This is a genomic window from Flavobacterium bizetiae (assembly GCF_024271895.1).
In the GTDB taxonomy this organism is placed as follows: Bacteria; Bacteroidota; Bacteroidia; order Flavobacteriales; family Flavobacteriaceae; genus Flavobacterium; species Flavobacterium bizetiae.
On the sequence record NZ_CP091861.1, the window covers coordinates 1,445,241 to 1,675,926 of the forward strand.

Genomic DNA, 230,686 nt, shown 5'->3' on the forward strand with positions numbered 1-230,686 from the left:
TTTTTTTGTCGAACATATCCGGAACATCAGTTTCCAGCCTGATCATTCGTGCAGGACCTTCGCCATTGTTCTGGAAACGTGTTTTAAAATTTACCCGTTTAAAACGGACCAATCTGTAATTCATAAAACTTCCGTTAGATCCCATTTTGTTAGGATCGTGAGAAGTTACGATTTCCATTTCGAGGTTTTTTATTTTGTGGTTTTTATAACTTCGGTTGGGTACAAAAATACCTCGCATGGTAACGGTTGCGCTGGTATCTTTGATCATTTCGGGAGTGGTTTTAAACGTATAAAATACATTGTGCGTTTCACCCGGATTAGCATCATCAAATTCTAAAACCGAAACGTTATGATAGGTTTTATTGGCTTCTAATAAAGAGGCATCAAGATCTTCTTCGGTAGTGGTGTTTCTGTATTTTTTGATTTTGAAATTATTTTCGGCGGAAGCCAAATATCGATCAGAATCCTCAAGATCGTTTACCGAAGCAACGGTTTTTTCTTTTACTTCACGTTCGTTCGCATAAGTCCTGAAATCAACCAATTCGAAATTATTACTCTTAAATTGTTTCTCATTATAAAACAAATAAAGCTTTCCGCTTGCTACATAATTCTCAAGATTTTGATAACCTACTACGACTACCATTTCCTGATCCGGAATGGGATCGCAATTTTTGAGGATTGCAAATCCGTTTTGGTCTGCGATTGAGGCAATGTCTTTATAATTGGTGTCGGTAATATCGTTTACGGCAACTTTTTTAGGTCGTGTTGCAGGAGGTTTTCCGTTGTCGTAATTGTTGGTTACGGCAAGTCTTGTGGTATACATTCCTTTGTTTTTATAGACGTGTTTGGGTTCGGCTTCTTTGCTGTAATGTCCGTCGCCCAATTCCCATAAATACGAATAACTTGGTTTTGGTGCGCCGGCAATAGGTATTAGTGGCGGCGTTTCGGGTTTGTAGGTAACGGCATTTCCGTTTTGTATAAAAACAATATTGGCTCTACGGGTTATGGTGTCTTTTACTTTGGTTTGTCCTATTGAGAGAATAGAAAATAGAATAAAGAAAATAGACGATAGTGGTTTCATAACTTGAGGTTTTTTAGCCCTGATAGTAGTGGAAATCCTTTTTCTGGCTTCTTTAGCCAGGAAAAGATTGCAACGAATAGCAGGATTAGCTTCTAAAAATGATCAGAATTGAATTTGAAAACTGGATTAAATGTAAAAAAAAGTGATGAGCAAATCACCACTTTTTCTTAAAAGTATTTTGTAAGTTACTGAATAGCATTGATTGCGGCTACAAGTTGGGCTTCGGTACCCACCGTTGTTTCGGCCAAAGTAAAGGTGTAAACATCGTTTGCAGCAACGGTTACCGCTTTGATCGCATAACGCCATTGACCATTAGATTCTGTTGCAAAAATCACGTGACATTTTAAACCAATCGGGATTTGTCCGTAATGTTCGCTAAACAATCCTGCTGGGATATAAGTATCTAGTTTTGCCAATGCGTTGTTGCCTTCGCCATCGTATGATAAATAAACTGCACTATTGTTATTGTCGTAACCTGTAGGAGCAGCCACAAGAAGAGTAGTTTTAGGTCTTGGATCGCTATAGAAACGGTCTACGTTTGTCCAGCCAAAGTTGCCAAAAGTTACGTAATAATTAGTTCCTTCGCCTTGTACACCACCTTTTCCGCCGCCAGTTCCGTCGGCATTTGGTTTGTTTTCTTTCCAGGCAAGTTCGCCTTTTTCATCAATTATACCATTCCATAAAGTCATGGCATTGTCAAGTCCGTCAGTTAAAGCAGTTGGTACGATTAAATTCATGCTGCAGGAAGTTTTAAGTTCAACACCGCCTTGTGTGGCTTTTATGAAAAATTCTCCTCCCGAAATCAGTAGATTTTTCTTTCCGTCAGCTGTAATACCCATTGTAGGTTTGTTGGTGATTAGCATAGTTCCTTTGTCAAAAAGTTCGATGTATTCGATGTCTACAGCTCCGGTTACGGCAACTCCGTTTTTAGTCAAACAATCTCCGTTGATGTTTAATTTTACTCCCTTTGCAGAGGTTATGGTCACAAGACCCGTTCCGGCTGTAATGGTAAATTTTTGTGTATTTTTCTTAACTCCTTGTTCGCTAATGCTCTTAAAAGCGGCAGCGGTTGGTGGTAAAACAAGATTTTCACTGTTGTTGTCATCGCCGTTGTCGCAACTTACTAAAGTGATTATCAATAAAAATAAAACTCCTAATTTTTTAAAATTTGTGTTCATGATTTCTAGTTTTTATAAATCTGTTCTGATTGTTTCAGTTGGTTCACAGATTTTGGTTGTTAATTATATTGTTATATCAATTTGGGTTTGATATTGTTACCCCTGGTTTCGAAAAACATTTCTTAAACTTGTATTCTGATGTTATATCAATTGGCTTATAAAATTGTTACCCCTGTTTTTATTATTTTTTAATTTTCTTTTGAAAGGCATTTGTCTTCGAATAAATTTCCGTCTTCGTCTATGGCAACGAGAATGTTTTTTTTCCGCGAAAGCGTAATAATCAAATAAATCCAGACAATTGACCAAAGCCCGAATGTGATGCAGGTAAGAAACAAATGAAGAGAATGGTTGATTGCTTTTTTTTCTTTGGATAAAACCACATAAGGAAGTTTGTCATTATGTTCTGTGATTACAAAGCCATTTCGGGTTTTGGCCGAAATCATTTGGTTAAACTGTTCTATGTTTTTTTCGTTTACAAATTGATAGGTTTCCATTTCGTTTATTTTTTTGCCGCGAATTGCACGAATGAGCACGAATTTTTAAATTAAATAATCTGTGAGAATCCGTTTGATCCGTTTAATCTGTGGGCTATTCTTTACACTTTATATTGAACTTGATTGTCCAGAGACTCTTTTACTACGATATATCAATCAGATATGTTAATTGTTACCCTATAATGTGAAATTTATTTACAATTGTTTTTTAAATTAGCTACAAAAAGTTTTTTTTATGGGAAAAGGTAAAATTCATCCTGATCAAATGTATATTGAGGGACTTGCGGCAAATGATTCGGCTATTATTGCGACGATTTATAAAAAGTTTGTTCCCAAAGTAGTAATGTTTATTATGAACAATTCCGGAGATAAAGAACATGCTCAGGATGTGGTGCAGGAAATCATGATTTTACTTTTTAATCAGGCTAAAGCCAATACACTTCAGCTCACTTGCCCTTTTGATGCCTACTTTTTTTTATTGTGTAAAAGAAAATGGCTTAACGAACTCAAAAAAACATCGAACAAAGGGGTAACAATTAACGAAGATGTTTTATCTATGAATGAATCTGCAAGAGAGCTAATTGGTCAAACTGAAGAATTTGACGAAAAACAACAGCTTTTTGATACGATGTTTCTAAAATTAGGAGATAAATGTCAGGAGTTATTAAAACTGAGTTTTACCACTAAAACAATGGAAGAAGTTGCCGAGAAACTTAACGTTACTTACGGTTACGTGCGTAAAAAGAAATCGTTATGTGTTGGCCAATTGACGCAGTGGATTCAGGAAGCCAAAAATTTTAAATCGTTAAAAAATAATTAGTCATGAACGAAGAACGCTATATATTATTCGATCAATATCTTCAGGGAGAAATGACTGTTGAAGAAAAAGATAATTTTGAAAAACAATTGTCTGAAGATCACGAATTGTCTTCGGAGTTTGAAACTTTCAAAGAAGTACAGTTGCGCCTGAAAACTAAATTTGAATTTGAAGATGAAAGAGAAGCGTTTAAGGCAAACTTAACGGAGATTTCAGACAAACATTTTAATACCAATAAACCTAAAGTTGTCCTGATGCGACCTTGGTATTATGCCGCCGCCGCATCTGTTATTATTTTATTCGGACTATTCTTTTTTGATTATAATAATCCTTCTTTTGCTGATTATGATAATCCGGAAACAGCTTCGTTTGTAGAAAGAGGCGATACCAATCAAGCATTGATAGGAGCGCAAACGGCTTTTAACGATGGAAAATATGCAGCAGCAATTCCGCTTTTTGAGGAGATTTTAAAAGAAAATAAAACACCTGAAATTCAATATTTTTATGGAGTTGCTTTACTCGAAGAAAGTAAATACCCAAAAGCCGAAAGTGTTTTTAATGAATTAAAATCAGGAACATCTGCTTATAAAGATAAAGCTACATGGAGTCTGGCCTTATCTAAACTGAAACAAAAAAAATACACAGAGTGTAAAGAAATCCTTGAAACCATTTCGCAGGATTACGAAAATTATGACGATGTAGAGAAACTTCTCGATGAGCTGAATTAGAATTAGAAGTTTATAAAATAGGTAAACCTTTGTCAAAACTAAAATCTTCGACAAAGGTTTTTGCTTTTCAATAAAGAAAAAAATCCGTTTTAAATCCGTGTTTTTACGAAGTAAATTCGTTTCATCAGTGTCCCAATAAGTTCAACTTCTTCAAGTTAGATATAATTTAAAAAAAAGCTTTTACGTGATCCCGTAATCCAATGTGGATTTTTAGTTCTACATTCGGTTTCTTTTATTAAAAAATTTCCAAAAACAAAACAAACCAAAACCTACATGAAAAAAACTACCCTCTTTTTTCTCTTAGTTCTTTCACAAATTACCTTTGGCCAGTCCAAAATTACAGAAACTGAAAAACTTATTGCAACCTGCAAAGTTTGGGGATTCTTAAAATATTACCATCCAAAAGTAGCCAACGGCGAAGTAAAATGGGACAATCAACTTCTTGAAGTTTTACCCAAAATAGAAAAAGCACAAAGCAAAGAAGAATTCTCGCTAGTTCTGGAAAACTGGATTGATGATCTTGGTCCGGTAAGAGAAATTGCTCCAATCATTGTACCTAAAAATGTAGAATATTTTGATAAAAACTTTGATTTAAGCTGGTTTAATAATAAGTTATTTTCGAAAAAGCTTTCTAAGAAATTAAAATTTATAGAAAACAACAGATTTCAAACCGAGGAAGAAATTGGTCCGGGATACAATCCTCTTAAAAACGGAGATTATTTTAATCTAAAATACGACAATAAAAATTCAAAAATAGTATGGACGTTTGCATACTGGAATCTAGTAGAATATTTTTTCCCTTATAAATATCTAATGGATCAAAAATGGGATGTTACTTTAGAAAAAATGCTTCCGTTAGTTCTTGAAACTAAAAATGAAGATGATTTTTATACAGTAGCCAGAAAAATGACAGCTAAGCTTGATGACACTCATGTTGAATTTGCCATATATAAGAATAATCATTTTGAGGAAAACAGAAGATATTTTCCTGCTACGGGTAAAATCATTGACAACAAATTGGTAGTTACCGAAATTTTAGGAGATAGTCTGGCTCAGGCCGATAATATAAAAGTAGGCGATGCAATTACGAAAATAAATGACAAAACAATAGAAGCGCTTGTTGCAGAATACAGGGATTTATTTTCTGCTTCTAATGAACCTGCTCTTTTAAACAAAGTTGTTAGAAAAATTCTAAACGGATATTCAGACAATGTGAATGTTGAATTTTTGAAAGATGGCAAATACACAACAAAAGCAATGACATGGTTTAACTACCATGATTCTCACAGAAATGAATTTAAAAAAGGAGCAAAGAAAAAGAAAAAAGAAAAATTTAAACTTCTGGAAAATAATATTGGCTATGTCGATATGGGTGTAATAAAAGAGGCACATATTCCGGATATGATTGAAGCCTTAAAATCTACCAAAGCTATTGTTTTTGATATGAGAAATTATCCAAACGGCACTTATGAGCAGATTGCTAAATTCTTGAACGCCCATGAAGAAACTTTTGCAATTTATACCTATCCGGATTTTAGTTATCCGGGAAGATTTAAATGGACAGAAGGAACAAAATGTGGTTCTGAAAACAAGGATCATTACAAAGGAAAAATAATAATGTTGCTTAATGAAGAATCGATGAGCCAGGCAGAATGGACAGCTATGTGTTTTCAAACTGCTGGTAACACGACAATTATAGGAAGTCAGACCGCAGGAGCAGATGGAAATGTAATAGAATTAGATTTTAAACCATTTCACACCCGATATTCCGGAATTGGAGTGTATTATCCTAATAAGCGCGAAACCCAAAGAATCGGAATCGTTCCTAATATTGAAGTAAAACCAACCATAAAAGGTATTCAGGAAGGAAGAGACGAAGTTTTAGAAAGAGCAATTTTGTTTATCGAAGGTGGAGTTTAGTTTTAAATTGCTCGATAGATTGATGCTGAATAAAGTCAGAAAATAACACAAGTAATTCCGTAAAGTTTTTGCGCATAGTAAACCCGACAGGTTTTTAAAACCTGTCGGGTTTCGTTGTGTAATGTATTGGTTGTTTATGATGCTATTTTATGCAATGAAAAAAAATCCGCGCCAATCCGCGTTTTTACGAAGTAAATCCGTGTCATCCGCGTGCCATAACATTCCAATTGGGAAAGTTTTTAATATTGTCGTAATTTTGAACCATTAAAAATTATACAATTGAATTCAACACCCATAATTACCGATACACATACCCATTTATATTCTGAAGAATTTGATCAGGATCGCGACGAGATGATGCAAAGAGCCATAAACGCCGGAGTAACACGTTTTTTTATTCCTGCAATTGATGCCGCTGCAACACAATCTATGTACGATTTAGAGCAAAATTATCCTGATTATGTATTCCTGATGATGGGTTTGCATCCCACTTACGTGAAAGATAATTACGAAGACGAGTTAAAGCATGTTGAAACCGAACTGGCAAAAAGAAAGTTCTATGCCGTTGGTGAAATCGGGATCGATTTGTATTGGGATAAAACACATTTAAAAGAACAACAAATCGCTTTTAAGAGACAAATTCATTTAGCCAAACAATACAAATTACCCATTGTAATTCATTGCCGTGAAGCTTTTGATGAGATTTTTGAAGTCCTGGAACAAGAGAAATCAGATGATTTATTCGGCATTTTTCATTGTTTTTCAGGAACACACGAACAAGCACTTCAGGCAATATCTTACAATATGAAGTTGGGAATTGGAGGAGTAGTGACTTTTAAAAACGGAAAAATCGATCAGTTTTTAAACGAAATCGATTTAAAACATATTGTTTTGGAGACAGATTCTCCCTATTTAGCACCAATTCCGTACCGCGGAAAACGCAATGAAAGTAGTTATTTAGTAAATGTTATTAGCAAGCTGGCCGATGTGTATGACGTTTCTGAAGAGACAATTGCAACTGTAACAACTCAGAATTCTAAGGACGTTTTTGGGATTTAATTTATACCTTACAATAGTTTAATTTTTTTTTTGTTCTTTTGCCCACTTAAAACCAATATAAATAATGCAGAGATTTGATGCCATTCGACCGTTTTATGATTCTGAAATAAATGAAGCCCTTCATGGTGTTGCTAATCATCCGATGATGAAAGCCATGATGAACTTTACTTTTCCGGAAGTAGAAGATCAGGTTTGGAAAGATCAATTAAAGAAAACACATTCTATTCGTGATTTTCAATGCAACTTTATTTATAATACAATTCAAAAAGTTTTAGAGAAAAGTTCTGAAGGATTAACAACTTCAGGATTCGAAAAACTGGAAAAAAACGAATCATACTTATTTATCTCCAATCACAGAGATATTCTTTTAGATACAACCTTATTAAACGTTTGCCTTTTCGAACATGGTTTAGTCATGACAGCATCGGCAATTGGAGACAATTTGGTTAAAAAAGCATTTTTAAACACCTTAGCAAAACTTAACAGAAACTTTTTAGTTTTAAGAGGTTTAACGCCAAGAGAAATGCTGCAAAGTTCTAAGTTATTGGCTGAATATATCGGACATTTATTGCTTCGCGAAAACCGTTCGGTTTGGATTGCTCAAAGAGAAGGACGTACCAAAGACGGAAATGATGAAACCAATCCGGGGGTTTTAAAAATGATCGGAATGGGTTCTGACGAAGCCAACCTAATGGATTATTTTAAGAAATTAAAGATTGTTCCGGTTTCTATTTCATACGAATACGATCCTACAGATGTTCTGAAAATGCCACAATTAATGGCAGAGGCAAATAACGAAGTTTACATCAAAGAAAAAAACGAAGATTTCATGACCATCTTGAGTGGTATCATGGGAACTAAAAAAAGAATACACATTTCTGTTGGAGATGTTCTTGATAAAGAAATTGATCAAATTGTGGCAGAAAATGACAATGCCAACAAACAAATTCAGGCTTTGGCACAAACTATTGATGATGTAGTTTTAAAAAATTACCAATTATGGCCAACCAATTTTATTGCTTACGATATTTTAAACGAAACAGATAAATTTGCTCACAAATACAAAGAGAGCGAAAAATCACTTTTTGAGCGTCGTTTAGAAATGCGTATCGGAAGCGATAATCCCGTTACCAGACAAGGGTTTTTATCCATGTATGCCAATCCTGTAGTTAATAAATTAAAATACCAGGATGTCATCTAAAGCTAAAATATTGCTAATTTATACCGGAGGAACCATCGGTATGAGCAAAGATTTTGAAACAGGCGCGCTCAAAGCGTTTAACTTTGGTAAATTATTGCAAAAAATTCCCGAAATCAAACAATTAGATTGTGAGATTGAAACGGTTTCATTTGAAGAACCTATAGATTCATCAAACATGAATCCCGGCGAATGGACAAAAATTGCTGAAATCATAGAAGAAAATTACATTGCCTACGACGGTTTTGTAGTGCTTCATGGTTCTGATACCATGTCTTATTCGGCTTCTGCATTGAGTTTTATGTTAGAGAATTTGGCAAAACCGGTAGTATTTACGGGATCGCAATTGCCAATTGGAGATCTTCGTACCGATGCTAAAGAAAACCTGATTACGGCCATTCAGATCGCATCGCTTCAGGAAAACGGAAAACCGGTTATCAACGAAGTTTGTTTGTACTTTGAATATAAATTATACCGCGGAAACCGAACTTCAAAAGTAAATGCCGAACACTTTAAAGCCTTTACAGCACCCAATTATCCTGAATTGGTAGAATCTGGCGTTCACTTAAAATTAAACCGACATTTATTTCTTCCCATACAAGAAAATGCGAATCTGATTGTACACAAAAACTTAGACAATCACGTTGCCATCATAAAAATGTTCCCGGGAATGAGCGAAGTTGTTTTGTCTTCGATTCTGGCGATTAAAGATCTTAAAGGAATTGTTCTGGAAACTTACGGTTCCGGAAATGCCCCAACCGAAGATTGGTTTTTGAATCTAATTCAGAAAGCCATTCAGTCTGGTTTGCACATCGTTAATGTAACACAATGTTCAGGCGGAAGCGTAAATATGGGACAATACGAAACCAGTACGGCCTTAAAATCTCTTGGCGTAATCTCAGGAAAAGATATTACTACAGAAGCCGCCATTACAAAACTAATGTATTTGTTAGGCCACAATATTCCTCAAGCCGAATTTAAAAACGTTTTTGAAACCGCATTGCGTGGGGAAATTTCGTTATAAAATTTCACCATATTTTTTTCACCATTTAAGTGATATAAGTTCATTTTAGTAAAGTAAAACGACTTGTTTTGTCATCCTGACGAAGGAAGGATCACACCAGGAGCTCGACAAAGATTGGCGAATTTCTGTACGGAGTTTTTTGTGTGATCCTTCCTTCGTCAGGATGACAAGTTTGCGTACAAATTAGAATTTATTAATTTTTATACGGAACTTGACAAGTCTCTAAATCATCTTCATCAGAAGTATGTCTTTTATAATACACATAAACAATTACCGAAAGAATACAAATAATTCCCTGAATCGCAACCGTATTTCGGGTTCCTATAATGTGCGAAACGTAACCTATAATTAAACTTCCCACAGGAATCATTCCCTGATAAGCCATCAAATAATAACTGATACTTCTCGAACGCATATTTACAGAACTTTGCGTCTGAATATAAATGTTTATAGATGAGGTTTGTGCCATCATACCCACACCACTCAATGCCATGCAAATAAGCGCAACAGTTAAACTGTTTGAATACGCTAGTATAATGATGCTAAAACCTAATAATAAGCTCGCAGCGATCATTATTTTGCCCATATTATCTGCTTTTTTAAGATTAGCCAGATAAATAGCCGATAAAATAGATCCAATTCCGGCCGCACTTTCGAACCAACTGAAAGTTTGAGCATTTCCGCTAAAAATATCTTTGGCAAAAACTGGCATTAAAGTATTAAAAGAAATCACGAACAAACTGCTACACATTAACATCAAAAGCATTTTGGCCATTTCGGTTTCTTTTCTAACATAATCCAGTCCTTCAATAAAATCATCATACATTTTAAGTTTATCGGTAGCTTTAATATGCGGCGTTATTTTCATCATCAATAAAGAAATCAAAACCGGAATATAGCTTAAGAAATTCCCAATAAAACAAATGTCTTCGCCATAATTGTGCAAAATAATTCCGGCTAAAGCAGGTCCGGCAATTCGGGCAAAATTGTTCAAAGTAGAGTTTAGTGCAACTGCATTTGGCAAATCCTCTTTATTATCTACAATATCGATCATCATGGTTTGTCGGCAAGTCATATCAAACGAGTTGATGATTCCCTGAATTAAACTCAAAGCCAGAATAAAGTTGATGTTGTATATTTTTAAGTAAATCATTAAAGCTAAAGCTCCCGCTTGCAGCATTGCCATAGATTGCAACAAAATCATGGCACGATGTTTATCATAACGCCCAATAATACTTCCGGCCAAAGGTGCCAGGAATAAAGACGGAATCATACTTAAAAAAGTGGCTAATCCTAATAAAAAAACCGAACCCGTAACGCTGTAAACCATCCAACTTACGGCTGTTTTTTGAAGCCAGGTGCCAATTACTGAAACCGATTGTCCGTAAAAGAATAACTTGAAGTTTTTTGATTTTAACGCTTTAAACATGATGCCTGATATTTTTTTTACAAAGTTCGCGATTATGATTTCATTAGAAAAATTAATAATTTTACTGATAATAAGTAGTAAAACTTATCGATATGGAGATTTATCAATTAGAGTATTTTATTAAAACGGCTGAGGTATTGCATTTTACAAAAGCTGCCGAATTGTGTTTTGTTACACAATCCGGATTGTCCCAACAAATAAAAAAGTTAGAAGAAGAACTCGGAATGCCTTTGTTTATAAGAATTGGAAAGAAAGTACAACTTACCGAAGCAGGTTCTGTATTCCTGATTCATGCCAAACAAGTCATCGAAAATGTACAAAGCGGTAAACAGGCGATTGATGATTTGAACCAAATGATTGGCGGCGAATTACGAATTGGCGTTACTTATATTTTTGGTTTATTAGTTCTGCCCGTTGTTAATGCATTTGCAAAAAGATATCAGAATTTAAAAATCATAGTAGATTATGGTACAACAGAAGCACTAGAACAAAAGTTGATTAATAATGAATTAGATTTAGTACTCGTAATTTCATCGCATGAGATTGGTCCCCCAATTCAAAAAGTGCCTTTGTTTACTTCAAATATGGTAATGGCGGTTGCTAAAACACATCCTTTGGCTTCTTTAGAAAAAATACCATTTAAGAAAATAGAACAAGTGCCGCTAATTCTTCCTGGAAAAGGATCGAACTCCAGAGAATATGTAGAAATATTGTTTGTAAAACATCACATGAAGCCGAAGATTTCAATAGAATTAAATTCGATTAATGCCTTATTGCAAATGGTAGAAAACAGCGACTGGGCAACTATAGTAGCCGAAAAAGCATTAAAAGGCTGGGAACATAGTCTTAAAGCGATTCAAATTACAGGAGTTGCAACTAAACGAGAATCTTTTATGCTCACGATTGGAAGTTACCAAAAGAAAGCTGTAAAATTATTTATGGAAGAATTTAGTAAGAGCATAAACGAATCTTAAAAATTAACGTTGCGTAACTCGATTTTTTTTGTGTTCTTTGCAGACCAATTTAGAGAGGTGTCCGAGTGGTTGAAGGAGCTAGCCTGGAAAGCTAGTATATGGGTAACTGTATCGAGGGTTCGAATCCCTTCCTCTCTGCAAAAGGCTTTTGTGATATTCACAAAAGCCTTTTTTTATTTACACCACCGGAATATAAATATCAAATTTAGCTCCCTGATTTACTTTTCCGGTTGCAGTGATAATTCCGTTATGGTTTTCTACAATCTTTTTTGCTATGGCAAGACCAATTCCGGTTCCTTTATAATCTGTTTTACTGTTTAGTTGCTGGAACATTTCGAAAACCCGGCTTTCAAACTGAGGATCAAATCCAATACCATTATCCGTTATAATAATATGGCAATAATCGGCCGATGATTTATTTTTCTTTGTTTTGGGTTTTGTATAAAGAGTTTCAATGGTAATATGAGGCGCTTTTTCTTCTGTTGAGAATTTCAAAGAATTACTTATCAGATTGCATATTAATTGATGAAATTGCGACGGAATTATAAAAGCGCTACAATTTCCGGATATTTCGATAATTGCTTTTTTTGCCGTTATTTCTTTCTTTAAATCTTCCAGAACTTCATCTATAATATCATTAAGACTGACATGTTCGAATTTCTTTTCGGTTACACTTGTTCGCGAATAAGTCAGTAAATCGTTTATAAGCGCTTGCATATGAGACGCAGAAACTTCGATACGATCAAAATAAAACTTTCCTTTCTCTGTCAGGTTTTGATGCTCATCCGTTGTAATTCTGTTCGAAAAAACCTGTATTTTTCGTAACGGTTCCTGTAAATGGTGGCTTGAAATATAAGTAAAAGCTTCAAGCTCATTGTTGGCGAGAATTAATTCGGCGGCACGTTTCTCTTTTTCATTGTTTTGAAAAGTCAGTTCTGCATTGGCAATAAGAAGTTCCGCTGCACGATTTTCTTTTTCCTTATTCTGATACGCCAGTTCCTTATTGGCAATCACAAGTTCGGCAGCACGTTTTTCTTTTTCTTTATTCTGAAAAGTCAGTTCTTTATTCGCAATGGCAAGTTCAGCAGCGCGATTTTCTTTTTCCTGGTTTTGATAGGCCAATTCCTTATTAGCGATTACAAGTTCTGCCGCACGTTTCTCTTTTTCTTTATTCTGAAAAGTCAGTTCTTTATTCGCAATAACAAGTTCAGCAGCGCGATTTTCTTTTTCCTGATTTTGATACGCCAGTTCTGCATTTGCTATGACCAATTCTGCTGCGCGTTTTTCTTTTTCTTTGTTTTGATAAGCAAGTTCAGTATTGGCAATAAGCAATTCAGCAGCACGTTTTTTGCGCTCTTCTATTTGTTGCGCAAGCCTTTTATTAACCCGCAACAATTCGTCATTGTGATTTATTTTATTCCTTTCGGGAAAAGTATTTTCATCATCTGGAATAATTTTTTTTTCACTCATGTTTTTGGCGCATTTACCCAAATGTAACCTAACTGAATTTAAAGTCTTTGATTTAAATATAATAACTGAATTTATAAGAGATAATTAACGTTATCACTCAGAATACGCGATTTTTAATTTAAGTTTTTTCTTATGTTTTTATTTGTGGTTAGATTAAAAAAGTCTATTAATAAAAAGTTCTCGCCTCTATTTTTCAAAATATTTAAAAAAAGGATGTAGCATTTTCATTTTACGTTCGTCTTGATTTAAAATGCTTCAATTATCTGTTTTACGCGAATGGCTAAAAAGTAAAAAAGATTTTAGAAGTAATCAATCATCAATCAAATATTTAAATCAATCACAATCATGAAAATCAAATTTTCTAAATCTCTGGGAATATTCGAATTAAATCCAAAAAATACAAATGCTTTGGAGCAAGCTAAGAAATTGGCGAGTTTGTAAAAATTAGAATTTATAAATAAAATAAAATCCCGTTGCAAGAACAATTTTGCAATGGGGGTTTTGCTTTTTAGCGCAATCATATTTCTTTTATTTTTTGAAAGAAAATATTTACTATTTTTGCGTCTTAAATGAAAATGAAAGGAAATATGGAAATCAAAGATCAGGTATTAGAAGCTATGAAAAAAGCCCAACAACCTTTAAACGCAGGAAAAGTAGTTGAGCTAACTAAATTAGATCGTAAAGATGTAGATAAAGCAATGAAAACATTAAAGGATGAAGGTTTAATCGTTTCTCCTAAACGTTGCTTTTGGGAAGCAAGATAAGTTTGGAAAGACAAATAAAAAGCTCCGTAGGAGTGACATATATTTAGGTTATAGAAAAAATATGTCACTCCTACGGAGCTATATGTTGTAAACATTTATGCTTTGCTATAAATATTTCGCTTTTCCGAAGCTTACAAAAAGAGCTATCCTTCTGAGACAGTTTGTTTTTGGTTTTTAAAGCTTAATCTCAAACAAACTAAAAGAGCCTTCTTTATAATGTTCCGGTAATTCGCTTGTCCATTCGATTGTGCTGATGCCTTTGTATTCGAAACCACAGCTGGTGTAATATTTGTTTATTCTTTCGTTTCCGCTATGTGTGTCAAGACGAATGTATTCTTTGTTATTTTCTTTGGCATATATTTTAACCCATTCAATTATTTTTTTAACGTACGATTGTCCTCTGAATTTTGGGTTTGTAGCAATACGATGAAGATAAACCGCAGGATCTTTAGCAGCTTCTTTCCAGATAATTAAATCATTAAAAGTAAGTACAAATGTACAGGCAACTTCATCTCCTTCTTTGATGATAAAATGACGATTTTCGGTAATTTCTTTTTCGATTAAAGCTCTTTCAAAACCTCTCCAGCTTTTATTATTTACTGTTTTTTGATAAGATGTCGCGGCATTATAAATATCGAAAACAGCATCGATATCTGTATTTGTAGTTTTAAAAATTTCCATTATGGGGTTGTATTCTGTAGATTAATGAATCTTCAAAGATAAATCATTCAATAGCTTTAGAGGGCAGAAATACTTAATTTATGTTTTTTTTATCAGAGTTTAGCCAAACCACATTCTGCTCAGATTCGTGGTTTTGTCCAATAATATCACGGTACAATTCTGGTCTTCTCGCTTTTATATAACGACTTCCTCCGGCCTGATTGCATTTCTCCGGATTAAGTATTGCAGTTGCAAAAGAATCATCAAAAGAACGGCATTCGGCCAAAATATCTCCAAACGGATCAATAATCATCGAACAGCCATTTTTTAACTGATCATCATCCATACCAATTGGGTTCGAAAAAACGGCATAAATAGCATTGTCGTACGCTCGTGCCGGCAACCATTTCATTAACCAATCTCTTCCTTTCATTCCGTCGAATTCTAAACGTAACGACGTTGGATCAGCTTCGCGGTTTTCCCAAAGTTCTGGAGCTACAAAACCAGCGCCAGGTCGGGTAGAAGGCGTACACATTGTAACGTGTGGCATGAAAATAATATCAGCACCCAAAAGTTTTGTCGCGCGAACATTTTCGATAATATTATTGTCGTAACAAATTAAGATTCCGCATTTCCAGCCTTTAATTTCAAAAATACAATAACGATCTCCAGGCGCTAAATAAGGATTTATAAAAGGATGTAATTTTCTGTATTTCGCAACTAAACCATTTTTGTCGACACAAACGTAAGCTTTAAATAAATTATCGTTTTCATCTTTTTCGAACAATCCGGCTAAGACTACAATATCATTGTTTTTAGCAATTTGGGTAAGTTTCAAAATACTTTCTCCGGTCGGGATGATTTCTGCTAAATCCAGCATTTGTTCTTTCGATAAATATCTTGCAAAAGTATATCCGGTTATCGAACATTCGTGAAACGAAATCACATCACAACCTTCGTTTGCGGCTTTTTGTGCAAGTTTTTCGATTATTGATAAATTATAGTTTTTATCGCCGCTTTTATTCTCGAACTGAGCGGTGGCTATTTTTAGATTTTTCATATTAAACGCTATTAATTTAGTCAAAAGTAGCGTTCGTTAGATTCTATAAATTGTATAAAACCGACATTTTAAAAGATAAAAGCGAATTTAAGGTTTGAAGATGTGCCTTTAGGTACCAAAATATTGGTAGAAAAAAGAAATAGAAATAAATTTAGCGTGCCGTAGGTACGAAATAGTTATCGTTTTGTTGCGTACCTACGGCACGCTAGCATAATACGAACCTAATTTCTACCAATATTTAGTGCCTGACGGCACAAATTGCAAACTTTCAACTCTTAATTTGGCATTATAATGCTGGAGAAGTTTTGATGAGGTTATTGGTTAGTTTTCCGGAACTTACTATATATTCTTTAGGAGTTATTCCGGTATGTTTTTTAAATTCTTTTATCAAATGAGATTGATCTGAAAATCCTGCGTCATAACAAATTGATGTTAGATTGCCGCCGTTAGATTTGTTTTTAAGTAGTTTTAAGAAATGATGTAGCCTTATAACGTTACCAAATTTCTTCGGGTTTAACCCAATGCATTCTTTGAACTTTCTTTCCAGATGTCTTTCGGTATAACCGGTATAATTTACCAATTGTTTTAAAGTAAAATCTCCTTTGTTGGCAATAATAAAATCTAAAGAATGATCGATTATGAACTGATTTGAATTTGGTTTCGAAGCGATTAAAGTGTTAAAAAACTGATTTAAAAGCGCTACCCTTCCCTGATTATTTTGTTCTGATAATTTTTCCTGAAGTGTGTTCATTTTTTGACCAAATACATCTTCAACAGGAATTATAGCATCCTGAAATTCATGAGCAGGAATCCCCAGTAATTGATGAATTCCGTTGGGCTGAAAAACGATAATAATCAAAGATATTTCGTTATCAGAATAGATATCTTTAAAACCGTTAAGTTGTCCGTATAAAAAAGAATCGGGCAAATAATTCTTTATTTTATAATTGTCAAGACCGGAAATTAGTTTGTTTTTTAGGGAAAAAACGACGCCAGTATTACCATCAGAAAACAAACGAAGTTTTTGTATAGCCGTTTCTTCATTATCTAAAAAAAGATAATGTTTTATGTAGGGGGCTAATTCTTTTGGTGGTGAAACTTGCATGGTTTTACAACTTATTTAAGCAAAATTATAAAGATCATTATTGATTGTTGCGCCTTTGTTTTCTAAATCGGCTAACATTTCTTCTTTTCGATATTGTACATCGTCTCCGGTTGCTATAAGCTCTTTTAAAAGTACTACTTCATAACCATTTTCAAGTGCATCAGTAGCGGTTTGTTTGATGCAATATTCGGCTAAAAAGCCACACAATAAAAGCTTTTGAATTTGATTGTCTTTCAGAAAGTTTTTAAATTCTTGAGATGAAAAACTACTATGTTGTGTTTTTGAAATTAATCGAAAAGGAACATCAAAATCAAGATCAATTTCATGACCTTTTGTGCCTTCAATGCACATCGAAATTCCAGCTCCAAATTGGTCTTTTTGATAATTAGAATAAATAATGACAAATCGATTTTGGTCTAGTTGTTTCGTTAGTTTATTTATTCCGGCTTTTACTTTTTGTATTTGATTTATGGGATGATTTTTCGCGTAAACGCCCTCAATATCAGTAAAGTCTTTTTGTGGATCTATGATGACGAGTAATTCTTCAGCGGCTAATTTCATGTAATATTTTGATCTTTTTTTGAGGTTTGAATCAGGAAGAATTAAGTTTTTACAAATTTAAGGATAATTTTCGGACTATGATTTTTGATTTTCTGAACTTTATATTCAGTAGCAAATGCTTTAATATGAAAACTACTTCCTGTTAAAATTATCCAAAAAATATTATATATTTGACGCGTATATAAATATTTTAATGGACTTACCGCCTTATTCACCAGGCTTGCATAAACTGGTTACTTTACATGTAGATGAAACTCAAAAACTAACTGATAGTAAGGGTTTTGTTGCTGTTACCAATTTAATTTTAGAACAGTTTAATCTTGAAAAAGTGGGCGTAATTGTTCATGATTTCGACAATGACAGTTTTACGATCTCGTTTTGCCTGAAAGAATCACATATTTGTATTCATACCTGGCCAGAATACAATCAGCTTACTTTAGATGTTTATTTGTGCAATTATCAGCAGGATAATTCGCAAAAAGTTAGAGATGTTATGGCTCATTATATTGCTTATTTTGAAGGAACAATTATAAAAGATTTTGAAATTAACCGTTAGTATATGAAAGTTCCTTGTTACAATTGTAATACCGTTACCGAATTAGAAGTTGGTTTTGAAGTCGTAAATTTTGTTTGCCCGAAATGCCATAGTCTATATGTAGCAGATAGTGAAGGACAACTTCGTTTGAGATCGAAATTTAAGCCCGAAGTAGTAGACGATTTTATTTTTAATATTGGAGATAAAGGAATTCTTAAAGAAAAAGAATACACCATTACTGGCGCGATTACTAAAACAGTTAACGGAGGTTATCATTGGACAGAATATGTCCTGAAAAGTGATGTTGGTGAATTTGTATATCTTTCAGAGTCAGAGGGACATTGGACACTTTTGACCGAAATGGAAGAGAAATTTGATGTACGAACCCATCCAAAATCGATAACATATGAAAGTAGTTCATTTCATCTTTATGAATATTCTGATGCAAAAATAGACAATGCACAAGGGTATTTTGATTTTGAATTACCCACTAGAAAAGTTCATTTGGTGGAGTATATTCAGCCGCCTTTATTGATTTCTATAGAAAAAATGAATGATGTCGAAACAGCTTTTCTTGGTGAATACATTAATAAAAAAGAACTTAAAAAAGCTTTTCCTAATGTTTATTTACCTTATCAGAGAGGAGTAAATATGGTTCAGCCCTTTTATTTTGATGTAAATAATATGGCTATTATATTTTGCGTTTTTCTTTTATTGATATTATCGACAAACTGGTATATTTATAAAGATCAGGCAGAGCAAGTTGTGTTTAATAAGGCAATTGCATTTACTGATTTTAATGATAGGGAATTTACAGGTGAATCATTTATTTTAAAAGGAGGTTCGGCGCCAATAACAGTGGAGGTTTCGACAGATGTAGATAATTCATGGGCAAATGTAGATGTTGCACTTGTAAATGAAACAAGTAATGATGAAATTCATGCTAACAAAGATATTGAGTATTATCATGGCTATGAAGATGGAGAAAGCTGGACTGAAGGAAATTGGTCTGAAAAATTTAATATTTGCGGAGTTAAATCAGGAAAATATCACCTTTTGATTAAACCGCTAAAAGCACCAGAAGACATTAAAAATACGGCAATGAAAGTGAGAGTTGTCTGGAATCAGCCTTCAAATCGAAATGTATGGATTATTGCCATATTCATGATTGTGGTGTATATCGTAATACGATATTTTAAAATTAATTTTGAAAAAACCAGGTGGGAAGATAGTTCTTACTCTCCCTACAGCGAATAATATTATGAAAAGCATTTTTGATTTCTTGAAGAATAATATAGCGGCGTTAGCAATAGGATTATTTTGCTTTGCAGCTTATTTGTATTTTGCTTATTCCGGAAACAGAATTTGTGATTGCGAAACAACCGAAAAATATAGTACATCAGGGACCCGTAGTTCCGTTAATCATTTTTATCATAAATAAATCTTTAAAAGTATGGATTTAATTCATTTTCAGCCCATCGTTAATTCGATCATTTATTCAGTTTTAGGGTTCGTTATCTTATTAGTAGCTTATTTCATCATCGAAAAAATGACGCCTGAAAACACCTGGAAAGAGGTTGTTGAGAAAAATAATATTGCTGTTGCTATTGTTTTGGCAGCGTTTATCATTGGTATTTCAATGATTATTAGTGCCGCAATTCATGGGTAAAAAGTTTCTTAGGTTCGAATTTTTATTGCTTTTTGCTGTATTTGTTATTGCAACCTGCGGGCTTATTTATGAGCTTGTTGCAGGTACTTTGGCCAGTTATTTACTAGGCGATTCAGTCAAACAGTTTTCATTTATTATTGGCGTTTACCTATTTTCTATGGGTATTGGTTCATTTTTTTCTAAATTTTTCCATAAAAATTTACTGAATACTTTTGTCGAAATCGAAATCTTAGTGGGTTTAATTGGTGGCTTGAGTTCGGTAGTTTTATTTTTATTGTTCGAAAGTGTCGAGTACTTTCAGTTTATCTTGTATTTATTGGTTTTTATAACTGGTTTTTTAGTGGGACTAGAAATTCCGTTATTAATGAATATCCTGAAGGATAAAGTCGAGTTTAGAGATTTGGTTTCTAATGTATTTACCTTCGATTATATTGGTGCTTTATTAGCTTCGATATTATTTCCTCTGATCTTGGTTCCCAAATTAGGAATAATGGGAACATCCTTATTCTTTGGAATGATTAACGTAAGTATTGCAATTGTTTTGTGTTTTCTTTTAAAAAAAGAATTAAAGAATAGTTATTTTCTGAAAGCAAAGGCAATCTTTTCATTTATAATTTTATTAAGTGTTTTTCTAAGCTCGGATTCTATTTTATCCTATTCTGAAGGGAAGCTTTACGGAGAAAATATTATTTATACCAACTCAACTCCTTATCAAAGAATTGTTTTAACGCATAATAAGAGCGATTACAGACTTTATTTAAACAACAACCTACAATTTAGTTCTGCTGATGAATATCGCTATCATGAGGCTTTGGTACATCCCGTAATGTCGATTGCTAAAAACGTAAAACATGTTTTGGTTTTGGGCGGAGGAGATGGTTTAGCGGTACGTGAAATTTTAAAATACAAAGACGTTGAAAAAATCACGCTTGTCGATCTCGATCAGGGAATGACAAAGTTGTTTCAAACCAATAAAGTATTAACAGATTTTAATAAAGGTGCTTTAAACAACCCAAAAGTTACCGTAATTAATACTGATGCTTATATTTGGGCAAAAAGCTGCAAAGAAAAGTTTGACGTCGCGATTATCGATTTTCCGGATCCATCCAATTATAGTTTAGGAAAATTGTATTCGCTGAATTTCTATCAAACCATAAAAACGATTTTACAACCTGATGCAGCCATTGTTATTCAGACAACTTCACCATATTTTGCACCAAAATCGTTTTGGTGTATCAATAAAACCGTGATGCAGGTTTTTCCTCAGGTCGATGCTTATCATGCTTATGTTCCTTCGTTTGGAGAATGGGGGTATACTATCGCTATCAATGGTTTTGGAACCACTTTTAACAATGTAAACAGAAAAGCTCTCGGATTAAAATTCTACAATTATCAGTTTGACAGATTCAATTATTTTACAAACGATATGATCTCAAATGAAATTGAAATCAATCGATTAGACAATCAAATTTTAGTACGCTATTTCGATGAAGAATGGGGAAAATTACAGTAAATCAAGGCGCAGTTTTGTAAAAGGAATTGGAGCTTCTTTACTATTAATTCCTTTTCTGCAATTTTGTTCGGATAAAATTATTCAGTTGTTGCTTCATTTGTCCGGAACCAATCATCTTTTGGGACACAGGCTTTGGATAAAAGACTTCCCGAAACCAACATCGCAAATTCATATTCCGTATCTAATTGTAGGTGGCGGAATTTCTGGTTTAAGCGCAGCACGACAATTTTATAAAAAAGGAATTTCTGATTTTCTTATGCTAGAATTAGAAGGGCATTTAGGTGGAAATTCTTCAAACGGAGAAAATCAGTATTCTAAATTTCCATTAGGAGCGCATTATTTGCCTTTACCCAATTTTAAGGATAAAGAGCTACTACAGTTTCTGGAAGAAGAAAAAATTATTCTGAGTTACGATTCAAAAGGATTTCCTGTTTTTGACGAATTACAATTGTCGTTTGCTCCGGATGAAAGATTATTTTACAAGAATAACTGGCAAGATGGTGTTGTACCAAAGGAGGGGAATTCTAAAGATCAGGATTTAGAATTTCAACGTTTTTTTAAGTTAATGGATAATTTTCGGGAAGGAAAAGGAAGTGATGGAAAGTATTTATTTGATATTCCACTTCGACTTTCTTCAGAAGATATTGCTGCCAGAAGTTTAGACAAAATCACGATGAAAGAATGGTTTGAAACCAATAATTTTAAAGCTGAACCTTTATTCAATTATATCGATTATTGCTGCAAAGACGATTTTGGACTTGGAATACAGTATGTTTCGGCTTGGGCGGGAATTCATTATTTTGCCGGACGAAAACAAGATGCAACTTCAGATAAAAAAGAAAGTGTTTTAACGTGGCCGGAAGGAAACGCCAGATTGGCTTCTCATTTAAAAAAATATACGAACCAGAAAACCTTAAAAAATCATTTGGTTTACGAAGTAAAAGTCGAAAACAATAAAGTAATTGCAAAAGCATTTGATGATGTCAAAAAGGTTTCCATAGAAATTATTGCTGACAAAGTAATCATGGCAACGCCACAATTTGTGAATCAATATTTAATAAAAGGCCGAAAGGAATTCACAAAACAGTTTCATTATACGCCGTGGCTTTTGGCAACTTTAACCGTGACTGATTTAGCAGATAATTTTAGTTTTCCGCTTTCGTGGGATAATGTCATTTACGATGCAAAAGGTTTGGGTTATGTTTACGATCAGCATCAATCTTTAAATCAGGTTCAGGATAGAAAAGTGATTACGTATTATTATAGTTTCTCATCGGCTGATTTAAAAAAATCACGAAAAGAACTTTACAAAAAGAATAAAGAATATTGGAAACAATTTGTTTTTGATGATCTAAAAATTGCACATCCGGATATTGAAGATTGTACAGAACAAATGGAAGTTTTTTTATTAGGTCACGGAATGGTAAGTCCAACACCAGGATTTATTTTTGGCGAAGCCCAAAAACAAGCTTTAAGAAATATAGAGAATAAGATCTATTTTGCCCACACCGATTTGTCCGGAATATCCATTTTTGAAGAAGCTTTTCATCACGGAATTAATGTAGTAAATCAAATTTTAGATGAAACAACCCTGGATTCATAAAGCCAAAACTGATTTAACTTTTATCATTGGTCCATCCTTTTTTGTGCTGGCAATTGTATTTTTGTTTCAGGATTATATAACCGAAATCGAAAATAAATATTCGTTTTATACTTGGCTTTTTCTAATTGTTTTTATAGATGTGGCACATGTTTACGCGACTTTGTTTAAAACGTATTTTGTGCCAAGTGAATTCAAAAAAGACAAAAAGAGATTATTGCTTTTGCCTACAATTTGTTTTGCAATTGGGATTATTTTGTTCTCTTTTGGGAGTTTAGTTTTTTGGTCTTTTCTGGCTTATGTAGCGGTTTTTCATTTCATCAGGCAACAATATGGATTTATGCGATTGTATGCCAGAAACGAAGAAAAAACAAGGCTTTCTGTCTTTGTAGATAATTTAGTGATTTATGCTTCAACAGTATATCCAATGTTGTATTGGTTTTTGTCTTCGAAAAGAAAATTTAATTGGTTTGTAGAGAACGAGTTTTTTCGTTTCGAGAGCGCCTTTTTATTAGAAATCCTGTTTTGGATTTATGTGCTAATTATACTCACTTATATTGTTTTTACGCTTTATAAAAGTATAAAGAACAAATTTTTTAATATTCCTAAAAACGCCATAATTCTGGGAACGGCACTTTCGTGGTATTTTGGGATTGTTTATTTTAATGACGATCTTGTTTTTACCTTGCTCAATGTAGTTTCGCACGGAATTCCATATATGGCATTAGTTTATTTTAGAGAAGTAGAAAATAAATCAAATGAGAGTTTGAGAGTTTTTAATTATCTAAAAAGTTATAACGCGATCTTTATTTATATTCTAATTTTAACGGGAATCGCTTTTGCCGAAGAATTTTTATGGGAAGTTTTGGTGTGGAAAGAGAACTTCGCTGTAGCATGGATTGATTTTTCTTCATGGCAATTTTTAATAGTTCCGCTTTTAAGTGTACCACAATTTACCCATTATTTACTTGACGGATTTATTTGGAAGTCTAAAAAGTAAAATTCAAAATTTCCTGAAAAACTGAAAATTTCTAACGTAGCCCCGATAGCAGCGATATCCTCTATTGGTGGGGTTCACCAATAGAGATATAGTGAATAGCTGGACAATTGATCTTTTTGAAAATTGATGTTCTGCTTCTAAAAATTAATCCTGAAAAATCATTTTTACTTTTGGAAGAATACGATCTGTAAAAAGTTTATAGGCTAATTCTGAAGGATGTAAGCCATCTGAAGCTACTAGGTTTTTATTGCTGAGTCCCTGGCGGGTGATGTCTGTAATCGAAACGAAACTGACTCCGTTGTTGATACAGGTATTTTCGGCAAAAGTATTGTATTGCTCTATTTCGTCTGAGATTTTGGTGCGGTTTGCCTGGCTATAACCTGAAGCAAAAGGTGTGTAGGCATAATCAGGAATCGATAATACCAGTACATTTTTTTTATCGCCTTTGGCTAATGCAATTGCTTTATTTAGTAATTGAGGGAATTCTTTTTGATAAAGCGAAAAATCTCGTTGCTGATATTGATTGTTCACTCCAATTAGTAATGTAACCAAATCGTAATTAGCATCCGGATTTTCATTATTTATTGCTGAAATTAGATCTGAAGTTGTCCAGCCTGTTCTGGCAATTACTTTTAATGAAAAGTCGGTTTGGGGATAGGTTGCCTTTAAAATTAATTTTAATTGTTCGGGATAACGGCAAGTTTCACAAACGCTTTGCCCAATGGTATAACTGTCGCCTAAAGCCAAATAACGGATAGAGCTTGCGATAGGAGTTGTTGGAATTTCTGTTACAGGCGGTACTATAACAGGTAATGTTGTAACGGGAGTTTTTGAAGCTGAATCGTCAGAACTACAGCTTAAAAGGAATATAGAGAGGATAACAATAACTATTTGTTTGCAATGTGATTTCATAATTTGGATAAATTAAGTTTCGTGTCATTTTAAACAAATAGTTACGTTATATAACTTATTTTGGTTTTTAGACCATTTCGGCTTTCATCACGATTTCTTCTTCGATGGCATTCCAAAGTCCGATTCGTTTTTCTAATGCCAGGATTGAAATTTCTTCCACTTCTTTCCATTTTTGAGTATCATCTTCGCATAAATCAGTAATCATTTGCATTGCCATTGGGCCGTGTTCATCGGCATCCAATTCTATATGTCTTTCGAAATAATAAAGCAATTTGCTTAAATCAGTTTCAGGAAGGTTTTTTTGAAAGTTTTTTAAGATTGCTGTAAACATACTCGGAATTAAATCTTCTCTTCCAAAGGTAAATGCTGCGGCAATTTCATGTGGTTTTCCTTCTTCGATCACTCTAAAAGTAAAATCTAAAAAAGCTTTTGTATCCGGGTGCAATGCACTTTGTTTGATTGCAACGAATATATTATGAAGCGAATTTACTTCAGACAAAAAATTATTGATTCCGCTTGTATCAGCACCACAATCTTCCATGGCTTCGATATACATTTCATAATGACTTTGTCTTCTTCCGTCGATGCTTAGATCCGTTTCTTCGGCAAGAACAATTTCGTTGATTAAATATCTTGTTTCAGGATTTTTTGTAGCAAACCAAGGTGTTGTTGTACAAGTAAGTTTGGCCTGTAATGCTTTTAATAATGACATAAAATCCCAAACTGCAAAAACGTGGCTTTCTAAGAAACTATGTAAATCATCGATGCTTTGAATTTTATTGTATAAAGAATGTTGTAAAAGTTGATCTTTTTGAGGTTGAATGCTATTGTGGATAGTTTCAATATTCATTTTCGTAAATTTTTTGCAAAGATAAAAAGCTTCCCGGTTAGAAGAAGCTTTTTATATTGTTTTTGTATATATTTTAATAGTTGTTTACTATTTAAAAGCTGGAATTCCAGTTACATCCATTCCGGTTATCAATAAATGAATGTCGTGTGTTCCTTCATAAGTAATAACACTTTCGAGATTCATCATATGGCGCATGATCGAATATTCGCCGGTAATCCCCATTCCGCCTAACATTTGTCTGGCTTCGCGAGCGATATGAATTGCCATATCGACATTATTACGTTTTGCCATCGAGATTTGAGCTGTTGTTGCTTTTCCTTCGTTTCTTAAAACTCCTAAACGCCAGGTTAATAATTGTGCTTTTGTGATTTCGGTAATCATTTCTGCCAGTTTTTTCTGTTGCAATTGAGTTCCTCCAATTGGTTTTCCAAACTGAATTCTTTCTTTAGCATATCTTAAAGCGGTATCATAACAATCCATGGCAGCACCAATTGCTCCCCATGCGATTCCGTATCTTGCTGAATCTAAACAACCAAGAGGTGCGCCTAAACCAGATTTATTAGGTAATAAGTTTTCTTTAGGAACTTTTACGTTATCAAAAATTAATTCTCCGGTAGATGATGCACGAAGCGACCATTTATTATGAGTTTCGGGAGTTGTAAAACCTTCCATACCGCGTTCTACGATCAATCCGTGAATTCTTCCTGATTCGTCTTTTGCCCAAACTACAGCAATATCAGCAAAAGGAGCATTCGAGATCCACATTTTGGCACCATTTAAAAGGTAATGATCTCCTTTATCTTTAAAATTGGTAATCATACTTCCCGGATCAGAACCGTGATCTGGTTCTGTCAGTCCAAAACAGCCCATGAATTCTCCTGTAGCCAGTTTTGGTAAATATTTCATGCGTTGTTCTTCGGTTCCGTATTTCCAGATTGGGTACATTACTAAGGAAGACTGAACAGATGAGGTTGATCTTACACCAGAATCTCCGCGTTCGATTTCCTGCATGATTAAACCGTATGAAATCTGGTCTAATCCTGCGCCTCCATATTCAACCGGAATATAAGGGCCAAAACCACCAATTTCTCCAAGTCCTTTAATAATTTGTTTTGGAAATTCTGCTTTTTGAGCATATTCTTCTATAATAGGAGAAACTTCTCTTTTTACCCAGGCACGAGCTGATTCGCGAACTAATTTATGCTCGTCTGTTAATAGATCGTCTAGGTTATAATAATCTGGAGCTTGAAATAAATCTGGTTTCATTTGTGATAGTTTTTACAAAAACAAATTTACGTAATAAAAATATAACAAAACAATGTTAAATTGTTATATTTTTAGAAGACTAAAAGAAGAAAATTAGTATAAACCTTAATTAATTTTAGTTTATTGAAAATTTATAAGCTATTTTTGAGATTCCAAAAAACAAATTTAATGAGGCTGATCATCTCTTTTTTACTTTTTTTTGTTCTGAATACGGCAGTTTCTCAACAGAAAAATGCTTTAACAGAACAAGAGTACTTATTATTGAAGGATAAAATAAGACTAACTGCAAATGCTAATGTAGATAGTGCTATAGTATTTGCTAATCAAATGGTAAAATCTAACAACAATAAACATTTGGCTTTTGCAAATGGAGCGTTGTCTTATTTAATTCAGTTAAAAGGTAATTCAGCCAAATCTAAAGAAAAATATCAGCTTGCATTAAAGTACCTGGATAAAATGCCTGATGACCGGGATAAAAAACAACTGAGGTCCATTTTATACAATTATAATGGTTTGTCCGAATGGAAAAGAGGAAATTTCAGTGGAGCAATCGAAAGCTATCAGCAAGGGATGAAACTTTCTGTAGAAATTGGAGATATTATTCAGATTGTAAAATTTAAAAATAATATTGCTTCGATAAATGTAGCAGTTGGTAATTATCGATTGGCTATAAAAGATTTAAGACAGCTCAATGATTTTGTAGATAAAAATGAAGGTGTTTATACAAAAGAGCAATATTTAAATAACAAAAGTAATATCAACATTAGTTTAGCGGGTTCATATGAAGCTTATTATATGAAAGATGCTAAGAGTAAAATGTTATTAGATTCTGCCGAATATTTTTATAAAAAAACAGTAAGTTATTCTCAAAATTTTCCTGATAATAAGATTGTCGCAAAATTAAGTCTGGGTAATATTTATAGTTGGCAAAAAGATTATGCAAATGCTGAAAAAACATACTACGACATTGTTTTTTTAGCGAATCAAAACAATATGCCTGAAATATTATGTACAGCAAATTATAATTTAGGAGACCTTCATTACACAACCAAAAAATACGATAAGGCTTTAGTGTTTTTTAAAAAATCAGATTCAATAGGAGAACATACCAAAACGAATCAGATAGATTATCTAAAATCAAATTATTACCAGGCAAAAATTTATAATATTCTAAAAGAGCCTGAACTTGCTTACAAACATTCGAAAATTTATCTGGATAATTACGAAAAGTCAGAGTCAAAATTAAACGACGAAATTCTCGAAGTCAATTACAAATTAGGTGTAGGAGATCTGACGAATGAAATGGTCACCATTCAGGAAAAATATAAGTATGATGTTTTTCTAAATAAAGCATTGAAAGTTTTTTACGTTGTTTTATTTGTCGCTATTGTTTTTTTATTAATTAAAAACATAAGAGATAAAAATAAGGCGCATAAAAAGATGAATGATTTAATCGAGGAATTTAAAGCGAACTTAGAAAAGAAAGCAAATGCTCCTGAGCAAGAAGAGGTACAAGAAATAGAAGAAGTTTTCGAGCAGGAAGAGATTTTACTCAAGAAAGAAAACGCCAATTTGAGTATCGATGAAGCTAAAGAAAACAAAATAGTCGAAAAATTACTGGCTCTAGAAAGTAAACACGAATATCTTAATGCCGATTTTACTCTACCGTATGTTGCAAAGAAAATAAAAACAAATACCACTTATTTATCTTATGTGGTAAACAAACGATTTGGTAAATCTTTTGGTGAATATTCTAACGAACTCAAGATCAATTATGTGATTAACGAAATGATTACCAATCATATGTATCGTAAATATTCGACCCAGGCAATTGCAGAAAGTGTTGGATTTAAAAATGCGGTTTCATTTGCTAAATCATTTCGCAAAAGAACTGGAGTATCTCCAGCTCAATTTGCGAATAATATTTAATGCATCGTAGAATTTTATTTTTTGACTGATTCTATGATAGTTCCTTTTCATCCTTGATTTGATGAATTGGCAGAATTGTATTTTAATAAACTGTTTATTGATTTAGAGATTCTTAATTTGACAATCTTTAATTCAAAATTTTAATTTCTAAAATATTTTTACAATCTCGTGTTTCCTTTTCCGTCACCTTTATTTGGATCAATCGGATCATCACCGCCTGAAATTGTTTTTTGTTGTTTTTTAGATAATTTTACAGTTTCAAAATCGCTGATGTTTAATTTTATATTTGCCATTTTTTTATTTTTTAATAATTAAATTTTTTATGTGAAGTTTAAATTGATAGACCGCTAATTAAGGTTTTGGAAATCCATTTCTAGCGGTGCTTTCTACAGTATTCCCTTTTCCATCTCCTTTATTTGGATCAACGTCACCGCCTGAAACTGTTTTTTGTTGGTTTTTAGATAATTTTTCTGTTTGAAAATCGCCGATATTTAATTTAGTATTTTTCATTTTTAAATTTTTTGAGTTAATTTTTTTATGGATAGTTATAGTTGATATAATTTTGTGGATTGTTTATTTCCAAAATCTTAGATTAAGGAATTTCAATTTTGATGATTATTTAATAGTCACCACAGTATTTCCTTTTCCATCTCCTTTATTTGGATCAACCGGATCGTCGCCTCCTGAAACTACTTTTTGTTGAGTTTTAGATAATTTTTCTGTTTGAAAATCGCTGATATTTAATTTAATATTTTTCATTTTTTAAGTCTTTTGAGTTAATTTTAATATGGATAGTTATAGTTGGTGTAAATTTTTTTTGGAATATTTTTATCTAAAATCTTAGATTTTAAGAAATCGAATTTTGATGTTTATTTAGGTACAGTATTCCCTTTTCCGTCTCCTTTATTTGGATCAATGTCACCTCCCAAAATTGTTTTTTGTTGTTTTTTAGATAACTTTGCAGTTTCAAAATCGCTGATATTTAATTTTAGATTTGCCATTTTTTTCTTATTTATAGATTAATTTATTGAGTTAAAAGTTGCTCTCAGATTAGAGGAATTTCATGTTATTTTCAGATCTTTTTTTGTGAGAAAATAAACCTTTTTATGTTTGTGTTTTACTGCTAAAATATTTTTAAGATATCGTATTTCCCTTTCCGTCTCCTTTATTTGGATCGACATAATCGTCACCTCCCTGAATAGTTTTTTGTTGATTTTTAGATAATTTTTCTGTTTGAAAATCTGTTAATTTTAATGCCTGATTTGTCATGTCGTTGAGTATTAGGGTTTATGATTTATCAAAACTAGACAAAAAGGAAAACCCTTAATCGAGATTCGGGTTTTGGAGGTTTTGAGTGAATTATAATTGATTTAACTTATTGTTATTCAATTGTTTGAATGAATCATTCAGACTGCTATAATTTATAAATTGTATGTAGTATAATTGATAAAATGTGTGCCTCTAACGTTTTTTTTCGAATAAAAACAACAATCTTTGTGTTGTAATTATGATTTTAAAGATTCGAAAAGATGTTAAAACTTGTCCAAAAATTTCTACAAATAAATAGATACTCGGAAATTAAAAATGAGTTTAAAGATTTGTTTCTTTCTCATCCAAATTATCCTAGTTTATTTGCTATAACAGATTCTCTTGATTTGCTATCTGTAGAGAATGCTGCGGTAAGAGTTTCGAAAGAACAAATAGTAGATTTACCATCTAATTTTTTGGCCTATTTTAAAGAGGAACTTATCCTGGTCGAAAAGGCTAAAAATTTTGTTAGTATTCATACTATAAAAAAAGGAAGGTTAAAAATGTCGTACGAGAAATTCCTGTTAGACTGGAATGGAGTAATCGTTGCGATAGAACCAAATAATGTTATTGCAAGAGAAAATCTGAAAGTTGAATTTAGTTGGCTAAAATATACTTTACCACTTTTACTTTTAGTTGGGTTGTCATTTTTCTATAATACCTATAATTTGTTTAGCGTTGTTTTTTTAGCAACATCAATTTTGGGACTTATTGTAAGTGTTTTTATTGTTCAGGAAAAATTTGGTTTTAAAAACGGTATTATTTCAAGATTTTGTAATCTGAGTTCAAACTCTTCTTGTAATTCTGTTATCAATAATAAAATAGGAAATAATAAATGGATCAATTTTTCAGATCTGCCACTTATTTTCTTTGGTTCAAGTTTGATAGCGATTTTAATCAAACCACTTGAATCGTCAATTTTTATAGGTTTCTTGAGCTTGTTGGCAATTCCGGTAATTGTATCCTCTATTTGGATTCAAAAGTTTGAAATTCAAAAATGGTGCGTGATGTGCCTTGTGGTTTCAGGTTTAATATTTATGCAAAGTGCCGTGTGGTTTGCGTCAGACTTGTTTACGCTAAGTTTTAGTTTCGATGAGATTTTTCCTTTTGTGTTTTCTGTTGCCCTTCTTATTCCAATTTGGTCAGTATTAAAAACAATTATAAAAAATATTCTGGGTAATGAAAGTTCTTTGAAAGAGATGAAAAAGTTTAAAAGAAATTATTCTTTATTAAATTTTTTATCTAAAAAAGTACCATATACAAATGGATTTGATGATTTAAGAGGTTTACATTTTGGAAACCGAAATGCAGGAGTAAAACTTGCGATTATTATAAGCCCAAGTTGTGAACATTGTCATAAAGCATTTCAGGAAGCATTTGATTTAGTATTAAAATTTCCGGATAAGATATTTTTAAATGTACTATTTAATATTAATCCTGAAAATGCCGAAAATCCTTATAAATCAGTTGTAGAAAGACTTTTAACCATAAACAGAGTAACGCCAGGAAAAACGGTTGAAGCAATATCAGATTGGCATATTAAAAATATGGGACTTAAAAAATGGTTGAAAAAATGGCATGTTGATAATGTTAGTATGATGATCAATCAGGAAATACAAAAACAATACGAATGGTGTTCTAAAAATAATTTTAATTATACACCGGTTAAAATTGTAAATGAAAAAGTTTTTCCTAACGAATATGAATTAAGCGAATTGAAATATTTCTTAAATGATTTTGTTGAAGAAGTTGAAATTCTTGAGAAAAAAATAGCGTAGTACGGTTAATTTTTTCTACATAAGCATAGACAGAAAGCTTCAACTGTCGTTAAAATGATTGAAGTGTAACTCACAAATAAATTATGCCTTATGTTAAAAAGTATCTTAAGCCTTGAAGGCGCAGTAGAATTAAGTGAAAACGAACAAAAAATGATATCTGGAGGGAATGCTCCGGTTTGTAACCCAGGTTCTTTCGCGAAGAGATGTAATGAATTTGGAACTGTACCATATTATTGGGATTGCGTACCTGACGGAACAAAAGCTTGCTAATTAATACAGAATCAAACTAAAAACAAAAACAAAAAAACATAGTTATGCTAAAAAACATTTTAAACCTTGAGGGAGCTCAGTTGTTAAGTGCAAATGAGCAAAAAAATATACAAGGAGGACAGCCAATTAAGCCTCCTACTAATTGTCGTTGTTTTTGTAGTACGGGTAGTGCATCCTGCTTTACTTATTGTCCAGATGGAACAATTCCGGGACTGAGTGAAGGAAGTACAGGTAATTGTAAATTTCCATTTGAATAAATTTTAAAATTGGATAAATAAGCCCTAAATAAAAACTTAAACAAAAATATCATGTTAAAAAACATTTTAAACTTACAAGGAGCCGAAGCATTAAGTGTAGGTGAACAAAAAAGTATCAATGGAGGAAGTATTCCACCAGACGGAGAATGTGGAGAGTTTGTTGTGTTTTATGCTACACAGGCGCAATGTTTAGCCTATCCGCGTAACTTGAGACCAGCATATATAGGAAATAATCAATGTTCTATATTAATGGCTCCGTGTTAATAGTCACTGAAAAATTATAATAAAATATAATTTGAGTTTCAACATCAATATTTTATAATGTTAAAGAAGATTTTAAATTTAGAAAGCGCGCAACATATCAGCAAGAGCGAGCAAAAAACAATAAAGGGAGGAATTCCTGAATGTTGGGTTCATGCTATCGAAGCTGGGTGCGTTTTAATACCCGTAGGCGGTACTTGTCCTGTAAATACATCAGCAGGAAGTATATGCGAAACAAGTCGCCTTTGTTGTTAATTTTTAATCGTTTTAAGAGAAATACAGTATAGCCTTTTTTAGAATTTAGTCATGTTTTTTTTAATTTGTAGGCGCTCGATCGTGGAACATTGAGCAATTTCCCCACATTGATGATTGGTGTTGGGATTCTTTAGGAAAATTGGTCACTGAGTTGATTTTTATTTGGTTAGGGTTAACCAGTGCCACTCCTACAGAAATTGTATTTCTAATAAATATGGTTTTTAAATACCCTAACAGAGAAGATATTATCTTCTCTGTTTTTTTTTATTTCATAGAATAATAGTAATCAATATTATGATAGTTTTTTAGCAGACAGAGCCTTCAACTGTCTTAAAATGATTGAAGAAATAACAAATCAAAAAAACAAATTATGAAAAAATTGAAAGATTTAATTGGAATTGAAGTTTTAAGTAACAGTGAGAAGAAAAGTATTAATGGCTCAGGACCAGGAATTGAGGCTTGTTATTGTCCTGATGGTACTTTTGCAGGTATTATACATGGGGGAGAAAGTTGCTCATCAGTTATTGAGGAAAGTTGTTTGCTGGATAGCTAATTTTCATAATTTTTAAATAAAGAGAAACCGCCTCATGTTTTTATTAGGCGGTTTCTTTTATAAAACTCCTGATGATTCTTGCAGGTGTTTTGATTTATAGAAAATAATTAAAATAAAATTGATAAGAGATTAAATAGAAATACGATGTATTAGGTGTAATTACTTTAAAATATAGTATTGAAAATTTTTATAGAAAGAGAAAATAATTAATTTAATAGTAAATATCATATTTTTGTTAAATAAAGAAATTTAATCTTAAATTGCTCTGAAATAAATGATTTAAAGTTGAAAAAATTTACCAATTATAAGCAGGCTGATTATAAGGATTGCGGCCCTACATGCTTAAAGATTATCGCTAAGCATTACGGAAAAACAATCAACATTCAGGAGTTGAGAGACATTAGTGAAACAACTCGTGAAGGAAGTAATTTACTTTTTTTAAGCGATGCAGCAGAAAGAATTGGTTTTAGAACTTTAGGTGTAAAATTAAATCTTGAGAGATTACACGAGGCACCTTTGCCATGTGTTTTGCATTGGAATAAAAACCATTATGTGGTACTTTATAAAATCAAAAGAGGTACTTATTATATTTCTGATCCCGCTTTTGGTTTAATCGAATATAACAAACAGGATTTTATTAAATTCTGGATAGGGAATAATGCAGACGAACTGACTCAGGAAGGAGTTGCGTTATTGATGGAAGCTACTCCAAAGTTTTTTCAGTCTGAATTTGATAAGGAAGAAAATAAAGGTTTAGGTTTTAGATTATTATCGCAATATGTGTTGCGATACAAATCATTTTTAATTCAATTGAGTATAGGATTATTGGCCAGTAGTTTGCTGTCGCTAATCTTTCCGTTTTTAACCCAAAGTATTGTTGATGTCGGGATACAAAACCAAAACATCCACTTTATTTATTTAATTCTTTTTGCGCAATTATTTCTTTTTGCCGGAAAAACAGGCCTTGAACTTATCAGGAGTTGGATATTATTGCATCTTTCAACCCGTATCAATATTTCGCTTATTTCGGATTTCTTTATAAAATTAATGAATCTGCCCATTTCATTTTTTGATGTGCGAATGACCGGAGATATTATGCAGCGTATTAATGATCACCGTAGAATCGAAAAAATTCTAACCACATCATCATTAAACGTTTTATTTTCTGTAATTAATATGTTTGTGCTGGGCGGAGTATTGGCTTATTTTAATGTTCAGATATTCTTTGTGTTTTTTGTTGGTAGTATACTTTATTTTGGCTGGATTACCTTGTTTTTAAAACGAAGAGAAGTACTCGATTATAAACGTTTTGCCGAGGTTTCGAACGAACAAAATAAAGTAATGGAACTTATTAACGGAATGCAGGAAATCAAACTGCATAATGCCGAAAAACAAAAACGCTGGGGTTGGGAGTATATTCAGGCGAGACTTTTCAGGGTTTCGATAAAAGGTTTGGTTTTAGAACAAACCCAAACTATTGGTTCGTCTGTAATTAATGAGTTAAAAAATATTTTTATCATATTTCTTTCCGCTAAATTAGTAATTGATGGTTCTATAACGTTAGGGATGATGCTGGCTATAAGTTCTATCGTAGGAAGTTTAAACGGACCTATCACGCAGCTTATAGAATTTGTGAGAGAACTTCAGGATGCTAAAATTTCATTGGCCAGATTGTCTGAAATTCACGAAAAAGAAGATGAAACGCAACAAGAAGTTCATCAGACAAATGATGTTCCGTTTGACTCTGATATAGAGATAAAGAATCTTTCGTATCGCTATCTGGGATCAGATATTCCGGTTTTAGATGATTTAACGCTAAAGATTCCTGCCAAAAAAGTAACCGCAATAGTAGGCGTTAGCGGAAGCGGAAAAACGACTTTAATGAAATTGCTTCTTAAGTTTTATGAACCCGAAAAAGGGGAAATAACCATTGGTAATACACAGTTTAAAAACATTTCGCAAAAAGCATGGCGATCTCATATTGGAGCAGTTATGCAGGAAGGTTTTATTTTTAGTGACACTATCGCCAATAATATTGCTTTTGGAGTTGATAAAGTCGATAAAGAACGCTTGGTGTACGCGGCTGATGTAGCCAATATAAAAGAATATATCAGTGGTTTGCCGCTTGGTTATAATACAAAAATTGGAGCGGAAGGAACCGGAATGAGTACAGGACAAAAACAGCGTATGCAAATAGCAAGGGCAGTGTATAAAAATCCTGAGATATTGTTTTTTGATGAAGCAACATCAGCTTTGGATGCTAATAATGAAAAAGAAATTATGCGCAAACTCGATATTTTCTTTAAAGATAAAACTGTAGTGGTTATTGCACATCGACTAAGTACCGTGATGAATGCAGATCAAATTGTAGTTTTAGACAAAGGAAAAATTATTGAGATTGGCAATCATTCTGCCTTGGTAGAACAAAAAGGAAATTATTTTGAACTGGTTAAAAATCAATTACAATTAGGAAATTAATCATGGCCGAAGATACTACATTCGAATTAAGAAGTGAGGAAGTTCAGGACATCCTTACCAGAGTACCCCACTGGATGATACGTTGGGGAACAGTTTTGATATTTGTAATTATTTTTATGTTGTTTTTTGTATCCTGGTTCATCAAATATCCGGATGTTGTCAATACCGAAATTGTAATTACAACCAATATTCCGCCAGAAAAAATAGTTTCGAAATCTTCAGGACGTATCGAGGCTCTTTTGGTAAAAAACAAATCGATCGTTTCAAAAAACAGCACGCTTGCGATTATCGAAAACACAGCCAATTACAAAGATGTTTTTTTATTAAAAAAAATAGTCGACGAATATAATATCAACAATCCTCAGAAAGCTTTTCCTTTTGCTTTGCTAAAAAATGCACAGTTAGGAGAAATTGAAAGCGCTTTTGCTGTTTTTCAAAAAGATTATCAGGCAGAACAATTGAATAAAGATCTGCAGCCTTTTCAGGTTGAAAACAGAGCGCAGGTTTCAGAGAAAGTTCAAATCAAAGAAAGATTAGAGATTTTGCAGCAGCAAAAGGTAATTAACGAAAGCGAATTGCAACTTCAAAAAAATGAAATTGCCCGTTTTGAAACACTCTTCAATAAAGGAATTATTTCGGCTCAGGAAATGGAGGCTAAAAAGTTAGGTTATCTTCAGGCGCAGAAGAATTATAAAGGTCTATTAACGTCGATTTCTCAGCTGAAATCCTCTTTGATTGATAATTCGAAATTGAGTCAGAATTCGCAAATAAGCGGCACTAAAGAAGAAGTTACGTTAGGAAGAAACATGGCGCAGTCCTTCTATCAGCTTAAAAAAGTAATAAAAGATTGGGAATTGGCTTATGCCTTAAAATCATCTGTGAGCGGAGTAGTTACATTTTTGCAGGTTTGGACAGAAAATCAAACCATAAATATTGGTGATAATGTCTTCTCTATTATTCCCGATACAAAAAATGGATTTGTAGGAAAAGTAAAAGCACCGGCTTTAAATTCAGGAAAAATAAAAGTAGGGCAACGAGTAAATATTCGATTAGCTAATTTTCCTGACAGAGAATTTGGAGTGCTAAAAGGAAAGATTCAGAATATTTCTTTGGTTCCGGATAAAGACGGGAATTTATTATTGGATGTTGCTCTTCCAAACGGATTGCAGACTTCTTATAATAAGCAAATCGTGTTTCAGCAGGAAATGAAAGGAAGCGCTGAAATCGTAACCGAAGATTTACGACTTATCGAAAGAATTTTATATCAGTTTAAAAGTATTTTTGAGCAGGTTTAAAACTTTAAGTAAAAATCCTTAGTCAGTTCAATATATTCCGGAGTATAAACGTGTCTGTCGATTTCGATAGTTAATTCGTCGACTTCTGGTATTGAATTTTCATTTCGGGTAAAAGCCAATAAACTGCGTTTTACAATTGAAGTTGGAGTACCTTTTACGCGTGTAATTTTGGTGGGATATAATTCTGATTCTTTTGCTAAAGCGATAAAATTTTGTTCTTCTTTGAAAGGAAGAATTAAGGCGAATATTCCGTTTTCTGAAAGTAATAAATCTGCAGCTTCAATAAGTTCCTCAAACGGCATTGCGTCCTGAAAACGCGCTAAATCACGTTGTTCGTTTTCAGTTTTATAATCTTCAGCATAAAAGGGAGGATTTGAAACAATCAGATCGTATTCGTCTTCTGGTTCCTCAATAAATTCGTCCAATCCGGCATGAAAACAAAATAATCGGTCGCCCCAGGGAGAATTTTCAAAATTATCAACCGCTTGTTCGTATGCATCCTCATCAATTTCAAGAGCATCAATTTGTTCCGCATAAGTTCGCTGAGCAAGCATCAAAGCAATAATTCCCGTTCCTGCACCAACATCTAATACACTAAACGGATTATGATGAATAGGAGCCCAAGAACCCAATAAAACACCATCTGTGCCGACTTTCATGGCAGTTTTGTCTTGTTTTACAGAAAATTGCTTAAATTGAAACATATAGATAAATTCCAAATTTTTAAATTCCAAATTCCAAACTGAAAAAAGAAATTCCAATAAAGAAATCCCAAATTCCAATTGCAAAAAGGAATAAAATATTTTGTTTGAATTGCAAAAATAAGATTAATATCTCAATTAATTATTTTGATGTTTTGAGGATTATTGTCGATAGAATTTTTCGTAATTCTTCTATTTCGAATAATAAAGAGTCTGACGCGATTCTTTGATCAGGATTTAATTCGTGTAGTAATCTTAACCAATATTTAGATTCTTTAGCTTCTTTCCTAGAAATTTTGAGTCTGAAAATTAAATCTTTATCACCTAATTTTTCATTCGCTTCAATGTAATTTGCACCAACAGAACCAGATGACCGAATTAATTGTTTGCCGTCTTCAATATTTGATGTCGTTTTCGGTAGGCTTCTAATGTAAATTCGACACTCTTTTGCAAACAGGAAAGTTCTTTCTTCTAAATCGTAGGGCTTCATAAATAAAATTTCAATTTTTAAATTCCAAATTCCAATAATTGAAGTTTAAAAATAGTAAAAAATAACAAATTGAAAGTTTTTTCTTTCAAAATTGTATTTACGCATGATTTAGTATAACCTTGGAATTTGGAATTTAAAAATTTGGAATTTCTAAACCTAGAGGTACATCTCAACCAATCCTTCCGGAAGGTTCATTATTACTTTTTTGTTTTCACGGTCGATTTTTACAAGAAAATGATCGATCATTGGGATCAGCATTTCTACTTCACCATTTAAAACTTCAAAAAGAGGTTGTGCAGTACTATCGTTTACGGCAACGATTTTGCCAAAAACACCCAGACGTTGATCTTCGATTTCAAAACCGATAACTTCGTGGAAATAGAATTTGTTACCAGTAAGTTTAGGTAACATATTTAAAGGAAGATAAATGGCATTACCCAATAAGGCTTCTGCTTCTTCTTCATTGTTTACATCTTCAAAACGAATTCTAAGAAAATCGTTTTTATGTAATGAACTTGTTTCAATAAAAAAAGGAACCAGGTGTTTGTTGCATTCAACAAACACCGATTCCAAATTTTCGTATAACTCAGGTTCGTCTGTGTCTAAATAAGCCAGAACTTCACCTTTGAAACTAAATTTTTTAGCGATTTTACCTAAATAAAAACATTCTTCTTTACGCATTCTCGCTAATTATAATTTATGCTTCAGTTGTTTCGTTATTTTCTTCAGCAGCAGGAGTTTCTTCAGTTGATTCAACTTCAGCAACTTCTTCTTCAACTGCAGGAGTTGCAGCAGCGATAGCATCAGCTTCAGCTTGAGCTGCAGCAGCTAAACGTTTAGCGTTAACTTCTTGTTCTGCTTTAAAAGCTTTAGCTTTAGCATCAGCTTGCGCTTTTGTTAAACCTTCTTTTTTAGCATCAACTTTTCCAGCTTTAGCATCTAACCAAGCAGATAATTTAGCATCAGCTTGCTCTTGAGTTAAAGCACCTTTACGAATACCTCCATCAAGGTGGTGTTTCAATAAAGCACCTTTGTAAGAAAGAATTGCTCTTGCAGTATCAGTTGGTTGTGCACCATTGTGTAACCATTTAACTGCACTATCAAGGTTTAAGTCGATAGTTGCTGGGTTAGTGTTTGGATTGTAAGTACCGATTTTCTCTAAGTATTTACCATCTCTTTTTGAGCGTGCATCTGCAGCTACAACCCAGTAAAAAGGTTTTCCTTTTTTACCGTGTCTTTGTAATCTAATTTTTACTGACATAATCTTATGATTAAATTTTGAGGTACTCGACCTCTGTTAATTAAGGGCGCAAAGATATAATTTTTTTATGAATTATCGGTTTCAAACTTTATTAAATATATTTACAGTAGATTTTTGTTGTTTTTTGAGCTTTTTTTGAAGTTCGAATTTTCATTTTCCGACTCAAATAAGGTACTTTTGCTTCAAATTCATGACTTTATGAAAAAATATATCTACTTGTTACTTAGTGTTTTTGTATTTGCATCCTGTACTGAAGATGTGAAATTTAATACTCCTGCTTTTCAGGGATTAAAAGATAATGTTTTCTGGAGAGCTCAAAATTATACAGCTTATACCGGCTTAAACACATTTTTAGTTATCGAAGGAGGTTTAGGAGCTGAAAGAGTAATTCTGAAAATGCCATCTCCAATTCCTCAAACATATATTTTGGGTGTTAATGATCAGGTTACGGCTTCGTATTCTGATGTTTTTGCCAGTACAGTGCCTAAATTTACTACAGGTACGAACTTGGGTAATGGTCAGATTGTGATTACAGAATTTGATGTTAAAAACAGTACTATTTCAGGTACATTTAGGTTTACGGCAGTAAATGAAAATGCGGAAGATGGAGAAAAATCTGAGATGCATTTTACCGAGGGTGTTTTTTATAAAATTCCTTACATGTCGAAGATAAACTACTAAAAATTAAGTTTTTCATTTGCAATTGTTTGGTTTTATTGATTTCTGTTTTTTTAAATCAAAATAAAAACATAAATAAACTAATATATAGTAGATTACAGAAAAATAAGACTACATTTGCTACATTATTATAAATAAGTACATATGAACATTTTTGTTGGAAGCCTTCCATTCAGTATTGAGGAAGCAGATTTAAGAGAGTCTTTCGAGGCTTACGGAGCAGTAGATTCAGTTAAAATCATTACTGATAAATTTACAGGAAGAAGCAAAGGTTTTGGTTTCGTAGAGATGCCAAACGATGCAGAGGCTCAAAAAGCAATTGATGAATTGAACGGAGCTACTGTTCAAGGTCGTGCAATTGTAGTTAATAAATCTGAACCGAAACCTGAAGGTGAAAGAAGAAGCTTCAATAACAACCGTGGAGGTGATTCTCGCGGAGGTTACGGAAACAACCGTGGTGGTGGAAACGACCGTGGTGGTAACAGAGGAGGATATTAATATTTTTTTCTAAATATATAAAAGGGATCAACTTGCGTTGATCCCTTTTTTTATGCAGTAAAATTTGTTTCTGTAAAGATGCACAGCAGTAGCAGTGCATCTAACGCAAAAGACGCACTGCTGTACGTCTCTGCGAAAATAAAAATTATAGGTTTTCTACAAGCCAATCTCCAACTTCGCTGGTTTTGTATGCTTTTGATCCTTTAGTTGCCAGATCTTCAGTAACAACTCCTTGTTCTAATGATTTGTTTACAACCGCTCTGATAGCTTCGGCTTCGTCTTTTAATCCGAATGCGTCTTCGAACATCATTGCGGCAGATAAAATAGTAGCTAATGGATTTGCAATATTTAATCCTGTAGCTTGTGGGTAAGATCCGTGAATTGGTTCGTATAAAGAAGTGTGTTCTCCTACAGAAGCAGAAGGCATTAATCCCATTGAACCTGAAATTACAGAAGCTTCATCAGTTAAAATATCTCCAAATAAATTCTCCGTAATTAATACGTCATAAGAGTTTGGCCATTGAACTAAACGCATTGCTACAGCATCAACAAATTCGTATGAAACCGTAACTTCAGGATAATCTTTTTCCATTGCCTGAACAGTTTCTCTCCATAAACGTGAAGTTTCAAGAACATTTGCTTTGTCAACGCAACATAATTTTTTGCTACGAGTCATTGCCAGTTCAAAACCTTTTTTAGCCAAACGCTGTACTTCGGCTCTTGTATAAACACAATTGTCGAAAGCAGTTTCTCCGTCGTCTTTTCTTCCTTTTTCTCCAAAGTAAATTCCGCCTGTTAATTCTCTTAAGAAAACCAAATCAGTTCCTTCGATTCTTTCTCTTTTTAAAGGAGAATTATCAATTAAAGAAGGGAAAGTAAAAGTAGGGCGTACGTTTGCAAACAAGCCTAATTTTTTACGCATTAATAATAATCCCTGCTCCGGACGAACTGGTGCGCTTGGATCGTTATCATATTTTGGGTGACCAATTGCTCCAAATAAAACTGCATCAGCTTTCATACAAATTTCGTGCGTTTCATCAGGATAAGGAACTCCAACGGCATCAATTGCGCAAGCTCCAGTCAAGGCAGGAGTCCAGGTTATTTCGTGATTGAATTTTTTTGCAATAGCATCAGATACTTTTACAGCTTCATTTATTACCTCAGGACCAATTCCGTCTCCTGCTAAAAGTGCTATGTTAAATTTCATTTTTTTGAGTTTCTAAGATTCTGAGTTACTAAGGTTCTAAGTTTTTTTTCTTAGTAAATGAGAATCTTTATTTATAATTGTTTTATTAGTTTTTTGAGCTTTTCTAAGCTTCTAGCTTTTCCTTAGTAGCTTAGAGACTTAGCACCTTAGTGCCTTAGGCTACTACATTCAGCATTTTTTGAGTTGCAATAATTGCGGCAACTGTCTGATCTGAATCTAGTCCTCTTGTTTTAAATTCTTTTCCGTTGTTTGTCCAGGTGATGATCGTTTCGCATAAAGCGTCTGAACTACTTCCAGGAGGGATTCTCACGGCATAATCAATCAATTTCGGAAGTGTTAGTTTTTTACTTTTATAAATTTTAGATAAAGCATTCATAAAAGCATCAAACTGACCATCGCCTTGAGCATGTTCTTCTATGATTTCTCCATCAAGATTTAAGCTTAATGTTGATGATGGGCGTGTTCCTTTTGAATGCATTAATACGTAAGACTGTATTGTAATTTTTTCTTGGTAAGTATGACTATCAAGAACATCTGAAATAATATACGGAAGATCTTCTTTGGTAACGGTTTCTTTTTTATCGCCTAGTTCTATGATTCGTTGGGTAACCAATTTTAAATCTTCCTGATTTAATTTTAAACCTAATTCCTGAAGATTTTTTTCGATGTTGGCTTTTCCTGAAGTTTTTCCTAAAGCATATTTTCTCTTTCTCCCGAAACGTTCCGGAAGCAAATCATTAAAATATAAATTGTTTTTGTTGTCGCCATCAGCATGAATTCCAGCGGTTTGAGTAAAAACATTGTCACCAACAATTGGTTTATTGGCAGGGATTCTGTATCCCGTAAAAGTCTCAACAAGTTTACTTACTGTATAAAGTGAAGTTTCTTTTATGTTAATGCTAACTTCTGGTAAATAGTCATTGATTACGGCAACCGTGCTTTCGAGCGGAGCATTTCCGGCGCGTTCTCCCATTCCGTTTACTGTAACGTGAAGTCCGTTTATGCCTGCTTTTATAGCTTCCATAACATTGGCGATACTTAAATCGTAATCGTTATGTGCATGAAAATCAAAGTGAATATTTGGATATTTTGCTCTGATTTTTGAAATAAATTCAAAAGTCAAAGATGGAATTAAAACGCCTAAAGTATCAGGTAATAAAATTCTTTTAACTGGTTGCGTAGAAAGGAAATCCAAAAACTGAAAAACATATTCTGGTGAATTTCGCATTCCGTTGCTCCAATCTTCCAGATAGACATTGGTGTCAATATTATTTTCTTTTGCTAAAGCGATGATTTGAGCAATTTCAGAAAAGTGTTGTTCCGGAGTTTTTTTTAATTGATGTGTTAAGTGATTCATTGAGCCTTTGGTCAACAAATTCTGCACTTTGGCACCGGCTTTTTTCATCCATTCAATAGAAACGCCTCCGTCAACAAACGAAAGTACTTCAATTCGGTTAATATATCCTCTTTCTTCGGCCCATGAAGTAATGCCTTTTACGGCTTGAAATTCTCCTTCGCTCACACGAGCCGAAGCAATTTCGATTCTATCAATATTTAATTCCTCCAACAATAATTGCGCAATGGTTAATTTTTCTGCAGCAGAAAAAGATACTCCTGAGGTTTGTTCACCATCACGGAGCGTTGTATCCATTATTTCAATTTTTCTTTTTTCCATTATAATATTGTTTGCTTTAGATAATTAAGCATGAGTAATCTTGATGACTTATATTTTTGTGATAAGAATTAAACCTGTCGACCAGCACATTTTTGTTAATTGAATGTCTTTTCTTTTTTCTAAATCCTGAATAAGAGCTTCGACATTTTTATCGTGGTTTTTTGGCCAGTTTCGCTGTGGCAACATGTCATCAATTAGATAGATTCCTCCTGGATTTAAGAGGTTTAATGTTTCTTCTAAAACAACATATTTGCCTGGCCAGGCATCGGCAAAAATCAAATCAAATTTTTCTTCTTTATAATTTAAAATCCATTTTTCGGCATCTTCACAAACGAATCTAACATTCGATTCCTGAAAATATTTTTTGGCAATGTTTTGATATTCTGCTGAATTGTCGATCGAAATTAAATTAGCATTTTTGCTCATTCCTTCAATCATCCACGCAAGTGATAATCCCGTTCCAGTGCCTAATTCTAAAAAATGTCCGTCTTTTTTTGTTGCAACTAATGTTCTAAGAAAACTTCCTGTTTGTAAATCTGACGGCATTGAAAACGAAATTTTTTCAGAAGCGTTTTTGATTTCTGAGTAATGGTTCGGTAATACAATGCTATTGTCGTTCATTTTTTAGAAGTTATAAATTGCAATTGGGTATTATTTTAAATTATAAAGCAGTTACTAAGTCCAACTATAAAGTTGAAGCTTTAGTAACTGCATTTTTATAGGTTGATTGTTAGTAAGGAAGTTTATCGGCGAAAGCCACAATATCTTCTTTAATATTTTGCAAATAATCAATGTCATCAAAGCCATTAATCATATTGTTCTTTTTGTATCCGTTAATCGCAAAAGATTCTTGCTGACCAGTTGACAATAAAGTAATCGTTTGGTTTGGCAAGTTGATTTCTAATTCTGTTTTTGGATCAGCTTCAATGGCTTTAAAAATCGTGTCTGCAAATTCCGGGCTTACCTGAACTGGTAAAACTCCAATATTTAAACAGTTTCCTTTAAAAATATCTGCAAAGAAACTTGAAACTACAGCTCTAAAACCGTAATCATAAACTGCCCAGGCAGCGTGTTCTCTTGAAGATCCTGAACCGAAGTTTTTTCCTCCAACAAGGATTTTTCCGCTATAAGTTGAATCGTTTAAAACGAAATCAGCTTTTGGAGAATCGTCTCCGTTATATCTCCAGTCTCTGAAAAGATTGTCTCCAAAACCTTCACGCTTTGTAGCTTTCAGGAAACGAGCCGGGATGATTTGATCTGTATCTACGTTCTCAATTGGTAGTGGCACAGCACTACTTGTAAGTATATTAAATTTATCGTATGCCATTTTTTGGAATTTTAGATTTTAGATTTTTAGATTTTAGATTTTCTTTTGAAAACTTAAAATGTTAGAACCTAAAAATGTTTTGTATTAAATAATGTAAATCAATTTTATTTGAAGAAGTTTAGAAAAAGATTACTCATGGTTGAAAAATCTAAAATCTCCAATCTAAAATAATTCGCGCGGGTCTGTTAGTTTTCCGGTAACAGCAGCAGCAGCAGCCATAATTGGACTCGCTAATAATGTTCTTGAACCAGGACCCTGACGACCTTCAAAGTTTCTATTTGAAGTACTTACTGCATATTTTCCAGCAGGAACTTTATCATCGTTCATTGCTAAACACGCTGAACAACCCGGCTGACGTAATACAAAACCAGCTTCAGTAAGAATATCTAAAATACCTTCTTCTTTAATCTGAGCTTCAACAACGTGAGAACCCGGAACTAACCAAGCGGTAACATTATCTGCTTTTTTTCTTCCTTTTACAATTTCGGCGAAAGCCCTAAAATCTTCAATACGTCCGTTTGTACAACTTCCTAAGAAAACATAATCAATTGGTTTTCCGATCATCACATCATCTTCCTGGAAGCCCATATAAGCTAACGATTTTTTATAAGTTTCCTCACCGCCTTCAACTTGATTAGCGTTCGGAATATGTTTAGAGATACCAATTCCCATTCCAGGGTTAGTACCATAAGTAATCATTGGTTCAATATCTGAAGCTTTGATGTTTAATTCAGCATCAAAAACAGCATCATCATCTGTTTTAAGAGTTTTCCAATATTCAACTGCTTTTGTCCATGCTTCACCTTTAGGAGCAAATAATCTTCCTTCAAGGAAATCAAAAGTAGTTTGGTCAGGAGCAATCATACCACCACGAGCACCCATTTCGATACTTAGGTTACAAACAGTCATACGACCTTCCATAGTCATGTTTTCGAAAACATCACCAGCATATTCAACAAAATAACCTGTTCCTCCAGAAGTAGTCAATTGAGCAATAATATAAAGTGCAACGTCTTTTGGACCAACACCTTTACTTAATTGACCGTTTACGTTGATACGCATTTTCTTTGGTTTTGGCTGCATAATACATTGAGTAGAAAGCACCATTTCAACCTCAGAAGTTCCGATACCAAAAGCAATCGCTCCAAAAGCACCGTGAGTAGACGTATGAGAATCTCCACAAACAATAGTAGCACCTGGCAAAGTGATTCCGTTTTCAGGACCAACTACGTGTACAATTCCATTTTTAATGTGACCTAATCCCCAGTGCGAAATTCCGTATTCGGCTGCATTATCTTCAAGCGCTTTAAGCTGATTTGCCGATAGTGCATCTTCAACTGGTAAATGTTGGTTTATGGTTGGTGTATTGTGATCTGCAGTTGCAAAAGTACGCTCAGGGTATAAAACCTTAACGCCTCTGGCTTTTAATCCTAAAAAAGCAACAGGACTCGTAACCTCATGAATGAAATGACGGTCAATAAAAAACACATCTGGTCCATCTTCAATTTTACGCACTACATGTGAATCCCATACTTTGTCAAATAATGTCTTACTCATTTTTATTTTTTTTAATTGTAATTTCTAACCACAGCAATTTCCTGCTCATTATAATAGGAAAACAAAATTAGAAAAAGATATAAGGGCGTCAATTTCAATATTTCATTATATACGATACCCAAACTTAAATACAAATTGTGATTGGCTTTTTTGCCCTTAGATTTGATTGTAGAATGAATATAAATTGGTTTTCCTTTTCCTTTTCAGGGTAATTTTGATTTGATTGCTTTAATTTTAATAGTTGGCAAATTTATCTCAAAATCAATACAAAATATAGGTTTTTATTCAAAAAAATGTAACAAAATGAGTTAAAATAGTAATAATTGTTAGGTTTGATTTGTTTTGAAGTTTTTGTTTTTATGGATTGTAATGGCTTTAAAAGCTAATTTTTGAAGTTTTTAAATATTCTAAAATTCATTAAAATACTACGACATCCAAGAAGTGTATTTTTATGAAATTTTATGATTTTTGATGTAAAAACGAATCTGTTGAAGAAGATAATTTTAGAGACTAATTCAATGAATTTTTAAATTCCAATGGCGTTAGATTGGTTTTCTTTTTGAAGAGTTTGCTAAACGACTGAGGATATTCAAACCCCAATTGATAGGCTATTTCTGCTACCGAAAGATTGGTGGAAATTAGGAAATCTTTTGATTTTTCGATGAGTTTCGAATGAATGTGCTGTTGCGCATTTTGTCCGGTTAGATTGCGAAGCATGTCGCTCAGGTAATGCGTAGAAACGTTGATTTGTGAAGCCAGAAAATCTACTGTAGGTAATCCTTTTTTTAAAGTTTCGGCATTATTAAGATAATTGTCCAGCGTTTCTTCCACTTTCAGTAATAAATCATGACTGACTGTTTTTCTTGTAATGAATTGACGCTTGTAAAAACGATTGCTGTAATTCAGTAAAACATCAATGTAGGAAACAATTACATCCTGACTCATTTCATCTATTGCAGTATGAAGTTCATTGTCAATGCTGGTTAATAATCCTATAATGGTTGTTTTTTCACTGTCAGAAAGATGCAATGCCTCATTTGTATCATAAGAAAAGAAACCATATTTTTTGATGTTTTTGCCTAAAGGATAATTTCTAATAAAGTCCGGGTGAAAAAGCAAGGTAAAACCAAAATACTCGATACCTTCTTCATTATCAGTAAAAATCAGTTGATTAGGTGAAGCAAACATTAATCCGCCTTCATTAAAATCATAATATCCCTGACCATAGCCCATTTTTCCGTTAGTAGAAAACTTATAAGATATTTTGTAAAAATCGAGTAAAAAAGAAGTATTCGTTAAATCAGCATTTATAACAAGTTGTGTATTATCGACTAAGCTTATCATAGGGTGAAGCGGTTTTGGAAGCCTCAGTAAACTATGAAATTGCGATATAGAGGAAATCTTTGCCGGATTATTGTTTTTCTTTTCCATGATATAAAGTTATAAAAATTTGAAAATTAATTAGGCTTTCTTAAAAGTATTGAACAGTCTCTTTAATTTTGAATGAATAGCTTCGGAGAAGCGAAATATTTATAGAAATCAATTAAGTAGTGATAGCAAAGCTCCAGCGGAGCGAAATATTTTTAATACTGTTTTATTTCGCTCCGCTGGAGCTCTTTTTCATCCGTATACTTGATGTTCTATAAATATTTCGCTCCGCTGGAGCTTAATAAAAGAATGTTGAATGTTTTTTGGGAAGCCTTAACAGGAATTATTATGCTCCTAAAAATTGTTTGCCAAATGCAGCGCGAAAAACTTCGTCACCTTGTTCCTGTCTTTGTTTGTAAAGTGCTTTTGCATCTTCTCCGGCTACATATCTCAGTTGGTTTTTTCCATCGGTTGCAGCTTCGTAAACAACATCAGCAATTTGCTCCGGTGTTGATGCCATTTCAAACATTACATCTACATTTTCAAACATTTTGTCAGCCATTGCCTGGTATTCAGGTTTAACTCCTGTATCAAGCGAACCATGAAGAAATTCTGTTTTGATACCGCCCGGAGAAACCGTTTTAATATTGATTCCAAACGGATTTAATTCATAAGCCATACTTTCGCTCCAGCCTTCCAGTCCCCATTTTGTTGCGTGATATACAGATCCTAAAGGAAAAGAAATCAATCCGCCAATAGAAGTTGTAGAGATAAACAATCCGCTTTTTCTTTCTCTGAAATACGGAATAAAAGCATTAGTAACGCGAATCACTCCCAATAAATTTGTGTTAAGCTGTTTTGTGATCTGATCGTCATTAAAGCTTTCCAAAGGACCAATTAAACCATAACCTGCATTATTAAAAACGATATCAATATCGCTTAATTCTAATGCTTTTTTAATGGTGCTTTGTATTTGATCGTAGTTGGTAACATCTAATGGTAAGAGTGTTACATTTTCTAAATTAGAAAGTTCGGTTTCTTTTTCCGTAGTTCTCATTGTAGCAATTACATTCCATCCTTTTTGTTGAAATAATTTTGCTGTAGCTTTTCCTAATCCTGATGATGCGCCTGTGATAAAAATTGTTTTCATAATTATTGTTTTTTTAATTGTTATAATTTGATGAAGCAAAGTTCAGGATACAGCACAGTTTAAAAGTGTTCATTTTGGTGCAATGAGTATCCAAAATGAATAATCGAAGTTTTCAGAATGAAATTAAATGGAAATTTAAATGTCATAATGGGGCAAATTGCTTCATTATGACAACTAGCTGACAATTACTTTTAAAAAGAACTTCTAATATTGAAGACTTTAATTTTAAATAAAATATCATGAATTTAAATCAATTTGCGTACAAACTGGGAGTTTTAGGAACTGTAATTATTTTAATCTGGGTAGGGCTTTTTAAGTTTACAGCCGTTGAAGCCGGAGCGATAAAAGGTTTGGTCGAGAATCATTTTGCGATGAGCTGGATGTATAAAGTGATGTCTGTACAACAGGTTTCTAATTTTATTGGAATTTTTGAGGTTCTTACCGGAATTGGGTTGCTTGCTTCGTTGTTTTTTAAACGAATTGGTTTTTATGCCGGTTTTGCTTCAGCAGTAATATTTGTAACAACGTTGAGTTTTTTAATTACAACTCCTGGTGTTTTTAAAACAGTAGAAGGCTTTCCGGTTACCGATTTTTTTATTCTAAAAGACATTCCGTATTTGGCAATTTCGTTAATGGTTTTTGTAAAAGGCAAGGAATAAATTAGGCACAATTCTTAACAAAATTCACTAGCTAATTTGTTTAAAAAAAGCGTAAATTTGAACTTCCTCCATAATTTACAGAGTAGTTTTTTATATTCCATATAATCAGATGTTTATATAGGAAGGATTTGGAATTTGGAGTTTAATTTTTTGTATTTTCACTCTATGTATTTAATATTCGATACCGAAACAACCGGATTACCAAAACGCTGGGATGCTCCAATAACCGATTCTGATAACTGGCCTCGCTGTATTCAGATCGCATGGCAGCTTCATGACGAAATGGGACAGCTTATTGAACATCAGGATTACCTGGTAAAACCTGACGGATTTAATATTCCGTATGATGCGGAGCGTATTCACGGAATTTCGACAGAATTGGCCGACGCCGATGGAATTACTTTGGCTGAAGTTTTGGAGAAATTCAATATTGCTTTAAGCAAAACCAAATTTATTGTAGGTCAGAATTTAGGTTTCGACGTTAATATTATGGGCGCTGAATTTCATAGAATGGGAGTAGATTCTCCTATGAGTTCAATGCCGGTTTTAGATACTTGTACCGAGGTTACTGCTTCATTATTAAAACTTCCCGGAGGTCGTGGAGGAAGGTTTAAATTACCAACACTTACAGAATTACACGAATATCTTTTTAATAAACCTTTCGCAGAAGCGCACAACGCAACTGCCGACGTTGAGGCAACTACGCGTTGTTTTCTGGAATTAATAAGAAGAGAAGTTTTTACCAAAGAAGAACTGGATGTTCCGAAGGATTATTTCAAGGAATTTCAAAATAGAAATCCACAGGAATTTCCGTTAATTGGTTTAAAACACATCAATTTAAAAGCAGCTTCTGATAAAATCAGAGAGCAATTAAAAGCTTTAGAATCTGTTGGGCAAGAACCTGCAGTTTCACATTCTGACAGAGAAGATTTTAAAGAGGCAAAATACGCGCATTTACACAATCATACCCAATTTTCGGTTTTACAATCAACTATAGGAATTGGAAATATTGTTGCGGCTACAGCCAAAAACGGAATGCCTGCCGTTGCCATGACGGATACAGGAAACATGATGGGAGCTTTTCACTTTGTGAGCGCCGTTATGAACCATAATAAAGCAGCATCAGGAAAAAATAAAGCTTTGGTCGAAGCAGGTGAAGAGCCAACAGAAACCGAAATAAAACCAATCGTAGGTTGCGAATTTAATGTTTGCGACAATCACTTAGATAAAAGTAAAAAAGACAACGGAAATCAGGTTGTATTGTTAGCCAAAAACAAAAACGGTTATCACAATCTGGCGAAAATGTCTTCGATCGCTTTTACAAACGGATTTTATTATGTTCCGAGGATTGACCGTGCCATTATCGAAAAATACAAAGAAGATATCATGGTTTTGTCCGGGAATTTATACGGAGAGATTCCGAGTAAGATCCTGAACATTGGTGAAAACCAAGCCGAAGAAGCCTTGATCTGGTGGAAAGAACAATTTGGCGATGACTTTTATCTTGAGATTATGCGACATAATCAGGAAGATGAAAATCGTGTAAACAAAACACTGATTGAGTTTTCTAAAAAGCACAATGTCAAATTAATTGCAACCAATAATACCTATTATTTAAATAAAGAAGACGCCAATGCACACGACATTTTATTGTGTGTAAAAGATGGTGAAAAACAAGCTACGCCAATTGGTCGTGGACGTGGATATCGTTACGGATTACCTAATCAGGAGTATTATTACAAGTCTGGAGAAGAGATGAAAAAACTCTTTGCCGATTTGCCTGATTCGATTATCAATATTCAGGAAATTGTAGATAAAGTAGAGATTTATTCGCTTTATCGAGATGTATTGCTTCCTAAATTTGATATCCCGGAAGAATTTGTAGTTGTTGAAGATGAAGCTGATGGCGGAGTTCGAGGTGAAAATAAATACCTGCGACACCTTACAATGGTGGGAGCAAAAAAACGATACGGAGAAATTACCGAATCGATTCAGGAACGTTTAGATTTTGAGTTATTAACGATTTCCAATTCCGGATATCCGGGTTACTTCCTGATTGTTCAGGATTTCATCGCTGAAGCCCGAAAAATGGACGTTTCGGTAGGGCCAGGTCGTGGATCTGCTGCGGGATCTGCCGTGGCTTATTGTTTAGGAATTACCAATATTGACCCTATTAAGTACGATTTGCTTTTTGAGCGTTTCCTTAATCCTGACCGTGTATCCATGCCCGATATTGATATCGATTTTGATGACGAGGGTCGTGGTCGTGTTATGGATTACGTAATTAATAAGTACGGACAAAATCAGGTGGCGCAAATTATTACCTATGGTAAAATGGCAACCAAATCTGCGATTCGTGATACGGCTCGTGTACTGGATTTACCATTGTTTGAAGCCGATAGAATTGCAAAACTGATTCCGGGAATGATGCCGTCAAAATGGAATTTGGCGCGTTTTATTTCTGAAAGCGAAGAAGAGGTTAAAAAAGCGCTTCGTTCTGATGAATTTGATAATGTAAAAGAATTAATCGCCATTGCCAATGAAGATGATTTGGCCGGAGAAACCATTCAACAGGCAAAAATCCTTGAAGGATCGATGCGAAATACCGGAATTCACGCCTGTGGTGTAATCATCACGCCATCGGATATTACGAATTTCGTTCCCGTAACTACAGCAAAAGATTCTGATTTATATGTAACACAGTTTGATAACTCGGTTGCAGAAAGTGCAGGATTGCTGAAAATGGACTTTTTGGGTCTGAAGACCCTTACCTTGATTAAAGATACCGTTAAACTGGTAAAATATAGAAACGGAATTGATCTCGATCCGGATACCTTCCCGATTGATGATGTTGAGACTTATGCACTTTTCCAGAGAGGAGAAACAGTTGGAATCTTCCAATATGAGTCACCCGGAATGCAGAAATACATGAAAGATCTAAAACCAACGGTTTTTGGAGATTTAATTGCCATGAACGCCTTGTATCGTCCGGGACCTTTAGAGTATATTCCGTCTTTCGTACGAAGAAAAAATGGCGAAGAAGAAATCAAATACGATTTAGATGCCTGTGAGGAATATTTAGGAGAGACTTACGGAATTACCGTTTATCAGGAGCAGGTAATGCTTTTGTCGCAATCGCTGGCTGACTTTACAAAAGGTGAGGCCGACGTTTTGCGTAAAGCGATGGGTAAGAAACAAAAAGATGTACTAGATAAAATGAAGCCTAAGTTCGTAGAACAAGCGGCGAAAAAAGGTCATGATGCAAAAGTTTTAGAGAAGATCTGGAAAGACTGGGAAGCATTTGCGAGTTACGCCTTCAACAAATCGCACTCGACTTGTTATGCCTGGATTGCGTATCAAACAGCCTATCTTAAAGCGCATTATCCTGCTGAATATATGGCAGCGGTACTTTCGAATAATATGAATGATATCAAACAAGTATCATTTTTTATGGAAGAATGCAAACGAATGGGCTTACAGGTTTTAGGGCCGGATGTAAACGAATCGTTTTACAAATTTACCGTAAATGATGAATACGCTGTCCGTTTTGGTATGGGCGCGATTAAAGGAGTAGGTTCCGGAGCTGTGGCAACCATTGTAGAAAGCAGAAAAGACGGTAAGTACAAATCGATTTTTGATTTGGCGAAACGTATCGATTTGCGTGCTGCGAATAAAAAAGCAATCGAAAATTTGGCTTTGGCAGGAGGTTTTGATTCTTTTGAAGGAACGACAAGAGCCCAATATTTTCATGACGATGGCGACGGAATTACTTTTTATGAAAAAGCAATTCGTTACGGATCTAAATTTCAGGAAAACGAAAACTCATCACAAGTAAGTTTGTTTGGAGAAACCAGCGAAGTACAAATTGATGAACCAGTTGTGCCACCATGTGAAGACTGGAGCACGATGGAAAAATTGGCCAAAGAGAAAGAAGTAGTTGGAATCTATATTTCAGGACATCCTCTGGATGACTTTAGATTTGAGATGAAATATTTCTGTAATTCCCGATTAGAATCCTTAAAAAGCATGAACGAATATGTGGGTAAAAATCTAAACTTTGCCGGAATCATTAATAACGTTCAGCATCGTGTGGCAAAAAACGGAAAAGGCTGGGCAGTATTTAATCTCGAAGGTTATGACGAAAGTTATGAGTTTAAGATTTTTGGTGAAGAATACTTGAAATTCCGCCATTTCCTGATTCAGAATAATTTTGCCTTCATAAAAATATTAATAAAAGACGGTTGGGTCAATCATGATACCGGTAAAAAGTCAGATCCAAGAATGCAATTTGTCGAGATTCGACAGTTGCAGGATATTCTGGAAGCTTTTGCAAAAAAACTGATTTTACTATTAAATATAAAAGACTTACAAGAAGAATTTATTCATTCGTTGAGTCGCTTGTTTAGTGAAAATAAAGGAGACAATTCTGTGACTTTTGAAATCATGGAGTTAGAAAAGATAAAACGTTTGGTCGAAGTAGAAACCCCAACTGATTTTGAAGAAGCTGATGATGCTGTTTTTGTCGACGAGAACGAAGATACCGAAGCAGCAATTGAAGAAACTAAAATTCAGGAAGTAAATGAAGTCGAAGAAATAAAAGTTGTAACCAAACTTACAATGCCTAGTCGCAGGCTAAAAGTTAAGATTTCTACCGAGTTATTGATAGAATTAGAGAAAATGCAGATAAATTTTAAGCTAAACTAAATTTTAACAGTTAAAATTTAGGGTTATGTATTTTTTTAGTGTTAAAATTATGCATGCATAATAGTTTTTTAGTAATATTGCTTAAAATTACAACGTTTTCGTGCCAAGTCTAACAATGCAAACTCTAAGAATATGTTAAAATAATCTAAGTTTGTAAAAAAACAATTAAAAACAGAATTATGAAAAAAAACCTATTTTTACTCGGATTATTAGTTTGCTCTATGGCCACAATGGCGCAAACAGAAAAAGCAGATAAACCAGAAAGTTGGTATTTTAAATTGGGTGGATCTTATTTTATTCAAACTGCTGCTACTGAATTCCCAACTGTAGGAGGAAATCTTCCATTGGATAGAACTTTTGTAGGAGGAAAATTAGTTTCTGAAGAAAGTGTTACAGGTTCTTTTGGTGAAGGTTTTAGAACTGGAATCACTGCCGGATATAGATTTAATGCTCGTTTAGGAGTTGAATTAGGTGTTAATTATTACACTAGTAAAGATAAAACAATGGCACAAACCAGATCAGATGTGCCTATTACGCCAGCTGGTGTATATGCTTTTAAATCAGTAGGTCAGATTACTGCTTTTGATCTTGCTCCGGCTTTGGTATTGTTTTTAGGAGAACATAAAGGTTTTGAGCCTTATACTAAAGTAGGTGTTTTGGTTCCTATTCACGGAGATTTAGAAATTACTTCTGATGCATACGCTCCAATTGCTTTTTCAAATACAGGAGCTCCAACTGCTTTTGGAAATGTTCATAGTGTCGATAAAGTAAAACCAAACCCAACAGTTGGATTTGTTGCCGCTTTAGGAACATCTTATAAATTAGGAAAAAATATTTCAGTTTTTGGTGAATTAGAATACCGTAATTTTACTGTACACGGTAAAACTAAAGAAACTACTGAATTTACAGTTAATGGCAATGATGCTTTAGCAACAAGATCTACATCTCAAATTCATACAAATTATAGAAGTAAATTAGATGTTAATTCTAATAATGCTTTGACAAATCCAAATGGTGTTGATAAAACGAAACCAATGGATGAATTAAGTTCTTACGTTGGAATTTCAGGTTTAGGACTAACACTTGGTCTTAAATACAGCCTATAATTTTATAGTACTTTTTAGTTTTTTGAAAAAAAAGGATATTCATTATGAATATCCTTTTTTTTGCACAAACTTTTCATCTTAGTTTTTATAATATTTTTTTTCAGGAGCTAATCCCGCTATACGTTCCAATCTTTTATTTTTTTAAAGGAAAAAAATAAAAGGATTTCCACTTCTATCGGGGCTAGGGCAATCATTTTCATAACAATATTTTCGTTTAGTTTGTCATCCCGAACGAGGGATCTCCGCAAGAAACTAACGCAAAACATTTAGGCTATAAACTCCATTAAAGCTGGAGAGAATTCACAATTCACAATTTACAACTCACAATTATTTAGAATTCCTAAACTCCTTCAAAACTTCATCAATAACCCAGGTAGTTCTTGCCGCCGATGTTCCTTTTGATGGATTAATTCCTTCATTACCCAAAATTTCGGCAACAACAGTTTCAATAAGAGGCTGCTGAATATGTAATGGGTTTTCAATCGTAATACTTTCTTTTTCACCATTTGCATATTGAATATGTATTGGGTCATTTCCAAAAGTAGAGAACGATATTTTTCCCTTATCACCTACAATGTCAGTATTGTCATAACGTTCAAAACTGGCGAAATTCCATAAACCCGTTCCGTGAATTCCGTTTTCAAATAAAAAAGACATCGAAACCGAATCTTCCGCCGGATACGCTTTTAGTTGCGAACTGGCATGACCACGAACTGATTTTATCGGTCCTAAAACAAAATCAAGAAAATCTAAAGTATGACAAGCCAGATCAACAAAAATCCCGCCACCTGAAATATGCGGTAAAACCGTCCAGGGCAAGTTAATTTCGTCATCGTATCTTTCTTCAAACGGATGGTATAAAACACAATTTACGTGTCTGACAATTCCTATCTTATTTTGATCAATTAGTTCTTTTATTTTTAAAAAACGAGGTAAACTTCTTCTGTAATAAGCAACAAACAAAGGAACATTGTGTTCCTTACAAACGCTGATCATCTCGTTGCATTCTTCAAAATTCAGGGCCATTGGTTTTTCTACATAAACCGGTTTTCCTGCTTTGGCACATAAAATAGTATATTCTTTATGAGACGATGGAGGAGTGGCAATATAAACAGCATCGACTTCCGGATCATTAATTAAATCAGCAGCATTCGAATACCATTTAGCCACATTATGACGTTTGGCATAATCTTCGGCAAGAGCCGCATCCCTGCGCATAACAGCAACCAAAGCCGAGTTAGGCGGTTTCTGAAATGCAGGACCACTTTTTACTTCGGTTACATTCCCACAACCTATAATTCCCCATTTTACAATTTTCATTTTTCTGGTTTTTTAGTTATTCAAATTTAAAAAGGTTTGCCACGAATTTCACGAATTTTCACGAATTATTTTTTCATGCAGATTTAATTTTACCGCAAAGCACGCAAAGTTTTTATGCCTAGAAGATTTATAAAAACACAAAGTTCGCAAAGCTGATTTAACAATACAAAGCTTTGCAGATCCTAAGACAAGAAATCTGCTAAATCTGCAAGATCTGGGAGAAAACAAAAAAAGGCACGAATTCACGAATTAATTTTCATGCAGATTAAAAAAAGGTTTGCCACGAATTTCACGAATTTTCACGAATTATATTTTCATGCAGATTATGCAGATTAATTTTACCGCAAAGCACGCAAAGTTTTTATACTTAGAAGATTTTATAAAAACGCAAAGTTCGCAAAGCTTTGTATTGAACCAGCTTTGCGAACTTTGTGTTTTTACAACGACAAGCTGATATAAAATCTTTGCGTGCTTTGCGGTAAAATTCTCAATCCGAAATAAAATAGCTCTCGGCAAAATAATTCATGCTAATTTGTGAAATTCGTGGCGAAAAAAAAACGTCACAGAATCTGTGGTAAAAAAAAAATAAGCCACGAACTCACAAAAATAATTCGTGAATTCGTGGCTAAAAATTTAAGCGATTAAAGTTTTATTTTTTAGGTAAAGCCTTAAAACCCATATTGTAAAGTGTGAACGCCTGAATGTCTACATTTTCCTGAATCATAGCAGCAACAGATTTTCCTGCTCCGTGACCAGCTTTTACATCAATACGAATTAAAACCGGATTAGGACCAGTTTGTTTTTCCTGCAATTCAGCAGCAAATTTAAAACTATGTGCAGGAACTACACGGTCATCATGATCTCCAGTTGTAACCATAGTTGCAGGATACTGAACACCTTTTTTTACATTTTGTACAGGAGAATATCCTTTTAAGTATTCGAACATTTCTTTACTATCCTGAGACGTTCCGTAATCGTAAGCCCAACCTGCACCTGCAGTAAAAGTATGGTAACGTAACATATCCATTACACCAACAGCCGGTAATGCAACTTTCATTAAATCCGGACGTTGTGTCATTGTAGCTCCAACTAATAAACCTCCGTTAGAACCTCCACGAATTGCTAAGAAAGCAGATGAAGTATATTTTTGAGCGATTAAATATTCGCCGGCAGCAATAAAGTCATCAAATACATTTTGCTTTTGCAATTTAGTTCCCGCATCGTGCCATTTTTTACCATATTCACCACCACCTCTTAAGTTAGCAACAGCGTAAACTCCGCCATTTTCTAACCAAACAGCATTTGCAATGTTGAAACTTGGAGTTAAGCTAATGTTGAATCCACCGTAACCGTAAAGGATTGTTGGGTTTTTACCGTCTAATTTTAATCCTTTTTTATAGGTGATGATCATCGGGATTTTTGTTCCGTCTTTTGAAGTGTAGAATACTTGTTTTGATTCGTAATCTTCACTTTTAAAATCAACTTTTGGTTTTTGATATACTTCAGATTTACCAGATTTTGGTTCAAATGAATAGATCGTTCCCGGAGTTATATAGTTCGTAAAACTGTAGTACAAAGTTTTTTCGTCTTTTTTTCCTCCAAATCCAGCTGCAGTTCCTACACCAGGAAGTTTGATTTCGCGAACTAATTTTCCGTTATAATCGTATTGTTGTACAAATGAAACAGCATCTTTTGTGTAATTAGCAAAGAAAAATCCGCTTCCTGTTGAAGGCGATAAAATATCTTGAGTTTCTTTGATAAAATCTTTCCAGTTTTCTGGTTTAGGATTGCTTATGTCAACCGTTACAACACGTTTGTTTGGAGCGTTTAAGTCAGTTTCTATAAACAATTTTGTTCCTTCGTTTTCGATAATCTGATTGTCGCTGCTAAAATTGTCTACAATCGTTACAATCGGACTATTCGCTTTAGTTAAATCTTTGATGTATAATTCGTTTCCGTAAGTAGAATTAGCAGCAGAAATTACTAAATATTTATCGTCTTCAGTAACATAACCACCTACGTATCTTCTTTTTTGATCTGCACCAAAAATAACTTTATCCTCTTTTTGAGAAGTTCCAAGTTTGTGGTAATACAATTTGTGCTGATCTGTTTTTGCAGATAATTCGCTTCCTTTAGGTTTGTCATAACTAGAGTAATAAAACCCGTCGTTTCCGTGCCATGAAACACCGCTGAATTTTACATCAACCAAAGTGTCTTCGATAGCTTTTTTAGACAAAGCATCAATAATGATTACTTTTCTCCAGTCGCTTCCGCCTTCAGAAATGGCGTAAGCAGCTTTATTTCCGTCTTTAGAAAAATTCAAACCACCAAGAGAAGTTGTTCCGTCTTTAGAAAATGTATTTGGATCTAAGAAAGTTTCTTCCTTGCCATCTTTTCCTTTTCTATAAATAACAGCTTGATTCTGAAGTCCGTTGTTTTTTGAATAATAAGTAAATTTCCCTTCTACAAATGGAGCGCTGATTTTTTCATAATTCCAAAGTTTTTCCATTCGTTTTTTAAGTTCTTCACGAAATGGAATTTTATCTAAATATCCGTAAGTAACCTCATTTTGAGCTTTTACCCAAGCACCTGTTTCAGCTGATTTGTCATCTTCAAGCCAACGATAAGGATCGTTTACTTTTGTGTCAAAATAGACGTCAACTGTTTCGCCTTTTTTGGTTTCAGGATATTGAATTTTATTTTGTGCAAATGAAATTCCTGCAGTTGTAATTGCCATTATAAGAAATGTTTTTTTCATAGTTTATGTTTAACAGTTGTCACAAAAATAGCATTTTTTGTTAGATCAAAAGGATAATTAACCGCAAAGTGCACTAAGATTTTATCTCGCGGTATGTTTATAAAACACAAAGTTCACAAAGGCAGAATCAATACAAAGCTTTGCGAACTTTGTGTTTTTTACAAGATCAAGCATGTATAAGAAACCTTGCGTTCTTTGCGGTAAAAATTAATCTGTTTTTAGGTTAAAATGAGAAATCAATACAAAGCTTTGTGGACTTTGTGTTTCTAAAAGATCAAGTATATATAAAAACTTTGAATGCTTTGCGGTAAAATTGTAAACAACGCAAAGCTTAATTAAATAAACCACGTAAGAAATACATGTTCAACCAAAAACAAAATAAACAGGCATCATACTTACATGGTTTAATTCAAAAAAAATTATAAGTTGAAGTTAACTCCCAAAACGATATTACGCCCGATATTAGGAATTCCGTCTGTTTTTAATCTTGATAAGTGAGCAATATATTTTTTATCAAATAAGTTGTTTCCGTTCAGGTTTACATCAAAAGCATGTTTACCAAGCTTTACCGTTCCTCCAAAACCTAAATTTACTAAAGTATACCCGTCTGAAGCTGTTTCAAAACCACTCACATTTTTCTGCGCGAAAGTTGATGAAACATTCAAAGAAGCGTATCCTTCTTCAAACCAGTTGTTGATTTTAAATTCAGTTCTTAAAGTGTTGTTCCAGTTGTTTGCAGGAATTAAAGGCAAATAATCATTGTTTGCTTTTTTACCCGTAACCGTTTCAAAACTAGTTTCAAAATGTAACCAATCTAATGGGTGAGGGTGAAAGTGTAAGCCAACTTCACCACCGTATAATTTTGCATTGTCCTGAATATAAGCAAAAACATCATTATCATCACGAACTTCTCCAGTTGGCGAAGTGAAAATATAATTGTTTACATGATTGTAAAATCCATTAATAAAGAATTCAAAATGCGTGTTTTTGTATTCTAAATTCAAATCAGTCTGAACATTTTGTTCCGTTTTCAAATTAGCATTTCCAATTTCATAACGGTTTGTTCCTTCGTGAACCCCATTCGAAGTTAACTCAGCTAAATTTGGAGCTCTAAATCCGGTTGCCACATTCAATCTAAAAGTTAGCGGTTCTGCCAGTTTTGTTTTATATCCCAAAGAAGCATTAAAACTGTCAAAAGATCTGTCAAGAGGTAAAAAGTAACCTTCTTCACCTTCAGTTCCGTGTGCGATAGAAGTAATATTTCGGTTGTCAAAACGTAATCCGGCCTGAATAACGCTATTGTCCCATTCGTAATTTGCAGTTCCAAAAACACCAAAATCATTTGTTGTAGCGTCCGGAATCAAATATTCTTCACCAGAATTTTTGTTTGTTTGGTGCATTCCCTGAACTCCCAAAATAGTTTCAATTTTACCCAATTTAGGGAAATGATATTTAGCATTGTAGTTAAAAGTATTCAGTTTCATATGAAGCGATGCCTCGTTACTGTCTTCAAACTCGCTTCTGTCATTCGCAATATATCCTAAATCAACATCTAATTTCGAATTTTGAAAAAAGATAACGTTGTTTAAACTCAATAAATGATTGAAAATTCCCTGTCTTGGAAACTCTGTATTCTTGCTGGTCGATTGCTCTCCAATTCCGTTATCCGGCATTCCAAGATCAAGTTTGTTGTAGTTGTATCTTAAAACACTAGAAAAACTAGAGTTGCTGTAGCCAATTCCGGTTTTAAAATCAGTTTCGTTATAACGAGTGTTGGTTACGCGTTCTCCATCTGCAATTTTGTAATCTGAGTGAGTATTGAAACTTCCACGAGCAAGAAATTTCCAGTTATCAGTCGAAGTTTTTAATCCAATAGAAGAATTGCTTCCTTGTGTATTCGTGAAGTATTTTTGACTAAAATTAGCTTTGAATGTATTCGCATCGGCAAATTTTTCAGGGTTAAAATACAAAACTCCACCCAAAGCATCAGAACCATATAATAAAGATGCTGGCCCTTTAATTACTTCGACACTTTCGATTCCGGCATCATTTAAACCTAAACCATGCTCGTCTCCAAATTGTTGATTTTCGATACGAACACCCTGGGAATAAACCAAAACACGATTTCCGCTCAATCCTCGAATGACCGGTTTCCCGATAGAGGTTCCGGTAGAAATTTGAGAAACCCCTGGAATTGTGGCCAAACCTTCGATTAAAGTCGAAGTTCCTTTTTGCTGTAAAGTTTTAATACTTTCGTGCTCCACCTTCATTACGTTTTGCGATTGAAGCTTATTAAAAGGAGTTGAAACTACTACTTCGTCCATTTCAAAAACAGATTCGGTAAGTGTTATATCGATGGTATTTTCTTTTAATAATTTATTGATTGATTTACTTTGAGCAGTGAATCCAACGATACTAAAAGTAATACGGAAGCTTCCGTTTGGAAGATTCTTAAATTCATATTTTCCGTTCTGATCAGTCGTCGTTCCTTTGTGCAGCTCAGGCGCATAAACAGATACGTTTGCTAACGGCTGGTTTTCAAGATTTGTTACTGTTCCTGAAACCGAATTTTGAGCAGAAAGAATGCCCGAAAACCCTAAAATAAGGGCTAATATTATTTTTTTCATTTGAAAATGATGCTATAGTTAATTGTATTTATCTTTTGAAAAACAAAAACGAAAAAGAATAGTAAAATTTGCCGATCCCGAGAATTTCAGGATGGGGAAATCTGCTAATTTTTTAGAATTAGATTTAAAAAGAGTTTGATTTTACTTCGAATGATTTCGAACTTAAGAAACTATAGCAGAGGGCGGTCCACGCAATAAATACGGACTTTCTGAAAGTGAAAACGTTTTTTCTGAAAGAGAGAAAAAATAAGGGATTTCGTAGTTGAAAGAATGAAACTCAAAAGCAAATTGTTCAGGAACAATATAACTTCCAAAAACAAAATGACAAACAAAACACACATCATAATCATGATGCTGATGCGTTATTTCGCCATTAGGATCATTATAGTTGTGATGACATTGTTTTTCTGAAAGCTGCTTTACAATATGCTCATAACTGTGTATGGACTGAAACAATATTGAGAACAATACTGTCAGAGCCAAAGAAACACTTAATATGAGTTGTTTTCTTTTCATTTCCCGACAAAGGTATAAAAGATCAAAGTAAAATCGATTTATTTTTTGAATTCTGTTCCTGATTTGATGAAAAAAGTGCAAGGAATGAATTTATTCTTCATCAAAAAGAGAATAATTACGATCTAATTGCTTCCTGAACTAGCATTATATTATATTTGTAAGTAAAATAAATCTACTCTAAAAAACGTTTACTTGAAAAACTCTTTAAAACCAAAATACGATATGCGATTACTTTTTAGTTGTTTGTTTTTAGTATCGTTTTTCAATTCTTTTGCGCAAGACGTTAAGCCGGAGATAAAACCTATTGTAAAAATAGATTCTTTATATCGTGAAGATCAGTTTTATTTTTCGGTTACGTATAATCTTTTGGTTCAAGCGCCTTCCGGTTTAAAACAAGATAAATTTTCAGCAGGACTTTCAGCAGGTTTTTTGCGTGATATGCCCATCAATAAAACAAGAAATATTTCAATCGCAGCAGGTTTAGGATTGAGCTATCAAAACTTTTATCAAAATTTAACCATTTCAAAAGGTCCGGACGGAGAGCAGGTTTATGGCGTAAATGGCTACAGCGAATTTGTTACCAACAGATACAAGCAATACTCAGTAGATATGCCAATTGAGTTTCGATGGAGAACCTCGACTTACGAAAGTTATAAATTCTGGAGGATTTATAGCGGAGTAAAATTGAGTTATGTATTCTCAGATAAATCAATCCTGAAAGACGGAGAAACGACTTATAAAATCTCTAATAATAAAGATGTCAATCAATTTCAATACGGAGTTTACATTTCAGCGGGTTATAATACCTGGAACGTGTATTGTTATTATGGTTTAAATAGTTTGTTCGATAAATCAGTGAAAACCGTTTCTGGCGAAAGTATTCAAATGAACGCTATGAATATAGGTTTGATTTTCTATATTTTATAACCACAAATATAAAAACAGCAATTGCGGAACAATACCTATACAAGTTCCAATTAGTAATTCATTTGGCGAATGTGCTTCCATTTCTAAACGAGAAGATGCTACAACTCCAGTCATTAAAATCAGAAAAGCAGCCCAATAAGGATTTTGCATTTGAAGATGCATGTTTAGCCCGATTGCAAATATTGTAAATCCGCTAATGGCCATCATGTGCAAACTTGCTTTTACTTTAAACATCGAAAGAACCAAAGCTAAAATTGTACTAAACAAAGCACCCAGAAAAAAGAAGTGCAGCTCCGGATAACGCGCAATAACGATGCTTCTTTTTACCAGTAAAATATACAAAAAACACTGCAGGACAAGCGGAATCCTGCGTTGCGAAGTTTCATGTACCATTACTGATTTTACATGTCCCGTTGAACGCAGCAATAAGAAAAACAATACCGGTACTAAAATCGTAATGATCAGAATCTGAAATAAAACATAATATTTTTCCTGATTGGTAAAAGCGTCATTTTTGCAAAAAAGGTAAAATAAAGTGGCATACATCGAGATAAAAATCGGATGTAATATATACGAAAATAAAGGAAGGATTCTTTTCAAAACGTTGTATTTAGTGGTGTTAGCAAATATAAACAAATAATATTTTTTGATACGAATTTCATGGATTAGCATGAATTATTTTTTTTGCCACGAATTGCACGAATTATTTTTTTTGCCACAGATTAAAAGAATTAAAAAAGATTTCTTTTCTATGTTGGTTTTTTGCCACGAATTTCACGAAATAGCACGAATTATATTTATTGTAATTCTTAGTAAACCTTTATTAATCTCCGGGAATCTTTTAATCTGTGGCAAAAAACAACCGCAAAGAATTAGTTAAAATTCGTGCAATTCGTAGCAAACCTTTTTATTAATCTGCGCGAATCATTTTAATCTGTGGCAAAAAAAAACACAAAGAATTAGTGAAAATTCGTGCAATTCGTGGCAACCTTTTTTTAATCTGTGGCAAAAAAACAATCACAAATAATTAGTGAAAATTTGTGAAATTCATGGCAAACCTTTTTTTAAATTTGACAAAAAGAATTTCTCAATGAGCATAAACTTAAAAAGCCTTATACCGGTTCTTAATGCCGAATGGACGGGCTCCGAAACGGATATTTTTATTAATCATATTTCAATCGATAGCCGCTCTTTACAAAACGGATCTGAAACTTTGTTTATTGCCTTATCAGGTGTTAATAATGATGCTCATTTGTATATTGAGGAGTTGATTGCACAAGGTGTTCAAAATTTTGTAGTGCAATATATTCCTGAAAATTGTGCGGGTAAAGCCAATTTTCTTGTCGTTAAAAACACCCTAAAAGCATTACAGGAGTTGGCAGGATATTACCGTAATCTTTTCGATTTTCCTATTATTGGATTAACCGGAAGCAACGGCAAAACGATCGTAAAAGAATGGCTTAATTTCTTGTTAAGTCCAGATTTTAATATCATCAGAAGTCCTAAAAGCTACAATTCTCAGGTAGGAGTTCCCTTGTCTGTACTTGCCATTAATGAAAAACATAATTTAGGAATTTTCGAAGCCGGAATTTCTACGGTTAACGAAATGGTAAATCTGCAGAAAATTATCAAACCTACCATTGGCGTGCTTACCAATATAGGAAGCGCACACGATGAGGGATTTTTGAATTTAGTGCAAAAGATCGACGAAAAATTAATTTTATTTAAAGATTGTCCGGTAATAATTTATCAAAAGAACGAAATTGTAGATTCTTGTTTATCTCAGTTTGTGGCCGAATATATGATGCATCCAAGAACTCTTTTTTCGTGGAGTTTTACAGATACTTCTGCTGATGTTTTTATTCTGAAAAAAGAAAATAAAAGCGATTCAACACATATTCAATACCAATATAAAGGAGAAACTTTCGATCTTGAAATTCCGTTTAGTGATACCGCTTCTATAGAAAATGCCATCTCTTGTTTGGTAGTTTTGCTTTATTTAAAATACGATTCAGAGACGATTCAAAATAGATTTGCGCGTTTGTATCCGGTACAAATGCGTCTGGAAGTTAAAAACGGAATCAATAATTGCAGTATAATTGATGATAGTTATAGTTCCGATTTTGAGTCGCTAACAATTGCCCTTGATTTTCTCGAAAGTCAGAAGAAAAAGAATGCTTCAAAAACAATTATTCTGTCTGATATTGTTCAGAGTGGTTTTTCGAATGAAGAATTGTATACTAAAGTTGGGCAATTAATTACGGATAATAAAATTAACAGAGTGATCGGAATTGGAACTACAATTTCAGCTTTTAAGTCTAAATTTTCTAATGTCATCACGTTTCAAAATACAGCCGAGTTTATTGCCGAAATTGAAAACCTGAATTTCGAAAATGAAACGATTTTAATAAAAGGAGCAAGATCATTTCAGTTTGAAGAAATTGTGTCGCTGCTTGAAGAGAAAACGCACGAAACAGTTCTCGAAATTAATCTAAATTCTATCAGTTATAACTTGAATTACTTTAAATCAAAATTAGCCAATAACGTAAAGTTGATGGTGATGGTAAAAGCATTTGGTTATGGCAACGGAGGATTAGAAATTGCGAAATTACTCGAACATCATAAAGTCGATTATTTGGGTGTGGCTTTCGCAGATGAAGGAATCTCGCTTAAAAATGGCGGAATAAAACTGCCAATTATGGTTTTAAATCCTGAATCGACCAGTTTTCCTTCGATTATTCAGTACAATCTTGAGCCAGAAATTTATAGTGTAAAAGGATTGAAAGCCTTTTTGAAAATTGCCCGCGAAAAGAATTTAAAAGATTTTCCTATTCATATTAAATTAGATACAGGAATGCATCGTTTGGGTTTTGAAGAAAATACGCTGGACGAATTGATTCAGACTTTAAAAGGAAATTCGACCGTAAAAGTAAAAAGTGTATTGTCGCATTTGGCAACTAGCGACGAAGCAAGACATTTTGATTTTGTTCATTCGCAGATTAATTTATTCGAAAGATTATCATCAAAATTAATTTCAGAATTAAATATAAACCCAATTCGTCATATTCTAAATACATCCGGAATTAGTAATTTCCCGGACGCGCAATATAATATGGTACGTTTAGGAATTGGTTTGTATGGAGTTTCAAACGATCCGGCAGAACAGAAATACCTGGAAAACGTTGGGACTTTAAAATCGATTATTTCTCAGGTTCGCACTATTCCTGCCGGAGATAGTGTGGGTTACGGACGTCGTTTTATGGCCGAAAAGGAAACTAAAATTGCAACAATACCAATAGGTTATGCTGACGGAATTTCTCGTTTATGGGGAAATTTAGTGGGTTATGTGGTAATTAAAAATCAAAAGGCCTCAATAGTAGGGAATGTTTGTATGGATATGCTGATGGTTGATGTAAGCCATATCGACTGTAAAGAAGGAGATTCTGTGATTATTTTCGGCGAAAGCCCAACCGTTATAGAAATGGCTGCAGCGCTAAAAACGATTCCGTATGAAATTATGACCAGCATTTCGCAACGCGTAAAAAGAGTATTTTTTAGGTAGATTTTGAAACTTTGCAGAAAATTCCGTATTTTCGATTTCAATTAATTTATAAACTAAAAGAATCAATTATGGGGATGTTTTCAGAATTTAAGGAATTTGCAATGAAAGGCAACGTAGTCGATTTGGCTGTCGGTGTTATAATTGGAGCTGCTTTTGGCAAAATTGTGAGCTCATTAATTGAAAATGTAATTACGCCATTAATATTAAAACCGGCACTAGATGCGGCACATTTATCGACTATAGAAGAGCTAACTGCTTTTGGAGGCGTTAAGTATGGTTTGTTTCTTTCGGCAGTAATTAACTTTCTTATTGTTGCTTTTGTTTTATTCTTAATTATTAAAGGAATAAATCATGCAAAAAAGAAAGAAGTTCCGCCACCAGCTGCACCAGCAGGACCAACACAGGAAGAATTACTTATTCAGATTAGAGATCTGTTAAAGAATAAGCAATAATATAATAATATACCGCTACACTAAGTCTAACTTAACCGCTTCTTGATTGAGGCGGTTTTTTTTGTGATTATCTAATGGCATTCGTAAGATAAATAAAATATATTTGAGAGATTATAATGCAAAGAAACCTTAACGATTATGGCAAGCGGATTTATAGTATTAAAAGATGGCAGATGTTTTGGAAGGAGATGGACGGGTTATGATGAAATTTTAAAAATTGCAATTAAAGAATTATTCTTGTTTGAAAAAGGAAAAGACTTAGCTAATTGGTTAGAAACTCAAATCCCAGATTTAGATGATGAAAGTGGAGAATGTGGTTGGGGATTTTATAAAACAAGCAATGACGAATGGATAAATAGGCATTTGGATTTAAGAAGCCTTACGCCTGAAAACCAGAAGTTATTTGGAGAATCTATTGTAAATGGCAGGATTAAACTACTAGATTTAAAAGAAGAGTATTCATGTTTAAATATTGATTTTTTTGAAACTTTTTTTAAAATGTATTTACTTTCTGAAAAAGGTGAACCTCCATTACAATTTTCAGATTGGGGAAGGATTGTAGATTGTAATGAAAAAAATGGTCCTGGTTGGGATTAAAAAAGAACATTGTTTGATTTATAACATTTTGTTATTTTTTGTGAAGCACATTGTTTTGTTTTTTATTATAGCTACTTTTGCAGAGTAAATTAGATTAATTCATACTAAAAATATAAAAATGAGAATAGCCGTTGTAGGTGCCACTGGTATGGTTGGCGAAATAATGCTTAAAGTTTTAGCAGAAAGAAATTTCCCTGTTACAGAATTAATTCCTGTGGCTTCTGAGAAGTCGGTTGGAAAAGAAATTGAATATAAAGGTCAAAAATATAAAGTTGTAGGATTACAAACCGCTGTTGATTTAAAAGCAGATATTGCTGTTTTTTCGGCAGGAGGAGATACTTCATTAGAGTGGGCGCCAAAATTTGCAGCAGCAGGAACAACAGTTATTGATAATTCTTCGGCATGGAGAATGGATCCGACAAAAAAATTGATCGTTCCGGAAATCAATGCTGATACATTAACAAAAGAAGATAAAATTATTGCAAACCCAAACTGTTCTACTATTCAAATGGTATTGACTTTGGCTCCGTTGCACAGAAAATATAACATTAAAAGAATCATTGTTTCTACTTATCAATCGATCACCGGAACTGGTGTAAAAGCGGTAAGACAATTAGAAAATGAATACGCTGGAATTCAGGGAGAAATGGCATACAAATATCCAATTCATAGAAATGCAATTCCACATTGCGATAGTTTCGAAGAAAACGGATACACTAAAGAAGAAATGAAATTAGTTCGCGAGACTCAAAAAATTCTTGGTGATAATACCATCAGAGTTACTGCAACTGCAGTTCGTGTACCAGTTGTGGGCGGACATAGTGAAGCGGTAAATGTTGAGTTTACAAATGATTTTGATGTAAACGAAGTACGTGAAATTCTGCACCATACAGATGGAGTAGTGGTACAGGATAATTTAGATACATTTACATACCCAATGCCATTATATGCAGAAGGTAAAAATGATGTTTTTGTAGGTAGAATTCGTCGTGACGAAAGCCAGCCAAATACATTAAACATGTGGATTGTTGCTGATAACCTGAGAAAAGGTGCTGCAACAAACACAATTCAAATTGCTGAATATTTAATTCAGGCAGGTTTGGTATAAGCTAGAGATTAAAGAAAATTGTTATAAAGGAAAAGCCGTAATTGCAGAAATGTGATTGCGGTTTTTTTATTGCGTAACTTTTAAAAATTGTAATTCATAAACGATACTTTTGTTTGATATTCATTTAAAATTATGAGAACAGAGATTAGTTATTTTTGGTTTGGAAAGTTTGAATCAGAAAAAGAATATTTTGATTTTGTGGGCGAGGATGAAGCGTATTATGAAGATGATGATTATGAAGAAAAATACATATCGGAGTTTGCAAAATCCCAAAGCGAGCATTTTTTAGATCATGATTTTATGGAAAGCGGATTTGAAAATGAAGCGATTTCTTTTGAAGAAAAATTCGTGGGATATTCGTATGGTACACAATGGATTTCTGAAGCGAAAAAAAGATTGATGCACTTAAATAAAAATCCGGAAGAGCTAAATACGCTTGTGTTTATTTCGAAAAATCAGATTAAAAACCCGGTTTCGATAGCTGATGCAAAATTTAATCTCTTATATATAGGAGAAATTGAATATGATATTTGAATTTAAAGTTTTAAAGAAAATAGCGAAAATCGTATCTTAGCTATTATAAATACAGATGAAATGAATTTCGACAATTATAAAATAATCCCGAATTACAAGACCAATAAAACAGACTTATTTCTTGCAGAGGATGAAGATATTCTGGCGTGCGAGAAAACCTTAAATATTGTTTTTGATGATGATTATAAAGAATATGTTTCAACTTACGGAAGCGGAATTCTTGGCGGAACTTATGTTCGAATCTATCTTCCGGAAACCATAATCCTTACTTTAGAAGAATGGAAAAATCGTATTACAGAATATTGGTTTTGGGATGAAGGAAAAGAGGTGTTGACAAAAGAGGAAGTTTTAAATTCAATTAGAATTGGAGACACGTATGACGGAGATGAAATTATTCTTTATAAAGGAGAATATTTCGTTTTGCCAAGACATAGCGAAATGATTTATAAAACAGGAAATACACTCGAAGAAACGATAACCTGGTTGTGTTCGTCAGGAATTTTAACCGAAGCATTTCCTGAAAGAGAATTTGAACCTTTTGACCCGGATGATTTGGGGTAAACTACAAATAAAAAATTCCAAATTCCGATAGTGTGTACTATTGTTGGAATTTGGAATTTTAAAATTTTGTACTTTATGGTTTAGTATTCAGGAGCTAATTCTAATTCTAATCCTTCTAATTCAGTAGTAATTGGAATCTGGCAACCCAAACGGCTATTTGATTTAACGTAAAATGCTTCCGACAGCATGGCTTCTTCTTCATCTCCCATTTCAGGTAATGCAACATCATTAAGAACATAACACTGGCAAGAAGCACACATGGCCATTCCGCCACAGGTTCCTTCAACAGGTAGTTCGTATGCTTTGCACAACTCCATTATATTCATTGCCATATCAGTTGGAGCTTGTAACTCGTGTATAACTCCTTCTCGATCTTTAATCTTTATTAATACATCCATTTTAATTATTTGGAATTTTACTGGTTAGGATTTTATAACGTGAAAAAATCCTTAATTACGTTAACTATTTTTTAAACTAAATGCGTATTCTTTTTTGCTTCCTTCTTTAGGGCGCATTTTTACGCCAAGAATATTTCCGTTTTTTTCTAGTATAGTAACAAAAGCAATTACAGAATAATAATCTTTATCTGATTGAAAGATTAAAGTACCTTCATAAGTTGAATTCATTACTCCTTGTTTATCTGTTGTTACAGATACTTTTCTAGGATGTGCAAATTGAGCTGCGCTGTAAGTTGCTTTGTTTGCAAATTTGGCTTTGCCGTTACAGAAATCGTATAAGAAATCATAATTACCAATTCTTAAACTGCCTTCCTCTTCATTTGCGTTAGTCGAAAATACAATCTGACCTGAGTATTTAAAGTCTGACCATTCTTCTGATTCGTTTAACCAGGCTTTGTCAACAACTAGAGTTTGCGTAGTTTGCTGTGCATAATTCACAGAAACAAAAAATAGCAATAAAAATAGAGCGTAATAGTTCTTCATAAATTTAAGATTTTGGGGTTATGTGACAAATTTAAGTTAAATATGTAACAATTCCTTAACTAAAACTCTTAAATCTTTACGTTGTTTTTTGCTAAATCCGCAATAAGTTGCTTTGTTTGTGTCTTATTTTTAAAAAATATCAAATCAAAGCGCTTAAAGAACTATTATTCTTGTTAATTGATTAAATCTAAAAAGCAGAAAAAATAGCGTTTTTATTACATTATATTTACCACAGTTTCTATTTGCGGAGCATATTTTTTTATTGTTGTTTCAACACCTGCTTTTAGCGTCATTTGGTTTACACTACAGCTAATACATGCTCCTTCAAGACGAACTTTGACATGTTTGTCATCGTCTATAGAAATTAGCGTAATGTCTCCTCCGTCAGAATTTAAAAAAGGTCTGATTTCGTCTAGAGCCAATAATACGTTGTTTGTTAATTCTTCTGTTGTCATAATATTAATGTGTCAATTAGAGAATTCGAGAATTAGATAATGCTTAAAGAAAATTTTAAATTCTCCGGGAAGCATTATCTAATTGCCTCATTATCTCATTATCTAATTTATTTCTTTACTGCTGAACAACCTGCCATAGTTGTAATTTTAATGGCTTCTGTAGCAGGCAAAGTATCATTTCTGTTTACTACTTCCTGCACAACATTTCTGGTGATCTCTTCGAAAACAGTTTCGATTACAGAAGCAGTTTGCATTGCTGCAGGACGGCCATAATCTCCGGCTTCACGAATAGATTGTACAATTGGTACTTCACCTAAAAACGGAACATCTAAATCCTGAGCAAGGTTTTTTGCACCTTCTTGTCCAAAGATATAGTATTTATTGTCAGGTAATTCTTCTGGTGTAAAGTACGCCATATTTTCGATAATTCCCAAAACAGGAACATTGATGTTATCCTGCATAAACATAGCAACTCCTTTTTTAGCATCGGCAAGAGCTACAGCCTGAGGAGTACTTACTACAACAGCACCAGTAATTGGTAACGATTGCATGATCGAAAGATGAATATCTCCGGTTCCTGGAGGTAAATCGATTAACATAAAATCTAAATCTCCCCAATCTGCATCAAAAATCATTTGGTTCAATGCTTTTGCAGCCATTGGACCTCTCCAGATAACAGCTTGACTTGGAGCTGTAAAGAAACCAATAGAAAGGATTTTGATATCATAACTTTCAACAGGTTTCATTTTTGATTTTCCGTCAATAGTGATCGAAATTGGTTTTTCGCTTTCAACATCAAACATAATAGGCATCGATGGTCCGTAGATATCGGCATCAAGAATACCAACATTAAATCCCATTTTAGCAAGCGTTACAGCAAGATTTGCAGTAACAGTCGATTTACCAACTCCACCTTTACCAGAGGCAACGGCAATGATATTTTTGATTCCCGGAATAGCCTTTCCTTTTATTTCGTTCGGGTTTTCCTTCGCTTCAACTTTAATGTTTACTTTGATTTTTGCCTCAGGAGATACCAACTCAAGAATTGTTTTTCTGATATCATCTTCGGCTCTTTTTTTAATGTGCATTGCTGGTGTGTGCAAAAGTAAATCTACCACAACTTCATCACCAAAAGTAATGACATTGGCAACAGCGCCACTTTCAACCATATTTTTTCCTTCTCCGGCTATAGTGATTGTCTCTAGAGCTTTAAGAATTTCTTTTCTATCTAATTTCATCTTAATCTACTGTTTTCTATTGAAAGAAATCAATTTCCGTATTGTGTTTATTTAAACTGATTTCAGACTACAAAGATAACAGATTATGTTCGGATTCAAACCCTTTTAAATTGTATTTATTGATATAGAGATTAGTCAAAATGATTTTAAAGGTTTGTATTTGCTTTCTTACAATAAAACTAAAGCAAAAATTGCTTCTGAGACGATGTATTAAAAATGCTTTTTAAGTTAAAACTGATTAATTTTATATTCAATTTTAAAAAAATGATGACTAAAATGTCAATAATCTTAGCTATATTTGAGTACCCAAATTATGATTTCCACTGTTTGAAAAATATATGAAAACTTGTTTTTGGACAAATTATGGGGTTTCGGTATTTTTTAAATAGAATTTCCTTTCTAATTTAAATCTAAGAAATATGCGAAATTTTACTTTCTTCTCTGTAATTATTGCTGTTAGTTTTTTGATGTCACCCTTTGAATCTTCTGCCAAAGAGATTATTACAAAAAATAAAAAGACGGAATTTGAAAATGTTCTTTCCTCCAAAAGATATGTTTCAAAAGCTACTGTTGATGCGGAATCCATTAATCAGTTTTATAAAAAATATCCCAAATTAAAAAAATACCAAAATGATGTTCTCGATCTTTATAAAAAGAAAGAATACAATTTGATTTGGCATGATGATAAAAGCGTTAGCGAATTTGGATCGCTCTTGTATCATAAAGTGCATTTGCTTAATGACCAGGGTATAAAAGCTACTATGCCTTATATGGATTTGGTAGATGATATTTTTAATGAAAATGTCTCTAATAAATTACCTCAAATTGATACCGAACTTTTATTGTCTAATATGTATGTGTTTTATGCAAGCAACGTTTATTCAGGTGTTGATGCTGCAACCCTAAAGAAAATTGGTTGGTTCTTGCCGGCAAAAAACATATCGTATGCCAAGATATTAGACTCTCTTATGGTCGATCCGGACCGATTAAATAAAGATGAAAATCTTTTATTCGGACAATATTATAAACTTCAAAAAGTATTAAAAAAATACCGAACAATTGAGAAAAATAATCTTTGGAAGAAAATAGATATTGATAGCGCAACTTACAAAGATTTGCGACCATTTGATAGTGGTGTTGCGATAAAACAAATACGCGAACGTTTGTTTGTAGTGGGTGATTTAGCGCAGGATTCTAAAAGAGATGTCTACGACGAAGAAATGATGGCCGGTGTTTTAAAGTATAAAAAAAGATACGGACTTAAATTAAATTATGCCCTTACCAGAGATCATATTAATCAGATGAATGAGCCTATTGGTAATCGTATAAAAACGATAATGCTAAACATGGAGCGTTGCCGATGGATCCCGACAAATCTGGCAAAAGCAGATGAATATATAATGATTAATATACCATCATTCAGGTTGATTTATGTAAAAAATGGTAAATACGAATTAGTATCAGATGTTTTTGTAGGAACCCGAATGACCGAAACGGTGATCTTTAGCGGAGAGATGGACAGGATTGTTTTTAGCCCGTATTGGTATGTTCCGCAGAGTATCATTAAAAATGAATTAAAACTAAAAATGGCCGAAGATAAAAACTATCTGGCCGATCATAATATGGAATGGAATGGCGGTAACGTTCGACAAAAACCAGGTCCTAAAAACTCTCTGGGATTGGTGAAATTTATGTTCCCAAACCCGAATGATATTTACTTGCATGATACACCGGCAAAAAGTTTGTTCGAATTCGAAAAACGTATTTTTAGCCATGGATGTATTAATGTAAAAGAAGCAAAAAATCTGGCGCTTGCCATTTTAAAAGACGATCCGGATTGGCCAGTTGATAAAATAGATCAGGCGATGAGCGGCGAAAAAGAAACTACTTGCAAGCTGAAAATTAAAATACCTATTTATATTGGTTATTTTACAGCCTGGGTAAGCGATGACGGCGATATTGGTTTTTATCCTGATGTTTATGATAGAGACACGCAATTGTATAAACTACTCTATGCTGATGCTGTAATGTAAAATAAAAAGAAACCTGCCAAGTTGTTAAAATTTGGCGGGTTTCTTAAAAAAAATGGTCTACAAGCTTATTCGTATTTTAAATATTTTAAGATATCGATTTTGGTTACCTGATAGGCTTTTGCCAGCACTATTATTAAAGTTAAAATCACTAACGAAACTAGAGCAACGCTAAACGGAGCAACTGAAATATTGGTTCTGAATGCAAAATTCTCCAGCCATTTTTGTAACAAAATATAGGCTGGGATAATACCAATTACAAACCCAAATAAACAGAAACCAATATATTGTTTGGATAGTTCTTTTAGTAAAGCATCCGTTTCTGCGCCTAATGTTTTTCTGATTGCGATTTCTTTTAATCTTCTTTCCATCGAGAATGAGGCTAAAGCAAATAAACCAAAAACGGCTATAATGATTACCACAAGATTCAGGATAAAAAATAAATTTTTCTGTTTCACCTGTTCTTGATAGGTTTTGGCAAATCCTTTGTTTACAAATTCATAGTCAAAAGGATAATCCTGATTGATGTTTTTCTCCCAATAGTTTTTTAATTTTGCTAAAGTCTCGGTTAAGTTGTTAGGTGAAACTTTTACAAAAACATTATCAAAATTATTCCATTTAAGAGTTTTTATTGTTACGAAAATCATTGGAGGAACTTCGCTCTGAAGACCGGTAACATGAAAGTCCTTAACAACACCAACCACTTTAAATGACATATTTCCTTTCTCATTTCCCCAACCGGATTGTATTATGGTATTTATAGGGTTTTTAAGTCCTAGTTTCTTGGCCAGAGTTTCATTTATTAGCCAATTGCTAATGGTGTCTGAAGCGTATTTCGGGGATAAATCTCGTCCTTTAACGATTTTAATTTTCATCATTTCGAGAAAACCATAATCCATTACAATATTCCTTGGCTGTACAAAAATACCATTGTAGGTAAAACCTGAACTTGAATTACTGCCATTTCCAAAAGAACCTGCAAATGTAGATGCATCCTTAACGCCTGAAAATTTTAAGATCTCTTGTTTTGTAGTTTGGTATTTTTCTGATTTTTTAGATTGATCATTATATCTAAACGGAATACGGATGACTTGATCTCCGCTAAAGCCAAGATCTTTATTCATCATATAAGTTACCTGAGAGTTTACGATTAAAGCACCAATAATAAAAAAGGCAGCAATACCAAACTGAAAAATCAACATCGAATTTCGAATCCAGATACCGCTTTTGCTTCTGGAGAAATTGCCTTTTAAAACTTTTAATGTTTCAAAATTAGAGATGTAAATAGCAGGGAATATACCAGCAAGAACGATTACTAATGCAAATATAAAAATAAGCTGCAGGTAAAATTCGTTGCCATTCATAGTTAAAGACTTTTTCAAAAAGTTGTTATAATATGGCAATGAAAGTTCTACAATTGCCAAGGCAAAAAGAATAGCCAGAGTTACAATTATAGCAGTTTCAAATATAAACTGAGCGATAATTTGTTTTTTGCTCGCTCCAACAATCTTACGAACTCCTACTTCTTTGGCGCGTTTTATTGCTGAAGCAGTTGCAAGATTAATATAGTTTACTAAAGACAAAGTAAGAATCAGGATAGATAAACCAACCATGATATAAAGTAATTGTAAATTACCTCTTCCTTCAGGAAAATTATCGACATTAATAGATTTTGTGCCGTGTAAGCGAGATGTCGCTAATTGGTCAACAATAATCCCAATCTCACCATTTTCTTGGATATATTGCTCAGCTGTTTGACCATTTTCTTTGGCACTTTTTAAAGTCCTGTTGATAAAATTTACATTTTTCATCTTCTTTAAAACCGTCTCTATACTAACTCCTTTTCGGGTTTTAATCATTAAGGTATAATTGAAGTTCCCCCATTGGCTAATATCATTTTGGTCTATTAAGCCTCCAAAAACATAATTGGGTTCTATAGAAGAAGGTTTGATGATTTTATAAACCGATTTTACCACAAAAGGTTTATTGTCCTTTGTAATAATTTTGCCAATAGGATCTTCATTTTTAAAAATTAGTTTCGCAGTCTCATCAGAAATAGCAACACTGTTTTTTTCTTTTAAGATGTCTTTTTTGGATCCTTTGAGAATTGGGAACGGAAAAGAATCAAAGAAGTCATAATCTGCCATTATGATTTTTTTTCCAATCCATTTTTGGCCGCCATGTTTTATTACATCTTCGGCATACCAATTGGCGAAAAAAGTAATAGATTCGATTTCAGGAATAGTGGCTTTGCAGGTTAAGCCAAAAGGCACAGGGCTTGAGTTCCATATATCGCCACTGTCTCCAAATTTATTTAGAACCTGATATACATTTTCTTTTTCAGGATTCCATTTATCGTAGGCGTGTTCGTTATTCCAATATAAAATCGCAAAAATTACGCCTGCAATTCCAATGCTTAATCCCATGACATTCAAAAACGAAAACAATTTGTTTTGCTTTAAATGATATATAAATATTTTAAACCAGTTAAAAATCATGATAGTTTTTTTATAGTTATTGTAGTTGGTTTTTTAGTGTGATCTAACAGGTTTTTAGGCCTGTTAGATTGTTATATTATAGCTAATACTTTGCAAACAAATCCCACGAGGATTAAGATTGCGGTTACAATAAATTTTATCATTTTAAGGTTATTTAGCGTCCATAAAAACATCAACATTTCTCTGATTTAGTTTCTCAGAAAATATAACTCCATCTTTCATATGAATCGTTTTTTGCGAAAACGAAGCATCATAATCAGAGTGTGTCACCATCAAAATAGTGGCTCCTTTAGCGTGCAAATCCGTTAAAAGTTCCATTACTTCATTACCATTTTTACTGTCCAGATTTCCTGTAGGCTCATCGGCAAGGATAATTTTAGGATCATTTACCAAAGCTCTTGCAACGGCAACCCTTTGTTGTTGTCCTCCTGAAAGTTGCTGCGGATAATGTTTTAATCTGTGCGAAATATTTAGTTTCTCAGCAATTGCCTCGATTTTTTGTTTTCTTTCTGATGCTTTTACATTGTTATAAAGCAAAGGCAATTCGATATTATCATAAACCGAAAGTTCATCAATCAGGTTAAAATTCTGGAAAATAAAACCAATGTTTTCTTTGCGAACAATGGCTCTTCCTTTTTCTTTTAAACCCACCATTTCCTGATCTAAAAGCTTATAACTTCCGCTGGTCGCGCTATCCAAAAGTCCAATTATATTGAGTAAAGTCGATTTTCCGCAACCAGAAGGTCCCATGATTGTCAGGAAGTCTCCTTTTTTAATTTCTAAAGAAATTTCGCTTAAAGCTGATGTTTCTACTTCTTCTGTTCTAAAAACTTTGGTTAAATTTTGAATTGTTATCATAGTTTTAAAATTTTAGTTGTTATTGATTGTTTTTTGATTGATGATTGATTGATGATTGAAACGTTGCTAATTATAAATTATGAATTATGAGTTGTGGCTTGGGTTTGAATCCTGAAACCTAAAACGAATTTATTGTGCTGGTGAACTAATCGATAATTGTTCAACATCCTTGTAGTCAGTATAAGAAGAGGTGATCACAGATTCTCCTTCTTTTAAACCTTCCAGAACTTCATAATACGAAGGGTTTTCCCGGCCTAATTTTATATTTCTTCTTTCGGCTTTATTTCCTTTTACTACAAAGATCCATTTTCCTGCGGTTTCCTGACTAAAACTTCCTTTTTGAATGACAAGAGTTTTATTTTTTTCAGATAAAATTAGTTTCACGCCAAAACTTAATCCGTCTTGTAATACAATATCCTCTTTAGATGTAAAAGCAAGTTCTACTATAAAATGTCCGCCTTTCACTTCCGGTATTACTTTGGTAACTAAAACTTCAAGGTTTTTTCCTTTAAATTCTACCTGACCTTTCAAACCTTCGCGTATTTTTTCCAAATAAAATTCATCAACATCCGCAGTCAGTTTATAACCTTGTTTAGAATCTATTTTTCCGATGCTTTCACCCGCCTGAAAGGTTTTTCCTAACACGGGTTGAAAAGAAGTAAGTCGGCCGGATTCCGGAGCAGTAATCAAAAAGTTCTTTTTGTTGTTTCTTAAAATATCCAAACTTTTCTCCATAGTTTGAATCGAATGATTGATTTGCGAAATCTGAATCTGATTCGTTTGTTTTTCTTTTTGAATACTTTGCTGAATCGTTCTTTTGCGTTCTTCCTGAAAACGAAGGCTTTCCTTAAAAGTATTCCAGTCGTTTTTAGAAATAACCTCTTTTTCATATAATCGGGCATTCATATCGTATAATCTTTTGGCGTCATTATAATCATGTTCAATTAAAACCAAATCTTTATTCAAGTTCAATTCCTGATTTCTAATGTTTAGTTTTCCTGTATTCAAATTGTTGATTTGCTCAATAATTGCTGTTTCCTGAGTCAGATAATTCAATTCAGTATTTGGGTTGTACAAACGAGCCAGCGACTGACCTTGTGTAACCATCGCGCCATTCTCAACAAAAATCTCTTTTACAGATCCTCCTTCTGTAACATTTACAAGCATCACATTCAAAGGTTCTACTTTGGCCTGAAAAACAACAAAATCTTCAAAAAAGGCTTTTTCAACTTTCTGAACACTTAATTCTTCTGCTTTTACATTTAAACTTCTTTTAGTATTAAACGAAAAAAATACGATTGTTGCCAAAACTAAAAAAACTCCAATTGCTATTGTGAGATATCTAAATTTTCTATTTTTACGAGGAATTACTTTGTCCATTTCTTTAATAATTTACTGATTACCAATAGGTAAATACTGTGCCATAAAAATTATTATTTGTAAAGTGTTGATTTTAAAGAAGCTTTAAAAACCATTCAAAAAAGAAGTGTTCGATAATGAACAGTTGACCGTTCGTTATCGAACAAAAAAAGACATCATGCGAAGAAAACAAGCCCAAATATTAATCGTCGACGACCAGGAAGAAATTCTTTTTTCGGCAAAAATGATCCTCAAAAAACATTTTGAAACCATTTTTACAGAAAATAGTCCAAAAAAAATCATTTCTATTTTAAGTGAAAATGAAATAAATGTGGTTTTATTAGATATGAATTATAGAATTGGTTTCGAAGATGGGCGGGAAGGCATTCATTGGCTTAAAGAAATAAAAACACTTTCGCCGCAAACCATTGTGATTTTAATGACCGCTTTTGGTAAAATTGATACCGCTGTTGAAGGAATAAAAATTGGAGCCTTTGATTATGTTCTGAAACCCTGGAATAACGAAAAATTGCTTGAAATAATTGATAAGGCTGTAGCCGAAAGCAGAAAAAATAATAAAAAAGTTGTCGAAGAAAAACCTGCAGAAAACTATTTTGTTGGAAATTCGCTTAAAATAAAACAAGCCTATTCTATTGCCGAAAGAGTCGCCAGAACAGATGCAAACGTTTTAATTCTGGGTGAAAACGGAACCGGTAAATATGTCTTTGCAGAATTTATTCATCTGAATTCTGAACGAAAAGCACAGCCCTTTATTCATGTCGATTTAGGTTCCTTGAGTGACAATTTATTCGAAAGTGAGCTTTTTGGTTATGCCAAAGGCGCTTTTACAGATGCCAAAACAGATACACCAGGAAGATTTGAAATAGCTTCCGGAGGAACTATATTTCTGGATGAAATTGGCAATATTCCGCTGCATTTGCAATCTAAGCTATTGCACGTTTTGCAAACCAAAACCGTTACCCGTTTAGGAGAAAGTAAGGCGAGACCTTTGAATGTTCGTGTAATTGCAGCAACAAATAGTGATATAAAAGCTGAGGTTAAAAACAAAACCTTCCGTGAAGATTTGCTATATCGCATCAATACAATGGAGATTCATTTGCCTTCATTGCGTGAACGAAAAGATGATATTGTTCCGATGGCGCATTTTATACTGGATAAGATTGCCGAAAAATACAATCATGGTCACGAAGCTTCGGGATGGCATTTTGAAGATAATGTGGCGCCATATTTAGAAAAATATCCCTGGAAAGGAAACATTCGTGAACTGGAAAATAAAATAGAGCGTGCTTTGATTTTGGCAGACAATAATACCATTTCTGTAACCAATCTCGATATTTTAGATTTCGAAGAAATTCAGGAAAACGATGAAAACCCGTTGTCTGAAATGGAAAAAAGTGCCATCGAAAAAACACTTTTCAAATACAACGGAAACATCAGTAAAACCGCAGAAGAACTTGGTTTGTCAAGAGCCGCATTATATCGAAGAATTGAAAAATACGATTTGAAAAACTCATAACACAATTTTATAGATATAGCTTTGTGATCTTTAATTAGGTTTAAATTGCAAACCAAACCTTGCGAACTTTGCGAAAAACCTTGGGTGCTTTGAGGTTAAAAACTTTAATCTCGGGCAATAAAAAATAAAATAATGAAAAACTGGAAATTTTATAATGCGTTGTTTTTAAGGGTTGTCTTTGTTATGATTCCCTTTTTCTTTTGCATTTTTTTGATTTATAAAACGCTTTATTACAATGCGCTTTTAGTTGGTTTTTTTATTTTACTATTACTCTTTGAGATGTATTTTTATATCAAAAATCATTCACTGTTTTATGATAAAATATTGCTTTCGATCTTGCAGAATGATTTTTCGACCAACTTCCCGAAAGATTATAAAGAAAAGAAATTTAGCAACTTATATCTTTTATATGAGACCTTAAAATACCAGCAGCAAGACCAGACCTCAAAAGAATTAATTTACAAATCGATATTAAATAATATAGATACAGCAACTTTAATCCTTGAAAAAGAAAACGAAGACTGGAATGTTTTTTTAATGAATGATTGTTTTTCCCGCTTGTTTAAAGTGCCAAAAGTAAGTCACTGGAAATACCTGAAAAATTATTTACCATCACTCTGCAATGAGATTGAGAAAATCGAGTTTTCAGAATTAAAATCGGCAATTTCGATTAAAATAGAAGAACAGGATTTACAGACTTTTATGCTGCAAACATCCTACACACAAACTTATGAAAAAGAATATTTCATTATTTTATTAGATAGTATTCAGCGTGTTATTGAGAAAAAAGAAAAAGAAGCCTGGATTAATCTGATGAAAATTATTTCGCATGAATTGATGAATTCCTTAACGCCCATTCGTGCGCTTTCGCAGAATTTACTTCAGATTGTCGATCAGGAAAAACTCGAAGAAGATGATTTCGATGATATCAAAAGTAGTATTTCGACCATTATCAATCGAAGTGATCACTTGCAGGTTTTTGTCGAAAATTATCGAAAACTCGCCATGCTGCCAACGCCTACGAAACAGATGACGCCTATAAATTTACTCTTAGAGGATTGTATGCGAATTATGAGTCCAATTTTGAAAGCGGAGAACATCGAATTGGTTAATGAAATTAGTAGCCCAAGATCTATTTTAATTGATAAAAGTCAGATCGAACAAGTGATTATTAATCTCATTACCAATAGTGTTTACGCCTTAAAAGAAAAGTCAGAAAAGAAAATGTTTTTGTCTAGTTATACCGAAAATAATCGCTTTTTTATCACCATTTCGGACAACGGAAAAGGAATCGATTCTGAGATTAGGGACAAAGTGTTTCTTCCATTTTTCACCACCAGAAAAGATGGCGCAGGAATTGGTCTAACACTTTCTAAAAACATCATCGAAGCACATGGCGGCTACTTAAGCTACCAAACCGATGAAGATAAAACGAGTTTTGTGATTTGCCTGATCTGATTTGAACCATATAAGTTATATAAGTTCATATTAAGCATTACGCATAAATCTCTCGCAAAGACGCAGAGTCGCAAAGAAAATTTAAAAATAAAAACTTTGCGACTTCGCGTCTTTGCGAGATTAAATGACAAAGTAAATCAAGACAATACTTTAAATGAACTTATATAGCTTATATGGTGAAAACCTTTAAAATTCAATTTCAGGTGTCCAAAAGTGTTTTTCGAGATCGATGATTTGATTATCGACTACCTGAATACCTTCGCTTTCTAAAAGTTGTTGCATTAAATTCGTTCCGTCAAAATGGTGTTTTCCGGTCAAGAGACCTTTTCTGTTAACGACTCTGTGCGCAGGAACATCGTCCATGTTATGGCAGGCATTCATTGCCCAGCCCACCATTCTGGCAGAACGAGCCGTTCCTAAAGCCTTTGCAATTGCGCCATAAGAAGTTACTTTTCCGTACGGAATTTGTCTGGCGATGGTATAAACCCTTTCAAAAAAATTATCTTCAGCCATATTTTCTGCCACAGATTAAAGGATTAAAAATGATTTTACTTTATTTTGTAAATTTTAGGTTTTATGCAGATTAAAATTAAATTAAAAATCTTTTTAAATTCGCCTAAATCTGCATAATCTGCGTGAAACAAATTTAAAATTCATTTAATCTGCTACAGATATTTTTATCCAAAATAGTAATTCAAAATATTAAAAAGTGTAGCAATAGCAATTATTCCCGTGATACTACCAATAATAGTATTCATGTTTCGCATGATATAATCGGTTTTCTTTTCGATTCTTCCAAAGAAACCAATGTAACTGTATAACGCGGCAAACGAGCCCAAAACAGATCCGAATACAAAAGTAAAAATAATGTTGTTTTCGAATGCAAAAAGATGGTACGAAGCCAGCGTAACACTCACCACAACGTAATACGGAATCGGGAAAAAGTTCAGGCCGGAAAGTAACATTCCTAAAAAGAAACGGCTTTTTTTGCTGCTCTTTTTAATCTTCGATTTCTTGGCTTTAGGTTCTTTTGCAATAAACAAAAAGTAGATCGTAAGAATAGAAAAAATAGCAAACCCAACCTCGCGTAATAATGTTACCACATCAGGGCGATTGTCGATTACCTGAGCAAATAAAACCGCAAGTGAAACCTGAAAAAAGATAACTAAAACCGCACCGGCAACAAACCAAAGGGCGTTCTTTTTCCCTTCTTTCATGTTTACTTTAGCTGCCGTCATATTGATTAATCCCGGTGGAATAATCCCAATGAAAGCGGCAATAAAACCTGAAAGTAATGGGGTAAGTAATGCCATTCAGTTATTTAATGGGGTTGAAAAAGTGTTTAAAATTAAATTAGTCTTTAATTTTAAAGCGAATATACGTAATTGCCTTGTTAATTTCTAAATATTGTTTCTCGTAAAAAGTCTGAAAAGCAGTAACTTCTTCAGGACTTCCTTCGTTTGTATAGACGTTATGGTTGGCATATAAAACCTCGTGTCCTTCACCGTGAAGCAATCCAAGAGTATAACCGTGCATGAATTCGCTGTCGGTTTTAAGATTTACGACACCGTCTTTTTTAAGGATTTTTTTATACAATTTCAAAAACTCCGAATTCGTCATTCTGTGTTTTGTTCTCTTGTATTTAATTTGCGGATCCGGAAAAGTAATCCAGATTTCGTCTACTTCATTTTCATTAAAAATATGGTCGATCAATTCGATTTGAGTACGAATAAAAGCCACATTATGAAGTCCGGTTTCTACAGCAGTTTTTGCACCTCTCCAGAAACGAGCTCCTTTAATATCGATACCGATAAAATTTTTGTTAGGATATCTTTCCGCTAATCCAACAGAATATTCTCCTTTTCCACATCCTAATTCTAAAACTAATGGATTATCATTTTTAAAGAAATCAGAGTTCCATTTCCCTTTCAAAGGCATTAAATCGCCTACAACTTCTTCTCTGGTTGGTTGAAAAACGTTTTCAAACGTTTCGTTTTCTCTGAATCTTTTTAGTTTATTTTTACTTCCCACTTTTACAAAAATTTTCAGCAAAATTAAGGAATATAAACGAATGAAAATAGCCGAATTAGGTTTAAAGTTTTTTTGTTCCGAATTCGATGAATTGGTGCTAATTTTTTGCCACAGATTACACGAATTAAAAAGATTTTTTGAAATACTCTTTTAGGAGTTGAATGTCGGTAGAAAATTAGATTAGTACACCCAATAAAAATGTTCGGTAGGAACTAAAGCGGTTAAGTTTTTAACCACGAATTTCACGAATTTCCACGAATCAATTTAGCTAGATAGCAGAAAAAATTAGTGAAAATTAGTGAAATTCGTGGCAAACTATTTTTTACCTCAGGTAAGAAAATCATTTTAATCTGTGTAATCTGTGGCAAAAAAAATTACCCGTAATGAGCCTCAGTAATAGGTTTTAATTTAGGATCAAGCGTTTCGTCATGCTGAGACAAATCAAGACCAATATGTTCATTCTCTTCAGAAACACGAAGTGGGATTATAAAGTTCGTTACTTTAAACAAGAAATAAGCTCCGAAGAAAGTAAAGATAGAAACCAAAACTAAAGCCATCATATGGTGACCGAAAACATTCCATCCACCGTGAAGTAAACTTGCATCTTCACCATGAGCAAAAATCGCAGTCAGGATCATTCCCATAATTCCGCCAACACCGTGACAGGCAAAAACGTCAAGTGTATCATCAAATCGTTTAGAAAAACGACAATTTACAACCGAGTTCGAAACCAAAGCCGTTATGAATCCAAAAAACATACTTTCAGGAACCGATACAAATCCCGCGGCAGGCGTAATAGCAACTAAACCTACAACAGCCCCGATACAAGCACCAAGAGCTGAAACTTTTCTACCGTTCATTCTATCAAAGAAAACCCAAGTTAACATTGCGGCGGCAGATGAAGTTGTAGTTGTGGCAAAAGCCATTGCAGCAGTTCCGTTGGCCGCAAGAGCCGATCCAGCATTAAAACCAAACCATCCAAACCATAACATTCCCGTTCCTAATAATACAAACGGAATATTGGTTGGTATATGAGCACTATTTTTTCTTTTTCCTAAAACCAAAACTCCTGCAAGTGCAGCAAAACCTGAACTCATGTGCACGACAGTTCCTCCGGCGAAATCTTTCACACCAAAATAACTTCCTAAAACACCTGTAGGATACCAAACCGAATGGCACAAAGGCGCATAAATAAAAATGGTAAACAAACTAATGAATAGTAAGTACGATATAAAGCGAACGCGCTCTGCAAACGAACCTGTAATAATTGCCGGAGCAATAATCGCAAATTTCATCTGGAACAACGCAAACAACATAAACGGAATCGTGCTTGCTAATTCTTTATGAGGCAAAACGCCCACATAATCCATAAAAGCAAAAGTAGTAGGATTACCAAAAAAGCTATAAAAATGCTCTCCGGAACCAAATCCTACAGGATCGCCAAAAGCCAGACTAAAACCAACTACAACCCATAAAAGCGTTACAACGCCCAAACAAATAAAACTTTGCAACATGGTCGAAATCACATTTTTTCGGCCTACCATTCCACCGTAAAAAAAAGATAATCCCGGCGTCATAATCAAAACCAGACAGCAGGAAGTTAACATCCAAGCAACATCGGCAGGAACGATATGATCTGTTGTTCCAAATTCAGATAATACATAACTATTTTCAGTAACTGTTGGCCAAAACGCGCCCGTAATACAAACAATACTTATAATAATAAAGGAAATGATCCAGCGTTTTTCTATTTTCATTTTTCAAATACTTTATTTAACCCTATTTTTTTTGGGGTCAAAGTTAAAAAAAAATAAAGATTTTGATTTTAAGGGCTAATAAAATAGAGGTTGATCTTTTATTTTAGTTAATTTTGTAAAATTCGATCCATTTTTTTGAGAGTATGTTATTTTCAACTTCTAATTTACGGATAAAATTGCCAATTGTATTATAATTAATTTGATATACAACGCCGTAAAGCGCTAGAAAAGTTAGGATTATAAGAACAAAGTTCGAAAATGTTTATTTTTTCTGAAGCTTCGCAATCAAAACGTCTTCGATAGGCGCTTTTATTTTGGTCACCGCATCCACTTCGTCATTAGGAATTGTCATCGATAAAACATAATGCTGAATCTTCCATTCTTTCCCCACCTTAACCAAAACACCAGAACCACGACAAATTTTCATTTGTGTATTTAGCAATTCATCAAACCACGCGATTTTCCCGGTTTTATCAAAAAAGATATGACGTTCCAGAGCTTTAAAATTCCAGGTTGTTCCTTTATCAAAAAATGGTTTTGCCCAAACTTTAAAATCTTTTTTAGTCCAGTTTTCGGTGGCGTCAGTTCCAATAAAAATTCCGTCTTCGGCAATCAGATTAAAGTAATCGTCAAATTTTACCTCGCCCGCAGCCTTATGCCAGGCATCGATTGTTTGGTTGACTTTGTCTTTTTCAGACGTTTGTGCATTAGCAAAAGAGACAACAAATAATAAAAGTAGAATTGATTTTTTCATGAGAGGTTTTGTTTTGGATAAAGTTAGCAAAAAAACTTTCAAAGGTGCAAAGGTGCAGAGGTTCAAAGGGACAAAGGTTTTTTGTAGAGATGTATTATAGGGTGCGAGAAAAACTTTGCGCCTCTGCGCCTTTGCGAGATTAAATGAAAAAGCAATACAAATCTTATATTACTTATATGGTGAAATCTTACTATATTTGAGTGCTTTAAAATCGATACATCATGAATCCAAAAATACTTATCACCTCAATATTTGTTACTTCCTTAGTTTTAACCTCTTGCAAGAAAGAATTAGAACCGCAGGAAAACACACCAACATCCGAATTGGTAAAACTAGGATTAGCAAAAGATACCACAAAAACACCGTCGGTAGTTCAAAATCCTGTTACGAATCCCAATACCGTAATGGGGGAGACTAACGGAATAAATCCTGCTCACGGACAACCCGGACATCGTTGCGATATCGCCGTTGGCGCGCCATTAAATTCGGCTCCGGCACAACAAGGCCAAACTGCGACACAAACATCGCAACCAGTACAAGTAAATGCAGGCCAGCAACAAGTAGTAACAACAACGGCTACTCCTGTAAAAGTGGCAAAAGGAATGAATCCGGCACACGGACAACCAGGTCACAGATGTGATATTCCGGTAGGATCACCTTTAAACTCTCCCGTAGCAAAACCTGCGACCAATACAGCACAAAGCGGAACAACATCGCAAAACTTTACCGTTACGCCACCACCTGTAAACAATGCAGTTCCGGCCTTATTAAGCACCGAAGAAGCAGTAGCAGACGGAATGAATCCAGCGCACGGAAAACCCGGACATCGTTGCGATATCGCCGTTGGAGCTCCATTACCAAAATCATAATAATTACGTCAATAATCTGGGCGTGCCACCAATAAAAAAAGGGGCCAACTATGCAATCGCTTAGTCGGCTCCTTTCTTTATTGCTGTCGGGCTATCCGCGCTACTTCGGTAGCCAGCTTCTATCCCTCACGCGAAACAGTTTTCAGTTTCAGTTTTTAGTGTACTCTTGTCGTTCTAGTCGAAATGTCATTTTAATATAATATACGTTCCAATTTTCCGTAGAGACACACAGCAGTGCGTCTAATATTTTTAAACACAATCTCTTTGCGATCTCAAAGCAAAAGCATAATTCACAAAACTTCGCGACCTTTGCGTAATCCTTTGCTCCCGATAGCTATCGGGATTGCGGTAAAATTTCCTCTTTATTCAATTTCAAAAATCGCCTGAATTTCTACAGCCGAATTTATTGGTAACGAAGTAGCACCAATTGTTGCTCTCGCGTGTTTTCCTTTTTCACCAAAAACCAAAGCCGTCAAATTCGAAGCCGAATTCATAAGAGCGGCATGTTGTGTATATTCCGGAGTAGTATTAAAATATCCTGTCAGTTGCACGCATTGTTTTACCTTGTTCAAATCGCCACCGCAAGCCTCTTTCAAAACTGCAATAACATTTAGCATCGTTTGATACGTTGCCTCTTTAGCCTGATCTTCTGTAACCGTTGCACCAACTTTTCCCGGATTTAAGATCTTTCCGTCTTTCAGCGCCACTTGATTAATATATACTTTATGATCCGAAATCGTAAAGGGAACGTAATTCCCAACCGGTTTAGGTGCTTCAGGAAGTACGATATTATTGTCTTTTAAAGTTTTGTTGATATCAATTTTAGTTTCTGCTGATGCTGTTTTTACAGACTTTATATTCTCTGTGTTTTTCAATCCCGAAGCCACTCTTGCCAAAGCCTTCCCTTGTTCTTTAGCCAGATTCAATTCGCTTTGAGAAGGGCGGGTTCCAACAGGCGATCCGGCCAGCGAAGTTGCGCCAAATGGAGTATTTCCTTGTGGAACTGTTTTGTCTAAAGTTGCCGTTCCCATAATTCCGGTTGGTACAATCACCATTCCGTGCGACGCCAGGATATTCCAGAAAGATAAAATTGCTGCTTCTTTTCCTGCTCCGGATCCAGCCGACATAAATACAGTTGTTGGTTTTCCTTCTAAAGCTCTCGAAGTCCAAAGCGGAATACTCTGGCTGAAAAAGTAATTCATATCAGCACTAATATTCGCAAAATGAACCGGGCTTCCAAAAGCGATTCCGTCATAATTGGCTAATTCTTCGATGGTTGCAATTGGTAATTTCTCTACCTCAGCATTTAGTTTTTCTTTTGTGTTTATCGAAGGAACACGTTTTAAAGTCGCTTTAGTATTCGGATATTCCTGAATTCCCTCGGCAATAGCTTTTGCCATTTTATAAGTTCCGCCGTTTTGAGAATAGATCAAAACCAGCACATTTGTTTCCGATGATTTTACTTGCGCATTTGCGCCAAAGCCTATAAATACTGCGATTAATAATACGAGTAGTTGCTTTTTCATGAGGTACTTTTTTATAATTTGTAATGGATAATCTCAATTAAGAAACTCGGTTTATTTCAAAAACCAGGTTTCTCTTTTGGGATTGCAAAATTACTTCTTACAATGTCAAAAAGCGTTATTATTATGTTAATCGTATTTTGCTATGCGTTGTTTGTTGCAGATGTTTTAATAAATCGAGAGTCTGAAAAACTTTTTAAAGTAGGCTGAAAGCCCTAAAAGCAATAGCGTAGTGCAACGCACTACGAATTGAATCAAGAGTTAAAATCGCCCTGAAAGGGCAACAGCAAATAGACAATAAAGATTAAGGAAAACCGCAGTTTCTCATAAAAAATAATGTAAAATAGAATAAACCTTCCCTTTGAAATTAGGCTTTCGCCCTTTCAGGGCTTAAATAAAATTCATCTTCATTCATAGTGCTTCGCACCATGCTGTTGCTAGAGCTCTTTCAGAGCAACATATTATGAACGTTTATAATCACAGATTAAAAAATAAAATCTGCTTTATCTGCAAAATCTGCGAGAGAATATTTAGCACATAGAAAATAGAGTTTTGTTGCCACAGATTAAAAAGATTGAAAAATAAAAATCCGTTTAATCTCCGTGAAACAAAAAATATTAATCCTTTTAATCCTTTTAATCTGTGGCAAAAATTTTTAACTTCGAGGAAACAAATCGCCTTACTTATGAAAAAAGCAATTGTATACGGAGCAAGCGGATTAGTAGGATCTTATATTCTGGAAACTTTACTCAATAATGCCAATTATGAACAAGTCATAATTGTGGTTAGAAAAGAGCTAAATATTCAGCATTCAAAACTAAAAACGCTAATTGGTGATTTTAATACAATGCCAGAAGTCGTAAAAGACATTCATGTAGATGAAGTTTTTATCGCGCTTGGAACAACACAAAAGAAAACACCCGATAAAAAACTCTATTATCAAATCGATCATGATTACCCAGTTCTGGCGACACAACTGGCAAAAGAAAACGGAGCAAAATCAGTCTTTTTAGTTTCGGCAATTGGCGCGAATGCAAAGTCTTCGATATTTTATACCAGAATGAAAGGCGAAACTGAACAAGATATTATCAATTTGAATCTTGATCATACGTATATCTTTCGCCCATCAATGATTTTAGGAGACCGTAAAGAAAGCCGACCTCTTGAAAAAGTATTCATCGGAATTTTTAAATTCATCAACCCGTTATTTGTTGGAGGAATAAATAAATACAAAGGAATCGAAGCAAGCGATATCGCCAAAGCAATGGTAAAAAGTGCGAACACACTAAACGAGAAAGTCAAAATATTGCATTGGGAAGAAATGACCGCCTTACTCAAATAATACCAATTTATTTATGTTTTAGTCCAATGTTTTCCGGTATAAAAAATGGCATTATCCGAATTAGAGATAATGCCATTTTTAGATTTTGATACTATATAAATTAATGCGCTTTCATTTTTTCGAAAGTCGTAGTAAGTGATTTTTTTGCTTTTGCAAGAGCGCCGCTAAAAGCTTTTTCAAGCGTATCTGCGTGTTCTGTTACGGTTAAGGGTTGTAAGTTGGCAATACGAACTTCGATTACACATTTTTTATCGTTTACGCTGAATTTTTCTCCGTTTTCATCTCCAAAATGTACTTCAATGCGGGTTATTTTTTCTTCAAAACGAGCTAAACCTTTTTCTAATTCTTCAGAAAAATAAGCTGCTAATCTTTCGTGTCCTTCGATGTTCTTGTCGGTATTGATTTGAATTTTCATATCGGTTTATATTTAATGATTGTTTCTCAAAGCTATCTTTTTTAGAATGAAAAGCCAAGTCAGTTAATAAAACATTAAGAAAATAATTACGCTTTTTTTGTCACTGCGAGGAACGAAGCAATCACACAAGAAACTCCACAAAGTTTGTCCTTTAAGAAATAAAAAAGTACCAAATTTGTCAAGCTGAGCGAAGTCGAAATTGTCAAGCTGAGCGAAGTCGAAATTGTCAGGCTGAGCGTAGTCGAATTTGTCAGGCTGAGCGAAGTCGAAGCCCCACGCAACAATAAGCCCCAAAAATCGATACCCTTTTAAATTGCTAAAGAAAACCCGCACAAATAAAGTGATTTTTGGTATCTTCGCAGTCCTAAACATCGAGATTATGAACACAACAAAAATTTTTGCCCGTATGGTACGCTGGCGGTATTGGAAACAACTGCAACGTGTTCTCGAAAGACGTAGGACAGCTAACCCATACGGGTTTTATATTTCCTAAATTTCGAGATTATGAGTACAAACACCCTTTCAAAAGAAACTCAATTGCGGTTAACTGATTTCTTCAGTAAATCAATTGATCCAGAAACGATGGCAAAAAACATCCGCAAAGTAAATTACATGCTTGCCTTAAGCATGATGCGAGATTGTGAAACCCTCGAAACCGAAAAAATAAATCTGGAACAAGGTTTCTATTGGCTAAACGAATTAGCCGAAATTTTAAATCCTTATCTGGATGTTGAATAATTAAAAATGAGAAAAGCCACTGCGAATAGTGGCTTTTTTATTTTGTGGTTTGCTTTTTCTGCCTGCCTTATAATTACGAAGAATTGTCAGGCTGAGCGAAGTCGAAGCCCCGCACCAATTATCAAACTTGTCTTTCTGTAATTGCGTTTTGAATCTCAACAATACAGGAATCTAAATTCTTTTTAATGTCATTACTCCAGAAACGCAAAATCTTCCAGTTTTGAGATTCTAAATATGCATTGACTTCTATATCTCTTTGCATATTCCGTTCGATTTTTTTGATCCAGAATTCAGGATTGGTTTGTGGTTTTTTTCGGGTTTCCCAATCTTTCCCGTGAAAGAATTCTGAATCTACAAAAATGGCAATTTTTAACTGTTTAAAAGTAAAGTCCGGTTTGCCGAAAACTGTTTTGTTGTTTTTTCGATATCTGTAACCTAGATTCCATAATACTTTTGCCAACGTTACTTCGGCTTTTGTTGCTGTGCTTTTGATGGCACGCATGTTTTTGGAGCGTTGTTCTGGATTATGGACATCCATTTTATAATTCTTGTACTATAATATTAATTTCTATTCAACAAATAATATTCCTTGCCTATTTATATGTCTTGCAAGCTTTGATTGAATTTCTGCCAATAATTGTTGACGGACTCTAAATATTGCTTTTAATTTATTATTTGGTGGAAATTTTTCTAAGGTAAAGAAGAATTTAAAATGAAGGATAATTATATAATCATGATTTTTATAATTAAATGAAGGCGAGATAAATATAGCTTCTGATTTATCATCTATATAGCTTAAATATTCACTTTTAATCATTAAACCTTTGACGATTCGATTATATTTAAATTTCATTTGAACAAAATCACAGAGAGGAGTTGTAATTAATAATATCTTTTTCCAATCTGTTCTTATTTCTTCCCTCCTAAGGCTTATTTTTTTTGATATTTGACTTTTTGAAATTCCAGGATTTTCGCTCTTAATTATTTCTTCTAATTTCTTGATGTTTAAAATATTATTAAATAAATCTTTTTCAAAAATTTCTTTATGATTTCTCAGATCATCTTCTATAACTGTACCAGAAAAACTTGTGGGTAAAGTTTCTGTTGATGTTAATAATTTTCTATTAATTAAACCTATTCCATTAATATTTTTGCCTATGGGTAAAGTCAACGTTTTTGCGTTTGAAATTTTACTAGTATTTGATAGATGCTCTATAGTATCATTAAAAATAATGTTTAAGGCATTTGTACTGCTCTTAATCTTATTTTCGGCGCTTAAACTATTGTAAATTTTTCCTGAGTAGCTAGCTCCTAATTTTGTTAAAATGTAATTCGCGTTGCTTGTCCAATCAGGAAAAGGATTAATTGAACTAAAAACATCTTCTAATGTTCTGTCTCCTGATTCATGAATTTGATTTTCCCAATCTAATAAATAATTAAATGCAGAATGGACATCTATAGCAGTATCTATTCTTTCAAAAAGGGTTGCTATTTTTTCTTCAAATTCATCCGTTGGTGTGCCATCATAATTGAAAAAATCAGATTTACTGGCGGATAGAAAGGCAATTGGTTTTCGATCACTTAATTCTTGATTAAATATTTCTTCTTCAATAAGATTTTTATGATCTTCATGTCTACTCCAGTAAATTATTACATATGGATGGTTTTTCTTAGAAATTACTCTGTTTAAAACAGGTAATAGCCTTCCTTTTAATACTTTATTTTCGTATTCACGATCGTCTATAAGATTTATGTCAAGAAATAAGATCCTTATATCATTATAATTATCATTTTCTTGGGGTAGGAAAATTTCTTCACCTGAGTAGTAACAATGTGGTAATTGCTTTTGCGATAGAATGTTAATTAAAGGTCCAGCATGACTAATTTGGTCATCTATAATTGCAATTCGTCCATTTATTGGTAAACTCATAAAACTATTTTTTAAAAGCTAATACTATTGTTGCGCCATTTTTAAATTCACTAGGTATTTCAAAATCAGATTCATTAGGGAATATCATTCTCCCTCCTTGAGCTTCCATTATTTCATTAGAGATGTGAAGTCCCAGTCCCATTCCTCCGGGTTTACCAGATACGAAAGGTTCTGTTATATCATCAGTCGGGATTAAAAAACCTGTACCATTATCAGCAATTATTAGATATATTGAATTTTCATCTTCGGTAATGTCAATAAATAGTTTTTTAATAAAGGGTTCTTTCTTTTCAATAGAAGTGAAAGATTTTTGATCTAACCAATAAATTGCATTATCTACAATATTCATAATTGTTCCAGTTAAAAGATTTTTAGCAATTTTAAGTTTACTGTTTCCTTTGTAAGATTTATATTGCTTAAAAACTTCAACCTTATGTGACATTAATCTATATTCCGTGTTGAATATAGCTTGGTCAATTATTTGTGAAATGTTTTCTGATGTTTGACTTGATTTTCTAATTATTTCGGCATATCCATCAATTAATGAAGATAGGTGAGTCACGAGTTTTAAGACTCTATCTGAAGCTTTTTCAGTTTTTAAAACTTTTTCTACTTCAAATAAAATTTTTTCCACTTCATGAACAACTACGGACATGCTTAATCCTGCTCCAGCAGCTTTAAGTAAATTTTCACTAACTCTTCTGTAATCTCCTTCAATTTTGTTAAGATATTTTAGAATTTGGGTCTTTACTTCACTATCTTTTATTTTATCTTCAACATAGTTTTTAGCTTCATTTATTGTAGTAGCTAAAGGAGCTGATTTTGGAGTAGGACCATAGGTTTCTTTTAATTTTTTTTTGTCCGTAAATCTTAAGGTTTCAACTATGTCTAAAGAATGTAAAATAGAATTTCTGAAAGCTTTATATGCATCATTTTCGACAAAACCTTCTCTATTGGTTTTTTCATGTAAATCTGGACTGTCTTTTCTGTTTAAATAAACAGCCCCTAAAATTAAGTTATTGCTAATTGCTTTTGTAGGTTGCTGAAATCTTCTAAAGTCTAAATTTAGCCAATCATTTTCAGGTTCACCATAATCGTAAACTCTTAATCCGTCCCTAAAAACTTTAATACCTCCGTTTGATTTTAAATATTTTTTAAAACCAATTTTGTCTGATACGCCCATTTTTAAAAGAAATGGATCTTGATCAAAAACATAGCCTTCAAATATGACTTCTCCAATTTTATAATTTGAAAGGGAAAAAATTTCTTCCTTTCCGTTTTCATTTTTAAATTTTAGGGTTTTAAATGTTTTTACTAGATTATCATTAATATCTATTTCTCTAGGGAAAAGCTTATTCATTGTTAACCATGGAGTGAAAGTATATTTAAAATCTGTTATTAAATTATCGTTCATTGTTACTGTAAATTTGAACAAGGAATAATCTTTAACATCTTCCCACTCTAATAAATCATCAAACCATCTTGGTTTATCTAATATATCATATGTTGGTAAAAAAGAATCATTGTTTTTGAAAGGTGAAGCTAAGGCAGTTATAGAGCGTTTGACTTCTCGTGCCATACCTCTTTCCCATTTTTTTCGTAGTTTTTTAATGATAATATTGGTTCCAGTTTTACCATCTTTAAAATGCTGGGGGTGAGATCTTTCAATAATATTAATAGGAACTTCATTCAGGTATTTATAATTATTAAAGTCCTCCCAATTTATTTCAACATAAACTTCATTAAAACCATCTGCTTTTGTTGTTAGTTCGATGATGTTCCCCAGTTTATGAACACCAAAACGACCAATTCCTTTCTCTCCTATAGGTGAACGATTATATTTTGGGGATGTTTTATTATTTTTAATTTGTTCACTTTTAAAATCTGCACCCGGTTCAAGCCAAACATTTTCAACGATTTCTGGACTCATTCCAAAGCCGTCATCTTCTATAATAATTATTCCTTCTTCTTGATTTTCAGGATTCTCCATGTATATGTTAACAATGTTTGCATCTGCATCATAAGAATTTTTAACTAATTCTACTAATGCAATGCTTTCATTTTTAATAAGTTGGTCTCCAAGTTGAATCAGTAAACGAGCTCTTGGTTTGAAACTAACCAAAGATTTTTTATCGTCATTTTTTATTATATCTGACATAATAATTCTTTCATTTTTTTAGCAATTGCATTAGCCATCAGGGGCGGAACCGCATTACCAATTTGTTTAAACGCTGCTGATCGTGAACCTTCAAAATAAAAGTCATCTGGAAAAGATTGTAATCTTGCAGCTTCACGTACAGATATAGAACGACATTGTTTTTCGTCGGGATGAATATAATAATGACCATCTTTCGCAATGTGCGCTACAACGGTATGAGAAATTCCTAATCCGTCAATTACTTTGTATCGGTCTGTAAATGAAGTTTCGTTTTTATGTGTTTTTAATTCTTCGGGTAAATCAGGATAACGTAATCTTTCTTGTCCTTTATTCCATTTTTGAATCGCTGTTTTATAAATAGCTAAATCTCTTGAATTATGAGGTCTTGAAATGTGTTGTGTAACGAAATCTACACCATTTCGTAATTCGAATTTTTCAAGATATTCGTTTTTTGTTTCTGTATATTTTGTTGTTTTAAATCCTTCGCCAGGTTTTAGTTTTGGTAAATCCTGAAAAGCATCATTCACTTTAAATTGCTGAATTATTTTTTTGAATTCTGGAAATCCAAAATCATTATCTTTTTTCCAGCCAACAATAATTATTCTTTTACGAGCTTGTAAAACTCCAAAATCTGAAGCAATTAAAGTTTCATGATAAACTTCGTAGCCAATTCTTCTAAAATAAGCTTTTAGGTTTTTGAAATGTTCTCCTTTGTTTGCTGTTAATAATCCCGGAACATTTTCGAATACAAATGCTTTTGGTTTAAATTCTTTAAGAAATCTTCCGTATTGTATGTATAATTTATTTCTGGGATCTTTTTCAATTTTATCCTGATGTCTTCTTAATAACGAATATGCCTGACATGGAGGTCCGCCAATTATTAGATCAATTGTCTTTCCAGATTGTTTTATTTTTTCAAAAAGCCCGGCAATTGTGTCGTCATTAATTTCTACGTTTGAAACAGAATTAAGAATTTCATTTGGAATTTTTTTATAAAAAGCTTCTTGTGTAATTTCACTTTTTATGTATTTGTAATATAAATCGAGATTATTTTTTGATTTTAAATAATGATATGCAGCTCTGGTTTTAATAGTTAAGCAGGCTTCAGGATTCATTTCGATATGAGATACAGGATTAAATCCTGCCTTTATAAATCCTTCAGACATACCAGATGCCCCGGCAAATAAATCAATAAAATTGAGATTATTCTCCATAATTAAATAGTTCCTGAATTTTTACTTCAAGTGCTTTTTCAATATTAATAAAATTTTTCTTTCAATTATTTAAAATAGATAATTGAATTTAAAACAAATATACTTCATTAACTAATTATATTTTATGGAAAACCGTAATACATTAGAATTTTCTATAGACAAGTGTATTAATAAATAAAAAGTTATAATAGAGTATATATACGTGTTTTTATGATAAAAATTTATTTCTCCTTCTTCCCCCATTTAATTTTCATTTTTCCATCATCGCTATCTAAGGCAATTAGATGCAGAACAATTCCGCGGTCACGAACGGCGTCGCGTTCGGCTTTGGTGGCGAGTTTGATGTCGTTTTTAGAGTTTCGCAAGGGGATGGTGAGGGCGAGATTGGTGCCTCGGCCAAAGGAATAAATGCCTTCGGCATCGAGGTTTAAAACGCTGGAACTAATGGTGAAATTATTCACATCGACTTGTTCTCCGCGTAATTTGAGATTGCCGGATAAATCGCTGAAAGTGATATTCTTGACATCGCGAAATGGAAAGGCAAATTTGCCAATTTTTACGATAGGCTCAAAGTTGAGCAAAGCGCCCTGATTGACATTGAAAGTTAGATTACCATGCATAGAATTGGTGATTAACTCGCCATTGCTGTTGATGAATCCGGTAACATTGGCCTGACTGCTGAGTTTTCCTTTTATATTATGCGGACTAAAAGAGGTAACGCCAAAGTTGTTGAACGATTTTAAGAAACTCGCAATATCAACCCGATTTACTTGCGCGTTCGAACTAAAAGCAAAGTTTTTTCCGCTTGGTTTTACTTCGCTGTTAAACGTGATGCTTCCGCCGGAAGTTTGCAACGAACCGTTTTTAATGATCAATTTCGAGTCGATCATTTGTACGGTTGCGGTAGTATGGGTTGCGGTTAGTTTGTTGTAGTTTATTTTGTCGGCTTTGATGTCGATAACTACAGAACATTTGTCGATTGCGGTTCTTATTTGATTGGACATTGTAGGCTTCTTGTTTGTTTTGGCAACGGCTTTACTTTTTTGCGATGAGGCCAAAACGCCCAGAAATTGTTTGAGGTCAAGATTAGGAAAGTAAATATTCCAGTTTACGACCATTTTTTCGGGAGCATCATAATATAAGTTCAGGAAATTATTGATTTTTCCGTCGATGATAATGGTGTTTTTGTTGTGTTTATAAGTGATTTTTTTGATCAGCAAAGCTTGTTCTGTAAAGTCAAGCTGAATGTTTACTTTTTCGGCATGAACTTTTTTGGGAATAAAATCAAACGACGTATTTTCAACATTTACATTACCAATAAATTTGGGTTTGTTAATGTATAAATCGACAATATCAAACTGAAATTTTAGGTTGGCTTTGGCATGACCTTCGGTAAACTGAATCCATTTGTCGTTGCTTATCTGGTTGAGTTTGGTAACATCAAAATCAGAATTTACGGTTCCGGTTGCCAATGGTTTTTCGAGATTATTAATTGATAATTGCGGAATGGTAAGCGGAATATTCTCATACTCACCTGCAAATTTCGTCAAGATAATGGCGGAATTAGCGTCGTTGTAACCGTCTTTTGGTTTGAAATTATTGGTAAAAATCCCTTTGAAATGGCATTTTTTGATTAATCCGTCCGGAATGCTCAATTCGTTGTCTTTTATGATGGCCTGAACCACAATTCTGGGATCTCCTTCGGCATTAAAATCTCCTTTTATGTCGCAATTTACATCGATAGGCTGACTTAAATTAAAGCGATTTAGTTTAGAACTAATGTTTCCTGATAATAAATTAGAAGCATTTTGCCATAAAATAGTTGTCCCAATATTGATTCCGAATAGGGCATTTCCTTTAGCTAAATTAAAAAAGGCAATAATATCAAAACCGTCTGTGCCTATTTTTAGATTTTTGGTTACAACGTCTATTCGTTCTTTTTGTGAGGCATACGAAACATTAAAAGTTCCGGTAAGTTGCTTTTCTTTGGCAAAGCTTCCGTGTACAGTATTAAAGGCCAAACTTTTGATTTTAGTATCGAGAAAAACGTCGGTTTGCCAATTGTCGCCGTCGTAATTTACTTTTGTTTTTAAACTGGCAACATCAAAATCAAATAATTTATGACCAAGGCGATTGTCTAAAATAAAATGAACATTGTTGAGGTCGACCTGATCGATTGTAGTTTCTCTGTCGGATTTATTTTCGGGAGTTTTCTTCTTTTTAGGTTTAAAAATATCAGCGTTCGAGTAACCATCTTCGGCTTTATAAACATAGATATCGGCGTCGTTTATGAGGATTTTATGAATGTTGATTTCATTTTGTAATAAGTTCCAAACGTTCAGGCGTACTTCGATTTCTTTGGTTTTTAACAAAGTATGTTTGTGCGTTGCCCATTGATTGTCTTTAAGTTCGACATCTTTTAAGGCCAGAGTAAAGTTGGGGAAACCGGTTAGAAACTTATAATGAAAGTCGCCAATATGAAATTTTCCGTTGATGTTTTCGTTGATTTTTGTATTGATCTTGGCGATGATTTCGGTTTTATTTTGATTAAAATAAATCGATAATCCACCACAGGCAATTAGCAGCAATGCAATAAGTCCTAAAATAAAAAAGCCAAAACGTTTGGCATATTTTTTAAAACGAACAGATTGAAAGAAGTTTTTTATGTGGAGTAAAGTTGCTGTCATCTCGAAGAATTTTCTGGATCATTAAAGATAAGGTAAAAAACTGACGTTATTTTAAAAAGATACGTCTTAATGCATTGTAGGTTAAAGATTACTATTCTGCAACATGGGATTTATATAATAAATGACAATGCATTTATAATTAAAACTAATTTAAGAATGGTGTTTGATTAGTATTTAATTTTTAAATTTGTACTCTAGTTTGAAACGAAACAATTCAGACAATAATTTTAAAAGATAAGAAATTATGGCATTAGCAATAACAGATGCTACTTTTGATGAAGTAGTTTTGAAATCAGATAAACCAGTAATGGTAGATTTTTGGGCAGCATGGTGCGGTCCTTGTAGAATGGTTGGTCCAATCATTGACCAAATCAGCGAAGAATATGCAGGTAAAGTAGTTGTTGGTAAAGTAGATGTAGATGCTAACCAGGAATTCGCTGCAAAATATGGTGTGCGTAACATACCTACCGTTTTGGTTTTTCATAACGGTGAAGTAGTAGGAAAACAAGTAGGAGTTGCTCCGAAACAAACCTACGCAGATAGTTTAGACGCTTTGTTGTAATCGTAAGATTATGATTTATATAAAAGAGGTTTGGCGAAAGTCAAGCCTTTTTTATTTGTGTTTTTTTGCCACAGATTAAAAGGATTTTTTTGCCACGAATTTCACGAATTAGCACGAATTACTTTGAGCTTAAATTCAATTTTATTAATTAAAATGTGGGTTGTTTTTACCGCAAATTTCACAAATTTCCGCGAATTATTTATTTTGATATTGCTCAAAAAAGTTAGCCACAGATTAAAAGATTTTCAGAGATTATAAAATCATTTTAATCCTTTTAATCTGTGGCAGAAAAACAGACTGAATTTTAATTCGTGCTAATTAGTGTAATTAGTGGCGAACTTTTATCGTAAAGGTAGTTCCTGAATCTTGCTGAGATTTTACTTCGATTTTGCAATTTATGGCTGTGGCCAAATCACGAATCAAGTGTAATCCTAAACCGGATTTGATCCCGATGACTTCTGAGTCGTCGTATAAAGCTTTAAATTGTTCCTGAGTTCCGCCGGGGCCGTTGTCTGAAATGGAGAGATATTGAACGTCGTTTTCCTGCCATGCTCTCCAGATTATTTTTCCGTTTGTGGTTTTGTCGAGGGCTTTTATGGCGTTTCCGGTTAGGTTTCTGATGATGGTTTTGAGGTAATTTTCATCGGTGTTTAAGATGAGATTTTCTGGGTTTTCGAATGAAATTTGTATGTTTTCGATACCTGAAAAATGATTCTTTATTTCCTTAAAAATACCATCGACAGTAATTTCTTTAAGATGAGGTTTAAAGTTTTCCATTTGGCCTTTACTCCATAATAAGATATCTTCCATAGACGATAATAAATTTTCGGCTCCGGTGATGACTTTGGTTTGCATTCGTGCGGCCATTTCTTCATCAATCAATTCAGGGCTTTCTTTTTGAAGATGCAGAAAGTGAATTAAATTGGAAACGGGACTTCGCAAATCATGATTTAAAATACTAAAGAAACGCGCTTTTATTTTATTGGCTTCATCCAATTCCTGATTCAAAAGCTGTAATTTCTCATTGGTTTTTTTACGGTTTTGATTTTGTTTAAACAATAATAAAACAATAATCCCCACGAGAATTAATCCCGAAATTAGAAAAATACGCTGCTTTTTGGCTTCGTCAATCTGAATGTTTTTAAGCGTGTTTTGAGTCGAAAGATTCTTGATTTCCTGTCCTTTTGTTTTATTTTGGTAACGCGCCTCGGCATTGGCAATGTTTTGTTTCGCCGATTCCTGCATCATTTCGTCATTCGATTTACTGTAGATTTCGTTATAATAAAATGCGTCTTTCCAAAGTCCTAATGCGGCATAACTTTGAGATAGTTTTTTATTGATGTTTACAAACGATTCTTTGTCGTAGGTTAGCGCATTTTTTGATGCTTTTTTTAAGGTTTCGATGGCCTTTTTATATTCTCCTTTCTCGTATAAAACCCTTCCCATTACGGCATTGGCTTCCATAATTATATCCTGATCATTTGATTTTTGTCCTAATAAAACCGCTTTTTTAGCATAACTAAAGGCGGTGTTTATCTGGCCTTCATTGGCATAATATTCAGATACGCTTCTGTTGGCGAAACTTAGATTTAGAAACAACGAATCTTTTCTAGACGGAAAGGTGTAAGCCAGTTTGTAATATTTTTGAATGCTGTCGAGATTCTTTAAAGGAACAAAACATTGTAAATAATAATTGCATGAAAAAGCACTGATATAAGGCGAAGTTTTGATGTAAGGTTGGGCATAATTAAGATATTCTATGGCTTTATTGTATTGTTTCATTTTGGTGTACGCCGCCGCAATCTGACTGTACGAAACGCCAATGGTTTCATCGTTTGCTACTGTTTTTTTGAGTAGTTTTTTGTAATTAATAGCTTTTAGCTGATAACTAATAAAGGTTTCATATTGTGCATTATCGAGATAATATTCGCCAAGACTTCCGTAAAGTACCGATTTTGTATACGTGCTTTTTGTAGTGTCAACCACTTGTTTGATATAAGTAATTAATTCTTTTCTTTTTAAAGTTTCATTCAGCGCATAATAGGCATAACTAAGGCGCATCAAAATCGAAGTTTCGTTTTTAAGATGTCTGGCTTTCTGTGCAAACTTTAAGGCGATTTCGTAATTGATCGATGCCTCTTTGGTCTGGTTATTATTGAATTCGTAGGCGTTTCCTTTTAAAAAATAAAACCTTGATTTGTAGGCCAGCTGATCTTTAGAAAGTTCGATTCCTTTTTGTGCCGCAACGATTAGTTTGGGATAATCTTCGGCATCTAATACTTCGTTGGTGTATTTTAGCCAAGCTTTTAATTTTTCGGGTTGGGTTTTGTATTTTGCTAAAATAGGTTCCTGCTGTGCAAAAACAGTTAAGTTGATGAATAACAAAAACAAGAACCACATTTTTTTCATGAGAAGAGGTTTAAGTTTTCTTTATAACTTCTTCCTACGGGAATCGCCATGTTATTATTTAAAATGATTTCGGTTGAATTGATCTTTTGAATAAACTGTTTCTGAACGGCATAACTTCGATGAATTCTAATAAAAGACTGAAAATGATCTTCTTTTAATAAATTACCAATACTCGATAAAACGCAATGTCTTTTTTTATCGGTTATCACAAGCGTATAATCTTTTAGTGCTTCGAGATAGAGAATTTCGTGCAGTTTTACTTTTGTTTGTTCGTGACCTTCTTTTATATAAATGGTATCACCGCCAATACTGGCTTCAAAAAGAGAAGCTTTGAGTTTGATTTCCATAAATTCCTCAATTCGGCTTACCGTTTGCGCAAAGCGATCGAGTTTTAATGGTTTTACAATAAAATCCAGGGTTTCTATTTCGAAACTTTCTACGGCATGTTCAGGATGCGCGGTTATAAAAATACAAACCGGAATTTCTAATGCTTTTTTTCGAAAGTCAATTCCGTTTAAACTCGGCATATCAATATCCAGAAACAAAATATCGACTTTTTCTTTTTCGATAAACGGAAGCGCATCTTCAGCCGATTCAAAAACACCCAAAATATCCAGAACAGGAAACTTTTTGGCAAACGATAACACCGTAAGTCTGTCTATTTCGTCGTCGTCAACAATAATACAAGTGTATTTTTTTGTCATTTGATTCGGTTTTTATGTCGTCTGTCTATTTAAAATGTTGTTCGTCTATTAGTGGTTTTTCGGCCCGTTTTAATCCTGCAAATTTGTCTTGTAAATCAATCATCACATAAAAAGAAGCACTCTTTTGCGATGATTTGAATATTGCAAAAATAATGTTATTGAATTAAATACGAATCATTTAGCCAAATTTAAAACCAAAATTATTATGAAACTTTCAAAAACCATTTTTACCATTTTATTAGTTGCTATTTCTACCATTTCATGCAGCAGCGATGACGGAACTGACGGAGCAAACGGAGTCGACGGACAAGCAGGTCCGGCAGGAGCAACAGGAACAGCAAATGTTATTTACAGCGCATGGATAACAGCCCCAACAGCAGTTGCAGAAACAATAGACGGAACATCAGGAATGTCTACTACTATTAATGCGCCTCAGTTATCAGAAGATATTCTGGCAAAAGGAACCATATTGGTTTATGTGTCTTTTGGTACAGGTACTTATACACTGCCTTACACATCAACAGCCGGCGGATTTGTGAATACAATTACTGCTATTTCTACAGTAAAGAAAATCAAACTATTCAGATTCAGACATGACGCAGGAGGAACTGTAAATCTGCCAACAACGCTTAGCTGGCGCTATATTTTGATTCCGGGTGGCGTTGCGGCTGCAACATCAAAAACTGCAAAACCGGATTATGCTAAAATGAGTTACGAAGAAGTATGCGCTCATTTTAATATTCAACTATAATTTAAAAAGGATACAAAATAATTTATTGAACGAAAGAAGAACCAAATAACTATATTATTATGAAAACTTTAAAAACCATTTTTACGATTTTATCCGTTGCATTATTAACCATTTCCTGCAGCAGCGATGATGATAAAGAAGATACAGTTAAGTATAACGAAGAAAATCCTCTTGATGCTTATATGGCCGGTTCAGGATTTAGCCAGAAAGCAGTCGATGTAAAAAACTCAGGAATTTACGAATACGGTTTCAGTTTTAAACCTACAGTAACGGGTAAAATAAATGCTTTGGTGGTAAAAATTCCAGATGTAAATGCTGCTTTAAGAATCACTTTATGGGATGCGGCGACCAAAACGGTTATAAAATCTGAAACGATAAATGTACCAACCGCAAATGTTACCGTAGAAAAAACAATCACTCCAATTGCGCTTACAAAAGATAAAGAATACTTTTTTACCGTAAACAGCGACGATTGGATTAACAGAACAAAAACTGACGGATCTGCTGCGACGTATCCTATTACGGCAGGAAATATCATAATTACAGGATATGCATATATTTCAAGTACGGCTGCAGAAACTATTTTTCCAACCAATGCGCGCAATACGTATTATGCAGGAGATATGACTTTTAAATTTCAGCAAACTCAATAATTTTATTTTTGGATAGTTAGAATTAGTATGTTTGGAAAAGGTCTGGCAATAGTCAGACTTTTTTTTATTTTTTGCCACGAATTTCACGAATTAGCACAAATTAATTTAACTTAAAATTGAAATCCACGAATTGAAATGTGGCTTATTTTTTTTTGCCACAGATTAAATGATTCTCGCAGATTAAAAAAAATCATTTTAATCTGTGAAATCTGTGGCAAAAAGAATTTTAATTCGTGCTAATTTGTGAAATTCGTGGCAAACTTTTTTTATTTTTACAGATCTAACATTCTCTTAAAAATGAAAATTTTCTACAGCTTTCTTTGTGTTCTTGCATTTACTACAATTGGTTTTTCTCAATCGAAACAAAAAGAAAATCTTGTTTTAGAAAACGGTGTTTCAGAACAAATGGCGCACTTTCGAAAAAAACAAATTTCAGAGGTTACTTATGGACTTTCATTTGAAATTCCGCAGCAAAAACAGCAGGAAATCAATTCAAATCTGACTTTAAACCTTACGATTTCTGATTTAAGCGAACCTTTATATCTCGATTTTAAAGAGAAAAGTCAGAACATAAAATCGATTCAGGTTAATGCTAAAAGTGTTGCTATTGTTCACGAAAAAGGGCATATTATTATTGCTGCAAAAGATTTAATTCAGGGAAAAAACACCATTTCGATTTCGTTTATAGCAGGAAATTTATCTTTAAACAGAAACGATGATTTTCTTTATACCTTATTAGTTCCGGATCGCGCGAGTACTTTGTTCCCATGTTTAGATCAGCCGGATATAAAAGCAACTTATAAATTGAGTTTAACAGTTCCTAAAGACTGGACCGTTTTGGCTGGAGCCGATGTAAAAGAAGAAGTAGAAAAAGGAGATTTTACAAGTTATACTTTTGGTGAATCAGATAAAATGAGTACCTATTTGTTTTCGTTTGTTGCCGGAAAATTTAAAACGGTAACGCAAAAACCGGGAAATAGAGAAATGACAATGCTGTATCGTGAAAACAATGCAGAAAAATTCAGGGTAAGTGTGGATACTATTTTTAGTTTACACCAACAATCCGTAGACTTTTTAGAAAAATATACCAATTATAAGTTTCCATTTCAAAAGCTGGATTTTGCTTCGATTCCGGTTTTTCAATATGGCGGAATGGAACATGTAGGGGCGATTCAGTACCGGGAATCGACTTTGTTTTTGGATAATAGTTCAACTGACAGCGAGAAATTAGATCGCGCCAAACTGATTGCGCATGAAACCTCGCATATGTGGTTTGGCGATTTGGTTACTATGAAATGGTTTGACGATGTCTGGATGAAAGAAGTGTTCGCGAATTTTATGGCAGACAAAATCATGAACCCGATTTTTCCGAAAGTCAATCATAATCTACAGTTTCTAACGGCGCATTATCCTAACGCTTACGCGGAAGATCGTTCGTTAGGCACACATCCTATAAAACAACATTTAGCGAATCTAAAAGATGCGGGATCACTTTATGGAGCTATTATTTATAATAAAGCCCCAATTATGATGCGCCAGTTAGAAGCTTCGATGGGGGCAGCAGCTTTTCAGAAAGGAATCGAAAAATACATTAAAAAATACGCCAACGATAATGCCGACTGGAATAATCTCGTAGAAATTCTTGATGCCGAAACACCACTTGACATGAAAAAGTGGAGCGAAGTTTGGGTGAATAAATATGGAAGAGCGATTTTTAATAATCAGATAAAATACGATGTTCAAAACCGAATTTCATCGTTTGAAATTTGGCAAGAGGCAGAAGGCAAATCAGATAATGTGTGGCCTCAGATCTTTGATATTGGTTTGGTATATTCTGATCAGGTAAAAGTAATTAGTGTCAATATAAAAGACAGGAATTTATCACTGAAAGAAGCGATTGGGCTTGAAAAACCGCTTAGTATCATTTACAATTATAATGGTTTTGGTTACGGCGTTTTTCCGCTTGACGGTAATAATTTAGACTCTGTTTTGACTTTGAAAGATGAGGTTGCCAGAGCTTCAACTTATATTAATATTTATGAAAATACCTTAACGGGAAATATTGCGCTAAAGAAAGCTTTTGATTGTTTTGTAAAAGGAATTCAGCAAGAAGAAAACGAGTTGGTTTTGAAAATTATAACCAATCAAACGAATGCTATTTTCTGGAAATTCTTAACCGAAAAACAACAAACTAAAGCACAAAAACAATTAGAAGAAGTTTTGTACAAACGTTTACAAGCCAATTTATCAAGCAACATCAAAAAGACTTTATTTAATTTATTCAGTTCGATTGCGTATTCCAATTCGGCGAAAGCCAAATTATATTCGTTATGGAATAAAGAAAAGGTGATTCAAAGCTTGAAATTAAACGAAGACGATTATACCAATATGGCAATGAATTTGGCTATATTTAAACATGAAATAGCAGATGAAATTTTAAATAAAACCAGAACAACATTTACAAATCCGGACAAACAAAAGCGATTTGAATTTTTACTTCCGTCATTATCGAAAGATGAATCCGTTCGTGATGCCTTTGTAAAATCATTGAAAGACGATGAAAACAGAGAAAAAGAATCGTGGGTTGCTGTAGGTTTGGCGAATATTAATCATCCTTTACGTCAGGAAAGTGCTCAAAAGTATATTAGGTTTTCGTTAGATTTGGTTGAAGAAATTCAGCGAACGGGAGATATTTTCTTTCCGAAAGACTGGCTTAATAATACCGTTGGGAAATACTCGTCGAAATATGCTTTTGATGAAGTGCAGCGATTCTTAAAAGAAAACCCTAATTTTAGTCCAATTCTAAAAAGGAAATTATTGCAGGCGACAGACGGTTTATACCGCGCGCAAAATATTAAAAAAGAAACCGAATGAAAATCGAATCGGAAATAGAGAAAGTCTCCAGTTTTCAGCATCTCGAAATGCTGGCAAATCAGGTTGTAGAAGGTTTTATATCCGGAATGCATAAGAGTCCGTTTCATGGATTTTCGGCTGAATTTGCCGAGCATAAAGTCTATAATGCAGGAGAAAGTACCAAACACATCGATTGGAAATTATTTGCCAAAACAGATCGCTTGTACACGAAACGTTATGAGGAAGAAACCAATTTGCGTTGCCATCTTATAGTCGATAATTCGTCGTCGATGCATTATCCTGAATTAAAATCAGGTCAGCCTTTTTATGAAAAGAAGATTGGTTTTGCGGTTTTGGCTTCGGCAGTTTTAATGAATATCTTAAAGAAACAACGTGATGCCGTAGGTTTAAGCGTTTTCTCAGACAGTTACGAATATTATGCTCCCGAAAAAGGAAGTGATCGCCATCATAGAATGCTGCTCAATAAATTAGAGCAATTATTAGAACAGCCAAAAGTTAAAAAAACAACCGACACCATTACATACCTGCATCAAATCGCAGAGAAAATGCATCGTCGCTCGATGATTATCCTGTTTACAGATATGTTTCAGTCAGAAGATGATGAAAAGCTTTTTAATGCTTTACAACATCTTAAACACAACAAACACAAAGTGGTTTTGTTTCATGTGGTAGACAATGAAACAGAGCTTAAATTTGACTTTGACAACACGCCGCGAAAGTTTATTGATCTAGAATCTGGTGAAGAAGTGTCGATTTTTGCTGATAATGTAAAAGTAGAATATGAAAAAAGGGCAGAGGCTTATTTTAAAAACCTGGCTTTAACATGTGCAAAGAACCAAATTAAGTACGTTCCGGTGAATGTTGGTGATAATTTTGAAAAAATATTGACTACATATTTGGTTGAAAAACAAAACTTTGGCTAAAGATTTAAAAATATATTTAATTTTTTTTAGCAAAACGCTTGCAGAAATGAAATTCTGTACTATCTTTGCAACCGCAATAACGCAGAGGTTTGGTAGTTCAGTTGGTTAGAATACATGCCTGTCACGCATGGGGTCGCGGGTTCGAGTCCCGTCCAGACCGCAATATTGGGAAAAGCCTTTCTTAACGGAAAGGCTTTTTTGCCCAAATACGGTATCTAAGATTAGTTGTGTTGTTTTGCTACGACTTTGTAACTCGTAGCTGGTTTAGTAGTTAGACCAATGAAAAGCTTTCCACTTTTGTGGATGGCTTTTTTGATTTACGACACTTTTGATTTTTGTTTTTTAACTGCAAAGAGCGCTACGATTTACGCAAAGTCCGCAAAGTTTTTTATAAGCTTTGCGGATTTTTTGGTTTCATACTATAATTCTAATTCTAACGTATAGTTTGTCATTTCGAGCGAAGGGAGAAATCACACAAGAAACTCTGCAAAGTATATTTCCAATCTGTGTCGATCAACTAGTGTCGTTTCTTTCTTTGCTCGAAATGACAAGATTGTTAATGTTGTTCTGTTTCAAAATATAACCCGTGGTTTCAATCACGGGAAACACAATGTAATAAAACAGGAACATAATGTAATTGTAATAAATACGTCTCCCGTGGTTGAAACCACGGGCAATGCTAATACAATCTTGCGGAGTTTGCGTTCCCGATAGCTATCGGGATAGCGCTTTTTGCGGACCAAAGAAAGAAAATTCTCCTTTTTATACTTCGAAACCAATTTTTAAAATATTGGAATTTAGTCAATTAAAAATTTCTTAAATTTTATTCGCAAAAAACGCTTGCAGAAACGAAATTCTGTTGTATTTTTGCACTCGCAATAACGCACGGTTTGGTAGTTCAGTTGGTTAGAATACATGCCTGTCACGCATGGGGTCGCGGGTTCGAGTCCCGTCCAGACCGCAATATTGGAAGAAGCCTTTCTTAACGGAAAGGCTTTTTTATTTTATAGCTATTTGAAGTTTAACCGCAAAGTTCGCTAAGATTTAATTTTACTTTACACATAGAAAACACAAAGTTCGCAAAGCTATATCAACACAAAGCTTTGCGAACTTTGTGTTTTCTAAAAAAGCATACTTTAAAAAACTTTGCGGACTTTGCGGTTAAATCTGCACAATCCAGCTTTGGAATTTTTTAAAATTTTAAAATTTAAATTTCCCTACATTTATATATCGAAAGATATTCAATTACTTCAATGGAACATTCCGGTCAGAAACTAGATAAATATTACATCAAAAAAGTAGATGCCGACAAAAAAAGCATTTATTGTCACCATGATTTAATGGGGGAATTGTTTGTGCCTACACATAAACATGACAAAGCACAATTGTTGTATGCCGAAGGAGATGTGGTTTTTGTAACAACAGAAACCAAAACCTACTTTTTGCCTGCAAGGCATTTTATCTGGATTCCTAGTGGTGTTGCGCACAGCATCGAACCAAAATCTGAAAGTGTTACTATGCGGAATTTATATTTTCCGGTTGAAAAAGACGAAGATGATTTTTATAAAGTAGAAGGTATTTATCCGGTCAATAATTTATTGTTGCAAATGATGCTTTTTACCAATAGATGGAACGGTGATCTTAAAAAAGGAAGTTCGAATTTTGCAATTGCAAAAGCGATCAAGGCAATATTACCTCAAATTTGCCTGACCAATTTACCTTTAGAATTACCACAACCAAAAGATCCGCGTTTGAGTAAGATTCTGAGACATATCGAAAATAATCTGGGAGAAACCATTTTATTTGCTGAGGTTGCGCATCAATTTGGCTATAGCGAACGCTCTTTGTATCGCTTATTTCAAAAAGACCTTAATATGTCATTCATTCAATATTATACCATTCGAAGAATATTAAAAGCGATCGAACTTTTATTAGAAAGAAAACTTTCTGTAAAAGAGGTAGCTCAAGAAGTTGGTTATAGCAGCGTGCCGACGTTTAGTAATACTTTCTTTAAATTCCTCGGACAAAGACCTTCTGATTACTTAAATGGAGAAGATATCCTGAGAACTAAATAGAAAGTTTTTTTGCCCACGGATTTTACGGATTTAAACAGATTCAGACGGGTTTATTTTTATAATATCTGCAAAATCAGCTTTAATCTTTTTAAATCTGCGTGAAACCTCAATTTGTATAATTTTTCACAACGTATTGTTTTTCAATATTTTAATATATCGTTTTCGGGAAATAAAATTTTAACATTTGTCCGAAATGAATATGATATTGACTTTTTAGAATTATCAGTCAACGAAAAAATGAAGGAACTTTGCAGTACTAAAATTTTTATACATTCATGTTCCTTAAAACAACAAATTCTACAGAAGATTGTTTTCTCAAAATCGTGTTGATAGTTCTAATCGTATTAACATTCAGTAATTTACAAGCTCAGGAAATTCATTCGGTTTCGTTAAGCGAAGCGGTGAAACTGGCCAAAGAAAACAATAAAAAAATCCTTAGATCTCAATTAGAGACAACGCTCTCAGAGCAAAACATCAAAGAAAGAAAAGAACTCCGTTTGCCGGATATCGAATTAAACGGTGTGTATTCCAGAATTACCAATATTACGGAATTCAAAGGAAGTGGTTTTCTAAAGGATAAAGAAGTCACCAAGGCGATTCCTGAAATTTATGAGGTTAACTCTACTTTTAAAATGCCAATTTATGCGGGTAATAAGATTAATAACGCCATTAAGATTGCCAATCAGGAAAATGAAATCGCTAAAATAAAAAGCGAAAAGACCGAAAATGATATCGAGCTCGAAGTTGTGGCCAATTATCTGGCGATTTATAAAATGATGGAACTTCAAAAGATTTTCGAAGAAAACATCAAAGAAGAAAAAAGCCGATTGAAAGAAGTACAGTCTTTGCAAAAACACGGAACGGTAACCAAAAACGAAGTTATTAGAGCTGAGTTACAACTTTCGGATCGTGAATTAAGTTCATTGACTAATTCTAAAAATATAAAAATTGCATTGCATGATTTAAAGACTTTGATTCAGATTCCTGAAAACGAAGAAGTAGCGATCGATACTACGGCGAATATGGATGAAATGAAAGGTTTAGATCCGTATGACTTTTATTTGAATAAGGCTTTTAATAATGAAGAAATGCGAATAGCAAGCCAGGAATTAAACATCAAAAAAACGGAACTAAAACTAGTAAAAGGAAATTATCTGCCTACGGTAAACTTTTTTGGTAACTATGGTTTTTATTATCCTAACTACAAATTCTTTCCGCCAAATCCGTATTTGTACACTTTAGGGCAAATTGGTATCGAAGCTCATTTTGATCTTTCGGCTTTATATAAAAATAAAACCAAAGTAGAACAGGCAACTACGCAAATCGAATGGCAAAAAATGCAAACCGAAATTATCAAAGATGAAATTCAGGATAAGCTGTTTAAAGAGCATACGCAATATCAGGAAATTCTTGAAAAGTTTGTGGTAGTAGACAAAGCGTTGGATTTGGCCAATGAAAATTACCGAATTGTAAAGCTGAAATATTTAAATCAATTGGTTTTAATAACCGAAATGGTCGATGCAGATAATGCTTTATTACAAGCAAAATACAATAAAATTTCTACCCGATTAGACGCGATTCTAAAACACTACGAATTGCTTCACACGGCTGGAATAATGCCAGAGCAGATTTAGATTTTAGACTTTTAGAGATAAGAAGCTAGAAGCAAGAGAATAGAGTAAAGAATATAGGTTTTGAGTTCCGAAGGAACGATTTATATTGTAGCGCCGGATGTCAATCCGGTGGAGAATTAGAAAAAAACAGAACAAAGAAAAGATATACAGTTTATTATGGTTAAGATAAAAAATGAAACTAGAAGAAACAGAACGTTTCATATATTAATAACAATTATAGCTTGCGTATTGGTAGCAAGTGGAATCATTTTAGGAATTTGGTTTTATGTGTTTAACAGAAATCACGAAGAAACCAATGATGCTCAGGTTGAGCAATATGTAACACCTATTATGTCCAGAATTACAGGTTATGTACAAGAGGTTCGTTTTGATGAAAATCAATTCGTGCATAAAGGCGATACTTTGGTAATTATCGATAACAGAGAGTATCAGTCAAAATTGAATGTGGCTCTTGCCGATGTGCAAAGTGCGAAACAAAGCAGTGTTGTGGCCGAGAAAAATGTAGCAACAACCGCAAGTTCAACCGCAATTGGAGAATCGCAATTGGCTGCAGCCAAAACCAATCTTTGGAAAACAAAATTAGAATACGACAGATACAAAGCTTTGGTTAAAGATGAAGCTGCAACTTCGCAACAATTAGAAAAAGTGAAGGCAGATTACGAATCGGCGCAAGCCCATTTTCAGGAAATGCGAGACAGAATTCAGTCTTCTAACTTAAGTACTTCTCAGGCGCAGGCAAACGTGCCTACCATGCAAACCAATATTGCGTCGAAACAAGCAGTGGCAGATAATGCGGCATTGTTTCTTTCGTACACCATCATTACCGCGCCTTATGATGGTTGGGTGGGCAAAAGAACGATTCAGCCAGGGCAAATGGTAAAAGAAGGGCAATCATTGCTTTCTATAGTAAGCAAAGAAAAATGGATTACTGCCAATTTTAAAGAAACACAATTGCAATATTTAACCGTTGGTCAGGAAGTGAAAATTCAGGCCGACGCTATAAATGGTAAAGAATTTACAGGAATTGTAATGTCGTTATCTCCTGCAAGTGGTGCGAGATTCTCGTTATTGCCTCCGGATAATGCAACAGGAAACTTCGTAAAAATCGAACAAAGAATCCCGGTTCGTATTCAGTTAAAAGATGCCGACAAACAAGCTGATTTTTTAAGAGCCGGAATGAATATTACCGTTATTGCCGAGCACAAATAAAATGGAAGATAAAAGTATTTTTAAATCCTGGGTTCCCAAATGGGCAATCATTATTATTTTGTTTGTCTGTTTGCTGCATTCCATGATTTTATTGGGAGTTTATACTTCAAACGTAACCTATGCGGCAAGTTTTCTTGACATTGAGCCAGAAGATTTGCAGTTTGCAATGTGCGTTACCTACGGAACTTTGCTGGCAACGATTTTGATCGAAAGTAGATTTTCGAGTTTTTTCCCGGCAAAAAATTACCTCATGGCGGTCTATTCCGTAATTGGGATTACGATTATTTCATCGGCATATATTACTAATTTTTATCTTTTTTTATTGCTAAGAGTTGCCGAGGGAATCCTGATGGCACTTCCGGTAATCACGATCAGGCAATTATTGATAGAACAGTTCAATTCTAAAAACGCCATCATAATAGGTTTTTCATTCTACTACGGTTCATTGTTATTGTCAACGCCGTTTATTATGAATATTGCTGTTTGGTTTCTGGATCATTACGATTGGAAATACATGTTGTATGTATCAGGCGGACTTCAGGTTTTAAATGTCTTTTTGATCCTGATAACTTTTCGCGGACACAGAATTACTAAGAAAATCCCTTTGTATCAAATCGACTGGATCAGTTACATTTTGGTTTTAACGGCGATTCTTTGTGGTGCTTACTTTTTTGTGTACGCCGAAAAAAAATACTGGTTCGAGTCTTCGCACATGGTTTTAATGCTCATGGTTGCGCTGATTACAGGAGGATTATTCATCTTTAAGGAACTTTTGGTAAAAAGACCCACTTTTGATTTCGAAGTCTTTAAATACGCCAATCTCCGAATCGGATTTTTATTGTTTTTCCTCTTCTATATCAGTAGAGCAACGCTTAGTCTTTGTCACTCAGCAATGTTCTCGATCTGGAACTGGGATCCGTCACGAGTTGCCGGAGTGCAATACATCAACGGATTAGGAAACGTAATAGGACTAATTCTTGCTGCTTTTTTCCTCATGAAATCCGTTTCGACCAAAGTCATTTTTATGATTGGGTTTTCGCTTATTGCGTTATTTCATTTTTGGTTTACGTTTCTTTTTGTGCCCGATGTAGCATTGTCAGATATTATCATTCCGTATGTTTTACAAGGTATTGGAGTTGGGTTTTTATTCGTTCCGCTTATTTTGTTTACCACATCGTCTGTTCCGGCAAAAATGGCCGTTTCATCCGGAATTGTTGGAGTTTCCGGACGTTTCTGGGGGAGTACAATTGGTTTTTGTGTGATGCAGAATGCAGTCGTATTTTTAAACAAAAAACACTTTTTAAAACTAAGCCAATTTGTAACCGGCGAAAATCCCGAAGCCCAGCAAACCATTGCTACAACAGCGCAGAGTTTTATGGCAAAAGGATATTCAGCAGATAATGCGAATACATTAGCATTAAAAAAAGTATTCGGAACCGTTGCCAAACAAGCCACTTTATTAGCCGACATGGAAATTTATACCATCGTAGGATACGGTCTTGTCGTTCTGATTATTCTTATCGCGTGCAACCAGCATTTGCGACAAACAATGACATTAGTTAAAAGTAAAATTTGGATAGGCTAAAATGCCTTTTAAAATAAAAATATATTGAGGAGTGATTACCTTGATTTTTTCGATTGATGATGATGAAACCCGTGCTGATTACACGGGTTTTTTTGTGTAATTTGAGTGTTATTTTGATTTTTTTCAGGAGCTAATCCCGCTATTCGTTCCAATCTTTTGTGGCGAACACCGCCACAAAAGGATTTCCACTTCTATCGGGGCTAGGACAATCATTTTCATAATTGCATTTCTGTTTAGTTTGTAGTACGATGTAATTATTGCTTAATAAACTTTGCAGCTTCGCGACTTTGCGAGAAACTAAAATCTCCTCGAGAAACCTTTGCGATTCTTTTTAGCTATTGGAATTATGTATTTTTGGATTTTCTGGAAAGTACTATTGTGCTTTTATTATTTCCTCTATTGTGCGATTGTTTTTATCGTATAGTAGAGTTAGATTTTTTTCAAACGCTGGGTTTGCAATAGTAATGTACCAATCAATTTGGATTGCTTTGATGTTTTCACTTAATCTGCTGATAAATTGAAACCATCCCCAGGTGGATTCTGAAATAGTGAATTTGTTTAAATCATCAGTATAAACATCTATACAAATTTCGTCATACGTAAGTAAATCTATTTTGTAAGCCAGAACAGTTTCAATGTTATTCCATTCATAAGTATTAGAACTGTTTTCATCAGTAATTTTAAAACCATTTTCGCTGTATTCAAATATCCCGGGCTCATCTTGATTTTCTACAGCTTGTGAAGAAAATATTTCTTGTGCCAGTTTTGAATTTAGAGGAACAAAAATATTTTTTGGATTTAGAAATCTAATGAGTATAAAAATACCGCCTCCGCCAAATAAAATTAAGGGAAACCAAAAACGAACTGAATTGATTTTTCCAGCCCATAATGCCATAAAAGTAAACGCAAAGCAAATAATAATCAAAAATATTTGCTTGGTTTTGCTTTCCCAGATCACATTTTTGCCATTGTATTTTGCGCTTTTCATAATAATTTAATTCTGTATTGGCGAAGTTATAAAAAATGACATTGTAAAGATATTCGGAATTTTAAATTCGATAAAAAATATAAATCATTGTATCTTGCAACCGTTAAAAAAACAAAATATATAATGAAGCAGCAATGTGTTATTTTTGATATGGACGGCGTGATTTGTCACACCAATCCGCATCATGCAAAAGCTTTCGAAGCATTTTTCGATAAATATCAAATTCCTCATTCAGAACAAGAGTTTGAAGAACATATGTACGGAAAACATAATGGTTATATTATGACTCATTTCTTCAAACGTGCCATTACAGGAGAAGAACTCGTAAAACTCGAAGACGAAAAAGAAGGAATGTTTCGTGAGATTTATAAAGACAAAGTCGAAACCATTCCGTATTATCTCGACTTTTTAGCCGAACTAAAATCGAGAGGCTTTAAAACTGCTGTTGCAACATCTGCACCACGCGCCAATCTTGATTTGATTATGGGAGCGTTGCAATTCCAGGACAAAATGGATTCTGTTATGTCAAGCGAAGATGTAAAATTTCATAAACCAAATCCCGAAGTATATTTAGAATCTGCAAAACGTGTTGGCGTTGCACCGTCTGACTGTATTGTTTTTGAAGACTCGTTCTCGGGCGTTACAGCAGGATTAAATGCAGGAATGAAAGTCGTAGGTGTTTTAAGCACGCATACAAAAGAACAGCTTCCGCCATGTAGTTTTTACATCCATGATTATAGTGAAGTAAATGTCGACAAGGTTTTGGAGTTATTGAACAGCTAGAATTTTTTTTAACTATATAAGTGATATAAGTTCATTTAAATACAGCCTTTGTCAAAGTTTTAAACTTTGACAAAGGTTTTTTTACACGCAGTTTGTCATTCTGAGAAGCGAAGAATCACATTGGTAATTCGACAAAGATTGACGACATTCTTTGCGGAGCTTCTTGTGGAGATTTGCTTCGCCTGTTCGCTATCGCTCGAGTCTCGTTCCTCGAAATGACAAGATTGGGGTTACTTTGCGCTCTATGGGATTGATCCCGATAGCTATCGGGACTGGCTACAAAATAAATCATCCTCCGGAATTTTATAAAGAGTTCCGGAGAAACGGAACATATTGTAGGGATGGATTTTAATCCATCTTAGCGATTAGAATCACAAAGTAAATAAATAGCCTCCTGCTTCAGCTGGAGGTTTTTTTATATTTTGTAGGGAAGGGCCTTAGCCGAAATTTAATTTTTTATAAGAAAATAATAATTAGAGTTGAACGCATATATGGGTTCAAATGAAAATAAATTCTAAGGATTTTTGTTTTTTTTATCTTAAAATTATGAGAACAGAAAATCATTCAAAAAAAGTTGAAGCAAGAATAAAAGATTTTTTTGTTGATGACATCGATCCTGAAGAAATGGCAAAAATAATTAGAGAAATAAATTATGCACTTTCGTTATGTGTAATGCGTGGATGCGAAACAGTAGAATCTGAAGTAAAAAATATAGAAGATAATTTCTATTGGCTCAATAAATTGGCAGAAGCTTTAGATCCTTATTTGGATTTTGATTAATAAGATTTTTTACGCTTAGTTTGTCATTTCGAGGAACGAGAAATCACACGCGAAACTCGACAACGATCCGTATTCTAAACCCGACAGGTTTTTAAAACCTGTCGGGTTTGGCTTAGCTTTGTGATTTTTCATTTCGATCGGACTGATGAAAATGTGGTTACGTTGTGCTTCAAGGGATTGATCCCGATAGCTATCGGGACTTGCTACAATATAAATCATTCCTTCGGAATTTTAGAAAGAGTTCCAAAGGAACGAAACATATTGTAGGGATTAAGGTTATTATTGATAAAGTTGCAATCATATAGAATGCATTATCGCATCCATCCTTCAATCTTATAATTTTTAAAAAATAATTTTCGTTCTTTTTTGCCATTGTCAGGTTTAAACCAAACTTCGAATCTTGCGGCATATGGTTGCCCCCAATCTCCTTCGTAAATTTTAAAATCATCAGCTAAGCTAAATTTTTTTATACTATCTGTAGGATTGTAAATTTTAATAGAACTTCTTTTTGGTAATTTGTCATCAGAAAGGCTAACATTTTGAGTGATTTCAAAAGCCTTTAAATAAATTGTTCCGCGTTCTATTTTTCCAATCCAAAATTCATATTCATAAATTCCCGGCTGGAATGAATTGTAAAGCTGAAATTCAGTGTGTTCAACAATTCTATTTGTTATACTGTCTGGTTTTTTAGAGTCAAAATTATTGCCAAATTCCATGTCAACAGGATTGTCAATTTGTATATTTTTTGGAATTTTTAAATTTTTGGACCAAGTATCGGGTGTTTCTTGTTTTATGAAAAAAAGCGTAAGAAATATAATGAGACCAATAACTATTGTGCTGCCAAATAAAACTAAGGTTAGGATTGTTTTAAGCCATTTCTTTTTTGATAATTGGTAAAATGCTGAAATCAATAAACCAACTAATCCGAGACAGAATATCGTAAAACAAACCTTTTCTAAGGTAGGATTATTAAAAGAGTTAGCAACTATTAAAAGTACAATAGAAACAATCCAGAATATTATCGGTTTTAACCAGTTATACCACATTGTGCCTTGTTTTATTTCGAGAAAATATTTTGATATAAATAGAAATTCTTTGTCGCGATACGAGATCCATTGTTTTTGGGAGTTTTTTAGAATTTCAAAATCTTCTTTGCTAAGTTTAGTTTTTAGCATACTATAATATTTATTTAATTCTTTATCCCAGTCTTCTTGCGCTTTTATGGTACAATTACATTGCTCGGCAGTAGTTAATCTTCTTTATCAAGGCATTTTTTTTCCTGAATATCGATTAAATTTTCTTTTTTGCCTTTAGTTTGCGAAAAAGCGGTAAAAGAAAAAAGGCTTAAAAGAATTATAAGTAATTTATTCATCTAAAATATTTTATTTAATTGTAACTCCCTTACAGATAAAAAAGCTGTGATTATCATTCAAAAATAGAGATACAAAAGTAGAAATGCGATGATGTTACAATCTGTTTATCAACAATTTTAGCAACAAAAAACAGAAGTAGTTTAAAAACAAAAAAGCTTCTGATTTCTCAGAAGCTTTTGTTCAGTGCGGATAATAGGACTCGAACCTACACGCCTTGCGGCACCAGATCCTAAGTCTGGCATGTCTACCAATTTCACCATATCCGCTCAATTGTGGGTGCAAAGATAAACATAACTTCTAGATTTCAAAACATTTTTTCAAAAAAAATATTAATTCTCTTTTTCGTATTTTTGAATTTCTATAAAAATAATTGAAATGGAAAATATTAAGTCTTACGTTCAACAACATAAAGATCGGTTTATCAACGAATTGATCGAATTATTAAAAATTCCGTCGGTAAGTGCCGACACTGCATATTCGCAAGATGTGATCGATACTGCAGAGGCTGTTAAGGAAAGTTTAACAAAAGCAGGCTGTGATTTTGTCGAAATTTGCGATACTCCGGGCTATCCAATCATTTATGGAGAGAAAATAATCGACCCAAATTTACCTACAGTTCTAGTTTACGGACATTATGATGTTCAACCACCAGATCCTATCGAATTATGGACATCGCCACCATTCGAACCCGTAATTAAAAAAACCGAAATTCACCCAGAAGGCGCAATTTTTGCCCGTGGAGCCTGCGATGACAAAGGACAAATGTACATGCACGTAAAAGCCCTTGAGCTTATGGTGCAAACCAATACTTTGCCATGTAACGTAAAATTCATGATCGAAGGCGAAGAAGAAGTAGGTTCTGCAAGTTTGGCTTGGTTCGTAGAGCGCAATCAGGAGAAACTGAAAAACGACGTAATTCTTATTTCAGATACCGGAATGATCTCAAATCAACAACCGTCGATCACGACAGGTTTACGTGGTTTAAGTTATGTAGAGGTAGAAGTTACCGGACCAAATCGCGATTTGCATTCTGGATTATACGGTGGAGCAGTGGCCAACCCAATCAATGTTTTGGCAAAAATGATTGCTTCATTGCACGACGAAGACAATCATATTACCATTCCAGGTTTCTACGACAAAGTACAGGAATTATCTGCAGAGGAAAGAGCCGAAATGGCAAAAGCACCTTTCAGCCTAGAAAAATATAAAAAAGCCTTAGATCTAAACGACGTTTATGGCGAAAAAGGATATGTAACCAACGAACGCAACTCAATTCGTCCAACATTAGACGTAAACGGAATTTGGGGCGGATACCAAGGCGAAGGAGCAAAAACTGTTATTGCGAGCAAAGCATTTGCTAAAATCTCAATGCGTTTGGTTCCTAATCAGGATTGGCATGAAATCACAGAGCTTTTCACTAAGCATTTCACAAGCATTGCACCGTCTGGAGTTACCGTAAAAGTAACGCCGCATCACGGTGGGCAAGGATATGTTACGCCAATTGACAGCGTTGGATATCAGGCAGCAAACAAAGCTTACACAGAGACTTTTGGAGTTCCTGCAATTCCGGTTCGTTCAGGCGGAAGTATTCCAATTGTAGCGTTGTTCGAAAAAGAATTAAAAAGCAAAACCATCCTTATGGGCTTCGGTTTAGATAGCGATGCAATTCACTCACCAAACGAGCACTTCGGAATCTTCAATTTCTTAAAAGGAATCGAAACTATTCCGTTGTTTTACAAATATTTTGTAGAGCTTTCTAAGTAATTTGTTACGAAGACACTAAGGCACAAAGTTTTTTAGGTTTAACTCTTTGCCAAAGTTTTAAACTTTCACAAAGATAAATCTCAAATCATATAAAATCCGTTCAGAAATGAGCGGTTTTTTTTTTTTTTTTTGGAATTTGGAGTTTAATTATTAGAATATTAAAAATTTGGAATTTAATATTTTTTTGGGCGCTTCCGCCGCGGTGGACGGGCTTTCGGCTATATTCCCGATTAACAAAAACTACGGCTAAAAAGCCTTGTTTTTCTAAATCGGGAGATACCGCCTCTATCCCTAACGCTTAAAAGAGGTTCAAAGGAACAAAGGCTCAAAGGTTTTTTGCATCAGAATTGAATAGCCTCCAGCTTCAGCTGGAGTTTTTTGTGAAAAGAGTAATTGGCTTTAGCCGAATTCTTTAATCTTCTATAAGCGTATTTATTCGGCTAAAGCCATTTCCTTCGCATTTATTCTAAACCCCAGCTAAAGCTGGAGCCTATTCAAAAAAAACTTTATCATTTTGCTAAACCTCTGTCCCTTTGAGTCTTTGTTCCTTTGAACCTTAAAAGAAAACTTTTTTTAAAATTCTCTTGGTCATTTAAAATTAATCTCTACATTTGTAGAAGAGTATCTATAATTGTAGAGTTAATTCGGGAAATATGAAAAACCTTCTTTTGCTATTTTTTTGCGGAATCATGCTTTTAAGTTGTAAAAGCAAACCCATCAATCAAAAGATTGATAAAAAGAAAGAAGGTCTTTGGATTGATAATTACCAACAGGATAGCATTACATACAAGTCGTTAGAATATTACAAAAGTGATCAACCCATAAAAAAGTGGAAATCCTACATTAACGGAAAAATCTACAAAACCGAAAAATACAAAAACGGAATCTGCATTGTAAAATATTATTATGAAAACGGAAAACTACAATCAAAAGGAAAGACAAAAATCGAAGTCGATGCCGTCGAAACACATTGGTTTTATTTCGGAGTCTGGAAATTTTACTCGGATAAAGGAAAACTAACCGAAGTCAGGAAGTATAATAATGGTAATTTAATTTCGGAAGAAGAAATACAATAGCCCACAGATTTAGCGGATTAAACGGATTGTCGCGGATTTTTTTTTAGAATATAGAATATAGAATATAGAATATAGAATATAGAATATAGAATATAGAATATAGAATATAGAATATAGAATATAGAATATAGAATATAGAATATAGAATATAGATTAATCGTAATCATCAAAAAAAACTCAGCAACTTAGAATCTCAGAACCTTAGCACCTTAGAAAAATGCAACTATCAAACTCAGAAGAACAATTAATGGAACATCTTTGGAAGCTTGAAAAAGCTTTTATGAAAGATTTACTCGAAGCCTATCCCGAACCAAAACCGGCAACAACAACTGTTGCCACGCTTTTGAAACGAATGATCGATAAGAAATTCGTAGCCTATAACGAATTCGGAAATTCGAGAGAATATTATCCTTTGGTCGAAAAGACAGTTTATTTCTCGAAACACGTAAACGGATTAATAAGTAGTTTTTTCAATAATTCGGCATCACAATTTGCTTCTTTTTTTACGAAAGAAACCAATTTGTCAACATCAGAATTAGAAGAACTTAGAAAAATAATCGATTCAGAAATTCAAAAAAAGAAAAAATGATACTCTATCTTCTAAAATCAGGAATACTGCTTTTGGTTTTTTATGCAGTATATAAATTGTGGCTTGAAAACGAAAAAATGTTTCGTTTCAATCGTATTTATTTGTTAGGAAGTTTGTTTTTTAGTTTCGTAATTCCGTTGCAATTGTTTTCATTCGAACCTTTATTCCAAAATGATTTAAGTACTGTTCAGCTAGAAGGAATTGCAATTAGAACGAATAGAGTTGTTTTGAATAATGCCCACATAATGCAAGACATATTTGATACTTCGATAAAGATTTATGTCCTTGTAACAATAGTCTTAGCATTTCATTTTACATTGAATTTAATTTTGTTTTCTAGAAAACTAAAAAGTAAAAATATCCAGTTTATAAATGGCAAAAAAGTAATTTTAGTTGAAGAATCTATTTTACCACACTCTTTTTGGAATGCGATTTTTATCAATAAAAATGAATTCGAAAAAGGTAAAATCCCATCAGAATTAATAGCGCACGAAAAAGCACATTTAGATCAAAAACACACGTTGGATATTCTTTTTATAGAAATTTTTCAAATCGTTTTTTGGTTCAATCCTTTGCTTTTGTTTTATAAAAAAGCCATCAAACTTAATCATGAATTTTTGGCAGATGAAGTTGTAAATATTCAATTTCAATCTGTTAGAAATTATCAGAATCTATTATTAGATTTTGCTTCAAATAAAAACACAGTTGCTCTGGCAAGTAATATTAATTATCTAATAACTAAAAAACGTTTACTGATGATGACCAAAAAAGAATCTCCAATTAAAATCGTATTAAAAGTATTTAGCGTAGGTGTAATGTATGCTTTATTATTGTTTGTTTTTAGTACAAAAGCGACGGCTCAAAAAGGATCAAATAAAGCAGATGTAAAAGATAAAGATCTTTATACAATGGCCAATATTGAGAAACTGCCTGAGTTTCCGGGCGGACTTACGGAATTTTATAAATTTATTGGCAAAAAATTTAAAATGCCCGAAGAAGCTCAAAAAAATAAGCTTGAAGGGAAAGCTTATATGCAATTTATCATCGAAAAAGACGGAAGCTTATCAGACATTAAAACACTACAAGATCCTGGTTACGGGATAGGCGATGAGGCAACCCGCGTCCTGAAGCTTTCTCCAAAATGGACAGCTGCAACTCAGGAAGGAAAACCCGTTCGAGTGATGTACAGTTTGCCAATTACGATTCAGTCTAATAAATAAGTTTTCTTTTGAGGTTCAAAGATGCAGAGGGACAAAGGTTCAGAGGTTTCTTTTGATATTAATAGACTCCAGCTTTTTGCTGGAGTTTTTTTTAGAAAAGAACTGGCTTTAGTCGAAATATTTAATCTAACCAGCATAATATTTTAGATAATTCTACAACAATTATTCAAAAACATTTGTGTCTTAGTGCCTTTGTGGCTAAACCCTTTGAACCTTTGTCCCTCTGCACCTTTGTCCCTTAAAAAGAAAAAAATCCGCTTCTAGTCAGGAGAAGCGGATAAAATTAAAAACTAAAAAAAAAATTCTAAAAAAACCAACAAAACCAGGCCTTAAAATAAGTCTGGATTATATCCAAAGTAAGGCATGTTTTGTTCATTAAAAATCACCCCATATTCCTCTAGCTCCTTTAAAATAGGCTGATAAACTTCTTTTTTTATCGGAAGTTGTACGCCAGGAGTTGTAATTTCTCCATTCAAAATCAATAATGTTGCCATTGCAACCGGTAATCCAACCGTTTTTGCCATAGCAGTATAAGTTTGATCGTCGCCAATGCAAACCATTTTAGAATCGATTTGCTGTTTTTTACCATTCAGTTCATAGCCAAACTTATGGTACATGACAATCATATCTTTATCGTTAGGCTCAAGAGTCCAACTGTCTGATAAAATTTTTTCTAATATCTGAGCAGGAGTAGCATTAGGCAAATCGACCTTTTTGTCCGGATTAAATAAATCCAGTTCCAGAAGTTTATCCCACATAATATCGTCCTGATCGATTTTTAAAATCAATCGCGTTTTAATCTCTACAGAATCTGTTGGATGATACGGCAAAAATGAATTAACAAACTGGCGATAACTCATATTTTCAGAATCCTCCATAATATAACTATCATCCGTCATACCCAATTGCACAAACATGTTCCATGCTTTCGAATAACCAACTCTTCTAATCGTTCCGCGATATAAAGTCAGGATATCATCTAAGCCATAAATCGATCTGTATTTAAGAGAATCCCGGTTCGAATACGCTTCGAATTTTCCGTAACCTTCAACCTCCAGAAATTCGGTTCTGCGAAATACAGTTCCGTATGGGATATATTTATAAGTACCTTCCTGAATAAACTTTGCCGCGCCGCCTTGTCCAGCGAGAACTACATTTCTGGGCGCCCAGGTAAATTTGTAATTCCATAAATTATTATCACATTCAGGAGCGACTAATCCGCCGCAAAAAGATTCAAAAAGCAACATATTGCCGCCTTTGGCTCTAATTTCATCAATAACTTTCATGGCACTCATATGATCGATTCCGGGATCAAGGCCAATTTCGTTCATGAAAATCAAATTATTTTTCTTAGCTTCTTCATCAAGAGCCTGCATTGCATCACTTATATAAGAAGCTGTAACAAGGTGTTTTTTGAATTCGATACAATCTTTGGCAATTTCGATATGCAAATGAGCAGGCAACATCGAGATCACGATTGATGCTTGCTGAATCGCTGCTTTTCTTTGTTCGGTATCAAAAATATTTAAAGCAATTGGAGTAGCGTTAGGATGATTCTGAGTCTTTTTTTCGGCCAAAGCCAAAGACAAGTCCGCCACAATAAGATGTAGGTTTTCGCTTTCTGATTTGGCTAATAAATAACGAATTAGCGACGATGCAGATCTGCCTGCTCCAAAGATTAAAATGCTTCTCATGTTTTAAATTTGTAACACAAATATATTAAATTGTTAAATATATAACAATTATAATTTTGTAAAAGTGCATTATTTTTTGATTTGAAGCTAAATTGTAATGAATTTCTTTTTCCGTAAAAGATTTTTGAAAACTAAAATGCTTTTTAAAATGTATTGAAGTATTTTTGTTGAAGAATAAAAAAAGTATAGAAAATATGAAAAGAAGAATTGTTTTAGCAGCAGCTTTTATGGGAATGTTATCGATTATTTTGGGCGCTTTTGGTGCACATTTATTAAAGAGATATTTATCTATAGAAGAACTTAATACTTTTGAAGTTGGTGTTCGTTATCAAATGTATCATGCCCTGTTTTTACTCTTTCTTTCTACCAGAAAAGATATCGCCGAAAAAACCTTAAAATCAATCTATAATTTAGTTGTTGCAGGTGTACTTCTTTTTAGCGGTTCGATCTATTTATTAGCTACAAAAAGTCTTACAGTTTTTGATTTCAAAATTATCGTATTCGCAACACCTGTGGGTGGTTTTCTATTAATTATTGCTTGGGCGGTATTATTTGTTACGATTTTGAGGAGAAAATCATAAAATCCCGAATAAAAAATTTTATCTAAAAATTAATCTTTAATTTTGTCTCATAAATAACATATAATCTTATTTATGTGAATTTTTCTTGTTTTTTACTTTAATGAGTAAATAATATAACAAATTCATTTAATGGATTATAAGAAAACAAATTTGAAGCGGTTATTTTTTTATTTTATTGATTTTAAAGATCAAATTTTACTTTATTGACATAAATAAAAGTAAAATTTAATTTTTTTTAAAGGATTAACAATAAATCTGTAATTTTGCTTCTTACTAAATATCACACACAACTTAAAATTTATGGACAGTCACACCGTTTTCACGCAATCGATTTCGCTAAAGGAGTTAGGAATTGAAAATGCAAAAGTTCGTTACCAATTATCTGCTGATGAATTGCATGCGATCACTTTGCAATTAGGCCAAGGTGTTGAGAACTCTACAGGCGCATTGGCAATTAATACAGGTGAATTTACAGGACGTTCTCCACAGGATCGTTTTATTGTAAAAGATAGTATTACAGAAGATCAGGTTTGGTGGGGAAATGTAAATATTCCTTTCGACCCAACTGCTTTTGAAAAATTGTATAATAAGGTAACTCAGTTTTTATCAAACAAAGAAGTTTTTGTTCGTGATTCTTATGTTTGTTCTGATGCCAATTATAGATTAAATGTTCGTGTTGTTACAGAAACGGCATGGTCGAACTTGTTTTGCTACAATATGTTCTTAAGACCAGAAGAATCTGAGTTAGCCAACTTTACTCCTGAATGGACAGTGGTTTGTGCACCAAGTTTTATGGCAGATCCTGCTGTAGACGGAACACGCCAGTCTAATTTTGCGATTTTAGATTTTACTAAAAAAATTGCACTTATTGGAGGAACAGGTTATACTGGAGAAATGAAAAAAGGAATTTTTTCTGCTTTGAACTTCATTTTACCAGTTTTCAAAAATACGTTACCAATGCACTGTAGTGCTAATGTTGGTGAAGCCGGAGATACTGCAATTTTCTTTGGATTATCAGGAACTGGAAAAACAACTTTATCAGCAGATCCTGCACGTAAGTTAATTGGAGACGATGAGCACGGTTGGACTGCAGAAAACACGGTTTTTAACTTTGAAGGTGGTTGCTATGCAAAAGTGATCAATTTAACCGAAGAAAACGAACCGGACATTTTTAGAGCGATCAAAAAAGGAGCGCTTTTAGAAAATGTGGTTTTCAAACCGGGAACAAACGAGGTTGATTATGATGATGTTTCGATCACTCAAAATACACGTGTAAGTTACCCAATAACACATATTGATAATATTCAGCCAGGATCTATAGGACATAATCCTAAAAATATATTCTTCTTAACGGCAGATTCTTTTGGAATTTTGCCTCCAATTTCTAAATTAACTCCGGGTCAGGCCGCTTACCATTTTATCTCAGGATATACAGCGAAAGTTGCCGGAACAGAAGCAGGAGTTACAGAACCGCAACCTAATTTCTCGGCTTGTTTTGGAGCACCATTTATGCCATTACACCCAACACGTTACGCAGAAATGTTAACTAAAAAAATGAAAGATGCAGACGTAAAAGTTTGGTTGATCAATACAGGTTGGACAGGCGGAGCTTACGGAACCGGAACTCGTATGAAATTAAAATATACTCGTGCCATGATTACCGCTGCATTAAACGGAGAATTGGACAATGTAGAGTTTAAAAATCATGCCGTATTTGGAATCGCAAAACCACAATCTTGCCCAAATGTTCCAGCTGAAATTTTAAATCCTAGAAATACTTGGGAAGACAAAGATTTATACGATAAAAAAGCAATTGAATTGGCTCAGAAATTCAAAGCGAATTTCGCCAAATTTGAAGAGTTTGCCAATGCTGAAATTTTAGCCGGCGCACCAATTACAGAATAAGGAAGATTACTAATTCAAACTAAAAAAAGCTGTTCGTTATGAACAGCTTTTTTGTCATGTCTCAGTTTTCAGTCTCAGTCTCAGTCTCAGCCTCAGTCTTAGTCTCAGTCTTAGTTTTCAGTCAAAGTTAAGAAACTGAAAACTGCGACTGAGACTGAAAACTTATTTCTTATCGTCGATACGTTTCTGGATCAAATCCCAGGCGTAATAATGAAAGGTCATTCCGTTGCTCATGGCTACGAAAAGTCCGTTTTTGAAATTTCCTCCTAAATTTACGCTGGTAACATCTGCACCATCACATTCAATAGTCGATGTTGGAATTTCAGCCAATAAAGGATAATCGTTCGGATTGCCTTTTGCACCTTCTCTTGGGTATACCATAAAAGTATTTGCTTGTTGGTTTGATACTAAAATATATCCCGTAGAATCTGTTTTTTTGTAAATAGCGATTCCTTCATTATCGGCTTTAAAGCCTGTTTTTCCAAAAATTGTCAATTCTTTATTATCATTTAACGCAGGATCGGCTTTGTATTTTCTGATTCCGAATTGTTCGTCGCAATATAAAACAGTTCCTAATTCGTTGTCAACCGCAATAGCTTCGATTTCTTTCTTTCCGCTGTAAGCACCAAACTTACGAACCACTTTTGCTGTTGCAAATTTACCGTTTCCGGAAAGTTCATATTGCCACAAATAACTTCCTGATGGTCCTGATTTTCTGCCTACAATTGCAAATATTTTACCATCGGTTTTTCTGGTGTACAAAGCAATTCCCATAGGATCGCGTAATTCTTCACCTTCAAAAACAGCAATTCCGCCGTTGTCAATTGCTTTTAAATCAGGCAAACTAAAAACTCTTATTTTATTTGATTCGCGTTCTGTGGTTACCGCAACATCTACTTTTTTTCCGTCGATTACTAAACCATAAGCGATATCAACATTATTCGGGCGTTTTAAAACCTCCGATTTTGCAACGATTTTTCCCTTCAAATCAAAAGCATACAAAGCACCGTCTGTATCTTTATCTGTTCCTACGATAATACTTTTAGAAGCATCAGTTGGGTGAATCCAAATCGAAGGATCATCTGTATCGTGAGGCAAAGCTTCGGTAACAACTGTAGGTTTTACTGCATTTTCAGCAATAGGAGCAAGTTTGTCGTCTTTACAAGCGATGAATAAAGTACTTAAAAGTAAAAAGGCTATTATAGATTTATTTTTCATTATAGATTTTATTTAATAAAACTAGACAGAACCGCTAAGTTCTGTCTAATTTAAGCATTTTATAAATTGATTATTACAAGTCAAGTTTCAAACCAAAATTATATCTGGCCTGGTAGTACTCTGCTTGTTTGGTATGCGCCTGAACTCCCTGGTAGTAACGTAAAGGCTGGTTAGTTAAGTTGTTGGCTTCAGCAAAAAGACGAAGTTTTGGTGTAATCTTGTAAGAAGCATTCGCATCTAAGAAAAATTGTTTGTCGTAATAGCTGTCTTTGTACGATTCTGAACCTAATTCATCTAAATAATCTGAAGTGAAATTAGTCGAAACTCTCGCAGAAAAACGTTTGTTTTCCCAAGATAAAGATCCGTTAAACATATGTGGTGTTGTTCCCGGAAGACTAATATTGTTTCTTTCGTTCCCGTCTTCGTCAGCAATTCCTTTTGCTTTAGATTTTGTGTAAGTATAGTTCAAATATATACCAAATCCTTTGAGGAATTTACCAGGAAGAAAATCTAACTGACGTTGAAAAGCAACTTCGAAACCATAAACATCAACTGTATCTCCGTTTCTTGATTGCAGGAACGACCAGTTTTCTCCCGCAGGAATCGGGTTAGTCTGATTAGGGAAGTCAGCAGCAAATTTTGCAGCATCGTATTGATTATCGCTATAATTGTAAATGAAGTTGTCTAATTTTTTATAAAAAACACCTCCTGAAATTAAACCAACAGATTTGAAATAATTCTCGGCCATGAAATCATAATTGTACGAGTAAGTTGCCTCAAGATCTGGATTTCCGGCTGTAATTTCTTTATCAGCAGCAATATTGTTTACATAAGGAGCCAATGCATAATAGTTAGGTCTTGCTAAAGCAGTTGTAACAGCAGCTCTTAAAACTAAATCTTTTGTAGCATTGTATTGCAAAGAAATACTTGGCAATAAATTAGTATACGAGTTTTTAGTATTGATTTGGCTTTCTAATTCTTCTTCGTCCAAAACACGATTTCCTGTATAATCAATATGTGTATTTTCGACTCTGAAACCTAAAACCATAGATAATTTATCATTAAAATCCTGATCCCATCTTACGTAAGCAGCATAGATACTTTCTTTAGCATTATAATTTACAGCTAAATATTCTGCAGGATCTGCTGATTTATCAAATAAGGTTGAATTGTTTAAATCTAAACTTCCTAAAAAGCCTGCCGAAGCAAAATTTCCCGGAACATATTTGCTTCCCGGATTAAAGTTTTGACCGTCATAATAACTGTTTGGAACTTGCGATAACAAAGCCATATCTGTACCAAGTGGCGTGTAAGCGTAGAAATTGTTATCTCTTTCTTTTTCTTTCAATCGAAGTCTAAGTCCGGTTCTTAATCTTCCTTTTTCAGAAGGAATAATAGTAAAAGGGAAACGGATATTAATTTTTGCTCCAAATTCACTTTCGCTGGTTTCGTCTGTATTTTCAGTAACCGTTTGAAATTTGAATTTATCTAAAGCTTCTCCGGTTGTTGTAACTAATGGAAATCTTGTATCTGATAAATCCTGAGTCATATCAAGACCTTTCTGACGGTATTCTATATAACGCTCTCCCGGACGATATTCTCTTGCTTTTGCATAATTAGCAGACCAGTCTAAATCTAGTTTAGAATTGATTAAATGCTCTCCGCGAATTGAATAATTCTGAACACGTTGATCTTCTAATCTTCTGTTTTTATCGCGATTATTATCGATTCCACCTTTTGTCTGGCGTTTTACACGACCTTCAAAACCTGTAATTTGTTCTCCGTTATAAATAGGTTCGATATCATCATAAGTAGTTCTAAAACGGTTTTCTCTATCGTCTCTCCAGTTATAAATAGCATTGGCAAAAATGGTATTATTTTCATCAAATTTATAGTCTAAAGCTACAGATCCGCTGCGACGAATACGTTGTACATCATATTTTCTAATTTCTGATGCTTGCAGATATTCATTTCCGAATTTATCTTTTACCCATTCGTTTTCGATATTATCAGAACCATAATTTACATTATTGTAAGATCCGCTAAAAACAGCTCCAAGTTTATTGTCTAAAAAACGATTTCCGTAAACTAAACCAGCGGTGTAAGTAGCGTGCTCGCGAATTGGCATATATCCACCCGCAAGTGTTGCTGAAATTCTTTCGCCATTTGGAGTTGCTCTTGTTACTAAATTTACAGAACCTCCAATAGCATCAGCATCCATGTCTGAAGTCAGGGTTTTGTTAACTTCGATAGTAGAAATCATGTCAGACGGAATTAAATCCATTTGAACGTTTCTGTTGTCTCCTTCTGCAGAAGGGATTCTGTCACCGTTTAAAGTTACAGAGTTTAAAGATGGAGCCAAACCTCTAATAATAATGTTACGCGCTTCACCCTGATCATTTTGCATCGTGATACCCGGAACACGTTTTAAAGCATCTCCAACATTGGCATCCGGAAAACGACCCATTTGATCAGATGAAATAATGTTTCCAATGTTTTTACTGTTTTTTTGTTGATTCAAAGCTTTCGCCTGACCTTTTAAGATGTCTCCAACAACTACTTCGTTCAGTTCAGTTCCCGAAGTTTTAAGCGCAAAATCAAGTACATTATTTTTTCCTTGTTCTACTGTGATTTCATGAGTTATGGCAGTATATCCTATATATTTTACTTCGACTTTGTACGTTCCAACATTAATGTTTAGTAATTCAAAACGTCCGTTGTAATCTGAAACTGTGTATTTGTTTTCTCCTACAATTTGAATCATTGCTCCTGGTAACGGAAGTTTGTCATCAACATCTAATATTTTTCCTGAGATTATGGCTTTTTGGGCATAACCCGAAAAGGCTAATAGCATAAATGTTACTACTAAATAAATTTTTTTCATTGTGTTTTAGTTTGTTTAATTGCGAAACTAGAACCTTAATATTATTAAAGACGTTGAAAAAAATTAACATAGTGTTATGATTCCCCTCAAGATTAGAAATAGATTAATGTTAAAATAACATTTAATAAAAAAGGATTTTTTATGGCCTGCAACTAAAAACAAATCAACTATTTATCTCAGAATTAAATTTTTGGCGCTAAATTTGCCCTATCAATCACAATCAAAAATCATCAATCATGCTTAAACAATTTTTTATCCTGTGTTCAGGAGCTGATCGTGACCTGCTCGAGGGTTGCTCAGAAGGCGAACAAACCAAATATGTTGGTATTGGCGCTACCGTTTTTTTTACTGCCGTTATGGCTTTTCTTGCCAGTGCCTACGCGCTTTTTACTGTTTTTGACTCTATTTATCCCGCTTTAATTTTTGGATTTGTATGGAGTTTATTAATCTTTAATTTAGACCGATTTATCGTTTCGACGATTAAAAAAAGAGATCGCTTTTTTGATGAATTTCTGCAAGCAACGCCTCGTATTATGTTGGCAGTTATTATTGCCATCGTAATTTCGAAACCATTAGAGATTAAAATTTTCGAAAAAGAAATCAATACCGTTTTATTAAAAGAAAAAAATGAAATGGAATTGGCCAATAAAAAACAAGTTGGTAATTATTTCAAATCAGATTTAGATAAAAATAAAGCTGAGATTGCAACTCTGAAAACAGATATACTGAATAAAGAAAAAGAAGTAAACGCACTTTATTCTACTTATATCACAGAAGCCGAAGGAACAACCGGCACTAAAAAATTAGGTAAAGGTCCTGTTTATAAAGAGAAAAGAGAAAAACATGATGCAGCTCTCAAAGAGTTTGAAACTCTAAAAGCCACCAACGAAGCAAAAATTGCCGAGAAAGAAAAAGCAGGCAAACAATTGCAAGCCGATTTAGATAAAAAATTATCGCAAACACAACCCATCATCGAAGGTTTTGATGGTTTAATGGCGCGTATAAATGCTTTGGATAAATTGCCGTGGTTACCTTCATTCTTTATTATGCTGCTGTTTCTGGCGATCGAAACTTCTCCTATTATTGCGAAATTACTAGCTCCAAAAGGCGAATTCGATTTTAAACAAGAAGAAGCCGAAACGGCCATGAAAGCAACTTTGGCACAAAACAAATACCAACGTGATTTATTAGTAAAAACAAGTGCCGAAATGCATGATAAAGTTTATGCTGATATCGCCGAAAATAAAAGCTTATACGATCTGCAACGTAAAAATGCAAAGGAGTTATTAGAATTGCAATCGAATAGTTTTGTAGAAAAGCAGAAAGCTACTTTGTAAAATGTAGTTTGTAAAAAAGTAATCTGTAAAATGTAAAAAGTCTTAAGTTCAATTAGAGCTTAAGACTTTTTTTATTTCTAATAAGAAGTCATTTCACTTCTCACAAACTACATTTTACATATAGCTTAGTATTTCTTTTTTGTAAGCATCATATTCACCTTGCATGATCAAACCGTTATCAAGCAATTTTTTATAATTCTGTAATTTATCAAAAAGTTCTTCTTTAGATAAATCACTTAATTTACGATCTCCTGTTGCAGGTTGAGCTGGCTGAATTGGTTCGTAAGTCTCTGTATAAGATGGAGTAGCAGCTGGCATAATTTCAGCAAAACTTGTTACTTCTTCAGTTTCAACTTCTTCAACTTCTTCTTCGATATCATCTTCTTCTTCAACAACCTGAGCAGTTTCTACAATTGGTGTTTCGGCAACAACAGGATTTTTTATTAAATCTAATTGTTCTTTTGCGTAAGTATATATTTTTCTGGCCTGGATTTTCGGGATATAATCAATCGAAATTGATAAATCAGTATTGGTATTGAATGAGAATTCAGAACCTAAAATATTTTCTTTTACAAAAGCACCCGCAACATTATCCCAGGTATAATCTGTAAAATCCATCGAAAGACCTAAATTTTTAGGTTGACAAATAATGATTCGCTTGTTTGTTAATACAATACTGTCAGGAAAAACAGTAAGTGCCGGTTTTTTTTGAACGGCAATATATCCAATTTCTTCACCTTTCATCAATAAATCATTGAGTTTTGAAGTGACTTTTTCAATCGCTTTTGGATCTTGCTCTTCGTTCAGAAATTTTTTAAATTGTTCTTTCATGGTTGTATAAGTTGCTAAGTTATCTAGTAACTAAGTTGCTAAGTTTTTTTCTTATGATGCAAATGTAATGCCTAATTTTCTAATTCAATAATTTCATTCTGAATTTTCTTTGTCAAACTTTTGAAAACCAATTCATACGAATGATCGATTAATTCTTTGATCAAAGTATTCGATAAACTTCCGTTTAAAGCAATTGTATTCCAATGTACTTTACTCATATGAAAGCCTGGTTTTATCTCGTCATATTCTGCTCTTAGTTCCTGGGCGCGTTCCGGATCGCATTTTAAGTTTACCGAAGGCTCATTTTTTTCCCATTGTAAAAGAGAAGATAAAGCAAACATTTTTCCGCCTACTTTAAAAACCAAAGTATCTTCATCAAAAGGAAAATGTTCGCTAGCTCCTTTTTTCGAAAGACAATATTCGTAATATGTTTCCAGATTCATAATAATTTTTATTTACCAATTTCGCCCAAATGAGTGTATTTAAAACCACTTTCGTATTTTAAACCGTAACCAAAAATTCGATCCATTGCTGAATGCGAAAATAAAATAATTCCGGTTAATTGAATAATTTCGATACTGAAATAACATCCTAAAGCATAAATTAAAAGCGCGATTCCTTTATGATGGAATACATTATAAAAAAACGCACCGCTTTTATTTCCAAAAAGATAACCTACCATTGACAAATCAGGGGCTAAAATTAAAACTAAAAACCACCACCATTCAAAACTCAAACGGCTGAACAAATAGATTCCTAAAATAAATAAAGCAGCTTCTTCGACTTTAAGTATTGTTTTCATCATCGTTTTTTCTCCATTAATTTTTCTGGATGTTCCAATTCAGTAAAACCAAATTTACGATATAAAAAATGCGCATCAGTAGTGGCCAATCGCCATATTTGAATGTTTTTAAGAATAGGTTCATTCATCATATTTTCAATTAAAATAGACGAATATCCTTTGCCGCGATGTTCTTCGGTAATAAAAACATCCATCACGTAACCAAAAACCACATAATCGGTAATTACTCTCGCAAACCCAATTTGTTTGTCGTTCAGGTAAATTCCAAAACAAACCGAAGCATCAATTGTAGTCTGAACCTCTTCGATAGTTCTTCCCGCGGCCCAATAAATGTCTTTTAGAAAGTTTTGTATAAACGGAACGTCAAGTTTAGTTTTATCTGTAGAAACGTTAATCATAGTATTCAGTCTCAGTTTTAAGTATTCAGTAAATCTAAAATCTACCCTCTAAAATCTACAATTTTGTATAAAATTGGTTTGCTAGGACTTGCATCATTTTCAAACGAAGCAATTTGAAGATTTAGTACATATTCTCCATCTTCAATTTCGTCCTTAACATAAATCATTTCTGTAATTGTTGCATTCAATCTGGCGTCAGCATTTAAATGTAAAGTATCTTTTACGTTCCAGAATGCTTTGTGTGCTAATAATTTTCCTTCGTCGTGTTCTTTGTCAACACTTGGTAAATCGATTAGCAAATGTTGAATTTCGCTTTCGCGGATGAAAATCGCTGCTTCTTCAGATAAATAAGGTGGATTTGTATTCGAATATTTTCTTGACTTTTTATCTTTTTGATTTGGAAGTGTTCTGATAATTAAAGCCTCTGTCTTGCTGAGCGGAGTCGAAGCGCTGCCCAGTGATGTCACATTAAGCAAAGTCGAAATGCTTTCTTTCGTAATCACCAAATCATCCCCAATCTTTTCAGGTTCAACCGTAATTAGCTTTGCAAAAAAGAAGAAATTCTTTAATGTCTGATTGATGCTGTAAAAATCATTGGTAATATGTCCCAGACATTCCGTGTGCGTTCCATGCCCATGCGGATTGAAGAAAATATTATTAAAGTTTGTTGATGATTTTCCTTCCGAAACTTTCCCAATCCAATCTCCAAAAACTACTGGTTCAATAACCGGTTTTTCGATATACCAAGCAATTGGATTTTCATCAGTATTGGTTAATGGAATAGAGATATCAATAGGTTTTGATAAGTCGATTTCGAAGTTGTTGATTTTTGCTATCATGTTGATTTAACCGCAAGGTTCGCTAAGGTTTACGCAAAGGGCGCTAGGCTTTTATTAAAGATTGTTTGCTACTCTTTTAATTCCGTTTTTTATTAAAGAAACATTGAAATTTATTAATAAACCTAATTTGCAATTTGTTAATTTTAAATAAGTCAATAATTGAGCAAAATGAATTTCATTTAAACAATCGACTGCTTTTATTTCCAAAATTAGTTTATTTTCTACTAAAATATCTAATCGATAACCAACATCTAATTTAACTTCTTCGTAGATTAAAGGTAAAGCCTTTTGTTTTTCAACTAATAAGCCGAGTTTTCTTAACTCATAAAATAAGCACTCTTCATAAGCACTTTCTAAAAGCCCAGGTCCTAAAGTTTGATGAACCTTCAATGCTGAATGGAACACAATTCTTGATAAATCATTTTCTGACATGAGTAATTAACTTTAAAATTAAAACTCAAATCTACGGTTTAAATTTATTTATTATAAATTTATTCCTACAAAAAAAACAGATAGCGTTCTTTGCGTAAACCTTAGCGAACTTTGCGGTTAAATCTCAGGCTCTAAATAAAATAAATCTGAAGCTATTCCATCCGTTAAAAATTTTCCTTTCGCGGTTGGTTTTAGGATATTATTTTCAATTGAAAGCAATTCGTCATTCAGAAATTTTTGACTTTGTTTTTTGAGATAATCAAGATATTCCAAACCAAATTCGGTTTCAATTCTTTCTAACGAAACGCCCCAGATGGTTCGCAATCCTGTCATAATATATTCGTTATAACGATCAGAAATTGTTAAGGTTTCCGTCTCGATTGGAAGTTCATCATTTTGAATTGACTTTAAGTAAAGCGAATTATTTGCCACATTCCAGCCTCTTTTTTCGCCATCATAACTATGTGCCGAAGGCCCAATTCCGATATATTTTTTACCCAACCAATAAGCCGAATTATTTTTAGAGAAATATCCTTCTTTCCCAAAATTGGATAATTCGTAATGAATAAAGCCATTTTTCTGAAGCGTTTCGACCAGAATCATAAAATGATTTGAAGCTACTTCGTCTTGAGGTTCAGCAATTTTTCCGGTATCGATTAATTTTTTTAAAGCTGTTTTGGGTTCAACCGTTAAAGCATAACTCGATATATGCGGAATTCCAAAACTCAACGCCGTTTCAATGTTTTTCTTCCACATTTCGTCGGTTAATCCAGGGATTCCGTAAATCAAATCCAGAGAGATATTATCGAAGTATTTAGTTGCTTCGGTTAAACAATTTATGGCTTCCGCCGAATTATGCGCGCGGTTCATCATCTTTAAATCTTCTTCATAAAAAGACTGAATCCCAATACTCAAACGGTTGATTGGACTTTTTGATAATTCGAAAATTCGTTCAGCAGATAAATCATCCGGATTGGCCTCGAGCGTGATTTCCGGATTTTCGACAACATTATAATTTTTATAAATTTCAGATATTAAAAAGTTTATTTCGTCATTCGTCAAAACCGAAGGCGTTCCTCCTCCAAAATAAATGGTTTCTATAATTTCAGTTGAAAACTCATTCTTGCGCATGGCAATTTCTTTGGCTAAAGCCAAAACCATATCATCTTTCTTTTTCATCGAAGTCGAAAAATGAAAGTCGCAATAGTGGCAAGCCTGCTTGCAGAAAGGAATATGAATGTAGATACCGCTCATTTTATAGTTTTCAGTCTCAGTTTTCAGTCTCAGTCTCAGCTGTAAACTGTGACTGCGACTGTAAACTATTTTCTAATCTTGTCTTCGTTTTGTTTTACAAAAGCGTCCCAACCCGTATAGCTTTTTCCGGCAACTATTTTGCCTGAGTTAAAGAAATGACAAACTGCAGCTGCCAAACCGTCTGTTGAATCGAGATTTTTAGGTAATTCTTTTAAGCCTAAAAGTTGTTGCAGCATTTTAGCAACTTGTTCTTTACTGGCGTTTCCGTTTCCGGTAATCGCCATTTTTATCTTTTTAGGTTCGTACTCAGTAATCGGAATATCTCTCGAAAGTCCCGCTGCCATTGCAACGCCTTGTGCGCGACCCAACTTTAACATCGATTGTACGTTTTTGCCAAAGAAAGGCGCTTCAATCGCGATTTCATCAGGATTGTGCGTTTCGATTAGTTCGATGGTACGCTCAAAAATGATTTTTAGTTTTTGGTAATGATTGTCATATTTGGACAATTGCAATTCGTTCAATTGCAAAAACTCCATTTTTTTATTGATAACTTTTATCAATCCAAAACCCATAATGGTGGTTCCGGGGTCAATACCTAATATGATGCGTTCTTTTGTCAAGTTATTTTTTGTTTCAAGTTTTAAGGTTTAGAAAATTGACTCATTTTCTAATTTTCAAATCGGCACATTTGTATTGCCACATTTTCAAATTGATTACTTTTGCGGCATGATTTCAATTCCTCACAAAGCTAAACAATTCCTAGTTCTTCTGATCAAACTTTTGATTGTAGGTGGTGCATTTTATTTTATTTATAATCAGTTAGCGAATAATGACAAACTCGATTGGCAAAAGTTTATTACGCTGTTTCGCAAAAATCAGTCGGTTTTAGGAATTGGGTTTATATTACTTCTAAGTGTTTTGAATCGTTATTTCGAGATTTTGAAATGGCAGAATCTTGCAAAAGTAATTCATGAAATCTCATTAGGTGAAGCGACAAAACAGGTTTTGGCTGCACTTACAGCCGGAATCTTCACGCCAAACGGAGTAGGAGAGTATGCCGGGAAAGCGTTGTTTTATCCGAAATCTGAAGCTAAACAAGTGGTTTTTCTGAACTTGATTTGCAACGGAATCCAAATGATCTTAACGGTGATTTTTGGGCTTTTTGGATTGTTGTATTTTAATGCTAAATATGAGGTTATTACGACTCAAACGGTAGCGATTTTATTTGGAGGTTTTGTATTGCTTTTTATTGTTTTGTTTTCACTAAAGAAAATAAAAATCAAAGGATATTCGATCGAAAAGCTATTACATAAAATCAATGAAATCCCGAAAGCGGTTCATCGTAAAAATATTCTTTTAGGGGTTTTGCGTTATTTGGTTTTCTCACATCAATATTATGTTTTGTTTTTGGCTTTTGATGTTGATTTGCCTTATTTTACACTAATTGCGACCATTGCTGTAGTTTACTTTTTGGCTTCGTCATTGCCTACTTTTCAGTTTTTAGATTTTGCGGTAAAAGGAAGTGTTGCCATCTATTTCTTTGGAATTTTAGGCGTAAACGAATGGATTGTGGTTTTTATCAGCACTTTGATGTGGTTTCTTAATGTAGTTTTGCCTGTAGTTATTGGTTCTTATTATGTGTTGAACTTTAAAAGTTCTCCGAAGATTTAAGATCAGTTTTTAATGATTAAGTAATATTGTATAGTCCCTACGGACAAAATATTTTTGACAAAGTAATTTTGTTACCAATATTTAATCTCTACGAGATATACTCTGTTAGGAGTTAAATGTTGGTAGAAATAAAAGAAACAACATCGGTAAAAATGTCCCGTAGGGACTACATTTATTCATGAAAAATGATTTAAAACCAAAGTTATGATTGCCATTATTCTTAGTGTAATTTTAGTTATTTATTTTTCAAGTATTGGCTTGCTTATTTATGGCTTTATCAAAGTAAAAAAATATCACAATAACAATCTAAAACCTCGAACGAGTTTTACCATTATAGTTCCGTTCAGGAATGAGGAAGAGAATTTACCAAACCTTTTGCAAAGCCTTTCAAACTTAAATTATCCAAAGGATTTATTCGAAGTAATTTTAGTGGATGACAGTTCTAGTGAAAAAATTCAAATTTTAAATTCCAAATTCCAGGTTTCTATAATTGATAATATTAGAGTTTCGAATTCTCCTAAAAAAGATGCTATTTCTACGGCAATGCAACACGTAAAAAACAATTGGGTTATTACTACAGATGCTGATTGTCTGGTTCCTGAAAACTGGCTTTTAACGTTCGATAATTATATTCAGCAAAATGATGTTTCGATGTTGGCGGGCGCCGTAACTTATCAATGCGAAAATTCATTTCTGGATCATTTTCAGCAATTGGATTTAACAAGTTTACAAGGTGCTACGATAGGAAGTTTTGGACTCAATAAAGCTTTTATGTGCAACGGAGCCAATTTTGCCTACACGAAATCTTTGTTTGAAACATTAAATGGGTTTGATGGAAACAATACAATAGCCAGTGGCGACGATGTTTTTTTATTACAAAAAGCGGCTAATTTGTTCCCGGATAAAGTTCATTATTTAAAAGCAGAAGAAGCTATTGTCGTTACAAAACCAACTGAAAACTGGAAAACATTATTCTATCAAAGAGTGCGTTGGGCGGCGAAAACAAGTTCATACCAAAGCAGTTTCGGAAAGATTTTGGGATTGATTGTTTTCTTTGGGAATCTGAGTTTTGTAATTGGTTTTTTTGCCTTTGTTTTCGGGATTTGGCTTTATCCATTTTTTGTTTTGTTTGTCTTCTTTAAGTTTATAATTGACTTTGTATTGCTTTATAAAACAAATCAGTTTTTAACGAAATCGAGAATAAAGAGTTTAATTTTAAGTAGTTTATTGTATCCTTTTTTTAGTTCAGCTGTGGCTTTGTATAGTTTGTTTGGTTCTTATGAATGGAAGGGAAGAAGATTTGGGAAATAAATTCTAAAGTACAGCTTGTTGGTACGCTGAAATAGCACGCGGATGACACTGATTCGCTTTGCGAAAGCGCGGATTTATGCGGATTTTTTTATTTTATTCTCAATTTTGTCATCCTGAGGAACGAAGGATCACGCATAAAACTCTGTAAAGAAATTCGTCAATCTTTGTCGTGTTATATGTTGATATATGGAAATGTTTAAAAATCTGTGTGTTATAAAAATATTTCTTATGATGAAAACAGAAGCGCTAGCCCTGATGGGAGGGAAAATCCTTTTGTGCCGGTGTTCGGCATAAAAGATTGGAAGGAACAGCAGGAAATAGCTCCTAAAAATCCAGTAAATAAATAATTATTTAAATGAACTTACATCACTTATATGGTGAAGAAAAAAACTATTCTTTCCCTTTTTCTTTAAGAATAACAGGCAAAATAAATTGGGTTTTTACCGGAAGTCCGCGTTTTAAGGCAGGATTTATTTTAGGAAAATCGACTAACCTCGCATGCAAAATACTATCGATTTTGATGGTGTCGTAAGCAACAGAATCTTTAGGAAATTGCGGTTCAAACTTCATGGTCGAGTTAGGGTAAACCGTTACTTTTACCTGAATAGTATCGAGTTCAGGATACAATATTGAAAGAGTATCTATATCTAGTTTTTGCTGAATAAGTTGCGCCATAACTTCAAAAAAGCATTGTTGGCGTTGTTTTTTATTGGCGATTTTTTCGCAATTTGCTACAGATGGATATTCGTCAACTTCTTTCCAGTTGATTGATTTTAATTCTTTTTGAAGTAACTCTTTTTCAGACGGAACCTGCTTGTCAATATATTGACAAGAATTGAAAGATAAGATAACTAAAAAAAGGAAAAACTGCTTCAAGATTTTGATGTTGAATTGAATGAACAAATTATGGTATAAAAATACGATTATTTTTTTTGAGAAGCTTTGTATTGCAGATAATCTTCATAGCTTTCTGAAAGCCATTTTTCTTTGTTTTCTGCTGCAACTTCTTTTTGATCAGGATATAAGGCAGACAATCGGTCTGAAAAAGTAGCGATTTGAACCGTGTAGTTGTAAAAATCTTTTCTTGTTAAAACAACATTTGGATCATTTTTGCGATTAAAGTATTCAAAGAAAAGTGTGTCAAATTCTTTCATAGAAAAATTTAAAACTTTTTTCTTCTTACTTTTATAAATACTATCCTGAATTAATTGATCGTCGACAGACAGTTTTTTAACTTGTGCGTAGGTAGTATTTTTGATTAAAATAATCAAAAAAACAAATAATACAAATTGCAAAAGTCTGCGCATTTACGGGCTTTTTTAAAAAGTTTGTAGGTGCAAAATTACAAAAAAATATATGGATTTACTATTGTTATTGCTTGGTTTTATATGCATGATTGTGGGCATTTTGGGTAGTTTTCTGCCTGTTTTGCCAGGTTTGTCCTGTTGTTGGGTCGGCCTGTTATTGCTATATATGACAAAAGCTGTCGAGAATAATTATTGGGTTTTGGGTATTACGCTTGTCATCACGATCATAATTACAGTTCTTGATTATGTAATTCCGGCAAAAGGAACCAAGAAATTTGGCGGAAGTTCGTACGGAATTTGGGGAACCAATATTGGGTTGATCGTTGGAATTCTGGCTCCGATACCTTTTGGAGTTATCATTGGCCCTTTTGTAGGAGCTTTTGTGGGCGAGATTATTTACGATTCTAAAAATCACAAACGAGCACTAAAAGCGGCAACAGGATCCTTACTCGGTTTTCTGGCTTCGAGTTTTATCAATTTTATGTTTTGCATTATATTTCTAGGTATATTTTTGAGTGTCACATGGGAATATCGAAACTTTTTGTTTTAATTGTGTAACAATTATTTAGCTTTTTTCTTATTTTTTGTTTTTTTTAGTAAAATTTACAAAAAAATAATTTCACTTTGGTTTGATAACGAAAGGGTTATGTTTACTGACACGAGCAGTTTTTTTTGTTAAACAACTGTTAATCGATCGCGCATGTATTTCACTTATTTTTTGGAAATGTTAAAATATTTTATATTTTTATCCTGATAAACGATAAAAAGCCTCACTTTATCGGTTATTTTGAATAGATTTAAATAATTTTAAACCATTTAAGTATGACTCCAAACCTACAAATTGAACTTAGACGTTTTATTTCTTCTAATGTTGTTTCAAAGTTAAACAAGTTTTATTTTGAAAATGATGCACTTTTAATAAAGGGAATTGATGTTTCGATAGGTACAGTTTTAATGGGGTTATATAATAGGGCCGAGGAACCGGATTTTTGCAAAGACGTTGTCTCGCAAATAGAAGAAGATTCGACCTTTTATCAGGAAGTCGATTTTACATCCGGTCGAATTTTATCAGTAGATGATTGTTACCGTTTAGAAGGAAACTCGTTACTGAAAGAAATTTTCACCAATAAAAAAGGTAGAATTTCTGAAATGATCTCCAACGAAGTCGGAATCAAAAGTGAGACAGCAAGAGAGATCTTAAACTTTTCAGCCTTATTAGTTGCTTCTTATCTTAAAAACAATATCCAATTGTTAGACAGTCTAAAATTACTACTAGACGATCAAAAAAGAGATATTCTTAATAGCATTCCTCCCGGAATCAAAATTATCTTAGGTTTTTCATGTTACGAAACAGTAGAAGAAAAAAACCAATCCATCGGAAGATCCATTTTTACCCTTTTCGGTCACAACTTTTTCAGTTTCTAAAATAAAAAAATCCCGTCTTACAAAGTAAAACAGGATTCTATATTTAGATCAATTTTTTTAAGCGTTCTTAAACGTTCTTCAAGTTGATGATTTCCTGGTCTGTCAAAAAGCGCCAGTTACCTCTTGGTAAATTCTTTTTGGTTAAACCAGCAAACGATACACGGTCAATACGCAGAACGTCATAATCAAAGCTTTCGAAAATTGCACGAACCACTTTTACATTCGATGAACGTAATTTAAGGCCCACTTCGCTTTTCGCTTCTTTCTCGATATAACTAATTTCTTCAACAAAAACGCGGTGTCCGTCAAGAACCAAACCTTTGCTGATTTTTTCTAAATCTTCAAATTTCAAGTTTTTATCTAGAGAAACCTGATAGATTTTAGATGATTTCTGACTCGGTAAAGTAAATTTACGAATCATATCAGTATCATTAGTAAACAACAACAAACCAGTTGTATTCTTGTCCATTCTTCCAATCGGAGCAATTTTTGCCGTTGTAGAACCACGAACAAGTTCAAGAACGTTACGGTATTCCTGACCTTCGTCAAGAGCCGTAGTAAAGTTTTTAGGTTTGTTCAACAAGATGTACTCTTTCTTTTCTGGAGTCAAAACAACACCATCAAAATTAATAACATCATTCAATTTTACTAAATAACCCATTTCAGTTACCGGAACACCGTTTACTTTAACGTTTCCAGACTGAATGTATATATCAGCATCACGACGCGAACAAACACCAGAATTAGAGATGTATTTGTTCAAACGAATTTCGTCTGCAGCTTTTTGTCTTTTTGGAGCCTGATTCTGTTTTTTAAGTTTTTGTGCCGCTTCTTCTTCCGCAGCCTTAACAGCAGGTTTCACTTTTTTCGGCCCTTGGGCGCGCTTCGCCATAGGAGGTTTTGGCTTGTTAGAGTTTGGTCTAGAGCTATTTGGCCTAGAACCACCTCTTTTATTATTGCCTTCCTTATTGTTCATAAATTCTGTAATTTGTGCAAAGATAGTTTATTCTTGCTAAATAATCCTAAGTTCATTGTTCTTAGATTAATAGCTATTATTTTTTGGAGTTGCAGGAGCAGTACAATCGGCTTTTTTTAGGCATGTTTTCCCGCTTTTGTTCCAATCTTTTGTTTTTTTAAAGAAAAAAAACAAAAGGATTTCCACGCAATCGGGGCTATTTTTTCAGGCAATTGGCTTTTTTTAGGCATTTTGAGAGTAGGGTTTTACCACAAATATTCACTGAGTTTTTTTAAGCGTTGTATAATTCTGCTATTAATTAATCCTTTCAAACAAAAAATCAGCGAAAATCAGCAAAACCAGTAAAATCCGTGGGCAATTATTTAAGACTTTAATAGCAAATTCTTTCCATGCCACAAAATACTCGGATTAATCAAAACAATGCAGCAAACGCCGGAAACAATCAAAAACTTCAATACGTTATGAAGCAGTAAATATTGTTCTTTAGAATCCGATTTCCATAAATAAATCAGGAAAAACAATAAAACCCCAAAACACACATAAAAGTAAATATCCATATAACCCACATCATAAATGTTGATTAAAATATATACCGGAACAACTGTCAGGATTGTTAAAGCGGTGATTATTTGTTTAGAAATCGTTTCGTTATAAATAATCGGAATTGTTCTGTAATTGTTTGCCAGATCTCCTTTTAGATTCTCTAAATCTTTTATCATTTCGCGAATCAATAATAATAAAAACAAGAAAACCGCATGTGCCGAAATCACCATAAAATGACTCATATGATCCTCGATCTCTTCAAACGAAATCTTATTATAGAAATACAATAGAATTGCAAAAAAAGGCAAAACAGCCAAAAATGCAGCAGTCAAATTACCTACAATAGGATATTTTTTTATTTTATGAGAGTAAAACCAAATCAGGAAAATATACGCCGAAAAGAATAGAAAAGCACGCCAGGAAACAATCAAAGCCATCAAAGCGCCAATAAAATTAAGCGTAAAATAAACCGATAGTTTCGTTTTCTGACTTACCAAACGATCCAGCATCGATTTGTTGGGCCTATTGATTAAATCCTTCTGACTGTCATAAAAGTTATTGATAATATATCCCGAAGCAATGGTAATTGCCGAAGCAAAAACAATCAAGAATAAATTGAAATCTAATAAAATATCAAGCGCTCTTTTTTCGGGAGCCAATATAAAAATCGCGGATAAATATTGCGCCAAAACAATAATCGGGATGTTATAGCCTCTCACTACCGAGAACAAACTAACAATTTTCATGACTAAAAGTTTGTGCTGTCTGCTTAACATTTTTTAAATTTCGTTTGGGATTTTAATTTAAGGCTTATTTTTGAGGTGAGTTTCTAAGCAAATGTTAAAGTTTGTCTTTTAACAATGCTGCAGAACCAATGCCTAATTTTCGAATGCAAGCTAAGGCTTCTTTTTGAGATAATCCAACTTCTGTAATGTCTTTTTTGTTTACAAAACAAACAGAACCGGTCCAGGGACTTGGCGCATCCGGAACAAACACCGTGAAATTATCTTCGTTGATTTGTTCTATTAAAAAAGCAAATTGCAAACCTGCATCTGTAGGAACTAAAACTACTTTTAAATTTTCATTAGATTCAAAGCCCATAATGTTTTCGTTCGTTTTCTTCATAAACGAATAACCGGGAACGAAGCTTAAAATTCCGTTTTCTAATCTTTCGATCAGTTTCTTTGCATAACTTGTTCGGGCAACTAAACCAGCACTAATGCAAATAATGAAGATGATTAAGATGGCTACAATTTCTTCAATTGCCAATCCTAAAATTTTCACTTTCGGAAAATGATTGATAATCGGAAGCGTGATTTTTTGAATAATATGATATCCTTTTTCTAAAAGAACCAGCAGTAAAACTAATGGGGCTAAAAACAGAATTCCGCCTAAAAAAGTTGCTTTGATAATCTTTAAAATATTCTTCATATTAAATAACTTTTAGGGTGGTGATGTCTAGAAAGGGATATTCAATAAGCTTGCGTTTTTTAAAGAAACTTAAATTTAGAACTGATAAACAACTTCTAGTTTATAATCTTTCAAAGATACTTTAGCGCGCTCTAAATCCTCAGTAAAACCAAGAATATAACCACCTCCGCCAGAACCACAAAGTTTTAAATAATAATCATTTGTATCGATTCCGTTTTGCCAGATTCCGTGAAATTGTTCCGGGATCATTGGCTTGAAGTTATTCAAAACTACTTTTGACAGCTTTTTAGTGTTAGTAAACAACGATTTCATGTCGCCATGCAAAAAGTTCTCTACACAAGCATCAGTATATTTTACGAATTGGTTTTTAAGCATTGCACGGAAACCTTTGTCTTTCAGGTTTTCCATGAAAATGTTTACCATTGGTGCCGTTTCTCCAACAATTCCGGAATCTAATAAAAACACAGCCCCTTTTCCGTCAAAACTTTGAGTAGGAATTCCGGTTGCTTCGATATTATCTTTAGAATTAATTAAAATCGGGATACTCAAATAACTGTTTAAAGGATCTAAACCAGAGCTTTTTCCGTGGAAAAAACTCTCCATTTGAGAGAATATATTTTTAAGTTGTAACAGTTTTTCGCGAGTTAAATTCTCTAAAACGGTTATTTTGTGTGTAGCATATTTGTCGTAAATAGCAGCAACAAGAGCGCCACTACTACCAACTCCGTATCCTTGCGGTATACTTGAATCGAAATACATTCCGGTTTCAACATCATTCTTTAAACTTACCAAATCAAAAGCAACCAATTCCGGTTGTTCTGTTTGTAAAGTTTCAAGGTAAGTTGCAAAACGTTGTAAACTTGCATTTGATGCGATTGCTTCAGCCGAAGGATCTTCGGATTTCTTCAATGCACCATTGTAAAAATTATAAGGAATAGAAAGTCCTTTAGAGTCGCGGATGATTCCGTATTCTCCAAAGAGTAATATTTTTGAGTAAAATAATGGTCCTTTCATGTTTATTTAATGTCTTTCTTTATTTTATTTGGTGTAGAAGATTTTTTATTTAATCCCTTCTCAAGAATCTCTCTAACTTTTCTTATGATTATAGGATTGTTACATTCCATAATCAATTTCATTGCTTTGATTTTTTCTGCTTTGATGCCCATCAATCAAAATTTTAATTAAAGATACGGAAAATTATAATGCAATTGCACCGTCTCCAATTTTGTCGCAAATGTACTGACGATTCTGACAAAATACAACTAATTCGTCCTGAATAAACTGTAATACTTTCTCGCTAACGTTTTCGGGATAAAGTACATGAACATTTGCTCCGGCATCAAGTGTAAAACAAACCGGAATTTGTGTTTCATTCCTGAATTTCCAGATGGCATTTATGATTTGCAACGTATTTGGTTTCATTAAAATAAAATACGGCATCGATGTCATCATCATGGCATGTAATGTCAAAGCTTCGCTTTCGACCACTTTTATGAATTCATCTAAATTCCCGCTTTCAAAAATTGCAATTAACTGATCCATATTTTCATGTGCCTGAGCAAAACGTCTTTCGGCATACGGATGATTGTGCATTAAATCATGTCCAACAGTACTTGAAACTTGTTTTTCGCCTTTATCGACCAATAAAATAGTATCCTGATAATTTTTGAAATTCTCATGAATAGCGTACGGAAATTCAACTCCGTATAAGTCTGAGCTTCCTTCAATATTTGCCTGATTTCCCCACGCAACAACACTTCCTTTTACGCTTCTACAAGCACTTCCAGAGCCTAAACGAGCTAAAAAAGATGCTTTTTGGTAGAAATATTCATCAGTCATTTCCGGATTCAGCACTTTTTCTAAACTCATAAAATTCATCGCCAAAGCGGCCATTCCTGAAGCCGAAGAAGCAATTCCTGAACTGTGCGGAAATGTATTTTGTGTATCAATCGTAAAATGATAGTCTTTCAAAAAAGGCAAATAAACTTCAACTCGCTCCAGAAACTTCTGAATTTTTGGTTTGAAATCTTCTTTTGGTTTTCCTTCAAATAATAAATCAAAAGAGAATCCATTTGTCACGCTGAGCGATCCCGAGGTTTCGGGAGAAGCGTCTTTCTTCTCAAAACCTAATTTAGTAATCGTTTTGCAATTATTAAGCGTAAAACTTACTGAAGGATTTGCCGGAATTTGATGCTCTTTTTTCCCCCAATATTTTACTAATGCAATATTGCTTGGAGCGCTCCACTCAAAATTTCCGTTTTCGATGGTCGAAGTATATTTTTTGGGAATAAAATCAGTTGCTGTAAACATGAATTATAAAATTTTGGCAAAGATAGTTTTTAAATATTTTTACCATATAAGTTATATAAGAAAATGTAAGCGAATATAAAATGAACTTATATAACTTATATGGTTTAAACTTTCTTTTTAACTATTTTTGACTAAAAATTGAATAGAATGAAAATAAACAAGATCACCAAAATCGTCATAGCGCTAGCAATTTGTTTAATGGTAGGATATTCTGCAAGTATCGTAACAAGACCGAGCGTTGAAACTTGGTATCCAACAATTGCCAAGCCTGTTTTTAATCCGCCTAACTGGATTTTTATGCCGGTTTGGACATTACTTTATATTTTAATGGCGGTGGCAGCAGGATTGGTTTGGGATAAAATAAAAGAACAAAACCAAGAGGTAAAAGTTGCATTAGGATTCTTTTTGATTCAATTGACTTTGAATGCTATTTGGTCGTATATATTCTTCGGACTAAAAAATCCAATGTTGGCTTTAATCGAAATTGTGCTATTATGGCTGATGATTTACGAAACGTATTTAAAATTCAGCAAAATAAATAAAACTGCCGGTTATTTATTGATTCCCTATATGGCCTGGGTTGCTTTTGCCGGAATTTTGAATGCAAGTATTTGGTGGCTGAACAGATAAAGATTTAATTTTTAAGTTCTGCTTTTACTTTTTTAAACATTTCATTTTTAGCATACAAAAAATCCATTGTGGTTAATATGTTATTGTTTTCTATAAGAGTTTTAGATCTTGGGTCTGCATCACAAAATTCAATAAAAAGATCTTTTTCTTCGGGTTTTAATTTTAAATTGTTTGTAAAAAAAGTAGAAGGAATAGAGGCTGCAATAAGTTTCTTAAAACTGCTGTTCTCTGTTTTCTTTTCGAGTTCTTCTTTCTTATCGCTTTTAAACAGGTTTAAAATTCCTGTTCCCATTTGGGCAAAGTCCATTCCATTTGGAATTGTTCCGTTGTAAACGCCAGTGTATTTTTGTAATGACGCAGCATCTTTTTCGAATTTTACGTTATCAAGATCTTGTTGCGAAATTTTAAAAGGCTGAAGTTTCATATTGGTTATTACAACTTCGTTTAATTCTTCAGGTTTTGGAATCATGTTCACTACAATATTATTTTTATCAATATTTTCGGGAGATATTTTTAATCTTTTAAAAAAGTGATCTTTATGAAAAAACAGCAAACTGTCTTTAGGTTTAACCAAAATAGAAAAGTCTCCTAAATAATCTGTTGTTGTACTGGTCATAGCTGTTTTATTGATTACCTCTACTTTTGTAAGAGGAAAATTGTTCGACAGCACTTTTCCGTGAAGCATTTTTTCTGTCTGAGAAATAGAAAGCTGATAGGTTAAAAAAGAAATTGTGGTAAGCAGTTGTACTTTCATTAGGGATTTTTTTAATCTTTTTTAATTTTTAGGTTCTGTTTTCAGTTTCTGAAATTCTATGTTTTTAGTATACAAAAAGTCCATAGTAAAAAGTAAATTCTTTTGCTGTACAAGGACTTTAGATTGAGGATCTGCATCGCAAAATTGTAGAAATAAATCTTTTTCCTCCGGGGTTAATTTTAATTGATTGGAAAAAAATGCTAAAGGAACAGTTGCATCGGCTAGTTCCTTAAAATTTAATTCTTTGAATTTATGTTTAGGTCTTTTGTCTTTTTTTCTAAATAAATTAAAAATAGCAACGAAGTCCATTCCGTTTGCAATACTTCCATTATAAACACCAGTTTGATCTACACGGCTTCTTGGAACTACAGTTGAATTTTCGTCAGCTGGTCCCACATGAGGAAAGGTTATGTTTTTTACTACAACTTCATCTAATTCTTCTGGTCTTGGAATCATGTTCACGACAATATTATTTTGATTTATGTTTTCATAAGAAATTTTTAATCTTTTGAAAAAATAATTTTTAGAGAAAAAAATCAAACTGTCTTTTGGAGCAACCAAAATCGAGAATTCTCCGGCTTCATTTGTTTTCGTACTAATTTTGGAGGTTTTATTGATTACTTCGACATTTTTAAGTAAAATGTTCTCGGAAAAAACCTTTCCGTGAAGTAATTTTTCTGTTTGAGAAGTAGAAAGTTGGTAGGTAAAAAAAGAAATTGTGGTGAGTAATTTTACTTTCATCTAGTGGTATTTAGCTGAGCGTAAAATTATTAGAATTGTCTTAATGAAAACTTACGGAACATGTAAATTCTTGTTAATAAAGTTAATCGAGTTTTTGAACAAATTTTTCCAGATCACCATTATCAAATAAAACAGGGCCATGACCAAAACACAATATTTTAGGCTTTAATGATAATAGCTTTAGAATCGATTTTCTATTGGTTTCTTTATCAGCGGTAAATAAATTAGGAGGTTCGTTCAGGCCTACTATTGTCGTTAATAAGTTCATGTTGGTCATAACATCGCCAACAATCAAAATTCCGTCTTTTTCTCTGAAGAAAGAGAGATGTCCGCTTGAATGTCCAGGCGTTTCAATAACTGTAAATCCCCCAATTTGATCCCCTTCTTTTAAGGTTCCGGAAACGGAATGTCCTTTTCCTGCCCAAAAGTTTTTCTGAAATTTCGAAATAATATGATTTGGATTTGGATATTCTGTGATGACATTGCCGTTTTCTGCAAATTCTTTCTCAGGTTCACTACATAAAAGTGGAATATTCAGTGTTTCACAAATTACTTTACTGCTTCCCTGATGATCGGCATGGGCGTGGGTAAGTGCATGTTTTGTTATTGATTTGTCTTTTAATGCTTTTAGAATTATTCTGTCTGAACTGCGGATTCCGGCATCAATTAAAGTATCTTCAATTATATAGCAGTTAATAGCATTTCTGGGAAATAATGGTATTTGATAAACGTCTTTGGTAATATTTTTCATTTGTTGAATTTTATATTGACAAAGATTTGAATTCCATTTTTCAATTCACTTGATAAATGTTAAGAAATGTTTTGACGAATTCTGCTTAAAGATTCGGGCGTAATTCCGAGAAATGAAGCGATATAAAGTAAAGGCGTTCGTTGAATTATTTTGACTGGAGCCGATGCTAAAAAAGTGTGATATTTTTCTTTTGCAGGAATCATTTGCAATTTTAAAACACGGTCAGCCATGCAAAGATAATTCTGCTCGGCCAGAATTCTGCCGACACGTTCCCAGTTTGGAATTTCTTTATACAAAAGCTGCATTTTTTCGAAAGTGATAGAAAAAACTTCACAATCTTCAATGCATTGTATATTTTCAAAAGAAGGAGATTGATTTATAAAACTAGAGTACGAAGCAATAAAACCGTCATCACAGCTTAAATAAGTGGTGATTTCTTTTCCGTCTTTTAAATAATAAACTCGGGCTAAACCTTCAACAATAAAAAATATTTTACTGCTAATTTTTCCTATTGAAGAAAGAAATTCTTTGGCAGTAAAATTTTGATATTCAAAACAAGAATCGATCTTTTCGATTTCATTTTCAGAAAACGAAGCGATCGATAGTATTTGTTTTTGTAATGAAGAATTCATGATTTATACTATCTCAATTAATTCCGAAGGATTATTAATTACCAATTTTGCACCACTATTTTTCAATTCTTGTTCGGTTCTGTAACCCCAGGAAACGCCAACTGCAAACATATTGGCATTATTGGCTGTCTGCATATCAATATCTGAATCTCCCACAAAGAGGATTTCTTCTGTCTTTAAGTTCCAGTTTTTGCTAATTTCTATCGCCTCAAACGGATTAGGTTTTTTAAGTTCTTCGATACTCAAACCAACGGCAGCATCAAAATAATCAGGAAATATTTCTGCTGCAATCTTTTTAGTCAATTCATCAGCTTTGTTAGAAAAGACCGCTAATTTGATGTTTTTTGAAGCCAAATTATCTAATAATTCGATAATGCCTTCGTACGGTTTTGTTTTTAAGGTGCAAATTTCACGATATTCCATAATCATGCAATCAAAACATGTTTCAATTTGATCTTCAGAACTATTGGATGCAGGCAAGGCTTTGCTAACCAAATTTCGTAAACCGCTTCCGATAAAATATTGGTAAGTGTCGTAAGTATGAGTAGGGTAGTTTAGATTGGTAAGTACTGTATTCATCGCATCTGAAATGTCTTCTAATGAGTTTACCAGCGTTCCGTCTAAATCAAAAATAATTCCTTTAAATTTCATTGTATTATATATTATTGGCTAAAATAAACCCGCTTGTCCAGGCATTCTGAAAGTTAAAACCTCCGGTAATGGCATCGATATTAACAATTTCTCCAGCGAAATAAAGATTTTGATGCAGTTTGCTTTCCATGGTTTTAAAGTTGATTTCTTTTAAATCGATTCCACCTGCGGTAACAAACTCTTCTTTAAAAGTACTTTTTCCGTTTACTTTAAATTCGGCTTTTGTAAGTTGAGCAGCTAAGTTTTGTAATTGAATTTTAGATAAATCAGCCCATTTTGTCTCCGCTTCAATTCCTGACGCTAAAACCAGACTTTCCCACAAACGATTCGGGAAATCGAAAGGTGATTTTTTAGAAACTGCTTTTTTGGCGTGTTCTTGCTTTAAGTCTTTCAGTATTTTCTCTGCATCTTCTGTGTCGACATCATTTAACCAATTGACATAAATCGTAAACTGATAATTTTTATCGAATAAAATACGCGCACCCCAAGCCGAAAGTTTTAAAATGGCCGGACCGCTCATTCCCCAATGCGTGATCAATAAAGGGCCTGTCGATTCGAGTTTGGTATCTTTTACGTTTACGGTAACTTGTGCCGCAACGCCGGGTAATTCTTTGATGCGGGAATCTTTGATGTTGAATGTAAAAAGGGAAGGGACAGGACTTACTATCGCGTGTCCTTGCGTTTGTAGCATTTCCCAGATTTTAGGATTACTTCCTGTTGCCAAAACTAATTTTTCCGTAGCATAATTTTCATCCTGAGTATCAATTTTCCAGTGATTCTCTGCTTTAAAAATCGATTGTACACTTTGACCTGTTAGTACTTTTATACCTAATTTTCCGGTTGCTTCGAGGAAACAGTCAATAATGGTTTGCGATGTATTCGAAACGGGAAACATTCTTCCGTCGTCTTCGATTTTTAATTCGACACCATGTTTTTCGAACCATTCGATGGTATCTCCGGAACAAAACTGATGAAAAGGTCCGCGAAGTTCTTTCTCGCCTCGCGGGTAAAATTTTACTAATTCGTTAGGTTCAAAACAGGCGTGGGTTACATTACATCTTCCGCCGCCGGAAACGCGAACTTTAGAGAGTACTTCTTTTCCTCTTTCTAAAATTGCAATTTTGAGTTTCGGATTTTTCTCTGCGATATTAATCGCGGTAAAAAAACCTGCAGCGCCTCCGCCAACAATTATTATGTCGAAATTTTTAATCATATCTTTTTTGCCATTGATTTGTTTTTTTGCCACGAATTGCACGAATTAGCACAAATTTTAAATCTGATGGTTTGTCTTATTTTTTGCCACAGATTAAATGATTCACACAGATTTTAAAAATCTATTTAATCTATGGCTATTCTTTTATTATAATCTATCGGGAAAATCAGAGATAATTCCGTCTACTTGATAACTTTTTATTTTTTGAATGTCTTCTGGATTGTTTACCGTCCAGGGTAAAACCATAAATCCTTTTTCCTGCATTTCCTGAACATTCTCCAGATTCAATAATTGATAATCGGGATGAATGGCGTGTGCTTCTATTACTTCGGCGAAAGCCAAAGCTTTTTCGACATCTTCTTCCGTTAAAACTCCAATCGCAATATTCGAATTTAAATTTGACGTTTCTTGCAGTAAATCCCAATTAAAACTAGAAACGATAAAATGTCCGTAATTCCAGTTTTGATCAGCTATATATTCTTCGATTAAAGCGGCAACTTTATCCGCAGTTCCTAAACCTTTTAACTCGATATTGATCAGGCATTTTTTGTTTACCAAATCAAAAACCTCTTTTAAAGTTGGAATTTCGTATTGATCATCAATCAAAAACGTTTTTAATTCAGCTAAAGTAAAAGTATTTACAGAACCTTTTCCGTTGGTGGTTCTGTCAATTGTCTCGTCATGAATTACGATTAAATGTCCGTCAGAACTAAGGTGAACATCTAGTTCAATTCCGTCAGCATGTAAGTCTAATGCTTTCTGAAAGGACTTTAGCGTATTTTCAGGTTCATATCCTCTGGCACCGCGATGAGCTATTTTTAGCATGTATTGAGAGTTTAACCGTTTAACCGCAAAGGTCGCAAAGTTTTACGCAAAGTGCGCTAAGGATTAGATAAAAAAGTTAGCCACAGATTACAGGATTAAAATGATTTTTGTTTCACGGAGATCTTGCCGATTTTTTAGAATGTATTTCTAAATAATAGGTATAGATTTTTTAATCTGCTTTATCTGCGGAATCTGCGAGAGAAAAAAAAGTTAGCCACAGATTAAAAGGATTAGCACAGATTTGAAAATCTTTTTAATCTTTTTATCCCGATAGCTATCGGGAGTGGCAAAAAAACTTTGTGACTAAATCTCGTGATTAAATACGCTCTAATAAAACAAGTCCGAATTCAGAATGTACAAATGCTTTTCCGTCTTCAACTTCTGTTTCTTCACCAGAAAAAGCATCTTTTAGTTTCGTTCCATCTTGAAAAATAGATGCTACAGGAAGTTCTTTTAAACCAATGCCAAGATCTAAACCAATGATGACTTTGTCTGTATAGTTTTCATTCGCATAACTTCTGGAGAAAATATACGGTTTTTGAGAGATCATTTGATGTATTCCTGCCCCAACTGCCGGATGATTTCTACGGAATTGCCCTAGTTTCTGCCAATGCAACAATATTCTTTGTGTTTCGGGATTATTTTGAATATCATCCCAATTCATGAAAGATCGCAAAGTTGCATCGCCTACTGTGCCTTCGATAACCAGAGAACGACCTGATTCATCACCATAATAAACCTGAGAGATTCCGGGTGAAAGCAATAATTTGGTTCCGGATTCGAAAGTTCGGTTACGATGTGCATCAAAAGGATCGGGGTCATCGTGGGACGATACATAGTTAAGAACGCTATAGCCTTTTAATTCATTTTGAAGTTTGTTCGAATATTTTGAAAATATAAATTCATAGTCGTTTTGTGCATCCAGCTTAAACTCAAAATTGATCATGCAGTTAAAACCATTCTCGAAGTAATTGACTTTTCGATCTCCAAAATCATAATAAAGTCCACCATTTATGCCGTAACCGTAAACTTCGGCAATGCTGTAAAACGGATTCTGATCTAATACTTCTGAAGGGTGGTTTTGTTTCCAGGTTTCGAATGCATAATAGCATTCTCTTTTAAAATCCAACCAAACATTTTCTTCGGTATGTTTTACGGTATCGGCTCTGTAACCGTCAATTCCAAATTCTACGATATAATCTGTCAGCCATTTTATAATGTAATATTTGGGCGTTCTGGGATAACCGGTTCTTTTGAAGAATTCATTGATCGAAGCAATTTCTTTTTCGTATCGACCTTCTTTATTCCATTTTTCGATTAAAAAAAACGGTATTGCAACTTCCTGATTGCTTTCGGTTCTCACATCCGGAAGATTATCAACTAATGTACACATTGTAGTATTTTCGAATGATTTGTAATCGCAAACCACTCCGGTTCTTACCCAGTCTTCCGGCCACATAGGATCTTCGGGAGTTACGGGTCCGGTGTGATTGATTACGCCATCAAGCATAATTCTGATGCCTTTTGCATGGGCTTTTTTGACTAAATTACCTAAGTCTTCTTTTGTGCCAAAGTTAGGATCTAAAGAAGTCCAGTCTCTCGCCCAATAACCGTGATAACCATAACTGAGCCCGGTTCCTTCGTCGACTCCATCATGAATTTGTTCTACTATCGGCGTAAGCCAAATAACATTTATGCCTAATTGATCGAAGTAACCTTCGTCGATTTTTTTTATGATTCCGATGATATCGCCGCCTTCAAAACCGCGTAGTTTTCCGGTTGTTTTGGTTCGGTTAAAATTTAGATCGTTAGAAGTGTCTCCGTTGTAAAAACGATCGGTAAGTAAAAAATAAACATTTGCTCCTTCCCAAACGAAAGGAACTTTCGAAGTATTGTCATTATTCATTGCAACTGATTTTGAGTCAGAATAACTCATGATTAGTAATCTTAAAGATAAAGAAAGAATAGCAGATAATAAAAGAATTAACGAATGATTGTCAAAAAATAGTAGCCACAGATTACAAGATTAAAATGATTTTTTTTAATCTGAGTCTAAAAAAATGCCACGAATTCACGAATTATTTTTTGACAATCTTTGAGGATAAAAATTCGTGAATTCGTGGCGGAAAAACATTGTGCAAGACGCACTACTGTACGTATCTACGATACATTTAGGTAGAAAAAATGCCACGAATTCACGAATTATTTTTTGACAATATTTGAGGATAAAAATTCGTGAATTTGTGGCGGGAAAACGTAGTGTAAGACGCACAGCAGTGCGTCTCTACGATACATTTAGGTTGAAAAAAATGCCACAGATTAAAGGATTAAAATGATTTTTTAAATCTGAGTTAATCCTTTAATATGTGGCAAAAAAAGTTGCGAACCTTGCGGTTAGTTTTTATTCCAATTCTAAAACAATAGCGGATTTTGGCTCTAAAGTAATTTCAGAAGCTAAATCGAATGTTTTTCCAGTTATAACATCTTTTCCTGATTTAAAGTTTTTGACGTTTTCTTTGAAACGATTGGTTTTAATAGTTTGCGCTGTAGCATTGTTATTGAAAACTACCATTACGGTTTTGGCATCTGTATATCTGAAATAAACATACGTGTTATTTTCCGGGATATAATGTGTCATTTTTCCGAAATGAACTGCTTCATTTGTTTTTCTCCAGTTGAATAATTTCGAAGTAAAATCAAAGTATTTTGCTTGTTCAGCTGTTCTTCCTGCTGCAGTAAAAGCATTGTTTTTATCACCAGCCCATCCTCCAGGAAAGTCCTGACGAATATCGGCATCGCCGCCTTTACCTTTATCACCGCCCATTCCAATTTCTGAACCGTAATACACTTGTGGAATTCCGCGAACGGTTGCCAATAAAGTCATGGTCAGTTTGTATTTTGCTAAATCATATTTAAAAGTATGATTGATACGGTCTGTATCATGATTCTCAGCAAAAACCAAAATATTATTGGTGTTTGGATATAAAAAATCCATTGCAAAATTGTTGTAGAATTTAATCAATCCGTTGTCCCAGCTTGGCTCATTTTCGTTAAAAGCAGATCCAATCTGACTTTGAAGCGTAAAATCCATTACACTTGGAAGATTTGAATTGTAGTTTTCGATTGCTCCAATTTTACTGTCTTTTTGCCAATAAGCTAAGTTGGCCTGATTGTGCATCCAGATTTCTCCAACGATATTAAAGTTAGGGTATTCGTTTGTAATTGATTTTGCCCAATTTGCCATAGCCGTTTGATCAGAATAATTATAAGTATCTACTCTAAATCCGTCAAGATCTGCGTATTCAATCCACCAAATGGCATTTTGAGTTAAGTATTTTGCCACCAAAGGATTTCTTAGGTTTAAGTCTGGCATAGAAGGAACGAACCATCCATCAATACAAACTTCCTTATCTAATTTTGAAGCGTGAATATCTGTAATTACTTCACGACGGTGATGTGTTTGCGTGAAAGTATCAAATTGATTGAACCAGGTTTTAGTTGGCATGTCGTTAATCATCCAGTGTGTAATTCCCCAGTGATTGGTAACATAATCCATAACCAGTTTCATGTTCTTTTTGTGCATTTCTGCAGCCAAACGAACATAATCTTCATTGGTTCCATAACGAGGATCTATTTTGTAAACATCGGATTGTCCGTAAGTATGATACGAATGTTGTTTGTCATTGTCTTCGCATAAAGGCGTATTCCAGATTGTAGTTGCACCAAGAGAAGAAATATAATCTAAGTTTTTAATAATTCCTTCAATATCTCCACCATGACGACCGCTTGGATCTTGTCTGTTTCCTTTTTCTGTTAAAGCAGCGTTGCTATCATTTTTAGGATTTCCGTTAGCAAAACGATCCGGCATAATCAGGTACATCATATCTGATGCATCGTAACTTTTTCTGTTAGCCGAATTTGCTCTTCTTTCTTTAAGAGAATATTTCTGCGTAAAGGCAACTTTGTTTTTGGTTTTGAAAGAGAAAACCAGTTCAGATGCTTTTAAGTTTTGTGTATCAATAGTAACAAAAAGATAGTTTGGATTTTCTGTTTTTTCAACATTTTTAATTACCACATTATTCGAAACCGAAGCTTCGTATCGTGCAATATTTTTTCCGTAGAACATAATTTGTAGTTCCGGATTTTTCATTCCTGCATACCAGAATGGCGGCTCTACTTTCTGGATTTGCGCTTTCGCGGAAGCGGAAAATAACAGAACCAATAAAAGTAAGGTATAGAATGAATGGTTGAGGTTGAGTGTTCTTTTTTGGATATTCATAGTAAAGTAGCATTTAAACCATATAAGAAATGTAAGAACATTTAAGAAAAAACGGATGATGCTTCAAATTAAATGGACTTACATTTCTTTATAAGATTAATTAATTATTTAGTTTCGATAATGCTTATTGCATAACCTCCGCCTGGAACAGATAATTGTGATAATTTTGATTTGTTTGTTACAGCAATTTTCTTGATTGTATAAGCTTGCGGATTTGTTTTGTAATGCGCATCTTTTGCATCAGCATAAATTGTAGCGGTATATTTTTTACCTTTTTCAAGGAAACTGAAATCAATGTTTGATGTACGGGCTGTTTCTCCGTTTACATTTCCAACAAACCAATTGTTTGTTCCTTTTGCTTTACGGGCAACCGTGATAAAATCTCCTGGTTCAGCCTCGATATATTTACTTTCTGACCAATCTACAGCTACATCTTTGATGAATTGGAATGCATCTGGAAAACGGTTGTAGTTTTCTGGAGTATCAGCTGCCATTTGTAATGGGCTGTACATTGTAACGTATAATGCCAATTGATTTGCAATCGTACTGTTTACATGCGATTTGTTGTCAGGATTCATTTTGCTGATATCCATTTCGAAGATTCCAGGAGTATAATCCATTGGTCCACCAATTAAACGTGTAAATGGTAAAACGGTAACGTGATTAGGTTTAGAACCTCCAAAAGCTTGATATTCTGTTCCTCTTGCAGATTCGTTTCCGATTAAGTTAGGATACGTTCTCGCAATTCCTGTTGGACGAACTGCTTCGTGAGCATTTACCATAATTTTGTAATCAGCTGCTTTTTCGATAGCATATTGGTAGTGGTTTACAATCCATTGGTTGTAATGGTTTTCACCGCGAGGCAAAATATCTCCCACATAACCGCTTTTTACAGCATCGTATCCGTTATCGTTCATGAATTTATAAGCGGCATCCATGTGGCGCTCGTAGTTACGCACAGAACCTGAAGTTTCGTGGTGCATGATGATTTTTACACCTTTAGATTTTGCATATTCGTGCAAACCTTTTACATCAAAATCAGGATAAGGTGTTACGAAATCAAAAACGTAGTCTTTTGAGTGACCAAACCAGTCTTCCCAACCTTCGTTCCAACCTTCTACTAAAACTGCGTCAAAACCATTTGCTGCAGCAAAATCAATGTATTTTTTTACGTTAGCATTGTTTGCTCCGTGCGTACCATTTGGTTTTGCTTTAGAAAAATCAGAAACGCCTAATTGTACTGTTGGAAAATCGTTTGTGTATGACCAAGAGCTTTTTCCTGTAATCATTTCCCACCAAACACCAATGTATTTTACAGGTTTAATCCATGAAGTATTTTCAATTTTTGATGGATCATTTAAGTTATACGTCATTTTTGAAGCTAAGATTTCTCTTGCGTCATCGCTTACCATAACCGTTCTCCAAGGCGAATGACTTGGTGCTTGCATGTATCCTTTATCACCTTTTGCATCTGGCGTTAACCAAGAAGTGAAAGTCATGTTTTTATCATCAAGATTCAAGTGCATACAAGAATAGTTGATCAAAGCTGCTTCATGTAAGTTGATGTATAAACCATCATTTGTTTTCATCATAAGAGCTGTTTGAACTCCTGTTGGTGAAAAGTTTTTTTGCGAAACATTTGCAGTATATGCTTTTTGAGATAAACCTCTAATTTCAGATAATTTAGATTTTGTATAATCGTATTCCTGAGTATCGTAATCTCCCGGAATCCAAAAAGCAGTGTGGTCGCCCGCCATTGCAAATTGAGATCTTTCTTCTTTGATTACGAAATAAGTAAGATTTTTTTGTGTTGGAAATTCATATCTAAATCCAAGTCCGTCATCAAATAAACGGAAACGAATTACGATTTGTCTTTCAGTTCCTTTTTGATTCAAAGTAACTGCCAATTCATTATAATGATTTCTAATTTTATCTACTTCGCCCCAAACTGGTTTCCAGGTTTCATCAAAAGTGGAAGTTTTAGAATCAACAACTGTAAAATCATTCAATAAAGATTTTTTATCATCTTTTAGTTCAAGACCTAATTTACTGGTTTTAATAACCTCTTTGTTCTTGTATTTCAGATTATAAGTTGGAGTTCCGTCGTTTTGAAGCGAAAATTCCATTACGAACTTGCCTTCGGGTGACTTTAATTGTTGCGCTTCTGCAATAGTGCTAAAAGCAAACAAGATTAAACTTGCGAAAAATAAGTTTTTCATGTTTTTTAGTTTTTAAGGGTATTGTAATTTAATTAATTTGTACAAATTTACTTGCAATTATAGGATTTCCGTTTACCACAATTGTTAAATCTTGGTCACCATCTACAGTAAATGTCGTTTCGTTATGATTTACAGACACTTTAAGAATTTGATTTCTAAAATTGATTTTAAAAGAGTAACCTTTCCATTCTTTTGGAATTTTCGGAGCAAAATGCAATTGATCATTTTTCACTCTCATTCCGCCAAAACCTTCTACAATACTCATCCATGTTCCGGCCATTGAAGTAATGTGACAACCTTCTTCAACTTCTTTGTTATAATCATCAAGATCAAGACGGGAAGTTCTTAAATAGAAAGTATATGCCATGTCCATTTTGTCTAAATGGGCAGCCTGAATAGAGTGTACGCAAGGCGAAAGTGAACTTTCATGAACGGTAAAGGATTCGTAAAATTCGAAGTTGCGTTTTAGTTCTTCTTTAGAGAAATGATCTTCAAAGAAATAGAAACATTGTAAAACGTCGGCTTGTTTGATATAAGGCGAACGTAAAACACGGTCCCAAGACCATTTTTGATTGATTGGACGTTGTGATTTGTCCAGATCTTTTACGGGAACTAAATCTTTGTCTAAAAATCCGTCTTGTTGCAAATAAACACCCAATGCTTCAGAAGTTGGGAAATACATATTATCAGCTACTTTTTTCCATTCCTGAATTTCAGCAGCAGCAAGATTAACTTTTTCTAAAATACGTTTGTGATCTGCAGGATATTCTGCAGCTACTTTATTAATTTGTTCCTCAGTATAATCAATACACCATTTTGCAATATAATTGGTGTAGAAATTATTGTTGATGTTGTTTTCGTATTCGTTTGGACCTGTAACTCCCAGAATTACATATTGATTTTTATCTTTAGAAAAAGAAGCTCTCTGGTGCCAGAAACGTGCAATACCAATTAAAACTTCAAGACCTTTTTCAGGAATATAAGAGTAATCTCCGGTAAAACGGTTGTAGTTGAAAATGGCAAAAGCAATAGCACCGTTTCTATGAATTTCTTCGTGTGTGATTTCCCATTCGTTATGGCATTCTTCACCATTCATGGTCACCATTGGGTACAATGCAGCGCCGTTTTTGAAACCTAAATTATCTTTGGCATTTTCGATCGCTTTGTCTAATTGATTGAAACGGTACGTTAATAAGTTTCTCGCAACTTGCTGATCTTTTGTCGCCATATAAAACGGAATACAATACGCCTCAGTGTCCCAATAAGTAGATCCTCCGTATTTTTCTCCTGTAAAACCTTTTGGTCCAATATTCAAACGAGAATCTTTTCCTAAATAAGTTTGGTTTAATTGAAAGATATTGAAACGAATTCCTTGTTGTGCTTTTACATCACCATCAATTGTAATATCTGACATTTCCCAGATTTTTGCCCAGGCATCAATTTGATTTTGAAGTAAAGCGTCGTATCCTAAATTAAGAGCAGATTTTATTACTTTTTCGGCTGCAGCCAAAGTATTATCATGGTTTAAAGAAACGGTATATCCTCCAATTTTCTGGATAGATGAGGTTTGTCCTTTAGCAATAATAGTTCCGTAAGTAAACTGAACTTTATCTGATGTTGAGTCTATTGTAGAAGGCGAAACATGAATGTTCTCATCATTTGCTAAAATCGTATTGTGCATGAAAGTTGTAACTTTAAAATGCGTTTTAAACGTTTGTGCAGTTACAAAAGCTTCATTTGTGCCTTTTTTTACTTCAAGTGGTTCCCAGAATTTTTCTTCCCAATTGGCATCTTCATTGGTTACACCAGCATCGATATAAGGCTTGTAAACAATTTTTGCATCTTTGTTTAAAGGAGTAATATCAAATTTGATAACTCCAGCTTCATCCAAATCTAAAGAAAGAAAACGACGAATGTTTACGGCGATTTCGGTTCCGTTTTTTAAAATTGCTTCAAAAGAACGATTGTACCATCCTTCTTTCATATTCAATTCTCTACGGAAGTTTCTAACTTCTGTACAGGTATTCAAATCAAGATTTTCTTCGTTGATTTCAACGTCAATTCCAATCCAGTTTGGGGCATTTAATACTTTTGCAAAATATTTTGGGTACCCGTTTTTCCACCAGCCTACTTTGGTTTTATCAGGATAATAAATTCCGGCAATATAGCTTCCCTGAAAAGTTTCTCCAGAATAGGTTTCTTCAAAATTCGCACGTTGTCCCATAGCACCGTTTCCGATACTAAAAAGACTTTCAGACGATTTAACTCTTTCGGCATCAAATCCTTCTTCGATGATAGACCAGTTATCTGGTTTTATATAATCTTGATTCATTTTTTCTTTAATTAGATAATTCTTTAATTAGAAAAAGGGTCAATTGGGTAATTAGATAATTACTCTTTGGTCGATTTCTAATTGTTGATTGTTTTACTTTTTTGATTGATGATTTGTAACGATTTACGAGTTTGTTTCAATTTGATAATTCAGTTTTTAATAAATTATCTCATTCTCTAATTGTCACATTCTCTAATTGATTAATTTCCCGATAAAGCTTTCGTCTATTTCGGTAAAATCTTTAAAAATGTATTGGGCTTCATGCAAAATTGTTTTCTCACCAATTCCTATACTTACCATTTCTGCAATGTTTGCTGCCTGAATTCCGGCAACAGAATCTTCGAATACAATTGAATCTTTTGGATCAATATGTAATAATTGAGCTGCTTTCAGGAAAACTTCCGGATCTGGTTTGGCATTGGTAACGTCGTTTCCGTCAACAATAACATCAAAATATGAGATGATTCCTGTTTTCTCCAGAATTGGTCTTGCATTTTTACTGGCAGAACCTAAAGCGATTCCTTGATTTTTTTCTTTTAATAGTTGCAGAATTTTAAAAACTCCCGGAAGAATCTCGCTTTCGTCCATGTCAACTAAATAAGATAAATAATCTTCATTTTTTTGAATCAGCCATTTGTCTTTGTCTTCCTGCGAAGCCTGAACATTTCCTAATCCAAGTATAATATCCAACGAACGAACTCTGCTTACACCTTTTAGAAGCTCATTGTCTTCATGTGTAAAATTTATGTTTAATGATTGGGCTATTTTCTGCCATGCTAAAAAGTGATATTTAGCGGTATCGACAATTACGCCGTCAAGGTCGAATATGAATGCTTTTTTGCTCATTATATTAGAAATTGTTCTTTATGATTTTTGAATAGTGTCGTCTACATCTTTTACTTTGTAGACTAAAAGGGCAGCGATTAAAAAGCTTACTCCGCTTGTAATTAAGGCGTAAATAGCATCACCGTTGTAAAGGTATTTTACAATTGGACCTCCAATAAGTGCATTTACAATTTGAGGAATAACAACGAAAAAATTGAAAATTCCCATGTAAACGCCCATTTTTTTAGGAGCAATAGATCCTGCAAGAATTGCGTATGGCATTGCCAAAATACTTGCCCAGGCAACTCCAACTAAAATCATTGGTAATATAACCCAGTTTTCATCGGGCATAAAATAAATAGAGATTAATCCAATTCCTCCAATGATTAATGAAAGTGCGTGAGTTGATTTTCTTCCGATTTTTTTAGCGATATACGGAAGGAAAAACAGTGCGATAATAGCAGAGACTAAATTGTAAACTCCAAAAAGAATTCCAACCCAGTCCCCGGCATCCTGATATTGCTGGCTTGAAGCGTCACTTAACGGTAATCCATAAATGTGATGTGCAATGGCTGGAGTTGTAAAAACCCACATACCAAATAATCCAAACCACGAGAAAAATTGTACCCAACTAAGCTGACGCATTGTTGTTGGCATTTTCGCAAAGTCTGTAAAAATGTCTGTAAGTTTTGATTTTTCTTCAGTAGGAACATCTACTTCGCTTTGAGGATCTTCAAACTTAGATAATTCTTCTGGTGAATATTCCTTAGTTGTAAACATCGTTACCAGAATAGAAGCTATTAAAACGGCAGCTCCAATGATAAAGGAAAGGGTCAGGTTCAAGGGCACACTTCCTGGAACTGTACTGTTTGAAACATGAAAATACTTTGTTAAAACATAGGGTAGTGCTGAACCTATTACGGCTCCAAAACCGATTAATGAAGTTTGAATACTAAAGCCTGCAGTACGCTGATCTGTTCTTAAATTATCACCAACTAAAGCGCGAAAAGGCTCCATGGCAATGTTGAAAGAAGCGTCCATGATCATTAACATTCCGGCTCCAACCCATAAGGCAGGTAATACTGAAATAAAAATATTAGCTTGGGGCATTAAAATTAAACCTACCGAAGCTAAAATAGCACCTACTAGAAAAAACGGCTTTCGTCTGCCAAATCGTCCCCAGGTCTTGTCGCTATAATGACCAATAATAGGTTGCACTATTAATCCCATAAGGGGAGCAATAATCCAGAACCATGATAATTCATGTACGTCGGCACCAAAAATTTGAAGAATTCTGCTGGCATTTGCATTCTGAAGTGCAAACCCCATTTGTATTCCCAAGAAACCGAAACTCATGTTCCAAATTTCCCAGAAACTTAATTTACGCTTTTCCATTATCGTAATTAAAAAATTAATTAGACGATAAGCGCTTTGCTTATCAAAACTTACTTATGGTTTCGAAGTAAAAGTAAAAGCTTTGAGCAGCCGTAAAAGTATTAATTATTTTTTTAATTCAAAGCATAAAAAAACCATAAAAAAAAATTATGGTTTTGGAATAAGTTGATTTTAAGAAAATTAGTCAGTAGATTCTCTTTGTATTAGGTGTGTTTCTATAACTTCTGTGGTGTAATTTTCGTTTTCTTCATCGTCGTCGTCATGTTCAGCTTCTAGTCTTTCGATCAGCATTTTAGCTGCTTTATTCCCCATTTTTTCGCCACTTTGACTAACGGTTGTAATGCTTGGAGTGGAGTATTTAGAAATAATTCCGTCAGTAAAAGCAATTACCGCAAGATCTTCAGGAACTTTAAGTCCCATTTTGTTGGCTGTTTTAATAATTGTTACGGCAAAAAGTTCATTTACTGCAAAAACGGCATCAAAAGCCCTGTCGTGTAAAAGCTGGCTGATCGTTATTTCGCAAGTATCTACATCTTCAATTTTGATAATTAGATCTTCATTAAACGGTAATCCGTTGTCCAGAAGTGCTTTTTCGTAACCATCAGTTCTCAATTTTCCAACACTTACATAATCAACAGTAGTAACCAAAGCAATTTTTTTTCTTCCGTTATCAATCAAACTCTGAACTGCTTCGTAGGCTGCTGCTTTATCATCAATAATAACTTTGTCGCATAAAATATCATTGGTAACACGATCAAACATTACAACAGGCATTCCTTGATTGATAACTTCTGTAATATGGTGAAAATCACCTTTGTATTGCGTTTCTTTAGAGAGAGACATGATAAAACCATCGATACTTCCGTTGGCTAACATCTCCATATTTAAGACTTCTTTATCGAAAGAATCATCAGATAAACATATGACAACACTATAGCCATTTTCGTTTGCAACCTGTTCAATTCCGTTGATTACCGTCGAGAAAAAATAATGTACAATTTCCGGAATGATAATACCAATACTTTTGGTTTTTCGGTTTTTTAGACTAAGAGCAATGTTGTTGGGTTTATAGTTGTAAAACTTCGCAAAAGCCTGAACTTTTAGACGTGTTTCTTCTCCTATTTCTAAGCTGTTTCTAAGTGATTTTGAAACAGTTGAAATAGAAACGTCGAGTTCCTTCGCAATCTGTTTTAGGGTTATTTTACGTTTCATAGGATTAGTTGAAAAAAATCTAATTATTAATAAAGGTATCTTTTATTTTTTGATTTGACATTTTTTGACTGAAAAGATTACAAAAAATAGAAAGTTTTCAACACTACCACGTTTTCGTAACTCAATAAAAAAGGTCTCTGGTCGAGCACGTTAATAAATTCATAATTTTGAGATTCGAAGTAAAATTAAAAACTTAACTAACAATCAAAAACTCAAACTAATTTAAACAAAAAGTATGAAAACAATTTACAAAAAGTTGTTATTTTTATTCCTACTGTTACCGTTTAGTGTACTAGCTCAAAGTACCTTGACAGGAACAGTTGCCGATCTGGCAACGGGGCAACCAATCCCGGGAGTAAACGTAAATGTACAAGGTGCTCCAGGCGGATCATCAACAGATTTTGACGGTAAATTTCAGTTATCTAATTTAAAAAATGGAGACAAAATTTTGGTTTCATTTATTGGATACAAAACGTCAACAATAGTATTTAGCGGTCAAAAAACTATATCGATTTCTTTAGAGGAAGATACCAATCAGCTTAAAGAAGTTGTGGTACAGGTAGGTTATGGTACTGTTAAGAAAAAAGATGCTACAGGTGCGGTAACAGTTTTATCTGCCAATCAGCTTAATAAAGGACCGGTTGGTTCTGCAGATCAATTACTTGTAGGTAGAGCTTCAGGAGTTAGAATAACTACAGATGGTGGTATGCCAGATGCTAACCCAAACATTAGAATTAGAGGTGGAAGTTCATTATCAGGTAATAACAATCCGTTGATCATTATTGACGGTGTGCCAATTGATAATACCAATCCGGCGGGAATCTCTAACCCGTTAACATTGATTAACCCTAATGATATTGATTCGTTTACAATATTAAAAGATGCCTCTGCTACAGCTATCTATGGTTCAAGAGCGTCTAATGGTGTTATCATTGTTACTACTAAAAGAGGCGTTAGCGGTGCTCCAAAATTTACTTTTTCATCTAATATAACTGTTGGTAAAGTAAATAATCCGGTTGATATGATGACTGGACCTCAATTTACTTCTTTCATGCAAAAGTATCACCCTGATTACACTAATTTATTAGGTGTTCCTGATGGTACAGGTGCATTAGATAATCCTGCAACTCCTCAAATAGAAGGAAGAAAATTATACAATACAGACTGGCAGGATTTAATTTACAGAACATCATTCTCTAGTGATAATAACTTTAGTGCAAGAGCAAATTTATTTGGTAAAATTCCATTTAGAGCTTCTGTTGGTTATGCTAAAAATGAAGGTGTTGTAAGAACAAATGATCTTGAAAGATATACAGGATCTATTAAACTTTCACCGGTTTTATTAGATAATCATTTAAAAATTGATGTGAATGCTAAAGGTATTTCTGTTAAAAAGAACGCTATAGATGCTGATGCTGTTATTGGTAGTGCTTTAGGAATGGATCCTACTAAACCAGCTTATGCTGATCCTAATTCACCAAATAATATTTTTGGAGGATACTATCAGTTGCTTAATACTAATAAATCTATTAATGGAGCACAAAATCCATTGGCAATCTTGAATCAAAGATCTCGTCCAGAGGAAGTTCAGAAATTATTAGGAAACATTGAATTAGATTATAAAATGCCATTTTTCGAAGCTTTAAGAGCTGTTGTTAATGGTGGTATCGAAGCATCTAAATCAAAAATTAGAGAATCATATTCAGAGAATGCTCTTCAGACTTATCAGTTAGACAACTCTGCCGGAACAACTCCTCCAACTTATGTGTTTAATCCAGGTTTAAATTATGCCGAAGATCAAACCGTTACAAATAAAACATTAGATGCTTATTTTGTATACAACAAAAGCTTAACAGGATTTGTAACCAGAGTTGATGCTCAGGCGGGTTATTCTTACCAAAACTTTAAAACTGACGGAACTAAGGAAAATTACAGATATAGTACTGTAAATGGTTTAAGAGAGTTAACTCCAAACCCAGCGAATAATGCTAATAACAGATACTATAATGAGAGAAACTTACAATCGTTTTTTGGAAGAGCAAATTTTGATTTAGTAGACAAATATTTATTTACGTTTACTTTAAGAGCAGATGGATCTTCTTTATTTAAAGAAGATAAAAGATGGGGTTATTTCCCTGCAGCGGGTGTTGCATGGAGAATGAAAGACGAATCATTCTTAAAAGATTCTAAAACCTTTAAAGACTTAAAATTAAGATTAGGTTACGGTATTACAGGACAACAAGATATAACAGGTGTTGCAGGTTCTTATCCTTACAGTGCATTATTTGCACCAACTGGTACCTCAAGTACTTATATTCCTGGAGTAAATGGTTATTATGCTAAACCTTATAACGAGGATTTAACATGGGAAAAAACAACTACCTATAACGTAGGTATTGATTTTGATCTTTTTGAAAAAAGTATTGTTACAGGTAGTATCGATGCTTACCAAAAATATACAAAAGATTTGCTTTCTGTAGTTTCAGCGGCTCCTGGACAAGCTTTAACAAATGAGTTTGTTGCGAATGTTGGAGACATGAAAAATAAAGGTGTTGAAGGAAACTTAAATGTAAAAGTGATCAATAGTGATGATTTCAATTTAGCTGTAAATGGAAATATTGCTTATAACATTGGTAAAATTACAGATTTGAACAACAGAACGACAAACGTAGATAACGCATCGAACATTCCGGTAGGAACAGGACAAAAGATTGCTTACAATACAGTTGGTCAGCAACCTTATTCAGCTTGGGTATTTCAACAAGTTTATGATTCAAACAACAAACCGGTAGAAAATGCTTTTGTTGACAAAAACGGAGATGGTGTTATCAATGATAGTGACAGGTATTATGTGGCTTTGAGACCAAACTGGACTTATGGTTTAGGATTAACAGCTTCTTACAAACAGTTTGATTTATCAACAACTTTCAATGGTCAAATAGGAGGGAAAGTATACAATGCAAGAAAACTTCAGTCTGGATTTATTGATAAAGCATTGCCTGCAAATTCAACTAGTTTAACGAATGTGTTAAATACTGAATTTGATTTTCAAACTATAAACGGAAACGTTCCATTTTCTGATTATTACTTAGAAGATGCAAGCTTTTTACGTTGTCAGAACATAACTCTTGGATATAATTTTGACAAAGCAATTAAAGGTGCTACTTTAAGATTGTATGCTTCAGCTAATAATGTATTTATTGTAACCAATTATACAGGGGTTGATCCGGAGAATTTCAATGCAATTGATAATAATTTCTATCCAAGATCAAGAACTTTCAGTTTTGGTCTGAATTTAGACTTTTAATAAAAAAATATAAAGATGAATCAATTTAAATTTAAGATAATAGGAGCTGCTTTGGTTCTATTCTTGTTCACTGCTTGTGTAGATGACTTAAATACAGAACCAAAAGTAGAATTGACTTTGGATAAGCTTTTAGAGCAGGATCCAAATGCTGTAGACGGTTTAGTTTCTAAAATTTACGGAACTTTTGCTCTTTCAGGTCCTGATGGTCCAAGTTCTACAGATGTTACTACAAAAGATGCTGGAGAAGCTGCTTTTTTAAGAAGTATCATCAACTTACAGGATTTCTCTGCAGATGGTATGAAAAACCGTTGGGGAGATGATGGTTTAGATCAGTTGACTACAACAACTGGTTGGAATGCAAATAATAAATTCTTTAGATATTTATACGACAGAGCTTATTACACAATATCTCAATCAAGTAATTTAATTCAGATTTTAAAAACGACGAAAGTAGATGTTCCAAACAAAGAAAATCATATTGCAGAATTGCGTTTTTTAAGAGGATTAGCTTATTACTATCTTATAGATTGTTTTGGTAAAGGAGCTATTACAACCGAAGCTGATATTAATACAACGACTCCAAAAAAAGAATCTACAAGAAAAGAGCTTTTTGCCTTTTTAGAATCTGAATTAAAAGAAGTTGAAGGTACTATTACAGCAACAAAATCTTACGGTAAAGCAGATAAAAATGTAGTAAGAATGCTTTTGGCAAAATTATACCTAAATGCAGAAGTGTATACAGGAACTCAAAGATATGATGATGCTTTATTGTATTCTAAAAAAGTAATCGATGAAGGTGGTTATACTCTTGCGCCAAATTTTGGAAGTGTATTTTCAGGAGATAATAATACTTCGCCGGAAATTATCTACTTTTTAATTGCAGATGCTGTAGTAAGTCAGGGTTATGGTAATACAACTTATATCATTAACGGAAACCTTAGTACAGAAACAATGAACCCTAATAATTATGGTGCTATTGATGCCTGGACTGGTCACAGAGCTACTAAAGCATGGTACGGATTATTTAATAACGGAAACTTAGTTGATTCTCCGGATGACAGAGCAAAATTATTCTTTACTACAGGCCATTCTTATGAGATGAATGATTATAAAAAATGGACTGACGGTTATCCTAGTGTAAAATTTACAAACAAAAACTTTGTAGGACCTACAAATGCAACAAGTTTTGCTAACACAGATTTTCCTTTGTTCAGATTGGCTGATGCTTACTTAATGTATGCTGAATGTGTTGTAAGAGGAGCAAGTGGAGGTTCTGCAGGATTAGCTTTAGAATATGTAAATAAAGTGAGAACAAGATCGCATGCGGGAGAAATAAATGCGGGAGAATTAAACCTTGATTTTATTTTGAAAGAAAGAGGAAGAGAATTAAATCTTGAAGGACACAGAAGACAGGATTTAATTCGTTTTGGAAAATTTACCGGAGGATCTTACCTATGGCCTTGGAAAGGTGGAGTAAAAGATGGAGTTGCAATTCCTGAAACTTACAACTTGTACCCAATTCCTACAACTGCGTTACAGGCAAATCCACAGTTAACACAAAATCCAGGTTATTCATCTTAATACGAGAAATATGAAAAATATATTAAAACTAAGTGCATTTGCACTGTTGTTTATATCAGCTACAGCTTGTGATTCAGATGATGATCTTACTGTAGTAACGCCAACAAAAGCGGCTGTATTAGCAGTTCCTGCTGAAGGGACAGTTTATGTTCTTGATAAAGCAGAGCCTAACAAAGTAGCGGCAACTTTTACATGGGATGCTGCACAATATGCAGGTGAGTCAACGCCGGTAACTTATCAGGTTGAAATGGCAAAATCAGGAACAGACTTTAAAGACGTGGTTGTTGTTTCTGTAACTACAACAAATAAAGTAGCCGTAACAAGCGGAGAACTTAATGCAGCAGCGGTAAATGCCGGATTAACAGCTTTTCAATCTCAAGATGCAGACATTCGTGTTAAATCGTATGTTGGTGCGCGAGGAATTGCTCAGTACTCAAATGTTATTAAACTAGCTATTACGTCATATTCTGCATGGGACAACTGGGGACTTATTGGTTCTGCAACTCCTAATGGATGGGATGATCCGGATACTAATTTAGAGTATGATTTAGCCACTAAAACATACTCATATACTGGGCCGTTGAAAGTTGGAGACTACAAATTTAGACTTGACGATAAATGGGACACTAACTATGGCGATAATGGTAATGATTTAACATTAGAAGCCGGAGGTGCTAACATTCCAGTTACTGTTGCAGGAAACTATACAATCATTGTTGATTTTGTTGCAAAAAAATACACCATTACAAAAAACTAACGTTTTGTGATAATTAAAAGAAAGGCTGTCTCTATGATAGCCTTTTTTTATAAACTAACTAACCAACCACATTATGAAAAAAACTTTACTATCAATATTTTTATTGATGGCAGTAGTTGCTTTTGCACAAAAACAAACGGCAACTTACTCCATTAATCCTTCAACTTTTGAGGATACTACACCAATTACCATTACTATTAATGGTACAAGTATTAATGAAAGTACCTGGGGAGTCACCGGGAATGCATTATATCTTTGGTCATGGTCTTATGATGTAAACGATACCACTCAAATGGATTCTCCTTCTAACGGATCCTGGACTGCATCAAATGAAGCAAGTAAGTTTACGTATAATTCGGCAACCGATACTTATACAAAAACATTTACACCATCGGTATATTTTAATAGAAACGGAATTGGAAGAATAGGTTTTCTTGTTAAAGCTAAAGATGGAACAGGTAGTAAACAATCACAGGATATTTTAGTTGAAGTTGGTTCTTTTCAGGTTTCATTGACTTCTCCTGTAGAAAATAGCGCTTCAATTATAGCATCGGGATCTAATTTTAATATTGCTGCTACAAATACAAATGGTGCGGCAAGTTACTCCTTAAAAGCAAACGGAACCGTTATCAATACAAATACAAGTACCGCGAGCTATTCTTATTCTCATATTGGTGTTACAAATAATCAGAGTTATGAGCTGACTGTTACTCAGGCAGGAACTACAATTGTAAAGAAATTTTCGGTAATAGTAAATCCAAATACAGTTTCGCAGGCAATGCCGGCAGGATTGATTGACGGGATTAATTATAATTCGGCCGATGCGACAAAAGCAACTTTGGTCCTGGATGCACCTTTTAAGGATTTTGTTTACGTTGCCGGAAGTTTTAATAATTGGCAGCCTTCATCGGCGTATGCCATGAAAAAAGATCCTGTTTCCGGAAAATTTTGGTTAGAATTAAACGGATTAGTTTCTGGTGTAAATAATACCTATCAATATTGGGTGGTAAAAATTAACCCAATTGCCAACTCACCTTCTTTAGTAAAAACAGCAGATCCTTATTCAACTTTGGTATTGTCTCCTTATGATGATCCTTTTATTCCTGCAGCTTCTTATCCAAATATGCCAGTTTATCCAACAGGACAAAACTTTGAAGTTACAGTTCTTAAAACCGGACAAACGCCATACAACTGGCAAGTAACTAATTTCACAAAACCTGAGAAGGAAAAATTAGTGATTTATGAGGTTTTAGTTCGTGATTTTGACGCTGGTAAAAATTATCAAAGTTTAATAGATAAGATAGAATATTTTAAATCATTAAAAATAAATGCTATCGAATTAATGCCTGTAATGGAATTTGAAGGTAATGAGAGCTGGGGTTATAATACGTCATTTCACATGGCTCTGGATAAATTTTATGGCACATCGGATAAATTAAAAGAACTAATTGATGTCTGTCATCAAAACGGAATTGCGGTCATTCTGGATGTTGCCTTGAATCACGCTTTTGGCAGAAATCCGATGGTCAGAATGTGGATGAACGATCCTGACAGTGATGGATTTGGTGCGCCAACAACTGAAAATCCTTATTTTAATACTGTTGCAAAACATACTTATAGTGTAGGAGAAGATTATAATCACCAATCGGCGAGAACGCAATATTATGTAGAACGTGTAATCAAACAATGGATTCAGGAATATAAAATTGATGGTTTCCGCTGGGATTTAACGAAGGGTTTTACACAAGCCTGTACTGCTTCAGATGAAGCTTGTACTAATGCCTATCAGCAGGATAGGGTAGATGTATTAAAGAAATATGCTGATTATTCCTGGAGCTTAGACCCGACACATTACACCATTTTTGAGCATTTAGGAACCGAAACCGAAGAAAAACAATGGGCAGATTATAAAATTGCTGAAACACCAAGTAAAGGAATTATGATGTGGGGGAAAATGACAAAAGAGTACAATCAATTGTCTATGGGATATGCGACTGAAACTAACATCTCGAAAATGTCGAGTGCAAATCGTGGGTTTGCGGCCAATCGCTTAGTAGGTTATGCTGAAAGTCATGACGAAGAACGTTTGATGTATAAAAATGTACAATATGGTGCTTCTGGTGGAGCTTATAATGTGAAAAATTTAAATACAGCTTTGTCCAGAATGTCGGCAATTGGAGCAATTTCATTGTTAATTCCCGGTCCAAAAATGATTTGGCATTTTGGAGAATTAGGATGGGAGAGTTCTATTTTTACTTGTAATGATAATTCGGTTAACACAGATTTAGATGCTGCTCCGGGAGATTGTAAATTAGATACAAAACCACAGCCTCAATGGGTAAACAATTGGATAGGAAATTCAAATCGTAATAAAGTTTATAACGATTGGGCTAAAATGATTACGCTTAAAAAAACGGAACCTGTATTTTTAGGAACTTCTACAATTCCAAATTCAAATTCGTTAACGGTAAATATTAAAATAACCAATGCTGGTTTAGCTTCGACACAATTAAAAGATGTTGTGATTCTGGCCAATTTTGATGTTACGGCTCAAAATGTTGCAACAGGTTTTCCTTATACAGGAATTTGGTATAATTTAATGGATAATACGACTCTAAATGTCACGGATATAAACGCTCCAATAAATTTGCCTCCGGGAGAATATAGAATTTACGGTAACAAAACAGCAAATTTAGCAATCGAAGATTTTGAAAAAGAAAGTACGGTGAATTTGTATCCGAATCCGGTTTCAGACTATTTTACTTTAAATACTGCTGTTGCAAAAGTTCAGGTTTATTCAATTTCAGGACAGTTGGTTAAAAGTTTTGCTTCAAATGGAAATGTCGATTTTCAATTTGGCGTAAGCGAATTACAAACAGGTTTATATATTATAAAAGCCTCGGACGAAAGCGGTAAAACACAAGTGATGAAGTTTGTAAAAAAATAAATATTTAAGATATATCTCTAACAGATTAAGATTTTGGTTTGGTTAGTAATGCAAAAGGGCTGTTCTATGTAAAATAGACAGCCCTTTTCTCTTGTAATAATTTGATGATTATTTTTCTTTGTTGTTGTATTCTCCAATTACGGCAAAATAACCAAAAGTTCCCAAGCCTAAAACAATAAGAGGAGTAAGAATAAAAAGGATAATAATCCCAAATACTAAGTCATCTTGTTGGTCTGAAAGGAGTTTGGGTAAGCCAAATTCGAAAATGCAAAAGTATGCCGCTGCAATTGCCAGTATAATCCATAAAACACCTAAAACTTGTTTGATCGCATTCATAATGTATAATATTAAAGGTGATTTGTTTTGTTTTTATTATCGATATAAATCATTCCAATTACAAAGCAGATTGAAGCTATAATAATAGGATACCAAAGTCCGTCGAGATAAAAGTCAGGTTTTCCCGCGTGTTTGGCATGTGTAACAAAATAAGTCGAAATAGCCGGGAGTAAGCCCCCAAAAATACCATTACCCACATGGTAAGGCAAAGACATTGAAGTATATCTGATCTTAGTAGGAAACATTTCTACTAAAAAAGCTGCGATTGGACCATAAACCATTGTAACAAATAAAACCTGAATAAAAACTAAGAAAATTAATGTCCACTCGTCGCTCGAATTTATATTGATTGAAATATTGCTTTGAGATTCTTTTTTATCTGCAAAGTCTGTTTTCTTTTCCATATACGTAGTTCCGTCAGTATAGGTTTTTGAAATTGAAGTTATTGTGTCATTATTTTTTGTTGTTTCAATAGTTTGGCTGGTTTTTTCTACGATTTCAGTTTTATAACTTACAGAAGTCGTATTGTACATCATTTTATAAATGGGTCTGTAGAATAAGATTGCCAAAAGCATTCCGCTCATCATAATATATTTTCGCCCCACTTTATCACTTAGCCATCCAAAGAAAATAAAAAATGGCGTACCTATTAATAGAGCAATACCTAGTAATCCATCTACTTGTGAGGAATCGATATTCATTACCGTTTTCATAAAACTCATGGCATAAAACTGTCCTGTATACCAGACAACACCTTGTCCCATTGTAGCGCCAAAAAGTGCCAGTAAAACAAATTTTAAATTATAACGGTTTCCAAAACTTTCTTTTAATGGATTTGCACTCGTCGTTCCTTCTTTTTTCGCTTTAGCAAAAACCGGAGATTCATCCATGTTTTTACGAATCAAATAGGAAACTCCTACCATTACAATAGAAACCCAAAACGGAACACGCCATCCCCAGGAATCAAAATCGGTAGGTGTAAGAATATTTTTCGTAGCTAATATTACCATTAATGAAATGAATAAACCAACTGTTGCAGTGGTCTGAATCCAGGAAGTCCAATATCCTTTTTGTCCCACCGGAGCATGTTCGGCAACATAAGTGGCGGCTCCGCCATATTCTCCTCCAAGTGCTAATCCTTGTAATAAACGTAGAATTAAAACTAATAAAGGCGCCATAAAGCCAATGGTTTCATAACTCGGAATACAGCCTATTAAAAATGTAGATCCTCCCATTAATAATAAAGTAGCCATAAAAGTATATTTACGGCCAATAATATCTCCCAGTCTTCCGAAGAATAATGCCCCAAAAGGCCGCACTACAAATCCGGCTGCAAAAGTGGCCAAAGTGGATAAAAATGCTGCGGTGGGATTATCGCTCGGAAAGAATTTTGTTGAAATTACGACGGCCAAACTTCCAAAAATATAGAAATCATACCATTCAATCATTGTTCCCATCGATGAGGCCGAAATTACTTTCCAGATGCCTTTTGTAGAAGTTTTGCTCATAAACTAATTTTGTGTACTTGGTAATAATTAAAAGTATTAAATATTTTTTCACGAATATAAAAGATAATTTTTTATTTAATTGATACTTTTTTAACAAATGGTGATTATTTGTTGATTTGACATTTATTCTGTAAATCGAAGCTTGTTGATTCGAAAAAAATTATGGTTTGAAGATCTGGCGAAGGCCTTTAAAAATAAAGAACTATTGCTTTTTTAGGAAAGAAAACACTAGTTTTGCAGCTCAAATTTAAAACAGAAAATGGTTGTCATATTTGAATAAATATTGACATTAAAAGGGAATTTGGTGTAAATCCAAAACTGTCCCGCAGCTGTAAGCTCATTAACTGAAACCCTTTAATACGTCACTTTTCATTTTGAAAGGGAAGGCTGGGTGTAGGGAGCAAGTCAGAAGACCTGCCATTTTTATAGTAATAAATAGCTTTCGGGGATTGAAGCTTGAATTAAGAACAATACTTTCACATGGTGTGATATGGTATTGTCTGATTATTTTATTCTCGTAAGCCAAAAATGGATTTATGAGATTTTTTTTCTGCAAATATGATATCGTAAAAGCATTCTCCGGGATGTTCCTCTTCGCGATATTTTCTTTTTCTCCAATAAAAAAATCATTAAAACATGTCGCTGTACAATTTATTGTGCTTTTGCAAAAGTCTATTTATGAGGCTTTTGCAAGGGTTAATTGTATTTCGATTTAAAAATTTAAGTAATATAATTTTAAATATTTAATAATGAAAAACCAATTTTTCTCCAAACCATTAATCGCAATTGCCTCTTTGGTAATGCTAACGGTTTCATGTAATAATGATGACGATTTTACAGCACCTCCGGTAATAAAAGGCGAACTGCAATTAAAAGACACTTTAACTGTTGGGAAAACACTACAATTAAGCTCAAAAATAGCAGATAGAAAAAATGTTTCGTTTGAATGGACTGTAGACGGAAAAGTAGTAGGATCTGATTCTGTTTATATTTTTAAACCGGAAACAAGAGGAGATTTTAAGCTTACAATGACAGCCAAAAATGATGGTGGAAAAGTAGCTCTTACTTATGATATTCATGCCTACGCAGCGTATGAAAATGGTTTCTTTATGGTTAATGAAGGATGGTTTGGTCACGGAACAGGAACGTTAGGATTTTATAGATATGATACAAAAGCTATAGAAGACAGTGTTTTTGTAAAAGTAAATCCGGATAAAGACTTAAAACCGGCAACTTCTACATTAGAATTTGGAACTATCATTAATAAAAAACTATTCTTAGTTTCTAAAGTTGGCGGACCAGTTGTAGTAGCTGATGCTTATTCGCTTAAAGAAGAAAAAAGAATCGCGGCAAAAGGCGGAAACGATTGGCGTGCAGTAGTAGGTGTTAACGAAAATCAGGCGTTGCTTACTTCTGGTAAAGGAATTTTTAAGCTTAATCTTAATACGATGGAGCTGGACGGGCAAATTGATGGTGTTACAGGTCAGGTAGGAGATATTGTTAAGGCCAATGGTTATATTTTTGCATTGTCTGCCTCAAAAGGTGTTGTTGTTATTAATGCTGCGACATTGGCGGTAGAAAAAACTATTCCGGGTATTGTTTTAGGATTTGCTGTTACCGATGATAAAAAAGTATGGGCAGCAGGAGGTAAGAATCTTATAAGTATAGATTCGAATACACTTGAAGTAAAAGAAATTGCATTAGGTTTCCAGGCTTACGGAAGCTGGGGTGCATGGCATCCGGGATCTATAACGGCGGCTAAAAATGATGTTTTTATTGCTAAAAACGGAAGCTTTAGCGGTGGTAAACAAATTTATAAATACACAGGAACTCCAGAATCATTGGCAATGCCGTTTATTACATTAACAAATTCAAATATCTTATACGGAGCAGGAATTGGTTATGACAGAAAGAAAAATGCTTTAGTGCTAAATACATTAAATGAAGGTTTTGGAGTGAATTTCTCTATCAATAATCTATATATATTTAATGCCGATTCAGGAGTTAAAACAGCATCAGTAAACTATTCAGGATATTATTTCCCGGCAGTTTCTGTGTTTCATCAATAATATTTTTGTTTTTAACCGCAAAGAGCGCTAAGATTTACGCAAAGGTTCGCAAAGTTATTTATGCTTTGCGAACCTTTTTTTGTGTGTTGTCAAGTGCCCAGTGGTTAAAACCACGGGCTATATTAAAAAAACAAGAAGAATTAAAGGTGTAGATTAATGTTTGGATTTTTTTAATACAATACAAACATAGCCAACGGTTTTAACCGTTGGGATACAATATAGGAAAGATCCATTGGGCTTTATCGCAGAGTTCGCAAAGTTATTTATGCTTTGCGAACCTTTTTTGTGTGTATTATCAATTGTCTCGTAGTTAAAACCACGGGCTATATTAAAAAATAAGAAGAATTAAAGCTGTAGATCAATGTTTGGATTTTTTTAATACAATACAAACACAGCCAAAGGTTTTAACCGTTGGGACACAATATAGGAAAGATCCATTGGGCTTTATCGCAGAGTTTGCATAGCTCATCATAAAGCTTTGCGAACCTTTTTTGTGTATTATCAAGCATCCCGTGGTTGAAACCACGGGCTATATTAAAAAATAAGAAGAATTAAAGGCGTAGATTAATGTTTGGATTTTTTTAATACAATGCAAACATAGCCAACGGTTTTAACCGCTGGGACACAATATAGGAAAGATCTATTGGATTCTTTGTCGCAAAGTTTACCATAAAGCTTTGCGAACTTTGTGTTTTCTTACCGTAACGTTAAATAAAATCTTAGCATCCTTTGCGGTAAAAAAAATCAAAAAAGTATTAAAAACAAAAAACCCGAATATTGCTATTCGGGTTTTGGTGGTACCTCCAGGGATCGAACCAGGGACACATGGATTTTCAGTCCATTGCTCTACCATCTGAGCTAAGGTACCGTCTTGTGCTCAATGCGGGTGCAAATATAGGATCATTTTTCGTTTATCCAAAACATTTTTTTAAAAAAATCAATTCGTATCTTCGCGTTGGTAAAGAAATAATTATGATTTTAACAATTGATGTGGGTAATACTCGAATTAAAGCTGCTGTTTTTGAGGAGAGTACTGTTCTTGAGAATTTTGTTTTTGAGAAAAATGAGCTGGAAGAAAATATTCAAAAAATTTTAAAAAAATTTTCAAACTGCACCGATTTGGTCGTTGCATCAGTCGGAAAAATCGAAAAAGAATCTTTTTTAGCATTCGAAAAAGATTTAAATGTTCATTTTTTAACTCATGAAGATATTTTTCCTTTTGTAAATAAATATGCAACGCCAAAAACTTTAGGAATAGACCGAATGATTTTGGCTTCAGGAGCAACTTTACAATTTCCAAAACAAAACAGGTTAGTCATTGATGCAGGAACTTGTATTACCTACGATTTTATCGACGAAAATGATAATTATTTAGGCGGAGCAATTTCTCCGGGCTTACGGTTGCGATATGAGGCATTGCACAACTACACGGCCAAGTTGCCTTTGCTGACTTTTGAAACACCTGAAAACTACATAGGGAACTCAACAAAACAGGCTATTCACTCCGGAATTGTCAATGGCTTCGTCTATGAGATTGATGGTTTTATCGATGAATATCGGGCAAACTTTTCAAATTTTATAATAATTTTAACGGGAGGTGATGCAGTTTTTTTGGCTAAACGATTAAAAAATACCATATTTGCCAATTCAAATTTCCTTTTAGAAAGTTTGAACCAAACATTTCAATATAAAAATCGACAATGATTAAAAAAATTATAGTAAGCGCTTGTTTGCTTATCTCGTTCGTTTCATTTGCTCAACAGGGTGCATCTCCTTATTCTTTCTTCGGAATTGGTGATGTTAGATTTAAAGGAACTCTTGAAAATAGATCTATGGCAGGAGTTTCGGTAGAGCAGGATAGTATCCATTTGAATATTGAAAATCCGGCAAGTTATGCCAGTTTGAGACAAACTACTTTTACAGTTGGAGGAACTTTTGGAAGTGCAAAACTTAAAACTACTGACGAATCTGCAAAATCACAAAGATCTACCTTTGATTATTTAGCATTAGGAATCCCAATGGGAAAATTTGGAGCAGCGTTTGGTTTGGTTCCGGTAACTTCTGTTGATTATAGAATCTTAAATGACCAGACAAATGTAACTGACGGAACAAGTTCTCAGCTTCAGGGAAAAGGTGGGGTTAATAAAGTGTTTTTAGGTTTAGGATATAAAATTACACCTAAGTGGAATATTGGAGTTGATGCACAATATAATTTCGGAAAAATCACCACTACCTCTATAGAACTTGCTACAGGAGTTCAAAATGGTACAAGAGAAACTAACGCTGCTGAGTTATCAGGTGTTAGTTTTAATGTTGGTACAATGTATCAAACAAAAATTGATAAAAAATTAAGTTTATTTACGAGTTTGGCTTATACGTTTGCCAGTACTTTAAATTCAAATAATACAAGAGCTATTGCGGTAGACGGAGATCCTGATCCTTATGAAGTTCCGGGGCAGGACAATAAATTAAAGTTACCAAACAAAATTACAATTGGTGCAGGTATTGGTCAGGCAAGAAAATGGTTAGTAGGTACAACAGTTGCTTTTCAGGGTAACGGAGAGCTTGCTAATTACTATAATGCAGGTAATAATGTGCGTTACGAAAAGTATCAAAAATATGCAGTGGGTGGATATTTTATTCCTAACTACGCTTCATTTACAAGTTACCTAAGCAGAATTACCTACAGAGCCGGATTGAAATATGAGAAATTGGGACTAATAGTGAATAACGAATCAATCAATGATGTCGGGATGTCTTTAGGAGCTGGAATTCCAATTGGTGGCGGAACTTTTTCAAACGTAAACGTTGGATTAGAGTTTGGTAAAAGAGGAACAACATCCGCAGCTTTAGTTCAGGAGAATTATTTCAACTTTAGTTTGAGTTTTTCTTTCAACGACAGATGGTTCGTGAAGAGTAAATTCAATTAAGCATAAAAATTGTATTTTTATAAGCTAGTACAATTTACTACATTTGGCAAATGAATTTACCAAAAAGATATATCATAGCGGCTGTCACAGTTTTTACTGTGACACTGTTTTTTGGATGCGAAAGTAATTTTAAAGAAGTTCAAAAAATCAACTTCTCAGAGTTTGTTCCAGGAAGTGATGCAGATACTGTAAATATAAAATATACAGATTCCGGACTTATAACCGGAGTTTTGAAAAGTCCTAAAATGTTAGATTATTCTAATTTGGATTTTCCATTTACAGAGTTTCCAATAGGAATTGACGTTACTTTATACGATAAAAAACAAAAGCGTACTTTTATAGTGTCCAATTATGCGGTTTCATACAAACTAACGGGCATAATAGACTTGCAGGGAAAGGTTAAGATTACTTCAGAAACCGGACAGATGCTGGAGACAGAGCAGTTGTATTTTGATCAGAAAAACGAATGGTTTTATACCGAAAGAAAATTTAAGCTTACAGATGCTAAAGGGGTTTCTTACGGTCAGGGAATCGATTTTAGTAAAGACTTTAAAGTGATTAATTCGCAACGTGTAACGGGTGAATTTGAATCAGACGAAAAATTATAATTATGGGCATTTTAAAATACACACAGTATCTTTATTTATTAATTGCAGCTGCTTTCATTTATGATGGAGTTACAAAGCTAAATTCTCCTGGTGAAAATCCTTGGTTGAGCTTTATAATTGCAGGAGTGAGTGTTTTTATGTTTTTTTTCAGGAGAAAATATGCCAAGAAATTTGACGACCATTATAAAAAACAATAAAAAATGGAAATTAGTATTATAATACTATGTTTAATACTATCAGCCTTTTTTTCAGGAATGGAAATAGCTTTTATTTCTTCGAATAAAATTTATCTTGAAATCGAAAAAAAACAAGATAATTTTTTATCCCGAATCCTAACCAAACTCACAGAAAATCCTTCAAAATTTATTGCTGCGATGCTTATTGGAAACAATGTAGCACTTGTGGTGTATGGCTTTTTTATGGGAGATTTAATTCTAAAATGCATCGACAATTTAGGATTCCATTTTTCTAATCTGACCAGTTTATTGGTTCAGACCATAATCTCGACTTTTGTAGTTTTAATTACAGCAGAATTTTTTCCGAAAGTCTTTTTTCAGATTTACGCTAACTCGCTAATCAAGTTTTTTGCGATTCCGGCTTATCTGTTTTACAGATTGTTTTATTACATCTCTACTTTTTTTATCTGGATTTCGGATTTTGTATTGAGAAAATTTTTCAAAACAGAAGGCGATCAGGTTCAGTTGTATTTTAGTAAAATAGAATTGGGTAATTATATTACAGAGCAAATGAATTCTGTAGAAGACGATGAAGAAGTCGATTCTGAAATTCAGATTTTTCAGAACGCATTAGAGTTTTCAGGTGTAAAAGCGCGTGATATTATGACGCCTCGTACAGAAATAGTCGATGTCGATTTATTTGACAGTATTGAGGATCTTAAAGCGTTGTTTATAGAAACAGGCTATTCTAAGATAGTGGTGAGTCAAAATTCGCTTGATGATATCGTAGGTTATGTGCATTCATTTGATTTGTTTAAAAAGCCTAAAACGATAAAATCAGTTTTAATGACGGTTGAGTTTGTTCCGGAAACCATTTTGATAAAAGATGCTTTGAATTTGTTGATTAAAAAACGAAAAAACGTAGCAGTTGTTTTAGATGAATATGGAGGAACTTCGGGTATAATTACTATTGAGGATATAGTCGAAGAGCTTTTTGGAGAAATTGAAGACGAACATGATTCTGAAGAAGAAGAACTAATCGAAAAAGAGTTGGGAGATGGTAAGTATTTGTTCTCTACAAGATTAGATGTTGAGTATCTTAATGAAGAATATAAGTTGAACATTCCTGAAGAAGATTCTTACGGAACATTAGGAGGCTTTATTGTGAATTTTACCAAAGAAATCCCTCAAAAGGGCGATGAAATCGTGATTGACAGCTATCATTTTGTGATTGAAGAGGCTACAAATAAGAAAATTGAATTGGTTAAATTGACAATAAAAGAGTGATTTTTTTAATTAATGAAAAAAATTGTGTAAAATAAAACGCTAGTTGTATTGTTATTAACTAGATAATTGTATTTTCGCAAACTGAATATAAAATTAACGATAATAAAAATGGCAGTTTTAGCAAAAATTAGACAGCGTTCCGCTTTATTGATAGGAGTTATTGCACTTGCATTATTTGCATTTATAATACAAGATCTATTCACTAGAGGAAGTTTCGGTCAAAGTTCAAAAGATGTAGGAAGCATCGATGGAAAAGATATTTCATTTGAAGACTTTAGAGTTAAAGTTAGTAATGTTGAAAAAAGTGGGCAAGGAATTACTTCCACTGAAGCTGCAAACAGAGTTTGGGATCAAGAAGTTTCAATCGCATTATTATCTTCTCAGTTTGATAAGTTAGGATTAAGAGTAGGTGAAAAACACTTACTTGAAGTTTTAAAATCAGATCCAAACATTGGTAAAAACCCAATGTTCCTAAATGCTGCTGGTGCTTTTGATGTAGCTAAATTTAAAGAATACTTTAAAGCTAATCCTGAAGCAGCACAATATATTTCTGAAAAAGAAAAAGATGCTGAATTAAACGCAAAATTCCAAATCTACAGCACATTAGTAAAAGCAGGTCTTTATACTACTGTTAGCGAAGGAAAATTGAAATATGAAATGGAAGCTAACAAAGTAAACTTTTCTTATGCTGCTGCATTATATTCTTCAATTAAAGATAGCGAAGTAAAAATTTCTGATTCAGATATCGTAGATTATATGAAGAAAAACGAGAAAAAATTCAAAGCGGATGCAACTCGTGAAATTCAATACGTTTTAGTAGAAGACAAAGCTTCAAAAGAAGACGAAGCTGAAATCAAATCTAAAATTACTGCTTTATTAAACGGAAGAGTAGAATATAACGCAAAAACAGGTAAAAACGATACTTTGCCAGGTTTTAGAAACGCAACTAACATTGCTGAATTTGTAAACTCAAATTCTGATGTTCCTTACGATTCTACTTATGTTCCTAAAAATGCTTTACCAGCTTTAGATGCTGATAAATTATTTAGCTTACCTGCAGGAGCAATCTACGGACCATACATTTACGGAAGATATTATGCTATCTCTAAATCTTTAGGATTTAAAGCTGGTGTTAACGCAAAAGCAAGTCATATCTTAATTGGTTACGAAGGATCTCAAACTCCAAACCAAAAAGAGAAAAGAACAAAAGAAGAAGCTAAAGCTAAAGCAGAAGAAATTCTTGCTCAGGTTCAGGCAAATCCAGATAGTTTCATGATGTTGGCTTTTACAAGTTCTGATGATTCATCTGCACAACAAGGTGGTGATTTAGGATATTTTGGTCCAAACCAAATGGTAAAACCATTCAATGATTTTGTATTCAGTAACGGAATTGGAAAAGTTGGTTTAGTTGAAACTCCTTTCGGTTTCCACATTATCAAAATTACTGATAAACAAGACGGAATTCGTTTAGCTACAATTGCTCAAAAAATTGAGCCATCTGAAGCTACTTCTGATAAAGTATTTACATTAGCAACTAAGTTCGAAATGGACGCTGCTAAGAAAGATTTTAATGCTACAGCAAAAGAGTTAGGTTTAAAAGTAGCTCCTCCTGTAACAGCAAAAGCTATGGATGAAGCGTTTGGTCCTTTAGGAAACCAACGTAACATCATCAGATGGGCTTATGACAAAGAAACTAGTGTTGGAGACGTAAAACGTTTTGAAATTGCTAATATTGGACACGTAATTGCTCAATACAAAAGCGAAAACAAATCAGGTTTAGTTTCTGTAACAGTAGCAAGACCATACGTTGAGCCAATCTTGAAAAACAAGAAAAAAGCAGAACTTTTAAAAGCTAAAATGACAGGTTCTACTATCGAAGCTGTAGCTAAAAGTGCTGGTGTAGCAGTTCAACAAGCAACTAATGTTACTATGGATAATCCGGTTTTACCTGGTGGAGTTGGACAAGAGCCTAAAGTTGTTGGTAATGCATTTGCATTAACTGCAAATAAAATTTCTGCTCCAATTGAAGGAAATACAGGAGTATATGTTGTAAAAAACATTAGTACTATCAAAGCTCCGGCTCCGGCTAACCACGCTGAGTACGTTGCTAAAGTAAAAGCTCAAAGTGCATCTGATGCAAGCAGAATCTTACCTGCATTAAAAGCTAACGCTAAAATTGAAGATAACAGATTACAGTTTAATTACTAGTTTGTAGTAAATAAAAGGTTTACATATAAAACCCGAAACGTTCTCATGAATGTTTCGGGTTTTTTCTTTTGTTCTAATAACTCATGAAATTGCTTTTTGTAATAATTATCACCGTATTTTCTTAAGTAATATAGGAATAGTAGAAATGTGATTAAAAAGTTTGTGATATTCAGAATATTACAGTTAATTTGTTCAGATTTTTACTTTACTTATAGAGAAGTTTTTAAATAATATTATAAAAGATAATGAGTACATATTTTAATAATCAAGCGTTTCATGTGTATGTTTAATTTGTTGAGAAAAAGGCCCAGAGTATATTCTAAAATCGAAAATCACATTTTTGGAATAATCACAGAGCTTTTAAAACTAAGCAGTACTGACATCAATAGTGATGAGTTGGGAGGCAAATATTATTTGAGTAATGAAGAGCAGCATTTTAAAGTTACAATCATGAGTAATGATTATGTAATACGACTAACGAACACTCGTGATTCTGTTGCTGAAAAATATGACAAAGCTTTTGTTGAAGATGTTTTGAAAGCCGTGAAGGAAGAGAAACATCGCAGGATGGAAGTTGTGTATGATTCTATTAATAACAGTATCGAAAAAATGGCAGAACGTTTGCACAATACATTGATAGAGTCAAACGAACTGGAAACTCAAAAAGTTCGACATCTGGAGAAAACATCATAAAATAAAAAAAGTAAACCGTTGAGTTTACTTTTTTTATTTTCTATCGGTAATAGATTGCTGTTTTATTGCTGTAATATCATTTCATCATAAGAAAGAATAGTCTCGTATCCTTTTGAACTAAAATAGGTTGTAGGGTCTTCTTTTGAAATTGCCATTACAAAATCACCACCCCAGGCTCCAAGGCTTTTTACAACTCCGTTGAAATCAGAAAAAGCAACTTCTTTAATAGTGCGTATTTCGAGAATATCGCTCATGTGAATTTCATGTTTTTCTACTGCAACGGCGAATTCTTTTATTGTTTTTGCATTTAAGATAGTATCGGTGATTTTATTATTATCGATGATATTATGCGCTAAATGTTGGTTTTTATTATTGTAATACGCATTAATCGCCGCTTTACTATTTTGTTTTTTATTAAGATAAACAAAATAGATGTTTTGGGTAAAATCAGGATTAAAATCAACCGTTTCTACAACGGGTAAATTCTGTTCCAGGCGGTACACGATAGGAGTATCGTTTTGTGCGCAGGCAATATCATAACCGCTTCCGCCAAAACTATTTTTTAAGAGCGTAAAAGCATCAATATTGGTCCATTGGGCAATATTGTTTATTAAAGTAGAAGAGGTGCCCAATCCCCATTTTTTAGGAAATGTAAGTTGGGTGCTAATTTTGTATCCTTCGGAATTATTTATAAAATCTGGGTTTAAAAGATAAGCTTCGTGTAAAATCTGAATTAAAGTCGTTTTTACAGTTTCAATTTTTGCATTGACAGGATTGGTGATTTCAGAAAATGAAATAGTATCCTGATACCAGATGTTTTCATCAAAATCATAGCTTTTCCACTGAATTTCATGGTTGGAACCGTTTTCTATAATTAGATTTTGTCCAAATTTTGTGGGTAATGCAAAAGCCCTGGCGCCATCTAAAACTAAATATTCGCCTGTAATCAGGAGTTTTCCGTTACTATAAAAAGTTGTTTTCATGCTGTATTTTTAAAATAAATTCCAATATTTTAAATTCCAAATTCCAATTAGAAATGGGATTTGGAATTTTATTCGAAAGCTGTAATATTTGGAATTTTTGTTTATTTTCTTATGGTTTCGATAAATTCTACAACGGCGCTATGAGATACGGCATTTTTCTTAAAATGAGATTTAATTAAACGACGCTCGTCTTCGGTAGCTTCAAATTGATTGATGATGTTATTTAGGTGCATTTTCATATGACCTTCCTGAATTCCGGTAGTCGTCAATGATCGCAATGCGGCAAAGTTTTGCGCCAAACCAGCAACGGCAACAATTTGCATTAATTCTTTTGCAGAAGGTTTTTCGAGGATATCAAAACATAGTTTCACCAAAGGATGTAAAGAGGTTAATCCTCCTACGGTTCCTAATGCTAAAGGAAGTTCGAGCCAGAAAGTAAAAATTCCGTTCTCGATTTTAGCGTGGGATAAACTGGCGTATTGACCATTTTTTGAAGCGTATGCGTGAACTCCGGCTTCTACGGCTCTAAAATCATTTCCGGTTGCGAGAATTACCGCGTCAACTCCGTTCATGATCCCTTTATTATGGGTTACGGCTCTAAAAGGTTCGACTTCGGCAATTTGTACAGCTTGTAAAAAGCGCTCTGCAAATTCTTGCGGATTGGTGATGTGCTTTTCTGCTAAATCTTCGATAGGGCAGGAAACTTCGGCTCTAACAATGCAATTAGGAACATAATTAGATAAAATGCTCATCACAACTTTTAGGGTTTCATCTTCTGAAAAAAGATCAGAATCCTGAAATTCATCTTTTAAAGTCGTTGCAAATTGTTCCAGACAAGAGTTAATAAAATTGGCTCCCATACTGTCTTTTGTCTCAAAAGTAGCATGAAGCTGATAATAATTCTCAAGTAAACTTCTTTTGTCTTTTAATTTTATATCTAAAATTCCGCCACCACGTTGTTGCATGTTTTTTGTTATGCTTTGTGTGTCAGAGAAAAATTTTGGTTTTATTTGATCAAAGAATGAATGTAGTTTTGCTGCGTCTCCGCTGAAAGTAAAATGAACCTGGCCAATTTTTTCGGTGTCAATTACAGTGGCTTTAAAACCACCGCGGGTTGACCAGTATTTTGCTGATTTTGATGCTGCTGCCACCACTGAACTCTCCTCAATTGCCATTGGAATCGTTTTGTATTGTCCGTTTATTAAAAAATTAGGAGCAACTCCAAGTGGAATGTAAAGGTTTGTAATGGTGTTTTCGATGAATTCGTCATGCAATTGCTGCAGCTTCTCATCTGAATTTGTGTAATTTCTTATAATATTTAGAGCTTCTTCAGGGCTTGAAAAATAGGTATTGGCAATCCAGTTTATTTTTTCTTTTTTGGATAATTTAGAAAATCCGGCAACAGCGTTGTTCATTCTCAGTATTTTAAATAATAATGTTGCGGCAAAGATACCATTTTAAGAGTTTTGTTTGCAATGTATTTGAAATTTGAAAAGTACGCAAACGTTATTTTTTTTAACATTTAACAGTTGAAATGTGTATTATGTTCATTTTTTTTACTAAAATTGGGCTCTTTTTTATATTTAAAATAATTCTCAATGAATACGAGTAAAATTACTGTAATACTTTTATTTTTAGTGGCTACTGTTTTTGGTCAACAAAAAATTACTGTCGAAGATATTTATAGCGGAGCATTTCGGGCAAAAGGAATGGATGAGTTGCAATCCCTAAAGAATACAGACCAATATACAGTTTTAAATGTAGATCAGGCGAGTAGAAGCATGCAGATCGATTTGTATGACTTTGCGACGCTAAAAAAAGTATCGAACTTAATTGATACAAAAAATCATAAAGATCTTGCAGACGGAATTGACAGCTATACATTTGATGCTTCTGAAAAAAAGATCTTAATTGCTTGTAATTCAAATAAAATCTTTCGTCACTCTTTTACGGCAGATTATTTTTTATACGATATAACAACAAAATCGCTTACTAAACTTTTTGATTTTCAGGTTCAGGAACCAACTTTTTCGCCTGACGGAACTAAAATTGCTTACGCAAAAGAAAACAATCTTTATGTATACGATGTAGCATCTAAAAAATCGACAGCAGTTACGACTGATGGAAAGAAAAATGCGATCATTAATGGTATTACGGATTGGGTTTATGAAGAAGAATTTGCATTTGTGCGGGCTTTTGACTGGAGTAAAGACAGTAAAAAACTAGCTTACATTCGTTTTGATGAAAGCCAGGTTCCGGAATTTTCGATGTCGATGTTTCATAAAGATTTGTACCCAACAATCGAAACGTTTAAATATCCTAAAGCAGGAGAAAAAAATTCGGTAGTTTCATTACATATATATGATGCGGCCGGAAATAGTACTAAAAAAGTAGATCTTGCTAAGTATAATGACTTTTATATTGCGAGATTACAATGGACAAATGATAACAACATACTATCGGCTCAGGTTTTAAACCGCCACCAGGATAATCTTGATTTGTTATTTGTTGACGGAACTACAGCTACTGCAAAAGTGGTTCTAAACGAAAAAGACAAAGCGTATGTTGATGTTACAGACAATTTGACTTTCTTAAAAGATAATAGCTTTATCTGGACAAGCGAAAAAGACGGTTTTAATCATATCTATTTGTATGATAAAACAGGAAAACTTAAAAATCAGGTTACAAAAGGAAACTGGGAAGTAGTATCGTACTACGGTTTCGACGAAAAAAACAAAACTATTTTCTACCAATCTACAGAAAATGGTTCTATCAACAGAGATATCTACAGAATTGGTTTAGACGGAAAAAGCAAAGTACGTTTAACTTCTAAAGTTGGAACAAGCGCGGCGACTTTTAGTCCTAACTTCCAATTTTTCATCAATACATTCTCAAGTGCTTCTCAACCTACGACTTATACTTTAAATGAGTCTAAAACAGGTAAAGAAATTCAGGTGATCGAAAACAATCAGGCTCTTGCAGCTAAATTGAAAGCGTATAATTTACCAACAAAAGAATTTTTTGTTTTGAAAACAGCAAAAGGAAACGAATTGAATGCGTGGATTTTGAAACCTAAAGATTTTGATCCTTCTAAAAAATATCCTGTTTTCATGTACCAATATTCGGGTCCGGGATCTCAACAGGTAAATAATGACTGGAATAATTCTGATGATTATTGGTTCGCATCTCTTACGCAACAAGGTTATATCGTAGCTTGTATTGACGGAAGAGGAACTGGATTTAAAGGTGCTGATTTCAAAAAAGTAACTCAAAAAGAATTAGGGAAATACGAAGTGCAAGATCAAATTGATGCTGCTAAAGTAATTGGGGCTTATCCTTATGTTGATGCGGCAAGAATTGGAATCTTTGGATGGAGTTATGGAGGATTTATGGCTTCGAACTGTATTTTTCAGGGGAATGACGTATTTAAAATGGCAATTGCAGTTGCTCCGGTAACAAACTGGCGTTTTTATGATTCTGTTTACACAGAAAGATACATGCAGACTCCACAGGAAAATGCAAGCGGATACGATCAAAACTCTCCTATAAATCACGTTAGTAAATTAAAAGGTAAGTTTTTGTTGATTCACGGATCAGGGGATGACAACGTTCACGTTCAGAACTCTATGCAAATGATGGAAGCGTTGATTCAGGCGAATAAACAATTTGATTCTCAGATATATCCGGACAAAAATCACGGTATTTATGGTGGAGCGACGCGAATTCAGCTTTATAATAAAATGACTAACTTTATCAAAGAAAATTTATAATCTAAAACTTTAAACCTTAATCAAATAATAAATAATATGGGAGAAACTCAAGTAAAAACTGCGCATCCAAAAGGACTTTGGGTATTGTTTGGAACGGAGATGTGGGAGCGATTCAACTTTTATGGAATGCGAGCTTTGTTAACTTTATTTCTTGTGAATTCATTATTGATGAAGGAAGAAGAAGCATCTTTGATTTATGGAGGTTTCCTTGGACTTTGTTATTTGACACCAATGTTGGGAGGTTTTGTTGCCGATCGTTTTTTAGGTAACAGAAACTGTATTTTATTAGGTGGATTATTAATGGCAATTGGACAATTGTTATTGTTTACCAGTGGTAGTGTTTTTGAAGGTAACAGAGCTTTTGCAACTATCATCATGTATACTGCTTTAGGAGTTATTGTTTTTGGTAACGGATTCTTTAAACCAAACATTTCTAGTATGGTGGGAAGTTTGTATCCTAAACAAGAAAAAACAAAATTAGATAGTGCTTTTACTATTTTCTATATGGGTATCAACATCGGAGCTTTTTTAGGTCAGTCAATCTGTCCTTTATTGGGAGATGTTAAAGACGCTGGAGGAATTAGAGATATTCATGCTTTTAGATGGGGATTCTTAGCGGCTTCTATCGCAATGTTGTTAGGAACTTTACTTTTTTACTTTTTAAAGAATAAATATGTAGTTTCTCCGGAAGGAAAACCATTAGGAGGTTTGCCTTCTAAAAATGAAGCTTCAGATTTTGAAGAAGGAGAAGCTCAAAAAGCGAACTTTTCTAGTAAAGCGCTTACAATTGCAGGAATTGCATTCATCGCTTTAGGGTTCTTTTTTCATTATGTAGTAGGTCAAAACTTAATTTATACCCTGATTTATTCAAGCGGTTTATCATTAGCCGGATTAATTATTTCGGATACTTCTTTAACTAAAGTTGAAAGAGATAGAATTATTGTAATTTATATCGTTTCATTCTTTATTATTTTCTTTTGGGCGGCTTTTGAACAAGCTGGTTCATCATTAACTTTTATTGCAGATAACCAAACAGACAGAAACTTCTTTGGCTGGCAAATGCCTCCATCTATGGTTCAGATCTTTAACGGATTATTTGTAGTTATCTTGGCAGTTCCTTTTAGTATTCTTTGGGATACTTTGAGAGCTAAAGACAAAGAACCAATCTCTCCGGTAAAATTAGCCGTAGGTTTAGTGGTAATCTCTATTAGTTTCTTTATGATTGCTACTCAGGTTTCTTATATCGGAACTTCAGGATTGTTGTTAGTTAAATGGCTTATCTTATTGTATTTCTTAAATACATGTGCTGAGTTATGTTTATCTCCAATTGGTTTATCATTGGTAGGTAAATTATCTCCAAAACGTTTTTCTTCTTTATTATATGGAGTTTTCTTCTTGTCAAATGCTTCTGGTTATGCTTTAGGAGGAACTTTAGGTTCTATCTTGCCTGCAACAGGAGATAAATTTGCAAAAGCAAAAGAATTAGGAATTGATCTTCAGGCAGTTTTAGATAATAAAATTGTACCAACAGCAGAGCAGGTAGCTTTATTAGATCAACATCAAATTAGTGCTCATAATCACTTTTTTGCAGGATTCGAAATCCATAACTTATATGAGTTTTTTATGGTATTTGTTGTTTTAACCGGTATCGCGGCAATTATTTTATTTGCTTTGACTCCATTCTTGAAAAAGATGATGCACGGTGTTCGATAAATAGTAATAATAATATATAAAAAATTACCTACAGGTTCAGACTTGTAGGTAATTTTAATTTTAAAGAGATACAGCTATGTGGAAAAAACACCCAAAAGCCCTTCCTTATTTGTTTTTATCTGAAATGTGGGAGCGTTTTGGTTATTATTTAATGATCGGAATTTTTACTTTATATCTAAAAGATGTAAAAGATGGTTTTGCGATGACAGAGAAAGAGGCTTCTGATCTTTACGGAACTTTTATCGCATTGGTTTTTTTAACTCCTTTTATTGGTGGACTTGTTGCTGACAGGTATTTAGGCTATAAAAAATCTATTGTTTTTGGCGGAATTTTAATGGGTATTGGTTACTTCTTAATGGGAGTACATGATATAACAGTGCTTTATATTGCCATGACTTTGGTAATTGTAGGAAATGGGTTTTTTAAGCCCAATATTTCGACATTATTAGGAAGTTTTTATTCTAAAGAAGAGTATAAAGATAAAAAAGACGAAGGCTACAATATTTTCTATATGGGAATTAATGTTGGAGCGTTTATTTGTAATTTCTTTGGTGCTGCATTGCAGATTCTTTTAGGCTGGCATTGGGCTTTTATGGCTGCCGGTGTAGGTATGTTTATTGGTGTTATTGTGTTTTTATTAGGTACTAAACATTATGTAGGATACGACCAGAAAAAAGGAGTTCAGGAAGGTGATATGCCATTTTATAAAATTATCCTGTTTATTCTATTGCCTTCTTTTGTTTTTGGAGCCATAGGATGGTTGATCAAAGGAGTTGCTTCAGAAACTAATTTAGACAGTTATATCTTTGGTTCAGATAGTACAGATGCCTTTATTTTTGCCTGTATTCCGATTGTTTTCTTTTACGGATCACTTTATTTTAAAGCCAAAGTAGAAGACAAACGTCCGATTGGGGCTTTATTGGCTATTTTTGGAGTTGTAATTTTATTTTGGGCCGTGTTTAAACTTAATGGTTCGGCGCTTACTACCTGGGCAGATCGTTATACTGACAGAGAAGTAGCGGGAACGGCTGGTCAGGTTGTTGGAAAATTAAAATTAGCGAAAGAAGTAGAATACAAAAAAGCAACTACTGAGGTTTACGATCAGCAGTTTCGTTTGCAAAAAGTAAATGGAGTTGTCGAAACAGAAGTAAATTACCCTTTATATTTTAGAAATGTTGCCCCTGAAAAATTGCCTGCAGAAGGAGCGAAAGTACACCTTTGGGCGACCAACTTAAGTCAGTCAATTAATCCGGCATGGGTTATTATATTAACACCTTTGGTTGTGGCATTTTTCTCTTTTTTACGAGCCAGAAAAAAAGAACCTTCAACACCTACGAAAATTGCTTTTGGTTTGTTAATTTCGGCCCTGTCAGTTTTGGTGATGGTTGCTGCAGTACAAATTGGCCATGACGGAGCAGAAAAAGTGAGTGCATGGTGGCTGGTAGCCAATTACGGAATCATAACAATTGGAGAATTATTTTTAAGTCCAATGGGATTATCGGTCGTGTCGAAATTGAGTCCTGTTAATATTACTTCGTTAATGATGGGCGGTTGGTTTTTGTCGACATCAATAGGAAATAAGTTAAGCGGAGTTTTGGCGAGTATGTGGGATACATACGATAATAAAGCTAACTTTTTTTGGGTTAATTTTGCATTGTTAATGTTTGCGACTGTACTAATGTTTGTTTTGGTAAAGCAGCTTAACAAAGTGATGAAAGAACGAGGAATCAATTAAATTATTTATAAATAAATGGAGCAGAAGATCACTTTAGAGGAAATTCAAAATTTTAAAGGCAATTACCCGAAACAATTGTGGTATTTGTTTTTTGTTGAAATGTGGGAGCGTTTTTGTTTTTACGGAATGCGTGGTGTTTTGGTTATTTTTATGGTAGATCAGCTTTTCTTAAAAGAAGATCATGCCAGTGAGCAATATGGTGCTATTCAGGCTTTTGTATATGCTTTTACTTTTATTGGAGGTATTTTTGCCGATAAAGTTTTAGGGTTTAAAAAATCATTGTTTTTTGGAGGAATCGTTATGATTCTGGGGAATCTTTTGATTGCTGTCGCGCCTCATGATATGTTTTATTATGGAATTGCATTCTCTATCATAGGAACCGGTTTTTTTAAGCCAAACGTTTCTTCGATGGTAGGAGAATTGTATCATGAAAACGATGGGCGTAGAGATGCGGGTTATGGAATGTTTTATGCCGGGATAAATGTTGGGGGACTATTTGGTGGTGCCTTGTGTGTTTATTTAGGGAAATACTATTCATGGCAATTATGCTTTTTATCGGCAGCCATTGTGATGTTTTTAGGATTGGTTACGTTTTTATTTACTAAAAAAAATCTGGGACCAATTGGAGATTCTCCATTATTAAATTTAGCGCCTGCTAAAAGAAGGATTCGCGAAATAGCAGTATATGCTTTGTCAATTTTGAGCTTACCGTTTATTTTTATAATGGTAAAAAATACAGACTATACAGATTATTTCATGTACACTATTGGTACAGTGGCTGTTTTGTATTTTGTTTACGAACTGATTAAGTTAGGAGATGCTAAAATGCAAAAGAAATTATTTGCAGCTTTTCTGTTTGTATTTTTCTATTTCTTATTCAATTCTATTTACGAACAAAGTGGAGGATCTTTATCGCTTTTTGCAAAAGATAATCTAAATAATAAACTATTGTTTTTTACAATAGATCCTAATGTTGTTAATAACAGCTCGAATACATTTTTTGTAGTAGTATTAAGTCCGCTTATTGGTTTATTATGGATCTGGTTAGGAAAACGAAAAATAGAACCTAATACTTTAATTAAATTCGGAATTGGATTTTTATTCCTTGCGGCTTCATTCTATATCTTCTATTTAACTAAGTTCTTTGCAGATTCTAAAGGAATTACCTCATTGAATGTGTTTACTTTTGCTTATTTAATCACGACAATTGGTGAGCTTTGCTTAGGGCCAATCGGAATGTCGATCATTACAAAATTGTCTCCAAAAAGACTGTTTGGAATGATGATGGGATTATGGTTTTTAGCAAGTGCTTTTGGTCAGTTGGCAGCAGGTAAATTAGGAGCAGAGATTTCGAGATCAAATACAGGAGATACTTTAGTTTCTAAATTACAATCGTATACAGAAGGATATTATCAACTGGCAATTTATTCACTTGTTGCAGGATTAATTTTATTGGCAATTTCGCCAATTATCAGGAAATTAATGCAAGAAGTAAAGTAGACGTATATACGGATTCTTTTTTTGTTTAAATTTGTGAAAAATTAAAATGACCATGAAAAAAATATTTTTAATAACCTTGTTTTTAGTTGGGGCATTTGCAGTGCAGGCGCAAGAACTAAAATGGTACACTGATGTAAGAGAAGCAATTACGGTTAGTAATAAAGAGCAAAAACCAATGTTGATGTTTTTTACCGGAAGTGATTGGTGTGGTTGGTGTATTCGTTTGCAAAATGAAGTTTTAAAAACACCTGAATTTACTAAATGGGCTAAAGATAATGTCGTTTTAGTTGAATTGGATTATCCAAGAAGAACGCCGCAAACTCCTGAAATTAAAAATCAAAATAACGAATTGCAACAAGCTTTCGGGATTCAGGGATTTCCAACTATTTATTTTACAAGTGCTGAGGCAAAAGATGGTAAAGTAAATTTTAAAGGATTGGGACAAACCGGATATGTTGCCGGAGGGCCATCTGCCTGGTTAACAGTTGCTGAAGGAATTGTACATCCAAAAAAATCTTAAAAAAAAACATACTCAATAATAAGTATAGAAACTCCTTACGTTATCGTAAGGAGTTTTTTTTGTTTAGTAAGAAAAGTTATTCATTTGTTTTGGCGTTTTTATGGCTTTGATATTTTATTATGTGAAAAAAAACATATAATGTATTTTTTGTATTAATAAAAATTGGAAAATTAAAATAATATGTTAATTTCGTCATGCTATACTAACCAAAACCAATTAGAATATGACTAAAAAATTACTTATCCTACTATTTTTTTTAGGTTCATTTTTTCTGCAAGCACAAAATTTAGTTTGGAGAACAAACATGACTGATGCGATTGCCATAAGTAATGAGCTTAGAAGACCAATGCTGATTTTATTCACTGCCTCAGGTGTACCGGAAAATCTTCAGAACGAAATTTTTAAAACCCCGGATTTTGCAGTCTGGTCGCGTGACAATGTCGTTCTTGTAAAACTTGATCTTTCAGACTCTACTATTGAGCAAAGTGATAAAGAGCAAAATATTAAATTAAAAAATGCATTTGGTGTGCAGGAATTACCGGAAGTATGCTTTGCTAGCGCCTCAATCCGAAAAAATAAAACAACATTTAGTGCTTTAGGAAAAATTGCCTACAAACCAGGTGGAGCAAAAGCATGGATAGCAGAATCTAATGCCATCTTGCATCCTAGTGAATGAATTAAATTTAAATTAAGTTTCTTAGTTTAATTTGTAGATTCCCTTTTCGTTTTTAAGCGAAAAGGGATATTTTTTTACCAGCTATTTGTACTGCAAATCAATTGTTTATTAATTATTTGCCGTCATTTTTTATTAAACCAATAAAAAAATAGTAATTTATTATCTATTGTTTATTTGTGTTGAATTTTGGTTAAATAAATTAATTTTTAATGTGATTTTAATATCATTGTTGTTAAATTAGTGAAATAAATATAATTTAAACTTGATAGAATATGAAGCAAAAATTACTTATTTTTTTATTTATTCTAGGGTTTTCTTTTTTGCATTCACAAAATTTAGCATGGAAAACAAACATGAATGATGCCCTTAAAATGTGCGATGAACAAAGAAAACCGCTTTTGATTTTTTTTACATCAGCAGGAATTTCTCCGGCGATTCAGAACGAAGTTTTTGCAACCAGAGATTTTTTAGATTGGTCTGAGAAAAATATTATTTTACTAAAACTTGATTTGTCTGATGCTTCTTTATCTGCCGAAGAAAGAGAACAAAATGTCAAGTTGAAAGAAGCGTTAGGCATAGAGGAAGTACCGAAAGTTTGTATTGCTACGGCTTCTATTCGAAGAAATAAACCCACAATCAATAAGTTGGGCCTGCTTGAATACAATACAGGCGGAGCAAAAAAGTGGATCTCAGAGGTTAAAGCAATATTGAATGGAGATTAATAAACTTCGCTTTATTCTATTTTATAAAATCCCTTTTCGTTTGTGGCATGAAAAAGAATGTTGTTTTTGAGGCAACTGGTTTTCCAAGTTTTCTGAATGGCATAAGAGTTTGAGCCATCGGCAATTATTATTCTCGGGTGTAAGTCTTGTAACATACGATCTAAATTTATTTTAGGCGTCTGCGTAAGGATCAAAATGTCGGGTTGAATTTTGGTGGGATAAATTCCTGAACTATCGATGACGAGAATTCTTTTTCCGTTAAAAAATAGCGTGTTTTCGATTTTCTTGCGGGATTGTAAGCGGCTAAAATTTCCAACCAGGTAAGGGATTAGAACGTTGTTTTTAGAAAGTGTATCACTGGTAAAAATAGTGATGTCTTTTGCTGTGCGTTTAGAAATTAGTGTATTTTTCTTTGTGTTATAAACAATCATTTCTTGATTATTCTCGATTTCTCTTTTGGTATATATAACAGAAATCTGCAATAAAATTATGCTGGATAATAAAAACAACAATTTACTGTAATTGGGGTTTTTACTCCATATAATAGCTGAAATAATAAAGAGATAAAAAGTAATCAGATAATAAAAATTGAAGCTGATATCGCGTATTACAAACCATTCAAAAGAAGCTACAATATGAATCGTTTTATTTAAAAGATAAATGCTTTTTTCAAAAATCTCTATGATGATTAATGGCGGAGAAGTGAAAATTGCCAGAATCATAACGATAATTCCTGCGATCATAATAAAAGATAAAATAGGAATGATAACAATATTGGTTACAAAAAACAATCCGGGAAATTGATGAAAATAATACAAACACAAAGGCAGAGTACCTATTTGTGCGGCAAAAGAAACCGTTAATGCATTCCAGATGGTGACTTGAATTTTTCGTTTTGGAGTCCAAATTGTTTTTAATAAAGGTTGTAACCAGACAATAAAAAATAAAGCAAGATAACTTAGCTGAAAACCAACGTCAAATAAAAAATAAGGTTCAAGGAGTAGTATTAGCAACATCGAAACCAGCAAAGTATGATAGATGCTTCCGCTTCTTCGTAAATGGTTTCCGATGGCTAAAAATGAAAACATAACAACAGATCGTAAAACAGAAGGCGATAAACCTGAGATTATTGCAAATGCGCCTAATGATACTAAAATTGAAATTAGTTTTATAAAAGAACCTTTTCGTGTATTTGGAATTGGTTTTAAAATAAAATTGATAAAAAGCATTATAAAACCAACATGCAATCCTGAAACCGAAAGTATGTGTGTAGCGCCGGAGTATTGGTAATCCTGAATAATATCAGATGAAATTTCTTGTTGTTGCCCTAAAATAAGAGCCAGAGCAACATTCATTTCTTCTTTATTAAAATTAGATTTTTCCAGATTGCGAACAATACGGGAATGCAAACGACCGGAATAATACCAAATGTCTTTTTTAGGAGTTTTATGAATATCAATTTCTGCTTTGTTAATATACACCTGCGCATAAATTTGCTTGTCTGCCAGATATTTACTGTAATCGAACTGATTAGGATTTTTATTGATGCTATTGCGTTGTAAAACCGTTTTTACTTTTATAATATCGCCAATAATCAGACTTTTAAGACTGTCTTTTTGAATGTTGACAATGATTTTACCGGAATAATTTTTACCGTTGATGCTGTTTACTATTGCAGTAAATCGATCATTATAAGTATTGCTTTTGAGTTTTTCCCGTAAAGTAAAAGTTATGATTTCCGGAGTTTCAAATGCTTTTTTGCAATGAATATAATTTGATTTTTGAAGAGAATTGGTGTGAAGCAATAAGGTTAAAACACCAATGAAAAAGGAAATATAATAAGTGTTTATTCCAAAAAGGGGAATGAATTTTTTATTTCTTCGGATAAAAAAATAGGAGATCGAAAATATAAGTAGACCAACAATAAAGCATGAAATAGCAATACATACTGATGGTTGACAATAATAGCAAAACAAAATACCTAATAGAAACCAAATTGTAATTTTGGTTAACGGAAAATCTAATACTTTCATGGTTTAAAAGTATTAAATATTTTGTAAGAAAAAAGATATATTTTGTTTAATTGAATTTACTCAACAATTCGGTTGATTTGTACAAATGAATTTTGGTAATAAGCTTCTTTGGTAGAAGAAATTATTACTCCTTTTGAGGTTGATGAATGAACAAATTTGATCTCACTTGAGTTTACTTCAGTAATGAGTCCAACGTGATTAATTTGTTTGCTTCGGTTGGTTTTAAAAAAGATCAAATCGCCCTTTTTGGCATCATTAAACTTAATAACTTTTCCAATTTTAGCCTGATCATAAGAACTTCTTGGCAGCGTAATATTTTCTGATTGAAATGTCGTAAAAACCAGCCCTGAACAGTCGTAACCACTTTTTGATGTACCGCCGGCTTTGTAGCGCACACCAATATTATCAGTAGCTTTTTCAATCAAATGATTGACTACATACTTGTTTTCTGACTTCGATTCTTTTTTGCTCACAGTAGTTGATGTCGATTTACAAGAAGTAAAAAAGACAGCCAAAAGAGCTAAAAGGAGTATTTTTTTCAAACCAAAAATTTTAAATTATTTCAAATCAGCTACAATAAGTTTTGCTGTTTTTTTACTTGCGCCAACTCCGCCTAATTTTTGCTCCAGAATATCATAATTCTTAAGCAGTTTTTCGCGGTAATTAGGTTCTAATAATTTTTGTAGTTCTTCTTTAATGCGTTTGGTATTACAATCGCTCTGAATCAATTCTGTCACCACTTCCTGATCCATGATAAGATTAACAAGCGAAATGTATTTTAAAGTAATAATTCGCTTTGCAATTTGATACGAGATAGCACTTCCTTTATAACAAACCACTTCCGGAACTTTAAAAAGAGCCGTTTCCAGCGTTGCAGTTCCTGAAGTTACTAAAGCCGCAGTCGACGAACGCAATAAATCATACGTTTTGTTGGAAACGAATGCAATGTTTTTGTTTTTTATAAACTGCTGATAAAATTCATAATCCTGACTAGGAGCACCCGCAATTACAAATTCATAATCCTGAAAATCATCCACCACACTCAGCATAACGCTCAGCATTTTAGTAATTTCCTGTTTACGGCTTCCCGGTAAAACGGCAATAATTGGTTTTTCCCCTAATTGGTGTTCTTTTCTAAAAGAAACTTCATCAAAAGCAGGCTGATTCTGTATAGCATCAATTAAAGGATGGCCAACAAAATCGACAGGAAAATGATGTTTGTCTTCGTAGAAACTTTTTTCAAACGGTAAAATAACAAACATTTTATCAACGTCCTGTTTGATCGCTTTGATTCGGTTTTCTTTCCACGCCCAGATTTGAGGAGAAATATAATAATGAGTTTTATAATTTAATGCTTTGGCCCATTTGGCAATACGCATATTAAAACCCGGATAATCAATAAAAATTAAAACATCAGGCTGGAATTCTAAGATGTCTTTTTTGCAAATTTTGATATTGTTTAAAATGGTTTTTAGGTTAAAAATCACTTCAACAAAACCCATAAAAGCCAATTCACGATAGTGTTTTACTAAGGTTCCGCCTGCTTTTTGCATAAGGTCACCTCCCCAAAATCTAATATCGGCCTGAGGATCTTCTTCGTATAAAGCTTTCATTAAATTTGAACCGTGTAGATCTCCCGAGGCTTCACCTGCGATTATGTAGTATTTCATATGAATGGTATTGAAAGTGTGTTTTAAATTTTAAAAACAACATTTTTTTTGCAAAGCAAAGATAAGATTTAAATAAATAAAGTAGAAATAGCCAGAACAATCACTGCCAAAACTACGCCTCTTGCCTTAAGTTCTTCATTTCTTTTTAATAGAATCCAAAAGACGGCAAGATCTAAAACCGTACCTATAGTGATTACTTTTCCTAAATAGCCTTCTTTTTTTATGGTTTGAAGTCCTGTTGCAAAATCAAATTTGGTAAAGAAAGTAACAAACAAATAACTCCCCAGCAATGCCGTAAAAATTCCGATTACAAAACCTATAAGTAAGTCTTTTTTATTCATTTAGATTCCAGGTATTAAGTTGTTGCATAGAATGATGAGCCGTTAAATCAAACTGAACAGGAACTACAGAAATGTAACCATTCTCTAAAGCCCATTCGTCAGTATCTTCTCCCTGATCTTCATTGGTAAATTTTCCGGTAAGCCAGTAATAATCTTTTCCAAAAGGAGTTTGTCTTTTGTCAAATTTCTGTGCATAATACGCTTTCGCCTGACGACAAATTTTTATTCCTTTAATTTCGTTTTCTTTTAATTTTGGAAAATTAACGTTTAAAACGACACCCGGAGGTAATTTATTTTTGAGCGTTTCTAAAGCTATTTTTCTAACAAATGATTTTATTTGTTCAAAATCAGCATTCCAGTCAAAATCTAATAAAGAAAATCCGATTGCCTGAATTCCTTCTATTCCCGCTTCAACAGCAGCACTCATGGTACCCGAATAAATTACATTTATAGACGAATTTGTTCCGTGATTAATTCCGGAAACACATAAATCAGGTTTTCTTTTTAAAATTTCATTTACTGCCAGTTTCACACAATCAACAGGAGTTCCGGAGCAGCTATATTCTGTTACAGGATCTTCTTCTTTCGAAATTTTGTCGAGAAATAAAGTATTGTTTATCGTAATTGCATGACCCATTGCACTTTGAGGCTTGTCTGGCGCTACTACGATAACTTCTCCAATAGTTTCCATAACGCTAATTAAAGCTCTAATTCCCGGCGCAAGAATTCCGTCATCATTGGTGACTAATATTAAAGGTTTTTCATTTTCCATGCTGTGGTTTTTATCTCGATTTATCAAAATTAAAGCTTGTAAAAGCAAATGTAGTAACTGATTTTGGTAGAATACTAACAAATGAGCAAAAATTATAAACTTAATTCAAGAAGACTTTTAAGGTTCAAACATTTTTATATCTTTAACAAAAAATTATAGCGAACTTGGCAAGTTGGCACAATTTTTACAGTTAACTTAGATTAAAAAATTTGATGAATGCTATTATTAAGTTTATGAAAAGAAATTATAAAATACTTATAGCCGTATTATGCTTGTCTTTAACCTTATTTGCTTTTAAAATTAATGCAGATAAGTCAGTTGATCCGGACCCGAACAGAGATAAAACACTTTTAGAATTATTGGCATTTGTTATCGAAAAAGGACACTATAGTCCGGCAGAAATAAATGATGAATTTTCTAAAGGAATTTTTAAAGATTACGTAGAGGCATTAGATCCTTCAAAACGATTCTTTTTACAATCTGATATTGATGAATTTAAACAATATGAGCTGCAATTAGACGATCAGTTTTTGAATAGAGATCTAACGTTTTTCAATCTTACTTATACAAGATTGATGAAACGTATGGAAGAAAGCAAAAAACGTTATAAAACTATTTTAGCACAACCCTTCAACTATGATGTTGATGAGACTTTTAATGCTGATTACGATAAGTTGCCTTATGCAAAAAATGCAACAGAAATCAATGAAAGATGGAGAAAACAAATTAAATTATCTACGCTTTCTTCTTTGGTAACAAAGCAAAAATTAGAAGAAGACAAAAAGAAAGAAGATCCTAATTATAAGGTGAAATCTTTTGAAACATTAGAAAAAGAAACTCGAGATAGTTCTTTAAAATCTTTGGATGATAACTTTAGTTTGATTAAAGATTTGAATAAAGAAGATTGGTTTTCTGTATATGTAAACTCAATTATGGGTCGATTTGATCCACATACAAGTTATTTTGCGCCTGAAGAAAAGGATCGTTTTGATGTAAACATCAGCGGTAAATTAGAAGGTATTGGAGCAAGATTAACGAAAAAAAATGATTTTACTCAAATTGATGAATTAATTTCAGGTGGACCAGCCTGGAAAGGAAAACAATTAGAGGCCGGAGATTTAATTTTGAAAGTAGCACAAGGAAACGAAGAGCCTGTAGATGTTGTAGGGATGCGTTTAGACGATGTGGTGAAAAAAATTAAAGGGCACAAGGGTACTGAAGTAAAACTTACAGTTAAAAAAGTAGACGGAACAACTAAAGTTATTTCGATTATTAGAGATATTGTCGAAATTGAAGAAACGTATGCTAAATCTAGTATTGTAGAAAGAAATGGTTTGAAATACGGAGTAATCTATTTACCTAAATTTTATATCGATTTTGAAAATAAAGATGGTCGTGATGCCGGTAAAGACATCGCTCTTGAAGTGGAAAGACTGAAAAAAGAAGATATTAGCGGTATTGTACTGGATGTTCGTGATGATGGTGGTGGATCTTTATCTACAGTGGTTGATATTGCCGGTTTATTTATTGAAGAAGGACCAATTGTTCAGGTGAAATCTGCAGGTAAAAAGAAAGAAGTTTTATACGATAAAGATAAAAAAATCGAGTGGGACGGACCATTAGTAATTATGGTAAACAGTTTCTCAGCTTCGGCATCAGAGATTTTGGCTGCTGCAATTCAGGATTACAAACGTGGAGTTATCATTGGTAGTAAACAAACTTATGGTAAAGGAACTGTACAAAACGTTCTTGATTTGAACCAATTTGTTCGTAATGCAAACTATGGTGATTTAGGAGCTTTAAAAATTACAGGACAGAAGTTTTACAGAATCAACGGAGGTTCTACTCAGTTAGAAGGTGTTCATAGTGATGTTGTGATGCCAGATCGTTATGCTTATCTAAAAATGGGAGAACGTGATAATGAAAATGCTATGCCATGGGATAAAATAGATCCTGCAGATTATAGCACATGGAAATCTAATGAGAATTTTACTAAAGCAATTGCAAATAGTAAAGACAGAATCGCTCAAAATGCGCAATTCAAATTAATTGAAGACAATGCAAAATGGATCGATGTTAAAAACAAAGAAAACACCTATAGCTTAAATATCAATAGTTTTAAAGCGACTCAGGAACAAGTAGAAAACGAGGGTAAAAAATACAAACCAATTTCAGATTATAAAAATGACTTGGTATTTAAATCATTACCATACGAAGAGCTTGAAATGAAAGCTGATGCAAGCTTAAAAGAAAAAAGAGATGCCTGGCATCAGGCTTTATCTAAAGATGTTTATGTTGAAGAAGCATTAAATGTTTTAGATGATTTGCAATCTAAAGGTAGTGTAGTAAAAGGATCAGTTTCTCCTAAAATGAAAAAGGATAAATTAGTAAAATCTTAATTCTTTAAAGAATTAATTTGTTAGAAAACGCTTCAGAAAATTTAAATTTCTGGAGCGTTTTTTTGTGCGGTTATATTGTATTTTTGTAAGAAGTGGCTTTTTGCTAAAGCTAAATTTTAGAAGAAAAATAAAAATAGTAAAGGAATGAAGAATTATATTGTTTTAGGTTTGATAGGCTTTATGTTATTGTCGTGTAAAAAAGAATTAGGCAGCAATAGCGAATTACAGAAAGAAACATCTTTTGTTTCTAATCAAAACAGTACAGACTCGTTATATACTTTTGCTTATTTGCCCACTTCTACAACCAAGCAAATTGTAAAACATCAATATTATACCTTATCCTATAATGAAAAGTTTGAGCAGGCAGAGTGGGTTGCGTATGAATTGAAGAAAGAGTATTTGAAAAGCGGTAATTATAAACGTCCTTATTTTATTGAAGATCCAAGTGTAACGACCGGTTCTGCAGATTGGAGAAATTATAAAAAATCCGGTTATGATAAAGGACATCTTTGCCCTGCCGGAGATATGGAATTTGATCAGAAAGCGTATAATGATACATTTTATACTTCGAATATTTCGCCACAGGATCATGCTTTTAATAGCGGAATCTGGAATCGTTTAGAACAAAAAACACGTTATTGGGCTGATAAATACAATGATATTTATGTAGTAACAGGAGGAATTTTGAAAGATTCAGATAAAAAAATAGGAACTGAAAAAGTAGCTGTTCCTAAATATTTTTATAAAATCATTTTAGCTAAAAAAGGTAAAGAACATAAAGCAATTGCTTTTTTGGTTCCTAATCAAGATAGCGATAAATCACTTTATGATTTTGTAGTGCCTATCGAAACTTTAGAAAAAATGACCGGAATTGATTTCTTCCCGAATTTAAAAAACTTAAAAAGCAGTAAAGATTTTTAGTTGCTAAAAGTAAATTTATAAATCTTAATCAAAAGTTTAAATGTGCCGTTAGGCACTAAATATTGGTAGAAAACAGGAATAGGAATATTTAGCGTGCCGTAGGTACGCAATAGTTATCGTTTTGTTGCGTACCTACGGCACGCCAGGATATTTAGAGCTTAATTTTTTACCAATATTTAGTGCCTAAAGGCACAGATTGTAGATCTTTAATTATAATTTATTTTGATTTTTGGGATTAAACAATATAAAACTCATTATAGCCAAAATCCAGACACCAATTCCTCCGTAAAGTAATATCATTTCAAAACCATGAGCCAATGCACCATGTAATATGGATTGAGATGAATCTAATGTTGCTAATTGAGGGAAATCCTGATTAAGAGACGAAAAATTTCCAGCCGCAACTTTTTCTGAAATAGATTGTAGTGTTTTTGAATCAATAGCTCTTGAAAAAGCATTATTTAAATACGAGAGTATTCCTTGTACAAGAATAAAACCCATCAAAGCAATATTTATTGACAAAGTAATCAATCTTGCACTCATATCGATTCCCGAAGCCATTCCTGAGCGATTTGCAGAGACTGAGCTTGTAGTAGTATTAGTTACAGGCGTATTGGTTAAACCTAACCCAATTCCTGCCAGTAAAGAGCCCGGAAGCATTGTGAGCCAGCTGGCGTGTTCTGCAATGCTGCCGTATCTCATAACGATAAAACCCAGTCCTATAACAAATAGACCTAACGGAATTACAATCCCGGAACGATATCGAACCGAAAGATATTCGGCAAAAGGCGGAATTACTAAAGTAGGAAGGGTATAAGCAAGCAAAGAAAGTCCTACGGTTACAACATCATATCCCAGACAACTTTGAAAATAAATAGGGAGATAAATGATGAAAGGCCAAAAGCTGAAATTCATACCTATAGATCCAAAAATAGCGCCTGAAAAATTACGTATTTTAAATACCGAAAAATCAAACATGGGATAAGGATTGGTTTTTTCCACCCATAAAAACAATACAAAACTTATTATTGTAATCGCTAAAATACCTAAAGCTACTGGGCTGGTAAAACCAAGATCTGGCCCTTGCGTGATAAAATACGTTAATCCAAATACGGCGACAGATAATGTGATCATTCCCCATAAATCTATTTTTTTAGCGTCAGCATCTTTAGATTCGTCTACAAAACCATAAACGAGAATTGCAGCAAGAATTGCTATAGGAACATGTATTAAAAATACCCATTGCCAGGATAATATTGCGATAATAGAACCCCCTATTATGGGGCCAAAACCCAATCCAACACCAAGAATAATTCCCCAAATACTAAAAGCCCTGCTGCGTTCTTTTCCTTCCTGAAATTGATGTGATAAAGTAGCTACCTGGCAAATTAGCATCGAGCCGCCGCTTACTCCCTGAAAAAAACGACTGATTACTAATAAAGCGACATTGTCTGCCAAACCGCAAACTAATGATGAGATACCAAATAAAATTAAGGTAATAATCAAAATACGTTTTCGGCCATATCGATCGGCCAGAGTTCCGGCTGCCATTAAAACCGTGGTGCAACCTATGGTATAAATATTCATGATCCATTGCATATCTTTAAGATTCGCATTCAGTACTTTTTCAAGTGTAGGAAGAATGACCGGAACACTCGAAATTTCCAGAGAAAACATCAAGGTTGCCAAGCAAATAGCGACTAAAGCGATGTTGTTTTTGGTAGAGGATAAATTTTGCTTCATTTTTAAATTATATTTTTAGCAAAAATAAACTGAGTATTGTTCTTTTATCAGTATAATTTAATGATAAAAAAGTACTTTTGTGATATGAGAAAAGAAAACATGCATCAATCAGTAGAAGTGCTTTACAAAAAAGTAGATGAGTGCCCAATTGTAAATTCGCAATTCAGTTTTTTTCAGATGGTTTATGTGATTTCAGGAAATGGATTGCTTCATATTAATGGAAATGCCATATCCTATCAGGCAGGAAATCTAATGCTACTGACACCAAATGATTATCATAACTTTGATATTATAAATACGACAGAATTTTTATTGGTTAAAATTAATAGCGAATATGTAAAAGAATACAAATCAAAAAGTATCGATCATATAGGTTGTTTGTTGCACTATGCAACACATTTATCGGGTTGTATTTTAAAACGAAAAGCAGATGAATTTCTTGTAAAATCGATATCAGATTCGTTGATTCATGCGATAGAGAATAAGGATATTTACGATGAAGATTTAATTACTCATTATGTAAATGCTCTTATTGTAATTGCTGCCAGAAACATTGCGAAAATAAAACCAACTGGAGTAAAAGAAAGTGCCGATAAAAAAATCCTGGAGATTATTAATTATATTCAGGCTCATATTTTTTGTCCTCAAAAATTGAAAGCTTCGGCAGTAGCAAAGGAATTTGATATTTCTGATACGTATTTGGGAAGCTATTTTAAAAATCATTCCGGAGAAACAATTCAATCTTTTATTTCAAATTATAAAATACGGCTGATAGAACATCGATTGCGTTTTAGCGATATGAGAATTAATGAAATTGTGGAAGAATTTGGTTTTTCAGACGAAAGTCATCTCAATAAATTCTTTAAAAAACATAAAGAGATCAGTCTTACTGCTTATAGAAAAGCTAAAGTTTTATCGAATTGATTAAAGGTTTTTGCCACAGATTAAAGGATTGTAAAGATTTTTTTCACGAAGAAGAATTGCCAACGGTTTTAACCGTTGGGACACAATAGAGATAGCCTGATTATAGCAAGTCGAATCACATAAAAAAGCCGAAGATTTCTCTTCGGCTTGGTTTTTTATTTCGTGTAAAACTTAGAAAGTTGTCAAAGCTTTTAATTCTGCAATAGTCTGAGTTGGATTTTCTGCTTTAAAAACAAAACTTCCGGCAACTAAAACATCAGCTCCGGCTTCTACTAATTGTTTAGCATTTTTACTCGTTACACCACCGTCGATTTCAATAATTGTCGAAGCTTTTTTACGAGTAATTAAGTCTTTTAGTTTTTTTACTTTATCATAAGTGTTTTCAATAAATGATTGTCCCCCAAAACCAGGATTCACACTCATAATACAAACTAAATCAATATCATTAATAACATCTTCTAATAAGTCGATATTAGTATGAGGATTAATGGCAACTCCGGCTTTCATTCCTTCAGCTTTTATAGCTTGTAATGTTCTGTGTAAATGTGTGCACGCTTCATAATGAACCGTTAAACCATTAGCGCCTAAATCAGCGAAGGTTTTGATATATCTATCCGGATCGATAATCATTAAGTGTACATCGATATATTTGTTTGCATGTCTTGAAATTGCTTCTAAAACTGGCATTCCAAAAGAAATATTCGGAACAAAAACGCCATCCATAATGTCAATATGAAACCAATCAGCCTGACTGTTGTTGATCATCTCGACATCACGTTGTAAGTTGGCAAAATCAGCTGCAAGAACAGAAGGAGCAATAAGTGTATTCTTCATTTTGTGTAGTTGTGTGTTGTGTTATTTTTTTGCAAAGATAGATTTTTTATGATTTACATTGAAATTTAACCGCAATCCCGATAGCTATCGGGAGCAAAGCATTTTTATTTTTTGCAATGTATAAAAACGCAGAGTTCGCAAGGCTTTGTGTAGTTGGCATTTCTAAAAAAAACTTATACAAAGCCTTGCGGACTTTGTGGTAAAAAAAAATGCTAGTTCAGACCAATAAAAAACTCCGGTAATCAGCCGGAGTTTCAATCATCAATCAAAAAACGAACAGTCAATCAAACTGTTGTTTGCTTTAAAGTCCAATATAAGCACTTTCGTAATAAATTCCAAATCCCAATCAAATAATTGGAATTTGGAATTTAAAAATATTGGATTTATATTTTAAATTATCCTAAGTAAGTTTTAAGGATTTTACTTCTAGAAGTGTGTTTTAATCTGCGGATTGCTTTTTCTTTAATCTGACGAACACGCTCACGAGTTAAGTCGAAAGTTTCTCCAATTTCTTCTAAAGTCATTGGGTGTTGATCGCCAAGACCAAAATACAAACGAACAACATCTGCCTCTCTAGGAGTTAATGTTTCTAATGAACGCTCGATTTCAGTACGTAATGATTCGTGAATCAACTCTCTGTCCGGGTTTGGAGATTCTCCAGAACGTAAAACGTCATAAAGGTTAGAATCTTCACCTTCAACAAGAGGTGCATCCATAGACAAGTGACGACCAGAGTTTTTCATAGACTCTTTTACGTCATTTACAGTCATGTCAAGTTCTTTTGCAATTTCTTCAGCAGAAGGCGGACGCTCGTTAGATTGCTCTAGTAAAGCGTACATTTTGTTGATTTTATTGATAGAACCAATTTTGTTTAATGGTAAACGAACGATACGAGATTGTTCTGCCAAAGCCTGAAGGATCGATTGACGAATCCACCATACAGCGTAAGAGATGAATTTGAAACCACGAGTTTCATCAAAACGTTGAGCCGCTTTAATTAAACCTAAGTTTCCTTCATTAATTAAATCAGGAAGAGTTAATCCTTGATTTTGATATTGTTTAGCAACCGATACAACGAAACGTAGGTTGGCTTTTGTTAATTTTTCTAAAGCTCTTTGATCACCAGCCTTTATTCTTTGTGCTAATTCTACCTCTTCATCAGCGGTAATTAGGTCAACTTTTCCAATTTCTTGTAGGTATTTGTCTAACGATGCAGTTTCACGATTGGTTACCTGCTTGGTGATTTTAAGTTGTCTCATGTTTTTTGTCTCCTCAATTTTTAAGTGTACAAGTAGTTATACGTAAAGAGATACAAAAAGGTTACAAAAAAATAAATTTTTATTTAAAATAAAAAAACACCCAGACTTAAAAGCTTAAGTGTGAAGTGTTTTTTGTTGAAAAAGGGGCAAGCTTTTTTTATTCAGATAAGTCATCATAGACATCTAACATATCGTCGAATATTCTTTTTAATGATTTTATATATAATGGAAACGCGAAAATGAGGAGAATGTATTCTTTTCGAAATACAGTAACGTCATCAAGGATTTCGTATAAACTCGGGATGATCAATGTTAAAGAAACAGCAATACCAACCCAAGGATTATTTTTTATTTTTTTTAGAATAGATAAAACTTTCATGTCTGGTTGTTTGGTTAGTGCGATTCTCATTTTATGGCGATACTATTTGGGGTTTCTTGGGCGTAAAAGTAATTTTGATTTTTTTGTTTGAAGTTAAAAATGTCATGAAAGCTATTTTTTGTGTCATGAAATTTTCGAAACCTCAAGTAGATTGGGATATTTCTTTCAAAGCATAAAAAAATCCCCTTTATTCAAGAGGATTATAATGTTGTTATTTTTTAGATGGAATTTTTAAGACAAAATATTCATCTTTTTTATAAAGTCTTTATAAGTATCGCTCAGGTTTATTTTATGATCGCCTTTTAGAATGATGAGATTATCTGCCAGAATGATTTCTTCGATTTTATCTGTATTGACGATTGTGTTGCGATGCGTTTTTACGAATTTATTTTTATCAAGCAAATTACTGATTTTGGTCAGCGAGATCTGAATGACAAATTTTTCTTTTTCGGTAATAATATTACAATAGCGTTCTTCGACTTCGATGTAAAGAATCTCGTTTATGGCTACTTTTTTCAGTGAGTTCTTTTTCTTTATAAACAAATAATCATTGCTTACAACGGTATCTTGTTCTTCGCTCATAAAAACATTGGTTTGAGCATAAAATTTCTCCACTGCCATTTCTATAGCGTAAAGAATTTCAAGTTCGTTAAAAGGTTTCATCAAAAAACTAAAAGGCTTGGTAAGTTTTGCTCTTTCAAAAATTTGACGATCCTGCGAACTAGTCAAGAATACAAAAGGTTTAGAAGCGTTTGGAATTATATTAATAGATTCGGCAAAAGTAATTCCGTCTGGTTTTCCGTCCAGAAAAACGTCAATGATAACAATATCTGTCGTATTCTCGTAAAAAAGTTTTAATGCATCTGTAAAGTTGGTGGCTACGCCTGTAATGGTATAATTGTTCTCTACCAGAACCTTAACAAGTGCATCACTTTGTTCAGGAGTGTCTTCTATGATTAAAACATTAATATTATCCATTGGTTCTTGTTTTTGGGAAACTCAATATCATTTTGGTTCCCCTGTTAATTTCACCTTCTATGGCTAAAGTTCCGCTGTTTTTCCTGATCATTTGTTTGCACAGCTGTAATCCTAAACCGGTTCCTATAATTTCAGACCCGCTTTTTTTAGCTAAAAGTTCTCCTTCTTGCAGTAATTCTTTAATAGTATTTTCGCTCATTCCAATTCCGTTATCTTCGATTATAAGATCGCAAAAATCAGGATTGGTTTCCTGAGTGTAAAAACTTATTTTGCCATTTTCATTAGAAAACTTAATCGCATTGTCTAATAAATTTCGAAGTACGATTTTTAAAGAATCAAGATCTACAAAAATAAAGATATTTTTCGAAACCGAATTTTCAAAAGTAATGGCTTTGTCGAGGAGTAAAGGTTTATAGTTGTATTCGATTTGCTGTACAATAGAATATAAGTGAATAGATTCCTTGTGAAAATAAAGTTGTTTGGTTTGCAGCATTGCCCAATGCAGCAAATTATCTAATAAGCTATAAGCGCCATTGGCAATAGTGCTATTTTGGATGATAAGTTGGTGGAGCTCATCATAATTTTTAGTTTCGAGCGTGGCGGATAATTTAGCATTACTCGTTTTTAACGCATTTACAGACGATCTCAAATCATGACTTACAATAGAAAATAACTGATCTTTAGTAGCATTGAGTTCATCGAGTTTGTTTTTTTGCAGTAAAATAGTTTTTGCATTTTTTACTTTTTGACCGTACAAATAAACTCCTCCGGTTAAAATTAGTAGTAAGCCTATTGAAGCAAAAAACAAACTGTTACGTTGTGTATCTTTTAATTTGTTTTCAACTTCTAATACTTTAATTTGTTTTTGTTTTTGAGCAACTGCAAACTTTTTCTCAAAGTCAGCGACGGCCCAAATTTTATTTTGATTATTTAAGGAATCTTTCCATTGCTCTGATTCTTTTCTATAGACTAGAGCTTTTTTGTAATCAGCTCTGTTTTCCTCTACAGCAGCCATATTGAATGCTGCAATTTGTTTTAAGTTGAAATCTTTTATGTTTTTAGATAAATTGTAAGCTTTTAGGAAGTAGTATATGGCTTGTTGGTCTTTATATTGTAGATAATAGAAATTTGCAATGTTTATATTGGATTCAATTACACTTTTTGAAACCTTTTTTGGATTTAAAAGAGCGTCCTTTTTTAAATAAAATTCTGCTTTATCAAATTGTTTCAAGTGTAAATAGCATATCCCAATGCTTGCATATAAATCGGCTATTTCACTTTCGTCTTTATGATTTAATATTTCTTTCTCAGCTTTTAAAAAATAAACAATTGCTTCTTGAAATTTTTTTTCAAAATAAAATAATCCTCCAATATTATTATCAACCAAATAATAATATTGGAAAGATTTGTTTATTAAATTAAATTCTATACGTGCTTGTTTGTATAAACCTTTTTTTTTAAATGAGTAGCCTCTAAAAAAATGACAATATTCTTTTATTTCTGGATCCGATGTAGAATTCAATTGTTTCATTGAATAAACTAACGTGGAGTCCCACTCTTTTTTAAAGAAAAATGACTGTGCTTTATTGAAATTGATTTCGCTCTTATTATATTTTGCTTTTTTTTGAATATTAAGCTCAAAATAGTTCAAACCTTTTTCTTGTTTTGAAAATACAATTAGAGGTAAAAAAAGAAAGAGAAAAAGAAAGCAAAGTATTTTTTTTGTCATTATTAGCATTTTTATAAAATCGCTTACATGTATCTTAATGGTTCTTGAACTGAATATTAAAAAATCAGATGTTTTAATTTGAAAACAACAATCATTTAATAGAAAAATGGCATAAAATTAATTTTAGTAAAACAGTTAAGTTTAACTACCAGGTAAAACAGTTTTTGTTCCTCTTGAAGTTACAGGATCTTCTCCTAAACCACCTCCTACAATTGTTGTTGAATTTAAATTTTTCAAATAAGAGATAACTTGCGTTATATTTCCAACAGTTTTAGAAGTATAGTCTATTTCTACATACCAAACGTCATAAGTTTCTGGTGAAGCGTCATCCCAATCATAGTCAAAATAAATTTCGAAAATATTGCCATCTTCGGATAAACTTCCAACCACCGGAGTTTTTGAATCTTTAGAGTTAATATATATAGTAGCACAGATTTTTAATATGTCTTCTCCGTCTTTGTTGGTAAAATGGTTTGCAGAAGCTAAAGGAGGTACTGGTAATGTAAGATTTTCTGTGTCCGTGAATTTGAAATCTACGGTATTAATTTTGGTAATCTGGATAACTTTAAATTCCATAATAGGGTTTTTAGGGTTAATACGTTTATTTTTGGTGGGTTAAAGTTATTTTTTTTCTTCGAATAAAGGATAAAATTAATGTGTTTTTTTTAGTTTAATTCCCGTTAAAAAATAAATAAGGGTTTATGTTGAATTTCAGGAAAATAAGAAACCCAAATTCTATTAAAGAATTTGGGTTTTTAAAGTAAATCTTTAATCGAATCTGTTTTTAAAAAAGCAGATCGACTTGAGAGTTTATTTTTTCGATATAATAATCAATCTTTCTAATGGCTCTATTAAAGAATAAATTTTGCTCTTTAATACCTGATTGACTTAATGGCTTTGAATTACTAATTTGCTGCTTAAAAAACTGATGTACATTTTTGCAACTGTCATCATTGTCAGTAATAAAATAACCAAGTAAAGTATAAGGGACAAACATGGTTAATTTTTCATTAGTTTCAATAAGCATATTGTTGTTGAGCAAGATCAGTTCGTTATAATAAATAGCAAAATTAGTATTGGGTTTGTTGCATTTTTCCTGTATTAGATTGATGATTCTCTTTAAATCTTTGCAAAGTGCATTGGCGCTTTTTAAATCGAGTAAGCCAGCTTCATGAAAATACAGAATTTGCTGCAAGCTACTGTTGATGGTGGTATCGTTCCAGATTTCGTTTACAAAAGTATTTTCGTATGCTTTCTTTAACTTTTGCATGAACTCGGTAAAGGATTCTTCGATAACAAAATTTTCAAAAGAAACTTTTTTCTGATTTGTGTTTAAAAGATTCAGCCAGACAAAAGCTTTGAATTTAGACAGAATAGTTCCGTCCATAAAATAAAATAGCGGAATATCTTTTGCAGAATAATAAAGTATGGTTTCTGGATTCTTGGTTAGTATTTCAACTTGTTCTGCCGAAGATTTAAAATACTGAAGCATATCTTTTAAAGTCTCGATTTCGATGGTTTTCTCGACAATGACTTTTTCTTTGTTAGAAAATAAATTATCCAAAGAAATATTAAAATGATGGGCAAGTTTGATTGCTTCATCTATAGAGAATTTGCTTTTTTGAGATATTCTGCGGTGCGAAGCATCATAACTAATTTCTAAAATAGCTGCTATCTCATCAATTAAAGAAACCGACGGAGAAACTTTAAGTCTAATTGCTTTTAATAAGGATTCCTGATATTTCATAATTTGCGATAATCGCAAATATAGCAAATAGTTTTATTGATTTGTGCAAATCTGTATGTGATAATTGCAATAGGTTTGTCTTGTAATTTTAAAACTATAATTATGAAAACATCATTTTTAGTACTCTTATTATTTGTCTTTGGAGTAATACGCGCTCAGGATACAATTAAAAGTCAGGTTGTTGATTCTGTTAAGCTGCATTCGCAAATTTTTAGTCTTTCTCCAATTTCTAAAAAAATAGACAAAGTAAACGGACTGGTTCTTGGAGTTGGTCATGTTGAAAATAAACATATAAGTTCTCAGGTAATTAACGGTGTAAATATAGAAGCAAATCCGGTACCGGCTGTTGGGGCATTAATGGGATTTATGTCTTTGATGTATCTGCCGGAAATTATTAAAAACAATAAAAGAACCCACTACGTTAGAAATAGTGAAGAAGATTATAGAATTAAAAATATGAGTTACACGCCCGAATTGAAATTGAATGGTTTGAATATTAGCTCAGGATGTTTTTTTACCACGACAAGTATGAACGGATTGAATATTTCGGCCGGAAACAAGTTTAAGGATTTTAATGGACTTTCGGTAACTGTTTTAGGAACGATTGCTGATCATCAAAACGGACTTTCGGTTGGCGTTTATAATGCTAATAATAATTTAAGTGGTTCAACTATTGGAGTGTACAACCAATCGTATCAGTTAAGTGGTTTGCATATCGGGCTTTTTAATCAAACGAGAATTAATAGAGGTTTACAGGTTGGAGTTTTTAATAAGTCGAACTCTAAAGGTTTTCAGTTAGGGATTTGGAATGTTAACAATAAAAGGTCTATGCCTTTTTTAAACTGGTAAAATCATGAAAAGAGTTCCTGTATTGCTTATTAGTATTCGATTACTGTTGGGTTTCGTAATGATTTTTATTGCGAATAGTAATTTTGCCTACGTTAGGATGATTTTAGTGGCATTAATGATATTTGGGTTGTTGACCGATATTTTTGATGGTATTATTGCCAGGAAGGTAGGTGTATCATCTGAAAAATTAAGAAGAATGGATAGCCAGGTCGATTTGGTTTTCTGGCTTTGCGTAGGCTGGTGTACGTGGTTATTAAATCCTGAAATAATAATTGAGCACCAATTTGCTATTATTTCAATTTTTGTAATGGAAGGACTAACGTACGTTTTTAGCATTTTAAAATTTGGAAAAGAAACATGTACACATGCGCTCTTGTCTAAATTATGGGGAGTGACTTTACTTATTGCATTTGTTTCGATGATAGGTTTTGGTCATGCAGGTATTCCTTTTTTTCTTGCAGTATTTTTTGGAGTTGTAGGGCATATTGATGTGTATCTCATCATTTACTTTTTACCAAAATGGACACATGACGTGCCTAGTTCTTATCATGCTTATTTAATTCGGGATGGAAAATCAATTAAGAGACACAAATGGTTTAATGAATGAATTACCTAAGATTTGAAAGAGATTTAAAAACGAAAAACCCCAATTCAATTGAATTGGGGTTTTCTATGAATAAACCTTTAGTAAACTAAGATCTGATTACTCTTTTTTCTCCTCACGTGGAGGTCTTGGTAAAAGTGCTTTTCTTGACACTTTTTCTTTTCTTGTTTTAGGATCAAGTCCTAAATATTTAACCTGGAATACATCTCCCATGTTTACTACATCAGTAACATTTTCTGTACGTTCCCAAGCTAGTTCAGATACGTGAAGCAATACTTCGTTTCCTGGTGCAGCAGTATATTCTACTACAGCTCCAAAATCAAGCATTTTAATTACTTTAACTTCGTAAGCTTCTCCCATTTGAGGTTTGAAAGTAATAGATTGGATTTTTGCCAATACTGCTTCAATTCCAGCAGGATCTGTACCTAAAATTTCGATAACACCTTGCTCATCAACTTCGTTGATTACAATAGTTGTTCCAGTAGCTTTTTGTAATTCTTGAATTACTTTTCCACCAGGTCCAATTAATGCTCCAATAAAGTTTCCAGGAATAGTTCTGGTAATGATTTTTGGAGAATGTGCTTTAACGTCAGCTCTTGGTGCAGCGATAGTTTCAGTTAATTTTCCTAAAATGTGTAAACGTCCATCACGAGCTTGAGCCAAGGCTTGCTCCATAATGTCATAACGTAAACCATCAATCTTGATATCCATTTGACAAGCTGTAATACCGTCAGCAGTTCCAGTTACTTTAAAGTCCATATCTCCTAAGTGATCTTCGTCTCCTAAGATATCAGACAATACAGCAAATTTCTCACCGTCAGTAATCAATCCCATAGCAATACCAGAAACTGGTTTTACCATTTGAACTCCAGCATCCATTAAAGCCATTGTTCCAGCACAAACTGTTGCCATAGAAGAAGAACCGTTAGATTCTAAAACCTCAGAAACAACACGAATTGTATAAGGACAATCAGCAGGAATCATATTTTTTAAAGCTCTTTGAGCTAAGTTACCGTGACCAACTTCTCTTCTTGAAGTTCCTCTTAATGGTTTTGCTTCACCAGTAGAGAAAGGAGGGAAGTTATAGTGTAAGTAGAATTTCTCTTCACCTTGCTCAGATGGAGAATCGATTTGGTTTGCTTCTCTAGATGTTCCTAAAGTTACTGTAGCCAAAGCTTGAGTCTCTCCACGAGTAAACAAAGATGAACCGTGAACTCTTGGTAAATAATCAGTTTCACACCAGATTGGTCTGATATCTGTAGTTTTTCTACCATCTAAACGAACACCTAATTCTAAAACTACATTACGAACAGCTTCTTTGTTTGTTTTGTAGAAATATTTTGAAACTAAATCACCATCAGCAGCTAATTCTTCTTCAGTAAATAAAGCTTTAACTTCTTCTTTTACTTCAGCAAATGCAGCGCCTCTTTCGTGTTTAGCTGAACCAACTTTTGCAATAGCATAGATTTTATCATATGCTGCAGCTTTTACTTTTGCGTAAATTTCTTCGTTTTCTCTCTCTCCTTCGTAAGTACGAATTTCTTTTTTACCAAAAGCTTCCTGTAAACGATATTGAGCTTGAATTTGAACTTTGATAGCTTCGTGAGCAAATTTAATAGCTTCGATCATTTCAGCTTCTGAGATTTCTTTCATCTCACCTTCAACCATGGCAACAGAATCCATAGAAGCTCCAATCATCATATCGATATCAGATTTTTCTAATTCTTCTCTGCTTGGGTTGATCACTAATTTTCCGTCGATACGTGCAACACGAACTTCAGAAATTAAGTTATAAAATGGAATGTCTGAAACTGCTAATGCCGCAGAAGCTGCTAAACCAGCTAAAGCGTCTGGCATAACTTCTTCGTCGTGAGACATTAATTGAATCATAACTTGTGTTTCAGCATGGTAATCGTCTGGGAAAAGCGGACGCAATACACGGTCAACTAGTCTCATTGTTAATACTTCGCTGTCGCTTGGACGAGCTTCTCTCTTAAAGAAACCTCCTGGGAAACGACCTGCTGCTGCAAATTTTTCGCGGTAATCTACCGTTAACGGTAAAAAATCAACGCCAGGGTTTGATGTGCGAGCTGAAACTGCTGTTGCAAGAATCATCGTGTCGCCCATTCTTACTACTACAGAACCATCAGCTTGTTTAGCTAAACGTCCTGTCTCGATTGTGATGCTTCTGCCATCACCTAAATCGATCTTTTCTACAAATAATTGTGGAATCATAATTTTTCCTTATTGGTTATACAATGGGTTTTAGTTGTGTTGTAGTTGTTGTGTGTGTAGTTGTTGTTAATCTAAAACCCAATGAAAAACCAAACTTTTTTTCTTATAAAATGCTTGTAATGTAAAAACAAAAAGAGGCACTCTCGCACCTCTTTTCTATATTGATTATTTTCTGATATTCAATACTTTGATAATCTCACGATATCTGTTGATCTCTTTCTTTTTCAAGTAATCCAGCAACGATCTTCTTTTACCTACTAGTAATACTAATGAACGCTCAGTGTTGTAATCATGACGATTTTTTTTCAAGTGCTCAGTTAAGTGACTAATTCTGTAAGTAAACAATGCGATTTGAGCTTCTGCTTTTCCAGTGTTTGTTGCTTCACCGTGTTGAGCGAAAATCTCTTCTTTTTTCTCTTTAGTTAAATACATTCCAATATTATTTAATGATTTTTATGTATGTCGTACATCTTTTGTAAGACGGTGCAAAATTAGAACTTTTTTTTGGAAAAACGAATTTTATCTCCCATTTTTTGCAATTGTGATAGGTAAAGAGTAAAGAACTCTTACCGGAATGCCTCTTCTAATGCCTGGATTCCAGTTTTTGGCATTTTTTATGGCCATGATTGCAATTTCATCTATTCCATAACCAACGCCTTTTAAAATCTTAGGTTCAACTAAACTTCCGTCTTTATCTACTATAAAGGTCATATAGATTTTTCCTGATACCTTATTTCGTGCATCAGCTGGAATATATATTGATTTTGCAATATAGCTGTAAAAAGAATTTATTCCTTTTTTTGGGGCAGGTCGCTGTTCAGCAATAGTATAGGGGTGTTCAATATTTAATGAATCTGTAGTTATCCCGGAAACCAGTTTGCCGTTTTCATGAGTTTCTATAAAGCTGTATTTTGATTTTAAATATTTTCCTTTCCAAATACCGTCTCGCAGACCATTTTTTACCCTTCCTGTCTCTTCTATAAATTTATCTTTATATTCAAGATCACCATTACCTGCAATTACCTTTTGTTCTTTTTGATCGTTCCAGTAATTATTGAGCTTGTAATCTACTTCGTTGTTTTTGTTGGTATAATATTCCAGTTCTGATTTTAGATTGCCGTCTTCATACCAGTTAAACTCTCTTCCGGTTTTTTTGTTGTCTAAATAATTAACGGTTGATTTTTTGTTTCCGCTCTCATAATAATAAACAAACTGGCCTTCGCGTTTGATAATATCTTTGTCCGTTGTAGAGCCAATCGTTTTTAAAGCCTTGGATTTGTAATATTCTTTTACTACGTAACTCTTTTTATCTGAAAAATAATCTTCAACAATTCTAATGTATTTATAGTTGTCTTCTGTGCTTTCAACCCAGGAAGAGTCCAGATAAACTATTTTGCCTACAGGCGTTGAGGTTTGAGAATATAATTTTGCTGAAATAATACAGAAAAAGAAAACGCGTAAAATTAGTTTCATAAAGGGGTAAAAGTAAAGTTACGCGAATGTGTTATTTTTAGTACAATTTAGCAACTTCCTGATTTACAAATTCTAAAAATCGTTCGTCAGCTTCAGTAAAAGGATCTATAACATGGCTGTCAATATCAATCTGACCAATATTCTGACCGTTTACAAATAAAGGAACTACGATTTCAGATTTTACAGTAAAGCTACAAGCGATATAATTGTCTTGTGCGGCAACGTCCGGCACGACAAAATTAGCATTACTTTCTGCAACTTGTCCGCAAATTCCTTTTCCAAACGGGATAACAGTATGATCTGTTTCTGCTCCTACATAAGGACCTAAATGCAAAGTTTTAGCTTCATGATTGGCGAAATAAAAACCAACCCAGTTATAGTACTCTACATTTGCGTTCAATAGTTGGCAGATAGCCAATAATTTTTCGTCTCTAACTAATTTTGTATCAGCTACAATAGCGCTTATTTTTGGTTCTAATTCCTGAAATGTCATAATCTTAAAATTTTATACAAAAGTATTTAAAGCTAATCTCAAAAAATACATAAATTTGAAAAAAAATTCTGTTGAAAAAATACCTCATTCAATTTAAGCCCTTCCTTATATTTATAAGCACTTTTTTTGCTGCCTATATTGTACTTACATTAGTTTATAAATTGTATCTCGATACTTTTGATGTAAATGATGTCGATGGAATAACCAATATCGTGGGTAAAAATGTAGCGCAATTAATGAATGTGTTTCATTGCGATATTAAAATTTATAAAAGTATTACATATTCCTGGTTAGAGGTTTGGTACAATAAGCATTACAGTGTGCGAATTGTTGAGGGATGTAATGCTGTAAGTGTTATAATCCTGTTTATTTCTTTTGTGCTTGCTTTTTCAGGAAAACTAAAAACAACCTTGCTTTATATTTTGTTTGGTATTTTGTTCATTTATATTCTAAATGTTGTCCGAATCGCTCTTTTGATTGTGTTGTTGTTTTACTTTCCTAAGTACAATCATTTTTTACACGGTACTTTTTTTCCGCTCATTATTTATGGTTTTGTTTTTATCTTATGGATTATATGGGTAAATAAATTTTCTAAATATGCTAAGTAAACTGCTTCAACATAAAGGCAAAATTATAACTGCAATCTTTATTATAGTATGTTTTGGTGTTGTAAGAGCTTTTGAGGGGAAATTGTTTTATGATCCTTTCTTAGCTTATTTTGAATCTGATTTTAAAGATGCGCCTTTTCCCTCAATAGATTCTTTTAGGCTTTTTGGCGGATTATTATTTCGTTATCTGCTCAATACTCTTTTGTCCTTACTTCTTATTTATACCTTATTTCAGGAGGTTGAAATACTGAAGTTTAGCGCGATTTTGTATGTTTTTTTTCTGATATTGCTTTTAGGGATGTTTTTTGTAATCATTAAATATTTTCAGGATTGGAGCTGGCTTCTTTTTTATGTCAGAAGATTTATTATTCAGCCCATTTTTGTCTTGCTGTTTATACCTGCATTTTACTATCAGCAGCAAAATCTTAAAAAATAACATTTCATTAGATATTTTTTTAACTCTTTTTTGGTAGTTTTGCATCATGAATTTAAAAAAGTGCACAGGATTATTTTTAGCGTTCCTATTGTTGGTTTCCAACATTGGGTTTGCTTTTGATGTGCATTATTGTGGTGGCGAGATAGCTTCTGTTTCATTAAACACTTCTGTTACTGCATCTCCTGAAAAGAAATGTTGTGGAGAATCTGAAAAAAAATCTTCTTGTTGTAAAGACAAAGTAGTTCATTTTGAGAAAAAGTCTGACAATGCAACTATTAAGTTTTTCTTTTTTCAATTTGCTTTCCCGGCCGTAATTCAGGAATTCAAACCAGTTGCTTTTGTATCAATACCAAATTTCAAAAGCAATAAAATCATTTCGTATTATTCTGATGCGAATGCACCCCCTTTATTTAAGCTGTATAGCCAATATATTTTTTATTCCTGATTTTAATGTTTAGAATCAAACCTTTTATGGTTTGTGCTATGCTGTTTTTTTATTTAGAAAATTTTCTACAAAACAGCTTTTTCTAATTACATTAAAATCTTTTTTTATGAAAAAAAATATCATGCTTTTGGGTATGATTTTACTTTCTGTTGCTGCATTTTCGCAAGAAGATCTGGACGAAGTAAAAATTACCAAAAAGCAAAAAGGGATTAAAAAATCTTATACCCTTACTTCCAATACAAGTGTTATTACTAGTAAAGAATTGCTAAAAGCGGCTTGTTGTAATCTGGCCGAAAGTTTCGAGACAAATCCATCAATAGATGTCAATTTTTCTGATGCCTTAACAGGAACCAAGCAAATAAAAATGCTGGGGCTGACCAGTCCGTATTTGTTAATTACTGAAGAAAATATTCCTTCAGTTCGTGGAGCTTCTCAGGCGTACGGATTGTCATTTACGCCCGGAACCTGGATCGAAAGTGTGCAGATTACCAAAGGAGCCGGAAGTGTTATAAATGGTTATGAAAGTATTTCAGGCCAGATTAATACAGAACTTTTGAAACCTTTAAATGACATTCCGTTCTTTTTGAATGTATACGGTTCTACCGATGCGCGTTTTGAGGTGAATACTCATTTTAATAAAAAGTTGTCTGATAAATGGGCTACAAGTTTGTTTGTGCACGGAAATGCCCGTGTCGCGAAAAACGATATGAACGACGACGGGTTTCTGGATAATCCGCTTGGGAAACAAATCAATGTTTTAAATCGTTATCAATATTATAATCCTGAAAGCGGTTTGGTTAGTTTTATCAATTTTAGATATATGAATGATAAAAAACAAACCGGAGAAGTTGATTTTGATAAAGACAGAGATCGCGGAACAACAAATCATTGGGGTTCAGAAATTAATACAGAACGTTTTGATGTTTCTACCAAGATTGGATACGTTTTTAAAGATATGCCTTATCAGAGTATAGGTTTTCAGAATGCTTTTAATAGTCATAATCAAAACTCTTATTTTGGATTGAATTTATATGACATTAAGCAGAATAGTTTTTATTCGAATTTAATTTTCAATTCGATTATCAACAACACGATGCATAAGTTCTCGACCGGTTTAAATTTTACTTATGATCAGTATCAGGAATTCGTGAATGTAAACGACTACAGTAGAATTGATAATTCGGTAGGAGCATTCTTTGAATATACGTATGATAATGCCGATAATTTTAGTTTAATCTTAGGCGGTAGAGTAGATAATCATAATCGTTTGGGTTTTTTTGTAACGCCTCGTTTGCATATGAGATACAATCCGTGGAAAGATGGGGTAATTCGTTTTTCTGCAGGAAGAGGAAAACGTTCGGCAAATATTTTTGCAGAGAATCAACAACTTTTTGCTAGTTCAAGAACGTTTGAGATTTTAGATACAAACGGAAAGATTTATGGTTTGAATCCTGAAATTGCATGGAATTACGGAGTAAGTTTTTCTCAGAAATTCAAACTTTTTAATAAAAATGCCGAAGCCGGATTTGATTTCTATCGTACCGATTTTCAAAATCAGGCCGTTGTAGATTTGATGCAAAGCCCGCAAGAAGTTTCTTTTTATAATTTAAGAGGAAGTTCTTTCGCAAATAGCTTTCAGTTTGAATTTAATTACGAGTTAATTCATAATCTTAACCTTAGAACGGCATACAAATATTATGACATTCAGACAGATTATCTAACAGGTACTTTTCAGCGTCCATTACAGGCTAAACACCGTTTTTTAGGAAATTTAGAATATGAAACCAACTTAAATAATGGTAAGCAATGGAAGTTTGATTATACATTTAACTGGTCAGGAAAACAGCAATTGCCTTATACGGCATCAAATCCTGCAGAAGATCAGTTTCCTGATTTCTCGCCTTCGTATGCTGTTATGAATGTTCAGGTTACAAGAGTTATTTCTCCGGTTTTAGAAGTATATGTTGGAGGAGAAAATATAGGGAACTATAAACAACAAAAAGCAATTTTAGGTGCCGAAAATCCATTTGGTCCTAACTTTGATGCATCTATTGCATATGCGCCAATTTTTGGGCAAATGTATTATGCAGGATTACGATTTAAAATAAAATAAAATTCAGTTTCAAAAATCAATTTTAATAACAATAAATAATAAACAATATGAAAAATATAATTTTAATTGCATTAGTATCTTTTTTAGGATTTTCAGCACAGGCGCAAACTAAGAAAAACAAGAATTTAAAATACACTACAGAAGTAAACGGTAATTGTGAGCAATGTAAAAAACGAATCGAAAAAGCAGCTTTTGCGGTTCCTGGCGTAAAGTCGGCATCTTGGGATATTAGTTCGCACCAGCTTGCTGTAATTTTAAATGAAGAAAAGTCATCTCCTGAAGATTTGAATAAAGCTATTGCTAAAGTAGGGCATGATACTAAGGATGTTAAGGCAACTGATACTGATTATGAAAATTTACATTCTTGCTGCAAGTATGTAAGAGAATAATTATCTTACGAGCCCAAGTGTAAACTTGGGCTTTTTAATAGTTAATTTATCTTTAAAATATAGCAATTTATTGGTGTTGAAGCAAATTATTGTTAATTTCACGAACTTATAAATATAACCAAACGCATTTATGAATAATTTTGATTGGACTCAACTAATTAACCCTGAATTTTATATCACATTAAGTATTGGCGGTGTCCAAATTGGTTTATTTATTGTTTTGTTTATCGTTTTTGCTGAAACAGGACTTTTTGCAGGTTTCTTCCTTCCGGGAGACAGTTTACTTTTTTTGGCGGGTATTTACAGCCGCGACCTGATGCTAAATGTGGTTGATATTCCGGCCGACTTTATAAATGTATTTGTACTTTCTACTCTTGTTGCCATAATGGGGGTTTTAGGAAACATGACAGGCTATTGGTTTGGAGCCAAAAGCGGTTATTACTTATTTAAAAAAGAAGACTCATTCTGGTTTAAGAAAAAATATCTTTTACAATCTAAAGACTTCTTCGAAAAGTATGGAGGAAAAGCCATTATCTATGCACGTTTCCTTCCAATTTTCAGAACATTTGCACCAATCATTGCAGGTATAGTTTCTATGGATAAAAAGAAATTCATGTTTTATAATATCCTGAGTTCTTTTCTATGGTCGTTTATCCTAATATTCGCAGGACATTATCTATATGGAGTGTTCCTGAAGCAGGGAATCGATTTAAAACACCATATTGAATATATTATTATTATCATCGTAATAATCTCTACTTTCCCGGTTTTAGTAAAGCTTTTAAAGAAGAGACCAAGCGAAAAGATATAATTAACATACACATAAAAAAAGTCCGAAGCTTTAAAACTTCGGACTTTTTTTATGCTTGAAATTCTGTATGATTTTTTAAACGTCGAGAATGATATGTTTGTATTGTCATTCGTTACCTAAATCTGAAGCTTTGGACTTAGTTGTATGTTGGTTAAAATTATACTTTAAAACGAGGTTGTAGTGCTTTTAAAAGCAATGACAGCATTGAATATTAGAAACAGCTCAACTTAAAATAATGAAGAGTTTTGTTTTAAAATGTAATTTTTCTAAAGTTTGGAATTTGGAATTTTCAACCTTGGAATTTATCCCAAAAGATTACCATTCGTTTACCTTATTCGCATCCATTTTTAAGAAGATAAACAGCAAAATAGTGAATCCCCAAAGTCCGGAACCTCCATAAGAAAAGAAAGGAAGAGGAACCCCAATAGTTGGAAAAATCCCAATAACCATTGCAATGTTTACAAAAAAGTGAGTGAATAAAATTCCGGCAACACAATAGCCATAAACTCTGCTGAATTTTGTTTTTTGTCTTTCGGCCAAATAAATTACTCTTAATAATAAACCAACAAAAAGCGCAATAACGACTATTGATCCTGCAAAACCCCATTCTTCACCAACGGTTGTAAAAATGTAATCGGTATGTTGCTCAGGAACGAATCCTCCTTTGGTTTGAGTTCCTTCTAAGAAACCTTTTCCAATCCAGCCTCCTGATCCAATTGCAATTTCTGATTGGTTGGTGTTGTATCCGATACCTTTCATGTCGACAGTTTTACCTAATAAGATATTGAAACGGTCACGGTGGTGTTGCTTAAAAATATGGTCAAAAACATAATCTACAGACAATACAAAAGCTGAAATTACAGCCAATAAAATACCGCTTAAAAGAATGTTTCTGTCAACAGCCCTGCCTTTAAAATGTATAATGATTAATACTCCTAAAGCGATTAAAATAACAGCGTACGGTTCTAGAACAAGGGTTAAAACGAATAATAAAATAGTAATAAAACCAGTCCACACATACCATGAAGGCAATCCTTCTCTGTAAAGAACAACAATAAAAATACTGTAAATTAAAGCACTCCCTGGATCGGGTTGAGGTAGAATTAATAATACTGGCAGAAAAACAATAGCCAAAGCCTGAACTTGCCTGTTTACGTCCTTTAGGTTAATTTGTGTATCACTTAAATATTTTGCTAATGCTAATGATGTAGCGGCTTTTGCAAACTCAGAAGGCTGAATAGTAAAACTTCCGATGGCATACCAGCATCTTTGACCGGCGATTGTTTTTCCAAAAAGAAATAAACCTGCTAGTGATAATAATGAAACACCAAAAATGATACTGGCATATTTTTCATAAAACTTTCCATCAACAAAAAGCACGATAAAAATCAAAGGAATTGTACAGCCAATGAAGATTAATTGCTTTTGATAGGTTCCGTCTGTTGATAACAATGATGAAGAATAGATATTTAACCACCCTAGTATTACTAACGCACTGTAGATAAAAACACTTATCCAGTCAATGTTATTTTTTACACTTTGATTTCTCATTTGAAATAATATTGTTAGTTTTCTTTAGTGGTGTCTACAGGTGTAGGTTTAATGTCTACTTTTTGTTTTATCATTTTAGCTCTCATCACCGAGTCTTTAGGAGTCGATTCAATTGCGCTTGCTGCGTTCATTCCACCTAACTTAGCATATTCACCTGCAAGACTCTTGTTTAAAACTCTAATTTCTAAATCGGTTCGGGTGATTTTTTTTCTTAAATATTTTTCGATCATCAAACTTGCAATAGGTCCTGCAACTGTTGCTCCAAAACCTCCGTTTTCAATCATAACTGCGATTGCAATTTTCGGATTGTCTTTTGGCGCAAATGCTACAAATATCGAATGGTCTTTAAGCTGTGTCCTTTTGCCGTTAATTTTAGCAAAGTTCTCTGCTGTACCTGTTTTTCCGCAAATATCAATTCCATTTACTCTAAGTGAAGCGGCTGTACCTTTATTGTAAACATCAAATAAACCACTAATAACCGGTGGGAAATATTTTTGATCAACTGTAGTAACGTGTTTTGTTGTAAACTTAGAATCGATTTTTTTACCTTCAATTTTCTTAATGATATGAGGTGTATAGTAATACCCTTGATTCGCAACAGTTGCCATCATATTTGCTAATTGAATAGGTGTCATCAAAACCTCACCCTGGCCAATAGCATTCGATACAATTGTTGAACTTCTCCAGCCTCCATTAGGATAGATTTTTTTATAGGTTTTAGAAGTTGGAATATTTCCTCTTTTACCTGTTGGTAAATCATAACCCATAAATTGCCCTAATCCAAAACTTTTTACGTGATCACTCCAAACATCAACCGCCTTCCCTGGATCTTTATATTTGTTAATGGTTAACATATATGCCTGACCAAAGTAGGTGTTGCAGGAAAGGTAAATTCCGTTATGTAATTGATGAGGTCCAAAACCGTGACATTTCATAAAACGTCCACCACCATAACTAAATCCGTGGTGACACATAAAA

At 33.6% G+C, this 230,686-nt stretch carries 204 protein-coding genes, 5 tRNA genes, 1 pseudogene and 1 riboswitch (2 of these 211 only partly in view); of the genes and pseudogenes, 95 read left to right on the forward strand and 115 right to left on the reverse strand.

Going from position 1 to position 230,686, the window contains the following annotated elements:
- The 3 genes from L0669_RS06455 to L0669_RS06465 form a co-directional block, all read right to left on the reverse strand.
- Positions 1-1,081, reverse strand: the 5' portion of a protein-coding gene (locus L0669_RS06455) for a PKD domain-containing protein (RefSeq protein ID WP_263762168.1). 872 nt of this gene lie to the left of the window's left edge; the window shows 1,081 of its 1,953 coding nt (coding positions 1-1,081); the start codon lies at positions 1,079-1,081; the stop codon falls past the left edge of the window.
- 185 nt (positions 1,082-1,266) lie between these two features.
- On the reverse strand, positions 1,267-2,259 hold the full coding sequence (locus L0669_RS06460; protein ID WP_263762170.1) for a hypothetical protein: 993 nt from the start codon (positions 2,257-2,259) through the stop codon (positions 1,267-1,269).
- A 188-nt stretch (positions 2,260-2,447) separates the two neighbouring features.
- A complete protein-coding gene (locus L0669_RS06465) occupies positions 2,448-2,753 on the reverse strand; it encodes a hypothetical protein (RefSeq protein WP_263762172.1) in 306 nt (101 codons plus the stop codon).
- Between the two features lie 235 nt (positions 2,754-2,988).
- Here L0669_RS06465 and L0669_RS06470 point away from each other — a divergent pair, with 235 nt between their 5' ends.
- From L0669_RS06470 to L0669_RS06495, 6 genes are all read left to right on the forward strand, one after another.
- On the forward strand, positions 2,989-3,573 hold the full coding sequence (locus L0669_RS06470) for an RNA polymerase sigma factor (protein ID WP_173969959.1): 585 nt from the start codon (positions 2,989-2,991) through the stop codon (positions 3,571-3,573).
- Positions 3,574-3,575: 2 nt separating this feature from the next.
- Positions 3,576-4,298: a tetratricopeptide repeat protein gene (locus L0669_RS06475; RefSeq protein WP_263762174.1), complete on the forward strand. Its 723-nt coding sequence runs from the start codon at positions 3,576-3,578 to the stop codon at positions 4,296-4,298.
- A 273-nt stretch (positions 4,299-4,571) separates the two neighbouring features.
- The gene (locus tag L0669_RS06480) at positions 4,572-6,218 is read left to right on the forward strand and encodes a S41 family peptidase (protein ID WP_263762176.1); all 1,647 of its coding nucleotides are present in this window, start codon (positions 4,572-4,574) and stop codon (positions 6,216-6,218) included.
- Between the two features lie 279 nt (positions 6,219-6,497).
- Positions 6,498-7,277 (forward strand): TatD family hydrolase, encoded by a 780-nt coding sequence (locus tag L0669_RS06485; RefSeq protein WP_263762178.1) that lies wholly within the window; start codon positions 6,498-6,500, stop codon positions 7,275-7,277.
- 64 nt (positions 7,278-7,341) lie between these two features.
- Positions 7,342-8,478 (forward strand): 1-acyl-sn-glycerol-3-phosphate acyltransferase, encoded by a 1,137-nt coding sequence (locus tag L0669_RS06490; protein WP_263762180.1) that lies wholly within the window; start codon positions 7,342-7,344, stop codon positions 8,476-8,478.
- The gene (locus tag L0669_RS06495) at positions 8,468-9,499 is read left to right on the forward strand and encodes an asparaginase (RefSeq protein ID WP_263762182.1); all 1,032 of its coding nucleotides are present in this window, start codon (positions 8,468-8,470) and stop codon (positions 9,497-9,499) included. The genes L0669_RS06490 and L0669_RS06495 overlap by 11 nt, the downstream gene beginning before the upstream one ends.
- Positions 9,500-9,692: 193 nt before the next feature.
- Here the strand turns inward: L0669_RS06495 and L0669_RS06500 are convergent, their stop codons facing one another.
- Positions 9,693-10,928, reverse strand: coding sequence for an MFS transporter (locus L0669_RS06500; RefSeq protein ID WP_263762185.1), 1,236 nt, complete (start codon positions 10,926-10,928; stop codon positions 9,693-9,695).
- A gap of 92 nt (positions 10,929-11,020) precedes the next feature.
- On the opposite strand from L0669_RS06500, the gene L0669_RS06505 reads away from it, so the two are divergent.
- Positions 11,021-11,902: a LysR substrate-binding domain-containing protein gene (locus L0669_RS06505; RefSeq protein ID WP_263762187.1), complete on the forward strand. Its 882-nt coding sequence runs from the start codon at positions 11,021-11,023 to the stop codon at positions 11,900-11,902.
- Between the two features lie 51 nt (positions 11,903-11,953).
- Positions 11,954-12,040: transfer RNA gene (locus L0669_RS06510), tRNA-Ser, on the forward strand.
- 39 nt (positions 12,041-12,079) lie between these two features.
- On the opposite strand, the gene L0669_RS06515 is transcribed toward L0669_RS06510, so the two are convergent.
- Positions 12,080-13,372, reverse strand: coding sequence for a sensor histidine kinase (locus L0669_RS06515; protein ID WP_263762189.1), 1,293 nt, complete (start codon positions 13,370-13,372; stop codon positions 12,080-12,082).
- A 575-nt stretch (positions 13,373-13,947) separates the two neighbouring features.
- Between L0669_RS06515 and L0669_RS06520 the strand changes: the two genes are divergently transcribed.
- On the forward strand, positions 13,948-14,136 hold the full coding sequence (locus L0669_RS06520) for a hypothetical protein (protein WP_263762191.1): 189 nt from the start codon (positions 13,948-13,950) through the stop codon (positions 14,134-14,136).
- A 174-nt stretch (positions 14,137-14,310) separates the two neighbouring features.
- Here the strand turns inward: L0669_RS06520 and L0669_RS06525 are convergent, their stop codons facing one another.
- The 4 genes from L0669_RS06525 to L0669_RS06540 form a co-directional block, all read right to left on the reverse strand.
- Positions 14,311-14,817, reverse strand: a complete 507-nt coding sequence (locus L0669_RS06525) for a GNAT family N-acetyltransferase (RefSeq protein ID WP_263762193.1) — start codon at positions 14,815-14,817, stop codon at positions 14,311-14,313.
- A gap of 73 nt (positions 14,818-14,890) precedes the next feature.
- Positions 14,891-15,856, reverse strand: coding sequence for a nitrilase family protein (locus L0669_RS06530; protein ID WP_263762195.1), 966 nt, complete (start codon positions 15,854-15,856; stop codon positions 14,891-14,893).
- A 286-nt stretch (positions 15,857-16,142) separates the two neighbouring features.
- On the reverse strand, positions 16,143-16,961 hold the full coding sequence (locus tag L0669_RS06535) for a helix-turn-helix domain-containing protein (protein ID WP_263762198.1): 819 nt from the start codon (positions 16,959-16,961) through the stop codon (positions 16,143-16,145).
- Positions 16,962-16,976: 15 nt separating this feature from the next.
- A complete protein-coding gene (locus L0669_RS06540; RefSeq protein ID WP_263762200.1) occupies positions 16,977-17,522 on the reverse strand; it encodes a cysteine hydrolase family protein in 546 nt (181 codons plus the stop codon).
- A gap of 193 nt (positions 17,523-17,715) precedes the next feature.
- Between L0669_RS06540 and L0669_RS06545 the strand changes: the two genes are divergently transcribed.
- From L0669_RS06545 to L0669_RS06570, 6 genes are all read left to right on the forward strand, one after another.
- The gene (locus L0669_RS06545; protein WP_263762202.1) at positions 17,716-18,078 is read left to right on the forward strand and encodes an S-adenosylmethionine decarboxylase family protein; all 363 of its coding nucleotides are present in this window, start codon (positions 17,716-17,718) and stop codon (positions 18,076-18,078) included.
- A gap of 3 nt (positions 18,079-18,081) precedes the next feature.
- A complete protein-coding gene (locus L0669_RS06550) occupies positions 18,082-19,314 on the forward strand; it encodes a DUF4178 domain-containing protein (RefSeq protein WP_263762204.1) in 1,233 nt (410 codons plus the stop codon).
- A 196-nt stretch (positions 19,315-19,510) separates the two neighbouring features.
- Complete coding sequence (locus L0669_RS06555) at positions 19,511-19,726, forward strand: DUF350 domain-containing protein (RefSeq protein ID WP_263762206.1); 216 nt, start codon at positions 19,511-19,513, stop codon at positions 19,724-19,726.
- The gene (locus L0669_RS06560) at positions 19,719-21,239 is read left to right on the forward strand and encodes a polyamine aminopropyltransferase (protein ID WP_263762208.1); all 1,521 of its coding nucleotides are present in this window, start codon (positions 19,719-19,721) and stop codon (positions 21,237-21,239) included. The genes L0669_RS06555 and L0669_RS06560 overlap by 8 nt, the downstream gene beginning before the upstream one ends.
- Entirely contained in the window at positions 21,214-22,842 is a 1,629-nt protein-coding gene (locus L0669_RS06565; protein ID WP_263762211.1) for an FAD-dependent oxidoreductase, read from the forward strand. Before L0669_RS06560 ends, L0669_RS06565 begins: the two co-directional genes overlap by 26 nt.
- The gene (locus L0669_RS06570) at positions 22,820-23,839 is read left to right on the forward strand and encodes a hypothetical protein (RefSeq protein ID WP_263762213.1); all 1,020 of its coding nucleotides are present in this window, start codon (positions 22,820-22,822) and stop codon (positions 23,837-23,839) included. The genes L0669_RS06565 and L0669_RS06570 overlap by 23 nt, the downstream gene beginning before the upstream one ends.
- A gap of 144 nt (positions 23,840-23,983) precedes the next feature.
- Here L0669_RS06570 and L0669_RS06575 read toward each other — a convergent pair whose 3' ends face one another.
- The 3 genes from L0669_RS06575 to L0669_RS06585 form a co-directional block, all read right to left on the reverse strand.
- Entirely contained in the window at positions 23,984-24,751 is a 768-nt protein-coding gene (locus tag L0669_RS06575; RefSeq protein ID WP_263762215.1) for an SGNH/GDSL hydrolase family protein, read from the reverse strand.
- Between the two features lie 67 nt (positions 24,752-24,818).
- The gene (locus L0669_RS06580) at positions 24,819-25,601 is read right to left on the reverse strand and encodes a DUF3050 domain-containing protein (protein ID WP_263762217.1); all 783 of its coding nucleotides are present in this window, start codon (positions 25,599-25,601) and stop codon (positions 24,819-24,821) included.
- An 87-nt stretch (positions 25,602-25,688) separates the two neighbouring features.
- Positions 25,689-26,867: an acyl-CoA dehydrogenase family protein gene (locus L0669_RS06585; RefSeq protein ID WP_173969974.1), complete on the reverse strand. Its 1,179-nt coding sequence runs from the start codon at positions 26,865-26,867 to the stop codon at positions 25,689-25,691.
- Between the two features lie 168 nt (positions 26,868-27,035).
- Between L0669_RS06585 and L0669_RS06590 the strand changes: the two genes are divergently transcribed.
- The gene (locus tag L0669_RS06590) at positions 27,036-28,796 is read left to right on the forward strand and encodes an AraC family transcriptional regulator (RefSeq protein WP_263762219.1); all 1,761 of its coding nucleotides are present in this window, start codon (positions 27,036-27,038) and stop codon (positions 28,794-28,796) included.
- Between the two features lie 158 nt (positions 28,797-28,954).
- On the opposite strand, the gene L0669_RS06595 is transcribed toward L0669_RS06590, so the two are convergent.
- From L0669_RS06595 to L0669_RS06615, 5 genes are all read right to left on the reverse strand, one after another.
- The gene (locus tag L0669_RS06595; protein ID WP_173969976.1) at positions 28,955-29,089 is read right to left on the reverse strand and encodes an rSAM-modified peptide; all 135 of its coding nucleotides are present in this window, start codon (positions 29,087-29,089) and stop codon (positions 28,955-28,957) included.
- 58 nt (positions 29,090-29,147) lie between these two features.
- Positions 29,148-29,306 (reverse strand): rSAM-modified peptide, encoded by a 159-nt coding sequence (locus L0669_RS06600; protein WP_263762221.1) that lies wholly within the window; start codon positions 29,304-29,306, stop codon positions 29,148-29,150.
- A gap of 105 nt (positions 29,307-29,411) precedes the next feature.
- Positions 29,412-29,555 carry an rSAM-modified peptide gene (locus tag L0669_RS06605; RefSeq protein WP_263762223.1) on the reverse strand — a complete coding sequence of 48 codons (144 nt, stop codon included), beginning with the start codon at positions 29,553-29,555 and terminating at the stop codon, positions 29,412-29,414.
- Between the two features lie 110 nt (positions 29,556-29,665).
- Positions 29,666-29,797, reverse strand: coding sequence for an rSAM-modified peptide (locus L0669_RS06610; RefSeq protein ID WP_173969979.1), 132 nt, complete (start codon positions 29,795-29,797; stop codon positions 29,666-29,668).
- A 133-nt stretch (positions 29,798-29,930) separates the two neighbouring features.
- Positions 29,931-30,065, reverse strand: a complete 135-nt coding sequence (locus tag L0669_RS06615; protein ID WP_263762225.1) for an rSAM-modified peptide — start codon at positions 30,063-30,065, stop codon at positions 29,931-29,933.
- 260 nt (positions 30,066-30,325) lie between these two features.
- Here L0669_RS06615 and L0669_RS06620 point away from each other — a divergent pair, with 260 nt between their 5' ends.
- The 6 genes from L0669_RS06620 (at position 30,326) to L0669_RS06645 (ending at position 37,251) form a co-directional block, all read left to right on the forward strand.
- Complete coding sequence (locus L0669_RS06620; protein ID WP_263762227.1) at positions 30,326-31,882, forward strand: vitamin K epoxide reductase family protein; 1,557 nt, start codon at positions 30,326-30,328, stop codon at positions 31,880-31,882.
- 90 nt (positions 31,883-31,972) lie between these two features.
- The gene (locus L0669_RS06625; RefSeq protein WP_173973246.1) at positions 31,973-32,152 is read left to right on the forward strand and encodes a hypothetical protein; all 180 of its coding nucleotides are present in this window, start codon (positions 31,973-31,975) and stop codon (positions 32,150-32,152) included.
- Between the two features lie 308 nt (positions 32,153-32,460).
- On the forward strand, positions 32,461-32,673 hold the full coding sequence (locus tag L0669_RS06630) for a hypothetical protein (RefSeq protein ID WP_173973247.1): 213 nt from the start codon (positions 32,461-32,463) through the stop codon (positions 32,671-32,673).
- A 622-nt stretch (positions 32,674-33,295) separates the two neighbouring features.
- Positions 33,296-33,478 (forward strand): hypothetical protein, encoded by a 183-nt coding sequence (locus L0669_RS06635; RefSeq protein ID WP_263762229.1) that lies wholly within the window; start codon positions 33,296-33,298, stop codon positions 33,476-33,478.
- Positions 33,479-33,763: 285 nt separating this feature from the next.
- Positions 33,764-35,956: a peptidase domain-containing ABC transporter gene (locus tag L0669_RS06640; protein WP_263762231.1), complete on the forward strand. Its 2,193-nt coding sequence runs from the start codon at positions 33,764-33,766 to the stop codon at positions 35,954-35,956.
- Positions 35,957-35,958: 2 nt separating this feature from the next.
- On the forward strand, positions 35,959-37,251 hold the full coding sequence (locus L0669_RS06645) for an HlyD family secretion protein (RefSeq protein WP_263762233.1): 1,293 nt from the start codon (positions 35,959-35,961) through the stop codon (positions 37,249-37,251).
- Here the strand turns inward: L0669_RS06645 and L0669_RS06650 are convergent.
- The 4 genes from L0669_RS06650 to L0669_RS06665 form a co-directional block, all read right to left on the reverse strand.
- Positions 37,248-37,955, reverse strand: coding sequence for a tRNA1(Val) (adenine(37)-N6)-methyltransferase (locus L0669_RS06650; RefSeq protein ID WP_263762235.1), 708 nt, complete (start codon positions 37,953-37,955; stop codon positions 37,248-37,250). The two genes, L0669_RS06645 and L0669_RS06650, sit on opposite strands and share 4 nt — an antisense overlap.
- A gap of 139 nt (positions 37,956-38,094) precedes the next feature.
- Entirely contained in the window at positions 38,095-38,442 is a 348-nt protein-coding gene (locus L0669_RS06655; RefSeq protein ID WP_263762237.1) for a four helix bundle protein, read from the reverse strand.
- 156 nt (positions 38,443-38,598) lie between these two features.
- Positions 38,599-39,123, reverse strand: coding sequence for a ribosome maturation factor RimM (gene rimM, locus L0669_RS06660; protein WP_173969587.1), 525 nt, complete (start codon positions 39,121-39,123; stop codon positions 38,599-38,601).
- A 16-nt stretch (positions 39,124-39,139) separates the two neighbouring features.
- On the reverse strand, positions 39,140-39,703 hold the full coding sequence (locus L0669_RS06665; protein WP_173969586.1) for a 30S ribosomal protein S16: 564 nt from the start codon (positions 39,701-39,703) through the stop codon (positions 39,140-39,142).
- 198 nt (positions 39,704-39,901) lie between these two features.
- On the opposite strand from L0669_RS06665, the gene L0669_RS06670 reads away from it, so the two are divergent.
- Complete coding sequence (locus L0669_RS06670) at positions 39,902-40,384, forward strand: DUF6252 domain-containing protein (RefSeq protein ID WP_263762239.1); 483 nt, start codon at positions 39,902-39,904, stop codon at positions 40,382-40,384.
- Positions 40,385-40,525: 141 nt separating this feature from the next.
- Entirely contained in the window at positions 40,526-40,879 is a 354-nt protein-coding gene (locus L0669_RS06675; RefSeq protein ID WP_173969584.1) for an RNA recognition motif domain-containing protein, read from the forward strand.
- Positions 40,880-41,024: 145 nt separating this feature from the next.
- Here L0669_RS06675 and leuB read toward each other — a convergent pair whose 3' ends face one another.
- From leuB to L0669_RS06710, 7 genes are all read right to left on the reverse strand, one after another.
- The gene (leuB, locus tag L0669_RS06680; RefSeq protein WP_263762241.1) at positions 41,025-42,086 is read right to left on the reverse strand and encodes a 3-isopropylmalate dehydrogenase; all 1,062 of its coding nucleotides are present in this window, start codon (positions 42,084-42,086) and stop codon (positions 41,025-41,027) included.
- A 154-nt stretch (positions 42,087-42,240) separates the two neighbouring features.
- Positions 42,241-43,761, reverse strand: coding sequence for an alpha-isopropylmalate synthase regulatory domain-containing protein (locus L0669_RS06685; protein WP_263762243.1), 1,521 nt, complete (start codon positions 43,759-43,761; stop codon positions 42,241-42,243).
- Positions 43,762-43,809: 48 nt separating this feature from the next.
- Positions 43,810-44,382, reverse strand: coding sequence for an O-methyltransferase (locus L0669_RS06690; RefSeq protein ID WP_263762245.1), 573 nt, complete (start codon positions 44,380-44,382; stop codon positions 43,810-43,812).
- 109 nt (positions 44,383-44,491) lie between these two features.
- Positions 44,492-45,088 (reverse strand): 3-isopropylmalate dehydratase small subunit, encoded by a 597-nt coding sequence (gene leuD, locus L0669_RS06695; protein WP_263762247.1) that lies wholly within the window; start codon positions 45,086-45,088, stop codon positions 44,492-44,494.
- A gap of 162 nt (positions 45,089-45,250) precedes the next feature.
- Positions 45,251-46,645: a 3-isopropylmalate dehydratase large subunit gene (gene leuC / locus L0669_RS06700; RefSeq protein WP_055097417.1), complete on the reverse strand. Its 1,395-nt coding sequence runs from the start codon at positions 46,643-46,645 to the stop codon at positions 45,251-45,253.
- Positions 46,646-47,155: 510 nt separating this feature from the next.
- Positions 47,156-48,076 carry a helix-turn-helix domain-containing protein gene (locus tag L0669_RS06705; protein WP_263762249.1) on the reverse strand — a complete coding sequence of 307 codons (921 nt, stop codon included), beginning with the start codon at positions 48,074-48,076 and terminating at the stop codon, positions 47,156-47,158.
- Between the two features lie 283 nt (positions 48,077-48,359).
- A complete protein-coding gene (locus L0669_RS06710; RefSeq protein ID WP_263762251.1) occupies positions 48,360-49,163 on the reverse strand; it encodes an SDR family oxidoreductase in 804 nt (267 codons plus the stop codon).
- A 239-nt stretch (positions 49,164-49,402) separates the two neighbouring features.
- Between L0669_RS06710 and L0669_RS06715 the strand changes: the two genes are divergently transcribed.
- From L0669_RS06715 to L0669_RS06725, 3 genes are all read left to right on the forward strand, one after another.
- A complete protein-coding gene (locus L0669_RS06715) occupies positions 49,403-49,822 on the forward strand; it encodes a DUF417 family protein (RefSeq protein ID WP_263762253.1) in 420 nt (139 codons plus the stop codon).
- 165 nt (positions 49,823-49,987) lie between these two features.
- Complete coding sequence (gene dnaE, locus L0669_RS06720) at positions 49,988-54,526, forward strand: DNA polymerase III subunit alpha (RefSeq protein WP_263762255.1); 4,539 nt, start codon at positions 49,988-49,990, stop codon at positions 54,524-54,526.
- Between the two features lie 179 nt (positions 54,527-54,705).
- Positions 54,706-55,632, forward strand: coding sequence for an outer membrane beta-barrel protein (locus tag L0669_RS06725; protein WP_173969575.1), 927 nt, complete (start codon positions 54,706-54,708; stop codon positions 55,630-55,632).
- 327 nt (positions 55,633-55,959) lie between these two features.
- On the opposite strand, the gene L0669_RS06730 is transcribed toward L0669_RS06725, so the two are convergent.
- From L0669_RS06730 to L0669_RS06745, 4 genes are all read right to left on the reverse strand, one after another.
- Positions 55,960-56,952: a Gfo/Idh/MocA family protein gene (locus tag L0669_RS06730; protein WP_263762257.1), complete on the reverse strand. Its 993-nt coding sequence runs from the start codon at positions 56,950-56,952 to the stop codon at positions 55,960-55,962.
- 649 nt (positions 56,953-57,601) lie between these two features.
- Complete coding sequence (locus tag L0669_RS06735; protein WP_263762259.1) at positions 57,602-59,710, reverse strand: prolyl oligopeptidase family serine peptidase; 2,109 nt, start codon at positions 59,708-59,710, stop codon at positions 57,602-57,604.
- A gap of 419 nt (positions 59,711-60,129) precedes the next feature.
- On the reverse strand, positions 60,130-62,337 hold the full coding sequence (locus L0669_RS06740; RefSeq protein ID WP_263762261.1) for a TonB-dependent receptor: 2,208 nt from the start codon (positions 62,335-62,337) through the stop codon (positions 60,130-60,132).
- A 162-nt stretch (positions 62,338-62,499) separates the two neighbouring features.
- Entirely contained in the window at positions 62,500-62,853 is a 354-nt protein-coding gene (locus L0669_RS06745; RefSeq protein ID WP_173969571.1) for a hypothetical protein, read from the reverse strand.
- Positions 62,854-63,045: 192 nt separating this feature from the next.
- On the opposite strand from L0669_RS06745, the gene L0669_RS06750 reads away from it, so the two are divergent.
- A complete protein-coding gene (locus tag L0669_RS06750) occupies positions 63,046-63,780 on the forward strand; it encodes a porin family protein (protein WP_341849979.1) in 735 nt (244 codons plus the stop codon).
- Here the strand turns inward: L0669_RS06750 and L0669_RS06755 are convergent.
- On the reverse strand, positions 63,775-64,452 hold the full coding sequence (locus L0669_RS06755) for a hypothetical protein (protein WP_263762263.1): 678 nt from the start codon (positions 64,450-64,452) through the stop codon (positions 63,775-63,777). The genes L0669_RS06750 and L0669_RS06755 overlap by 6 nt on opposite strands.
- Before the next feature lie 418 nt (positions 64,453-64,870).
- Between L0669_RS06755 and L0669_RS06760 the strand changes: the two genes are divergently transcribed.
- The 6 genes from L0669_RS06760 (at position 64,871) to L0669_RS06785 (ending at position 70,594) form a co-directional block, all read left to right on the forward strand.
- Positions 64,871-67,342 carry a bifunctional UDP-N-acetylmuramoyl-tripeptide:D-alanyl-D-alanine ligase/alanine racemase gene (locus tag L0669_RS06760; RefSeq protein WP_263762265.1) on the forward strand — a complete coding sequence of 824 codons (2,472 nt, stop codon included), beginning with the start codon at positions 64,871-64,873 and terminating at the stop codon, positions 67,340-67,342.
- Between the two features lie 68 nt (positions 67,343-67,410).
- Positions 67,411-67,794, forward strand: coding sequence for a large conductance mechanosensitive channel protein MscL (mscL, locus tag L0669_RS06765; protein WP_065451524.1), 384 nt, complete (start codon positions 67,411-67,413; stop codon positions 67,792-67,794).
- 138 nt (positions 67,795-67,932) lie between these two features.
- Positions 67,933-68,391, forward strand: coding sequence for a hypothetical protein (locus L0669_RS06770; protein ID WP_263762267.1), 459 nt, complete (start codon positions 67,933-67,935; stop codon positions 68,389-68,391).
- A gap of 118 nt (positions 68,392-68,509) precedes the next feature.
- A complete protein-coding gene (locus tag L0669_RS06775; protein WP_173969569.1) occupies positions 68,510-69,499 on the forward strand; it encodes an aspartate-semialdehyde dehydrogenase in 990 nt (329 codons plus the stop codon).
- Between the two features lie 132 nt (positions 69,500-69,631).
- A complete protein-coding gene (locus L0669_RS06780) occupies positions 69,632-70,033 on the forward strand; it encodes an immunity 22 family protein (protein ID WP_263762269.1) in 402 nt (133 codons plus the stop codon).
- A 60-nt stretch (positions 70,034-70,093) separates the two neighbouring features.
- A complete protein-coding gene (locus L0669_RS06785; RefSeq protein ID WP_263762271.1) occupies positions 70,094-70,594 on the forward strand; it encodes an SMI1/KNR4 family protein in 501 nt (166 codons plus the stop codon).
- 80 nt (positions 70,595-70,674) lie between these two features.
- Here L0669_RS06785 and L0669_RS06790 read toward each other — a convergent pair whose 3' ends face one another.
- The 4 genes from L0669_RS06790 to L0669_RS06805 all read right to left on the reverse strand — a co-directional run bounded on the left by L0669_RS06790 (position 70,675) and on the right by L0669_RS06805 (position 73,228).
- Positions 70,675-70,992 carry a 2Fe-2S iron-sulfur cluster-binding family protein gene (locus L0669_RS06790; RefSeq protein WP_026982672.1) on the reverse strand — a complete coding sequence of 106 codons (318 nt, stop codon included), beginning with the start codon at positions 70,990-70,992 and terminating at the stop codon, positions 70,675-70,677.
- A gap of 60 nt (positions 70,993-71,052) precedes the next feature.
- Complete coding sequence (locus tag L0669_RS06795) at positions 71,053-71,535, reverse strand: hypothetical protein (RefSeq protein WP_173969566.1); 483 nt, start codon at positions 71,533-71,535, stop codon at positions 71,053-71,055.
- Positions 71,536-71,750: 215 nt separating this feature from the next.
- Positions 71,751-71,990, reverse strand: coding sequence for a NifU family protein (locus L0669_RS06800; RefSeq protein ID WP_055097397.1), 240 nt, complete (start codon positions 71,988-71,990; stop codon positions 71,751-71,753).
- A gap of 107 nt (positions 71,991-72,097) precedes the next feature.
- Positions 72,098-73,228, reverse strand: coding sequence for an Mrp/NBP35 family ATP-binding protein (locus L0669_RS06805; RefSeq protein ID WP_173969565.1), 1,131 nt, complete (start codon positions 73,226-73,228; stop codon positions 72,098-72,100).
- A 419-nt stretch (positions 73,229-73,647) separates the two neighbouring features.
- Between L0669_RS06805 and L0669_RS06810 the strand changes: the two genes are divergently transcribed.
- The gene (locus tag L0669_RS06810) at positions 73,648-75,261 is read left to right on the forward strand and encodes a L,D-transpeptidase family protein (RefSeq protein WP_263762273.1); all 1,614 of its coding nucleotides are present in this window, start codon (positions 73,648-73,650) and stop codon (positions 75,259-75,261) included.
- A 65-nt stretch (positions 75,262-75,326) separates the two neighbouring features.
- Here L0669_RS06810 and L0669_RS06815 read toward each other — a convergent pair whose 3' ends face one another.
- The 3 genes from L0669_RS06815 to L0669_RS06825 all read right to left on the reverse strand — a co-directional run bounded on the left by L0669_RS06815 (position 75,327) and on the right by L0669_RS06825 (position 79,994).
- On the reverse strand, positions 75,327-77,756 hold the full coding sequence (locus L0669_RS06815) for an ABC transporter permease (RefSeq protein WP_263762275.1): 2,430 nt from the start codon (positions 77,754-77,756) through the stop codon (positions 75,327-75,329).
- Between the two features lie 150 nt (positions 77,757-77,906).
- Positions 77,907-78,614, reverse strand: coding sequence for an ABC transporter ATP-binding protein (locus tag L0669_RS06820; RefSeq protein WP_263762278.1), 708 nt, complete (start codon positions 78,612-78,614; stop codon positions 77,907-77,909).
- 129 nt (positions 78,615-78,743) lie between these two features.
- Entirely contained in the window at positions 78,744-79,994 is a 1,251-nt protein-coding gene (locus L0669_RS06825; protein WP_263762281.1) for an efflux RND transporter periplasmic adaptor subunit, read from the reverse strand.
- Positions 79,995-80,151: 157 nt separating this feature from the next.
- On the opposite strand from L0669_RS06825, the gene L0669_RS06830 reads away from it, so the two are divergent.
- Both L0669_RS06830 and L0669_RS06835 read left to right on the forward strand, forming a co-directional pair.
- Positions 80,152-81,510, forward strand: coding sequence for a sigma-54-dependent transcriptional regulator (locus tag L0669_RS06830; protein WP_263762282.1), 1,359 nt, complete (start codon positions 80,152-80,154; stop codon positions 81,508-81,510).
- Between the two features lie 132 nt (positions 81,511-81,642).
- The gene (locus L0669_RS06835) at positions 81,643-82,968 is read left to right on the forward strand and encodes a sensor histidine kinase (protein WP_263762284.1); all 1,326 of its coding nucleotides are present in this window, start codon (positions 81,643-81,645) and stop codon (positions 82,966-82,968) included.
- Between the two features lie 186 nt (positions 82,969-83,154).
- Here the strand turns inward: L0669_RS06835 and L0669_RS06840 are convergent, their stop codons facing one another.
- From L0669_RS06840 to L0669_RS06860, 5 genes are all read right to left on the reverse strand, one after another.
- Positions 83,155-83,481 carry an MGMT family protein gene (locus L0669_RS06840; protein WP_263762286.1) on the reverse strand — a complete coding sequence of 109 codons (327 nt, stop codon included), beginning with the start codon at positions 83,479-83,481 and terminating at the stop codon, positions 83,155-83,157.
- A gap of 164 nt (positions 83,482-83,645) precedes the next feature.
- Positions 83,646-84,281: a LysE family transporter gene (locus L0669_RS06845; protein WP_173969678.1), complete on the reverse strand. Its 636-nt coding sequence runs from the start codon at positions 84,279-84,281 to the stop codon at positions 83,646-83,648.
- 40 nt (positions 84,282-84,321) lie between these two features.
- The gene (gene trmB, locus L0669_RS06850) at positions 84,322-84,999 is read right to left on the reverse strand and encodes a tRNA (guanosine(46)-N7)-methyltransferase TrmB (RefSeq protein WP_042563416.1); all 678 of its coding nucleotides are present in this window, start codon (positions 84,997-84,999) and stop codon (positions 84,322-84,324) included.
- A 374-nt stretch (positions 85,000-85,373) separates the two neighbouring features.
- Positions 85,374-86,756, reverse strand: coding sequence for an ammonium transporter (locus tag L0669_RS06855; protein ID WP_173969679.1), 1,383 nt, complete (start codon positions 86,754-86,756; stop codon positions 85,374-85,376).
- A gap of 262 nt (positions 86,757-87,018) precedes the next feature.
- Positions 87,019-87,510, reverse strand: a complete 492-nt coding sequence (locus L0669_RS06860) for a nuclear transport factor 2 family protein (RefSeq protein ID WP_263762288.1) — start codon at positions 87,508-87,510, stop codon at positions 87,019-87,021.
- Positions 87,511-87,731: 221 nt separating this feature from the next.
- Between L0669_RS06860 and L0669_RS06865 the strand changes: the two genes are divergently transcribed.
- Positions 87,732-88,379 carry a hypothetical protein gene (locus L0669_RS06865; RefSeq protein WP_263762291.1) on the forward strand — a complete coding sequence of 216 codons (648 nt, stop codon included), beginning with the start codon at positions 87,732-87,734 and terminating at the stop codon, positions 88,377-88,379.
- Between the two features lie 362 nt (positions 88,380-88,741).
- Here the strand turns inward: L0669_RS06865 and wrbA are convergent, their stop codons facing one another.
- Positions 88,742-89,905 (reverse strand): NAD(P)H:quinone oxidoreductase, encoded by a 1,164-nt coding sequence (gene wrbA, locus L0669_RS06870; RefSeq protein ID WP_263762293.1) that lies wholly within the window; start codon positions 89,903-89,905, stop codon positions 88,742-88,744.
- 682 nt (positions 89,906-90,587) lie between these two features.
- On the opposite strand from wrbA, the gene L0669_RS06875 reads away from it, so the two are divergent.
- On the forward strand, positions 90,588-91,244 hold the full coding sequence (locus L0669_RS06875) for an oxidoreductase (protein ID WP_263762295.1): 657 nt from the start codon (positions 90,588-90,590) through the stop codon (positions 91,242-91,244).
- Between the two features lie 100 nt (positions 91,245-91,344).
- Here the strand turns inward: L0669_RS06875 and L0669_RS06880 are convergent, their stop codons facing one another.
- Positions 91,345-91,659: an HPF/RaiA family ribosome-associated protein gene (locus L0669_RS06880; protein ID WP_263762297.1), complete on the reverse strand. Its 315-nt coding sequence runs from the start codon at positions 91,657-91,659 to the stop codon at positions 91,345-91,347.
- A gap of 504 nt (positions 91,660-92,163) precedes the next feature.
- On the opposite strand from L0669_RS06880, the gene L0669_RS06885 reads away from it, so the two are divergent.
- The gene (locus L0669_RS06885) at positions 92,164-92,397 is read left to right on the forward strand and encodes a hypothetical protein (protein ID WP_173969685.1); all 234 of its coding nucleotides are present in this window, start codon (positions 92,164-92,166) and stop codon (positions 92,395-92,397) included.
- Between the two features lie 121 nt (positions 92,398-92,518).
- On the opposite strand, the gene L0669_RS06890 is transcribed toward L0669_RS06885, so the two are convergent.
- The 5 genes from L0669_RS06890 to L0669_RS06910 all read right to left on the reverse strand — a co-directional run bounded on the left by L0669_RS06890 (position 92,519) and on the right by L0669_RS06910 (position 100,386).
- The gene (locus L0669_RS06890; RefSeq protein ID WP_263762299.1) at positions 92,519-92,935 is read right to left on the reverse strand and encodes a very short patch repair endonuclease; all 417 of its coding nucleotides are present in this window, start codon (positions 92,933-92,935) and stop codon (positions 92,519-92,521) included.
- Between the two features lie 30 nt (positions 92,936-92,965).
- Positions 92,966-94,327, reverse strand: coding sequence for a hypothetical protein (locus L0669_RS06895; RefSeq protein ID WP_263762301.1), 1,362 nt, complete (start codon positions 94,325-94,327; stop codon positions 92,966-92,968).
- Positions 94,328-94,331: 4 nt separating this feature from the next.
- The gene (locus L0669_RS06900; protein ID WP_263762303.1) at positions 94,332-96,485 is read right to left on the reverse strand and encodes a sensor histidine kinase; all 2,154 of its coding nucleotides are present in this window, start codon (positions 96,483-96,485) and stop codon (positions 94,332-94,334) included.
- The gene (locus tag L0669_RS06905; protein ID WP_263762304.1) at positions 96,473-97,699 is read right to left on the reverse strand and encodes a DNA cytosine methyltransferase; all 1,227 of its coding nucleotides are present in this window, start codon (positions 97,697-97,699) and stop codon (positions 96,473-96,475) included. The genes L0669_RS06900 and L0669_RS06905 overlap by 13 nt, the downstream gene beginning before the upstream one ends.
- A 221-nt stretch (positions 97,700-97,920) precedes the next feature.
- Complete coding sequence (locus L0669_RS06910) at positions 97,921-100,386, reverse strand: AsmA family protein (RefSeq protein ID WP_263762307.1); 2,466 nt, start codon at positions 100,384-100,386, stop codon at positions 97,921-97,923.
- Between the two features lie 244 nt (positions 100,387-100,630).
- Here L0669_RS06910 and trxA point away from each other — a divergent pair, with 244 nt between their 5' ends.
- Positions 100,631-100,948 (forward strand): thioredoxin, encoded by a 318-nt coding sequence (trxA, locus tag L0669_RS06915; protein WP_041516662.1) that lies wholly within the window; start codon positions 100,631-100,633, stop codon positions 100,946-100,948.
- Between the two features lie 327 nt (positions 100,949-101,275).
- On the opposite strand, the gene L0669_RS06920 is transcribed toward trxA, so the two are convergent.
- Positions 101,276-103,357 carry an ATP-binding protein gene (locus L0669_RS06920; protein WP_263762309.1) on the reverse strand — a complete coding sequence of 694 codons (2,082 nt, stop codon included), beginning with the start codon at positions 103,355-103,357 and terminating at the stop codon, positions 101,276-101,278.
- Positions 103,354-104,061, reverse strand: coding sequence for a LytR/AlgR family response regulator transcription factor (locus L0669_RS06925; protein ID WP_263762311.1), 708 nt, complete (start codon positions 104,059-104,061; stop codon positions 103,354-103,356). Before L0669_RS06925 ends, L0669_RS06920 begins: the two co-directional genes overlap by 4 nt.
- 205 nt (positions 104,062-104,266) lie before the next feature.
- Here L0669_RS06925 and L0669_RS06930 point away from each other — a divergent pair, with 205 nt between their 5' ends.
- The 10 genes from L0669_RS06930 (at position 104,267) to L0669_RS06975 (ending at position 115,765) form a co-directional block, all read left to right on the forward strand.
- Positions 104,267-104,812, forward strand: coding sequence for a hypothetical protein (locus L0669_RS06930; protein ID WP_263762312.1), 546 nt, complete (start codon positions 104,267-104,269; stop codon positions 104,810-104,812).
- Between the two features lie 59 nt (positions 104,813-104,871).
- Positions 104,872-105,465: a hypothetical protein gene (locus L0669_RS06935; protein WP_263762314.1), complete on the forward strand. Its 594-nt coding sequence runs from the start codon at positions 104,872-104,874 to the stop codon at positions 105,463-105,465.
- 297 nt (positions 105,466-105,762) lie between these two features.
- Positions 105,763-108,339: a M1 family metallopeptidase gene (locus L0669_RS06940; protein ID WP_263762316.1), complete on the forward strand. Its 2,577-nt coding sequence runs from the start codon at positions 105,763-105,765 to the stop codon at positions 108,337-108,339.
- On the forward strand, positions 108,336-109,262 hold the full coding sequence (locus tag L0669_RS06945) for a DUF58 domain-containing protein (RefSeq protein WP_263762318.1): 927 nt from the start codon (positions 108,336-108,338) through the stop codon (positions 109,260-109,262). The genes L0669_RS06940 and L0669_RS06945 overlap by 4 nt, the downstream gene beginning before the upstream one ends.
- 86 nt (positions 109,263-109,348) lie before the next feature.
- Positions 109,349-109,422: transfer RNA gene (locus L0669_RS06950), tRNA-Asp, on the forward strand.
- Between the two features lie 727 nt (positions 109,423-110,149).
- A tRNA-Asp gene (locus L0669_RS06955) sits at positions 110,150-110,223 on the forward strand.
- A 292-nt stretch (positions 110,224-110,515) separates the two neighbouring features.
- The gene (locus L0669_RS06960) at positions 110,516-111,337 is read left to right on the forward strand and encodes an AraC family transcriptional regulator (RefSeq protein ID WP_263762320.1); all 822 of its coding nucleotides are present in this window, start codon (positions 110,516-110,518) and stop codon (positions 111,335-111,337) included.
- Positions 111,338-111,660: 323 nt separating this feature from the next.
- Complete coding sequence (locus L0669_RS06965) at positions 111,661-112,971, forward strand: TolC family protein (RefSeq protein WP_263762322.1); 1,311 nt, start codon at positions 111,661-111,663, stop codon at positions 112,969-112,971.
- 156 nt (positions 112,972-113,127) lie between these two features.
- Positions 113,128-114,180 (forward strand): HlyD family secretion protein, encoded by a 1,053-nt coding sequence (locus tag L0669_RS06970; RefSeq protein WP_263762324.1) that lies wholly within the window; start codon positions 113,128-113,130, stop codon positions 114,178-114,180.
- Between the two features lies 1 nt (position 114,181).
- Positions 114,182-115,765, forward strand: coding sequence for an MFS transporter (locus L0669_RS06975; protein WP_263762326.1), 1,584 nt, complete (start codon positions 114,182-114,184; stop codon positions 115,763-115,765).
- Between the two features lie 373 nt (positions 115,766-116,138).
- Here the strand turns inward: L0669_RS06975 and L0669_RS06980 are convergent, their stop codons facing one another.
- Positions 116,139-116,753, reverse strand: a complete 615-nt coding sequence (locus tag L0669_RS06980) for a hypothetical protein (RefSeq protein WP_263762329.1) — start codon at positions 116,751-116,753, stop codon at positions 116,139-116,141.
- 123 nt (positions 116,754-116,876) lie between these two features.
- Between L0669_RS06980 and L0669_RS06985 the strand changes: the two genes are divergently transcribed.
- A complete protein-coding gene (locus tag L0669_RS06985; RefSeq protein WP_263762331.1) occupies positions 116,877-117,536 on the forward strand; it encodes an HAD family hydrolase in 660 nt (219 codons plus the stop codon).
- A 546-nt stretch (positions 117,537-118,082) separates the two neighbouring features.
- Entirely contained in the window at positions 118,083-118,316 is a 234-nt protein-coding gene (locus tag L0669_RS06990; RefSeq protein ID WP_263762333.1) for a hypothetical protein, read from the forward strand.
- A 311-nt stretch (positions 118,317-118,627) separates the two neighbouring features.
- On the opposite strand, the pseudogene L0669_RS06995 reads toward L0669_RS06990, so the two are convergent.
- The 3 genes and pseudogenes from L0669_RS06995 to L0669_RS07000 form a co-directional block, all read right to left on the reverse strand.
- Positions 118,628-119,554 (reverse strand): annotated as a pseudogene (locus L0669_RS06995) (lysozyme inhibitor LprI family protein); the annotation flags it as partial.
- Positions 119,555-119,565: 11 nt separating this feature from the next.
- On the reverse strand, positions 119,566-119,688 hold the full coding sequence (locus tag L0669_RS23665) for a hypothetical protein (RefSeq protein ID WP_302774146.1): 123 nt from the start codon (positions 119,686-119,688) through the stop codon (positions 119,566-119,568).
- Positions 119,689-119,873: 185 nt separating this feature from the next.
- Positions 119,874-119,955: transfer RNA gene (locus tag L0669_RS07000), tRNA-Leu, on the reverse strand.
- A 109-nt stretch (positions 119,956-120,064) separates the two neighbouring features.
- On the opposite strand from L0669_RS07000, the gene L0669_RS07005 reads away from it, so the two are divergent.
- From L0669_RS07005 to L0669_RS07020, 4 genes are all read left to right on the forward strand, one after another.
- Positions 120,065-121,453: a dipeptidase gene (locus L0669_RS07005; RefSeq protein ID WP_173970777.1), complete on the forward strand. Its 1,389-nt coding sequence runs from the start codon at positions 120,065-120,067 to the stop codon at positions 121,451-121,453.
- A 653-nt stretch (positions 121,454-122,106) separates the two neighbouring features.
- On the forward strand, positions 122,107-122,529 hold the full coding sequence (locus L0669_RS07010) for a toxin-antitoxin system YwqK family antitoxin (RefSeq protein ID WP_263762335.1): 423 nt from the start codon (positions 122,107-122,109) through the stop codon (positions 122,527-122,529).
- 217 nt (positions 122,530-122,746) lie between these two features.
- A complete protein-coding gene (locus L0669_RS07015; protein ID WP_194620443.1) occupies positions 122,747-123,118 on the forward strand; it encodes a BlaI/MecI/CopY family transcriptional regulator in 372 nt (123 codons plus the stop codon).
- On the forward strand, positions 123,115-124,338 hold the full coding sequence (locus tag L0669_RS07020; RefSeq protein WP_263762337.1) for a M56 family metallopeptidase: 1,224 nt from the start codon (positions 123,115-123,117) through the stop codon (positions 124,336-124,338). Before L0669_RS07015 ends, L0669_RS07020 begins: the two co-directional genes overlap by 4 nt.
- A 329-nt stretch (positions 124,339-124,667) precedes the next feature.
- On the opposite strand, the gene L0669_RS07025 is transcribed toward L0669_RS07020, so the two are convergent.
- Entirely contained in the window at positions 124,668-126,032 is a 1,365-nt protein-coding gene (locus tag L0669_RS07025; RefSeq protein ID WP_263762339.1) for a saccharopine dehydrogenase family protein, read from the reverse strand.
- Between the two features lie 194 nt (positions 126,033-126,226).
- Between L0669_RS07025 and L0669_RS07030 the strand changes: the two genes are divergently transcribed.
- Together L0669_RS07030 and pckA are read left to right on the forward strand one after the other, a co-directional pair.
- Positions 126,227-126,613 (forward strand): DUF423 domain-containing protein, encoded by a 387-nt coding sequence (locus tag L0669_RS07030; protein ID WP_263762341.1) that lies wholly within the window; start codon positions 126,227-126,229, stop codon positions 126,611-126,613.
- A gap of 300 nt (positions 126,614-126,913) precedes the next feature.
- Positions 126,914-128,518 carry a phosphoenolpyruvate carboxykinase (ATP) gene (gene pckA, locus L0669_RS07035; RefSeq protein WP_173970783.1) on the forward strand — a complete coding sequence of 535 codons (1,605 nt, stop codon included), beginning with the start codon at positions 126,914-126,916 and terminating at the stop codon, positions 128,516-128,518.
- A gap of 162 nt (positions 128,519-128,680) precedes the next feature.
- On the opposite strand, the gene L0669_RS07040 is transcribed toward pckA, so the two are convergent.
- A complete protein-coding gene (locus L0669_RS07040) occupies positions 128,681-129,736 on the reverse strand; it encodes a phytase (RefSeq protein WP_263762343.1) in 1,056 nt (351 codons plus the stop codon).
- 73 nt (positions 129,737-129,809) lie between these two features.
- Positions 129,810-132,620: a TonB-dependent receptor gene (locus L0669_RS07045; protein WP_263762345.1), complete on the reverse strand. Its 2,811-nt coding sequence runs from the start codon at positions 132,618-132,620 to the stop codon at positions 129,810-129,812.
- 236 nt (positions 132,621-132,856) lie between these two features.
- On the opposite strand from L0669_RS07045, the gene L0669_RS07050 reads away from it, so the two are divergent.
- Positions 132,857-133,957: a DUF4407 domain-containing protein gene (locus tag L0669_RS07050; RefSeq protein WP_263762347.1), complete on the forward strand. Its 1,101-nt coding sequence runs from the start codon at positions 132,857-132,859 to the stop codon at positions 133,955-133,957.
- A gap of 114 nt (positions 133,958-134,071) precedes the next feature.
- Here the strand turns inward: L0669_RS07050 and L0669_RS07055 are convergent, their stop codons facing one another.
- From L0669_RS07055 to ruvC, 8 genes are all read right to left on the reverse strand, one after another.
- Positions 134,072-134,788: a PH domain-containing protein gene (locus tag L0669_RS07055; protein ID WP_173970787.1), complete on the reverse strand. Its 717-nt coding sequence runs from the start codon at positions 134,786-134,788 to the stop codon at positions 134,072-134,074.
- A gap of 71 nt (positions 134,789-134,859) precedes the next feature.
- Positions 134,860-135,231, reverse strand: a complete 372-nt coding sequence (locus L0669_RS07060; protein WP_263762349.1) for an MmcQ/YjbR family DNA-binding protein — start codon at positions 135,229-135,231, stop codon at positions 134,860-134,862.
- Between the two features lie 8 nt (positions 135,232-135,239).
- Positions 135,240-135,590 carry a DUF4260 domain-containing protein gene (locus L0669_RS07065; RefSeq protein ID WP_263763917.1) on the reverse strand — a complete coding sequence of 117 codons (351 nt, stop codon included), beginning with the start codon at positions 135,588-135,590 and terminating at the stop codon, positions 135,240-135,242.
- Complete coding sequence (locus tag L0669_RS07070; RefSeq protein ID WP_263762351.1) at positions 135,590-135,988, reverse strand: GNAT family N-acetyltransferase; 399 nt, start codon at positions 135,986-135,988, stop codon at positions 135,590-135,592. The genes L0669_RS07065 and L0669_RS07070 overlap by 1 nt, the downstream gene beginning before the upstream one ends.
- Positions 135,989-136,029: 41 nt before the next feature.
- Positions 136,030-136,827 (reverse strand): cyclase family protein, encoded by a 798-nt coding sequence (locus L0669_RS07075; RefSeq protein ID WP_263762353.1) that lies wholly within the window; start codon positions 136,825-136,827, stop codon positions 136,030-136,032.
- A 54-nt stretch (positions 136,828-136,881) separates the two neighbouring features.
- A complete protein-coding gene (locus L0669_RS07080) occupies positions 136,882-137,259 on the reverse strand; it encodes a GxxExxY protein (RefSeq protein WP_263762355.1) in 378 nt (125 codons plus the stop codon).
- 117 nt (positions 137,260-137,376) lie between these two features.
- Complete coding sequence (gene hemW, locus L0669_RS07085; RefSeq protein WP_263762357.1) at positions 137,377-138,513, reverse strand: radical SAM family heme chaperone HemW; 1,137 nt, start codon at positions 138,511-138,513, stop codon at positions 137,377-137,379.
- A 65-nt stretch (positions 138,514-138,578) separates the two neighbouring features.
- On the reverse strand, positions 138,579-139,133 hold the full coding sequence (gene ruvC / locus L0669_RS07090) for a crossover junction endodeoxyribonuclease RuvC (RefSeq protein ID WP_099710470.1): 555 nt from the start codon (positions 139,131-139,133) through the stop codon (positions 138,579-138,581).
- Positions 139,134-139,239: 106 nt separating this feature from the next.
- Here ruvC and L0669_RS07095 point away from each other — a divergent pair, with 106 nt between their 5' ends.
- Together L0669_RS07095 and L0669_RS07100 are read left to right on the forward strand one after the other, a co-directional pair.
- Complete coding sequence (locus tag L0669_RS07095; RefSeq protein WP_263762359.1) at positions 139,240-140,184, forward strand: lysylphosphatidylglycerol synthase transmembrane domain-containing protein; 945 nt, start codon at positions 139,240-139,242, stop codon at positions 140,182-140,184.
- Between the two features lie 204 nt (positions 140,185-140,388).
- The gene (locus tag L0669_RS07100; RefSeq protein WP_425250476.1) at positions 140,389-141,495 is read left to right on the forward strand and encodes a glycosyltransferase family 2 protein; all 1,107 of its coding nucleotides are present in this window, start codon (positions 140,389-140,391) and stop codon (positions 141,493-141,495) included.
- A gap of 390 nt (positions 141,496-141,885) precedes the next feature.
- Here L0669_RS07100 and L0669_RS07105 read toward each other — a convergent pair whose 3' ends face one another.
- Together L0669_RS07105 and L0669_RS07110 are read right to left on the reverse strand one after the other, a co-directional pair.
- Positions 141,886-142,371: a hypothetical protein gene (locus L0669_RS07105; RefSeq protein ID WP_173970793.1), complete on the reverse strand. Its 486-nt coding sequence runs from the start codon at positions 142,369-142,371 to the stop codon at positions 141,886-141,888.
- Positions 142,372-142,418: 47 nt separating this feature from the next.
- The gene (locus L0669_RS07110; protein WP_263762360.1) at positions 142,419-142,802 is read right to left on the reverse strand and encodes a hypothetical protein; all 384 of its coding nucleotides are present in this window, start codon (positions 142,800-142,802) and stop codon (positions 142,419-142,421) included.
- Positions 142,803-142,851: 49 nt separating this feature from the next.
- On the opposite strand from L0669_RS07110, the gene L0669_RS07115 reads away from it, so the two are divergent.
- Both L0669_RS07115 and L0669_RS07120 read left to right on the forward strand, forming a co-directional pair.
- Positions 142,852-143,352: a DUF456 domain-containing protein gene (locus L0669_RS07115; protein WP_173970795.1), complete on the forward strand. Its 501-nt coding sequence runs from the start codon at positions 142,852-142,854 to the stop codon at positions 143,350-143,352.
- 272 nt (positions 143,353-143,624) lie between these two features.
- Positions 143,625-144,227 carry a DUF937 domain-containing protein gene (locus L0669_RS07120; protein WP_173970796.1) on the forward strand — a complete coding sequence of 201 codons (603 nt, stop codon included), beginning with the start codon at positions 143,625-143,627 and terminating at the stop codon, positions 144,225-144,227.
- A gap of 67 nt (positions 144,228-144,294) precedes the next feature.
- On the opposite strand, the gene L0669_RS07125 is transcribed toward L0669_RS07120, so the two are convergent.
- The 6 genes from L0669_RS07125 to L0669_RS07150 all read right to left on the reverse strand — a co-directional run bounded on the left by L0669_RS07125 (position 144,295) and on the right by L0669_RS07150 (position 149,487).
- A complete protein-coding gene (locus L0669_RS07125; RefSeq protein WP_173970797.1) occupies positions 144,295-145,203 on the reverse strand; it encodes a pseudouridine synthase in 909 nt (302 codons plus the stop codon).
- Between the two features lie 362 nt (positions 145,204-145,565).
- Entirely contained in the window at positions 145,566-146,522 is a 957-nt protein-coding gene (locus L0669_RS07130) for a geranylgeranylglycerol-phosphate geranylgeranyltransferase (protein WP_263762362.1), read from the reverse strand.
- Positions 146,523-146,586: 64 nt separating this feature from the next.
- Positions 146,587-147,177 carry a DUF502 domain-containing protein gene (locus tag L0669_RS07135; RefSeq protein ID WP_263762364.1) on the reverse strand — a complete coding sequence of 197 codons (591 nt, stop codon included), beginning with the start codon at positions 147,175-147,177 and terminating at the stop codon, positions 146,587-146,589.
- Positions 147,178-147,252: 75 nt separating this feature from the next.
- Complete coding sequence (locus L0669_RS07140) at positions 147,253-148,191, reverse strand: mevalonate kinase family protein (protein WP_173970800.1); 939 nt, start codon at positions 148,189-148,191, stop codon at positions 147,253-147,255.
- Between the two features lie 2 nt (positions 148,192-148,193).
- On the reverse strand, positions 148,194-148,343 hold the full coding sequence (locus tag L0669_RS07145; RefSeq protein ID WP_263762366.1) for a hypothetical protein: 150 nt from the start codon (positions 148,341-148,343) through the stop codon (positions 148,194-148,196).
- 31 nt (positions 148,344-148,374) lie between these two features.
- Entirely contained in the window at positions 148,375-149,487 is a 1,113-nt protein-coding gene (locus L0669_RS07150) for a diphosphomevalonate decarboxylase (protein WP_263762368.1), read from the reverse strand.
- 153 nt (positions 149,488-149,640) lie between these two features.
- Between L0669_RS07150 and L0669_RS07155 the strand changes: the two genes are divergently transcribed.
- Positions 149,641-150,117, forward strand: coding sequence for a TspO/MBR family protein (locus L0669_RS07155; protein ID WP_173970923.1), 477 nt, complete (start codon positions 149,641-149,643; stop codon positions 150,115-150,117).
- A 4-nt stretch (positions 150,118-150,121) separates the two neighbouring features.
- Here the strand turns inward: L0669_RS07155 and L0669_RS07160 are convergent, their stop codons facing one another.
- The 14 genes from L0669_RS07160 to L0669_RS07225 form a co-directional block, all read right to left on the reverse strand.
- Positions 150,122-150,871, reverse strand: coding sequence for a hypothetical protein (locus tag L0669_RS07160; RefSeq protein WP_263762371.1), 750 nt, complete (start codon positions 150,869-150,871; stop codon positions 150,122-150,124).
- Positions 150,872-150,892: 21 nt separating this feature from the next.
- On the reverse strand, positions 150,893-151,612 hold the full coding sequence (locus L0669_RS07165; protein ID WP_263762373.1) for a hypothetical protein: 720 nt from the start codon (positions 151,610-151,612) through the stop codon (positions 150,893-150,895).
- A gap of 82 nt (positions 151,613-151,694) precedes the next feature.
- Positions 151,695-152,363, reverse strand: a complete 669-nt coding sequence (locus tag L0669_RS07170) for an MBL fold metallo-hydrolase (RefSeq protein WP_263762375.1) — start codon at positions 152,361-152,363, stop codon at positions 151,695-151,697.
- 59 nt (positions 152,364-152,422) lie between these two features.
- Positions 152,423-152,995: a Crp/Fnr family transcriptional regulator gene (locus tag L0669_RS07175; RefSeq protein ID WP_263762377.1), complete on the reverse strand. Its 573-nt coding sequence runs from the start codon at positions 152,993-152,995 to the stop codon at positions 152,423-152,425.
- Positions 152,996-152,998: 3 nt separating this feature from the next.
- Positions 152,999-153,646 carry an HAD family hydrolase gene (locus L0669_RS07180; protein ID WP_263762379.1) on the reverse strand — a complete coding sequence of 216 codons (648 nt, stop codon included), beginning with the start codon at positions 153,644-153,646 and terminating at the stop codon, positions 152,999-153,001.
- Between the two features lie 4 nt (positions 153,647-153,650).
- Positions 153,651-154,859 carry a BaiN/RdsA family NAD(P)/FAD-dependent oxidoreductase gene (locus L0669_RS07185; RefSeq protein ID WP_263762380.1) on the reverse strand — a complete coding sequence of 403 codons (1,209 nt, stop codon included), beginning with the start codon at positions 154,857-154,859 and terminating at the stop codon, positions 153,651-153,653.
- Positions 154,860-155,006: 147 nt separating this feature from the next.
- Positions 155,007-155,684, reverse strand: a complete 678-nt coding sequence (locus tag L0669_RS07190; protein WP_263762382.1) for a glycerophosphodiester phosphodiesterase — start codon at positions 155,682-155,684, stop codon at positions 155,007-155,009.
- A gap of 316 nt (positions 155,685-156,000) precedes the next feature.
- Positions 156,001-157,620, reverse strand: coding sequence for an alpha-amylase family glycosyl hydrolase (locus L0669_RS07195; RefSeq protein ID WP_263762384.1), 1,620 nt, complete (start codon positions 157,618-157,620; stop codon positions 156,001-156,003).
- A 465-nt stretch (positions 157,621-158,085) separates the two neighbouring features.
- Positions 158,086-159,963, reverse strand: a complete 1,878-nt coding sequence (locus L0669_RS07200) for a glycoside hydrolase family 13 protein (protein ID WP_263762386.1) — start codon at positions 159,961-159,963, stop codon at positions 158,086-158,088.
- 104 nt (positions 159,964-160,067) lie between these two features.
- Positions 160,068-162,182 (reverse strand): glycoside hydrolase family 97 protein, encoded by a 2,115-nt coding sequence (locus tag L0669_RS07205; protein ID WP_263762388.1) that lies wholly within the window; start codon positions 162,180-162,182, stop codon positions 160,068-160,070.
- Positions 162,183-162,210: 28 nt separating this feature from the next.
- Positions 162,211-164,514, reverse strand: coding sequence for a glycoside hydrolase family 65 protein (locus tag L0669_RS07210; RefSeq protein WP_263762389.1), 2,304 nt, complete (start codon positions 164,512-164,514; stop codon positions 162,211-162,213).
- A gap of 192 nt (positions 164,515-164,706) precedes the next feature.
- Positions 164,707-165,360: a beta-phosphoglucomutase gene (gene pgmB, locus L0669_RS07215; protein ID WP_263762391.1), complete on the reverse strand. Its 654-nt coding sequence runs from the start codon at positions 165,358-165,360 to the stop codon at positions 164,707-164,709.
- Positions 165,361-165,378: 18 nt separating this feature from the next.
- Positions 165,379-166,734 carry an MFS transporter gene (locus L0669_RS07220; RefSeq protein ID WP_263762393.1) on the reverse strand — a complete coding sequence of 452 codons (1,356 nt, stop codon included), beginning with the start codon at positions 166,732-166,734 and terminating at the stop codon, positions 165,379-165,381.
- A gap of 180 nt (positions 166,735-166,914) precedes the next feature.
- Positions 166,915-167,946 (reverse strand): LacI family DNA-binding transcriptional regulator, encoded by a 1,032-nt coding sequence (locus L0669_RS07225; RefSeq protein WP_173970816.1) that lies wholly within the window; start codon positions 167,944-167,946, stop codon positions 166,915-166,917.
- Positions 167,947-168,181: 235 nt separating this feature from the next.
- Here L0669_RS07225 and L0669_RS07230 point away from each other — a divergent pair, with 235 nt between their 5' ends.
- The 4 genes from L0669_RS07230 (at position 168,182) to L0669_RS07245 (ending at position 176,538) form a co-directional block, all read left to right on the forward strand.
- The gene (locus tag L0669_RS07230; protein WP_263762395.1) at positions 168,182-171,253 is read left to right on the forward strand and encodes a SusC/RagA family TonB-linked outer membrane protein; all 3,072 of its coding nucleotides are present in this window, start codon (positions 168,182-168,184) and stop codon (positions 171,251-171,253) included.
- A gap of 15 nt (positions 171,254-171,268) precedes the next feature.
- Entirely contained in the window at positions 171,269-172,834 is a 1,566-nt protein-coding gene (locus L0669_RS07235; protein ID WP_263762397.1) for a RagB/SusD family nutrient uptake outer membrane protein, read from the forward strand.
- A gap of 10 nt (positions 172,835-172,844) precedes the next feature.
- On the forward strand, positions 172,845-173,591 hold the full coding sequence (locus L0669_RS07240) for a SusE domain-containing protein (RefSeq protein WP_263762399.1): 747 nt from the start codon (positions 172,845-172,847) through the stop codon (positions 173,589-173,591).
- Positions 173,592-173,664: 73 nt separating this feature from the next.
- Complete coding sequence (locus L0669_RS07245; RefSeq protein ID WP_263762401.1) at positions 173,665-176,538, forward strand: alpha-amylase family glycosyl hydrolase; 2,874 nt, start codon at positions 173,665-173,667, stop codon at positions 176,536-176,538.
- Positions 176,539-176,646: 108 nt separating this feature from the next.
- Here L0669_RS07245 and L0669_RS07250 read toward each other — a convergent pair whose 3' ends face one another.
- Together L0669_RS07250 and L0669_RS07255 are read right to left on the reverse strand one after the other, a co-directional pair.
- Positions 176,647-176,874, reverse strand: coding sequence for a DUF6814 family protein (locus tag L0669_RS07250; protein WP_263762403.1), 228 nt, complete (start codon positions 176,872-176,874; stop codon positions 176,647-176,649).
- Between the two features lie 11 nt (positions 176,875-176,885).
- Complete coding sequence (locus L0669_RS07255; protein WP_263762405.1) at positions 176,886-178,382, reverse strand: MFS transporter; 1,497 nt, start codon at positions 178,380-178,382, stop codon at positions 176,886-176,888.
- Positions 178,383-178,625: 243 nt separating this feature from the next.
- Positions 178,626-178,818, forward strand: a riboswitch (cobalamin riboswitch).
- A 313-nt stretch (positions 178,819-179,131) separates the two neighbouring features.
- Here L0669_RS07255 and L0669_RS07260 point away from each other — a divergent pair.
- Positions 179,132-180,451, forward strand: coding sequence for a DUF5074 domain-containing protein (locus L0669_RS07260; protein ID WP_263762407.1), 1,320 nt, complete (start codon positions 179,132-179,134; stop codon positions 180,449-180,451).
- A gap of 792 nt (positions 180,452-181,243) precedes the next feature.
- Here the strand turns inward: L0669_RS07260 and L0669_RS07265 are convergent.
- Positions 181,244-181,319, reverse strand: a tRNA-Phe gene (locus tag L0669_RS07265).
- A gap of 104 nt (positions 181,320-181,423) precedes the next feature.
- On the opposite strand from L0669_RS07265, the gene L0669_RS07270 reads away from it, so the two are divergent.
- From L0669_RS07270 to L0669_RS07300, 7 genes are all read left to right on the forward strand, one after another.
- Complete coding sequence (locus L0669_RS07270; protein WP_263762409.1) at positions 181,424-182,155, forward strand: type III pantothenate kinase; 732 nt, start codon at positions 181,424-181,426, stop codon at positions 182,153-182,155.
- The gene (gene bamG / locus L0669_RS07275; protein WP_263762411.1) at positions 182,152-183,381 is read left to right on the forward strand and encodes a BamG family beta-barrel-assembly machinery protein; all 1,230 of its coding nucleotides are present in this window, start codon (positions 182,152-182,154) and stop codon (positions 183,379-183,381) included. Before L0669_RS07270 ends, bamG begins: the two co-directional genes overlap by 4 nt.
- Positions 183,382-183,431: 50 nt before the next feature.
- Entirely contained in the window at positions 183,432-183,989 is a 558-nt protein-coding gene (gene lptC / locus L0669_RS07280; protein WP_173970826.1) for an LPS export ABC transporter periplasmic protein LptC, read from the forward strand.
- Between the two features lie 2 nt (positions 183,990-183,991).
- The gene (locus L0669_RS07285) at positions 183,992-184,186 is read left to right on the forward strand and encodes a hypothetical protein (protein WP_173970827.1); all 195 of its coding nucleotides are present in this window, start codon (positions 183,992-183,994) and stop codon (positions 184,184-184,186) included.
- Positions 184,187-184,189: 3 nt separating this feature from the next.
- Positions 184,190-185,452, forward strand: coding sequence for a hemolysin family protein (locus L0669_RS07290; protein ID WP_263762413.1), 1,263 nt, complete (start codon positions 184,190-184,192; stop codon positions 185,450-185,452).
- A 108-nt stretch (positions 185,453-185,560) separates the two neighbouring features.
- Positions 185,561-187,660, forward strand: coding sequence for a peptidylprolyl isomerase (locus L0669_RS07295; protein ID WP_263762415.1), 2,100 nt, complete (start codon positions 185,561-185,563; stop codon positions 187,658-187,660).
- 276 nt (positions 187,661-187,936) lie between these two features.
- Complete coding sequence (locus L0669_RS07300) at positions 187,937-188,353, forward strand: hypothetical protein (protein ID WP_263762418.1); 417 nt, start codon at positions 187,937-187,939, stop codon at positions 188,351-188,353.
- Positions 188,354-188,415: 62 nt separating this feature from the next.
- On the opposite strand, the gene L0669_RS07305 is transcribed toward L0669_RS07300, so the two are convergent.
- Both L0669_RS07305 and L0669_RS07310 read right to left on the reverse strand, forming a co-directional pair.
- Complete coding sequence (locus tag L0669_RS07305) at positions 188,416-189,336, reverse strand: GYDIA family GHMP kinase (protein WP_263762420.1); 921 nt, start codon at positions 189,334-189,336, stop codon at positions 188,416-188,418.
- Between the two features lie 101 nt (positions 189,337-189,437).
- On the reverse strand, positions 189,438-190,751 hold the full coding sequence (locus L0669_RS07310) for a hydroxymethylglutaryl-CoA reductase, degradative (RefSeq protein WP_263762423.1): 1,314 nt from the start codon (positions 190,749-190,751) through the stop codon (positions 189,438-189,440).
- A gap of 183 nt (positions 190,752-190,934) precedes the next feature.
- On the opposite strand from L0669_RS07310, the gene L0669_RS07315 reads away from it, so the two are divergent.
- The 7 genes from L0669_RS07315 (at position 190,935) to L0669_RS07345 (ending at position 199,972) form a co-directional block, all read left to right on the forward strand.
- Entirely contained in the window at positions 190,935-193,106 is a 2,172-nt protein-coding gene (locus tag L0669_RS07315; RefSeq protein ID WP_263762425.1) for a S9 family peptidase, read from the forward strand.
- Between the two features lie 36 nt (positions 193,107-193,142).
- Positions 193,143-194,819, forward strand: a complete 1,677-nt coding sequence (locus L0669_RS07320; RefSeq protein ID WP_263762427.1) for a peptide MFS transporter — start codon at positions 193,143-193,145, stop codon at positions 194,817-194,819.
- A gap of 76 nt (positions 194,820-194,895) precedes the next feature.
- On the forward strand, positions 194,896-196,554 hold the full coding sequence (locus tag L0669_RS07325; protein WP_263762429.1) for a peptide MFS transporter: 1,659 nt from the start codon (positions 194,896-194,898) through the stop codon (positions 196,552-196,554).
- Positions 196,555-196,569: 15 nt separating this feature from the next.
- A complete protein-coding gene (locus tag L0669_RS07330; protein ID WP_263762431.1) occupies positions 196,570-198,054 on the forward strand; it encodes a peptide MFS transporter in 1,485 nt (494 codons plus the stop codon).
- Between the two features lie 52 nt (positions 198,055-198,106).
- Complete coding sequence (locus tag L0669_RS07335; protein ID WP_173970837.1) at positions 198,107-198,574, forward strand: thioredoxin family protein; 468 nt, start codon at positions 198,107-198,109, stop codon at positions 198,572-198,574.
- A gap of 223 nt (positions 198,575-198,797) precedes the next feature.
- The gene (locus tag L0669_RS07340; protein ID WP_173970838.1) at positions 198,798-199,250 is read left to right on the forward strand and encodes a thioredoxin family protein; all 453 of its coding nucleotides are present in this window, start codon (positions 198,798-198,800) and stop codon (positions 199,248-199,250) included.
- A 272-nt stretch (positions 199,251-199,522) separates the two neighbouring features.
- On the forward strand, positions 199,523-199,972 hold the full coding sequence (locus L0669_RS07345) for a thioredoxin family protein (RefSeq protein WP_263762433.1): 450 nt from the start codon (positions 199,523-199,525) through the stop codon (positions 199,970-199,972).
- A gap of 11 nt (positions 199,973-199,983) precedes the next feature.
- Here the strand turns inward: L0669_RS07345 and L0669_RS07350 are convergent, their stop codons facing one another.
- From L0669_RS07350 to surE, 5 genes are all read right to left on the reverse strand, one after another.
- The gene (locus L0669_RS07350; protein WP_263762435.1) at positions 199,984-202,005 is read right to left on the reverse strand and encodes a ComEC/Rec2 family competence protein; all 2,022 of its coding nucleotides are present in this window, start codon (positions 202,003-202,005) and stop codon (positions 199,984-199,986) included.
- A 56-nt stretch (positions 202,006-202,061) separates the two neighbouring features.
- Positions 202,062-202,547 (reverse strand): C40 family peptidase, encoded by a 486-nt coding sequence (locus L0669_RS07355; RefSeq protein WP_173970841.1) that lies wholly within the window; start codon positions 202,545-202,547, stop codon positions 202,062-202,064.
- A 15-nt stretch (positions 202,548-202,562) separates the two neighbouring features.
- Positions 202,563-203,675, reverse strand: coding sequence for a lipid-A-disaccharide synthase (gene lpxB / locus L0669_RS07360; protein WP_263762438.1), 1,113 nt, complete (start codon positions 203,673-203,675; stop codon positions 202,563-202,565).
- A 68-nt stretch (positions 203,676-203,743) separates the two neighbouring features.
- Positions 203,744-204,016, reverse strand: a complete 273-nt coding sequence (locus tag L0669_RS07365) for a hypothetical protein (RefSeq protein ID WP_173970843.1) — start codon at positions 204,014-204,016, stop codon at positions 203,744-203,746.
- Entirely contained in the window at positions 204,009-204,788 is a 780-nt protein-coding gene (gene surE, locus L0669_RS07370; protein WP_173970844.1) for a 5'/3'-nucleotidase SurE, read from the reverse strand. The genes L0669_RS07365 and surE overlap by 8 nt, the downstream gene beginning before the upstream one ends.
- 212 nt (positions 204,789-205,000) lie before the next feature.
- Between surE and L0669_RS07375 the strand changes: the two genes are divergently transcribed.
- Both L0669_RS07375 and L0669_RS07380 read left to right on the forward strand, forming a co-directional pair.
- Positions 205,001-207,187, forward strand: a complete 2,187-nt coding sequence (locus tag L0669_RS07375; RefSeq protein WP_199885749.1) for a carboxy terminal-processing peptidase — start codon at positions 205,001-205,003, stop codon at positions 207,185-207,187.
- A gap of 144 nt (positions 207,188-207,331) precedes the next feature.
- Positions 207,332-208,108, forward strand: a complete 777-nt coding sequence (locus tag L0669_RS07380; protein WP_263762439.1) for a DNA/RNA non-specific endonuclease — start codon at positions 207,332-207,334, stop codon at positions 208,106-208,108.
- A gap of 210 nt (positions 208,109-208,318) precedes the next feature.
- Here L0669_RS07380 and L0669_RS07385 read toward each other — a convergent pair whose 3' ends face one another.
- A complete protein-coding gene (locus L0669_RS07385) occupies positions 208,319-209,851 on the reverse strand; it encodes an MFS transporter (RefSeq protein ID WP_263762442.1) in 1,533 nt (510 codons plus the stop codon).
- 84 nt (positions 209,852-209,935) lie between these two features.
- On the opposite strand from L0669_RS07385, the gene L0669_RS07390 reads away from it, so the two are divergent.
- A complete protein-coding gene (locus L0669_RS07390) occupies positions 209,936-210,775 on the forward strand; it encodes an AraC family transcriptional regulator (RefSeq protein ID WP_263762444.1) in 840 nt (279 codons plus the stop codon).
- Between the two features lie 171 nt (positions 210,776-210,946).
- On the opposite strand, the gene rpe is transcribed toward L0669_RS07390, so the two are convergent.
- The 7 genes from rpe to L0669_RS07425 all read right to left on the reverse strand — a co-directional run bounded on the left by rpe (position 210,947) and on the right by L0669_RS07425 (position 217,701).
- Positions 210,947-211,609, reverse strand: a complete 663-nt coding sequence (gene rpe, locus L0669_RS07395; protein ID WP_263762446.1) for a ribulose-phosphate 3-epimerase — start codon at positions 211,607-211,609, stop codon at positions 210,947-210,949.
- 395 nt (positions 211,610-212,004) lie between these two features.
- Complete coding sequence (locus L0669_RS07400) at positions 212,005-212,868, reverse strand: sigma-70 family RNA polymerase sigma factor (protein WP_007804760.1); 864 nt, start codon at positions 212,866-212,868, stop codon at positions 212,005-212,007.
- Positions 212,869-213,025: 157 nt separating this feature from the next.
- The gene (locus L0669_RS07405) at positions 213,026-213,277 is read right to left on the reverse strand and encodes a hypothetical protein (RefSeq protein WP_173970850.1); all 252 of its coding nucleotides are present in this window, start codon (positions 213,275-213,277) and stop codon (positions 213,026-213,028) included.
- Between the two features lie 201 nt (positions 213,278-213,478).
- Positions 213,479-214,225 (reverse strand): LytR/AlgR family response regulator transcription factor, encoded by a 747-nt coding sequence (locus tag L0669_RS07410; protein ID WP_208682677.1) that lies wholly within the window; start codon positions 214,223-214,225, stop codon positions 213,479-213,481.
- On the reverse strand, positions 214,218-215,756 hold the full coding sequence (locus tag L0669_RS07415) for a tetratricopeptide repeat-containing sensor histidine kinase (RefSeq protein WP_263762448.1): 1,539 nt from the start codon (positions 215,754-215,756) through the stop codon (positions 214,218-214,220). The genes L0669_RS07410 and L0669_RS07415 overlap by 8 nt, the downstream gene beginning before the upstream one ends.
- Before the next feature lie 339 nt (positions 215,757-216,095).
- Positions 216,096-216,530, reverse strand: a complete 435-nt coding sequence (locus L0669_RS07420; protein WP_263762450.1) for a hypothetical protein — start codon at positions 216,528-216,530, stop codon at positions 216,096-216,098.
- A 208-nt stretch (positions 216,531-216,738) separates the two neighbouring features.
- Positions 216,739-217,701 carry a hypothetical protein gene (locus tag L0669_RS07425; RefSeq protein WP_263762452.1) on the reverse strand — a complete coding sequence of 321 codons (963 nt, stop codon included), beginning with the start codon at positions 217,699-217,701 and terminating at the stop codon, positions 216,739-216,741.
- A 102-nt stretch (positions 217,702-217,803) separates the two neighbouring features.
- Between L0669_RS07425 and L0669_RS07430 the strand changes: the two genes are divergently transcribed.
- Both L0669_RS07430 and L0669_RS07435 read left to right on the forward strand, forming a co-directional pair.
- Positions 217,804-218,550, forward strand: coding sequence for an LA_2272 family surface repeat-containing protein (locus L0669_RS07430; RefSeq protein WP_263762454.1), 747 nt, complete (start codon positions 217,804-217,806; stop codon positions 218,548-218,550).
- A gap of 4 nt (positions 218,551-218,554) precedes the next feature.
- Positions 218,555-219,157, forward strand: coding sequence for a CDP-alcohol phosphatidyltransferase family protein (locus L0669_RS07435; RefSeq protein WP_263762456.1), 603 nt, complete (start codon positions 218,555-218,557; stop codon positions 219,155-219,157).
- A gap of 96 nt (positions 219,158-219,253) precedes the next feature.
- On the opposite strand, the gene L0669_RS07440 is transcribed toward L0669_RS07435, so the two are convergent.
- The 4 genes from L0669_RS07440 to L0669_RS07455 form a co-directional block, all read right to left on the reverse strand.
- Complete coding sequence (locus tag L0669_RS07440; protein ID WP_263762458.1) at positions 219,254-221,389, reverse strand: polyribonucleotide nucleotidyltransferase; 2,136 nt, start codon at positions 221,387-221,389, stop codon at positions 219,254-219,256.
- A 165-nt stretch (positions 221,390-221,554) separates the two neighbouring features.
- Positions 221,555-221,821 carry a 30S ribosomal protein S15 gene (gene rpsO, locus L0669_RS07445; RefSeq protein WP_041516556.1) on the reverse strand — a complete coding sequence of 89 codons (267 nt, stop codon included), beginning with the start codon at positions 221,819-221,821 and terminating at the stop codon, positions 221,555-221,557.
- Positions 221,822-221,908: 87 nt separating this feature from the next.
- Entirely contained in the window at positions 221,909-222,862 is a 954-nt protein-coding gene (locus tag L0669_RS07450; RefSeq protein ID WP_263762460.1) for an energy transducer TonB, read from the reverse strand.
- A 37-nt stretch (positions 222,863-222,899) separates the two neighbouring features.
- Positions 222,900-223,355, reverse strand: a complete 456-nt coding sequence (locus L0669_RS07455) for a GAF domain-containing protein (RefSeq protein ID WP_078006319.1) — start codon at positions 223,353-223,355, stop codon at positions 222,900-222,902.
- Positions 223,356-223,426: 71 nt separating this feature from the next.
- Here L0669_RS07455 and xrtF point away from each other — a divergent pair, with 71 nt between their 5' ends.
- From xrtF to L0669_RS07485, 6 genes are all read left to right on the forward strand, one after another.
- Positions 223,427-223,963, forward strand: a complete 537-nt coding sequence (xrtF, locus tag L0669_RS07460; RefSeq protein ID WP_263762462.1) for an exosortase family protein XrtF — start codon at positions 223,427-223,429, stop codon at positions 223,961-223,963.
- Complete coding sequence (locus tag L0669_RS07465; RefSeq protein WP_263762464.1) at positions 223,953-224,399, forward strand: exosortase F system-associated membrane protein; 447 nt, start codon at positions 223,953-223,955, stop codon at positions 224,397-224,399. Before xrtF ends, L0669_RS07465 begins: the two co-directional genes overlap by 11 nt.
- A 46-nt stretch (positions 224,400-224,445) precedes the next feature.
- Positions 224,446-224,844, forward strand: a complete 399-nt coding sequence (locus tag L0669_RS07470) for an HYC_CC_PP family protein (RefSeq protein ID WP_173970862.1) — start codon at positions 224,446-224,448, stop codon at positions 224,842-224,844.
- 106 nt (positions 224,845-224,950) lie between these two features.
- Positions 224,951-226,957 (forward strand): TonB-dependent receptor plug domain-containing protein, encoded by a 2,007-nt coding sequence (locus tag L0669_RS07475; protein ID WP_263762466.1) that lies wholly within the window; start codon positions 224,951-224,953, stop codon positions 226,955-226,957.
- Positions 226,958-227,004: 47 nt separating this feature from the next.
- Positions 227,005-227,346, forward strand: a complete 342-nt coding sequence (locus L0669_RS07480) for a heavy-metal-associated domain-containing protein (RefSeq protein WP_263762468.1) — start codon at positions 227,005-227,007, stop codon at positions 227,344-227,346.
- A 130-nt stretch (positions 227,347-227,476) separates the two neighbouring features.
- A complete protein-coding gene (locus L0669_RS07485; RefSeq protein ID WP_173970865.1) occupies positions 227,477-228,157 on the forward strand; it encodes a DedA family protein in 681 nt (226 codons plus the stop codon).
- 315 nt (positions 228,158-228,472) lie between these two features.
- Here the strand turns inward: L0669_RS07485 and rodA are convergent, their stop codons facing one another.
- Entirely contained in the window at positions 228,473-229,708 is a 1,236-nt protein-coding gene (gene rodA, locus L0669_RS07490; protein WP_263762470.1) for a rod shape-determining protein RodA, read from the reverse strand.
- A gap of 14 nt (positions 229,709-229,722) precedes the next feature.
- Positions 229,723-230,686, reverse strand: partial view of a penicillin-binding protein 2 gene (gene mrdA, locus L0669_RS07495; RefSeq protein ID WP_263762472.1) — the 3' end only. The gene runs 986 nt beyond the window's last position; the window shows 964 of its 1,950 coding nt (coding positions 987-1,950); its start codon lies off the right edge, out of view; the stop codon is at positions 229,723-229,725.

Excerpts from the sequence above, each read along its gene's own strand:
- L0669_RS06460 (WP_263762170.1), bottom strand. The coding sequence starts at position 2,259 with ATGAACACAAATTTTAAAAAATTAGGAGTTTTATTTTTATTGATAATC.
- L0669_RS06465 (WP_263762172.1), bottom strand. The coding sequence starts at position 2,753 with ATGGAAACCTATCAATTTGTAAACGAAAAAAACATAGAACAGTTTAAC.
- L0669_RS06470 (WP_173969959.1), top strand. The coding sequence starts at position 2,989 with ATGGGAAAAGGTAAAATTCATCCTGATCAAATGTATATTGAGGGACTT.
- L0669_RS06475 (WP_263762174.1), top strand. The coding sequence starts at position 3,576 with ATGAACGAAGAACGCTATATATTATTCGATCAATATCTTCAGGGAGAA.
- L0669_RS06480 (WP_263762176.1), top strand. The coding sequence starts at position 4,572 with ATGAAAAAAACTACCCTCTTTTTTCTCTTAGTTCTTTCACAAATTACC.
- L0669_RS06490 (WP_263762180.1), top strand. The coding sequence starts at position 7,342 with ATGCAGAGATTTGATGCCATTCGACCGTTTTATGATTCTGAAATAAAT.
- L0669_RS06495 (WP_263762182.1), top strand. The coding sequence starts at position 8,468 with ATGTCATCTAAAGCTAAAATATTGCTAATTTATACCGGAGGAACCATC.
- L0669_RS06500 (WP_263762185.1), bottom strand. The coding sequence starts at position 10,928 with ATGTTTAAAGCGTTAAAATCAAAAAACTTCAAGTTATTCTTTTACGGA.
- L0669_RS06505 (WP_263762187.1), top strand. The coding sequence starts at position 11,021 with ATGGAGATTTATCAATTAGAGTATTTTATTAAAACGGCTGAGGTATTG.
- L0669_RS06515 (WP_263762189.1), bottom strand. The coding sequence starts at position 13,372 with ATGAGTGAAAAAAAAATTATTCCAGATGATGAAAATACTTTTCCCGAA.
- L0669_RS06520 (WP_263762191.1), top strand. The coding sequence starts at position 13,948 with ATGAAAGGAAATATGGAAATCAAAGATCAGGTATTAGAAGCTATGAAA.
- L0669_RS06525 (WP_263762193.1), bottom strand. The coding sequence starts at position 14,817 with ATGGAAATTTTTAAAACTACAAATACAGATATCGATGCTGTTTTCGAT.
- L0669_RS06530 (WP_263762195.1), bottom strand. The coding sequence starts at position 15,856 with ATGAAAAATCTAAAAATAGCCACCGCTCAGTTCGAGAATAAAAGCGGC.
- L0669_RS06535 (WP_263762198.1), bottom strand. The coding sequence starts at position 16,961 with ATGCAAGTTTCACCACCAAAAGAATTAGCCCCCTACATAAAACATTAT.
- L0669_RS06540 (WP_263762200.1), bottom strand. The coding sequence starts at position 17,522 with ATGAAATTAGCCGCTGAAGAATTACTCGTCATCATAGATCCACAAAAA.
- L0669_RS06545 (WP_263762202.1), top strand. The coding sequence starts at position 17,716 with ATGGACTTACCGCCTTATTCACCAGGCTTGCATAAACTGGTTACTTTA.
- L0669_RS06550 (WP_263762204.1), top strand. The coding sequence starts at position 18,082 with ATGAAAGTTCCTTGTTACAATTGTAATACCGTTACCGAATTAGAAGTT.
- L0669_RS06555 (WP_263762206.1), top strand. The coding sequence starts at position 19,511 with ATGGATTTAATTCATTTTCAGCCCATCGTTAATTCGATCATTTATTCA.
- L0669_RS06560 (WP_263762208.1), top strand. The coding sequence starts at position 19,719 with ATGGGTAAAAAGTTTCTTAGGTTCGAATTTTTATTGCTTTTTGCTGTA.
- L0669_RS06565 (WP_263762211.1), top strand. The coding sequence starts at position 21,214 with ATGAAGAATGGGGAAAATTACAGTAAATCAAGGCGCAGTTTTGTAAAA.
- L0669_RS06570 (WP_263762213.1), top strand. The coding sequence starts at position 22,820 with ATGAAACAACCCTGGATTCATAAAGCCAAAACTGATTTAACTTTTATC.
- L0669_RS06575 (WP_263762215.1), bottom strand. The coding sequence starts at position 24,751 with ATGAAATCACATTGCAAACAAATAGTTATTGTTATCCTCTCTATATTC.
- L0669_RS06580 (WP_263762217.1), bottom strand. The coding sequence starts at position 25,601 with ATGAATATTGAAACTATCCACAATAGCATTCAACCTCAAAAAGATCAA.
- L0669_RS06585 (WP_173969974.1), bottom strand. The coding sequence starts at position 26,867 with ATGAAACCAGATTTATTTCAAGCTCCAGATTATTATAACCTAGACGAT.
- L0669_RS06590 (WP_263762219.1), top strand. The coding sequence starts at position 27,036 with ATGAGGCTGATCATCTCTTTTTTACTTTTTTTTGTTCTGAATACGGCA.
- L0669_RS06595 (WP_173969976.1), bottom strand. The coding sequence starts at position 29,089 with ATGGCAAATATAAAATTAAACATCAGCGATTTTGAAACTGTAAAATTA.
- L0669_RS06600 (WP_263762221.1), bottom strand. The coding sequence starts at position 29,306 with ATGAAAAATACTAAATTAAATATCGGCGATTTTCAAACAGAAAAATTA.
- L0669_RS06605 (WP_263762223.1), bottom strand. The coding sequence starts at position 29,555 with ATGAAAAATATTAAATTAAATATCAGCGATTTTCAAACAGAAAAATTA.
- L0669_RS06610 (WP_173969979.1), bottom strand. The coding sequence starts at position 29,797 with ATGGCAAATCTAAAATTAAATATCAGCGATTTTGAAACTGCAAAGTTA.
- L0669_RS06615 (WP_263762225.1), bottom strand. The coding sequence starts at position 30,065 with ATGACAAATCAGGCATTAAAATTAACAGATTTTCAAACAGAAAAATTA.
- L0669_RS06620 (WP_263762227.1), top strand. The coding sequence starts at position 30,326 with ATGTTAAAACTTGTCCAAAAATTTCTACAAATAAATAGATACTCGGAA.
- L0669_RS06625 (WP_173973246.1), top strand. The coding sequence starts at position 31,973 with ATGTTAAAAAGTATCTTAAGCCTTGAAGGCGCAGTAGAATTAAGTGAA.
- L0669_RS06630 (WP_173973247.1), top strand. The coding sequence starts at position 32,461 with ATGTTAAAAAACATTTTAAACTTACAAGGAGCCGAAGCATTAAGTGTA.
- L0669_RS06635 (WP_263762229.1), top strand. The coding sequence starts at position 33,296 with ATGAAAAAATTGAAAGATTTAATTGGAATTGAAGTTTTAAGTAACAGT.
- L0669_RS06645 (WP_263762233.1), top strand. The coding sequence starts at position 35,959 with ATGGCCGAAGATACTACATTCGAATTAAGAAGTGAGGAAGTTCAGGAC.
- L0669_RS06650 (WP_263762235.1), bottom strand. The coding sequence starts at position 37,955 with ATGTTTCAATTTAAGCAATTTTCTGTAAAACAAGACAAAACTGCCATG.
- L0669_RS06655 (WP_263762237.1), bottom strand. The coding sequence starts at position 38,442 with ATGAAGCCCTACGATTTAGAAGAAAGAACTTTCCTGTTTGCAAAAGAG.
- rimM (WP_173969587.1), bottom strand. The coding sequence starts at position 39,123 with ATGCGTAAAGAAGAATGTTTTTATTTAGGTAAAATCGCTAAAAAATTT.
- L0669_RS06665 (WP_173969586.1), bottom strand. The coding sequence starts at position 39,703 with ATGTCAGTAAAAATTAGATTACAAAGACACGGTAAAAAAGGAAAACCT.
- L0669_RS06670 (WP_263762239.1), top strand. The coding sequence starts at position 39,902 with ATGAAAAAATATATCTACTTGTTACTTAGTGTTTTTGTATTTGCATCC.
- L0669_RS06675 (WP_173969584.1), top strand. The coding sequence starts at position 40,526 with ATGAACATTTTTGTTGGAAGCCTTCCATTCAGTATTGAGGAAGCAGAT.
- leuB (WP_263762241.1), bottom strand. The coding sequence starts at position 42,086 with ATGAAATTTAACATAGCACTTTTAGCAGGAGACGGAATTGGTCCTGAG.
- L0669_RS06685 (WP_263762243.1), bottom strand. The coding sequence starts at position 43,761 with ATGGAAAAAAGAAAAATTGAAATAATGGATACAACGCTCCGTGATGGT.
- L0669_RS06690 (WP_263762245.1), bottom strand. The coding sequence starts at position 44,382 with ATGAACGACAATAGCATTGTATTACCGAACCATTACTCAGAAATCAAA.
- leuD (WP_263762247.1), bottom strand. The coding sequence starts at position 45,088 with ATGGCATACGATAAATTTAATATACTTACAAGTAGTGCTGTGCCACTA.
- leuC (WP_055097417.1), bottom strand. The coding sequence starts at position 46,645 with ATGAGTAAGACATTATTTGACAAAGTATGGGATTCACATGTAGTGCGT.
- L0669_RS06705 (WP_263762249.1), bottom strand. The coding sequence starts at position 48,076 with ATGGAAAAGAAAAACAATAATCCGGCAAAGATTTCCTCTATATCGCAA.
- L0669_RS06710 (WP_263762251.1), bottom strand. The coding sequence starts at position 49,163 with ATGAAAACAATTTTTATCACAGGCGCATCATCAGGATTAGGAAAAGCT.
- L0669_RS06715 (WP_263762253.1), top strand. The coding sequence starts at position 49,403 with ATGAATTTAAATCAATTTGCGTACAAACTGGGAGTTTTAGGAACTGTA.
- dnaE (WP_263762255.1), top strand. The coding sequence starts at position 49,988 with ATGTATTTAATATTCGATACCGAAACAACCGGATTACCAAAACGCTGG.
- L0669_RS06725 (WP_173969575.1), top strand. The coding sequence starts at position 54,706 with ATGAAAAAAAACCTATTTTTACTCGGATTATTAGTTTGCTCTATGGCC.
- L0669_RS06730 (WP_263762257.1), bottom strand. The coding sequence starts at position 56,952 with ATGAAAATTGTAAAATGGGGAATTATAGGTTGTGGGAATGTAACCGAA.
- L0669_RS06735 (WP_263762259.1), bottom strand. The coding sequence starts at position 59,710 with ATGAAAAAAACATTTCTTATAATGGCAATTACAACTGCAGGAATTTCA.
- L0669_RS06740 (WP_263762261.1), bottom strand. The coding sequence starts at position 62,337 with ATGAAAAAAATAATATTAGCCCTTATTTTAGGGTTTTCGGGCATTCTT.
- L0669_RS06745 (WP_173969571.1), bottom strand. The coding sequence starts at position 62,853 with ATGAAAAGAAAACAACTCATATTAAGTGTTTCTTTGGCTCTGACAGTA.
- L0669_RS06755 (WP_263762263.1), bottom strand. The coding sequence starts at position 64,452 with ATGCTAATCCATGAAATTCGTATCAAAAAATATTATTTGTTTATATTT.
- L0669_RS06760 (WP_263762265.1), top strand. The coding sequence starts at position 64,871 with ATGAGCATAAACTTAAAAAGCCTTATACCGGTTCTTAATGCCGAATGG.
- mscL (WP_065451524.1), top strand. The coding sequence starts at position 67,411 with ATGGGGATGTTTTCAGAATTTAAGGAATTTGCAATGAAAGGCAACGTA.
- L0669_RS06770 (WP_263762267.1), top strand. The coding sequence starts at position 67,933 with ATGGCAAGCGGATTTATAGTATTAAAAGATGGCAGATGTTTTGGAAGG.
- L0669_RS06775 (WP_173969569.1), top strand. The coding sequence starts at position 68,510 with ATGAGAATAGCCGTTGTAGGTGCCACTGGTATGGTTGGCGAAATAATG.
- L0669_RS06780 (WP_263762269.1), top strand. The coding sequence starts at position 69,632 with ATGAGAACAGAGATTAGTTATTTTTGGTTTGGAAAGTTTGAATCAGAA.
- L0669_RS06785 (WP_263762271.1), top strand. The coding sequence starts at position 70,094 with ATGAATTTCGACAATTATAAAATAATCCCGAATTACAAGACCAATAAA.
- L0669_RS06790 (WP_026982672.1), bottom strand. The coding sequence starts at position 70,992 with ATGGATGTATTAATAAAGATTAAAGATCGAGAAGGAGTTATACACGAG.
- L0669_RS06795 (WP_173969566.1), bottom strand. The coding sequence starts at position 71,535 with ATGAAGAACTATTACGCTCTATTTTTATTGCTATTTTTTGTTTCTGTG.
- L0669_RS06800 (WP_055097397.1), bottom strand. The coding sequence starts at position 71,990 with ATGACAACAGAAGAATTAACAAACAACGTATTATTGGCTCTAGACGAA.
- L0669_RS06805 (WP_173969565.1), bottom strand. The coding sequence starts at position 73,228 with ATGAAATTAGATAGAAAAGAAATTCTTAAAGCTCTAGAGACAATCACT.
- L0669_RS06810 (WP_263762273.1), top strand. The coding sequence starts at position 73,648 with ATGCGAAATTTTACTTTCTTCTCTGTAATTATTGCTGTTAGTTTTTTG.
- L0669_RS06815 (WP_263762275.1), bottom strand. The coding sequence starts at position 77,756 with ATGATTTTTAACTGGTTTAAAATATTTATATATCATTTAAAGCAAAAC.
- L0669_RS06820 (WP_263762278.1), bottom strand. The coding sequence starts at position 78,614 with ATGATAACAATTCAAAATTTAACCAAAGTTTTTAGAACAGAAGAAGTA.
- L0669_RS06825 (WP_263762281.1), bottom strand. The coding sequence starts at position 79,994 with ATGGACAAAGTAATTCCTCGTAAAAATAGAAAATTTAGATATCTCACA.
- L0669_RS06830 (WP_263762282.1), top strand. The coding sequence starts at position 80,152 with ATGCGAAGAAAACAAGCCCAAATATTAATCGTCGACGACCAGGAAGAA.
- L0669_RS06835 (WP_263762284.1), top strand. The coding sequence starts at position 81,643 with ATGAAAAACTGGAAATTTTATAATGCGTTGTTTTTAAGGGTTGTCTTT.
- L0669_RS06840 (WP_263762286.1), bottom strand. The coding sequence starts at position 83,481 with ATGGCTGAAGATAATTTTTTTGAAAGGGTTTATACCATCGCCAGACAA.
- L0669_RS06845 (WP_173969678.1), bottom strand. The coding sequence starts at position 84,281 with ATGGCATTACTTACCCCATTACTTTCAGGTTTTATTGCCGCTTTCATT.
- L0669_RS06855 (WP_173969679.1), bottom strand. The coding sequence starts at position 86,756 with ATGAAAATAGAAAAACGCTGGATCATTTCCTTTATTATTATAAGTATT.
- L0669_RS06860 (WP_263762288.1), bottom strand. The coding sequence starts at position 87,510 with ATGAAAAAATCAATTCTACTTTTATTATTTGTTGTCTCTTTTGCTAAT.
- L0669_RS06865 (WP_263762291.1), top strand. The coding sequence starts at position 87,732 with ATGAATCCAAAAATACTTATCACCTCAATATTTGTTACTTCCTTAGTT.
- wrbA (WP_263762293.1), bottom strand. The coding sequence starts at position 89,905 with ATGAAAAAGCAACTACTCGTATTATTAATCGCAGTATTTATAGGCTTT.
- L0669_RS06875 (WP_263762295.1), top strand. The coding sequence starts at position 90,588 with ATGAAAAAAGCAATTGTATACGGAGCAAGCGGATTAGTAGGATCTTAT.
- L0669_RS06880 (WP_263762297.1), bottom strand. The coding sequence starts at position 91,659 with ATGAAAATTCAAATCAATACCGACAAGAACATCGAAGGACACGAAAGA.
- L0669_RS06885 (WP_173969685.1), top strand. The coding sequence starts at position 92,164 with ATGAGTACAAACACCCTTTCAAAAGAAACTCAATTGCGGTTAACTGAT.
- L0669_RS06890 (WP_263762299.1), bottom strand. The coding sequence starts at position 92,935 with ATGGATGTCCATAATCCAGAACAACGCTCCAAAAACATGCGTGCCATC.
- L0669_RS06895 (WP_263762301.1), bottom strand. The coding sequence starts at position 94,327 with ATGAGTTTACCAATAAATGGACGAATTGCAATTATAGATGACCAAATT.
- L0669_RS06900 (WP_263762303.1), bottom strand. The coding sequence starts at position 96,485 with ATGTCAGATATAATAAAAAATGACGATAAAAAATCTTTGGTTAGTTTC.
- L0669_RS06905 (WP_263762304.1), bottom strand. The coding sequence starts at position 97,699 with ATGGAGAATAATCTCAATTTTATTGATTTATTTGCCGGGGCATCTGGT.
- L0669_RS06910 (WP_263762307.1), bottom strand. The coding sequence starts at position 100,386 with ATGACAGCAACTTTACTCCACATAAAAAACTTCTTTCAATCTGTTCGT.
- trxA (WP_041516662.1), top strand. The coding sequence starts at position 100,631 with ATGGCATTAGCAATAACAGATGCTACTTTTGATGAAGTAGTTTTGAAA.
- L0669_RS06920 (WP_263762309.1), bottom strand. The coding sequence starts at position 103,357 with ATGAAAAAAATGTGGTTCTTGTTTTTGTTATTCATCAACTTAACTGTT.
- L0669_RS06925 (WP_263762311.1), bottom strand. The coding sequence starts at position 104,061 with ATGACAAAAAAATACACTTGTATTATTGTTGACGACGACGAAATAGAC.
- L0669_RS06930 (WP_263762312.1), top strand. The coding sequence starts at position 104,267 with ATGAAACTTTCAAAAACCATTTTTACCATTTTATTAGTTGCTATTTCT.
- L0669_RS06935 (WP_263762314.1), top strand. The coding sequence starts at position 104,872 with ATGAAAACTTTAAAAACCATTTTTACGATTTTATCCGTTGCATTATTA.
- L0669_RS06940 (WP_263762316.1), top strand. The coding sequence starts at position 105,763 with ATGAAAATTTTCTACAGCTTTCTTTGTGTTCTTGCATTTACTACAATT.
- L0669_RS06945 (WP_263762318.1), top strand. The coding sequence starts at position 108,336 with ATGAAAATCGAATCGGAAATAGAGAAAGTCTCCAGTTTTCAGCATCTC.
- L0669_RS06960 (WP_263762320.1), top strand. The coding sequence starts at position 110,516 with ATGGAACATTCCGGTCAGAAACTAGATAAATATTACATCAAAAAAGTA.
- L0669_RS06970 (WP_263762324.1), top strand. The coding sequence starts at position 113,128 with ATGGTTAAGATAAAAAATGAAACTAGAAGAAACAGAACGTTTCATATA.
- L0669_RS06975 (WP_263762326.1), top strand. The coding sequence starts at position 114,182 with ATGGAAGATAAAAGTATTTTTAAATCCTGGGTTCCCAAATGGGCAATC.
- L0669_RS06980 (WP_263762329.1), bottom strand. The coding sequence starts at position 116,753 with ATGAAAAGCGCAAAATACAATGGCAAAAATGTGATCTGGGAAAGCAAA.
- L0669_RS06985 (WP_263762331.1), top strand. The coding sequence starts at position 116,877 with ATGAAGCAGCAATGTGTTATTTTTGATATGGACGGCGTGATTTGTCAC.
- L0669_RS06990 (WP_263762333.1), top strand. The coding sequence starts at position 118,083 with ATGAGAACAGAAAATCATTCAAAAAAAGTTGAAGCAAGAATAAAAGAT.
- L0669_RS23665 (WP_302774146.1), bottom strand. The coding sequence starts at position 119,688 with ATGAATAAATTACTTATAATTCTTTTAAGCCTTTTTTCTTTTACCGCT.
- L0669_RS07005 (WP_173970777.1), top strand. The coding sequence starts at position 120,065 with ATGGAAAATATTAAGTCTTACGTTCAACAACATAAAGATCGGTTTATC.
- L0669_RS07010 (WP_263762335.1), top strand. The coding sequence starts at position 122,107 with ATGAAAAACCTTCTTTTGCTATTTTTTTGCGGAATCATGCTTTTAAGT.
- L0669_RS07015 (WP_194620443.1), top strand. The coding sequence starts at position 122,747 with ATGCAACTATCAAACTCAGAAGAACAATTAATGGAACATCTTTGGAAG.
- L0669_RS07020 (WP_263762337.1), top strand. The coding sequence starts at position 123,115 with ATGATACTCTATCTTCTAAAATCAGGAATACTGCTTTTGGTTTTTTAT.
- L0669_RS07025 (WP_263762339.1), bottom strand. The coding sequence starts at position 126,032 with ATGAGAAGCATTTTAATCTTTGGAGCAGGCAGATCTGCATCGTCGCTA.
- L0669_RS07030 (WP_263762341.1), top strand. The coding sequence starts at position 126,227 with ATGAAAAGAAGAATTGTTTTAGCAGCAGCTTTTATGGGAATGTTATCG.
- pckA (WP_173970783.1), top strand. The coding sequence starts at position 126,914 with ATGGACAGTCACACCGTTTTCACGCAATCGATTTCGCTAAAGGAGTTA.
- L0669_RS07040 (WP_263762343.1), bottom strand. The coding sequence starts at position 129,736 with ATGAAAAATAAATCTATAATAGCCTTTTTACTTTTAAGTACTTTATTC.
- L0669_RS07045 (WP_263762345.1), bottom strand. The coding sequence starts at position 132,620 with ATGAAAAAAATTTATTTAGTAGTAACATTTATGCTATTAGCCTTTTCG.
- L0669_RS07050 (WP_263762347.1), top strand. The coding sequence starts at position 132,857 with ATGCTTAAACAATTTTTTATCCTGTGTTCAGGAGCTGATCGTGACCTG.
- L0669_RS07055 (WP_173970787.1), bottom strand. The coding sequence starts at position 134,788 with ATGAAAGAACAATTTAAAAAATTTCTGAACGAAGAGCAAGATCCAAAA.
- L0669_RS07060 (WP_263762349.1), bottom strand. The coding sequence starts at position 135,231 with ATGAATCTGGAAACATATTACGAATATTGTCTTTCGAAAAAAGGAGCT.
- L0669_RS07065 (WP_263763917.1), bottom strand. The coding sequence starts at position 135,590 with ATGAAAACAATACTTAAAGTCGAAGAAGCTGCTTTATTTATTTTAGGA.
- L0669_RS07070 (WP_263762351.1), bottom strand. The coding sequence starts at position 135,988 with ATGATTAACGTTTCTACAGATAAAACTAAACTTGACGTTCCGTTTATA.
- L0669_RS07075 (WP_263762353.1), bottom strand. The coding sequence starts at position 136,827 with ATGATAGCAAAAATCAACAACTTCGAAATCGACTTATCAAAACCTATT.
- L0669_RS07080 (WP_263762355.1), bottom strand. The coding sequence starts at position 137,259 with ATGTCAGAAAATGATTTATCAAGAATTGTGTTCCATTCAGCATTGAAG.
- hemW (WP_263762357.1), bottom strand. The coding sequence starts at position 138,513 with ATGAGCGGTATCTACATTCATATTCCTTTCTGCAAGCAGGCTTGCCAC.
- L0669_RS07095 (WP_263762359.1), top strand. The coding sequence starts at position 139,240 with ATGATTTCAATTCCTCACAAAGCTAAACAATTCCTAGTTCTTCTGATC.
- L0669_RS07100 (WP_425250476.1), top strand. The coding sequence starts at position 140,389 with ATGATTGCCATTATTCTTAGTGTAATTTTAGTTATTTATTTTTCAAGT.
- L0669_RS07110 (WP_263762360.1), bottom strand. The coding sequence starts at position 142,802 with ATGCGCAGACTTTTGCAATTTGTATTATTTGTTTTTTTGATTATTTTA.
- L0669_RS07115 (WP_173970795.1), top strand. The coding sequence starts at position 142,852 with ATGGATTTACTATTGTTATTGCTTGGTTTTATATGCATGATTGTGGGC.
- L0669_RS07120 (WP_173970796.1), top strand. The coding sequence starts at position 143,625 with ATGACTCCAAACCTACAAATTGAACTTAGACGTTTTATTTCTTCTAAT.
- L0669_RS07125 (WP_173970797.1), bottom strand. The coding sequence starts at position 145,203 with ATGAACAATAAGGAAGGCAATAATAAAAGAGGTGGTTCTAGGCCAAAT.
- L0669_RS07130 (WP_263762362.1), bottom strand. The coding sequence starts at position 146,522 with ATGTTAAGCAGACAGCACAAACTTTTAGTCATGAAAATTGTTAGTTTG.
- L0669_RS07135 (WP_263762364.1), bottom strand. The coding sequence starts at position 147,177 with ATGAAGAATATTTTAAAGATTATCAAAGCAACTTTTTTAGGCGGAATT.
- L0669_RS07140 (WP_173970800.1), bottom strand. The coding sequence starts at position 148,191 with ATGAAAGGACCATTATTTTACTCAAAAATATTACTCTTTGGAGAATAC.
- L0669_RS07145 (WP_263762366.1), bottom strand. The coding sequence starts at position 148,343 with ATGGGCATCAAAGCAGAAAAAATCAAAGCAATGAAATTGATTATGGAA.
- L0669_RS07150 (WP_263762368.1), bottom strand. The coding sequence starts at position 149,487 with ATGTTTACAGCAACTGATTTTATTCCCAAAAAATATACTTCGACCATC.
- L0669_RS07160 (WP_263762371.1), bottom strand. The coding sequence starts at position 150,871 with ATGAAAGTACAACTGCTTACCACAATTTCTTTTTTAACCTATCAGCTT.
- L0669_RS07165 (WP_263762373.1), bottom strand. The coding sequence starts at position 151,612 with ATGAAAGTAAAATTACTCACCACAATTTCTTTTTTTACCTACCAACTT.
- L0669_RS07170 (WP_263762375.1), bottom strand. The coding sequence starts at position 152,363 with ATGAAAAATATTACCAAAGACGTTTATCAAATACCATTATTTCCCAGA.
- L0669_RS07175 (WP_263762377.1), bottom strand. The coding sequence starts at position 152,995 with ATGAATTCTTCATTACAAAAACAAATACTATCGATCGCTTCGTTTTCT.
- L0669_RS07180 (WP_263762379.1), bottom strand. The coding sequence starts at position 153,646 with ATGAAATTTAAAGGAATTATTTTTGATTTAGACGGAACGCTGGTAAAC.
- L0669_RS07185 (WP_263762380.1), bottom strand. The coding sequence starts at position 154,859 with ATGATTAAAAATTTCGACATAATAATTGTTGGCGGAGGCGCTGCAGGT.
- L0669_RS07190 (WP_263762382.1), bottom strand. The coding sequence starts at position 155,684 with ATGCTAAAAATAGCTCATCGCGGTGCCAGAGGATATGAACCTGAAAAT.
- L0669_RS07195 (WP_263762384.1), bottom strand. The coding sequence starts at position 157,620 with ATGAGTTATTCTGACTCAAAATCAGTTGCAATGAATAATGACAATACT.
- L0669_RS07200 (WP_263762386.1), bottom strand. The coding sequence starts at position 159,963 with ATGAATATCCAAAAAAGAACACTCAACCTCAACCATTCATTCTATACC.
- L0669_RS07205 (WP_263762388.1), bottom strand. The coding sequence starts at position 162,182 with ATGAAAAACTTATTTTTCGCAAGTTTAATCTTGTTTGCTTTTAGCACT.
- L0669_RS07210 (WP_263762389.1), bottom strand. The coding sequence starts at position 164,514 with ATGAATCAAGATTATATAAAACCAGATAACTGGTCTATCATCGAAGAA.
- pgmB (WP_263762391.1), bottom strand. The coding sequence starts at position 165,360 with ATGAGCAAAAAAGCATTCATATTCGACCTTGACGGCGTAATTGTCGAT.
- L0669_RS07220 (WP_263762393.1), bottom strand. The coding sequence starts at position 166,734 with ATGGAAAAGCGTAAATTAAGTTTCTGGGAAATTTGGAACATGAGTTTC.
- L0669_RS07225 (WP_173970816.1), bottom strand. The coding sequence starts at position 167,946 with ATGAAACGTAAAATAACCCTAAAACAGATTGCGAAGGAACTCGACGTT.
- L0669_RS07230 (WP_263762395.1), top strand. The coding sequence starts at position 168,182 with ATGAAAACAATTTACAAAAAGTTGTTATTTTTATTCCTACTGTTACCG.
- L0669_RS07235 (WP_263762397.1), top strand. The coding sequence starts at position 171,269 with ATGAATCAATTTAAATTTAAGATAATAGGAGCTGCTTTGGTTCTATTC.
- L0669_RS07240 (WP_263762399.1), top strand. The coding sequence starts at position 172,845 with ATGAAAAATATATTAAAACTAAGTGCATTTGCACTGTTGTTTATATCA.
- L0669_RS07245 (WP_263762401.1), top strand. The coding sequence starts at position 173,665 with ATGAAAAAAACTTTACTATCAATATTTTTATTGATGGCAGTAGTTGCT.
- L0669_RS07250 (WP_263762403.1), bottom strand. The coding sequence starts at position 176,874 with ATGAATGCGATCAAACAAGTTTTAGGTGTTTTATGGATTATACTGGCA.
- L0669_RS07255 (WP_263762405.1), bottom strand. The coding sequence starts at position 178,382 with ATGAGCAAAACTTCTACAAAAGGCATCTGGAAAGTAATTTCGGCCTCA.
- L0669_RS07260 (WP_263762407.1), top strand. The coding sequence starts at position 179,132 with ATGAAAAACCAATTTTTCTCCAAACCATTAATCGCAATTGCCTCTTTG.
- L0669_RS07270 (WP_263762409.1), top strand. The coding sequence starts at position 181,424 with ATGATTTTAACAATTGATGTGGGTAATACTCGAATTAAAGCTGCTGTT.
- bamG (WP_263762411.1), top strand. The coding sequence starts at position 182,152 with ATGATTAAAAAAATTATAGTAAGCGCTTGTTTGCTTATCTCGTTCGTT.
- lptC (WP_173970826.1), top strand. The coding sequence starts at position 183,432 with ATGAATTTACCAAAAAGATATATCATAGCGGCTGTCACAGTTTTTACT.
- L0669_RS07285 (WP_173970827.1), top strand. The coding sequence starts at position 183,992 with ATGGGCATTTTAAAATACACACAGTATCTTTATTTATTAATTGCAGCT.
- L0669_RS07290 (WP_263762413.1), top strand. The coding sequence starts at position 184,190 with ATGGAAATTAGTATTATAATACTATGTTTAATACTATCAGCCTTTTTT.
- L0669_RS07295 (WP_263762415.1), top strand. The coding sequence starts at position 185,561 with ATGGCAGTTTTAGCAAAAATTAGACAGCGTTCCGCTTTATTGATAGGA.
- L0669_RS07300 (WP_263762418.1), top strand. The coding sequence starts at position 187,937 with ATGTGTATGTTTAATTTGTTGAGAAAAAGGCCCAGAGTATATTCTAAA.
- L0669_RS07305 (WP_263762420.1), bottom strand. The coding sequence starts at position 189,336 with ATGAAAACAACTTTTTATAGTAACGGAAAACTCCTGATTACAGGCGAA.
- L0669_RS07310 (WP_263762423.1), bottom strand. The coding sequence starts at position 190,751 with ATGAACAACGCTGTTGCCGGATTTTCTAAATTATCCAAAAAAGAAAAA.
- L0669_RS07315 (WP_263762425.1), top strand. The coding sequence starts at position 190,935 with ATGAATACGAGTAAAATTACTGTAATACTTTTATTTTTAGTGGCTACT.
- L0669_RS07320 (WP_263762427.1), top strand. The coding sequence starts at position 193,143 with ATGGGAGAAACTCAAGTAAAAACTGCGCATCCAAAAGGACTTTGGGTA.
- L0669_RS07325 (WP_263762429.1), top strand. The coding sequence starts at position 194,896 with ATGTGGAAAAAACACCCAAAAGCCCTTCCTTATTTGTTTTTATCTGAA.
- L0669_RS07330 (WP_263762431.1), top strand. The coding sequence starts at position 196,570 with ATGGAGCAGAAGATCACTTTAGAGGAAATTCAAAATTTTAAAGGCAAT.
- L0669_RS07335 (WP_173970837.1), top strand. The coding sequence starts at position 198,107 with ATGAAAAAAATATTTTTAATAACCTTGTTTTTAGTTGGGGCATTTGCA.
- L0669_RS07340 (WP_173970838.1), top strand. The coding sequence starts at position 198,798 with ATGACTAAAAAATTACTTATCCTACTATTTTTTTTAGGTTCATTTTTT.
- L0669_RS07345 (WP_263762433.1), top strand. The coding sequence starts at position 199,523 with ATGAAGCAAAAATTACTTATTTTTTTATTTATTCTAGGGTTTTCTTTT.
- L0669_RS07350 (WP_263762435.1), bottom strand. The coding sequence starts at position 202,005 with ATGAAAGTATTAGATTTTCCGTTAACCAAAATTACAATTTGGTTTCTA.
- lpxB (WP_263762438.1), bottom strand. The coding sequence starts at position 203,675 with ATGAAATACTACATAATCGCAGGTGAAGCCTCGGGAGATCTACACGGT.
- L0669_RS07365 (WP_173970843.1), bottom strand. The coding sequence starts at position 204,016 with ATGAATAAAAAAGACTTACTTATAGGTTTTGTAATCGGAATTTTTACG.
- surE (WP_173970844.1), bottom strand. The coding sequence starts at position 204,788 with ATGGAAAATGAAAAACCTTTAATATTAGTCACCAATGATGACGGAATT.
- L0669_RS07375 (WP_199885749.1), top strand. The coding sequence starts at position 205,001 with ATGAATGCTATTATTAAGTTTATGAAAAGAAATTATAAAATACTTATA.
- L0669_RS07380 (WP_263762439.1), top strand. The coding sequence starts at position 207,332 with ATGAAGAATTATATTGTTTTAGGTTTGATAGGCTTTATGTTATTGTCG.
- L0669_RS07385 (WP_263762442.1), bottom strand. The coding sequence starts at position 209,851 with ATGAAGCAAAATTTATCCTCTACCAAAAACAACATCGCTTTAGTCGCT.
- L0669_RS07390 (WP_263762444.1), top strand. The coding sequence starts at position 209,936 with ATGAGAAAAGAAAACATGCATCAATCAGTAGAAGTGCTTTACAAAAAA.
- rpe (WP_263762446.1), bottom strand. The coding sequence starts at position 211,609 with ATGAAGAATACACTTATTGCTCCTTCTGTTCTTGCAGCTGATTTTGCC.
- L0669_RS07400 (WP_007804760.1), bottom strand. The coding sequence starts at position 212,868 with ATGAGACAACTTAAAATCACCAAGCAGGTAACCAATCGTGAAACTGCA.
- L0669_RS07405 (WP_173970850.1), bottom strand. The coding sequence starts at position 213,277 with ATGAGAATCGCACTAACCAAACAACCAGACATGAAAGTTTTATCTATT.
- L0669_RS07410 (WP_208682677.1), bottom strand. The coding sequence starts at position 214,225 with ATGGATAATATTAATGTTTTAATCATAGAAGACACTCCTGAACAAAGT.
- L0669_RS07415 (WP_263762448.1), bottom strand. The coding sequence starts at position 215,756 with ATGAAACAATTGAATTCTACATCGGATCCAGAAATAAAAGAATATTGT.
- L0669_RS07420 (WP_263762450.1), bottom strand. The coding sequence starts at position 216,530 with ATGGAATTTAAAGTTATCCAGATTACCAAAATTAATACCGTAGATTTC.
- L0669_RS07425 (WP_263762452.1), bottom strand. The coding sequence starts at position 217,701 with ATGAAATATCAGGAATCCTTATTAAAAGCAATTAGACTTAAAGTTTCT.
- L0669_RS07430 (WP_263762454.1), top strand. The coding sequence starts at position 217,804 with ATGAAAACATCATTTTTAGTACTCTTATTATTTGTCTTTGGAGTAATA.
- L0669_RS07435 (WP_263762456.1), top strand. The coding sequence starts at position 218,555 with ATGAAAAGAGTTCCTGTATTGCTTATTAGTATTCGATTACTGTTGGGT.
- L0669_RS07440 (WP_263762458.1), bottom strand. The coding sequence starts at position 221,389 with ATGATTCCACAATTATTTGTAGAAAAGATCGATTTAGGTGATGGCAGA.
- rpsO (WP_041516556.1), bottom strand. The coding sequence starts at position 221,821 with ATGTATTTAACTAAAGAGAAAAAAGAAGAGATTTTCGCTCAACACGGT.
- L0669_RS07450 (WP_263762460.1), bottom strand. The coding sequence starts at position 222,862 with ATGAAACTAATTTTACGCGTTTTCTTTTTCTGTATTATTTCAGCAAAA.
- L0669_RS07455 (WP_078006319.1), bottom strand. The coding sequence starts at position 223,355 with ATGACATTTCAGGAATTAGAACCAAAAATAAGCGCTATTGTAGCTGAT.
- L0669_RS07465 (WP_263762464.1), top strand. The coding sequence starts at position 223,953 with ATGCTAAGTAAACTGCTTCAACATAAAGGCAAAATTATAACTGCAATC.
- L0669_RS07470 (WP_173970862.1), top strand. The coding sequence starts at position 224,446 with ATGAATTTAAAAAAGTGCACAGGATTATTTTTAGCGTTCCTATTGTTG.
- L0669_RS07475 (WP_263762466.1), top strand. The coding sequence starts at position 224,951 with ATGAAAAAAAATATCATGCTTTTGGGTATGATTTTACTTTCTGTTGCT.
- L0669_RS07480 (WP_263762468.1), top strand. The coding sequence starts at position 227,005 with ATGAAAAATATAATTTTAATTGCATTAGTATCTTTTTTAGGATTTTCA.
- L0669_RS07485 (WP_173970865.1), top strand. The coding sequence starts at position 227,477 with ATGAATAATTTTGATTGGACTCAACTAATTAACCCTGAATTTTATATC.
- rodA (WP_263762470.1), bottom strand. The coding sequence starts at position 229,708 with ATGAGAAATCAAAGTGTAAAAAATAACATTGACTGGATAAGTGTTTTT.